The following is a 230,686-nucleotide window of genomic DNA, read 5'->3' as shown; positions in this document are numbered from 1 at the left end:
CCTGGTAAAAATTTGTATTTTTGTGGAAAATCATCATTAATGAATATATAAACACTACCGCATATTTTTTTTAAGGCTAACCCTAAGCCTAAAAGAGAGCCCAAACTATCTCCATCAGGTTCTACATGAGAAATGACAGCTATGGTATTATTTTTTTCTACCAAGGCTAGTGGATTATTTTTCCAGGCTTTCATTGTCTTCATCCTCTTGTAATTTATCATTTTCACTGACTTTAGAAATCTTGTGATACATATCAATTCCTTTTTCTATTGATTCATCTAACTTAAAAACTATTTCTGGTGTATATCTTACCTTTATCTTTTTACCTACTTCTCGTCTCACATACCCTGAAGATTTTTCTAGACCTTTAATAGTTTCTGTTTTCTCATTTTCATTTCCCAATACACTTATATATACAGTAGCATATCTTAAATCTCTAGTGACATCTACTGCAACAATACTGGTCATAGATGAGATTCTTGGATCTTTTAGTTCATTACGTATGATATGACTTATATGTTTTTTCATTTCTTCATTTAGTCTGCTTGCTCTAGGATAAGCCAATGTATTCCTCATCCTTTCGTATTTTATCTTTTAATTTCCTGCATTTCATAAGCTTCAATAATGTCTCCTTCTTTCATATCGTTAAAGTTATCAATTCCAATACCGCATTCATATCCAGTGGCTACTTCTTTTGCATCATCTTTAAATCTTTTTAAAGAACCAATTTCTCCATCATGAATAACAATTCCATCTCGTACCAATCTAATTTTTGCATTTCTTAGTATTTTACCTTCAATAACATAGCATCCACCAATTGTCCCAACACCTGGCACCTTAAAAGTAGCCCTAACTTCTGCTTTCCCTAACTCTACTTCTTTAAACTCTGGATCTAACATTCCCTCAACGGCAGCTTGAATATCCTCTAAAGCATTATAGATAATTCTATAGGTCCTTACATCTACCTCTTCTTTTTTTGCTAAAGCAGTTGCACTTGATGTCGGTCTCACATTGAAACCTATAATAATAGCGTTAGATGCTGATGCCAGTAATACATCCGATTCAGTTATGGCACCTACTCCACCATGTATTGGTTTAATTATAACTTTTTCTATAGATAGCTTCTCTAAAGATTGCTTTACTGCCTCAACAGACCCTTGAACATCTGCTTTGATAATTAGATTTAGCTCTTTAATTGTCCCTTGTTGTACCTGACTATATAAAGCATCTAAAGAAATTTTTTGACTTTTTTTGATTTGCTCTTCTTTAATTTTATCTTTTCTTTTACTAACAATATCTCTAGCAGTTTTGTCATCATCAACAACCACCATCTGGTCTCCTGCCTCAGGAACTTCAGAAAAACCAGTTATTTCTACAGCTGTTGAAGGCATAGCTTGTTTTACACGCTTTCCTTTAGCATTTAACATAGCTCTTATTCTACCAAAGGTTAATCCAATAACTACAGAGTCCCCTATTTTTAAAGTTCCATTTTGTACAAGTACTGTAGCTACAGGACCTCTACCCTTATCAAGTTCCGCCTCGATTACAGTTCCAACAGCACTTCGATTGGGGTTTGCCTTTAATTCTTCCATTTCTGCTACTAATAAAATCATTTCTAATAAGGTATCTATATTTGTTCCTTCTAATGCTGAAACAGGGACACTGATAACATCTCCGCCCCATTCTTCTATAACAACACCACGATCAGCTAATTCTTGTTTAACCCTATCTGGATTTGCTCCAGGTTTATCTATTTTGTTAATTGCAACAATGATTGGCACTTCTGCTGCTTTAGCATGATTAATCGCTTCTATTGTTTGAGGCATAACCCCGTCATCAGCTGCTACTACTAAAATAGCTATATCTGTTACTTTTGCTCCTCTTGCTCTCATGGTTGTAAATGCCTCATGGCCTGGTGTATCTAAAAAAACTATTTTATTTCCATCTATTTCTACTTCAGAAGCACCTATATGCTGTGTGATACCTCCAGCTTCTTTTTCTGTAACACTTGTATTCCTAATAGCATCCAATAAAGATGTCTTTCCATGGTCCACGTGTCCCATTACTGTCACTACAGGGGGTCTTACTTTTAAATCTTTTTCATCATCTATAGGTATAGTTATTAAGTCATTGTCCTCTACTACTTCACTTATACTCTTTTCAATTTTTATCTCAAATTCAGTTGCTATTGCTTCAGCAGTTTCAAATTCAATTTCTTGATTTATAGATGCCATTACACCTAACTTTATTAGTTTGGCTATCACTTCATTTGGGTTTTTGTCAATTTTCTCTGAAAAGTTTTTCACTGTAATCTTATCTTCAATTTGTATCACTTGTTCACCTTTTTCTACCATAATATTGTGTCCTTCTTCCTTTGAAGCATTAGTTTTCTTTTTGCTTTTATTTTTTTTGTTGCTTTTTTCTATTTTATTGTTAGATTTTTTCTCAACATTTTTAGACGGTTTCTCAGGTTCTTTTTGAGGTTTTTCCTCTTGAGGTTTTTCCTTGGAATTATCAATGTTTCTATTCTCTTCATTTTCTGTAAATAATTCTAAAAGAAGCTTTGCTTCTTCATCTTCTAGAGTACTCATATGCGTTGAAACCTCAACTGATAACCCCTTTAATTTTTCAATCAATTCTTTACTACTAACACCTAATTGTTTTGCCAATTGATATACTCTCACCTTTGACAAAATAATCACCCCCTAATAATAATTTAAACATTATTGTCTAAATAACCTAAAAGTGTCGTCGCAAACTTCTTATCTTTAATAGCAATAACAGCTCTAGTTGATTTGCCAATGCATTGTCCTAATTCCTCTTTTGTAGCAATAACCCTTATAGGTACATTGTAGTAAGTAGATTTATCTAAAAAAGTTTTACGTGTATTGTCAGAAGCATCACCAGCAACAAGTATTAAATATAATCTTTTTTTTTAAGTTCTTTTTTGCAAGTTTCTTCTCCAGAAATAATCATTCCAGCCTTCATCCCTAGACCTAAAAGATTTGCAATATTACTTTTCACTATTCATCAATCTCCTTGATTAGTTTTTCGTACACAGCTTCTTCTATATCAGCTTTAAATGTTCTATTAAGTATTTTAGATTTTTTTGTTTTCTCAAAGCAATGTTTATTATTACAAATATACGCTCCTCTTCCATGAGCTTTTCCTGTAAGGTCTACATTAGTCTCGCCAAATTTATTATGAACAATTCTAATTAGTTCCTTCTTGCTTTTCATTTCATTGCATCCAATACATTTTCTTAAAGGTATTTTTTTTGTTTTCATAATAAATTTATCACCTCTCTACTCAGTAGACTTTGCTTGGCTTTCACTTTTTATATCTATTTTCCAACCTGTTAATTTTGCAGCTAACCTTGCATTTTGACCTTCTTTGCCAATAGCCAACGATAATTGATAATCAGGTACAATAACTTTTGCTGTTTTATTATCATTGTTTACTTCTGTAGAAACTACTTTAGCAGGGCTTAAAGAGCTGGCAATATATGCACTGGGGTCCTCACTGTATTTAATGATATCTATTTTTTCTCCTTTTAATTCATCAACAATAGCTTGAACTCTAGTGCCTTTTGGACCAACACAAGCTCCTACAGCATCTACATTTAAGTCCTTTGACTCTACTGCAATCTTTGTTCTAGAGCCAGCTTCTCTAGAGATACTTTTTATTTCAACAACCCCGTCATGGATTTCTGGAACCTCTAGCTCAAATAATCTTTTTATTAATCCTGGATGTGTTCTAGATACCAACACTTGAGGTCCCTTTGTCGTCTTTTTTACCTCAACAATATAGGATTTGATTCTATCTCCATGGTTATATTGTTCATTAGGCATTTGTTCTGTAGGCCCCAAAATAGCTTCTGTTTTTCCTAAATTAATATGTACTATTCCTTTTGCTAATCTAGCAACAGTTCCCGTAATAATATCTGACTCTCTATTAATAAACTCTTCGTATACTACGCCCCGCTCCGCCTCTCTAATTCGTTGTACTACTACTTGCTTCGCTGTTTGAGCTGCAATTCTTCCAAAATTTCTAGGTGTTACTTCTCTTTCAATGACATCATCAATTTCATAATTTCTACTTATTTCTTTAGCTTCTTCAAGGCTTATTTCTAATAATTCATCCTCAACCTGTTCTACTACTCTTTTTTGTGAATAAACATGAACTTCACCGGTTTCTCTATTTATTTCTATTTTTACATTTTGTGCCGAACCAAAATTTCTTTTATAGCTTGAAATTAAAGCAGCTTCTATAGCGTCAATCAATATATCTTTAGAAACACCTTTATCTTTTTGAATTTGTTCAAGAGCGTCAATAAACTCTACATTCATTTTATATACCCCCTAAAATTTTATAGCAAGCTTAGTAATGGCAACTTTCTCTTTAGGGATCTCTACTAAACCTACATTAGCAATATTCAATTTAATTACATTTTCATATAAACCTAATAGTTCACCTTCAAAGACTTTACTATTGTTTATTGGTTCATATAGTTTAACTTCTACAATTTCTCCTTTAAATTTATCAAAGTCACTAGCTTTTTTTAATGGTCTATCCAAGCCAGGTGAAGATATTTCTAGGAAATAGTTTTCTTCAATAGGATCTACTTCATCCAATTTATCACTAAGCTGCTCACTTGTCTTCTGACAATCATCCAGTGTAATACCGCCAGGTTTATCAATATACACTCTTAAATATCTATGGGGTCCTTCTTTTTTAAATTCAATATCCACTAATTCAAATCCTTCGTTTTGTAAGATTGGAGTGATTAACTCCTCAGTTACTTTTTCTATTTTTGCATTCCCCATTCAATTACCTCCCTTATATTTAGTTTTGATTTATTATACTTGTATATTTTGTAATTTAATTCATATTTATTCTTTATGTGCTTTCTTAATATGTTTTTCTCTATTTTTCTTTTACTTTCTTTATAATAAATAGGAAAGAGTGGGTGAACTCCCACTCTACAGAATAATCATATATTGTTACACTGAGTATACCATAAACTTCTTTCTCAAGCAAGTTAAAAGAGAGAAAGTTGGTTGGTATTAGGCAAATCGTCAATGCAACCGTGTTTAACTAATGTTTCAATCACAGTTTTTGTAACCCTTGTTCTTTCTCTCAGATCCTCAAGAGACAAAAATTCACCATTTTTTCTTGCAGTAACAATACTTTTGGCAGCATTTTGCCCAACTCCTTGTAATGACTTTAGTGGAGGTAAAAGCTTGTTATCAATAATAATAAACTTATCTGCATCGGATTTATATATATCTACAGGTAATAATTCAATATTTCTATAATACATTTCAAGTGCAACTTCTAAAACTGTTAAAAGGTTTTTTTCCTTTGCCGTCATCTTTTCAGCTATATTATTCCCCAAATTTTCTAATTCTATAATTTTATTCTTCACCACTTCTTTGCCTTTTGATATTAAATCAGCGTCGAAATCATCTGCCTTCATTGTAAAATATGTAGCATAAAAGGCTTCAGGGAAATGAACTTTAAAATATGCAATTCTAAAAGACATCATAACATAAGCTACAGCATGAGCTTTAGGAAACATATATTTAATCTTATTACATGAAGCAATGTACCATTGAGAAACATTATTATCCCTCATCAGCTCCTCATCTTCCGGAGTTAACCCTTTTCCCTTTCGTACATTTTCCATTATTTTAAATGCATTCTTAGCTGGCACTCCCTTTAGTATTAAGTAGTTCATAATATCATCTCTAGTGGAAATTACATCTTTTAACTCTGCGGTATTATTTCTTACTAGCTCCTGAGCATTGTTCAGCCATACGTCTGTTCCATGAGATAAGCCACTTATTCTAACAAGCTCTGCGAAGGTTTTAGGTTGCGTATCAACCAACATTTGTCTTACAAATTTTGTTCCAAACTCTGGAATGCCAAGAGTTCCTACTTGACACTTAAAATCTTGCGTATTGATATTTAACTCCTTTGTCGTTGTAAAAATACTCATAGTTTTTTCATCATCTAATGATATCATTTGTGCATTAATTTGTGTTATGTCCTCAAGCATTTTAATAATAGTTGGTACATCATGTCCAAGAATATCTAACTTTAATAATCTTCCACTTATGGCATGATAATCAAAATGTGTGATAATAACACCAGTGCTAGGATCATTAGCCGGATATTGGATAGGACAGAATTCATGAATATCCCTATTGCTGGGTACAATCATAACACCACCTGGATGCTGACCAGAGGTTCTTTTCACACCTGTACATCCAATAGTTAGACGATTTACCTCTGCTTGAGTGTAGTCCATTTGTTTGCCTTCTAAGTATTTTTTTACGAAGCCATAGGCTGTTTTATCAGCAATTGTACCTATGGTTCCAGCTCTAAAAACTTTTCCTTCTCCAAAAAGTTCCTCTGTATATTTATGGGCTTCACTTTGATATTCACCTGCAAAGTTTAAGTCAATATCTGGTTCTTTATCGCCTTCAAAGCCTAGAAAAACCTCAAATGGAATATCGTGTCCTTCCTTTGTTAGTTGATGATGACATTCAGGGCATTTTTTATCTGGCAAATCCGCTCCTGAGCCATAGGAACCATCGGTAATAAACTCAGAATATTTACATTCTGCACATACATAATGAGGCGGTAGAGGGTTTACTTCTGTTATGTCACTCATTGTGGCAGCAAATGATGAGCCCACAGACCCCCTTGAACCAACTAAATAACCGTCCTCCAACGATTTAGTAACTAGTTTTTGGGCAATAATATACATAACAGCATAACCATTATTAATAATAGCATTAACCTCTTTGTCTAATCTATTCTTTACTATGATGGGCAGAGGTTCCCCATAAATTTTACTAGCTTTTCCGTAACATAGTTTTCTTAGTTCTTCTTCAGAGCCCTCTATTTCAGGAGGAAAGGTTCCATCTGGTATTGGAAGCAATTCATCTATCATTTCATTAATTACATTAGGATTATCTACAACAACCTTTTTTGCAGTACTTTCTCCTAGATAACTAAATTCATGCAGCATCTCATGTGTTGTTTTAAAATATAACGGTGCTTGCTTATCTGCATCACTATAGCCTTGCCCTGCCATTAATATTCTTCTGCAATACTCATCATGTTGGTGTAAAAAGTGCACATCACCAGTTGCAACTACAGGAATATCAAATTCTTCTCCTAGTTCAATTATTCTAGTGTTTATTTTTTTAACATCTTCAAAACTATTTAAAATTCCTTTTTCAACAAGAAATTCATTGTTTTCTAACGGTTGTATTTCTAGATAATCATAATATTTAGCTATTTGTTCTATCATTTCACCAGGTAAATTATTAAGTAATGCCTGAAAGAGTTCCCCACCTTCACAAGCTGAACCAATAATAATCCCTTCCCTATAATGGTTTAATAAACTCTTGGGTATTCTTGGTTTTTTATAGAAATATTTTAAATGAGATTCGCTAACGATTTTATATAAATTTTTGAGACCTATTTCATTTTTTGCAAGTAAAATAATATGATATGTATCTAGCTTTTTAAAGTCCACCTTCTTTCCTAGAAATTGATTAATATCCTGTAAAGTATGAATGTCTTTATCCTTCATTAGATCAATAAATTTCATAAATATTTCTGCAGTAGCTTTTGCATCATCAACTGCTCTATGATGATTTTCTAACGTTACATTCAGTTCTTTTGCAATAGTATTAAGCTTATGTCTTTTTAAATGGCTCAATAAAATTCTTGATAGCTTTAGTGTATCTACAACTGGATTAATAAATTCATGCCCTAATTCATTGGCATTCACTCGAATAAACCCAACGTCAAAGGCTGCATTATGTGCTACCACACAGCTAGTACCGATAAAATCTAAAAATTTCGGTAATACTTCCTCTATAGTAGGTGCATTTTCTACCATTTCATTGTTAATACCTGTTATTTGTGTTATTTTTTCAGGTATTGGAATTTTAGGGTTAATTAAAGAAGAAAATTTGTCAATCACCTGTCTGTTTCTAATTTTAATTGCACCTATTTCTGTGATTTTATCTGTAGCATTGGATAGCCCAGTTGTTTCAATATCAAATACAATGTATTCATCTTCCAAAGAATAACTATCATTGGATATCTCTATCAACTTTTCTTCGTCGTTTACTATGTAGCCCTCCATACCATATATCACTTTAATTCCATACTTTTTAGAAGCCTCCATAGCTTCCGGGAAAGCTTGTACAACACCATGATCAGTAATGGCTATAGCTTTATGACCCCATTTTGAAGCCAATTGGATCAAATCTGATGTGTTGGAGATTCCATCCATCGATGACATTTGTGTATGCAAGTGTAGTTCCACTCTTTTAGTTTCTTCTAAATCTTTTCTTTCTTCTTTTGAGAGTAATAATAAATCTGAAGCTATTATTATGTTTTCCTTTAGGTATTTATCATAAACAATGTCTCCTTTTGCTTTAATGTATTGCCCTTTAGATACTAGATCCTTTAAAGGAGTCGATTGATTTTTTCCTTCAAAAATTTTCAATGTGATAGAGTTGGAAAAATCTGTAATATTTAATATGATCATGGTCTTTCCACTGTTTAAGGTTCTATGTTCTACATAAAATACTTCGCCTTCAATAATAGCTTTTTCTGTATCAATAGTAATTTCATTTATCTTTATAGGACTTCCAGTAAACTGCTTGCCTAATATAACCTTAGATCCGCCATGAACTGCTTTTCCATTATTAGTATGTCCTATATTTTTTTGTGTTTTTTGCAAGGCTGTAGTCTCTTTTTTAATTTTATCTGCAAATATATTATTCTCTTCTTGTTTTTGTTTTTCATAAGTTGATAAATCAAAAATAGGTCTATTGCTAGAAGTAATAACACATCTCATAGTGCATTTAAACTGATCTGCAAAATATTTTTCAATGGTTTTGTCTATTTTACGTTCTTTGGCTTTTTGAAAAATCATAGCTTCATCTACTTTAAGTGATAGCTTACTATTAACAATTTCCCAAGTCACTTTTTCTGCAACAGCTTTAACAGCTGGCATTTCTCTTTTTAGTAAAAATAAAATGTTATGCCAGGCGTTTGTAATCAAATCCTCTAAGGATTTGTACTGTAGCTCATAATTGATACTAACCTCAATATCCTTTACAATATTAATATTGCTTTTGAGTTCTTTTATAAAATATTGTAGCTCTTCTTCATCAACAATGCTTGAAGCTTTTATGCAAACAGCTATTTTCTTGCTTTTTTTATATAGTTTAACACCTTCCACAGTAGTATTTTGTAACGAAGCTACTGGTGTCAATCCAAGTTCTTTGGCAAAATCTTTTATTCTCATCTGTTTGTTTAAAGGATCCATATGGTTCCTCCTATTCTAGTTAACCCAATGTTTTAGTATATCCTTATACATTTTTAGTCTCCATACCATTCCTTTAGTGAGACCAAGCTTTTCTTCCTTCATAATATGACTTATATCTTCTAGTACTACATATTTTGTTTTGATATTATTTTTTCTTACATATTGAGATATAGCAATCTCTAAGCTGTACCCACTCATATTCAAGTCAATAATATCCTGTGCTAGCGATCTTTTAAAAGCTCTTTGTCCAGAAAGATCGGGTGCAAATTTTTGTGCTAAATCTGTAATAAATCTTCCAGAATGAAAAATCCCAACAGTCATTTCATAATCTTCTTTTAACAACGGTTCCAACAGGGATTCAATATGATGTGATTTCAATCCTACTAAATCTGCATCTATTAATAAAATAATATCTGCATCACAATCCTTTAACCCTATTTTAATTGCCTCAGCTTTACCCTTATTTTCTCTTAGTTGGATCCCATTTATATTGGAATACTCATTAATTACCAAGAAAGTATTATCTTCGGAACCATCATCAATTGCAATAATTTCTGTAACCAATTTTGATTTATAGATAGGTTCAATTACGTCCTTTATTCTGTTTTCTTCATTATAGGCAGGTATAATAGCAGATATTTTCATAAAAATGCTCCCTTGCTACATTTTTTCAATTTCTCTAAGTAGTGTGTTCACTATATCTTCTTCTAAAACTTTTCCTACTATTTTTCCTTTTTTAAATAATAATGCTGCATTAACTCCTCCAGCAATTCCTATATCCGCATCTTTAGCCTCTCCTGGACCATTTACCGCACAACCCATGATTGCAACCTTCAATGGTTTTTTGATATTTTCAAGTTTCTTTTCTATTTCCTGTGTTAAAGTAATTAGGTTAATATTGCATCTTCCACAAGTAGGACAGGAAATAATCGTGATTTCATTTTGAAGCATTCCTAATGATTTTAATATCTGCTTACCAACTCTCACTTCTTCTGTTGGCTCTCCTGTTAAAGAAACCCTTATTGTATCACCAATCCCCATTAAAAGGAGCGCTCCGATTCCTATGGAAGATTTAATTGTTCCTGTCCATGAAGTGCCTGCTTCTGTTATTCCTAGGTGTAATGGGTAGTTAATTACTTCTGCAATTTTCTTATAAGCTTCTATGGTTAAATATATGTCACTAGCCTTTAAAGAAACAACAATATTAGAAAAATTCATTTCTTCTAATATGGCTATGTGATTTAATGCACTTTCCACCATTCCGTCCGCAGAAGGATATCCATATTTCTCTAATATTTTTTTTTCTAAGGAGCCAGCATTTACACCTATTCTAATTTTAATATTTCTTTTCTGTGCTTCTTTCACTACTTCTTTTACTCTATTTTTATCTCCAATGTTGCCAGGATTTAGTCTTAATCCATCTACTCCTTGTTTAATTGATTCAAGAGCTAAACGATAATCAAAATGTATATCTGCAACAATAGGGATTGTAATTTGATTTTTTATTTCCTTTAATGCATGAGCTGCCTCTAGATTAGGGATTGCCACCCGAACAAGATCACATCCTGTTTCCTCTAAGGCTTTTATTTGTGTTATTGTTGCCTGTACATCTCTCGTATCAGTAGTTGTCATAGATTGAACTGATATGGGATTATTCCCACCGATAAGTACATCGCCACAATGCACTACCTTTGTCTTTTTTCTCAATTTCTATCACCCTTACATTATAGGTTTATTGGTTTTATCCGCTAAAAATAGTTAAGATATCTTTATAAGTAATAATAATCATTAACAGCATTAATAATGCTAAACCTACCATATGCACCATTGCTTCTTTTTCTGGGTCTACTGGTTTTCCTCTGAAGAATTCAAAAACTAAAAATAAAATTCTGCTGCCATCCAATGCTGGTATTGGCAATAGGTTTATTATACCTAAATTTATACTTATCAGTCCAGCTAAGTACAAGACATTATATAATCCATCTCGACTAGCCTGCCCAACTAAACTTATGATTCCCACTGGACCTACAACCTCTGCGTCAGTTGTTTGTCGTGTCAGTAAACCTCTGAAAAATCCAAACATTTCAGTGAAAATCATCTTTGTCTGAAGATAACTTCCTCTCATAGCTAATGTAAATGATTTCTCAGTGTGGGGGACTATTCCAATCATATATCGATTTGTTTCTTCTTCTATCTGTGGTGCTACTATTTTTTCAATTTTTTCATTACCTCTAACCAATCCTATCTTTAGAGTTACTCCTTCTGAATCGTTTATTTTTTGGACTAATTGCTCCCAATCATTTACTGCAGCATTATTAATCGATATGATCTCATCATTTTTTTGAATGCCTACTGATTCTGCAGGGGAATTCTCTATTACTTCTTCAATCGTTGTTGTAGGGGTTCCTGCAACATTATAAAATATAATAGCAAATAAAATCATAGCTAGAATAAAATTCATGAAAGGACCTGCAAAAATTACTGCTATTCTTTCTCCTACCGTCTTATTGCTAAAGCTTCTAAGATCATCAGAATTTTCATCTTCTCCCTCCATTTTTACATATCCACCAATGGGCAGCATTCTAACGGAGTAATCGGTCTCTCCTTTAGTATATTTTAACAGTCTAGGTCCCATACCAATGGCAAATTCATGGACTTTGATGCCTACCATTTTAGCAATGCTAAAATGCCCTAGTTCATGAAAAAAAACTAACAAACCAAAAACAAGAATAGCCGTAAGTGCTGTAAACATAATAACACCATCCTATCTTAATTCATCTAATAACCAACTTTTAACCCATTCTTCTAAAGCTAATAATTCTTCTACATTATTATAATGAAATGCATTGTGAGCTCCCATGATTTTTTCAATGTATTTTGCAATATCGTAGAACTTTATTTTATCTTTTAAATAGTAGTCTACTAAAACTTCGTTAGCAGTGTTTAATACGCAAGGCATTGTTCCTCCTATTTTCATGGCCGCATATGCAAGCTCTAGGCAAGGGAATCTTACAAAATCAGGTTCTTCGAAGGTTAAAGTATTATATCTTTTGAAATCTAGTTTCTTAACCTTTCCTTTAATTCTCTTTGGATAAGAAAGAGCATATTGAATTGGTAACTTCATATCAGGAACTCCTAATTGTCCAATGATAGAAGCATCTATTGTTTCTACCATAGAATGTATAACACTTTGGGGATGAATAACTACTTCTATTTTCTCCACATCTATGCCAAATAACCATCTTGCTTCGATTACTTCTAGACCTTTATTCATTAGTGTTGCTGAATCAATAGATATTTTTTTACCCATACTCCAATTAGGATGCTTTAATGCTTCTTTTGCTGCAGCGTTTTCTATATCTTGGTAACTCCAATTTCTAAAAGGCCCACCGGAAGCAGTTAGTATTATTTTAGCTATATTTTCATCAGTCTCACCCTGTATGCATTGAAAAATTGCTGAATGTTCACTATCTACAGGTATTATACTTACATTGTTTTTTTTGCATTCTTCTAAAACTAACTTGCCAGCAGCTACTAAAGTTTCTTTGTTAGCTAATCCTATGTCTATTTTATTTTTAATTGCAGCTATTGTAGGTAATACACCAATACTTCCAACTACTGAGTTTATTACCATGTGATTGTCCTGGTGACTAGCTACCTCTATAAGCCCTTCTACCCCATAATACACTTTTATTTTAGATGCTATTCTAGATGCTAGGATTTTTGCTTTAGCTTCATCAAAAACCGTTACAAGCTTTGGTTGAAATTCTTCAATTTGAAGCTCTAACTCATCTATATTATTCATAACAGCTAATCCTACTATTTTATACTTTTCTGGATGCTCTCTTGCAATTTCCAATGTTTGCTTTCCTATGGATCCAGTTGACCCTAAAATACTAATATTTTTCATTATGTATTCACCTCTACTCAATAAAATAAGCATTGCTTTTTTGCTATGCTTATCTTTTTTACACTTGCATGAATAAAACAAAGAAATAATAAACTGTTGGGGCTGTAAAAAGTATACTGTCAAACCTGTCTAACACACCGCCATGTCCTGGTATGATATTGCCAAAATCTTTAATTCCTACATATCTTTTTATTTGAGAAGCTGTCAAATCTCCTAGTTGTGAAATTATACTTCCTATAAGTCCTACTAATATCACCAATAAAATATCCTCTATTAAAAAAATGTATCCAAAAATACCACAGCAAATCATAGAACCCATTATTCCAGCGATTGCTCCCTCTACCGTCTTTTTAGGGCTAACGCTAGGGCATAGCTTTTTATTCCCAAAAAAGTATCCTCCAAAATATGCAAACGTATCTGTTGCCCATGCTATTATAAAGATTAACCAGATGATAAATGAATTATGTAGTTTATCCGTCAAAAGAATATGTCCTAAAAAAATTGTAACATAGACACATCCATATAATGTTATACTATTATCTAAGATAGTATATTTAGAATTGTATAATTGTATACCACTTAGTAAAAGAATAGCAGAAAATATAGAAAGTATAATTATTTTTCCATCCATGTCAGCATAAAACATCGATAGTATAATAATAGATAATCCATACCCAATACCCTTTAGAGGATTTAGTTTTTTAAAGATCATAGCCTGATAAAACTCATATAATCCTATTAAAGATACCACCATTGTACCTAGATATAATACAAGTCCACCTTGTAAAATAATAAATATTAAAAGAGGAATTCCAATAATACCACTAATTATTCTTTTTAACATGAAATTACCTCCTATATTCCACCGAATCGTCTTTGTCTTTTTTGAAAATCTTCTATTGCCTGTAATAAGTGTTTTCCAGTGAAATCTGGCCAGTGCACTTCAGTAAACCAGAGTTCTGAATAAGCACATTGCCATAAAAGAAAATTGCTCAACCTGTATTCACCGCTGGTCCTGATCAATAAATCTGGATCTGGTATATTGCTACTATCAAGATATGCATTTATTAATTTCTCATCAATATCATCTATTACTAATCCATCATTCAAAAATTCATTACAAATCTTTTTTACTGTCCTAGTAATTTCATCCCGCCCACCATAGTTTAGAGCTATATTTACGCATAACCCATTGTTATGCTCTGTTAACTCTTTAGCTTTATTTATTTCGTTTTGTACATCCTCTGGAAATTTTTTTATATTTCCTATTGTATTAATACGTACATTATTTTTGTGCAGTTCTTTCACTTCTTTTCTTAAGTATTCAATTAATAATTTCATTAAAGTTGATATTTCTTCCTGCGGCCTTTTCCAGTTTTCGGTTGAAAAAGCATAGATGGATAAATAGCTAATACCAATATTTGAGGAGGTTTCTATCACATCTCTTATAGCATCTACACCTGCTCTATGTCCTAATGCCCTTGGAAGCTTTCTTTTTTGTGCCCACCTACCATTTCCATCCATAATTATCGCAATATGTTTTGGAATTTTTTCTATATCGATATCAAATCCTTCAATTTTTTTAATACTACTCATGTCCTTTATCGCCCTCATAATGATAAAACCACCTTAACTATTTTTAAACCTCCTAAATGGAGGCTTAAAAATAAGATATTATCAATTCTATTGTGCTGCCTGGTAGATTTCTTACTTGTATGATCCTGGGAATCTTTTGCTTATCATGCTTTAAAGCAAGACTTTCTGTTATAGTATACTCTAATGAAGATGCTTTTAATATAGCTTCAGCATCCTTTAGTTTATATCCTAAAATATCTGGGATTACTGTCAATACTATACCTCCAATATTTCTTTTTCTTTATTTTCAGTCATGATATCAATTTGCTTAATAAATTTATCAGTAATTTTTTGCACTTCATCTTGTGCAGCTTTTAAATCGTCCTCAGTCAACTCTCCATCTTTTCCCATCTTTTTCAGGGTATCATTTGCATTTCTACGCTCATTTCTAATAGCTACTTTGCTATCTTCCCCTGTTCTTTTAACTATTTTTGTAAGGTCTTTTCTTCTATCCTCTGTTAGCTGAGGAATGTTCAATCTTATTACTTTACCATCATTAGAAGGATTAATACCTAAATCCGATTGTTGAATAGCCTTCTCAATAGTAGTCATTACAGACGGATCATAAGGTTGGATAGTAATTAGTCTTGGTTCTGGAGCAGTTATAGAAGCAATTTGCTTAATAGGTGTAATGGTTCCATAATAATCAATAGTAAGTCTGTCTAGCATTGAAGGATTGGCTCTTCCTGCCCTAATACTATTTAAGTCATCCTTTAAAACTTTTAAGGTTTTATTCATCTTATCCTCTAAATTATTATGTATTTCTAAATTCATATAATCTCCTCCTCTTTTATATAATATTTTTTTAAGTATCACTGTGAATATATGTTCCTATTTTTTCTCCATAAATAACTTTTAGAATATTCTCTGGTTCATCTAAGCTAAAAACCTTAATAGGTATCTTATTATCCATACATAATGAAGTAGCTGTTGAATCCATTACTTTTAACTCTAGCTTTAGAACATCTAAATAGGTTAATTCTTCAAATTTTATGGCATCATTATTCACATGTGGATCCTTATCATATACCGCATCTACCTTTTTTGCTAATAAAATAATATCCGCTTCGATCTCTGCAGCTCTTAATGCAGCTGTTGTATCCGTAGAAAAATATGGATTACCCGTCCCTGCAGCAAAAATAACAACTCTGTTTTTTTCTAAATGTCTTACAGCTCTACGTCTAATATATGGTTCAGCAATTTGTCTCATTTCAATGGCAGTTTGTACTCTAGTTACAATATCAGTATTTTCTAGAGCATCCTGTAACGCCAATCCATTTATAACCGTTGCCATCATTCCCATGTAATCAGCAGTTGTTCTATCCATCCCCTCCCCACTTCTTCCTCTCCAAAAGTTGCCTCCGCCAACAACAATTGCAACCTGTACACCTTCCTCAGTAACACTTTTGATTTGCTGAGCAATTTTATTTATTGTTTCTGTGTCTAGTCCAAAACCTTTTTTTCCTGCTAATGCCTCACCACTTAATTTTAACAGTACTCTTTTATATAGAGGTGTATTCATATAGTTGCCTCCAATCTAATTATTTCTACAACCAGCAAAAAAATCCTTTATTTTTAATATATAGTTTATACTAAAATCTACAATTTAAAACCTGTAGACTTATATGCCAATTCAACTTGCACAATTATTATTTTAAAAGAGAACACAAAAAGTGTTCTCTTTAAAGACTATTGTCCCATTTGCTTTGCTACTTCCTCTGCAAAATTTTCGGATTTTTTTTCTATCCCTTCTCCAACTTCAAATCTTACAAATCTTCTAACACTTATGTTTTCGCCTATTTTAGCAATTTTTTCAGTTAAAAGCTCACTCACTGTTATATCAGGATTCTTTACAAAAGGTTGTTCCAGTAGACATACTTCTTTATAGAACTTATCAATTCTACCTTCAACCATCTTCTCTACAATTTTTTCTGGTTTACCTTCATTTAGAGCTTGCTTCTTTAGAATATCTTTTTCTTTTTCAATCTCATCTTGTGGTACTTCTTCCCTGCTTACATATTGAGGATTTGAAGCTGCTATTTGCATAGCTACATCCTTAACAAAATCTTTAAACTCTTGGTTTTTAGCAACGAAATCTGTTTCAGAGTTTACTTCCACAAGAACGCCAATTCTACCACCATGTATGTAGGCTTCCACTAATCCTTCAGCTGCAATTCTACCTGCTTTTTTAGCAACGGCAGCAAGACCTTTCTCTCTTAATATTTCTACTGCCTTTTCCATATTTCCTTCTGCATCTGCTAAAGCTTTTTTACAATCCATCATACCTGCACCAGTTTTTTCTCTAATCTCTTTTACCATCGCTGCAGTAATATTCATTATAATAACGCCTCCCTATAATATTTTTAAAGGTAAGGGAGTAAGGGATAATCCCCCAAACCCTTACCTTATTATTGTTAAAACTAAACTATTCTTCAGTTTGGAATCCTTGCTTACCTTCTAGGACTGCATTTGCTATCGTTGCAGTAAGTAACTTTACTGCTCTAATGGCGTCATCATTCCCAGGGATTACCATGTCAACGTCATCAGGGTCACAATTAGTATCTACTATTGATACCACTGGTATTCCTAAAATATGAGCTTCTTTAATAGCAATTCTCTCTTTTCTGGGATCTACAACAAAAAGAGCACTTGGCATTTCTTTCATGTCTTTAATCCCGCCAAGAAACTTTTCTAGTCTTTCCATTTCAGCTCTAAGCTTAATTACTTCTTTTTTTGGAAGTACATCAAAAGTACCGTCCTCTTCCATTTTTTCTAACTCACGGAGACGATCAATACGATTTTTAATTGTGTTATAGTTAGTTAACATTCCACCTAACCATCTTTGATTTACAAAATACATGTCACATCTTTTTGCTTCTTCTTGTATTGCTTCTTGTGCTTGTTTTTTTGTACCCACAAATAATATGGTTTTTCCTTCAGATGCTAATTCCTTAATAAACTCGTAAGCTTCCTCTACTTTTTTTACTGTTTTTTGAAGATCGATAATATAAATCCCATTTCTTTCAGTAAAAATGTATTCTGCCATTTTAGGATTCCATCTTCTCGTTTGATGTCCAAAATGGACACCTGCTTCTAACAATTGTTTCATTGAAATTACTGACATTTTACTAATTACCTCCTCTAGTTTTTCCTCCACCTTATTCATTTCATCTTAGCACCAATTATGGCACCACTAAGATAATCATAAGATGTGTGTTTTATCACCTTTTGTATTCTAACACATCGTCGATTATTAATCAATATGTATTTTAAAAATCTATTATAATTATTGTCAATTAATGGAGTTTTTATTAGGGAATTTCTACTAATATTTTTAAAATATCTTCTAATGAACTATCTACTGGTATTTTCTTCTGTCCATATCTTAGGCGATGTATTACTCCTAGCTTATTAGCCATTTCAATAAAAGCTTCGCTACTACTTATAATTTTTTCATCCATCAATAATTCTGCGATTTCTTCGCTATTCATTCCTTTAGATATATAAATGCCATTGTATTCCTCTTGATTTCCCTTATTATTCTCCTCATTATCAAATAGATGTATATTCTCAGTTGAATTTTTTTGTTCTGTTCTTGTAGAATCAATACCTTCTGATTTATCATAATTTTTTTCATTTTGTACTATAGTTATAAAAGGATCTTCATCTATGTTGCTAGCACTATTCATAGGCTCTTGCCAAAATAATAAATTAATTATAGATGTAATAATCATACCTATCCCAATTCCTATAACCATGCTTGTCGCAGAGAATTGCTTCAATCACTTCACCTCATTTTACTAGTTTAACCACCATCTCTACTTCTCTTATACTTTTATTAAGCTCTCTTGCAATTTCCTCTAGGTTTTTATTCTGTTTAAAAAGGTTAATGATATCATTATTTTTCTTTAGAAATTTGTTGTAGTTTAAAAGGTGCTTAAAGTTATCATTATGATTATCGCTATGGTTTTCGTCATTAAAATCCTCATTATCTTTTACTTTCAGATCAATTAAGTCTTCAGTATGCTTCAACATATCTTTTAATTGACTAATTTCGTCATTAATTTTACTAATCTCCTTCATTGCTTTGTAGTTTTCATTTTTTACTAAACCTTCAAGTTTTTTAATGCTATCCTCATTAGAAAACGAAGATGCGTATTCATTGTTAATGCTATTATCTCTATTTTGTAATAGTATATATAAAGATATTATTACTACTATACTGCCAAATAATATAAAAATTATATTTATAGTCTGATTCATAGAACACCTCTTATTTTATATTAAACAAAAATATCAATTTTTCGTCCTCTTTTAGGATCAGATTCCATTTTTTCCTTATTTTTAGAGGATTTATTTTTCTTTTCTTTATTTTTGTGATTTTTGTGTTTTTTTGATTGCTGTTTATTTTGGTTATTTACTTTTTTTTCTTCTAAGTGTTCTGTATGCTGTATCTTATTTCTATTTCTTTCAATTTCATTTTTTTGATCATTCTGTAGAAATGTTGTTGTATCCTTAATTCTATTAAAATCATTTTGCTTTTCTTTTGATTGATGAATTGTATTATTATAAGTCAAATGAGAATCAATTGGTTTGATTGCCATATTATCACCACCTATTTTTCATAGGGACCAATAACAATATCTCCTTCTTTCCTATATAATGTTGTATGGGACAATTCGTCATACATATGTCTTACTGCATTTAAAATAGTGATCTTTGTTCCCGGATATAATTTGCCTGAGACATGTATTTTCCCTTTTGATGAACCTTCCATTTTTAATTCTAAATTTTTTAATTCATTGTTAAGATTAGTGTGCTTATTCTTTAAATACTCGAAAGTTTTCAAGGACTTAATTAAGATTTCCTCTTTGCTTTTAGGTAATTTACCATCTTTACTCATTTTGTTTAGAAGTTCTATCGTCTTTTTTAGGTTCATTAAATTCTTTTGAATTTCAGTTATTTCTACTTTAATTGCTTCGTATTTTGATTTATCATCGGGATCAATACCTACCTCTATTATGGTGACTGTTCCCATATGAGAACCTAGAGTTTGAGCTCTAATTTCTTCTCCTGCTCTAATTTGCCCCCCTACAATTAATCCTCTTTTTCCGCTTACAGTTACGTTTCCTTTTGCCGTTACATTGCTATGGAGTATACAGTCAGCCTCAATGTTGCCTAAGCATTTTATCTGGCTATTCTCAACATATTTAGAGATAAGATTCTCATTGCATTCTAAATATGCTTGATTATTACCCTGTACGCCTCTATTTAATACGATACTTCCCTTTGCTATAAGAGTAGCACCCTCTACTACACCATTGACTTCAATATCTCCATCAGCATCAACTGTAAAGCCTGACATAATATTCCCTTTTACTACTACTTTCCCATTAAATTTAATATTCCCTGTAGAATGATCAACATCTCCCGGTACTTCGTATACTTGACTTACTTCTAATTTATTGTCCCTAAAAAAAACTTGTCCATCAACAGCTGCATATATTTTCAAACCATCATCTTTTTCTAAAATATTTTTTCCTTTAATTATTTTAGCTGGTTTTCCTTTTAGGCAAGATATCTCTTCTCCTAAAACATTTTTCCCTGGAATTCCATCAGTTGGTTCAATGACCTCAATTAACAGTTGTCCTTTTTTGACATTGTTTATTAAATTCAGATGCTTAAAATCTACTGATCCATCTTCTAATAATTGTGGAGTATGCTGCTTATCAACATCAAAATGGTATACTAGTTTACCGTTCTCTCCATTTTGAGGTTTTTGCCCTTTAGCTATCAATATTTTATTATCGAAGGTTTTGCTTTGTATTATATTAGATATCATTGCTTCGTCAATTCCATAAATAACACCATGGTCAACTAGGATTTTTTTGGCTTCTTCTATAGAAATATCTTTTCCTCCTACAGCCTCTTTAATGGTTATATAAGCTTCTAGTTTATCTCTAGATACTTCTACAAGCGCCTCTCCGTCAATCAATTTTTCTTCTTGGTAAGGAGCTATTTTAAAAGGTTCTTTTATGTCTTCTTTTATACATTTATTAATTGCCTCTGTATCATATTCTTCTATTGATTTTTTTTCTAAATGATCTAATATGTTATTAACTTTCTCTTTATGAGTCAATGCTGTATTGTTGATAATGGTCAGATATATACCATCCTCTTGATAATCAATACTAAAAAAGTCTTCGTCTTTTAAGGGAGTTACTTCAATATTGTTTTCTATACTGTTTTCTACCTTGTCTAATACATCTGCTAATGCTTTGTCTATAACCTCACTTTTTATTGTAACTTTTAATTTGGTGTTGCTCTTGCCAAACAGAAATGCTTTTTTCTCTTCTAAAACCTCAATATCCACTTGAGATACTTGGACTTTCAATTGATCTAATCCTTTAGATAAAGCCTCTTCATAATTACTTCCTTCTACGATAACATATTCCTTTATCATAGTTCTCCCCCCCCCTTTTTTCTAGACTAGCGTACTTAAACATCTTTAATCTTCCCTTTTAATCTACTAATAGCCTTTGAATGCAACTGAGAAACCCTTGACTCTGAAATGCTTAATACTTCACCAATTTCTTTATAAGTCAACTCATTATAGTAGTATAAAGATATTACTTGCTTTTCTCTTTCAGGCAACTTTTCTATGCTATTTTGTAGTATCTGGTATAATTCTTCATGACAAACGATGTCTTCCGGTAAAGGTTGAGCTTCATGCCTTAAATAGTCAACTATGTTACTATCATACAGTTTTTCTTCTAACGAAATAATATTAAAGCTATTGGTCTGCTGTAAAATACTGTGTAATTCATTAATAGAAATGTTTAGTTCTCTTGCCACTTCAATGTCTTTAGCGTTTCTCCCTAGTTTATTTTCAAGCCTATTATAGGTCTCTTCAATACTTTTTGACTTCTGTCTTATAGATCTAGGAATCCAATCGAGGTTTCTTAATTGATCTATAATTGCTCCTCGTATACGTATTTGTGCGTAGGTTTCAAATTTTACTTTTTTCTCAATATCAAATTTTTCTATAGCATCTAGTAGACCAAAAATGCCATAGCTTACCAAATCATCATATTCGATACTTGAACCATAGGTATTATACAGCCTTCCTGCAATTACCTTTACTAATTCTATGTATTTCTCTATCAATTGATTTTTAGCCTCTGTATCATTATTAGCTTTATATTTTTGCCATAGGCTTTGATTTGCCATTAAAAATCCTCCTGGCTTGTATAATCCTTAAATTTCTTTAATCCCATACCCTATTGTTTTTACCAGCAACATACTTGTATCTGTGTATACTTCTATTGTTCTACCATGATTTCCTCCAGTATCTTCCGCTATTAAGGGAATCTTCAAGCCATCTAAAATTTCTTTTGTAGCGATGACATTTCTATAACCGATCTTCATAACATCACTATTTCCGCCGAAGGAAAACATCTGAGCGCCTCCTGCTATCTTGGCTACAATCCTGTTCCTACTGCCGCCTGCTTTCAGGAGCTCCTCAAGCAATATTTCAATTGCTGTATCTGCAAACTTAGCTTTGTTTGTATTGTTTTTTATCTGCTTACTATCAGGCAGCATAATATGCGCTAATCCAGCAATTTTTTCTTTTTGATCATATAGTGCTATACCTACACAGGAGCCTAATCCCAATGTTGTTAAAATTTGAGGAAATCTTACTATTTTTAAGTCAGCCATACCGACCTTTATAATATTTTGCATCTAATCATACACTCCTAAAGCATTTAATAAGGTACTATAGGACTCCGCATTTGGTATCAGAAAAAAGTTAGCCTTTACTAAATCATCGCCTTCTCTAAGTTTTGTTTCTATTAGTAGAACCTTATCGCTAACATATCCAAACTGAATTGCAGGTACACTAAGTATGGCCCCTGCCATGTCGATGCAAAGCGAAGGAATTGACAGGGAGATATTTAAGCCAGTAAGGGTTGATAGGGATGAAATATAGGACCCTGATAGAATATTGCCGATTTCCTGTAGTGCAGAGCGATCCATTTCATCTAATTCTTTTGAGCAATCTTCTCTACCCATAAGCATTCCAGTAAGCATTTTTGATGATTTAACATCTAATAAGAACATAATATTGCCAGTGATATCTCCACTAACATTAAAGTAAATACCAGCCACTACACTTTCTTCTCCACCTAGAATGCCTGCAACATCAGAATAGTCTAAAATTTTAACAGTTGGCACTTCCATGTCAATTTTTTTATCTATCATTTTAGCTAATGCTGTAGCTGCATTTCCTGCCCCTATATTACCCACTTCTCTTAAGACATCAAGATGCATATTGTTTAAGTCATCGACATTGAACATATATAATGCACCTCCTATTAACCTTCTTGATTGTGATAATATAATATTTTCATTGGGTCTAATATAATAATCATTCTTTCATTAACTTTTCCAATTCCTTTGATATATTCATCTTCTGAATAATTAATTAGACTATTGGTGTTGTCTATCTCTTCTTTTTCTATAGTCAATACCTCTGAGGAGCTATCCACTAATAAACCAATGGTCATTTCTTCTATTGTTAAAATAATAATACGAGATTCTTCTGATATTGCCTTGTCCTCTATATTAAACCTTGTTCTTAGGTCTATTACAGGGATAACCTCCCCTCTTAAATTAATAACTCCTTTAATGTAGTGGGGAGCATTAGGTAGTCTAGTAATTTCCACAACCCGCTCTATCGTTTCAACAAAGTTGATATCAATGCCATAATACTCTTCTTCTAGCTTAAATACAACATACTGATTTGTTGCTTCCATATAATTATCCAACCTCTTTCACCCCTTTTAGTAAAATGAATTCGTGTCTATAATTAATGCAACTGAACCGTTACCTAATATCGTTGCCCCTGCGATGCCTTTAATACTTGCAAGATACTTTCCTAGTGATTTTATCACTATTTCCTGTTGCCCAATTAACTCATCCACTACAATACCTGCCACTCTATCTCCTTTTTTTACAATTACTATGGTATATTCCTCTTGGTCTTCATTTATATTTGGTACCTTTAACAGATTAGCTAAACGCATAATGGGCAATGTAGCATTTCTAAATAGCACTACTTCATTTCCTTGCACCTTTCTAATGCTCTTAGAAGTTATTGTGGAGATTTCCTTTATATTATTTAATGGAATAGCATATTTTTCCTCACCCGTAACCACTAAAAGGGCTTGTATTATTGCTAAGGTCAAAGGAAGCCTTATAATAAATTTGCTGCCTTGTCCTTTAAAGGAATCTACTTCCACAGTTCCACCTAATGCTTCAATTTTAGTTTTTACAACATCTAGGCCTACCCCCCTACCAGATAAATCTGATATTTTATCTGCTGTACTAAAACCTGGGGCAAAAAGTAATTGTATGATTTCGTTATCCTCCATTAGTTGACTTTGTTGCAATGAAATAATGTTCTTTTCTATCGCCTTTCCTTTAACCTTTTCTATATCAATGCCCTTACCATCATCTTCCACTTCAATAACAACACTATTTCCGTCAGGATAAGCTGATAGTTTTACTGTGCCTTTTTTATCTTTGCTAGATCGCTCTCTAGTTTCCATATCTTCAATACCGTGGTCTATTGAATTTCTTATCAAATGAATAAGAGGATCTCCAATTTCGTCAATAACAGTTCTATCGACTTCAGTATCAGCTCCAGTCATAATTAATGAAATTTCTTTATTCAATTCTTTGGAAAGGTCTCTTACCATTCTTGGAAATCGGTTAAATACCCTTTCAATTGGAACCATTCTAACCTTCATAACTGCATCATGCAAGCTGGTGGTTATTCTTTCAAGGTGCTCAGTAGCTTCATTCATTCTTTGTCTTTTTTCTGAATCATCAATATCTTCCAGTCTTGTTTTGATAATAATTAATTCGCTAACTAAATTCATTAAATTATCTAGGCGATCAATGTCTACCCTCACAGTTTTCCCAGTTTTTGTTTTCTTAATGGCTACATCTTCATTAGCATCAGTTGCAGCCTTATTTACTGTCTGCTCACGATCTTCCAATTCACTGGTTAATTCGTCATCATTAGAAGGTGTAATAGCCAGTTTTCTATCTAATATATCTGCTATTTCAATCGATTCTATCTCAGATATATTATTCATTTCTGAAGCTATAAAGTCTTTAGAATTTTTTGAAACAATAATTAGTTCAAAATGAAAATCAAATTTTTCATCTTCTATGTCTTCAATACTTGGTGTAGATTGAATAACTTCTGCTATTTTTTCTAGGGTGTTAATAACGATATAGGCCCTAGCTGATTTAAGCATGCATTTTTTATCTAATGATACCTTCACCAAATACACATTATAGTTTTTTTCAGCAGCTCTCTTTATCGTACTATCTACGTATTCATTAACAATTATTTCCCTCTCCTGTTGTACTTCTACATCCAAATTCCCAGCATTACTGACCTCTGCCTTACTCCCATCATCTTCTTGGGCCTTCATTAGTTGTTGTAATTTTTCTATTAGGTCGGAAGATGAAAGACCACCTTCATTATTATGTTTTTCTATTTCGTTTACATATTTCTCCAACTCATCAAAACATTCAAACAATAAATCTATCACGTTATTACTTATTCTTATTTTACCATTTCTAATATCATCTAAGATATTTTCCATTTCATGTGTTAAGCTTGAGATATTACTAAATCCCATGGTTCCTGACATTCCCTTTAAAGTATGGGCAATCCTAAATATCTCATTCAATAAACTAATATCCTCGGGAGAGCTCTCCAACTTCATTAAAATATCATTCATGCTTTGTAAATTTTCTTTAGACTCCTCCATAAATATGTCTAAATATTGACTCATATCCATACTATTACACCCCCACTCTTTTTACTATAACATCCATTATTTTCTCTAATGGTGTCACTACATCTACAACCCCTGCTTTTAATGCACTTTTAGGCATTCCATATACAACACTGCTTTCTTCATCTTGAGCAACTATGTAGGCTTCTTTTTTTTCTTTTAAAACACTTAGACCTTTGGTCCCATCAGAACCCATTCCAGTCATAATAACAGCAGTAATATTTATATTGTTTTGTTTAGTTTTTGCTATAGATTGAAATAACACATCAGCTGATGGTCTATGTCCAGATACCGGTGGGTCTTGAGTCAATTCTATAAACAAGTCTTTAGAACTATCTTCTTTTATTCCTAGGTGATAATTACCCGGCGCTATGTATATGTGTGCAGGAAGTATTTTCTCTGAGTCCTCCGCTTCTTTCACTATAACATTAGAGATTCCATTTAATCTCTCTGCCAATGACTTTGTAAATCCAGGAGGCATATGCTGTACAACAAGGAAGCTGCCAGGAAAATTCTTAGGAACTAAAGGAATTATGTTTTGTAATGCTCTCGGTCCACCAGTTGAAATGCCAATTGCTATAATATTATCTCTTTCTTTTTGTCTAATGAGCCTACCCTTGTTGGCAAGGACAATACTTGGTTTTGGAGAGCTATTGAATGCTTTGCTGCAAGAGATAAGTTTTGCTTTATGAGCTCCTTTCACCTTCTGAATAATTTCTTTTTTCAAAATTTGTGAATTCACTGCAAATATATTTGTTGGTTTCTGAATAAAATCTATTGCCCCTAATTCTAATGCTTCCATTGTTAATTGTGCTCCATGATAGGTCAAACTACTTAGCATAACTACAGGCACTGGATGACTAATCATTATTTCTTTAAGAGCATCTAACCCATTCATAATTGGCATTTCTATATCCATGGTTACTACGTCAGGTTTTAATTCTTTTATAATCTCTATTGCTTTCTTGCCATTTTTTGCGTCTCCAATAACTTTAATACCGTCATCACTGTTTAGAATATCGCTTATAATTTTTCTCATAAAAGGGGAATCATCTACTACTACAACATTAACTGTTTTATCTTTTAATGTCACTTTACATCAGTCCTTTTTGCCTCAGTTCTCTTTGTTTTTTAAAGACAAAGGCAATAATTTCATTTCTTGTGCTATCAGTTATGTCCATATATTTGATCCCTAATTCAAATTCATTTGTAATAGGATCCTTTATACTTCTTATAACCTCTCCTACTAAAGTTGCTGACTCACTATCACTTAAAAATAATGTGCACTCGACTTTCTCCCCAGGTTTTAGTGATGTTTTTGTCGCTACCCTTAATCCTCCTCCGCTAATATCTTTTGTAAAGCCTTCGACAGCATTACTGCTATCTAAGCTCCTTATCATTACTTTCATCAACGTCTTAAGTCTAAAATATAACCTTCTTTGATTTTTTTCAGGATCTGATATTGGTTTAATGATATAAATAGGGATATTCATATCTACTCTCTGTAATACTTCTCCAGTAAAGCTAAATATTCCTTTTTCGTCACGATAAAACAAAATAATTATTTTTTGTCCTGTATGGAGAGGATACGATGCTCCCTGTTTTATTGGATTCGATATAAATAATTTATTATCCTTAATATCTGTCAATTGACTGGTGATAGTTCTTGATGTGATATTCATTCTTGACTTAAAAGGGTATATTTCGATTTTTTCTCCTATTTTCAATTCCGTCATTAGATTCATCGACACAATTCTCCTATCTAAACAAACTAATAATTTTACTAATAAAGTTATTAGATTCATTGAAGCCTTCATCTTCAATGTTTCCGTTTGATAATTTTAAAGCTATTACTTCTATGTTTTTACTGGCTGCTGTATTAGGAAATTGCAGAATAAATGGTTTTTGTAATTTAACTGCTTTTGTTACATTTGCATCTCTCGATAAAAATCCTAATTTTTCTATGTTTTTTCCTAAAAATTTTTCGCAAGCATTTTTTAGCTTCTCAAAAGTAGCCTTTCCTTCATTAATACTTTCAACTTGGTTGATAACAACCCTGATATTTTTATCTTTTTCCTGCATTCCTATGGCTTTAATCATGGCATAGGCATCTGTAAGTGATGTAGGCTCAGCAGTGGTAACAATAATAACTTCGTCTGCTGATAAAACGAATGATAACACTGATTTTGATAGCCCTGCTCCCGTATCTATTAGAATAATATCTGCATAATCATTTATTTTATTAAACTGACTAATTAATGTATCTAATTTCTCCTTTGATATATCTACTAAGTCTATGATACCTGAACCTCCAGATACAGTTTGAACACCGCTAGGTCCATTATTCATGATCTCAGTAATATTTTTACCCTTATTTAATACATCTAATAATGTGTATTTCGGAATTACCCCTAATACTACGTCCAAATTTGCTAATCCTAAGTCTGCATCAATAATAACTACTTTCTTATCTTTCTTTTGCAGAGCTATAGCTAAATTTGCTGTGAAATTTGTCTTGCCAACGCCACCCTTTCCACTGGTGACGCATATTACTCTTGCTTTTTTTTGAGGGATATTCTCATCTTTAAGTGTTTTTTTAGAAACTAGTTTTTTTTTGCTAATCAATTCTCTCAATTTTGTTGCCTGATCTGTCATTGTTTAGCCTCCTTCATTAAAAGGCTCACAATTTTATCAACATTGGTTTTTTCTATATCATCAGGCACACTTTGTCCTGTGGTTAAGTAACAGATTGGTTTTTTTGTTTCTTTAGCAATATTTATAATTGTACCAAATGTCGTTGCTTCATCAATCTTAGTCAAAATAATATTATAATTGTTAATAAAGCTATAAGTGCTAATTATTTCTTTAATATCGTTACTTTTACAGGTGCAACTTATCACTAGATATGTTTCCTTTTCATCTATTTCATTTAACAATTTTTTTAATTCTAGTATTTGACTTTCGTTTTTATGACTTCTACCTGCAGTATCTACCATAATAATATCTCTATCATTTAATTGATTAACTGCATAATGAATCTCCGATGGATTATATATTACCTCTAAGGGTATATTTAAGATATCGCTATAAGTCTTTAATTGTTCAACCGCAGCAATCCTATAGGTATCTGCACTAATTAATCCCACTGTTTTCCCTTCGTTTAGTGCATAATGGGCTGCTAATTTAGCTATAGTTGTAGTTTTTCCTACTCCTGTAGGGCCCATAAAAACCATTATTTTTGAATTAGCATTTCTCTTGTATGCAATTATATATTTGTTAATAATTTTAGTGATTTCTCTTTTTATTAATTCATTTTGATGCTCTTCCTCCGCATTGTTCTTTTGAATGGAAATACACTTTTGTAATATTTCCTCTATTAATATTTCATCTACCTCTTGCTCCTTTAGTACATGAAACAATTTCGATATTTCTTGATTTTCAATAGTCTTAATTAAGTCAGGTAATTCCTGTTTATTTATTTTTGAAATAACGGTAGTTAACATGCCTTTTATTTCATCAACTTCTTTATCAATAGTGGTCTTTTCAACTTTATCATTTTTCATATTATCAACTGTCATTTTAAAAATTTTTTCAACACTCTCATTTTCGTTGTTTGCCATTAATGGTCTTATAGGTTTTTCATCTTCCTTAGCTGCTACCACTTCAATCATTGGTTTTTTAAGAAAACCCAATAACCCTTTAGGTTTTATTTTTCTTTGATGTATGATGATGGCATCTGGACCTAATTCATTTCTCACCTTCATCATTACTTCTTGATTGTTACTAGCAGAAAATTTTTTAACTTTCATCTTATATATTCACCGCCCCTATTGATTGTATTTCTATAGAAGGATCTACTTCATTATAAGACAATACAATTAAATCAGATGTTAGTTGCTCAGATAACCTTTTAAAATATAATCTTACGATGGGGGCAGTAATAACTATAGGCTGTTCACCCAAAGTAATCAGTTTTTGTAATTGCTGAGATAAGTTGTTGATTACAGTTTGTATGATTTCTGGGTCCATGGAAATATAGGTGCCACTTTCTGTTTGCTGTATAGAATCCATTATTCTTTGCTCAAGCTCTTTTGCAATAGTGATGACTTTAGCTGGTTGTGTAGCAATAAACTGCTTTGTTATTGCTCTGCCTAAAGCTTGTCTAACATATTCCGTTAACATATCTGTATCCCTGGTTATGTTTGCATAGTCCGCTAGTGTTTCTAGTATCGTTACCATATTTCTAATGGAAACACCTTCTCTTAATAAATTACCTAACACTTTTTGAACTTCACCTAGGCCTAGTTGGTTGGGAATAAGTTCTTCAACTAATACTGGATGGCTCTCCTTAACGTTGTCTATCAGTTTTTTCACATCTTGTCTTCCTAATAACTCATAGGCATGACTTTTAATTATTTCCGTCAGATGCGTAGCTATAATGGATGGAGGGTCAACAACAGTGTATCCTAAAATTTCAGCCTTCTCACGTTCCTGTTCATTAATCCACTTTGCTGGCAGACCAAAAGCAGGCTCAGTAGTATCAATGCCTTCTACTTCTTCATCTACCATCCCTGGATTCATAGCCAAATAATGATCAAAAATGATTTCTCCTACCGCTATGTCTACTCCTTTTATTTTTATTATATATTGATTCGGCTCTAGTTGAATATTATCCCTTAACCTTATCATGGGAACGATAATTCCCAATTCTAAAGCACACTGTCTTCTAATCATTACTAATCTATCAAACAAGTCTCCCCCTTGACTGGCATCCGCTAAAGGGAGAATCCCATAGCCAAATTCCAGCTCTATGGGGTCTACATTTAATAAAGGCATTACATTTTCAGGCTTTTTCTTTTCATCAACTGCTTCTTGTATTTCATCTGGAATATCATCTAACGCAGAAGACAATAGTTCTTTTCTTAAAGATAACCCAAGCAACAGGAATGCTATAGATAGAAAAAGAAATGGTAAAAGTGGTAGAGGTGTGAGACCCAAAAACAGCAATACACCTGAAATAATAAACATTATTTTAGGTTGATTAAAAAGCTGCTTAATTAAATCACTACCCAAATTGCCTTCAGACGCCGCTCTTGTAACCACAATGCCTGTAGCAGTTGAGATTAATAGAGCAGGAATCTGGCTAGCCAAACCATCTCCAACAGTTAGCATTGTATACTTTTGTATAGAGGCGCTAAAATCTAATCCCTGTATCGAAACTCCAATGATAAACCCTGCTATAATGTTAATAACAGTAATTATAATTCCAGCTATGGCGTCGCCCTTGACAAATTTACTGGCTCCATCCATAGCTCCATAAAAATCTGCTTCTCTTTGGATTTTTTGCCTTCTTTCTCTTGCATCATTATCATCAATCAATCCTGCATTTAAATCAGCATCGATTGCCATCTGCTTACCAGGCATTGCATCCAAAGTAAACCTAGCAGCTACTTCAGCAACCCTCTCAGAGCCTTTGGTGATAACAAGAAACTGAATAATAATGATGATTAAAAATACAATAAATCCTACAATGGCATTTCCTTGCATAACAAAGTCACCAAAGGTGTTGATTACATTTCCAGCTGTACCCTGGGATAATATATACCTAGTAGTGGTGATATTTAATGCTAATCGCAGCAATGTCGTAAGTAGTAATATAGAAGGAAAAATAGAAAAATCCAATGCTTCTTGTGTATATGTAGCTATAATCAGTATTAATAATGCTAATGATATGTTAAAGCTTAATAGTACATCAAGGGCACCTAGAGGGATAGGGATAATAATAATAATAACAATGGCAATAATAGCAAGTACAACAATAATATCTCCATGCTTCATTCAAGTTCCCCCTTTACGTCCTATTGTTAATTTGATAAACATAAGCCAGTATTTCTGCTACTGCTTGATATAATTCCGGTGGAATAAACTCACCAATCTCTACTCTATCATATAATGTCCTTGCCAGTTGTTTGTTTTCTACGACAGGCAGATCATTATCTGCGGCTATCTTTTTAATGTTTTGTGCAATTAAATCTTGTCCTTTGGCTAAAACCTTTGGGGCGTTAAACTCTTTTGGATTGTATTGTATAGCAACTGCATAATGCGTTGGGTTTGTAATGATAACATCTGCCTTTGGAACTTCTTGCATCATACGTCGCATTGATATTTGTCTTTGTTTTTCTCTAATTTTTGATTTTATTTGTGGATTACCCTCAGTTTGTTTAAATTCTTCTTTTATTTCTTGTTTAGACATCTTGAGGTTTTTTTCATAATCATATCTTTGATAATAATAATCTAATATTGCAATTACCAGCAAAACAACTCCTGCTCTAAATCCTATATTCATAGCTATAGTTACCATTAATTGAATAATTACATCTATTTCCAGCATTATGGTGCTGAAAATAGTATTTATTTGACTTATAGCATACCGGTAAATAATATAGCCAACAAATATTATTTTGACAAAGGATTTGACTAATTCTACCAAAGACTTTAAAGAAAACATTCTTTTAAATCCTGCTATGGGATTTATTTTGCTAAACTTTACTGCTAAGGTTTTTGTAGTAAACAGATAACCTACTTGTAGATAACTGCATAACACACCAATAACTAAACAAGTTATTCCAATAGGTATCGTTATTTTAAAAAGATTATACAATACTATCAGGGTTAATCTATTTATGTTTTTATCCGAAAATAGATAATTTAAGTTTAAGTATTCATCATAAATGTGTATAGTAAAGCTTTGGACTGATGTGCCTATATAACCTGCCAATAGGCTTAGCATTGCAAATGCTCCTAGCAAAACAAAGGCTGAGTTTATTTCCTTACTTTGTAATACTTGTCCTTTTTCCCTTGACTCTCTTACCTTTTTTGGTGTAGCTTTTTCTGTCTTTTCCTCTGTAAATAACTGTAGATTTATTTTAAACTCCATATGATCATCCTCTGGATAGGATATACATGATATCTTGTAAAGCTCCAAACATCCTATCAAATAATCTTTCTGAAAAAGGCACTAGGAACTGCAAGGTAATAGTAGCTGTTAGCAAACCAATAATAATTTTAAATGGTAATCCAACAATAAAAACATTCATTTGTGGCATGGTTCTAGCTAATATCCCTAGCAATAGATTTGCTAGAAGGATCGTTACTAATATTGGCGCACTAAATTTAAAAGCCAGGATAAATACTTCCATCATAATAACTATTAACTTTGAAATAATATCTTCACTTATAATAAAAGTGAAGCCGATAGGTAACAATTCATAACTATAAACTAATCCTCTAATAATGAGATGATGTCCATCAAAAATCAAGAATAATAAAGTTACCATTAAATTATAAAAGTTACCCATGATAGGCATTTGTATGTTTAATTGAGGATCAAATACATTAACCATACCAAATCCCATTTGTGTATCAATAATCGTACCTGCTAAATATAGCGTACTAAAGTATAGAAAACAAATGTAGCCTATAATTATTCCTAATAATAATTCTTTTGCTGCATTTATGCCCAGAGCCATAAAGCTGTATTGCTGCAACGTAAAATTTGTAGAAATCGTTGGTAACAAAATAAATGCTACTAGTGCCGATAAACCGATTTTCATAATCATTGGAAGATTATTTCTGCCAAAAATAGGTGCTATTATAAATAAACCACTTACTCTAATTAGAATAAGAATAAATAAGTCAATATTTAAAGCAATCATGTCATATAAATTGTTCATAAATTTAACCACACTTTACTGAATAAAACTACTCATATTTGTATATAGTGTTGATGTAAAATTAATAATAACAGATAATAACCATGGACCAAATATGACAACAGATCCTAAAACTACAATGATTTTAGGAATAAACGCTAGTGTTGCTTCTTGAATTTGTGTAGTTGCTTGAAAAATACTAACTGATAAACCTACTAAAAGACCTAGCCCTAACATCGGCGCTGCCATTAGTAAGATAGTAAACATTGTTTGTTGACCTAGTTCAATAACCATAGCTTCATTCAAAATATCACCTCTAACGGAAGCTTGTAATAAGAGATCGAATTAAAACATTCCATCCATCAACCATAACAAATAACAACAGCTTAAAAGGTAAAGAAATCATTGCGGGAGGTAACATCATCATTCCCATAGACATCAAAGTACTTGCTACCACCATATCAATTACAATAAAAGGTATAAACAGCACAAACCCTAACTGAAAAGCAGTTTTCAGTTCACTTATGATAAAAGCAGGAATTAACACTATATTTGATACATCACTAACCTCAACTGGTCCTTCTACATTAGACATTTCAATAAATAGAGCTAAATCTTTTTCTCTTGTTTGTCTCATCATAAATTCTCTAATAGGCTCCATAGCTAGGCTTATCGCCTCTGGTTGACTTATTTCTTCCTGCATATACGGCTGAATTGCATTTTCATTGATATTTGCAGCAATAGGTGCCATAGTAAAGAAGGTAAGAAAAAGCGCTAAACCAATCAACACTTGTGTTGGCGGCGTTTGTTGTGTGGCTATTGCATTTCTTAAAAAGGATAAAACAATAATGATTCTAGTAAAACTTGTCATCATGATTAAGATGGCAGGTGCTAACGATAAAATAGTTAATAAAAACAATATTTGTATCGATGTTGCCATCTCTTGAGGATTTTCTGCCTCCTCTATGTTTAATCCAATCCTTGGAATAGGTAATGTAGGTTGAGCATAAACGCTAACAGTAGTGGCTAGGATTACAAATAAAATAGTCAAAACCAAAAATACTGTTTTCTTTCTATGTCTTTTATGTTTATAATGCCTATTTTCTTTCATGGTTTCTATTTTTATCACCCTTTTTGCAGCTGTCTTTTGCATTTTTTTTGGTTAATGGTTTTTTTATTATATCCAGCGACCTTTTTATAAAGGGAGCTAATTCTTCCCCTTCACACACCTCATGATTCTTTTTATACTCAATCCATTCAATATAATCCAATGTATCTATTACTTCAATGTTTTTACTTTGGACAGCTAAGATATATACTTTATCTAAAACCTGTATTGCCATAATTGTTAGTTGTGCCGTTAAAGCTGTTCGTTCTAAAACCTTTACACTTCGTCCTTGAAAGTAAAAGTTTGTTTTTTTTCCTATAATACTTGTTACAAAGTACGCCATGAAAATTACTATGATAATCATTGAAACAACAGTAAAAACAGTATATATATTTTGTAACATCATCCTATACTAGCTTGATTAGCCTATTACTTTTTTCACAGCTTCAATCACACGATCTGCTTGAAAAGGTTTTACAATAAAATCTTTTGCTCCTGCTTGAATAGCTTCAATAACCATCGCTTGTTGTCCCATGGCAGAACACATAATAACCTTAGCGTCAGCATTATTCTTTTTAATCTCTTTCACCGCCTGAATACCATCCATTTCAGGCATAGTTATATCCATGATTGTTAATAAAGGATTTAATTCCTTGTATTTTTCAACTGCTTTAAGACCATTTTCAGCTTCTCCTATAACCTCAAACCCATTTTTTGTTAAAACATCTTTAATCATCATTCTCATAAATGCAGCATCATCAACAATTAAAATTCCTTTGGACATGATTTATTCCTCCTTAAAAATTTCTAATAATAAAAGTATTTTTGAAAGCTAACTATTGTATTAGATTTTACTAATTCTTTTGTTGGGATTTACAATGTCTGTTATTCTCATACCATAGTTCTCATCAATAACAACAACCTCTCCCTTAGCCACATATTGTCCATTAACAAGTATATCTAATGGCTCACCAACTAATTTATCAAGCTCAATAATAGTGCCAGGACCAAATTCTAATACCTCGTTAATTCTCTTAACAGTTCTTCCAAGCTCTACAGTTACTTTTAAAGGTACATCTTGTATCAATGCAATATTCTCTGGTACACCTCTATAAGTATCTTGATCAAAGGATTGAAATTCTACGGGCTGAACATTCACTTTTGGATTTTGACGAACTTGTTGATTGGCAGTTGTTTTCTCTTCCTGTACTTCGTGAGCAAAGGAGGTATTCATCATTACGCTATCCATTTGCTGATGGTTTTCATCTATACTACTATTTACCGTTTCATCAAATACAGAAGAAGATTGTGGTTCACTGGTATTAGTAGGCATTAATAGTTCTACCATTTCTTTTGCAAAATCTATTGGGATTAATTGCATAATTTGACTTTCTATTAACCCTTCAATTTCCATTTTAAATGCTATTCTCACTATTTTTTCTTGCTCATTGGTGAAAACATCATCAAGTTCATTTGGATTCATCTGTATTTCAAAAGATCTAGGAGGATGTATATCTATTTTTTTAGAAAACATTTCTGATAATGATGTAGAAGATGATCCTACCATTTGGTTCATAGCTTCACTAATAGCACTCAAATGCAATTCCGTTAAAGGTTCTTCAGAAATTGTCCCATTTCCTCCCATCATTAAATCAGTAATTATTTTGACATCATCCACCTTAATAATGAGTAAGTTGATTCCCTGAATTCCTTCTTTATATCTCACGTCTACTGCTACAAAAGGAATAGGATATTGCTCAGAAAGTTCCTGCATTGTCATAACTGAAACCTTGGGTGTAGTAATCTTTACTCTGTGACCCAATAGTGTAGATAATGTTGTTGCAGCGGTACCCATGCTGATATTGCCTATCTCGCCTATGGCATCCTTTTCAATGGTTGTAAAGTCAAGAGTTTCTTCATCTTCACTACCTGTACTGGTACTACTTCCACTAAGGAGAGCATCTATTTCTTCTTGGGATAGCATATCACTCATCTAGTTCATCTCCTTCCTTGTCAATTCTTGTTACTTTTACTGCTAATTTATTGTTTATCGTCCCTGGAACACCATAATGCTTTCTTTTTTCTCCCACCATAATTTCAATTTCATCCTTTGCAAGCTTGTCTAATAAAATCACATCTCCAGTTTGCAATTCAAGAAAATCCTTTACAGTAATATAAGTAGACCCTAGTTGCGCACCAATTTTTACCTTGCTTTTTTCCACGCGGTTTTTTAATGTTTCTTTATCTTCTTCAGTGATTGTTTTACTGATACTTGAAAACCAAAACTTTGTGCTTAACTTTGGTAAAATAGGCTCAATCACGATATGGGGTATACAAAGATTGAGCATACCTTCCACATCCCCTATTCTTAGATTCAGTGTTACCAAGGCAACAGTCTCATTGGGCGAAACAATCTGAGCAAATTGAGAATTTGTTTCAATTTTCTCTAGTGTAGGTTGAAGTTCAATAACATTTTCCCATGGATCAATCATTAAGTCAATTATTTGTCTCATTAGCTTCTTAATTAGAGTTGTTTCTATTTCTGTGAAGGTTCTAATATCTTCATAACTCTTACCACTTCCACCTAATATCCTATCTATTAATGTGTAGGCTATTGAAGGTGATAAGTCGGCAATAATTTGTCCTGTAAGAGGTTGAAAATTAATGATAGAAATAACAGCAGGGTTAACAATTGAGTTGTTAAATTCATAGTAAGACAATTCTTCTACAGAAGAAACCTCTGCTTGAACATAACTTCTCAGATACCCCGACAAGAAGGTATTTAACATCCTTGAGAAATTTTCATGTATAATCTGTATTGTTCTCAGCTGGTCCTTTGCAAGCTTCTTAGGGCTTTTAAAGTCATACGGTCTTATTTTTTTATCTTGTTTATCTTCTTTAATTTCTTCAACATCTAGTTCTCCAGTACTTAGGGCATTTAGTAGAGCATCTATTTCATTTTGCGATAAAACATCAGACAATTATATCACCTCCTATTGAACAATATAGTCAGTAAAATATACATTGGTGATCCTATCTGACGCCATTACCTGAGAAATCGTTTGTAATATTTCCTGCCTCAATTGTTGTTGCCCTTCAGGGCTTAATATATCTTCTGGCTCTTTACTAAGTATAGTTTTAATTATTTGATCTCTCAATTCTGCATTTTTTTCTTCAAACTTCTTTATCAATCTTCTATCATTTGTTTCTGCAACAATTTCTCCTTAGAAAAAGTTTCTAGGATGACTTAAATTAGTAGAAAAACTGCCGATATAAAATTCATAAAGCTCTATGTTTTCAACAGCATCCTTTGGCGTTCTAAAAACTGTGAAGTATAATATTGTTCCAAAAAATACCCCTGATAAAATAAAACCTATCAATGAATATAAAAGTATTTTTTTTAAATTCATATTGTTTTACCCCCAATTCCCTCAATTACTAGGGTGTAGAAATAGTTAATTCAGATTTTAAAATCACAATATCCACCCGTCTATTTTTCGCTTTGTTTTCTGCCGAATCATTTTCAGCTACTGGGTGATACTCTCCATACCCCGCTGCAGAAAATTTATCTGGCTCAAGTCCAAGTTCCTCAATAAAATGCCTTACGACATTCGTAGCTCTTGATACAGACAATTCCCAGTTGGAAGGATACCTATATGAGCTCATAGGAACATTATCAGTGTGTCCTTCTACCCTTACAAATTTTTTTTCAAACTCGGGTTCATACAATACTTCCGCTATAAATGAAAGAATTTCTTTTGATCTTTCTTTTAGTTCAGCCAGCCCAGGATCAAATAGCACATTATCCTGAAATCGCAGAACTAACCCCCTAGTTTCTAAGGTAATTAATACATCTGCATCAAGTTCATTGGCCTCTAAAAACTGTCGTAACCGTTCCTCTAATTTCCTGAAATCCTCAAGCTCTTCTAACTGGTTTGTAGTTAATTCATCTTGCATAGCACTGGTAATATACTCACTTTGCTCAATTGTTTTTCCAGAGTCCAAAATACCTAGGGAGCCCTGAAATGATCGAATTACTGCTTCAAATTTTTTTGCATCAATCTCCGAAAAGGCAAAGAGTAGTATGAAAAAACATAATAGTAAAGTCACCATATCTCCATAAGTAGTCATCCACTCAGGAGAACCTTTTTTTGTTTCTTCTTGTCTCCCCCTCTTTCTGGCCATTAAGCTTCAACACCTTCCTGTTTTTGCTGCAATTGCACTCTTACTTTAGGTGGTAAAAAGGCCTTTAGCTTTTCTTCAATGATTCTTGGGTTTTCTCCCGCTTGGATTGATAATAATCCTTCCACCATAATCTCTTTTCTTAATATTTCTTCCCTACTCTTAAGCTTTAGCTTGTTGGCCATAGGAAGAAATATGAGGTTCGCCAGCAAGGAACCATAAAAAGTTGTTATTAGTGCTACTGCCATACTTGGGCCTATGGTTGAAGGATCATCTAATGTTCTTAACATATTTATTAGTCCAATCAATGTTCCTATCATACCGAAGGCAGGTGAGAAAGTACCCATTGCTTCAAATATACCTTGTCCATCTTTATGTCTTTCCTCAATAAAAGCCAGCTCAGTTTCTAATAAATTTCTTACTAACTCTGGGTCAGTGCCATCCACGATTAGCATGACACCTTTTTGTAGAAAGGTATCCTCTATTTCTTCAGCCGCTTCCTCCAGCGCCAATAAGCCTTCCTTTCTGGCAGTGTTAGCTAATCCAATGACCCTAGAAATTATGATTCCAGGCTCTGTCTCCTTGTTAGAAAATGCTTTTGAGGCTATTTTCATGGCCTCTAAAACCTTGGGTAATGGGTATGCAACAAAGGTTGCTGATATGGTCCCCCCTACCACAATCAGGATAGATGCCACACTAAAATAGATAGTTAATTCACCATTCACTAAAATACCTGAAATAACAAATATCAAACCTACTACTATCCCTATAATTGTTGCTATGTCCAAATCTACACCTCTTTTCCTTAAACCAGTCTTTCGTTTTGAGGATGAAAGCCATATATTTTCTTTTTATATTCTATAACTTTTTCAGTGATTTCTTCTGCACTTTCTAATACAACAATCTTATGTCCATTAGCTAGGGTTATAACTGTATCGGGAGTTTCTTCCACAAGCTCTATCATATCACAATTTAACAGAACTTCACTTTTATTTAATCTTTTTAATTTTATCATCATCATCTTTTCCTTTATTCAAATATTACAAACTGCAGATAGAATCCTTTTATTTACTCAGTAGCAGCGCAGTAGAACACGCTGCTACTGGATAAAATTACCGCTTCATATTCACTACTTCTTGAAGCATTTCATCACTGGTTGTTATGATTCTGGAATTAGCTTGGAAGCCCCTCTGGGTAGTAATCATGTCAGTGAACTCTCTGGATAAATCAACATTAGACATCTCCAAGGCTCCTGGGTTTAAAGCACCCCTTCCACCAGTTCCAGGGTTTCCTACCAAGGGTTCACCTGAGTTTGGTGTCACTCTATAAAGGTTATTGCCAGCCTTTTCTAGTCCAGCAGGGTTTCTAAAGTTGGCTAGTGCCACTTGTCCAACAGGACGCATCTGTCCATTGGTGAAATAGCCTGTGATGACGCCATTACTATCAATGGCGAAGGTGTCTAGGCTTCCTTGTTTGAAGCCCCTAATATCTGAGGCAGAAGCATCGGATTCGTTAGAAAACTGTGTGAGTTGCCCCAAATTAATATTGAAAGTAAATGGTCTAGCACCATTATCTAATAATGGAGGGTCACCCTCTCCTCTTCTTACTAATGTCATTACTATCCCATCGTTACCATTAGCATCGTCATCAATAATTTTTCCATTACTATCAAAAAGAATTGTATGAGGTGGTACTTCGCTAGACAGTACGCCTTCTTTATTAACCACACACACTTCATATCTATTTGGGGCTACTTTAACAAATGCTAACCTTACCTCATGGGTTCCTCCTAATTCATCATATACTGTAAAGGTAGTGTCCCTGGCAACAGCACTTTTATTATCATCATCTAGTAAGTCATCTATTCTTAATGGGTAACCATCTGCTCCTTCAGCTGGGATTGTAAACGTTGGTGGGGTACCTGCTGCTCCAGCATAAACTTTTGTATCTGCATTTAAATTCCCATCAAATGTAACTCCATTAGGTATTGTGGCTCCTGCCTCGATAAGTGTTCCATCATTGTTTGATGGCACTCCAGTCGACATGGCGGGATAACTCATTCCCCTAGATATTTGCAGCCCCTCCATTGCAGTACCCATTCTTCCTGTCTCTGCATCATACATATAACCCAATACCCGTAATCCCTCCGGTGTCACAAGATTTCCCGCTTCATCTAAAGCAAAGCTCCCTGCTCTTGTATAGCTTCTGTTTAAGAAGTTTGCATCATTTGATACAATAAAGAATCCTTCTCCATTAATCATCAGGTCTGTGTTGTAGTCGGTTCTTTCAACAGCCCCTCTGATATGGAAGGTATCCATTGAAGCTACATTGATCCCTAGACCTACCTGTTGAGGATTTGTTCCTCCTCTACCTGCCTGCGGTGCACCAGCGCCTCTAAGGGTTTGGCTAAAGACCTCTTGAAAGGTTACCCTGGAACCTTTATATCCCACTGTATTTACGTTGGCGATATTGTTTCCTATTACGTCCATTCTAAGTTGATGAGCCTTCAGCCCTGATACGGCTGAAAACATAGATCGCATCATAGTACATGACCTCCTATTAATATTTTTCCTTCACTTCCTCTGTCATTCAGAAGTGATAAGCCTCCATAGTTGGTCCGGCTTATATAATCACTGCACCATCAATATTTGTAAAAACATTATCCTTTAGCTGATCCTCTACTGCAGCTGTGATTACTGTCTTGTTCTTGACACTGGCAATAAAGGCTCTATTATCCATAATAATCAAGGTTTCCTTTATTCCCTTTTTAGCAGCGTTATCAATAGCGTTGTTCAGCTTAGATAAATCCTGTTTTGATAAATGTATATTCCTTTGCTGCAGCCTTTCTGTAGCATGCTTAGAAAATTTTAATTCAGCATTTTTTTCTATATGCTGTTGCAGCAATTGATTAAAGTCCCCAATAGTATTCCTATTGTTTACTTTTTGTGTGGTCTTAGGGTCCAATAAAGGCTTATTATTTATTTTGTAAGTAACCACATCGATACCTCCTTACTTCAACTACCTGTCATCATCTTTTTCTTTACTCTTGACCTTCAGCTCCATCAACACCATTATCCTGTTCTTCTGCATCAGCTTCTCCAACCTGTAAAGCGTTGGTTATTTTGGAAAGCTGTGTATTAATGCTGTCTAATGTCTCACTCATGAAGGTATGACTTTTTACTACATTATTATTCATCTTAGTAAGGTGCTCAGCTAAGGTTGTTTTTGTAGCAACTAGATTATCATTCATATTTTGCATCTGCTCTAGAGAGCTGAATTGAGCCATCTGAGCAATAAATTCTCTATCCTCCATTGGATTTAGTGGATCCTGATTGCTTAGTTGTGTAGTTAGTAGCTTTAAAAATGCATCTTTATCTAAATCATTAGATTTTTTATCCTTTTCCTCAGGATCATAATATCTGGGTTGTTTTATCACTCCATCAGTGTTTGTAACATTACTCAAGGCATTTTCCCTCCTTATCCTAATCTATCAAAGTTCGTTGTAACAATGTACGGATTTGTGTTAGTAATAGATTCTAGTTCTTGCGCCAGATGTACATTGTTATCTATAGCCTTTGATGCTGTTTTCTTTAGCTTTGTCCTTTGTTGCATCAAACTTCTATTTTGCTGATAGGCTTCTGGGTCTTGTCCTACTGAAACTTCAATGCTAGAAAGGCTTAAGCCCTTATCCCTTAAAGATTCTCTAAATTGGTTTAAATTATTTTCAATAACTTCCTTTACCATTAGTGACTCTACGTAGACTTTTGCTTTTACTGACTGATTATCTGTAGATAAATTGATGGAAAGCTTTCCTAGATTTTCAGGCACCAGTTGTAGCTTCAATTGATTTTTACCTGTTTTATAGATTGCATCTACTTTATGAATCAGTTGCTCCAATAAATTTTTCCCATATATTTCTTTTGTGTTAAACGACTCATTAGGTAAATGGTTAAACTTCACCTGATAATTTTTTTCTACATCTAAGGATAAGGTGCTTTCTGTTAAATCCAGTTTTTCATAATTATCTGCTATGTTGAATTTGCTGGTATTATCAAGACTAGAGGCTTTTTCTATGCCTGTTTCCTTTATTGTGATCTCGGAATTCTCTAGTTGATCAAGCTTGGGCGTTAAATCTTGATTATAGATTTTAGAGCTATCCTTAATTGAATCATGAGGCTCTTCCTTATTATGAAACTCTAGCTTTATGACTTGCTTCTCAGAAGCTTCGTATATCGAATCAATTGTCCTTTGAAAATCCTTAATGTTTTCATGAGTCATTAAGCTGATTTCCTGTTTTTCTACCTTCATGACGATGTCAGTCAATAGGGTTTCTAATTTCGGCAGCAATTCCGTCATTAGTCTTTCATTTCCAAGCTGCAACTGATATTCTTGAACTTCTTCAACTGTGATTAAGCCTTCCTTATGTAGCAGGTTTATCAATGTCATTAATTCATCCATTTGCTGTGATGTTACAAAAGCCTCTTCCATTACTGCTATTTCCTCAGACTCAATGGGTTTCTTGGATTCCTCTAGTTCCTTTTTACCTTCAGTTTTATTAGTAGTATTCATGGCATCTTCTTGAGTTTTTCCTTCAGTCTCTTGACTTTTATTGTTATCTTCCTTTTGCTCCATTTCAGTGGTATTCATGTTGTTTTGCTTCATTTTTTCTTTGTTTTTCCAAGAGCCTACTGATGAATTATTATTGTTAAGTCTTGTTGAGTCATTATTCAAACCCAAGGTTTTCCGAGAATTGCTGTTTCTAGATTGCATTTTACTTTGAAGTATCTGAGTAAAGTCATTGTTATTGGTTTTTCCTGCCATTACATCTGACCTAATGTTGTTGGTGATGTTTTTTAAATTCATTAATCCATCCATAGCTATCATTATTATCACCTCCTTTCAATATTTGTTGATTCTTTGTCTTCTGCTATCAATCATTCCACTTGCTTTTTGCCTTCTACATAGTGCTCACAGTCTATTAGGTTTAATCTATAACAAATTTTTGGGATAGATTTACCGAGCTTTGTGTATTTAATTGTTCCAACAATGCTGCCACTTTAGCAGGTCTTAATCGGTTTAAAACGTCAATTACTAACCTTTCCTCTGTGAAAACAATCTCCTCATCTCTGATAGTGTATTGTTGGTAAACATTGTTGTTTCTTATCATTTGTTGAATTACATTGGTTAGCTCTTGTAAGGACATCCTCTCATAAACATCAACTAATTCTTTAACTTTTGTTTCATAATTTTTGTAGATCTGCACAGCTTCAGATAAGTCAACAGCTAATTTAGCTTCTTTACCGTGTAATAGTTCCAACGCATTTATGTTTTCATATAATTCTGCAATAAAATCATTATCCTCTACTGAGGCTAAGATCCTTCCACCACTTTTTATGCTCATATTTTTATAGATAATAGCTAGGTCTTGCTGTCTAAACCTATCAATATTTCCCAAATCTTCTATTTGCTCCTCTAAAGATTTTTTTTCATAAATACTGGCTAATCTCATCATTTCATCTTGACGACTTTGTATTTCCTCCATCTTTTTTTCAATCTCTTTCTTAATGGTTTGTCTCAAATTAAACATTATCTGTTCTGTTATTTCTGGATCTAAATATAATAGATACTGTGCACTAATATCAATTGGTAGTTTTTCAAATAATACTGGTAATTCTTCACTTTTTAGTTCGCCATTTCTGTAGGTTCTTTGAATTTCAGAAATAGACTGTGGCATTTTAAGAGATAGAAAGTATTGATTTAATTCATCAATTCTTGTTATTTTATCTTCATCAATCTCTTCCAAAATCCTTTGCATTGAATTAGATTGCATTGTAGCACTTCTGAGTTTTTCATTAACGTTACGCATTTTCATAGGATTTTCCCTGCTAAGTAGAATGATTAGATCATCATATAGGTTACTATCCTCACCTTTTATAATTAGTAGTTTATCTACTAATCTATCTTCCTCAAACGTTATATAGTACTTGGCTATTTGCAGCTTTAAGCTTTCTATTTCTGTTTTAGTAGGTTGTCCTTGAAAATACCCTCCTAAATTTCCTGGTAAAATAGACAAAACGTTGTTAGTAGAATGTCTAAAATCCTCGTTACTGAAGTACATAATCAGCATTGTCATTATAGGAATAAATAGAAATGCTATTATTACAATAATGATTCCTTTTAATAATCCTTTATTATCGTTTTCTCGAAGGTTAGTAGTCATTTTAACCTCCCTTATTAACTGTGCTTTTATAGGTTACTAGTTGATCTATTAAAGCAGCTTCATTTTTTGACTGTAGAATTTTGAAAACTTCATAATCTTTTTCTTTCAATTTTTCAAATATTTTCGTTTGTTTTTTTGCCTCTATAAGTTCTTTTCTTGACTCATTTAGTTTCTCTTGTCGTTTCTCAACTCTAGTCTTTTGCTCTGTCAAGGCCTTTTTTAGATAGTCTATATCAGCTGATGCTCTTTGTAATGCGCTTATCTTAACTATATTATCGTTATTGATTGTTTTGTTCCACTTATCAATAGTGTTTTCTCTTTTTATAAATAGAGTCTCCAAACTCTTTTTTTCGATTTCTAATCTTTTTTGTTCTGAAGCAAATATATGTTTTTTATCTTCTTCTATTTTTTCTTTTATCTTAAGAATATTATTAAATCTATAAGAAAACTTTTCAGTCATTATATTCGCTCCTTTCTTACTTAATTAATTCTCGCATCATATTTAAAACGTCTTCATAGCTCACTTCATCATCTACCCTTTGCTGTAAAAAATCATTAATTCTGTCTATATTATCTAGTGCATAGTCAATTTTTTGATTACTTCCCCTTATGTATGCTCCAATATTGATGAGATCTTCAGCATCTCTATAGGTGGCTAATATTTGTTTCGCTTCATTTGCCATTGCTAGTTGCTCTGCTGAAACGATGTTGGGCATCACCCTACTTACGCTTGATATTACATCAATAGCTGGATAGTGATTTTGTGTTGCCATTTTTCTTGATAAGACAATGTGTCCATCTAGTATCCCTCTCACAGCATCTGCAATAGGTTCATTCATATCATCTCCATCAACCAGTACTGTATATAGTCCTGTGATAGCACCTCTATCTGAGGTTCCAGTCCTTTCTAAGAGCCTTGGCAATATTGCAAAAACCGATGGTGTGTAGCCCTTTGTAACAGGAGGCTCACCTATAGCCAATCCAACCTCTCTTTGGGCCATAGAAAATCTTGTCAAAGAGTCCATTAATAATAAAACATTCTTTCCTTTGTCTCTAAAAAATTCTGCAATGGATGTTGCTAAAAGTGCGCCTTTCAACCGTACAAGGGGAGGTTGATCAGAGGTTGCTACAATAACTATGGATCGTTTCAAACCATCTTCCTTTAAGTCATTATCTAAAAACTCCTTTACTTCTCTCCCACGCTCTCCTATGAGGGCAATTACATTAATATCTGCTTGAGTATTTCTTGCAATCATACCTAGGAGTGTGCTTTTTCCTACACCACTGCCAGCAAAAATGCCTATTCTCTGACCATTACCACAGGTCAATAGTCCATCTAGTGCTTTTATTCCTAAAGATAATGGTTCTTTAATCTTTGATCTCTCTAAGGGATTAAGTGGTTTACCTACTACTGGATACGTAGTAGTGTCCTTTAATGCCCCTTGATTGTCAATAGGGTTGCCTAGACCATCTAGAATTCTTCCTAGCAGTGCATCACCCACCTTCACTTGTAAAGAAGCACCTAATGCCTCTACCTTACTACCAGGTCCTATTCCTTCCATTTCCCCTAATGGCATCAACAATACTTTTTTTTCCTTGAAACCAACCACTTCAGCTAGGATAGGTTCTGAACCTTTGACAGTGTATATTTTACAGGTCTCGCCAATTTTTACAGCTGGACCAATTGACTCAATAGTTAACCCTATTACTTGAGATACATATCCTGTATATTTAACTAAGTCCAGCGTATCAAGAGATTGCTTATATTTATGTAGTACTGTTCCCTTCATGAAATCCCTCTTCTCTAAGCAATTCTTTAAATAATACCTCAATTTGATTTATTTGTATATCAATACTGGCATCAATTTTACCTGATAGCGTTTCAATAATTATACTACCTTTCTTTAAAGCAGCATCCTTTTTAATTTGCAAATCATCGATACCTTCTGTCATCATATATATCTTATTTTTATAAGATTCCAAAACATCATAATCTTCATTGCTTACACGTATTATCAAGGTTTCAGTAAACGTGCATTTTTCTAATCCTTTGCTAATAAGATTAAGAAGCACTTGGTGGTTTTCTTGTAATTCATAATCAATGACTTTCTTTATACTATAAATCACCAAATCTATCATTTCTTTTTCTATTTCTTTAGCTAATCTCTTTTTTGTTTTATAAATGTCTTTCTTCATAGCCATTGCTTCATCTAGTAAATCTTGATATTCTTGGTATCCTTGCCGTTTTCCTAATTGTATTCCATCGTTATACCCATCTTTTTTTGCTTTTTCTAAAACAGATTTACTATCTTCATAGGCTTCTTCAATAATCAACTCTGCTTCTTTTCTTGCATTCTCTAGAAGCTGATTTCTTTCTTGCTCAGCATCTTCAAGTATTTTTCTCGCTTTCAGGCGAGCAATTTCGTTTGATTTTTCTATTTCTTCAGAAGAGATTTCATCTATTGGTTGTTGTGTATTCTTTACTATGTTTTCACTAATATATTGAAGTTCTTTTTTATGCCCTATTTTTATATCCATAGATTTATACACCTTATACAATGATTTCATCTCCTCCACCACGAGAAATAATAATATCTCCAGTTTCTTCTAGCTTTCTGATGATGTTAACAATTTTCTGTTGAGCTTCTTCTACATCTCTAAGTCTAACAGGTCCCATAAATTCCATATCTTCTTTGATCATTTCTGCCATACGTTTTGACATGTTAGCATATAATACACTTGCAACTTCTTCTGTCGCTCCTTTTAAAGCTATCGCTAGTTCATTGTTATCAATTTCTCTAATAAATCTTTGAATAGAAGTGCTATCTAGATTAATAATATCTTCAAATACAAACATTCTCTTTCTAATTTCTTCTGCTAATTCTGCATCCTGCACCTCTAGCGTATCCATGATATTTTTTTCAGTACCTCTATCAACAGAATTTAAAATATCCACAATGGACTGAATACCACCTGCAGAAGTATAATCTTGGCTTACCAAAGCTGATAATTTTCTTTCCAATACCGATTCTACTTCTTTTATAATATCTGGAGAAGTCCTATCCATTGTTGCAATTCTCTGCGCAACCTCTGTTTGCTTAACCTGAGGTAGAGCTGATAAAATCTGCGCTGATTGATCCGCTTGAAGATAGGTCAGTATTAATGCAATGGTTTGAGGATGCTCATTTTGAATAAAATTTAATAATTGGCTTGGGTCTGCTTTTCTTGCAAAATCAAAGGGTTTTACTTGTAATGAAGCAGTCAATTTGTTAATAATGTCCATAGCTTTTTGAGAGCCTAGAGCTTTTTCCAGCACCTCTTTTGCATAGTTGATTCCACCTTCAGAGATATATTCTTGTGCAACACAAATTTGGTAAAACTCATCCATGATTTTTTCTTTTTCTTCTGGAGCAACTTTTCTCATGTTAGCTATCTCAAGGGTCAATTCTTCGATTTCTTCATCGTTTAGATGTTTAAATATTTGTGCAGAAAACTCAGGTCCTAAACTGATGAGCAAGACTGCTGCTTTTTCTTTGCCTGTCATCTCACCTTTTGCGCTTTTCCTAGTCATCTATCCTATTCACCTCTAATCTTCACTTAACCAATTCTTTAAGAGTTGTGCTACAGCTTCTGGTTTTTTATTTACTAGTTTCTCCAGCTGTTGTTTAACTTGTGATCCTGCTAATTCTAATTCTATTTCTTCTAATGAGGATGTTTGCTGAATTGGGATATCCATCTCCATTTCAGTATCATCCTTTTTCTTTCTAACTCTAGTAAAGATAAAGTATCCTATTCCAAGAATAACAGCTGCTAATAACCCTAAAAGCCATATAGGAAGCCCTCTAGTATCTGCTAAACCTCTCATTTCCATTGCTCGACGTATCTCATCTTCTAAAGTAGTGCTAAATTCCTGTGTTGCCACTCTCACTACTCTAGTATCAAGACCTGCTGCTGCTGAGATTAGATTTTCTAATTCCCTTCGTTCTTCATCATTTAATGTGCCTCCATCGATGGCTGTGCTATTTACAACAACTGCAACAGTAATATCTTGAACTTGTCCTTGAGCTTTAACAATTTTTTGCCTCAATTCATTTATCTCATAATTTATAATCCTGTTTGCCTCATAATACAAGGAGCCTTCTTGATCTTCTTCAACGTACTGTGGGATGTCCTCTGTATTTGTATCAGTTCCTGGAGCTCCACCTGCACCATAATCTACAACCCTTTGTTGAAGATCTTGCATGCTTCTTACAATTCCTTCTGTTTCTCCTTCTATAGGTGGTGAAAACTCTTGTATTTCTGTCACTTGACTATTAAAATCCAGTTTAACATTTGCCATTACAACTACATTGCCATAACCATATACAGTTGAAAGAAAATCTGTTATGCTATTTTCCAAATCTTCCTTCACTGTTTGCTGCAGGGATAGCTGTTCCGATGGTCCAAACACTTGACTATCACTAGGTGAATTAAGGTTTAATACTCTTCCATCTGGGCCATGTATCGTTACATTTTCAGACTCTAACCCCTGTACTGCATTAGAAACTAATACCGCAATTCCTTCTACACTGTTTTTGTTTAATGCTACTCCATGATCTAAATTCAAAAATACTGATGCTTTTGCATATTGCTCTCTATTGGCTTGAATAAAGCCTGTTGTGTCTGGCACTGCAAGGCTTACATATGCATTTTGGATTCCGGGTATTTCTTCAATGATTTTTCCTAATTCGTTTCCCAAGGCAACAACAAATTCCTTTGATTTTTCTTCACTTGTTTTCATGAAATTATTTCCAGAAAAAAAGTCTTCATAAGAAAAACGAGCTTGGGGCAATCCTTCTGTAGCAACTATCACCTGGGACTTTTGATAGTCCTGCTGTTGTACTAGGATTGTACTACTGGTATCACCATACTTGGTCCTTATTCCACTGCTTTCTAATGTATTCTTGATTTCCCCAGCCTGTCTAGCATCTAAATTATTATAAAGCATAACGTATTGGGGTCTAGTAAAAAATAATATAATTGCTGTTAATGTCAATAAAATCAAGATTATCGATACTACTATTCTAATTTTTTGTTTTTTCTCCAAGCCTTGAAGAAAATCATTAAACTGATTTCTTATTTGTTCCAGCGCTTCAGCCATTAACTCACCTCATTTCAGCTATGTTTATATCTGCATCCTCATGATTTCTCTATAAGCATCAAGAACTTTATTTCTTATTTCCATCATAAATTGTAGAGATATTTCAGATTTTTGTGATGCAATCATAGCTTCGTGAATATTCTCTAATTCGCCAGATGCTAGCTTAAGGGTGTAATCTTCAGAAGCCTTTTCCAAAGAATTTACCTTATTTATGGCATCCGTTAATAGATTGCCAAAGGAAGCACTATTTTGTTGTATAGGTTTATTTAATAGTCCTAAATCTGCACTTAAATATTCGTTATTGGTTTTATTTAGATGATTAATCAACATATTTAATACCTCTCTATCTACCGATTTCCAAAGCCTTTAAGGCCATACTTTTTGTTGCATTCAAAGATGTTACATTCGCCTCATAGGCTCTTGTAGCCGATATCATATTTGCCATTTCAGTAACAATTTCTACATTAGGCATTAAAACATAACCATCTGCATCGGCATCAGGATGGCCAGGGTCGTATGTTTTTTTAAACGGAGTTTGATCATTCCTTATTCCTGCTACCTCTACTCCTTTTAAGTTCTTATCTCTGTTTGCGACAGCAGTATTAAGAAATTGTGAAAATGCCGGTTGTTCTTGGCTTTTAAATACAACCACCTGTCTTCTATAGGGTCCACCATTGACAGTTCTTGTGGTGTTAGCGTTTGCAATATTTTTAGATATAACATCCATCCTTAACCTTTCTGCTGTTAATCCCGTAGCGCTAATATTGATTGCATTAAATATTGACATTATCTATCACCTTCCTTCATTAATAACTGTTTTTAACTTTTTAAAATTACCATTAATTCGAGTAGATAAAGCATCATATGTAATAGTATTTTTAGCTAGTTCTGCCATCTCCACATCAATATCGACGTTATTACCATCTCGACGAGTCTTATAATTCTGAGGGGTAGTTATTTTGTAGTTTATATCTTCTATGGAACTAACCCCGATCCTAATATGATTATCATGAGTGGTTTTTCCTGGAATAGAATCATTTTGTAAATAACTGTGTAAAAGTTCTTCAAATTTTACATGAGACTTCTTAAAATTGGGAGTATCAACATTTGCAATGTTATTAGATATAACTTCATTTCTCTTCCATGAAGCATTTAAGGCTTTTGTCATGATATCAATGTTACCAAAGATGTTACTCATATATACCTCTCCTTTATGAAATTAGTAAGATTATCTATGTTTTACTGTTTTCAAATAGTATGTTTAAAATGTCTACCCATAGATAGGATTCGATATTATTTTACATAATTCCTCCTATTTTTCATCAACTTTTGCTTGCTAGTCTTTTAAACCAATGCAAACATTGCAATGATATATAATTCGCCAACATGTGCTAAATTCCTCCATTTTTTACTAGTAATTATTATAATTATTTATCCAATTTTAGCAAACATTTACAAAAATGAATTTGCTGTTGTTTATTGAATAGTTAATGTTATTTTTGCATGTATTGGTATTACTTGGATTCATAGGGATTCTAATCTCTTTTTTTTACTTACTCATAGTATCATTGCCATTATTTGTAGACAAGCAACAATGTATTTGTTGCATAATTTAGGACTTTATGACTAATACTGACAAATTATAGGATTAGTCTTTTTCTTGATTGAAAAATCATTTAATAAGAAGTACATCTACTGCCATCCCTGCCGTACTCACTTGTAAATAGTTTTTTAAGTTATTCTTTTTTGAACAAAAAAAAGAAGGCATTTTATTTCAAATGACTTCCTTTTATATATTTAATTTCTTATATTATCTTTTAAGCTTTCTCAGTTCCTCTAGTAATCTATCATTTAGTATCCTGATATGTGTACCCTTCATACCTAAAGATCTCGATTCAATTACTCCTGCACTTTCAAATTTTCTAAGGGCATTGACAATAACTGAACGGGTTATACCCACTCTATCCGCAATTTTACTAGCCACTAAAAGCCCTTCGTTGCCATCTAGCTCATTAAAAATATGTTCCACTGCTTCTAATTCTGAATAAGATAGAGTATCAATTGCCATCTGTACTACCGCTTTCTTTCTAGCTTCTTCTTCTATCTCATCTGTTTTTGCCCTCAAAATTTCTAGTCCAACTACAGTAGCACTATATTCTACCATTACTAAGTCATCATCCTGAAATTCTTTTTCAAATCTCGCTAATACCAACGTCCCCAATCTTTGACCACTTCCATTTATAGGTACTATGGTCACCAGTTTGTTATAGCTTTCAACATCATATCTAAATATTTTTAGCAGTTCATCTTGGGTAACATTAGATTTTGTCTCGATAATCTGTAGCAATTGATCATTATACTCTTGTGGGAATTTTTTAGTACCCGTTTTTTCGTCTACTATAATAGGACAATCTGAGGCATCCGTTAAACTTACCCCCAATACCTTTCCTTTGGAACTAGCAACATATACATTCGCATCCAAAACTTCGCTTAATATTCGACATAGTTCATTAAAGGATACTGCATGATCTCCTGATTGTTGTAATATCTTGTTGATTCTTCTTGTTTTTTCTAGTAAGTTACTTACCATTCCGCTTCCTCCTTTGTTCATTTAAATAATATACCTATCTTCTCTAAAAGCCTTGACTGTATTTTTTAGTTTCTTATTCACATAAGCTTTGTCTATTGTAATCGTTTTATTAACTAATTCTGGCGCTTCAAAGGAAATATCTTCTAATAGTTTTTCTGTAATCGTATGTAGTCTACGAGCCCCAATATTATCTCCTTGTTCATTACTGATATAGGAAATTTTAGCAATCTCATCTATAGCTTCTTCTAAAAAATTGATTTCTATACCTTCTGTTTCTAACAATAGCTTATATTGAGTCAACAAAGCATTTTGAGGCTGTGTTAATATCTTTTTAAAGTCTTCAACTGTTAGATTACTTAAGTTAACTCTGATGGGGAATCTTCCTTGCAGCTCAGGAATTAAATCAGAAACTTTAGCAATATGAAAAGCTCCAGCAGCTATAAAGAGGATATGATCTGTATTTATAGGACCGTATTTTGTCATTACTGTTGAACCTTCAATGATAGGTAATATATCTCTCTGGACCCCTTCTCTTGATATATCTGGACCTGAACTCCCTTGTCCTCCAGTAATTTTATCGATTTCATCAATAAAAATGATACCTTGTTCTTCTGCATTATTGATAGCTATAGAAATTACTTCCTCCATATCTACTAGTTTTTGAGCTTCTTCATCAGTCAATATTTTTCTCGCTTCTGCTACTGTAACTTTTCTCTTTTTCATTTTTTGTGGGATAATTCCTCCCAGCATATCTTGCAGGTTAATATTCATTTCTTCATTTCCTGCTCCAAAAACTTCAAAGGTGTTTGGCCTGCGGTCTTCTACTTGTATTTCCACTATTTCATTCTCTAACAGACCTTCCTTAAATTGTTTTTTGATTTGTTGTTCTTTTAACTGGATGTCACTTTCATTTTCCTCATGACCTTCAACTATATCTATTTCACTATCTCCTTTAAAAAACATATCAAAAGGACTCTTGTATTTATTCTCCTTTTTAGGTCGAGGATTTAGTAATTCCAGCACTCTATTATTAGCTATATCTTTAGCTTTTTCATAATTCTTTTTAACATGTTTATTTTTAATAATTCTTATGGAAGTCTCAACTAAGTCTCTAATCATAGACTCTACATCTCTGCCTACATATCCTACTTCTGTAAACTTTGTAGCTTCAACTTTGACAAAAGGTGCATCTATCAATTTTGCTAGTCTTCTTGCTATTTCTGTTTTTCCTACTCCTGTGGGGCCTATCATGATAATATTTTTAGGTTTTATCTCCTCTTTGAATTCAGAAGAAATTTTACTTCTTCTAATTCTATTTCTTAAAGCAATAGCAACGGCTTTTTTTGCCTCCTGTTGCCCTATGATATATCTATCTAATTCTTCTACAATTTGTCGTGGTGTAAATTCCTTCATATTTCCCACCTCACTTTACCGCTAGAGTGTTTCAACAACAATCTCACTATTGGTAAATACGCATATTTCAGAAGCAATTTCTAATGATTTCTTAACAATTTCTTCACTTGTTAAGTTGGTATATTTTTTTAAGGCTGTCGCGGCCGCCAACGCATAAGACCCTCCCGAACCTATAGCAATGACATCATCATCTGGCTCTATTACTTCTCCTGATCCACTTATAATTAACATACTAGTTTTGTTTAGTGCAATTAGCATAGCTTCTAGTTTTGTTAGTATTTTATCATTTCTCCAGCTTTGAGCTAGTTCAATAGCTGCTCTTCTTAGATTGCCATCATGCTTTTCTAAATAGCTTTCAAATTTCTCAGCTAGTGTAAATGCGTCAGCAACTGAACCTGCAAAGCCGATTAAAACCTCATCTTGGTATAGTTTTCTTACTTTTTTAGCCTTTTGTTTTATTACGGTTCTTTCACCAAGGGTTATTTGTCCGTCTCCAGCTATAGCAAAGTCTTGTTCACTTCTTTTAACCGCCACAATCGTGGTACCCTTCAACACATTTCACCACCACCCACCAACTATTTTCTAGCCAATTAAATATATTCTTACTATTTTTATAGATTTCTAGGATTGAACATCTCTTGTGTATTTGCATTCTTTATTAGTACAGGTAATTTTTTCGCTTTTTTTGTTAATCTTATGAGTTAATAAACTGTCACAATTTGGACACTTTTCATTGATGGGTTTTCCCCAGGAAACAAATCTACATCGTGGGAATTCACTACATCCATAAAAAGTTCTTCCTTTTTTTGATTTTCTTTCTACAATCTCACCGTCTTCACATTGAGGACATTTTACTCCTATTTTATGCAGGATAGGTTTTGTAACAGTACATTCTGGGTAATTAGAGCAAGCCAGAAATTTACCATAACGCCCGTGTTTTATTAACATCTTTGCATTGCACTTATCACATACTTCATCGCTTTCTTCAACTAAGTCTATCTCTTCCATATTTTCTTCAGCTTTTATAAGCATTTTTTCGAAATGTTCATAAAAGTTTTTTATAAGCTTCTTCCAATCTTCAGTACCTTCTTCCACATCATCCAGCCTTTTTTCAAAGCCTGCAGTGAAGTTGATATCTACTATATCAGTAAAGAACTCCTCAAGTATCTCTGTAACAATTCCTCCAAGTTCTGTTGGTATTAAATGTTTTCCATCTTTTTCTACATAGCCTCTAGAAAGAATGGTGCTGATAGTAGGAGAATAAGTACTAGGTCTTCCTATTCCTAATTCCTCCATTACCTTTACTAAAGATGCTTCTGTATATCTGGCTGGTGGCTGTGTAAAGTGCTGATTAGGAACCATTTCCTGGATGCTAACCTCTTCTCCTTCTTTCAATAGGGGTAGATTAACTTCTTCTGATGCTGTTGCATGTGTGTAGATCTTTAAAAAGCCTTCAAACTTCATCCTGGAACCAGTAGCTCTGAAAATAACGTCTTCAATATTTAATTCTATGGCCAGCGTATCATAAATAGCTGGAGTCATTTGACTTGCTACAAACCTTTCCCAAATAAGCTTATAAAGTCTATATTGATCCCTAGATAGAGAAGGCTTAATTTTCTCAGGAGTTCTCATCACATCTGTTGGTCGAATAGCTTCATGAGCATCTTGTACCTCTTGTTTCTTCTTATTCCCTGTTTTTGGTGACGTATTGTAATATTTTTCTCCTAGATTATCTAAAATGTACTGTTGTGTATTTTTTTTTGCTTCTTCTGATATTCTTGTTGAATCAGTACGTATATAGGTAATTAATCCAGCTGTTCCTTCTTTTTCTAAATCGATGCCTTCATATAACTGTTGAGCAACAGCCATCGTTTTTTTAGTGGAAAAACCTAGCTTATTTGAAGCTTCTTGCTGTAGTGTACTAGTTGTAAAAGGAAGATTTGGATTTCTTTTTTTTGTACTTTTTTTAACATCAGTAACAGTCAATAACTTATTTTCAATCCTAGTTATTATATGGTTCATTTCTTCTTTGGATTTAATATCTTTATTCCCCAAATGATCTTTGTTAAACTTAGCTTCGAAGCTTTCTTTGTTATTATTTTGCAACTTTAAAATCAAGCTCCAATACTCTTCAGGAATAAACTTCTTTATTTCTTCTTCACGGTCTTTAATTATTTTTGTTGCCACCGACTGTACCCTACCAGCACTTAAGCCTTTGCGCATTTTACGCCATAAAAGAGGGCTTATTTTATACCCTACTAATCTGTCTAAAACCCTTCTAGCCTGTTGAGCATCTACAATATTTTTATTGATTACTCTAGGTTTTTTAATAGCATTCTTAATAGCATTTTTTGTTATCTCGTTAAATTCAATTCTGCAAGGTACATCATCGTTAATTTTTAAAGCATTCGATAGGTGCCATGAAATTGCCTCACCTTCTCTATCAGGGTCAGTTGCTAAATATACTTTTTTAGCCTTCTTCGCCTCTGCTTTAATCTCTTTTAGTACTGGTCCTTTTCCTCTTATTGTAATATACTCGGGTTGAAAATCTTTTTCTATATCAATACCAAGCTTACTTTTGGGTAGGTCGATAATATGCCCCACTGAAGCTTTAACAATATAGTTTTTTCCTAAAAATTTTTTAATAGTTTTTGCTTTTGCAGGTGACTCTACAATAACTAAAGATTTTGTCAATCACCTCACCTCCAATATGTTGTTGTTTTTGGAATAATTAGACAAAATGAATCCAATCCATTATATCAATTTATTTATCTGCTGTAAATGTTTTTCCTGATAGCTGACTTATTAGACCTTTTAACTCTAGTATTGTTAATATGGTACTTAATTCTGAAATACCAATGCCAGTTTTGTAGGATATCACGTCAATGTGGGTAGGCTGTCTTTTTATAATATCAAATACCCTCATTTCATCATTACTTAACATCTCTTGGATTTCCCACTCTTTTTTTGTATTACTTAAATCATATTTATATCTTAATTCTTCAATAATATCCTCTGTATCTAAAAGTATTTTAGCACCTTCTCTTATTAGTTTATTTGTGCCTTTGCTTTGGTTATTATTTATATTTCCAGGAAGAGCATAGACATCCTTTCCCTGCTCCAGTGCAAATCCAACAGTAATAAGCGTTCCACTCTTTTCTCCAGCTTCTATAACAACTACTCCATCGGAAAGTCCACTAATGATACGATTCCTAGCAGGAAAATGATGTTTTAGTGGTTCTATACCTGGTCCATATTCTGATATAATACAGCCGCTTTCTTCTAATTGTTTAAATAAATGGTAGTTTGATGATGGATAAAAAGTATCTATTCCACAACCTAACACGCCTATTGTGTAACCCTTCTCTTCTAGTGCTCCTTTATGCCCTTCTGCGTCAATGCCTAGTGCTAACCCACTGACTACTCCTACGCCCCATTCTGTAAGTTCTCTAGCAAATTTTTTTGCAGCCCACCTGCCGTAAGGTGTTGATTTCCTGGCACCTACAATAGCAATGAGGGGTTTGTTAAAATCTGCTATTCCTTTAATATATATTACATAAGGTGGGTTATATATACTTTTCAATTTTTCTGGATAATCACTATCTAGTATTGTAACTATCTTATAAGCATCTGAATTAGTCTCAGTTAAAACTTTTTCTAAGTATTGTTTGTTTCTAGTTTTCAACAATTTATCAGCAATTATACGATGATTCTGGAGAACTTCATATATCTCAGCTTCTTTAGCATGCCACAGCTCCGTCAATTTGCCGAAGTGCTCTGTAAAGTCTAATATCATTTCATAGGTAATGCCGCCTAAACGATTAAGCCAGATTAGTAGGTTTCTTTCATTTATCATCCTTTACCTCCTCACAAGACTAGAGACTTTTCTATATTGTAATGCTTCCGCTAAATGATTCATCTTTATTGTGGGACTTTCATCTAAATCTGCAATTGTTCTTGTGATTTTGATGATTCTGTTATATGCTCTTGCACTTAATTTCATTTTTTCAAATGCATTTCTTAATAATTGTTGAGATTGGTCATCTAGTTTGCAATGCTTTTTTATGGCAGAAGGAGTTAACTGACTGTTAAAGGTGATTTTTGTTCCCCTGTACCTATCCAATTGTATTTCACGAGCTATTTCCACTCTTTTTCGAATTTCTTTAGAGCCTTCTGTTGATTTGTTATTGGTTAAATCAGCATAGGAAACAGCTGTTGTTTCAACGATAATGTCCATACGATCCAGCAACGGTCCAGAAACTTTACCTGCGTAGCGTATTATTTGTTGTGGCGTACAACTGCAACTGTGCTGTCCACCCTCAGTACCATGATAACCGCAAGGACATGGGTTCATAGAACCTATTAACATAAATTTAGCAGGATATGTAAAGGAGCCATTGACTCTAGAAATGGTTATAAAGCCATCCTCCAAGGGTTGTCTTAATACCTCTAAAGCATTTTTATTAAACTCTGGTAGTTCATCTAAGAAAAGTACTCCAAAGTGACTTAAGGATACTTCTCCTGGTTTAGGAACCCTTCCTCCTCCAGTTAATGCAATCATAGAACTAGTATGATGAGGTGCTCTGAAGGGTCTCTGGGTTATAAGTCCTTTGTTTTGCCCTAATAACCCCGAAATACTATATAGCTTTGTTATTTCCATCGCTTCTTCAAAAATTAGCTTTGGGAGAATAGATGGCAATCTACGAACTGCCATTGTTTTGCCTGATCCAGGAGGCCCCACCATTAATAGATTGTGACTACCGGCGGCTACAATTTCCAACGCTCTCTTTAGGGTTTCCTGACCTTTTACTTCTTTAAAATCCTCTTCAAACTGACAATTCTCTAAATCCTCTATGGTATTTCCTATATGTGCTTCTATCTGTATTTCCCCATTAATAAAAGCCATTAGTTCTCTTAGTGATTTTATTCCTATACATTGAAGTCCATTAACTAGTTTGGCTTCCTCTATATTGCCTAGTGGTAAAATCACTTTGGTAAAACCTCTAGAATACATTTCCAGCAGCATAGGTAATACTCCATTAACTGGATTTACTTTTCCATCTAAAGATAACTCTCCAAGTACTACAACTCCTGAAAAATCCTGTAGCTTAATTTGTCCAGATGCTGCCAATACCCCTAATGCTATTGGTAAATCAAAATGAGTTCCTTCTTTTTTTGTATCAGCTGGAGATAGATTAACTGTAATCCTCTTTAGAGGAAATTGAAAACCACTATTATTAATGGCAGTCCTTACTCTTTCCTTAGATTCTTTTAAAGCTGCATCAGGCAGCCCAACAATGTTCATAGTTGGTAATCCATTTGTTACATCTACTTCAACTTCAATATCTGCAGCCAATAGTCCATAGATACAGCATGTTTTTACTTTAGCTAACATTTCAACACATCCTAATTAATTAAACTGAATATGTAAAATATTCTATATAGTACAGAATTATCCTTTATATTTCGTATACGTTTAATCAATTAAAACACTTTTTCTAAACATACAATTCATTAAGAGCGGAACACTTCTTTACCTTTCATGACTCTAAGGCATAATAATGGAATCTTATTACACCTATAATTATAAGTACTACAGTATTAAAATGCATTTTCGATATGGTTAATCTGAATTTGATCTCTCATTAAGAGAACCTCAATTACGTCAAATCTAAAGCTCATATTTTTTAGTTTTTTTTGTTGTATGTACTGCTGAGCTATTATATATATGGTTGATTGCTTTTTAAAATTCACAGATTCTCTTGGCAGCCCAAAAGTACTATTTTTTCTGGTTTTGACTTCTATAAAGACCACTATATCATCTTTCTGGGCAATAATATCAATTTCTCCCACTTTAGTTCGATAGTTGGTAGCTATAATAAAGTATCCTTTATCAATTAAATATTTTTTACTTAATGCTTCACCATAGTTACCAGTTTTTTTATTCATGACCTCGTCCCCTTTTATATCAGGTCAAAATCTTTTTCAAGAAGCTTTTCCTATGCATGATTGTAGCGCCATATTTCAATAGGGCTTCCTTATGCGTTTTTGTCCCATAACCTTTATGCTTATCTAATCCATATTGTGGATATTCCTGATGCCATTCCATACAGAGCCTATCTCTAGTCACCTTAGCTATAATAGATGCAGCTGCAATCCCATGGACTAAATTGTCTCCTTTGATAATTGATTTTTGCGGAAAATCCACTTCTATTTCCTCAGCATCTATAAGTATATAGTCAGGTTTCACATCATTTCCCTTTTTATCCTTAAGATTAAGTATAGCTTTTTTCATAGCTAATCTAGCGGCATTTTTTATGTTGATTTCATCTATGACTTCAGGAGATATAATGCCTATTCCAATTGCAGTAGCCTCTTGACAAATATCTTCATATAAAGCCTCTCTTTTCTTTTGGGAGAGCTTTTTTGAGTCCTTCACACCTTCTATCTTTAAGCCTTTTGGTAAAATTACAGATGCAGCCACTACAGCACCAAACAAGCACCCTCTTCCAACTTCATCACAAAAGGCGATATTTTTGTACCCAATTTCCCAAAGATTCTTTTCCACCTCTAAATCCATTACTAATCCACCTCAGTTTATCAAAATAGATTTGCTTATTCATTATGATTTATTTTATTTTTAAAAACAGCTTTTATATTTATCAGCTTTTTATCTCAGGTACTAGAAGCAGTTTTCAGCACTTATTAGGCATATAGAAGTATTTATCTCTATAAATTTGTAATTACAATATAGGTGGTTGTTCCAGAGAAATCCTACCTATTTTACCTCCTCGAAACTCATCTAAAATCATATGGGAAACCCTTGAATAATCTATTTCACCTCCGCTGACAATACAACCTCTATTCTTAGCTATAATATCCATAATCTCCAAAGGAAAGGTAAACTCTTCCTTTAGTTTGTATCTTTCTATTAGCTTATCCTTTTCCTGTTCCCATAATCTTTCTACTAGCTTTAGAGCTAATGTTTCAATGTCCATGATTTCATCTTTAATTGCTCCTGTAAAGGCTAAATTTAACGCTACTTCCTGATCCTCAAACTTTGGCCAGAGTATTCCTGGGGTATCTAAAAGTTCTATATTTCCTCTGATTCTAACCCATTGTTTTCCCTTTGTTACTCCAGGTCGATCTCCAGTTTTAGCGCTTTTTCTTCCAGTAAGTTGATTAATGATTGAAGACTTCCCTACATTAGGAATCCCTACCATCATACTGCGTATCGCCCTAGCCTTGCGACCTTTTTCTATTAATGCCGCCATTTTATCCTTTGTAACATTCTCACTTTCCGATAAAGCTTCTTTTAATCCCTTACCTTCCAATGTATTGACAGCAATTGCTTTTATTCCTTGTTTTTTATAATATTGAACCCATTGTCTTGTGGTTCCCTCATGTGCTAAATCATACTTATTTAAAATGACGATTTTCGGTTTATTGCCTATAATCTCATCAATGATAGGATTTTTACTGCTTAAAGGAATCCTTGCATCTAAAAGCTCAAATACCATATCTACTAATTTTAATTGCTCCTTTAGTAATTCTCTCGTCTTCTTCATATGACCAGGATACCAGTTAATGTCCATCTTATCTCTCCTTTACCTAACACAATTAAACCAAGACACAAAATCCCAATAAATCTATGTAATAATAAATTTCTTCAATATTCAATCATTTCTTTATTGCGAAATAAAAGGGACTGTTTACAGTCCCTTTTAAACTAGTATTTTCTCTTTTCTTTAATCTTGAAAGCAGCCTTACCAATTCTATCTCTTAAGTAGAATAATTTAGCTCTTCTAACCTTACCTTGCTTAATAACTTCTATTTTTTCAATCTTTGGAGAATGCACTGGAAATGTTCTTTCTACTCCAACACCGTAGGAAATCCTTCTTACAGTAAAGCTTTCTCCAATTCCTCCACCTTGCTTCTTAATAACAATTCCTTCAAAAACCTGAATTCTTTCTCTATTACCTTCTTTAATTCTAACGTGTACTTTTACTGTATCGCCAGTATTAAAATCTACTACATCACTTTTAAGCTGTTCTTTTTCTATAGCTTTAATTAAATCCATGTTTGTACCTCCTTCCTTCCTAGACGTTCATATGATTTGCATAGAGGACCGTCCGTGCTAACTTTGCCATTATATCATAACTATTGTAATAGTTCAATAGTAGTACCAACAATTTATATACATATTTTTTACAATAAAATATTATTTTCATCTCTCTTTTTGTTCTTCATCCTTGCAATTAAATCAGGTCTTCTTTTATTGGTGACCTCCATAGCCTTCTGGTTCCGCCAGTTAGCTATTTCTTTATGATTTCCAGATAATAAAACCGATGGAACAGTTAGTCCTCTGAAATTCTCTGGCCTAGTATAGTGGGGATATTCCAAAAGTCCTGAATAGAAGGATTCCTCTTGATAGCTTTCATCCTGGCCTAAAACACCAGGTATTAGTCTAGATATAGCGTCTATTATGACGGCAACTGGTAATTCACCTCCAGTTAGCACATAATCTCCAATAGATATTTCATCTGTTACTAACTCATCAATAACCCTTTGGTCAACGCCTTCATAATGTCCACAAATAAAGACTAAATGCTTCTCTTTAGAAAGCTCCAAAGCTATTTGTTGATTGAAAACTTTTCCTTTAGGGGTACAGTATATCGTTCTTGGTTTTATAGAATCTTTAAATTTTTCAAGGGTTTTTTCATAACAATCAAAGATAGGTTGTGGCGTCATTACCATGCCAGCACCACCACCATATGGGTAATCATCAACTTTTTTATGCTTACTATTTGAAAAATCCCTTATATTTATATATTCAATGGTTAAAAGTCCTTTTTCTTGAGCATTCTTTATTATGCTTACATCTAAAGGTCCTTTAAACATTTCCGGGAACAAGGTTAGAACTTTTATTTCCATTATTCTATCATTCCTTCGATAGGATCCACTATGATTTTACCAGTTTCTAAAGAAATTTCTGGAATAAATTCTTTTACAGCAGGAATCATCAACTCTTTACCTGCTTCATTTTTTATACAATACACTTCATTAGAACCTGCTTGCAGTACATCTACCACTTTGCCTAAATACTTATGGTCTATAGTATAAACATCTAAACCTATAATATCTACTATATAATAGGTGTCCTCAGGCAATTCTCTTTTTTGCCCTTCATCAATTAATAGATATTTTCCTTTGAATTTCTCTACATTATTGATATCATCATGATCTTTGAAGGCAATAATTATATCCTTAGGCCTATACTTCACATTGGAAATGTGAAATTTTTCCTTGTGCCCTTCTATATATACATACTCCAGCTCTTCAAACCGCTCATCATAATCAGTTAGAGAAAAAACCTTTATTTCACCTTTAATTCCATGCGTATTTAGTATTTTTCCAACTTTTAAATATTTCATCTAATTTACACCCTTTTAAAATAATTATAACCATTTATTTTAAATCTACTAATAATTTATTTCGATCTATGTTTTTCTATCAATAGACTAGATGTCGTGAAATAAGGATTAGGAGAACCTAATCCTTGTGAATTAAATAATTTCAACAATAACTCTTTTATTATCTTTCGTAGCGGCTGCTTTCACTACTGTTCTTATTGCTTTGGCAATTCTACCTTGCTTACCAATAACTTTTCCCATATCTTCTGGGGCTACTTTTAACTCTACAATAATAGACTGGTTACCTTCAACCTCAGTAACAACTACTTCTTCTGGATGATCTACGAGTGCTTTAGCAATAATTTCCACTAATTGGCCCATTTGTATACCCCCTAGTTTAAAAGATTATTATTCAATAATCCCATTCTTTTTAAACAAATCTTTTACAGTATCAGTAGGTTGCGCACCGTTGTTTAACCACTTTGTAGCTTTTTCATTGTCTATTTTTACTTCCTTTGGTTCGGAAACTGGATTATAGTATCCTATTTCTTCAATAAATCTACCATCTCTAGGAGCTCTAGCATCAGCAACTACAATTCTGTAGAAAGGCTTTTTCTTAGCACCCATTCTTTTTAATCTAATTTTTACTGCCATTTTCTCACCTCCTTTAAATAGTCAAAATCTATCTTCCAAAGAAAGGAAACTTAGGTTTTCCTCCCTTTTTCATTGTTTTTTCCATATCGGCAAACTGCTTCATCATTTTTCTTGTCTGGTCAAATTGCTTTATTAATCGGTTGACCTGTTGAACGGTTGTACCACTACCCTTAGCAATTCTTTTTCTTCTACTACCATTTATAATAGCTGGATTTTGTCTTTCTTCCCTTGTCATGGATTGAATAATAGCTTGTATATAAACCAGCTCCTTTTCATCCATTTCAAGATTTTTTAGTTGTTTTCCACCAGCACCGGGAATCATCTCCATTAATTGACTAATAGGTCCCATGTTTTTTACTTGCTGTAATTGCTCTAAAAAATCTTCAAAAGTAAACTGTTGATTTTTCATTTTGCTGTGGAGCTCTTTTGCTTTATTTTCATCAAAGGATGCTTGAGCTTTTTCTATTAGGCTTAGAACATCTCCCATTCCAAGAATCCTAGAAGCCATCCTGTCAGGGTAAAAAGGCTCTAAATCCTCTAGCTTTTCTCCTAAACCCACAAACTTGATTGGTTTATGGGTTACTGTTCTTACAGATAAAGCAGCTCCCCCTCTGGTATCTCCATCTAGCTTAGTTAATATGACACCATCAATCCCTAGTTTCCCATTAAATTCCTCTGCAACATTCACAGCATCTTGCCCTGTCATGGAATCAATCACCAGCAAGATTTCATGGGGCTTTACAATAGCCTTTACACTTTGTAATTCCTCCATCAGCTCCTCATTGATATGAAGCCTTCCTGCGGTATCAATAATGATAATGTCGTTACCATGACTTATACCATGCTCTACACCTGCTTTAGCAATATCTACAGGACTTAGTTTGTCTCCCATAGTAAACACAGGAACATCTACTTGATTACCAACCACCTGCAGCTGTTTTATGGCAGCTGGTCTATAAATATCTCCTGCAATCAACAAGGGTCTTTTCCCTTGCTTTTTTAATAATCCTGCAAGTTTCCCACTAGTGGTGGTTTTACCTGCCCCTTGCAAACCTACCAACATAATAATAGTAGGTGGTTTAGATGCAAAGGTTAATTTGCTTTGGGTTTCACCCATTAGGGATGTCAATTCTTCATTTACAATTTTTACTACTTGTTGTCCAGGGGTAAGACTTTCTAATACGTCTACTCCCACAGCTCTTTCTTTTACTTTTTTAACAAAGTCTTTAACAACTTTAAAGTTTACATCTGCTTCTAGAAGCGCTAGCTTTACTTCTCTCATAGCTTCCGATACGTCTTTTTCGGTAAGCTTTCCTTTACCCTTCAGTTTCTTTAGGGTGTTTTGAAGCTTTTCAGCTAATCCCTCAAAAACCATCTTTATTCACCTACCTAGAGGATTGAATTATTTAGTAGCTCGTCAAACAATGACTTCATCATCTTTATTTCTTCCTTTAACTCTTTCTTGGATGAATCCAATTCTATCATTTCTTCTAGCTGTAATACCTTTTCTTTTAGTTTTTCTATACTAGCTATTTTAGAGTTAAATAGACCAAATAGCTTTAGTTTTTTTTCATAATCGTAGAGTATCTTTTCTGTTCTTTTAATGGTATCATATACCGCCTGCCTTGATATCTGCAATTCCTGTGCAATTTCTCCAAGGGATAAATCTTGATTATAATATAAATCAATCATATCTCTTTGTTTTGCAGTAAGAAGTTGATTGTAAAAATCATAGAGCATAGATATTTCAATTTTTTTTTCTATCATAGCAGCACTTCCCATATTATTGGTGTAAAGCTCTTTTGCTTTACACTAGAATTCTATACTAAAAACTATTTAGTGTCAAGTATTTTTTATTGACAGTTCTTTACTTATTCTTCTCCAAACAGTGCTTTAACAAAAACACTAGCATTGAATTCCTGTAAATCTTCCATTTTTTCACCTACTCCAATTAGTTTTACAGGGATATTTAACTCTTTACTAATTGCAATAACAATTCCGCCTTTGGCGGTTCCATCAAGCTTTGTCAATACTAGACCAGAAATATTGGCAACTTCTTTAAAGGTTTTGGCTTGTTGTATAGCATTTTGACCAGTGGTAGCATCTAAAACCAGTAGCACTTCCTTTACTGCTTGGGGGAATTCCCTTTCAACAACTTTAAATACCTTTCCTAATTCATTCATCAAGTTTTTCTTGTTATGCAAACGTCCAGCGGTATCGCATATTAATACATCCATTTTTCTAGCTTTTGCCGCTTGTATTGCATCGTATATAACAGCAGCAGGATCAGAGCCTTCTTGATGTTTAATAACATCAACACCTACTCTGTCTCCCCATATTTTCAATTGATCAATGGCTGCTGCCCGAAAGGTATCTCCTGCTGCAAGTAATACCTTTTTCCCTTGACCTTTCAATTTATATGCAATTTTTCCTATAGAAGTTGTTTTCCCAACGCCATTTACACCTACTACCAGTATAATTGATGGTGAGGATTCTGTATTCAAGTCTGATGAAGATAGTTCATTTAGTGTTGTAGTTAGTTTTTCTTGAAGCAATTCTTTTATTTTCTCTGGCTGGGTAATCTTCTGTACTTTTACTGCATCCCTTAATTCATCAATAACTTCCATAGTGGTGTTTACACCAATATCTGCAGTGATTAATATTTCTTCTAATTCTTCAAATAACTCTTCATCTATCTTTTGATAGGATTTTATTAATATATCTACCTTATCAGTGATACCTTTTTTTGTTTTGGATAACCCTTCCTTTAATCTTGCAAATAAATTTATTTTTTCAGTTGGTTCCTCTTCTAATGCATTGTCTTCTTCTAACTCATTGTCTTTTTCTAATTCATTGTTTTCTTCTAATTCTTCCTTCTCAAGAGGTAATAATTCTTCAACCATCTCTGGTTCTTCCATTATTTCTTCTGGGGTAATTGGACTCTCCTCAGTAATTTCATCGATATGGAGTTCTTCCTTTTCATCCTCCATAATTACGTCTTCTTGATTATATTCTTTTTCTTTTTTGTCTGTTGCCTCGTTTTTATTATTTAACTTTTCCCATAGTTTTTTAAACACCTATTTTCCTCCTAACTAGCGATTTCTTTATCCATATCATCTGTAAATTTAACAGATACAATTTTCGATATGCCTTCTTCTTCCATTGTTACCCCGTATAGTGCATCTGTGCACTCCATTGTACCTTTCCTATGGGTAACAACAATAAACTGAGTATCACATGAAAGCTCTTGAAGAAACTTTGCAAATCTAGTGACGTTAGCATCATCGAGAGCAGCTTCAATTTCATCTAAAACACAAAAGGGGCTAGGTTTAACTAATAAAATACCGAATAATAGGGATATGGCCGTCAAGGCTCTTTCGCCTCCAGATAGTAACGATAGATTTTGCAATTTTTTTCCTGGGGGCTGAGCTATGATCTCTATACCACAATTCAAAATATTTTCTTCATCTTCTAAAACCAACTGTCCTTTTCCTCCTCCAAAGAGTTTAATAAACACTTCATTGAAGTTTTTCTTTATCTTAGCAAACTCTTGAAGAAATTGCTTTTCCATAATGGTTTCCATTTCTTTGATTACTTTTAATAGAGCTTGCCTAGCCTTTTCTAGGTCATCCTTTTGTTGATGCAAAAACTCGTATCTTTCTTTTATTTTTTCATATTCCTCAATTGATTCAAGATTGATATGCCCTAGAGCTTTAATTCCATCTTTTAATGTTTTTATTTCTTTTGCCACATTTGTATGGTCAGAAATATCTTCCTGCATGTCTTTTGCATTATTATAGGTTAATTCGTACTCCTCCCATAATTTGTTATAAAAGGTTTGTTGCTGCATTTCTAATCTTGTGCATTTCACGTCTAATTTATAAGCACCTTCATTTAAATCTTTTACTATTATTTCAACTTGGTTTAGCATTTCTTTGCTTTGTTTTTGTAATTGGATAAGATTTTGCTTGCTGTCTCTTAGTTTTTCTATATTCCTTTGGGACTTAGAAATGTTAAGGAGTAAATTTTCTAGCTGTTTCTTATTTTTTAAAAGTTCATCTTCCAAATTATTATATTCTTGATTGCTTTTCTTTATTTCTTCATTCTTTTGTAATATCTGCATTTCGTTTGTTTTAATAGTTTCTTGCAAATTTACAATCTCATGTAGTAATGCCTTTTTTTGTTCCTTCATGGAAGCTAGATTTATTTTATCTTTTGTTATTTCATCATTGAGATTTTCTATTTCTTGCTTGCCTTTTAGCAGATTTTCCTCATAATCAACTAATATTTGTTTGGTATTTGTAATCTTTTCTTCCAACAGCTTTACTTCTTGACCGATAATATTAAACTTAACTAGTGTCTCTTCCTCTGCTTTTTTTAGTTCTATTTTCTCTCGATTCAAGAGCTTTATATAATTGGTGGTTTGATTGTTTTCTTCTTCAGCCTGTTGAATTTTACTTATTATTGTAGCCTCTTGAATTCTTTCTTCTTGTTGTTTCTCATTCAATTCTTTTAATTCTTCATCCAATTTATTAATAGTATTGGTGGCTTTATGACTTTTTTCTTGTAATACCTTATAGTCTTTATCCATGAATTCTATAGCTTCAGACAATTCTTCTAATTCTCTTTTCCTCCCCAATATACTATTACCCTTCAAAGCAGAACTGCCACCAGTGAGAGACCCTCCAATGTTTAATACGTCTCCAGCTATTGTGACTATTTTAAATCTATAATTTAAGGCTTTTGCAATCTTTACTCCTATATCAAGATCAGGTACAATTAGCACTCTAGACAATAGATTAGAAAAGACATTGATAAATTCAGTATCATAATTAATAACATCTATCGCTGTCTTAACATTACTAAATCCTTTAATAATTTTCATTTCCTCTTGATTAATAAACTTTTTTTGCATGGCAGTAATAGGGAGAAATGTTACTCTACCTAAATTATGCCTTTTTAAATAACTTATCAATCTTTTAGCATCTTCTTCACTTTTTGTAACTATGTTTTGTATACTGAAACCTAAAGCTGTTTCTAAAGCTACTTCATATCCTTTAGAAACTTTTAATAGATTTGCTACAACACCATAAACATCTTTTCCTAGTACATTATCTTTCTTGCATGCAGTTAGAATGTTCTTTACACTTTTGTTATATCCATCATGTTCCCTTTCCATCTCTTCAATAAGATTTTTCTTAGAACGTTTATGCTGAATTTCCCCTTTGATTTTTTCTATCTTTTTGTTAAGCTCTTTGCTTTCCCTTTCCATAGTGGTTTTGTTGTTTATTGTTAGTTCTATTGCTTTGTTTCTTTCCTTTAGACGCATTTGTAATTGGTTTAAGTTCTGCTGAAGATCATTTAGTTTTCTGTGGCCTTCTTCGTTTTTACTCTCTAAGTCCTGGATCTCCTTATTTATCTGCTGTATTCTTTGTTCCATAGTCTGAATCAATGTTTTTAAACTATTACTTTCACTTTTTTTATCAGAAATATCATTTAAAGTTTCTATGATAAATGACTTTGACTTTTCAATATCTTCTTCTTTCAATGTCTTTAATTGATTGACACCTTGATATTTTAATACCTGCTTTTGTACTTTTCTCTCTAAATCCTCTAGCTCTATATCTACTGTTTTTAAATGTTGTAGCTTATCCTCTAAATCCTTAGTATGATTAGTAATAATTGTTTTAATATCGCTAACCTCACTATTAAGTCTAGCTATATTTTCATTATAGTGTAACAATTTCTCTTGGTTTACGCTTATTTCTCCTTCTTTTTTTCCAATTTCTTGTTGCACTTTATAAAAATCATTTTGATGATTAGCAGTTTCTTCTTCATTCAGATCTATTTGTTCTTGAATCTTTTCAAAATTTTTCACATGATTTTTCTTTTCTATTTCTTGTGTAGATAAAGATTTTTGTAACATTTCCATTTGTTCATGTACATGTTTTAACTCTTCATCTATTTTATCAATCTCTTTAATAAACAGATTGACCTCTAGTCTTATCAGGGTTTCCCTTAATTGGCTATACTTTTGAGCTTTTATGCTTTGCTTTTTCAAAGGCTCCAGTTGATTTTCTAATTCCTGTAATATGTCTGTTACCCTAATTAAATTATCTTTTGTAGTAGTTAATTTTTTCTCTGCATCATTTTTTCTGTGCTTATACTTAATGATTCCCGCAGCCTCTTCAAATAGTTGTCGCCGATCTTCTGATTTACTGCTTAATATTTCATCAATTTTTCCCTGCCCAATGATGGAGTATCCATCCTTGCCTATCCCAGTGTCCATTAACAGCTCCCTAATATCTTTTAAACGACAAGCTGATTTGTTTAAATAGTATTCACTTTCCCCAGAACGATACATTCTCCTTGTGATGGTGACTTCTTCATATTCAATTGGTAGTAATTGAGAGCTATTATCTAATGTTAAAGAAACCTCCGACATACCTAAAGGTTTTCTGTTGCTGGTTCCAGCAAAAATAACATCTTCCATTTTACTACCTCTTAAGGTTTTGACACTTTGCTCTCCTAGTACCCATTTAATGCCATCAGAAATATTGCTCTTACCACTGCCATTGGGTCCAACCACGCCTGTAACACCTTGATCAAAATTCATCTCTATTTTATTGGCAAAGGATTTAAATCCATATAACTCTAATTTCTTTAAATACAAAAGAATCCCCCCACACTTGCTTTCAAATTACCATAGAATCATTTTACCAAAAATGCTGGTTTTTCTCTATAGTAGTTTGGCCAACTCAGGCTATGTATCAATTTTTATTTCTATCTCATCTATTCTCAAATCTATAGATTTCTTAATACTGACTTTAGAAAAATTATATTTATCCAAGATATATATCTTATTGCTTTGTTTAAATCCTGAAACCTTGGATACTGCACTAGGATGACAAAAGATGATTAACGCATCCGTATCATTTATGCTTTTCTCTTTTATTTTTTCTTCTATTATATCCTTATATATTTCTGACTCCACGATTTCCCTAAATGCAGGATGATATGGTCCTGCTATCACTGCTTTTCCATAAGTTATTTCTTCTGTAGTTTGTAGGCCCAATCTAATTACAGGTATATTGTTCTTTTTAAATAGTAGTAATAGTTTTTTACATATATCTACAGAGCGTTGTAATGTAAAAGGAATGTATTCGCCTTTATCATATAATGTTTCTAAATATGTGTCTTTAATAACAACAGTTGGATAAATCCTTATAAAATCAGGTTTCAATTGAAGAAAATCCTCTGCTGTTTTCATTATAGAAGCTTCATTATCTCCCAGCAGCCCCACCATCATCTGTAGACCAAGCTTGAAATTATGTTGTTTTATAAGTTCAACCGCTTCCAATACTTCTTTCCTTGAATGGCCCCTCCTATTTAATGATAAAACCTCATTATCAGTAGATTGTACTCCTAATTCAATAATAGAAACATCATACTCATGTAATAGATCTAGTATATCACTATTTATATAATCTGGTCTCGTTGAAATTCGAATATCCTTCAGAAGTCCTTTAATTTTATATTCAGATGCCGGTTTCAATAAGTCAGCTTGCACATTTTTAGGAAGTCCTGTAAAACTTCCTCCATAGTAGGCTATTTCAATGAACCTAGCAGTTTTAGGGAATAAATTTCTATAGGTATCTATAATCCTATAGACATCTTCTTGTGTACTATCTACAACTTTTCCTGCAATTCTCCGCTGATTACAGAAACTACAGTCATGTGGACATCCTCTGTGGGGTATAAATATCGGAATAATATACTTTTTCATGCTTACCTTAACCTTTCTTGATAGCTTCCTCTGCTGCTCTTTGCTCAGCTTCTTTTTTACTTTTCCCACTTCCTCTTCCTATGACCTTATCTCCAATAAGAACTTCTACATCAAATTTTTTATTATGATCGGGGCCATATTCCTTGACAACATGATAAGTAATCTTCTTGGAAGTTTTACTTTGTAATAGTTCTTGAAGCAGCGTTTTATAATCTCTAAATAAGATACCTTTACTGGCAAGCTCTATACTTTCTAAGAGGTAATGAAGGATAAATTCCTTTGCACATTCTATACCCCCATCAATATATATCGCTCCAATAATGGCTTCAAAAGCATCTGCTAATATGGATTCTCTCTGCCTTCCACCAGTAAAGGCTTCTCCTTTACCTAAAAACAAAAATTCACCAAGTTTAATTTCCCTTGCCTTTGCAGCTAAGGAAGGTTCACAAACTACATTAGCCCTAACTTTTGTCAATTCTCCTTCAGGAAGATGATTGTACTTTGAAAATATATACTCACTTACTACTAAGCTTAGGACAGCATCACCTAGAAACTCTAGTCTTTCATTGTATTTGATTTTTTTGTTCTTTGATTCATTTGCAAAGGAGCTATGTGTTAAAGCTTCCCTTAAAATTTTACTATTTGTAAAATTATAGTTTAGTATTTTCTGAAGAATCATAATTTGGTCATCGGTATCCCTGTTTATGTATGTCATTTTTTCCCCTCCAATGGCTACTTGGATTATTTATATAGTATTTTTAGTTTCGAATAGAAAGCTCTTTTATATACAACTACAAAATAGTTTTTCATTAAATCCAATAACATTTTACTATATATAAGTGCTTTAATGCAAAACAATTATACAAATTGAAGGATTTCTATAATTATTTTACTAGACCTTCAGAAAACAAATCCTCATCATTTGGAAAACCCAGCACCTTAACGTAATTTTTATACGTTATGGTTACTGGGTTTTCTCCTCTGTCTAGGTAAAAGATATTTTCCTCTGACTAAATTTTAAACTGAGTACTTTTTAAATACAATTGTTGCATTATGTCCACCGAATCCAAAGGAATTTGATAAAGCATAGTTAACAATTTTTTCTCTTGCCTCATTTGGAACATAATCTAAGTCACATGCTTCATCTGGTGTTTCATAATTAATAGTAGGTGGTACGATATTATTATATATAGCTAGTACACATGCAATTCCTTCCACCCCACCAGCAGCGCCTAATAAATGACCTGTCATGGATTTTGTTGAACTGACGCATAATTCTTTAGCGTGCTCTTTAAAAACCTTCTTGATAGCCATTGTTTCAAATTTATCGTTATACGGTGTGCTGGTACCATGGGCATTGATGTAATCAATATCCTTATAGGTTATCTCTGCATCATTTAAAGCATTTTCCATTGCTCGGGATGCTCCCTTGCCTTCCGGATCTGGAGCAGTAATATGATATGCATCAGCACTCATACCATAGCCGACAATCTCACCATAAATCCTTGCACCTCTGTTGACAGCATGCTCTAAATCTTCTAGTATCAGCATTCCTGCTCCTTCTCCCATAACAAATCCATCTCTATTTAGGTCAAAAGGCCTACTAGCTTTTTTAGGATCTTCATTGAAGGTAGACATGGCCTTCATTGAGGCAAACCCTGCTATTGCCAGAGGGGTAATAGAGGCTTCAGTACCGCCAGTAATCATAATGTCAGCATCTCCTCTTTCTATAACTCTAAAAGCTTCTCCAACTGCATTAGTAGAAGATGCACAAGCAGTTACTACGGTACTATTAGGGCCCTTTGCATTAAAAAACATAGACACATGTCCAGAACCTATATTTGTAATCATCATAGGTATGAAGAATGGACTAACTCTTTTGGCCCCTTTATCTATAAGCCTTTGATTTTGCTCTTCGAAGGTTTCTATTCCACCAATTCCTGAACCAAGAATTACACCGAATCTCTCTGTTTCAATCTCTTCTACATTTAGTTTCGCATCATTTATTGCTAATTGGGAAGCAGCAATCGCAAATTGGGTGAATTTATCCATCTTCCTAGCTTCTTTCTTATCAATATATACTTCTGGATTAAAATCCTTTACTTCAGCTGCAATTTTAGTTGGATAATCTGATGTATCAAATTTTGTTATTAGATCAATGCCAGAAACTCCTGATGTTAACCCTTTCCAAAACTCATCCTTACCTGTCCCTATTGGAGTAACACAACCTAATCCTGTTACAACGACTCTTCTTTTCATATTGCCCTCCTTTACTAACGTCGCCTGTTAATCCCTCTGATCAGGATTATCAGACTTATAAATTCTTTTCTACATAGGCTACAATGTCACCGATATTTTTAAAATGTTCAGCTTCGTCATCTGGAATTTCTACCCCAAATTCATCTTCAATGGCCATTATTATTTCTACAGCATCCAATGAGTCTGCCTCTAAATCGTTAATTAACGATGTTTCCTTCGTAACAGTTTTCTCATCCTCTACCCCTAATTGCTCAACAACGATTTTAACAATTTTTTCAAATACCATTTTAAATTCCTCCTCAATAGTTTTATATTGCCATTCCACCATCAACACTGATGATTTGACCAGTGATATAGTTTGAAAAATCACTACTTAAAAACAATACTAGCTTTGCTACATCCTCAGGCTGTCCATATCTTCTAAGAGGTATGTTCTCAATTAATTCATTTTTAATATCCTCAGATAATACAGCTGTCATATCAGTATCGATGAATCCTGGGGCAATGGCATTTACATTAATGTTTTTTGTGGCAACTTCTTTAGCCACAGATTTAGTAAATCCTATAACTCCAGCTTTTGAAGCAGAGTAATTAGCCTGACCTGCGTTCCCTGTAATTCCTACTACTGAAGATATATTTATTATTTTTCCAGATTTTTGTTTCATCATCTTTCTGATGACAGCTTTCGTGCATAAGAATACTCCGTTTAAATTAACCTCCATTACCTGCTGCCAATCCTCTTCCTTCATTCTTAATAATAAATTGTCTTTTGTTATTCCAGCATTATTCACTAGAATATCAATAGTCTCAAAGTTTTCCTCTGCTATTTTTATCATATTTTTTACATCATCAGATTTGGTCACATTACATTGGACAGCATAGGCCTTAACGTTATAGGACTCCATTTCCTTGACAGTTGCTTCCGCTGCCGCCTTATTACTAGTATAGTTCACTAAAACATTAGCACCATTTTTTGCAAGTTCTAGGGCTATTGCTTTTCCTATTCCTCTAGACCCCCCTGTCACAATTGCATTTTTTCCTCTTAAATCCAAACATATCACTCCTTATTAAATTATGGGTAATGCCTTTAAGCTTTTCATATCTTCTATACTATATACATCTACCTTTTTATCTAAACCTTTAGCTATCCTTTTAATAAAAGAAGCTAAAGTTTTACCAGGACCTATTTCAATAAAGGTATCTACTTCTTGTTGCAGCATTAGTTCAACGGAATCTTGCCATAATACCGATTTGCTTACTTGGTTTACCAATGAATCTATTACTTTTGTTTTACAATCTAAGATTTTAGCTTCTACATTGGTTACTACTGGAATCTTAGGAGTGTGTATTGTCAAACTTTTTAGATCTTCCTTCAGCTTTTCACCAGCCGGTTTTAGTAAGCTGCAATGAAAAGGAGCACTTACTGGTAATAAAACAGCTTTTTTAGCACCTAACTCTAGTGCTTCCTTAACTGCCATTTTCACTGCTTCTATTTCCCCTGAAATAACAATCTGTCCTGGACTATTAAAATTAGCAGGTTCTACAATGCCATAATCTCTGCAGTTACTTAAACAATTTTCCAGTTGCACTCTATCTAATCCTAGTATAGCCGCCATCACACCAACACCTACTGGTACCGCTTCTTGCATATATCTTCCTCGATTTTTTACGAGTTTTACAGCAGCATTAAAGTCTAACACATTAGATTTAACTAATGAACCATATTCACCTAAGCTTAATCCTGCTGTTATTTCACATTCTACGCCTAATTCTTCCATGGTTCTTAGAATAGCAATACTTGTGGTTAATATAGCAGGCTGAGTATTTTCTGTTTTAATTAGCTCTTCATCAGGACCTTCGAAGCATAAGGCTTCCATATTTATTCCTAAAGAATCGCTAGCTTCCTCATAAATTAATTTAGCTGTCTTAAAGTTATCTGCAATTTCCTTACCCATGCCCACATACTGGGACCCTTGACCTGGAAACACAAAAGCAGTTTTGCCCATAATGCTATTCCTCCTTAACTTAATACCTTTAATCTTTCTACTTGCGCCTTAGCTTGGTGAATTATCTCATCTATAATAGCTTTACAGGGCTTGATGTCCTTTATCATAGCAGCTACCTGCCCTGCCATTACAGAGCCGTTTTCTACGTCTCCTTCCACAACTGCTTGTCTCAATCTCCCTACACCTAACCTTTCTAATTCTTCTGGTGCTATTCCTTCCTTTTCCATCCTAATAAAATCTTTTACAAACTTATTTTTTAAAACCCTTACTGGGTGTCCTGTACTTCTGGCAGTAACAACAGCGTCTCTATCCTTTGCCTTTAAAACCATTTGTTTATAGTTGTCATGAACCGTGCACTCTGTAGAGCATAAAAATCTTGTCCCCATTTGTACACCTTGAGCTCCTAAGGACAGCGCTGCAATAAAACCTCTCCCATCTACAATTCCACCGGCAGCTATTACAGGAATATTAATTTCATCTGCAATCTGAGGCACCAATGCGAAGGTTGTTAGCTCTCCTATATGCCCCCCTGCCTCTGTTCCTTCCACAATGACTGCATCTACTCCTAAGGCTTCCATTCTTTTGGCTAAAGCCACTGAAGGTACGACTGGGACAATCTTACTGCCTATTTCCTTCAGTTTGGATATATATTTTCCTGGATTACCCGCTCCAGTTGTAACAACAGGAACTCGATGTTTATAAATAACCTCCATTACCTCCTCTAGGAAGGGAGATAATAGCATCACATTGACACCAAATGTTTTGCCAGTCAGTTTTTTTGTATTTATTATTTCCCTCTCCACAACTTCTGCCGGGGCATTTCCTGCTGCAATAATACCTAATCCTCCAGCATTAGAAACAGAAGCAGCTAATTCTGCTGTTGCAACCCAAGCCATTCCCCCTTGAATAATTGGATATTCGATGTTGAGTATTTCACACAATTCAGTACGCATCATTTATATCACCTTCTCTATAAGATTACTTGCACCATTTCATCACTGTTGAGCCCCAGGTCAATCCACCACCAAAGGCTACTAATACAACAGTGTCCCCCTTTTTTATACATCCCTTCTTTAATGCTTCATCTAGTGCCACTGGCACTGATGCAGCCGACATATTTCCATACTGCCCGAGGTTCACATAAACCTTTTCCATAGGAAGCTTTAATCTTTTGGCCGCTGCCTCTATAATCCTTATGTTTGCTTGATGGGGTACCAAATAATCGATCTCATCCAAACTTATGTTACTCTTCTCCAACGCCTTTAAAGCAGCCGTACCCATCACACGAACTGCAAATCTAAACACTTCATTTCCGTCCATTCTTATACAGTGTAAATTTTCATCAATATTCGCAGTGTTACTAAGTGTTTTGCTACCTTCTGATGACAGAGTTAAGTATTCACCATTTCTACCATCTGAGCCTAAATATGAGGATAATATTCCCATTCCTTCTTCAACGCGCTCTAATACAACTGCTCCAGCTCCATCTCCAAACAAAACGCAGGTGTTACGATCTTGCCAATCAACAACCTTTGACAATATTTCACTTCCAATAATTAATGCATTTTTATAAAAACCTGTTTTAATAAATTGTTCCCCCATTGTCAAAGCATATACAAATCCAGTACAAGCTGCAGACATATCAAAGGCAGAAGCATTTATAGCACCTATGTTTTTTTGTACAATGCATGCAGTGGATGGAAAAGCCATATCTGGAGTGGCAGTAGCAAGAATAATTACCTCTATATCTTCAGGGGTAAGTCCTGCATCATGGATTGCCTTTTCTGCAGCTTTTGAAGCTAAGTCAGAAGCAGCAATTTTATCCTCGACAATTCTTCTGGCACCAATTCCAGTTCTAGTTTTAATCCATTCATCAGAGGTATCCATGATTTTTTCTAAATCCTGATTGGTTAAGATTTTTTCTGGTAAGTAACTTCCTGTTCCCGTGATGCCAACACTAAATAATTTATTCAATCCTATCCTCTCCTAGCTGACTAATTTCCTTCATGATTTCTTCTACTACCTTGTTTTCTACAAAAGCCTTGGCTTGTCTAATAGCGTTTTTTATAGCTTTGGCATTTGAACTGCCATGAGCCTTAATAAGATTGCCCTGAACCCCTAAGAAAGGTGCTCCACCATATTCTGTGTAATCAAATCTCTTTTTAAAATCTCTGAGTCCAGGCTTTAAAATTCCTGCAGCTAGTTTACGTAATGAATTTTTAGTAAACTCTTCTTTTAGGTTTTGAAAAATTGTTGCTGCTATACCTTCTGTTAATTTTAATATTATATTTCCAGTAAACCCATCACAGACAATTACATCTGCATATCCTGAAGGTATATCTCTAGCTTCTACATTGCCAATAAAATTAAAATCTGATTTTTGACAGAGTTTGTAGGCTTCTTTAGTAACATCATTACCTTTTCCCTCTTCTATCCCAATATTTACTGTGCATACTTTTGGATTATGCACCTTCAATATTTTTGAAGCATAGATGTTACCCATCAAGCCGAACTCTAAAAAATTCCTTGGTTTGCAATCAGAGTTTGCCCCCCCATCTATTAGCACAGCTCCCCCAGTTGTTGTAGGAAAAACAGGTGCTAATGCCGGTCGGTCAATTCCTTTTATTCTTCCTAATACAAATAGTCCTCCAGCTAGTAAAGCCCCTGTATTGCCGGCTGAAATGAATGCATCTGCTTTATTTTCCTTTACTAATCTTAGTCCAACCACCATAGATGAATCTTTTTTTCTCCTAATTGCAGCGACTGGTTTATCTTCATTGGTTATTTCTTCACTACAATGAATTATTTCTATATATTCTTCTGGATAATCATATTTATTTAATTCACTTTGTATTAAATTCTTATCTCCAGTTAATGTAACTTTTATACAATAGGCTTTAACAGCTTCTATAGCTCCCGGTACAGTAACTGCAGGACCATGATCTCCCCCCATTGCATCTAGAACGATTCTCATTGTATCCCCCCTGGTTTCTTATCAATTACTACAAGGATAAATTTTCCTCTAAAAACTTGGATTTGGTTTACTTTAATTCTGACATGAACAAAATGATTATTACCTCTAACTCTAACTACCTCTGCTTTTGCTACTAGTTTATCTCCAGCATTCACTGGATTTAAATACTTGATATTTGATACTCCTGTTAAAGCAACCTCTGCATCAATCACTGCCATAGCTAATGATTCTGCTTGAGAAAAAATATGATGTCCTCTAACAATGTTGGTTTTGCTAAATGCCATCTCCTGTGAAGTTTCTAAAATAGAAATACCATTTACACCTAAGTTTAAATCAATTAATTCACCTACTATTTCTGTCCCAATAATACTTCTCACTTTTTTATAGTTTTTTTCTGCCACATTTTTAATTCTTTCTCTTAGCTCTGGTATTGCCAATTCTAATCTGTCTAAACGTATAGTTTGTATACTGACATTAAATTTAACAGCTAAATCTTCATCTGTTAAAAATGGCTCTTCTTCCATCAGCTCAATTAATTTTTTTTGGCGTACTGTTTTCTTTATCTTTCCCGATGGTTTCAATTTTATCACCTCGAAATTAGTACTAAAAATTAGTACCTGATACTAATAATAAGTGTATATTATTTTATATGAAAAATCAAGTATATTATCTCTATTATTTTATCTTTATTAACTTTTATTATGAAATTTATATTTTAAAAATATTTTGTGTATTTCTAAGCTTTAAAGTCTAATTTATTTATAGGAAAAGCTTTCACTCCATATTTAATAAAACAATAAAAGCAATAAAAAATAGTAATGTGTTCACATTACTATTTTTTATTGCTTTTTATTCATTTACTGAAATAACCTCTTTGTTTTTGTAGTATCCACAGTCTGGACATACACGATGTGATAATTTAGGTTCGTGACATTGTGGGCATTTTACATATCCTGGTGCTACATATTTTGAATTAGATGCCCTTCTCATATCTCTCTTAGATTTACTTGTTTTACGCTTTGGTACTGCCATGCTTAACACCTCCTTAATCTTGTTGAAACAATTCTTTTAGCTTAGCTAATCGAGGATCTATATCATGATCAATATCATTATTTTTCATATTGCATTGACATGATTCTGAATTTAAATCTAACCCACAAGTTTTGCATAAGCCTTTACAGGCTTCGTTACATAGAACTCTCATGGGAATACTAGTTGTAATCTGCTCTTTAATAATTTTATCAAAATCTAAAATATTATCATTACAAACAATGATATCGTCGGAATCATCCTCTTGGATTAAAATTTCTTCTTCCACTAATTCCACATTAATACTGGTCTTTAAAGAGTGTAAAAAGAAATTCAAACATCTTCCACAGGTTACTTCTAATTCTGTTTCTAATCTGCAGGTTAAAAAGATTTTTTCACCAACGCTATATAATTCTCCTAGAACTTTTACAGGTTTTTTAACTTTAAAGATATCGCCATAATAATTTATACTATCAAGATTTACATGAAAATCTAAAGTAACTTTATTATGTTCTTCTCTTTTTAAGGTGTTTAAATCAAACTTCAAAATTCTCACCTCTATTTAGTTATACAATCATAAGATATATTATAATAAATATTTCTTTATTATGTCACCAAAATTGATTATACAAATCAACGGTAAGTTTGTCAAGTATTTTATCTTGATACCTTGTTTATTTAACCTTTAGAATCTCTAAATAGGATATTATGCTATGATTTGTGATACAATTCATTATACCTTATAACAGTTTTTAAAGCTATACTTTTCTATTATACAAAAGCAATACAAGAGTAAAGGTAGAGAAGCTTTTTCCCTACCTTCAACTTCATTATCCTACTAAGGATTTTGTTTCTCTTGCAATCATTAATTCTTCGTTTGTCGGAATTAATAATACTTTTACTGTAGAATCCGTTGTTGTTACATCTGCTTCTTTTCCTCGAATGTTATTCTTTTCATCATCTATCTTTATTCCTAAGAATTCTAATCCACTACAAATTGCTTTCCTGGCTATAGCTGAATTCTCACCTAAACCAGCTGTAAATACTACTGCATCTACCCCACCCATTTCCGCAGCATAAGCTCCCATATACTTTTTAACTCTTTGATAATATAAATCTAAAGCTAATTGAGCTCTTTCATTGCCTTGGTCAGCAGCATCCTCAAGATCTCTAAAGTCGCTGCTTACACCTGATACTCCTAAAACTCCAGATTTTTTATTCATAAGGTTATTTACTTCTGCAATGGTTAGATTTTCTTTGGCCATCCAGTAGGCAATAATAGCCGGATCTAGATCTCCACATCTAGTACCCATTGCTAATCCTTCTAATGGAGTAAAGCCCATGCTTGTATCTACAGACTGTCCATTTTTAACAGCGGCAATACTAGCTCCATTACCTAGATGGCAAGTAATAATATTTAAATCTTCTAGTGACTTTCCTAATAGCTCTGCTGCCTTCATGGCTACATATTTATGAGATGTACCATGAAAACCATATCTTCTTATTTTATATTTTTCATACAATTCATAGGGTAATGCATACATATAGGATTCCTTTGGCATAGTTTGATGAAAAGCTGTATCGAAAACTCCTACCATAGGTACATTAGGTAATATCTCTTCACAAGCATAAATTCCCATCAGATTTGGAGGATTATGTAATGGTGCTAATTCAGAGCACTCTTCTAAAACAGATTTTACTTCTTCATTAATAATCACAGATCCTGAAAACTTCTCTCCTCCATGAACAACTCTATGGCCTACAGCTGTTATTTCTTCCATTGATTGTATGGTACCGTATTCCTTGTTAATTAATGCCTCAAGTACAATCTTAATAGCTGCCTTATGATCCTCCATTCTTTCTTCAATGACAGCCTTTTCTTTCCCAATTGTTTCATGCTTTACAAAAGAACCTTCGATTCCTATCCGTTCCGCTATACCTTTAGCTAATAATTCTTCATTTTCCATGTTAATCAATTGATACTTTAGAGAAGAGCTTCCACAGTTCATAACTAGTACTTTCATCTTAATAAAATACCTCCTTATGTATTAAAATTTGAACAAACTTTCATAAAACACTAAAAAATCTCTTAACATTTCAATAATAATAAATTTTGAGTATTATTTCAAGGTTTTCTATGATTTTTTATAAAATACAATCACTATGATACAAATTGTTTATTCACTATTAATTTTTTTTCTGATATTATGATAAAATTAATTATCTAGATTCAATTACTAAAATAACCTTATTTGCTTTAAAGTATACTAGAAAAAACATAATCCTTAACTAAAGTGGGTACCTTCTTAATATTATAAAAATAGTTTTGAAAATGTTTAGTATATATTATTTATTTTGGAGGTTTATTGTATATGAAGATATTAGGTTTAGTTACAGAGTACAATCCCTTTCATAATGGTCATTTGTATCATTTGAATAAGTCTAAAGAAATAACAGGTGCAACCCATACTGTGGCCGTCATGAGTGGTAATTTTCTTCAAAGAGGTGAACCTGCATTAATTAATAAGTGGTGTAGAGCAAAAATGGCAGTAAGATCTGGTGTTGATTTAGTTATTGAACTTCCTACAGCTTATGCCTCTTCAACAGCTGAACTGTTTGCTTTTGGTTCAATAAGCCTACTGCATAATCTAGACATCATAGACTGTATCTCTTTTGGTAGTGAACATGGTGATATTGATGCTTTAAAAATTATTGCAGATATATTATCTACTTCTCCTCCTAGGTTTAATGATTATCTAAAGGTTCATTTGAAATCAGGTGTTCCTTTTCCTGTGGCAAGAACACAGGCTTTAATTGATTTTTTAAAAATGTCATCTTTAAGCAATAAGGATAAATCTCTTGTAGATATAGAACCAATTATGAATAATCCTAACAATATTTTATCCATAGAGTATCTAAAAATGTTGAAAAAATTAAAAAGTAATATTGTCCCGTATACCTTGGCACGGATAAAAGCTGCTTATCACTCAACAGAAATCAATTCATCTATTTCTAGTGCAACAGCTATTAGGGAGCATCTGAAGTCTAATAAATCTCTGGAGGATCTAATTAAGGTGATGCCACTTTCCTCTTATGATATTCTAGCGGCTTCCTATCAGGATAATATCGCACCTGTTTTTAAGGAAGACTTCAGCAATACTATTATGACAATCCTAAGACGTGAATCTCCTAGTAGCCTAACTAAGTATTTTGATGTAAATGAAGGATTAGAAAACAAAATCTATCAATGTGGTCTTACATGCAATTCCATAAATGAGCTTTATCATTGTATTAAAAGTAAACGATATCCTTTGACCCGTATACAAAGGATTTGTATCCATCTCCTTCTGAACCTGAAAAAAGATGACCTTATGGAGTTTACTTCTGAAGGCGGTCCTCAATATATAAGAGTGCTAGCTTTTAATGATAAAGGTCGAGAGATTTTAAAATGGTGCAAATCTCAATCTAAGCTACCTATTATTAATAAAATAAATCAATATATACCTCAAAATTCTACAGCGGAAAAATTATTGAATTTAGATATAAGGGCCACAAATATATACACTTTAGGGATAAATAACCCGAATTATGCATGTAAGCCTTTAGACTTTTATTTAAGTCCTTATTACTATAAAGAGTAATGCTGTATAATCTACTATTTATTCCCCTCTTTCATGAGAATATATATTTTATATTCAAATATATATTTATTAGGTTGCAATTATTATAACCTAATTTATACTGAATCTGACTTTAGGGGGAGTATTATGCTTTTTAGATTTGTACTATTATTTTTAGTAGGGATGGTTGCTATTATATGTTTTTTAAACAAAAAGAATTTTAGGAGATTCCAAAAATATTTTCCACATTTCTTATTGATACTTATTGTATTATTATTGGTTATTTGCATTATTCTTTTTCCAAGTGAATCTGTTAAAGCTGCTCACAATGGATTAAATATATGGTTGTCTGTAGTCTTGCCAGCTTTGCTCCCATTTTTCATTGGATCAGAGCTTTTGGTAGGCTTGGGAGTAGTTAAATTTGTGGGGACACTCTTAGAACCCATTATGCGTCCTCTTTTTAATGTGCCTGGTGAAGGGTCCTTTGCATTTGCCATGAGTGTAACCTCTGGTTATCCAGTAGGTGTGAAAATTGCTACTGGCTTACGCGCTCACAAGATGATTTCTAAAATTGAAGCGCAACGTTTAGTAGCTTTTTGTAGTACTTCAGGACCGTTATTTCTAATTGGTGCTGTATCCATAGGTATGTTTAAATCTTCTGAAATTGGGATTTTGTTGGCTTTATCTCATTATCTATCTGCTGTTATCGTTGGAATTCTTTTTAGATTTTATAAGAGGTCTGATACAGAAACAGTATTATCTTCTAAGAAAAACTATAACAATGGTATAATTAAAAGAGCATTCCTACATTTAAGAGCTAGTAAAAAAACAAATACGTCCTTTGGTATTCTATTAGGAAACGCCGTTAAAGAATCTATTAATACGATGTTGATGATCGGAGGATTTATTATTCTATTTTCTGTTATTATCAACATCTTAGAAATTATTGGACTTATCACTTTTGTTTCAAATATTATTTTCATTTTATTAAAGCCTTTTTCTATAGATTTTGCCATCATTAAAGCCTTGCTGACGGGTTTATTTGAAATAACGATAGGGTGTAAACTAGCGGCAGATACCATCAGTGCCTCTCTTATTAATCGTATCGCTGCTGCTGCCTTCATTATTGGTTGGAGTGGGTTTTCTATTCATGCGCAATCTATAAGTATTCTTAGTACTACTGACATCAATCCTTATGTTTATATCTTTTCAAAACTCCTTCATGGACTTTTTTCCTATATCTTAATTCTTCTTATTTATCCTATATTTACTTTGTACTTTACGATTACTTCTCCTACTTTTCACAATTATGGAGAAAGCTATTGGTGGGGAGACTTTTTTAACAGCTTTAAGTTATCAATGGAGTTATTTGTTATAATATTGATTTCTTTATTATCATTTTCTTTACTATTTGGTTTTTTCATTTTCGTAAAAAATGTTTTTCAAAAGCATAAAACAAACCGTCTATAAAATCTTACAAAAAAAGGGATGATTTATTTCATCCCTTTTAATTCACTTCTATTATTATGAATAGTTTCAGCTACTTCCTTTAAGGTATTTTCTACCTGTAATAATAAGTCATCTGCATAGTCTCTAGCGCCTAATCGCATTTCCTTAGCTCCTACTTGGGCCTGTATAGTAATTTCTTCTGCCTGTTTTCGAGCAATTTTAGTAATTTCATCTTCCTCTACCATGGCTGCAATATGTTCGTTAGCTTCTTGAATAATTGCATCTGCTTCTTGCTGTGCCTCCACCAGAATTCTTTGCCTTTCCTCTTTAATCCATTGTGCCTGTTTTACTTCGTCTGGCAGGTGTATTCTTACTTCTTTAATAATCTCTAGCACTTCTTCTTTATCTATTAGTACTTTTTGTGCAAAAGGAATTGATGAGCCACTTTCTACTATTTCTTCCAATTCTTCTAATAATTTTAGTACGTCCATATTATATCCCCCTATTTTTTATATTTTTTTCATAATAGCATCTTTTGTTGTAGCTGGCACTAATCCTTCTATACAACCACCAAACCTCGCTACTTCTTTTACTAAACTAGAACTAAGATATGAGTTTTTACTACTAGTCATTAAAAAAATTGTTTCTACATCAGAATCTAATTTTCTATTCATTAAAGCCATTTGAAATTCATACTCAAAATCTGATACTGCTCTTAATCCTTTAATAATCACTTTAGCATTTTTCTTTTTAGCATAATCTATTAATAGTCCTGAAAAACAATCTATTGTAATATTCTTATAGGGCCCTACAGCCTCTTTTATGAGTTTTACTCTTTCTTCCAAGGTAAACATAGGATTTTTATTAGGGTTTTCCAGTACTGCTACAATCACTTTGTCGAAAAGCTTTGAAGCTCTTTGAATAATATCTAAATGTCCATTGGTAATGGGATCGAAACTTCCTGGATAAATACCTATCTTCATTTATATTTCCTCCTTTTGCTTATAGAAGGAAACGCTGGTATTACCGTAATCCTTCCTGCGAAATTGATGCAGCTTGTTCATTTCTATTGGCATATCTTCACTTTTGTCATGTTCGATGATAATTCTTCCAGAAGGTGCTAACAGTTCACTAGTATCTATATCCTCTAAGGCAGCATTACCTAATCCTTTATTGTATGGAGGATCCATAAATATAATATCAGCTTGTACCTTTTTTTCAGTAAGATTATTGATTGCAGAAATAACATCTGCGTGGATAATCTCCCCCTTAGCCAGTAGATTCATCTTGCTTAAATTTTGTTTTATAATATCAATACTATCCTTGTCCTTATCAACAAAATAAACCTTTTCAGCATTTCTTGACAAGGCCTCTAATCCAAGGCTGCCAGTTCCAGCAAATAAATCAATAACGATACCATCAATAATATAATTTTGTATAATATTAAAAATGGATTCTTTTACTCTATCAGAGGTAGGTCTTATTTTAAAATCTTTAGGAGTTATAAGTCTATATCCTCTAGCTTTACCAGCAATAATTCGCATATATTTCCTCCTCATGTAATTATATCTATATTCTAACACACAGACTATTAGTTAACAAAATATTTTTGTATATCTGACATTCTATATCTTTTTGATCCCTTTTATACTTAACAATATAAGGGACTACAAAAAAAATCAGCCCCCGACGTATTTATACATGCGTTGCAGTGGCTGAATTTCATCATTCATAAATCTAGCATTTTTTTCTGTACCAGATTAAGTACCTTCAAAGCTATTGAATTTTTCATCTAGCTTTCCCTTCAATGCTGGGTATTGTTCTAAGCACAAGGCAGGGTCCTCATCTAATAGCTCCTCCACCTGTTTTTGTACTCGTTTTAATACCTTCATGTGTTTAAATAGATTGGCAATTTTTAAATCAGGTAGTCCATGTTGTCTTATACCAAAGAATTCACCTGGTCCCCTAACCTCAAGGTCCTTCTCGGAAATGATAAATCCATCATTTGTTTCCTCCATAATTTTTATTCTTTCCTTAGCTATTTTACTCTTGTTATTATGAATTAATATGCAATAGGATTGAAATCTTCCTCTTCCTACCCTGCCTCTTAGTTGATGTAGCTGAGCCAAACCAAATCGTTCAGCATTTTCTATAATCATTATAGTTGCATTTGGAACATTTACACCCACTTCAATGACGGTTGTTGAAACTAATATGTTAATTTCATTACTTAAAAATTGTTTCATCACTGTTTCTTTTTCTTTAGCACTCATTTTCCCATGTAGTAATCCAACTTTATACTCACAAAAATATGTAGCAGCCAATTCTTCCTTAATTTCGGTAGCAGCCTTAGCTTCTATTGCTTCCGATTCCTCTACTAAAGGACATACTACATAAACCTGTCTCCCTAAGCTTAACTCTTTTTTTGCAAAATGATAAGCTCTTTCCTTTTCTTCTGTGGTTAACCCATAGGTTTTTATTTTTTTTCGTCCTGGAGGGAGTTCATCAATAATAGAAATATCTAAATCCCCATATAAAATTAATGCTAAGGTCCTAGGAATCGGCGTTGCCGTCATAACCAAAATATGTGGATTGTCGCCTTTATCAGCAAGAATGGCTCTTTGTCTAACACCAAACCGATGCTGTTCATCAGTAATAACCAAAGCTAGTTGACGAAAACATACAGTTTCTTGAATAAGTGCATGGGTGCCAACAACAATATCTATTTTACCTACTTTTATTTCCTGTAATAATTGTTGTTTGTTTGATTTTTTTATGCTTCCTATCAATAGCCCAACTCTTACTCCTATAGGCTCTAATAACTGTCTTATCGCAACATAATGTTGCTCTGCAAGAATTTCGGTGGGAGCCATTAGAGCACCTTGGAAGCCGTTAATGAAGGCTTTATATAAAGCTATTATGGCAACAATTGTCTTTCCTGAACCAACATCCCCTTGTACTAATCGATTCATAGGTGTACCTTCTTCTAAATCCTCCATGATTTCCTTCAGTACAATTTTTTGAGCCTTTGTTAATTCAAAAGGTAAGCTGTTGATAAAAGAAGATAGGCCTTCATTGATGTTAAGAGATGGACTCTTTTTTTCATTGATAACTCTCTTTTTTATGCGGATCAGTGCTAATTGTAATAATAGCAATTCATCAAATACCAATCTATATTTTGCTATTTTTAGTTCCTTTACTGTTGAAGGAAAGTGTATATTCTTTAGTGCAAAATCTAAGCTGCATAATTTATTTTTTTCCAATATACTTTCCGGCAAATAGTCTAGTGTAGCATTTTGTGTCATTGATAAAACATTTTTTTTGATGCCAATTAGATAACTTTGATTAATGCCCTCTGTAGATGGATATATAGGAACAATACTATTTAATGATGAAGAACAATCTTTTTCTTTTAGAATCTCATAAATAGGATTAATTATTTCTAAGCCTTGTAAACCCATTTTTACTTTCCCATTGATCATTAATTCATCATTAAGCTTAAGTATATTTTTTATATAGGGTTGATTAAAAAAAGTAATAGTAATAAATCCTGTATCATCTTTTGCTAAATATTTATTAATATTAAGTCCCTTTCTGCTAAAAGGGGTTTGACATTTTCCAGTAATCACCACATAGATAGTGGTCTTATCGCCTGGTTTCAATTCAATTATCTTTTTACTAATACTACGATCATCATAGTCCCTTGGAAAATGATATATCATATCTTCTACATTATATATTTTTAGTTTTTTTAATAAGGATAGTCTTTTAGGGCCAACACCTTTAATGTATTGTATATCCTTTTTAAGAATTTCCATACTTTCCACTCCTAAAGTGAATCTTTCTATAAGAAGCTGTTTACTCTACAGAAAAAATATAATAATATAATGGCTGCCCTCCAAAATATAATTCTATATCATACTCAGGAAAAAGGTCCTCAAGGTGCTCTAAGAGTCTATTTGCATCCTCTTCTCTAGTCTCTTCACCATAGAAAATAGTTACTATTTCATCATCTTCTTTTACCATTTCTTTTACCAGTTCTATAGATACTTCAAAGATATCTGTACCAACTGCTTGAATTTTGCTATCACCAATACCCAATATATCTCCCTGTTTAATAGGGATATCATTAAAGCTTGTATCCCTAACAGCATAAGTTACCTGGCCAGTTTTGACAGCTTTTATAGCCTCCAACATCTGAGTTTCGTTTTCCTCTGGAGTATTTTCTAAATTGAAAGCCATTAAAGAGGCTATCCCTTGGGGCACAGATTTAGTTGGTATAACCAAAATATTTTTTTCTGAGATACTCTTTGCTTGATTAGCAGCCATAATAATATTACTATTATTAGGAAGTATAAAAATCGTGTCTGCATCGATGCTATTAATCGCCTTAACAAAATCCTCTGTACTAGGATTCATGGTTTGTCCACCTTCTATTACATAGTCTATATCAAAGTCTTTAAATATCTTTGTTAGACCTTCTCCCATAGTTACAGCGATAAACCCATATTCTTTTTTCTTAGTTTTTTCTATTACTTCTTTATGTTCCTCAGGGTTTTCACCTCTATGTTGAAGTCTCATATTATCTATCTTAATATCGCTTAAATAACCTAGTTTTAGTCCTTCTTCTAGAACCTTGCCAGGATGATCGGTGTGTATATGCACCTTTACTACATTTTCATTACCTACTACCATCATGGAATCTCCAAAGTCCTTGATGGTATCCTGCAATTTTTTAATATCACTATTAGAAGCATTGACAATAAACTCAGTGCAGTAACCAAACTCCAGTTCTCCTTCGATATACTCTTGATGCTCAACTGTTTGTTGCATGATTTCTAAGTCTTCCGTCGTAGGAGTAACACCTGTAATTGCACCTAATGCCCCTAAGTAAATATATACAAGGCCTTTTCCTCCAGAATCCACTACACCTGCATCCTTAAGGACCTTCAACATATCTGGGGTTCTTTTTAATGTTTCTTCAGCCTGCAGGATAACTTTTTCAAAGAAGCCCGCAATCTCTTTTTCTTTTTTTGCTATCAACATTGCTTCTTCTGCACTTTCTCTAGCAACTGTTAAAATAGTACCTTCTACTGGCTTCATTACTGCTTTATAAGCAGTATCAGCAGCCATCTTTAATGCATAAGCAAAATCTCTAGTATTTAGCTTTTCTTTGCCTTTTACTCCTTTTGCAAAACCTCTTAGCAACTGAGATAGTATAACACCTGAGTTACCTCTTGCTCCCATCAAGGAGCCATTTGCCGCTAAACTAGCTACTTCTTCTAAGCTATTGGCCTTATTGTTCTTTATTTCCTTTACTGCCGATTGCATTGTCAATGACATATTAGTACCAGTGTCTCCATCAGGTACAGGGAATACATTCAATGCATTAACAACCTTCTTATTTGATTCTAGTGATTGAGCACCAGCTAAAAACATTTCTCTCAATAATTGCTGATCTATATATTCAACTTTCAAGTTATGTACCTCCTTAAGTTACTTTTGAACTCTTACGCCCTGCACATTAATGTTTACCTTTTTAACATTCATACCTGTCAAGTGCTCAATATTGTATTTTACCTTTTCAATAATATTATTTGCAACAACTGAAATTCTGGTGCCAAACTCCACAATTACAAACAAGTCAATCGTAATTTCATCATTTTCAGTATGAACCTTTACACCTTTACTTGAATGCTCTCTTTTTAAGAGCTCTACCAACCCACCTGCCGCAGACTTTGCTGCCATGCCTACTAAGCCATAGCATTCCATAGCTGATGCTCCGGCAATTGATGCTAATACGTGATCATCAATTGCTATTGTTCCAATATCATTGGTTAATTTTCCTGGCATAGATTACCCTCCTTTGTCCTATTACATTTATTATAACCAATAGGAGATTATGAACTATAGTCAAATGTGAATAGATCATAATTTCTGTTATTGGTTTCAAGCTAGCTGAAAAAAGAATAATAATTTTGTGTCAGTCACTTAATCTTTTGTCTCAATAATATATAATAATATATGTAGTTACCACAATATATATTTAAAATATATATAACTATTGTATATGAATCTTTAAAATAGTTCAATATAAAACCATTATTGCTATTTCCATAATGCCAGCTACTGAATTTTTTCTATGATTACTAGAATTATTTTCATGTTTTTATTGCAAAATAAGTATTAATATGATAATATTATAATGTTTTTAAGGTTTGAACATGCGCTTGAAGGAGGTGTTCATAATGGCAAGAGTATGCGATATATGTGAAAAAGGTAAAGTACATGGAAACCAAGTAAGTCACTCTAACCGTCATAATAAAAGAACTTGGTTACCTAACTTAAGAAGAGTAAGAGCAATTGTAGCTGGTACACCTAAGAGAATTAACGTCTGTACAAGATGCTTACGTTCTGGCAAAGTTGAAAGAGCATTATAAATAAAAAAAGCCACCTTACTTAATAAGGGTAGGCTTTTTTTTGCTTTAATAGTTATAAATGAGTATTCCTACTGCCATACAAATAAATGCAAATATAAAAATCCATAGCTTAAATGGCATAATATATAAAAATATACCTAATCCAATAATAAAAATAACTAAGCCTATGAACTTTATTAAAGATATTCCCCTCCTCCTCCTAAACATAACATCACCTACCTAGATTCATTATTATTAATATATTATTCAAAAAAAACTAAAATGCTACAGGTTTTTTAAAATTCATCCTGTAGCATTTTGCATCTTCAATCCTTTGATTTTATTATAAGTAATACTCCTTCTTTTAAAGAAACCGTGGCTTTTTCCTTGGCAAAAACATTGCTAATCCCAAGGGTACTGCCCATAGTGATATCTGCGTTCTCAAGAGGATATTCTAGACCTGTTAAAGTGATCCCACTGACTTTTTCTGTTAACGGAAGAAGAGAAATTGTTTCTCCAACCTTACCTTCTATATCCAATCTATTGTCTGTAATAGTAATTTCATTATTTGTATTGATTATCTTGCCATTAGCCCCTTGTTTTAGAATTTTATAGAGAAGCATTACATTTGCCAAGCTATGATCCTGCCTGGATCCTAATGCCCCGATCATGGTAATGCTTTGGGCCTTTAGCTTTAGAGCATACTCCACCGCCAACTCTGTATCAGTTTCATCTTTTCTTGAGGGAAACTTCTCACAGGCTACTTGCTGTGTCTTCATCCATAATAAATCTTCTTTGCTGATGGAATCTAAATCTCCTACTAATAAATTGGGTTTAATATTTAATGCTGCTAAATATCTTGCTGCTCCATCAGCACATATAATATATTTGTTTTGCATTAGAGGCTTATACAAGCTTAAATTGTCGATTTGACCGTTTGTAATAATTACAACTTCCATGGGATTTCCTTTCTATCTCGCATTTTTTCTGAATTCTTCTACTGTCGCTTTTAAATCTATACTATTAAATATTGCGGATCCCGCCACGATTACATTGGCTCCTGCTTCTGTTACCAAATGAACATTATCTGGCTTAATTCCTCCATCTACTTGGATATCAATATCCAGCATTTGTTCATCAATCATTCTTCTTAATACTTTAATCTTGTCGATGGTGCTGCTGATAAAGCTTTGTCCGCCAAATCCAGGATTTACAGTCATAATCAGTACCATATCTAAATCTCCTAATACATATTCTATAGCTGTAAGGGAAGTGGCAGGGTTAAGTGCTACTGCTGCCTTTATGTTGTAATTTTTGATCTGTTGAATTGTTCTATGCAAATGAATACACGCTTCAGCGTGGACGCATATGATATCTGCTCCTGCATTAACAAAGTCTTCAATATATCTCTCAGGGTTTTCTATCATTAAATGAACATCAAAGGGTAGTTTAGTTTTTCCTTTTAGGCTACTGATCACTGGTGGTCCTAAAGTAATATTGGGAACAAAATGACCATCCATCACATCGATATGCAATAAATCACATCCCGCTTCTTCTACTTTTTGAACATCCTGAAATAAGTTTGAAAAATCAGCAGACAATATTGATGGCGCTAATTTAATCATATAGTTAATACCTCCTATTATTCCTGATCTCCTCTATCAGTTGCAAATAACTATTATAACGTTTTTCATTAATAATGCCTGATTTAATCGCCTTTTTCACTCCACAACTGGGTTCATCCATATGTAAACAAGAAGTAAACCTGCATTCTTCAATATGCGCAGAGAATTCTGGAAAAAGCAATTGTAAATCTTCTTCTTCTATAAAGTCTAAATTCAAAGAACTAAAGCCTGGCGTATCTACAACCCAACCATGATTTTCAATGGATATCAATTCAACATGTCTTGTGGTATGTTTACCTCTAGAGGTTTTTTCACTTAATTCACCAGTTTGCAGCTTAAGCTCTGGATGAATTTTATTAAGCAGTGTAGATTTACCTACACCAGAAGGGCCCGCAAATACACTGATTTTATCCAGTAGCATTTCTTTAAGCTGTTTAATACTATCTTCCTCCTTGGCAGTGGTTAATACTACATCATATCCCGCAGAGGTATAGATATCTACAAAGGATGTATATTCATTATTTTGTAGTAAATCAATTTTATTAAAACAGATGACTATATCTAACTCTTCATTTTCAGCTAGTACTAAAAATCTATCTAGTAACACTAGATTAGGCTCTGGTTGAGTAACAGCAAATACAATAATGGCTTGGTCTACATTTGCAACTGTTGGACGTATAAGCTCTGTTCTCCTTTCCAGGATTTCTTCTATAACACCTTTCTTGTTCGTTTCATCTATGATAGAGATTTTTACATCATCTCCTACCAACGGCGTTATTTTCATTTGTCTAAAAATACCTCTAGCCTTACATTCATATATTCTTCCAGCTATATCTACATAATAAAATCCACCTATTCCTTTAATCAGCCGGCCTTTTAGCATGCCTTACCTCCTAAAATCAATCCTTATAGTATCAACTTTTTCATTATTGATGAATAACTCATATTCTTTTACCCCTGTACCCGTAAGAGATATCTCTACTATTTCTCCTCTTTGATCAATATTATGTTGGGTATTAATAATAGTTCCTCCATCTGGGATGCTTTTAATTTCAATATTTACAATACCTTCATGTCCTCTTAATCTTATTTCTACTGTCTTAGTGGTAAGATTATTAGCGGAGGTTTCTTCTGCTTCCTCATCATCAATCTCTACATCAATCTCCGTCTCTTCTTCTAATACCTCCTGCGGTCCTCTACTAACAACTAGATCAATAATTGCATTTTCTCTTACTGGTGTTCCGGCTTCAAAATTTTGTTCTATTACAATGCCTTTAGCATGTTCATCATTGTCTACTTCACTAACTCTACCTTCCTGCAATCCGTGGTCTTGTATAATGTTTTTAGCATTTTCAATAGAGAAACCTACTAGATTTGGCATTGGGAAAGTAACTACCTCAGGTCCTTGGCTAATAACATAATCCACTGTAGATCCTTGAGTAGTTGATGTGCCTGCTCTGGGGTCTTGTCGGATGATTACTCCATTAGGAAATTCACTGAATTCATAGCTTGGTACTCCTGCTATTAACCCTTGGTTTTCTAGTATAAAAGGCGCATTTGCAGCATCCTCATAAACTAAATCTGGCACCTCAACTTGTCTTGGCCCTGAGCTTATCTTAACTATTATCGAGTAACCTGGTCGCACCTTCATACCTGCAGATGGATTTTGATCCATAATTTCGTTAGCTGGCACCTCATTGCTGGCGGTTTGTTCTTCTGTTAGTCTTAAATCCATCTCTATAGCTTTGACTCTTGCATCTTCAATGGTCATACCAAGTAGATTAGGAACCTCAACCTCACCTGTTCTAAAGAAATTACTTAGATAAAAAAGCCCGAAGGTAAATAACCCTGCTGCTATTAAAGCTGCCATAACAGCAGAAATAACGATTACCTTATTATTTCTCTTCTTAATCTTCTTAGGATTTTTCCTCATTTCCTTAATATCTTCTTCTTTTATACGAGGTATGATTTGCGTAGGTGAATCTTCATGATTTATATTATTCATTAAAGTATTATTACTGGGATCATTTTTTAATTTATCCACATCTTCTATAAGATCTTGTGCATTTTGATATCTTGATAGCTGATCTTTTTGTATTAAGGTTAGAATTATTTCTTCAAGACCTTTAGATATTTGAGGGTTTAGCTCTGAAGGCACCACTGGTTCTTGTTGAATATGCTTCAAAGCAATAGCTATTGGACTATCTCCCTCGAAAGGGACTTTACCTGTAGCCATTTCATACATCACAATACCTAAAGAATATAAATCTGATTTTTCATCCGTATATCCGCCTCTAGCCTGCTCTGGAGAGAAATAATGAACTGATCCTATAACGCTGCCCATATTGGTTATCGTTGAAGATGTAGCAGCTAAGGCAATACCAAAATCAGTTACCTTTGCACGACTATCTTCTGTTATTAATATATTATGGGGTTTAATATCTCTATGAATTACATGGTTATAATGGGCATGCTGCAATGCTAATGCTATTTGTTTTGTATAATGAATGATTTCTTCTAAAGACAATATGTCTTTCTCTTTTATTACCTCTTTTAAGGTTTTCCCTTTTACATATTCCATTACAATATAATAGATTTCGTTTTCTTCTCCAACATCATATAAATTAACTATGTTTGGATGTGATAAACTAGCTGCTGCCTGAGATTCTTTTTTGAATTTATCAATGATATCTTTATCATTCGTGAATTCTGCTCTTAGTATTTTAACCGCCACATATCTATTCAGTAGAGTACATTTGGCTTTATAAACTAGAGCCATACCTCCTCCACCTATTTTTTCTACTATCTCATATCTATTTCCTAATGTTTTGCCTATCACATTTTTCACCTACTTTCTGCAATAGTGGGTTGATCCTTTATGATGACTACAGTTATGTTGTCATACCCACCTCTTTGATTTGCTAGTGAAACTAAATAACTACAACCTTCCATACAATCTTCCTTTTCTAATATAGCTCTCTTTATTTCCTCTTTATCAACAAAATTTGTTAATCCATCAGTACATAATATTAGCATATCTCCTTCTACAAAGTCTAGAGAAAAAATATCCGCCTTGACACTTTCGTCTGTTCCAAGGCACCTTGTAATAATATTTTTCTGAGGATGCTTTAGCGCTTCTCTTTCTGTAATACTTCCATTTCTAACTAGTTCTGCAACTAAGGAATGGTCTTGTGTAATTTGCTCTAACTCACTATTCCTTAAAAGATAAGCTCTGCTATCTCCAACATGCCCTATAAATAACTTCCCTTGGATAATTAAAGCCATAGTTACAGTAGTACCCATACCTTCACAGTCAAAATTATTAGCAGATTTATCATATATTTCTTGATTAGCTCTGTTAAAAGCTTCAAAAATAACTCCTTTTATTGCTGGTTCTTCAAACTCATCTGTTAGGTAACGTATAATATGATTCTTTATGGAGTCAATAGCTATAGAACTAGCTATTTCGCCACTTTTATGTCCCCCCATCCCGTCAGCAACCATATATAATGCTACTCCATTTTCATAGATACAATAGTTATCTTCATTAATTTCTCTAACCCTTCCAACATCAGTAATTGCTGCTGCCTTCATATCGGCTCCCCTCCTATCGGTATTCATATATTTCATAGGTTTCTTCTTAGCCCTCTATACTACAGAATACTTTTTGGTGTTCTACCCCCAAAAGATCTATAGAACAATTGCCCGCATACAATATCAGCTGATAGATCTCAGCCAATGAATGACTAACACATAAATCTATTACTGCAATCTTATCTATGTATTATTTATATAATTATTTCTTAATTGACCACAGGCAGCATCAATATCTGCTCCCATTTCTCTTCGTATAGTAGCCTCTATACCTTGTTTCATCAAAACGCTTTGAAACCTTTTAATCTTTTCTTGAGTGGATTTTTTATATTGTGTTTCATCTACCATGTTAATAGGTATCAAGTTGACATGGCAAAGCAGTCCCTTTAACAGTTGACTTAATTGCTGCGCGTGGATTTCCTTATCATTTATATCCTTTACTAAAGCATATTCAAAGGTGATTCTTCTATTGTTTTTTTTCAGATAATATGCACACGCATTTATTAAATCCGTTAGAGAATATTTTTTTGCAATAGGCATCATTTTTTGTCTTATTTCATCGCTGGGAGCATGAAGAGATATAGCTAAATTAATTGGAATTTGCAATTCTGCTAATTTTTTTATTTCTGGCACTAATCCACAGGTAGATAAGGTAATATGTCTATTTCCAATATTTAAGCCATTTTCATTGTTGACAATTTTCAAAAAGTTAATTACTTCACTATAGTTATGTAAAGGCTCACCACTACCCATTATTACAATATTTGATATTCTCTCACCAAAGTCCTGCTGCATCAAAAGAATCTGGTCTATCATTTCTCCAGCTCTTAGATTTCTAACTAATCCTCCAACTGTTGATGCACAAAAACTACAACCCATTTGGCAGCCAACCTGGCAAGAGATACATGCAGTAACGCCATGTTTATACTGCATTAATACTCCTTCTATTATATTACCATCTTCTAATAAAAATAAATACTTCCTTGTTCCATCTATTTGAGAAATGACTTTTTTCTCAATTTCTACATTGGTAATAAAAGAATACTCATGAAGTGCTTGCTTCAATGTGTTGGATATATTGGTCATACTTTCGAAATCTTTTATTCCTTTTTGAACCCATTGAAATATTTGTTTCCCTCTGTATTTTTTTTCACCTACCTTTTCTACGATAGCTTCTATTTCTTCTATGGTTAAGCTTAATAAATCTTCCTTTGCCAAATATAGACCTCCTATCATTTTACTTCAAGCTATTTCTTCTCTAATTTAGCAATGAAGAAACCATCCGTCCCATGAATATTGGGATATAACTGAATCATTTCTTCTTTGTGTTCTCCTGGTAAAATACTCTCATATTCCTTATTTATGGCTACTAGTTTAAAATTACAGTGCTTCTTTAAGAAAGCTTGTACTATCTTTTGATTCTCTTGTGGATGAATTGTACAGGTGCTATAAAGTAGTTCGCCACCTTTTTTTACATATCTAGAAGCTTTCTCCAGTATTTCTAACTGCATTTTTGTTATAACCTCAGTATCATCTGGCTTTTTTCTATATTTTATTTCTGGTTTTCTCATTATAATTCCTAATCCAGAGCATGGCGCATCTACCAATACTTTATCCGCTGTCTCGATTAAGTCTTTATCTAAATCTTCTCCATTATACTTTTCTGTTCTTATTATATTAATGCCAAGTCGCTTAGCATTCTTTTTGATTAGCTCTAGCTTATGGGGATGGATATCTCTAGCCAATATTTTCCCTTTATTATGCATTAATTGTGCCATATGTGTGGTTTTTCCTCCAGGTGCGCTACATACATCAATAATGAATTGACCTTCTTTTGGATCTAAAATTTTTCCCACTAACATAGAACTGATATCTTGAATATGTAAAAGTCCTTGCTTATAAATATCCAATTCCTCTAAATCACTAAAGCCACCTTTCACTACTAGGGCTTCGGGAAGATATTCACTTTTTTCTACATGAATGTTTTTCTCTTTTAACAAACTTACAATCTCATCTGCGGATGTTTTTAAAGTATTTACTCTAATATGTAGTTTAGGGGTTTCATTATTTGCTTTTAATAAAGATTCTACAAAGTCCCTTGAAAAGATTTCTAAAAACATCTCTACCATCCATCGAGGATGAGAATATTTGACTGTTAGATATTCTTCAAAGTTCTTCTCTTTATCAGGCATTTCTATTTTTTCCTTGTTCCTTATGATATTTCTTAATACACCGTTGATAAATCCTGAGGCTCTCTTGCAATAGCTTTTAGATAAGTTTACTGACTCATTTACTGCTGCAAAAACAGGGACTCTGTCTAAGAAGAAGATTTGATAAATTCCCAGCCTAAGCAGATTTAATGCCCATGCATTCATCTTATGAAGCTTCATTGTAGAAAACTGCTGGATAACATAGTCAATAAAAATTAAGTTTTCTAATGTTCCATAGGTAAGCTCTGTGATAAAGTTTCTATCAATGGCAGTATATTCCTTATTCTTCAACTCTTTATTTAAAGCTATATTAGAATAGGCTTTCTTTACTTCTATATCATATAAGACCTTTAATGCACCTTCTCTAGCATTCATTCAGGCTACCTCCTGTTTTTAATTATTATATATCATTATGGGATTTATATAAATATTTTTATTATTCCCATCATCATTCTATTTTTTCAATGAAAAAGAGTCAATGGAAATCATACCCCCATTGACCCATATGAAAAATACTATTTATTACATGTTTATTGCCTTTTAACAATGAAATGAGCCAATTGGAAAAGTTTCCTGTTGGCTCATTTATTGAACTACCTTCTATTTCTAATAGCAATTAATCTAAATAGCTGTGCCAATGCTGCTGCCATTGCTGCTACATAGGTTAAAGCAGCTGCCTTCAAAACTTTTTGTGCTGGGCTGTACTCTTCTCTCGATATAAACCCATTAGCATCTAACAGTCGTAGCGCTCTACTACTGGCATTGAATTCCACTGGAAGGGTAACAATCTGAAACAGCACTGCTGCAGAGTATAGAAGAATCCCTACGTCCAGCAAGGCTGGTGAAATTAAGAAACCTCCTATTACAAAAAACCATGCTGCAGAAGAACCGAAGCTTGCTATAGGAAAAATAGCGTTTCTAAATGTCAATGGTACATAGCTTCCAGCATGCTGTAGGGCATGACCAACCTCATGGGCTGCTACACTTACAGCAGCAATGGAACTACCACTATATACATCTCGAGATAGTCTTATTTTTCTACTCCTAGGATCATAATGATCCGTTAAATGTCCTTGGGCCATTTCAACAGGCACATCCCTAAGACCATTTTGATCTAATATGGTTCTGGCAACATCATAGCCTGAATAACCTTTTCTTGTAGGTACCCTTAAATACTTGTTAAAAGTTGACTTTACTTTACTTTGAGCATATAAGGTAAAGATAATAGCTGGAATTAAGAAAACAATTCCTTCAAAAGGTAAAAACATTAGGCAATCACTCCTTTATAAAATGTAAAATAGCATGTTCTACTTCTACGATATCTACCTGTGTATTCACACAGGGTCCTTCTGGCCTTTGATTGACAATAGCTAGTATGGGTATTCTTTTTACGTCCATCAACCCACTAAGGAGATCCCTCTCACAGGCGATGGCTATAATAGCTCTAGGCTTTAACTCAAGAATAATCTTTCTTGCTAATGTACCTCCTGTAACAATCTTAAAATGGATTCCATATTTTTGTTGTAATTCTATTAAGCTGTCTACTTTACAAATGCCACATCTTTTACAATTGTTAATATTGTTGGTTATTTTATGAGGACAAGAAGATATTTGAATGCAATGGGGTGTTAATACTAGTATTTCTTTCCCTTGCAAACTATAATCTCCACTTAATACCAATTGATTGTTTAATTGTGTATAAGCTCTTCTGATTGTATTCTTATCGTATTTTAAGATTTTACCCAAGATGTTTATAAAGGGATACGAAATATGTATAAAGGTCTCCATAATGATTTTTATAAAAGATGGTACTTTTTTATTATACCATAGTAATTTCATGGCAAAAATAGTAATAGCTATAGAAATGCTAAGAATAAATAATAAAATTATACTACTTAGAAATATGAATTGATATAGTAATGCATTTCCCTTAGCTGTAAACCAAAATATCAAACTGGCTGCTATTATTACGATTGTCAACATGACTATTAATAGTGTGATAAGCATTCTAGTAGAGTTTTCTTTAGCAATCCTTTTATCTGTTTTCATTTTATAATCCTAATACTGTGTTTTTCTCTATTGTATTTCCAACTAAAAAATCCTTCACCTTTAATCTTTTCCCTCCACTAAACTGCAACTCATCTACCACTAATAAATCTTTACCCGTTGCGACAAAAATCTTATCTTTTGTTACATCTATAATTGTTCCTGGCTGACTATCATTTTTACACCTTTCTATACCACTTCGCCATATTTTCATGGTTTCTCCTAAATAATTTGTATATGCCACAGGCCACGGTATCGTTCCTCTAATTAAATTATGAATTTCATCAGCAGTTTTATGCCATTGAATGCATCCTATATCTTTTGTAAGTCTAGGTGCATAGGTAGATTCTTCATGGTTTTGTCTCTCTCTTGGCGCCTTTCCACTTTGTATATCCCTTAAGGTTTCTTTTAAAACACTGCCGCCTATAATAGCTAATCGGTTATGAAGCTCAGCAGCAGTTTCCATTTCTCCTATTTCTATTTCTTTTTTATAAATCATATCACCAGTATCTAAGCCTTCCTCCATGTACATGGTAGTAATGCCAGTTTTTTTCTCCCCATTTATGACTGCCCATTGGATAGGACCAGCACCTCTATATTTAGGAAGGAGTGAGGCATGAACATTGATACATCCTAAAGCTGGGATGTTAAGAATTTCTTTTGTTAATAACTGTCCATAAGCTACCACTACGATAACATCTGGGTTTAAACTTTTTATAATTTCTATAGTCTCTTTGTTTTTTAGAGATTTAGGTTGATATACCTGTAAATCGTGCTCCTTCGCCTTCTCCTTCACTGGGGGCATAGTAAGCTTATTTCCTCTCCCCTTAGGTCTGTCGGGTTGAGTAAACACTCCAAGAATATCATGTTTTTCTTTTATGAGCATTTCTAATGATGGTACAGCAAAGTCTGGAGTTCCCATAAATATTACTTTCATCATAATCACCTATTTCTACTTTCTTCTATTTTATCTATGAAAAGAATCCCATTAAGATGATCAATTTCATGACATAATGCCCTTGCTAATAGCCCCTCACCTTCAACTATAATCTCTTCTCCATTTCTATTTAATGCTTTTATTGTTACAATTTCAGGTCTAGTAACATCTCCACTTCTGCCGGGGAGGCTTAAACAGCCTTCTACATCACATTGTTCTCCTTTTGCGTCTAGTATTTCAGGATTAATAAGTTCTAAAAGTCCTTCACCAATATCAATGATAATCACTTGTTTTAATATACCAATCTGAGGAGCTGCTAAGCCCACTCCTTCTGCATGATACATCGTCTCAGCCATGTCATCCAATAAAAGGTGAATCCTTGCATCAATTTTGTCCACTGGTTTTGATTTTTTTCTTAAGATAGGATCCTCATCCTGTCTAATAATTCTGATAGCCATATTTTTCCTCCTAACTGCATCACATAATATATGATGGATTTATGTCAACACTTATAGAAATAGCCTGTGGTATAAACTTTTGTCTATTGTCTATTAATAAGTATTTTACTATTGCTTTTAATAGAGAATACGGTACATTATAATCCTTCAGAAGAATCTGAAACCTATATCGTTCCTTCACCTTTGCAATCATGGCGGGATTGGGCCCTAATATGATTTCTTCATAATTATTATATCCTTTACCTTTTAGTATATATTTAATATTATTGGAAATTTTTTCAGCCACAGTATAAACATCTTCAGATTTTTTCCCACTGAAATTAATGTTAATCAATTGTACAAAGGGAGGATAAGCAAATTCTTTTCTTAGCTCCAGTTCTTCCTTATAAAATCTATTATAATCATGCTGAGCTGCGGCACAAATGCTGTAATGATCAGGATTGTATGTTTGGAGTATGACTCTGCCCTCTTCTAGTCCCCTACCTGCTCTTCCTGCCACCTGTGTAACCAATTGAAATGTTTTCTCAGATGCTCTAAAATCCGGGAGGTTTAATGAAGCATCCCCTGATATAATTCCCACTAATGTTACATTAGGGAAATCTAAGCCTTTGGAAATCATTTGAGTACCAATCAAAATGTCTATTTCCTGTTTTTTAAAGCTATTTAATATTTTCTTATGGGAACCTTTTATACTGGTAGAATCCATATCCATTCTAGCAATAACAGCATTGGGAAAGTGCTCCCCTATAAGATCCTGAATTTTTTGAGTTCCTGTTCCAAAGTAATTAATATGGGTACTGCTACAGGAAGGACAATGCTTTGGTTCTTCTTTTTTCTCTCCGCAGTAGTGGCATTGTAGGTTTTTCATGTTTTTATGATAAATCATTGTAATGTCACAGTGTCTACATTTTATTACATATCCGCATTGTCTACAAGAGATAAAAGTAGCATAACCTCTCCGATTTAAAAAAAGTATTGTTTGCTTTTTTCTCTCTAAGTTTTTATCTATTAAAGAAAATAACCTATGACTTAAGATGCCTTTGTTCCCTTTATCCAACTCTTGTCTCATATCTACTACTTCTACTTCTGGCAGGGCTGAAACGGTAGCTCTTTCAGCTAAAGTCAATAAAGTAATTTCTCCTACTTCTCCTTTATAGTAGGTTTCTATTGATGGGGTAGCTGATCCTAAGATGACTACTGCCCCCTCTTGTCTCCTTCTAAAATCGGCGACTTCAATAGCATGATACTTTGGTGAAATTTCTGACTTATATGTATTTTCATGTTCTTCATCAATAATAATCATCCCAAGATTTCTAAAGGGGGCAAATATGGCTGATCTAGCTCCAATAGCGATGTTTACTTTCCCTTCACGGATTTTACGCCATTCATCAAATCTTTCTCCTTCTGAAAGATTACTATGAAGTACAGCTATACCTTCTCCAAATCTTCCATAAAATCTTTCTATTGTTTGGGGTGTTAATGCTATCTCTGGGACTAAAATTATTCCTTGTTTCTCTTTTTTTAAAATTTCTTCAATCAGCTGTAGGTATATTTCTGTCTTACCACTACCAGTAACACCATGTAGTAAGAAAGTATTAGACTTCTCCTTTTGAATGTAGGATACTATTTTTTCAATAGCTCTTTGTTGTTGCAGATTTGGTTCTAGTTTGGGGAAGCTTTCGAAAGTAGTGTTTTTAAAAGGATCTCTTTTATATTCCTTATCAATAATTATCAAATAGCCTTTATTCACCAGAGCATTTAAAGATCCTCTAGTTACCTTCAGTACATCTATCAATTCTTTTACTGGACAGATCTTATGTTCTTTAAGAAAAAGTAAAATCTCTTTTTGTCTTGAAGCATTTTTCAGAGAAACAATTATATCCTCTATCACTTCTTCTTCAATGTTTAACTGAACATATTGCTGTGTTTGTATCTTTACTCTAGTAGCAATTTCATAATCTATTTTGATAATACCTTTTTTTTCAAGAGTCTTTAATATATTATTCATATTGCTTATTGGTAGTTTATTGTATAGTTTTTCTAAAGTAGCCTTTCCTCCTAATGCTTTTAATACTTGTAGGATGTCTTTTTGTTTGGTAGAGTTTTCCTTAATATCTTCAATCCACTCTTCCTTTAACAAAGAAATTGTTTTTCTTTCTTTGTTAATAATCCCTGCTGGCAAAACGCATTGGATCGCTTCAATGTATCTACATAGATACTTATTTTTTAACCAGCCAATCATCTTGATTTGATTTCTGCTTAAAATTGGTTCTTCGTCTATGATATATAGTATCTCCTTTAATCTATACTTTACTTCTTCCTCAGTTTTTATCTTAATTATGTATGCCTCTAATTTTTTATTTCCCATCCCAAAAGGTACCATACACCGCATGCCTTCTTGAATAGTCATCAGCAGGCTTTCTGGAATTGTATAGTCAAATATTTTATCTGTCTGTAAACTATTATTATTTACAATAACTTGAGCTATATAGACCTTTTCCCCCACATCTACCCACCTCTTTTCATTCAGCTGTCATTCCTGCTTTGTTTTCTATATTATATCAGATTTCAATGTATTTAAAAATAACCACCATGCTATGTATTTTTTATAAACATCATTTTATAATCTTCACTATAGGATTTTTTTAAAATAGGGTAGTCCAAAATAATTACAAATACATAGCCTGTATTCCCAAAGGAAATACAGGCTATGTATCATTATATTTAATTAAAGACATTCTTTAATTTTATCTAAAATTTGATGAGCTATATCAGTTTTGTTAGATTTATCAATCTTTTTTATATTATTACCACTATCTATTAAATATACAATGTTAGTATCAACTCCAAAGCCAGCACCCTCCTGGGTAATATCATTGGCAACAATAAGATCTAGGTTTTTCTTTGTTATCTTCTCTTTAGCGTATTCTATAATATTATCCGTTTCTGCAGCAAAACCTACAAGGACTTTATTATCCTTTATCTTACCCAGTTCATATAAAATATCAGGATTTCTAACTAGTGTTAATGTTAAGTCTCCCTCTTGTTTTTTTATCTTTTTATCGACAGTACTATTTGGGCGGTAATCAGCTACAGCGGCAGACTTTATAATGATATCCTGCTCTCCATAATGCTCCATAACAGCTTCATACATATCTAAAGTAGAGCTAGTAGAGACAAGCTTTACGTCAGATGGAGGTGAGAGATTAGTAGGACCTGATATCAATGTTACTGAAGCACCTCTCTTGCTAGCTGCCTCTGCTATAGCATAACCCATCTTACCACTGGAATGATTGGTAATAAAACGTACTGGATCAATAGCTTCTATCGTTGGTCCAGCAGTAATCATTATTTTTCTACCATAAAAATCCTTTTCTACAGATTCAATTTTTAGGATATAATCAATAATTGTATCTATATCTGCTAGCTTCCCTGCTCCTATATCCCCACAGGCTAGTCTTCCGCTACCTGGTGGAATGAATCCATATCCTAGGCTTTTTAATGCTTGTATATTTGCCTGAACTATTTTGTTCTCATACATTTTTGTGTTCATAGCTGGTGCAAATACTACTTTTGCAGTAGTGGCCATAATAGTGGTAGATAGCATATCGTCTGCAATTCCATGTGTTACCTTTCCTATAATATTTGCTGTAGCTGGTGCGATTAAAACAATATCGGCTTTTTGTGCCAATGATATATGCTCTATATCCCAATATCTAGGTGTTTGAAATACATCTGTAATAACAGGATTTTGGCTTAAAGCTTGAAAGGTATGGGGTTGAACAAACTCAGTAGCAGCCTTTGTCATAATTACATCTACATTAGCATTTAATTTTTTCAATCTACTTACAATGTCACAAGCCTTATAAGCAGATATGCCTCCAGTTACACCTACTACAACATTTTTTCCATTTAACATTACTCATTAACCTTTCTCTGCTTATCATCGACAGCAGGGGTGTAGGTAACCATATCTTCAACAATTTCCTGAGTAGCTATGGAGACTGGTTTAAGAGAAGTAGGCTTCACTTTTACATCGTTTCCGTCTATTAACTGTCTTGCTCTTTTGGCAACAGCTACTACTAAAGTATACCTACTATCTACTTTCTTCATTAAATCATTAGTTGATGGATATAACATAATATCACTCTCCTTATTAAAAAATTGATTTGATATCTTCGTGTACTCTTGTAACCTTGCATTTTTCTGCTTTAATGATTGCTTCAACGTCTTTGGTGGCTCTATCTACATCATCGTTTATTACTGCATAATCATATTTAATAACCTGTTCAATTTCTTCTATAGCACAACCATATCTTTTTTCTATATCCACATTGCTTTCGGTTCCTCTGCCAACGATTCTATTTTTTAGCTCCTCTAGGGAAGGTGGTAAAATAAAAACAAAAACTCCATCTTTAAATTTGTCTTTAACCTGTAATGCACCAACGATGTCTATTTCTAGTAAAACATCATTTCCTTTTTCTAAATTATCTAAAACATATTTTTTAGGAGTTCCATAATAATTATCATATACCTTTGCATATTCTAATAAAGCATCCTGCTGCAGCATTTCTTCAAAGTCTTGGTTAGAGATAAAGTAATAGTTTACGCCTTCAACTTCACCTTTTCTAGGAGCTCTAGTAGTAGCTGAAATTGAGATTTTAATATCTGGATTCAGTTCTAGTAGGTTCTTGCAAATGGTTCCTTTCCCCGCCCCAGAAGGTCCAGAAACAACGATTAATAATCCTTTTTTAATCATGGCTCTCTCCTCTTCTATACTTCTATTCACCTTCAGTTATTGTCTCTGTGTCTTTGTTTGTATCTTTTGTATTTAATCTATGGGCAACTGTTTCAGGTTGTACTGCAGATAGTATAACATGATCACTGTCTGTTACAATAACTGCTCTCGTTCTACGTCCATAGGTAGCATCTATTAACATACCTCTGTCTCTTGCCTCTTGAATGATTCTTTTGATTGGTGCTGATTCAGGGCTTACAATAGCAACGATTCGACTAGCAGATACAATGTTTCCAAAACCTATGTTAATTAGCTTTATATTCATTTTGGGGCCTCCTTATTCAATATTTTGAATTTGTTCTCGTATTTTTTCTAACTCACTTTTTATATCAACTACAATATTAGATATAACCAAGTCATTAGCTTTTGAACCAATTGTATTTATTTCTCTGTTCATTTCTTGAATTAGAAAATCTAATTTTCTTCCAATAGCTTCTTTTTGCTCCATAGATTTATTAAACTGTACTATATGACTATTAAGCCTTACTATTTCTTCAGTAATATTACTTTTATCTGCAAATAATGCTACTTCCAATGCAATTCTAGCTTCATCAATCTCTATCTCTTCCTCCATAAACTCTCTAATTCTTTTTGTTAACCTTTCCTTATGTTCCTTTACCACCTCTGGCGATCTATCTTTGATCTTGGCTATTAATGCTATTAGTATTTCTAAGCGCTTTTCTAAATCATCCTTCAATTCACTGCCTTCTTCTTTTCTCATCTCTAATAAATTATTCAGTGCTTGGGTTAAGCCTTCTTTCAATAGATTCCATACTATTTCTTCGTTTTCTTCCTGCTTCTCTAGCTGTAATACATCAGGAAATCTTGCTATAGTAGAGACTCCGATATCCTTTTCAATGCTAAAGCTATTATGGATTTCTTCCAAGGCCTTTATATATTGATGGGCTAATGTAATATCGGTAGTAACTTTGATATCACTTTCTCCAAGATTTTTATAGGTAATAAAAATCTCTACTCTCCCTCTTTGTATATACTTCTTCACTAGTTGTCTAATACGATCCTCTAGATATGTAAAACTTCTAGGCATTTTAATACTAATATCCATATATCTATGGTTTACCGACTTTAGTTCAATATGAAAATATTTCCCTTCTTTTTGTACTTCTCCTCTACCAAATCCTGTCATACTAGTTAACATAGTTTTCACCCTTCCATTTACTACCTTACCCATAATATTTTATAGTCCAGTGTAATGAATTGCAAGATAATTAAAGGATATTATTGAAAACATATACCCCATAACATATATCTTCTGCAGGACCTTCCATAATCATAAGCTGATTTTCCATCACCGTTATTTTTAATGTTCCTCCTTCTGTACTAACCAACAGTGTATCTCCTGCTAGATTTAATAAATGGGCTACACCACATACACTGGTAACTCCCGTTCCGCAGGCTAATGTATAGCCAGCTCCTCTTTCCCACGTTCTAACTTCAATATGAGCTTCGTCTACGATTTTAGCAAAATTGACATTTGTTCCCTCTGGAAAAAATCCATGTTTTTCAATTATTGGCCCAAATTTTTTTACAATATTCATATCTAACTCATCAGTAAATATTACAGTATGAGGAACTCCCATTAAAACTGTTGAAACTAAAAATTCTTTATCTTCTATTTTTATTGTTCTATTGATAAAATCCTTAGCCCCTTCTGCTTTTACTGGAATTTTTTTAGGCTCTAAAGTCATTTTTCCCATATTAACGCTAACGGCATACACACTTCCATTTTTTTCTAGTATCTCAACAGTTTTTATCCCCGCTAATGTTTCGATGGTAAAGTTTTTTGCTTTTACTAACCCTTCATCATATACAAATTTAGCAAAGCACCTTATACCATTGCCACACATATTGGCTCTGGAACCATCGCTATTATAGTAATACATTTTGAAATCTGCTTCTTTAGAGGCGGCCACAATCATCAAACCATCTGCTCCTATCCCGAAGCGTCTATGACAACTTTTAACTGCTAGATCATTAAATTTTTTTTCATAAGGGTAACTGTCATATTTTATAATAATAAAATCATTTCCAGCACCATGCAGCTTCTTAAAAGGTATGTTCATTATTTTTACACCTCACTTTATTTAAAAGTGTTAACACATTTTCCCATATTAATTTTGCATTTATTATATCACACATAAATCTTAGAAGAAATTTATTATTCCCAGTAATTCATTTTATTAGGTACTTAAAAGCACTTAAATTTCTTTTAATATTTAAAGCATACTAGTATTATCTATAGATTGCAATAGTTTCCTTTTTGAATTACAAAGGAATCTTTCCTGATTTTGCATTTTAAAAGCTTTTATGCTATATTATGATTACAAAACACTAGGAGGAATTCATTATGGCATTAGATGGATTAGTTGTATCAGCCTTGGCTCATGAACTTAGCAGTCTACTAGAATATAATAGAATTGAAAAAATATATCAGCCAGAGGCAGATGAGATTATCATACATATCCGTAGTCAAGGTAAAAATTTAAAGCTTCTTTTATCTTCCAGCAGTAATTATCCAAGGGTGCACTTCACCAATGTAAATAAGGAAAACCCTTCTACTCCTCCAAATTTTTGTATGCTATTACGAAAGTATATACAAGGCGGAAAAATAGTGGATATACTACAGCCAGATTTTGAGAGGATTATAAAGTTTAAGATTGAAACACTGGACGAATTAAATATGTTGAAACATAGAGAATTAATTATTGAAATGATGGGTAAGCATAGTAATATCATTCTTATAGACTGTGAAGATAATAAAATCTTGGATAGTATTAAAAGAATTTCTCTTGATATTAGTCGTTATCGTCAAATTCTTCCTGGTCTAAAATATAATATGCCTCCTTCACAAAATAAATTTAATCCTTTATCTGTTACCTCAGCTGAAACCTTCCGTGAAAACCTAACAGGCTCCCTACAAATTCCTGTGATAAAAGCTTTATATGCTACCTTTACAGGCATCTCACCTTTGATTGCAAGGGAAGTTTGTTATCTAGCTAATGTTGACGGAGATCACCTATTGGTTCACTTGTCAGAAGAGGAACACCAGAAATTGTTCATGTCCTTTCAGTCACTCTTGCATGTGGTTGATAATAATAATTTTGTTCCAATTATTTATTTTGATACAACAAATAGTAAGTACATTGATTTTACTGTAATGGATCTTCATCATCTTTCTGAATTAGAAAAACAGGAAAAATCTTCTATTAGTAATATGCTGGAAAGCTTTTATGCCAATCGCGATAATAGAGAACGTATTAAGCAAAAGTCTTATGACTTGAGGAAAAACATCAATACAAAACTAGATAGATTGTATAACAAGATGCAAAACCTTCATCATGATTTGAAGAAAGCAGAAAAAGCCGATCTCTATAGGTTAAAGGGGGAGCTTTTAACTACTAATCTCCACCAGATTGAAAAAGGCCAAGAAGCCATCGAGTTAATTAATTACTACGATGAAAATTATACTCCTTTACTCATTGAATTGGATAAAAAATTGACACCTTCAAAGAATGCACAGAATTACTATAAAAAATATAATAAAGCTAAAAATGCTTTGCTTGAAGTGGCTAAACAGCTAGAGAAAACCAAAACAGAAATTGATTATTTAGAGCAGATTATTGTTAATATTGACCAATCTACTTATCTTTCAGACCTTGAAGAAATTCATAATGAGTTAATGGAAACTGGTTATTATAAAAAGCGTCTTGGGAAAAAAAAGGTCACAGTTTTTAAGAAATCAGGCTATTTGAAGTATAAATCCTTTGAAGGCTTTGAAATCTTGGTTGGCAAAAATAATAAGCAGAATGATGAAATTACTTTGAAAATCGCTGATAAAGAGGACCTATGGTTCCATGTTAAGGATAGGCCTGGGTCTCACGTGGTTTTAAGGCTTAGTGATAGCGACTATACCGATAGATCTATATTAGAAGCTGCCAGTTTAGCTGCCTATTATAGCAAAGCTAAAAATGCTACAAAGGTTGCGGTTGATTATACCCAAAGAAAAAATGTAAGAAAACCAAAGGGAGCTAAGCCTGGGATGGTAATTTATGATAACTACTCGACTATATTAGTAGATGGCGACGAAAATGCCATTCAGAATATTCATCAGATAGAATAACATTCTTTGTTTTTATGTGATTTGAGACATTTATTGTAGATTTATCCTACTAAAAAGAGCCTATATATCTCTCTCAGATATAGGCTCCTTTTTATTCCTCCTTATAATCTTGTAATAACTACAAAATTATCTTTATCTACCTCTTGAAGGTTTACCTTAACTACCTCTTCCTTTGATGTGGGCACATTTTTTCCTACATAGTCTGCTCTAATTGGTAGTTCTCTATGTCCTCTGTCTACTAAAACTGCCAATTGAATTATTTGTGGTCGTCCTATATCCACAAGAGCATCTAGAGCAGCCCTTACTGTTCGTCCTGTATATAATACATCATCAACTAGAATGATCTTTTTATCGTTTATGTCAGCATTTATTTTTGAGCCATGAATAACTGGATCAATGGTGTCTTTTGACAAATCATCTCGATATAGAGTAATGTCTAATACTCCTACAGGAACTTCGTTCTCTTCAATGGACTTGATCTTTTCAGCTAATCTATTAGCTAAAGGAACACCCCTTGTCTTGATCCCAACTAATATGATGTCGTTTGCTCCTTTGTTTTTTTCTAATATCTCGTGGGCAATTCTAGTAATCGCTCTATTAATAGCTTTGTCATCCATCAAGTGTACTTGTTTTTTCATTTCAACACCTCACTTCATACCGCTCTTCTTTTCTATACTTTTATTTCATTGTTCCTCAGCACTCTTAAAATTTTTTCAAATATCATAGGTAATGGTGCTTCAAACTCCATATATTTATTTTTAGTAGGGTGTAAAAATCCTAAGACCTTGGCATGGAGCGTTTGTCCTTCCAAATTAAATTTGGAGGATTTGCCACCATATAAATCATCCCCTAGTAATGGATGCTTTATATAAGATAAATGCACCCGAATCTGATGGGTTCTTCCAGTCTCTAATTTAGCTTCAATATATGTATAGTCATTATATCTTTCCAGTACCTTTATATGGGTGATAGCATTACGTCCATCCTCTACCACCGCCATCCGCAGTCTATGGATAGGATGCCTTCCTATAGGCGCATCGATAGTTGCTCTACTCTCTTTTATTTTTCCTAAAGTAATTGCATGATATTTCCTAGTAATAGTATGCTCCTTTAATTGTTCAGCTAAGCCTCTATGAGCCTTATTATTCTTTGCAATCATCAGTAAGCCTGATGTATCTTTATCAATGCGATGAACAATGCCTGGTCGTATTACACCATTAATAGAGGATAGTTGGTTTTTACAATGATATAGCAAAGCATTTACTAGTGTACCTTCATAATTCCCAGGGGCAGGATGCACTACCATGTTTTTAGGTTTATTGACAACAACTATATCCTGATCCTCATAAATAATTTCAATAGGGATATTTTCTGGTTTAATATCAAGCTCTCTTGGAGGTGGTACTAGTACAACAATCTCGTCACCATGTTTAACTAGATACTTACTTTTTTCAGATTTGTCATTTACCTTAACTAAGTTATCTTTAATTAATTTTTGTATATAACTTCTGCTCAAGTCTTGATATTGATCAGAAATATAAGTATCAAGTCTGATACCTTCCTCGTCTTCTGAAACAAAAAATACTTCTCGTTCCAATCTTTACATCTCCTTTTGTTCTAGTTTATCATATTTTATAATGACATAAACCACTAAAACTTGTCCGATGACGATAGCAGAATCAGCAATATTAAAAACAGGCCATATTCTAAAATCTATAAAATCTACTACGAACCCATGTACCACTCTATCAATAAAATTTCCTATGGCTCCACCTACAATTAGACTTAAAGCAATCATCATAGGTTTTGGGTATCCTCTTTCTTTCCTAAAATATATAATAATAAACCCAACAATTAATATTGTCATCGTTATAAAAAACCATTTTTGATGCTGTAGGATACCAAAGGCAGCACCTCTATTTTCTACATAGGTAAAATGGAGAAAATTCTTAATCACTGGAAATTCTCCTATGTTTTTTAAATACTTTAGCACTAATATTTTACTAATCTGATCTAATGCTAAAACAATAAAAGATAATATATAGTTCATATTGCATTGCAGCCCCTTTCCCGTCCCCATACTTTTATGATTATACCATTATCCAAAAAAAAAAGATACAAAAAGTACCTTTTTTGTCTATACTAAACCCTACTTTTTTCTTCTTTCTTCTTTAGTGGTTGGAAGCTGATTTTCATAATGCTCTTCAGTAATCTTATCAGTTCCCTCAACAATTCCAGGGCTATCCTCATCAAATATTCCTTGATTGTCTGCCGTGGAGAAGGATGGATCACTTGCAACTTCATTAAACTTTGCAACCTCCTGATAAGCATCTTCACCATCAAAACCTGTATAATCATCATCGTCTTTATCAGTTCTTCCAAAAGGTGGTTGTAGTAAAGACTCCTCAACAGGTCTATTTGCCTTAGAATCATATAAAGCAATTTCTCCTTTTTCACATTCTATACAGGTATTAGTTTCAGGGACAATTTCTAATCTTTCTACAGCTATTTCGTCTCCACAACCTTGACATATGCCATAACTACCTATTTCAATTTTTTCTAATGCTTCATCAATTTGGTTTAATCTGTATTTTTCATTATTTTCTAAATTTGACTGCATAGCCGCCATAAACATTTCAGTTCCTAAATCAGCAGGATGATTATCATAAGCAGATAATTCCTCAGTAGCTTCTCTCATAGAAGCATTATGGGGTTGATGCTCTTCCATGCGTTTTAATGTATCTAAAATATCTTGTTTTTCTTGTAATAACAAGCGTTGAAAATAATTCTGCTTTTTTGTATCCAAATTTTGGTTCCTCCTATCTATAATTCTCAATAATTTCTATCAAATCTGCTATTAGCTTGCCAATAAAAGGAAGGTTCACCCAACTCCGCATAACATAAGCCAATAAAGCTATGATAAGTCCTGTTAATAGAGTAAAACCAATGCCCATGCCTATCCCTCGCACCATTCCAAGAAGGAAATTCATCAAAATAAGTCTTTTTGGATTGGATACCATTTCAACATATTCTGCAACTCTCATGTTATCCATCTTTTTTGATAAATTTTCTAGCTTATCTCCAATATTGGGCCTTTTTTTCTTGCTAGGCATATTGATTCTCCTCTACTAAATATTTTAACCTTTTCGTTTAAATTTATTTACATTAATTATTTAAACAAATGCGTTATAGGACTAAAGAAATATATTGCTTTATAGATAGAAAACAATATATTTACATACTATTAAGCATGTCTATTATAATCGTCTTAGAGTGGTTTGAAGCTTCTATAACAAATTCATTAAAATTTGCATGTGCAGAACCATCAGCTTTATCTGACATAGCTCTTATTACAACGAAGGGAACCTTATTAAGATGACAGGTATGTCCAATGGCAGCTCCTTCCATTTCTGTGCAATATGCTTGGAATGTGTCTTGTATTTTATCCTTTAACTGTGTACTGCTAACAAAAACATCCCCAGAGACAATTCTTCCTTTTAACACCTTTCCGTTTGTTAATACCTTTTCAGCTGCTTGATAAGCTTTAGAAGCTAGCTCTTCATCAGCTTTAAAGATCCAAGTATCCATTCTTGGTATCTCCCCTATCTTATACCCAAAACCTGTGACATCAAAATCGTGCTGCAATACATCAACTGAGATTACAACATCCAAAACATCTAAATCGTTGTGTATAGCACCTGCTACCCCTGTATTTATGACTGTAGTAGCATTTAGTTGTCCAATAAGGATTTGGGTACATATTGCAGCATTCACCTTTCCTATGCCGCATCGTACCAGCACTATATCCTTTTTACAAAGCTCTCCAATATAAAAAACCATATCTGCGATCTTTTTGGTCTCTTTGATCCTCATTTCTTCCTTTAAAATATTTACTTCTTCATCCATCGCTCCTATTATGCCTATTCTACTCATTAATCCTCTGCCTCCTTTTTCTTCTTTATTATCATTTTAAAAGTATCCTTCATATCTAGAAAAAAATCTCGTTCACAATAATAATTAGAACGAGACTTGCTATAGTTTTAGTTTTAGCCTTCCTGCAATTCTGCTGTAGTATCTATTAATGTTTCTAATTGTGACTGTAATAAAGTTTTATATCGAGTTTTAAATATCTCCATTTGTTTTTTTACTTCCTCATACTGATTTCTTACATCATCAACATCTCTATTGGCTTTTTTTATGATTTCTCTTGCTTGTATTTCTGCTTCTTCAATAATCAACTGGGATTTTTTTGAAGCAGCTCCCTTCACTTCTTCTGCTGTGTTTTGCGCTACAACTAAAGTGTTTTTTAGGGTTTCTTCTAAACCTTTATATTGCTCTACCTGCTGATAAGCTTTTTCTATTTTATCCTTTAATTCAGCATTTTCTTTATATAACTTTTCATAATGAATCATTATTTCATCTAGAAATTCATCTACTTCATCTTCCTTATATCCTCTAAACCCTTTCTTAAATTCTTTGTTTTGAATGTCTAAAGGCGTAAGCATAAAGGTCACCTCCGTCAAAATTATATTGGCTTTTTAAGTTTAACATGAATCCGTCCTGATTTTGTATTCCCTTGAATTTCATCAACAATTATTCGTCCCTTTCCTCTCACAGAAATGATGTCACCAGTATGTAGCTCATGAAAATTTTTGTTAGCAATACCCCAATTTATATATACCCTTTCCTTAGCTATTAAGGCTTGTGCCTCTGTCCTAGATGTTTTAAAACCTAAGCTGACAATACTATCTAACCTTAAAGAAGCAACAGTGCCACATAAATCCTTATAGCTAATAATTAAAGGCTTTATATCTTTCAAATTTATTTCTCTAACGGTAATAGAAGTATTTCCAACTTTATCTAGGTTATATACTACATAATCCTTTAAATCCTCCTGAATCACAACCTGACAGATATTACCGTTTATTATGATATCTCCAATTTTTTCACGTTTAATCCCTAAGGATAAAATACTACCTAGATAATCTCTATGATTTAAGTCTTTAGACTGTAAATTCCTAGTTATTTCTACAGCAGTTAAGGGAATTTTTATATCATCAACAGAAAGGTAGTCTTGAAAAATAATAATTATTTTCCTTTCAGCCTCCTGATACCCTCCTGTTACTATCCAATTAATATTTTCAAAAGTAGCCAAAACATTTGTAATAGCTTTTTCTTCATAAGGATTCAAGAAATCAGTTGTTTTAATATCATGGGTTCTTAATACATTTTCAGTTTTATCTAATGCCTTAACTAAAAGATGTTTTAAGTCAGCATCCTTCACATGTTGTAAGTATAGTTCCTTATCTATCACAGACCAGTTACCAACCTAATGATTACTGAAGTTATCATGTTTACCAATAAAATTGCTGCAATTGGTGAAAAATCAATCATACCATTATATCCAAGCCTATGAATAAGATTTCTTACAGGTGCTAAGATAGGTTCTGTTACTCCATAAATAAATTGTACTAAGCCACTATGAGGATTTGGATTCACCCATGAAAAAATCACTCTAACAAATATAAAAATATTAATCAATCTTTGCAAATAATATATCGCCATTACTATATCTCTAGTAGAAAACAAGCAAAATCACCTTCCTTTAATTATTTCTGCCAGGGGAATACCCCTTTATTTTTCAGTTCCTCCTTAATATTTCCAGTAATATCTACATTATTAGGCGCTAAAATAAAAATACCAGTAGATACTTTTTGAATGCTACCATCTAATGCATAGATAGCTCCATTTAAAAAGTCAAAAAACTTTCTTGCCAAATCAGGGTCAATATTTTCTAAATTAATAATTACAGGCTTTCTATTTTTCAAGTTATCTACTATGCCTGGTGCTTCATCAAAATTACTAGGTTCAAAAATTACAACCTTCATTTGTGTAGTGGTGTGGATATTTAACACTTTATTTTTTTTGCTATTACTGAAGATTGGCATCATTTCTTCTTGTGATTGTTGACCTTCTTCTCCTTCTACCATTTCTTCATCTTCCTCAAAAACATCTAACCCGATAAAATATTTTACTTTATCTATTAATTTTCCTGCCATAATTCTCCCCCCTAAATTTAATAGTTACGTTCTCCAAAGATTTTACTACCAATTCTAACTAAATCTGCACCTTCTTCTATGGCTATCTCAAAGTCATTGGACATACCCATGGATAAGTAACGCATCATCACATTATTCATGGCCATTTTATTAATATCTAAAGATATTTTCTTTAGCTTTTGAAAATAAATCCTCACTTCCTCTGGATTTTCAGTATAAGGAGCCATAGTCATTAAGCCTACAACCCTTATATTACTTAAAGAACTTATTTGCTTTAGTAGTTCTTTAGCATCACAAGGCTTAACGCCATATTTTGAAATTTCTTCAGAGACATTTATTTGTAATAGACACTGTACCTCTACTCCTATTTTTTTTGCCCTTCGATCTATTTCTAAGGCTAACTCATAAGAGTCTAGCGAATGGATAAGTTCTACTTTATCAATAATATATTTCACCTTATTTTTCTGTAGATGTCCAATCATGTGCCATTTTACTTTATCGCCTATGATTTCATATTTTCTAACCAATTCTTGTACTTTATTTTCTCCGATATGTTTAACACCAGCTGCTATAGCTTTTTCAATTATTTCTGGCTCCACAGTTTTGGTAACAGCGATAAGTTGAACTTCATGGGACTTTCTACCAGCCTTCATGGCAGCCTCATCAATTTGCGATTTCACTACCTTTAAGTTGGTTTCTATATCTAATGTCAATGATACTCCTCCTTATTTATTTCAACGTATTCTTTCTCCTATATTAATTTTTTCAGCATCTACTACTATCTCATCATAATAATTAATTGTATTAATCCTCTGGGTTTCATTATTAACTTTTTCGTCAAAGGATCCATTATAAACTATTGAGTATTCACGATTACTTCCCTTTGCCTTGATAGGTACAAATCTTGCAAAACCATTAACATCCAATCTAAATACACCTGTTTGTTCTTCATGTTCAGTTATTGCAGAATTAGGAATCATTACTCCCTCATAGCTTCTTATTATCACATCAAATGTAATACTTCGTTTATTATAAAACTCTTCCATAAACTCTGTTAGATCTAATACTACAATGCAATTATCATCATCTTCCTGAATAACATTTCTAACAATGGCATTATATTCTTTGTTATCCCCTTGTTGCCTTATTTTTATTTTCCGTTCCTTTTCTAATCCTAGTATATCTTCCTGCATCAGCTTTGTAATAATACTCCATTGATGATTTTTAATAATCCTTATATTGGTTTCATCATCCTGCTGTTTATCATTATCTAATGAATTTCTTATAGTTTCAAATTGTTGTAGTGTCATATAATCTAAGTTGCTCAAGGTTAATAGATCCTCTAGCCCATCCCTTCCTAAGGCAACCGCCCCTGGGTATTCACTAATGATAGTTTTAACAGAAGCACTTACCTTTTCTTGTAGGTTTTGCTGTTGTCTTTCTAATTGTTCAAGATTTCTTCCTGGAAGGCTTTTCTCTCCACTAATAATACTCTTTTTTTCTACCAGTATTAAAAGTGTTTCTTTTAAAGCACCTACCTTTATATAATCACCATTTTTAATCAAGTCTTGAATTTGTTGAGTAACGGTTTCTATCTCATTATTAATTTTTTGGATATCTGTTTGAAATAAGTGTTCTTCTAACTGCTTATCTTTAATATTTTCTATCCTTAAATTAATTATTTCCAAATCTTTGGTTATATTATCATCTAAATCATTAAAATGAATAGTTGCGATTTTCTGCCCTCTCGCTACCCGTTCTCCCTCATTTACTAGAAGAATAACATCTCCTTCACTAGTACTTGTAATCACTTTTTCATCCCTTACTATGTAACCTTCTGTTGTTATTGCAGTTTCTATCTTTCCATATTCTGCTATATATGTTTTATTGGTAGCTTGACTAAAAAACGGAGGCATTCTGGATAAGAAGTACAATAGTATAATAATGCCAATGAATAGCTTGTTAATATTTCTTATTATCAGTCTTTTTTTCACTTTTTTCTTTTTATGCAATAACATCACCTGCCAACCCAATTCTTATATATTAATTCTGCATATTCCTTTAAAGTCCTTCATTTTGAAGAATAAAATTTATAATTCCCTAGTACTATATACATCATAAAAAAAGCCACCTTTTAGGTGGAGTTAGTTGTAATTCTATTATGAATTTAACCAAATGCTTCATATAATAACATGCATAATCCAAAAAAACAACCTGTTAATAATGCAAACTCAAAAATATATAAAGTAGCTTCGTATATTAATAAATACTGTTGTTGCTTCAATTCTTTTATACCGAATTTTTTTTCAAGCAAATCCTTAGTTTCCATAGGCATAGTCTCCTATATCATTTGGTTTGTACAACTATTATATTATTTAAGGGAAGTGAATATGTCCAAAGTCATCAATCATCTGAAAATATGGTTGATTATAAATAGTATTAATGCAATACTTAAAAGTTTATGCACAACACACCAATTAGATTTCATCCTTTTAATTCTTTGCCCTAAAATAACCGATAGAGCCATCATAATTATTGTGTTTAAAACCAAGACCCCGCTATGCCATTTTAAAAAACCAACAGCTAAATAGCCATGTATAAGTCCTATGGTAATGATAACATATCCAATATCGGGGTGTGCTTTCCTCAGCTTTTTATACATCTCTAATACCTTCCCGTTTTTTCCCCTTTTCTTTTCTCCTGATGAAGCTAAGCTATATTTTTTTAGTGGATACATCAATGTCATGATTGCTACCAACACAGTATTAGACCATCCTAAAATTTTAACCATTATGCCCCTCCTTTTATTTTGCAGACAATACTAACCTTAGCATTATACTCTATAATAAGTATATTATTATTTTTGTATTTCTTGACAAAAACTAGCTCTAAATAAAAAGACCAGAAAAATTATTCTGGCCTAAAAAATATTATTTATCAGTATTAATCATTATGGCTTCTATCTAATAATAGGTTTATTAGCAAGCTTTAACTGAACCATTGTATTTAGTTCTTCCTCAGTAATATCTCGAAAGGTTCTAAATGTATAGCCTCTATCTTTAAAAACTGTTATTACTTCAGGTAATATTTTTTTCATAGAAGTATTTCTTGGTACATCATGAAACAGAACTACTATAAAGTCTTGACCTTTTGCACCATTCAATACGTTTTCTATCATTTTTTCTTTGTTATTGTAGTCAGGTCCTGCATCTCCTGAAGATACATTCCAATCAATATAATAGTATCCTTTTTCCTTAACATCCTCTGTAAGCTTTGGCATAAACTGCTTTCCCCCGTAATTAAAGGAGCTATGATTAGAGGATCCCCCTGGAAATCTAAAAATTGGGGGTAGCTGGATATCTAAAATACTGCTCACTGTTTCCTCTGCCCTAAAAAAATCTTCATAGAATCCATCAATGGTACTATAAATAGAATAATCGTGTGTATAGGAGTGAGGCAGTACCATATTGCCTTCATTATAGATTCTTTTTATTTGATCAGGATGTTTTTCCGCCAGTCTCCCGATTGCAAAAAAAGTAGCGTTAACATCATGTTCCTTTAAAACATCTAGTATTTGAGGTGTTAAAGTAGTTGGACCATCGTCAAAGGTTAAAAATATTTTTTTGGATTTATGATTATCCTTCTTCTTAGCATCACTATTTACTTCCAGGTCCTTTTTTTCCACTTCATCTTCCTTTAAAGTCTCCTCCTTACTACTATCAATTTCTTTTTCCTCTCTCAAGTCCTTTTTAGCTTTTTCTGTGTCCTGTATATTTTCTGTTTTATCTTTGTTTTCTTTTATTTCTGCTTGAAGCTTTTCACTTGTTTTTTCTGCTCCTACATCTACTGGCTGTTGTTGAGTTTGAGAAAAAGTACTGCCGCCTACTATTGCCATCAATACTATCCCTACAATAAATATTATAATAATTTTTCTCATCCTAATCTCTCCAGTCCATAAAATTTTTCTTTTGTCTAACATCATTATAAAGAACTTTTTTTAACATCTGCTAAAGAACTGTTAAGATACTATTAAGATACTTTTAAATTCTTCTAATGCTAAATTCTACTTTAATGCGACAATTTCCTTCAGTATATTCTGTATTTCAATATTTTTTTCATTAAAAAAGCACCTGTATTCTTTAAACACAGGTACCTAGTTTAACTTCATAAAAAAGTAGTTCCTTATATTATTTTACGTGAAAACTCTTATCTTCTGAATTCGATTTTTTTCAATAGCCTCTACTGTAATTTTAATATTATTATATTGAATAGTTTCACCCGGTTTTGGTAGTCTCCCTAACTCTCCAATAATAAATCCACCAATGGAATCAAAGTCTTCTGATTCTAACTGTGTTCCCAATTCATCATTCACAGTATTTATTTTTGTGCTACCATCTACTATATATTCATGGTCATTAACTACTTCAATCTCTGATTCCAGTTCATCATATTCATCTTGAATATCTCCAACAATTTCCTCAATTAGATCTTCTATTGTAACAATTCCTGCAGTTCCACCGTATTCATCAAGCACAATAGCCATGTGTATCCACTTTTTTTTCATTTCTTTAAACACATCGCTTATTTTTTTGAACTCAAAAGTATAATAAGGTTTTCTTATGTAGGTTTCTATGTGAAATTCTCCTTTTCCAATATCTAGAAAGACCAAATCTTTTGTATTTAATGTTCCAATAATGTTATCAATCCCCTCTTTGTATATAGGATATCTAGAAAACTGGTGTTCTTTTGCTATTTTCATTACTTCTTCATAACTAGCCTCCACATCAAGTGCAACAATGTCTGTACGTTGAACCATTATATCTTCTATCTGTAGGTCACCAAATTCAAATACATTATGGATCATTTGCTTTTCTTCGATTTCTAAAACACCTTCTTCTTGGCTGACAGTTACAATTGTTCTTAGCTCCTCCTCTGTAATAAATGGCTTATCAGCATTTATTTTTATCCCTAGCATATTCACGAACTTATTTGTCAGATAAGTCAATACCAGTACAACAGGACTCAACACTTTTACCACCAATGAAATAGGTTTTATCACTTTCAGAGATACCTTCTCGGGATCCTGTGCTGCGATTGACTTAGGTGTGATTTCTCCAAAAATCAATACAAGAATTGTCATGACTCCTGTAGCTATTGCTATTCCTGCTTCTTCATAAATACTTAAAGCTAAGGAAGTAGCTAAGGCAGAAGCTGCAATATTGACTAGATTATTACCTAAAAGAATTGCTCCTAACAATTTACCAGGGTCTGTTATAAATTTATTGATTAAAGCTGCTCTTTGAATATTTTCATCAACCATGTGTCTAACTCTAATTCTACTTAAAGACATTAATGCAGTCTCAGAAGCAGAAAAAAAACCAGACAAAAATAGCAGTATTATCAAAAAAAATAATTGCCATATATACTCATAAACTATCATACAGTCTCCTCCTAACAGCCCTGCCTATAATAGTTTAATATTGATAGATTATGACAATATTATACTTTTAATTTGGAATTTTGAATTTCTTAAAAGCTTAAGGTTGATATGCTGCTTTTTTTACTGTTTTATATGCTGTTTTTAATAACAATCAGTTCTTCATGAATATCTTCCAATTTTCTTAATATCATTCTGGCTGCGTAGTTATCCATTTCAATTGTTTCTTCTTGATGTTTGCTATTAATTATCTTATATAACTCAGTTTCCTCCAATAGCATTTCTTTAATAATCCTATAAACCCTTTCTTCAGTAAGCCCCTTCAAGGTTTTATTTCTCTCTAATAGCTTATTTAAAATTTTATTATGACTTAGTAATGTAAAATCGTTGATCATTAAATTATCCTCAAATATTACATAGCTCCCCTTACTTCTTGTTGCAATGGATTTGCTTCTATCCAAATAATTATTTTTTTCATGTGCATCTACTAGTTCTTTTGCCACCCTATCTAGGACTTTTCTGATTAGAATGTTTACATCTCTAATACTTTCAAATGTTTCTATTACTTTTTCAGCCCATTCCATGATATCTCCCCCTTCAGTAAAATATATTAGCTAGTCCAAATAATTATTCTTACTTAAATTTAAAGGAGAGTTTTTATGTATCTATAGCCCTATAAAAATCATTGTATCTACCATATAAAAATCCAATCACCTTCCATATGCCAGAAAGGCAGAATTCCATAAAGGTTGAGTAGATGTTTTATTTGCAGTTAATCCTATATAACTTACTTTTATATTTACAAATATTTTATTGTCGGTCTCAACTATTTACACTATGGATTCCAGCAATATAACCTGTAGAAAATGCTATTTGAAGGTTATATCCTCCTGTTACAGCATCTACATCTAAAATTTCTCCTGCAAAGAAAAGACCTTTAATTATCTTCGACTCCATTGTTAAGGGATTAACTTCCTTTACAGAAATTCCTCCCGAAGTTACAATAGCATCCTTAACACTTTTTAATGCTTCAATAGTAATTTCAAAATTTTTCAAAGCTTCTATGAGCTTATTTCTATCTTTTCTATTAAGCTGGTTTAAGCTAGTTTCATGTAATATACCTAGATTGTTTAAGAGCTCCAATAGTAATTTCTTAGGTAAATATTCTGTTAATACACTAGAAATCTGCTTATTACTTTTTTCTGTCGCCAATAATAATTTTTTCAATTCCTCTTGCTGTATTTTAGGTACAAAATCTACAAAGATTTTGTGTCCTCCTTTACAGAAATCTAATTTGTTAATATAAGCACTTAATTCAAAAACTGCTGGTCCAGAAATGCCATAATGGGTAAATAATAGATCTCCATAAAAGCTTTTAGCTTTTTTACCTATCTTGGTTTTAAGAGCGATATTTTTTAAAGAGATTCCAGTCATTGTCGTCAACCACTTCTCCTTGATAACCATAGAGATGAGACTTGGCTTAAGTGGTAGAATGGTGTGACCCAGTTTCTCACAGATATAAAATCCTTCTCCCGTGCTTCCTGTATGGGGATAAGATACACCGCCAGTTGCTAGAATAATAGAATCACATGGTACTATTTTTCCCTGGTCTGTCTTAATACCTATTACTTCTCTCTCCTCTATAATAATCTCCTTCAGCTGGCATTGAAAATATACCTTCACCCTTTTCTTTATTAATAGATCATTAAAAACTTTAATTATGTCAGAAGATTGCTCACTTTTGGGAAATACCTTTTGATTTGATTCAATTTTTAGGGGACATCCATTTTTTTCTATAAGTTCCATAAGCTGCTGACTCGTAAAAGCATGTAGACTTTTATATAAAAATTTGCTATTGGTAATAGTATTTTTCATTATTTCTTCAGGAGAAGAATTGTTTGTTATATTACATCTGCCACCTCCGGTTATCTTCAACTTTTTGCCTATAGCTTCGTTCTTTTCTATCAATATGACATCATTGGTGAATTCTGCCGCTGTGATAGCTGCCATAAGGCCTGCTGGACCTGCACCAACAACTAAAACTTTACTATTCTTCATTTTTATACACCCTTCTACTCTATAAATTTAAGCTAATCATCCAGCTTTTTCATTCACTTTATATCCTAAAATATAGGTTCCATAATAGTAAAATAGTATCTACCATAATTTTTACCAAAGAGCAATGCATTATCCCTTACAACCATTAGCATTATTTTACCTGAAAATCTAAATAATTTTAACTTATAATTTCTCGTCTATAATTTATTCTTGTTATTTATAACAAATTCCTTTAATTCTAATATACATAAATAGTCCATGATAAAACCTATAAATTCATTGTCTAAAGTAAAAAGAACAGTATCCTAATTCCTGTCTATAAGGAAAGAATACTGCCTTAGCTTATGTGATTTGAGTCATTATACAATCCTTGCGACCTCCCTTTGCTATATACACTATCAACAGTGTCAGGGATGAAGGCGGCCAAAATATTATCTGTTTTGAAATTTCTTGCAGCCTTTTTTTCATAACAGTAGCATTGAATTACTTCCTTTGTTACCTGGATAACCCTTATCCTTCTTTGACTAACTTCCAAACCTTTTTGATATATTAGTGTAATGGGTCTTTTATTATTATATGAGTACTTTAATGCATAATCTATCATAACATCAGCCTATAATCTCGTAGGCTCGAATCACTTCTCTGCCCTTATCAGTAATCTTCATAGCTCCCCTTTGAAAAATCTCTTGTTTTTCGATAATCCCCAATACTTCTAATTGATTTAAGTAGCTATGTACTTTGTTAGGAGAGTAGATACTTAATGATCTGCAGACTTCACCAACTGTTGGATTAAATCCATTTTCTCTAATATATTTTTCTATAGCCCTTAAGATAGATAATTTTCCATTTCCCACTTAGATATCCTCCTTTGACTAGTTATCTCTTTTATAATTTATTTAGTTTAAATTTGTATTACTTTATATTTTTCGCTGTAGTATTCTTCCATTGCTCTAGGTACTCTCTTAGTTCCTTTACTGTTCCTATAAAGAATAATGATTTCATTTTCATCCCTCCTCCTCAAACATGTGTTCTTTTTTATTATACTAGAACAAATGTTCTGTGTAAAGGATAATTTTTCTATTTTTTTAAAAAAGTCTATATTCATTATGTGAATAATAAAATACCAGAAATTTCAAAATATATTATGTTATATAAGTTTTATAATGCTATAATAAAGTAAAGCTATTATTAACTTTTTTACAAAGGAGCTGAGAGGTAATGCATGATTCAAATAATATTTTAAATTGCTTTATTGAAATAGGTGGCTCTATTAGTGAGCTGATGGATGAAGACATAATAGTAGGAATCTCTGATGATAAAACTTTCTTGAAGTACTTCCCAGGCAAGGAATTAGATGTTAAGGCCCAAGAAGGAAGTCCGCTTCAAAAAGGTGATGCAATGTATGAATGCTTAACAAAAAACAAGAAAATCGTTAGCATTATCCCCCAAGAAGTTTTTGGTATTCCTTTTAAATCCATTACTATTCCTATAAGAGATGATAAAGGAAAAGCTGTAGGGACAGTTAGTATAGGAAAGAGCTTAAAAAAACAACAGCAGCTCTTGACAATATCTGAAACCTTATCAGCATCATTGCAGGAAACAACTTCAAGTCTAGATGAAATCTCCTCAGCTGCCCACAGTATAGCTGCCTCCTCTGATAAAGCAATGGACCAGAGCAAGATTTCTAATTCAGAAACAAGTAAAAGCGATAGAATTGTTAAATACATAAAGGGCATTTCAGAAGAAATAAACCTCTTAGGATTAAATGCAGCTATTGAAGCAGCTAAAGCAGGTCAGCAAGGCAGGGGCTTTTCTGTAGTAGCAGAAAGAATAAGAAAGCTGTCTGTGGAAACCAATACTGCTATTGAAAATATTAATGATATTTTGACTAATATTAAAAAATCTGTTGAAGCAATGTCTCAAGCTGTTATAGAAACGGGAGATGTAACAAAAATTCAGGCTCGTAATACACAGGAGATTCTCTCTGCATTAGAAGAAATCAATTCAACCTCTGAAATATTACATGAAATTGCTAGGGAATTGTAATATAAAGCTATGGAACAGAAAAAACTCCCTTTTGACCAAGAGTTTTTGTTAATTCTTGCCTGAAAGGAGTTTTTTTATTTTCTTTAAACACATTTTCCCATTGGACTGCTAGCGTATATGTTTTTCCATGATGATGTATTGTGTTCCATCCTTTGAAAAAACTTTTTCTGTTTCTGCTAACCCAAATTTTTTATAATAATCACACTTATCCTTTCTAGCATTACACCATACGACTTTAACTCCCAGTTTTTTAGCTTCCTCTATTAAATGCAATAGCAGCTTGCTTCCATACCCTTTTCCTTGCTCTTCATGATGGGTGGCAAATTTTCTAAATTGCCCTCTATCCTGGTCAATAAAAAGTGAAATAACAGATATCAAATTACCTTCATAGAATAGACCAAAATGAATACCATTGTCATCATCCTTTAGCTTTATGTGCTCTATACCTTTGTTGGGCCATAAAACTTTATGCCTCAGGGGCCATGTTTCCTCTTTCTCTATTCTTTTTATCATGATGATTCTCCTTTTCTATCCTTATTAATATTTAACAAGCATATTATGGTTTTCATATATTATAAAGTCAATAAAGCACTAAATTAAAAGCTGATATTTTATACAGGTCTTTAAATCTATTTTCTTGGTGCCGCCACTGTCAAAATCAACCATTGCTATATTATCATTACGCATTAATATGCGCCCTTTGCCAAAGGTTATATGATTGATCTCTTTATTTTTTTTATAACCACTTACATCTATCTTTTCTACATCTTGCTGTATTTCTTTAGGTCTAAGCCTTGTCTTTATTGGGTTGACCCCCAGGATTTCCTTCACTTCTTTTAAAAAAATCGACTCCTCTGTGGTGTTTTCAAATCTCATTTTTGTAGAACATATTTTTAATTGCTTTCTAGCACGAGTTAGTGCTACATAAAAGGTACGTCTTTCTTCCTCCAGTTCAGAAACATCCTGATATTTTTCTAATTGATTTAAGCTTGACGCATTAGGTAAAACGCCATTGATAACATCAATGACATAAACATCATCAAACTCCAGGCCCTTTGCAGAGTGAATAGTTGATAATACCACACCTTTGCCTTTATTTGCACTGGCTTCTTTTATCACTTGGTTTAATCCTTTTATCTTATCTAAAAATTCCAGCCCTGTCGTTACATTATTGGCTAAGTATTCTAAAACACCTATTGTATTATTAACCACCTCTTTAGAAGTTAATTCTTGTTTTTCTAAGTACTCGTTATATCTTAGTCTTTTTCTAATAAATTGCATAAAGTTATTGGTGTTTTGTTTTCTAAAAATACCAAAATCATACTTGATTTTTAGTATTTTTTCTTTCTGATAATATTGAAGGTGAGGGTATGTCAACAACACATCAAAAATATTGATCTCTTCTCTTTCTGCAAAATCTATTTTTTCCAGTTCCTGAGCCACATAAGACATAGATTGTTTTGTTAAAAAAGCATTTAGTTTGTAGTAAATATTTCTAAATAGCTCTAAATCATAAGGCTTATAAGCCAATTGGATAAATGATGAGATATCCTTTGCGATCCAGTGCTTAAGAAAAGACATTTTATGCTCCCTAATATAGAAGGGGATATTATTCTCCTGAAAACTATCTATAAAAGGCATAGCAGAGAAACTATTGCGAAACAAAATCGCTACTTCTTGCAACTGTTTCTTTTGTGTGATTTCCTGGACAATGGTCTTGATTTGAGTATTTTCATTATTAAACTCTTCGATAAGTACAGGGAAACCTTTCTCATTCTGTGTGAAAATGCTTTTTTCATATCGTTGTTGGTTTAAGGCAATAATTTCATTGCTTAATCTAATAATCGTCTCAGTACTTCTATAATTTTCTTCCATAAAATATACCTGCGTCTTTTTAAATACCTTTGGGAACTCTAATAGTATCCTAGGATAACTCCCGCGCCATGAATAGAGTGTTTGGTCATCATCCCCTACACAAAAAAGGTTGTTTTTTGGTTTTGCTAATAGTTTTAGAATTTCATACTGTATGATACTAGTATCTTGAAACTCATCCACTTGCCAATATTGGTATTTATTTTGTATTGCTTTTAAAAGCTTTGGTTCATCTAGTAGTATGTTATACATCACCGTCAGCATGTCATCATAGTCTAAATAATTCTTTTCCTTTTTAATATTTTCATAGGTTTCAAATATTAAAGGAAAGTTTTTTATGGTGGTATTAAGTCCTTCTATTTCCTTTGGCTTATGCATCATATTTTTAGTATAGGTGATATAGGTTAACAATTCCTCTAACTGTTCTTCTGTAATATATTCATTACTAACATTTTTGAATATATCTTTTAAAATACTATATTTATTTATTTCTTCCTTTTCATTTTCTATAACAATGAGAGGTATATTCTTGTGCTTGTAATAGTATTTAATCACTGAAAAGGCAAAGGAATGGATTGTACTAAAATCAACAGCATTAGCTTTTTTGATTCCTTCTCCAGATAAACTTATAAATTTTTCCTTCATGTCTCTAGCAGCAGCTCTTGAGAAGGTCATTGTTTTTATTTTTAAAGGATCTACCTTATGTTTTAATATAAGATTGGCTGTCCTTGCGCACAATGTTGTTGTTTTTCCTGCTCCAGCAACTGCTAAAACAATGGCGGGACCATCCTTATGTAAGGAAGCTAATCTTTGTTGCTTATTTAACTGAATCTCCAACATAAATCATCATCCTCTTTAACATTTCAATCAATAGTACTTTTTTTTTTGGAATTACTGAGGTTCTAAAATTTAGAATCATCATTACTTTACTAAAATTATGTAATACTGAAGAAAGAACCAATAGGCCCTTGGAGCAATACATCTTCTACAGTTTTTCTATTAGGCTTTGTAGATTTTTACTACACTTTTACTCCTCATTATATTTTATCATATTTTTTAACCTTCCTCTAAAGTTAATCTATGGTTAAAGAATGTCCTAAATTGCTTTCCACTAACTTATTATTGATTTTATGCTTTATTACTATTAAATCCTCAAAACACTACCGATTTATTATCGATAGTGTTTTTTAAACATTTAGGTATATTTATAGTAATTCCCTTGCAACAGAAGTAAGCATCAATAAATCATTTGCTTTTTTCCATACACTCTTTGCATAAAACTGGCTTAGGCCCACCTTTAATATCTAATATCTTTCCACATTGAAGACATTTTACTAAACAGCTGGTTGATAATTCATCAGTACATTTATGAACAATCTCCCCTTCTATAGTAAACCCTAATATATTCGTATTGTTACACATAGTGACTTCCCCCCCATATTATGTTTTACTATATAATATGCATTAACCACTGCATTTTCTATTGCTAACTATATATTTCTCTATGTTTTAGCCTTGATTGTTACATATAAATACAAAGCTACTATTAAGGGGATCTAACTTAATAGCAGCTTTAATTAAATTAATTATGTCATTAACTTACATATATTATCAGTAAATTCTACAGGATCATTAATCGTCAATCCTTCAATGAGTAATGCTTGGTTATACAGAACATTGGTATATATCTTTAACTTATCTTTGTCTTGATCAAAAGCTTCTTTTAGAGCTTTATATACATCGTGATTTATGTTGATTTCCAGCACTTTTTCTGCCTTCATTTCTTGATTATTGGGCATTGCATTTAATACCTTCTCCATTTCTATAGTTAGCTCTCCATCTGTTGCAAAACATACTGGATGATTTTTTAGTCTTTTAGAAGGTCTAACATCCTTTACTTTATCTTGTAAAGCTTCTTTCATAAAGGCAAATACTTCTTTGCTGTCTTGTTTTTCCACCTCTTCTTCTTTTTTATCTTTCTCTTCTATGCCTAGATCTCCACTTGATACAGATTTAAATTCTTTCTCCTTATAAGCTCCCAGCATGCGAATAGAAAATTCATCTACATCGTCCGTGAAGTACAATATTTCATAGCCTTCCTCTGATAAAAGCTCCGTTTGAGGCATTTTGTCAATTTTTTCTACAGAATCCCCTGAAGCGTAATAAATGTATTTCTGGTCTTCTTTCATTCTATCTACATACTCTTCTAAGGTAGTCATCTTCTTTTCTTTGGAAGAGTAAAACAGTAATAATTCTTGCAGAGTCTCTTTATTTTGTCCAAAATCACTATAAACCCCGTATTTTAGCTGTCTGCCAAAGTTTTTATAGAAATCTTCATATTTTTCTCTTTCCGTCTTTAGTAGGGATTGTAATTCACTTTTGATTTTCTCTTTAATTCTTTTAGCAATTATTTTTAGTTGCCTATCATGCTGCAACATTTCTCTGGAAATATTTAGCGATAAATCCTCAGAATCCACCATTCCCTTAACAAAACTAAAATAGTCTGGTACAAGATCAGGGCATTTATTCATGATTAATACGCCGCTTGAGTACAGCTCCAATCCTTTTTCATAATCCTTGGTATAAAAATCATATGGCATTTTTTCAGGTATAAATAGTATGGCATTATATCTTACTGCTCCATCAGCACTTATGTGGATATGCTTTAGGGGTTTATCAAAACCATAGCGCTTTTCAGAATAAAAGTTGTCGTAATCTTCCGTGGTAAGCTCATTTTTATTCTTGCGCCACATAGGAACCATACTATTAACTATCTGCTCTTCAACCACATCTTCATATTCCTCTTCTGTTCCTTCTTTAGGCCTGCTTGTAGCAATATCCATCTTAATAGGATATCTAATAAAATCTGAATATTTCTTGATAATAGACTTTAATCTATATTCTTCTAAGAAGTCCTGGTATTTTTCATCTTCGGAATCTTCTTTTAGTTTTAGGATTATTTCTGTCCCAACTGCTTCTTTATCATAGGGCTCTATGGTATAGCCATCTGCTCCGGTAGATTCCCACTTATATCCTTCATCACTTCCAAAGGCTTTACTAATCACTGTGACAGAATCTGCAACCATGAAGGCAGAATAAAAACCTACACCAAACTGTCCAATGATATCAAAACCATCCTTAATCTCATTTTCTTTTTTAAATGCCAGTGAACCACTTTGGGCTATTACCCCTAAATTATCCTCTAGCTCCTTTTTTGTCATTCCAATTCCTGTGTCAACAATTCTTAATGTCTTACTGTCTTTGTCAGCAATAATCTTTATGTAATAATCATCTTTATTAAAGGTTAAATCTTCATCTGTTAATGCTTTATAATACATTTTATCAATAGCGTCACTAGAATTGGAAATGAGCTCTCTTAAAAAGATTTCCTTGTGGGTATAGATTGAGTTGATCATGAGATCTAATAATCGTTTGGATTCTGCTTTAAATTCTTTCTTTATCATTTTATCCTTCTCCTTCCATTTAAACTTCTTGTTTGTTAGCACTCTATTTAATAGAGTGCTAATTATAATTTACCAAATTTATTTTATTTGTCAATGGTTTTCCAGATATTAAAATATTTTTTTAAGAAAAATCTGTCAAATAATTATAATGACCACAGCTTGTACTGCATAAATCATACAAAAATCTGTAAAACCTGTATCCATGATGAATACAGGTTTTTGCTGGTCTGGCTGACAGGAATTGAACCTGCGACCTCCAGAACCCCATTCTGGCGCGCTACCAAACTGCGCCACAGCCAGATATCCTTAATTTTGTTACATAATCTATTCTAGATGGATTTCGATCTATTGTCAAGTAGTTTTACCATATAAATAGGACTTAATACATCTCAGTTAATAGTGGTATTTTATTGGAGGTAAAATCATTTGGGAAAAATAGTCATTAGTGAAATACTGCGCTTAACAATAGCTGAAGGATGCATTAAGGGGTATACCTTTATACCCCTTAATCATATATTATTCTATTATTTATTTAACTGCTACTATAAAATAATAGCAATGAAACCACTATTTCCCTCATTGATAATTTTTTGTAGTGTCCTTTGCAGCTTAACTCTTGTGTCTTCCGGCATTGTTTGAAGCTTATTTTGAAGCTGCTCCTTTACTAAATCATGGAGGGACTTTCCAAACATATTGGTCTCCCATATTTTTTCAGGATTTTGTTCAAATTCCTCTAGTAAATATTTTACTAGCTCCTCACTTTGCTTTTCTGTACCTACTACAGGTGACACCTCTGTAGTAATGTCTGCACGAATAAAATGAAGGGAGGGTGCATTTGCTCTTAGCTTTACACCAAATTGATTCCCACGTCTAAATATCTCTGGTTGTTCTAGGGTTAACTCATCCAGAGCTGGTGGAACGAGACCATATCCTATACCCTTCACATCTCCCAATGCAGTTTCTATCCTGTCATACTCACGCTTTGCTATGGCTAATTGTGTTATAAGTCCCAATAATTGATGGTCTCCCTGGATATTATAGCCTGTTTTTTCTTCCAGAACCTTATAGAATAGATTTTCATCAGTGGTTAATTCTATTAAGGCGGAGCCCTCTCCCATCTTAATGCTTTCAAGAGATACTTTCTTAAGATTTTCAATTTCACTTAAGCCTGTTAACATGCCCTCAATATTTTTCAGTCTTCTAGCTTCTCCTGCCATACTTTTAATTCCCTTCATAATAGACGCTTTTAACCAGTGACTAGACTCAATGCTTTCTAACCAGCCTGGTAGATTAAAGTTTATCTCAGTGACTGGGAATTCAAATAATACAGTTTCTAAAATCTCATGGATATCATCAGCACCCATAGTAGCACAGTCTTTTATAACAACAGATACACCATATTTTTCTTCTAAACTATCTTTTAATACCTGTGTTTCTGCATTGTCTGGGAATCTACTATTTAATACAATGGCAAAAGGTTTGTCAATTTCTTTTAGTTCATTAATAACTCTTTCTTCTGCTTCAATATAGCTTTCTCTTTCTATGTCCGTTATCGATCCATCTGTTGTCACAACTAATCCAATCGTAGAATGCTCTTGGATCACTTTTCTTGTACCGATTTCTGCTGCTTCTTCAAAGGGAATTTGTTTCTCAAACCAGGGTGTATTTACCATTCTTGGCTGTCCTTCCTCTTGATGCCCTAATGCCCCTTTTACTAAATATCCAACACAATCAATCATTCTCATCCTAAAGGATGCGTTCTCCTTTAATACTAATTCAACAGCCTCATTAGGAACAAACTTGGGTTCTGTTGTGGTAATTGTTTTTCCTGTTCCGCTTTGAGGAAGTTCATCCTTTGCTCGTTCTTTTTTATAGGTGTTTTCTATATTTGGTAAAACCAATAAATCCATAATTCTTTTTATTAAAGTAGATTTACCTGTTCTAACAGGTCCTACAACACCTATGTAAATGTCTCCCTGTGTCCGTTGTGCTATATTACTGTAAATACTATATTTTTCCATCTTATCCCTCCTTAATTATATAGATAAATACTATGTATCGATTAGTTCATAACACTATAAATATATGATTGTTCAAAAAAAATATGACAACTCAACCTATTTACTGCCTCATATTTTTATAGTAATCATATGATTATTACAAGTAATTTACTCCTATAGAAATATATGCTTATTTCATAAAAAAAGAGAACCCTTTTCAAAAGAATTCTCAACTTTTATATATGCTATTGCTTTCTACCATTCAACATTATTCATATCAACAATTTCTTCCATTTCATGTTTCCTGCTTCTACTCATAAGGTTGGTAACAGCGTCTTTAGGATCTCTACCCTCATAGATTACTTTATATATCTCCTCAGTAATAGGCATTTCAATCCCATGCTTAATTGCTAGCTCATAGGCTACATTGGTTGTGGTAATACCCTCTACCACCATACCTATTTCTTTTAATGTTTCTTCTAGGTTCTTACCCTTACCAATAAGTATTCCAGCTCTACGATTTCTACTATGCATACTAGTACAGGTAACAATTAGGTCTCCTATGCCTGAAAGCCCTGCAAAAGTAGCAATGTCAGCTCCCATGGCTTTTCCTAGCCTTGCAATTTCTCTAATTCCTCTGGTCATTAAAGCTGCTCTTGCATTGTCACCGAAGCCTAATCCATCTGCTATTCCTGCACCAAAGGCTATAACATTTTTCAAAGCGCCACCTAGCTCAACTCCAGCTACGTCTGGGTTAGTATAAACTCTAAATGTTGAAGTCATGAACACATCTTGTATAGTTTCAGCTATTTCTCTTTTTTCTGATGCCACGACAACAGTTGTAGGCATATTTCTAGCTACTTCCTCTGCATGAGAAGGTCCAGATAGAACTGCATACGGTTGGCTAGGTAGTTCCTCTTGCATTATTTGTGAAATTCTTAATTGGCTTTTTTGCTCAATCCCTTTTGCAGCATTGACAATAATTTGATCAGGTTTTATGAAAGGCTTTATAGTTTTTATTACTTCTCTTATTTTTTGTGTAGGGACTGTCAGTAAAATGATTTTTGTATCTTTGATAGCATCAATTATATCTGTATACAACTGTATATCCTTAGGAATCTCGATTCCAGGAAGATATTTACCGTTCTTTCCAGTTTTTATTATTAAATCATACTGTTCCTTACGTCGCATCCATAGTTTTACTGAGTGACCATTGCTCGTTAATACAAGGCCTAAAGCTGTTCCCCAGCTTCCTGCACCCAATACAACTACTGAAGAATAATCCATAATAGAACGCTCCTTTATTTAACTTTTAATTTTTCAGTAAACTTCTTTTCTGTACCATTTAGTAAGCGTTGCATATTTTCTTTGTGTCTATATAGTGCCATTAGACATAGCACTAAGCCAAAAATAAAATAATTCAAGTCTTGAAAAAACAGAATAATAGGTAATAACGTTATGGCAACGATTGATGATAGAGAGACATATTTAAATATAATAAGTAATATAATTCCTACGAAAATACATATTGAGGCAACAACAGGATGTATACTCAGTGCTACTCCTATTGTAGTGGCAATCCCTTTACCTCCTTTAAACTTCAATAAAACAGGCCAATTATGCCCTAACACTACTACGATTCCTGCCACCATAGCAAGATTTTCAGAGCCAAAGCGTTTAGCTATATATACAGCCAATACGCCTTTAAAACAATCTAATAAAAGGGTAAAAACGGCTGCTTTATAGCCTAATGTTCTCATAACATTAGTTGTACCAGCATTACCACTACCATAATTTCGGATGTCAATATTTGCACTTAATCTACCAATCACATAAGAAGGAGAAAAATTCCCCAGAATATATGCTACTATTACAATCAGTAGTTGCACCTATTTTTCACCTCCTGTTTTTTCTCGATTAATAAATCTAATGGGTGTTCCTTCAAAACCAAAATTCTCTCTTATTCTGTTTTCAATATATCTTTGATAAGAAAAATGCATAAGCTCTTTGTCATTAATAAACAATACAAAGGTAGGAGGCTTAACAGCAGCTTGTGTAGCATAAAATATTTTTAGCCTTTTTCCTTTATCAGAAGGCGGCTGGTTCAGTAACATAGCTTCTCCTATCACTTCATTTAAAGCACCTGTTGGAACCCTCATAGCATGCTGATTAGCAACAAATTTAATCTTATCTAGTATTTTATTTAATCTCTGTCCAGTTAAGGCAGATACAAATACAATTGGTGCATATTCACAATAAGCCAGCTCTGTTCGAACACTTTTTATAAATTGATTCATGGTATTTGTTTCTTTTTCAATTAAATCCCATTTGTTGATGACAATGATTAAGCCTTTTCCATTTTCATGACTAAATCCTGCTATTTTTTTGTCCTGCTCAGTAACACCTTCTTCAGCGTCGATGATCAACAAACACACATCTGCTCTTTCAACAGCTGATAGGGATCTTATAACGCTGTATCTTTCAACATGCTCTTTTATTTTGCTTTTCCTTCTTATACCAGCCGTATCAATAAATACATATTGATCCTCTCCATCCGTAAAGGGGGTGTCAATTGCATCCCTTGTGGTACCAGCTATATCACTTACAATAACCCTGTCTTCTCCTAGGACCTTATTAATGATGGAGGATTTACCTACATTGGGCTTTCCTATAACTGCAACCTTGATAACGTCTTCATCATAATCCTCGGCTTCTTCATTTGGAAAGTTTTTTACAACCTCATCTAGTAAATCTCCTATACCTAAGCCTAGCGCAGAAGAAATCTCTATTGGATCACCTATGCCTAGTTCATAAAAATCAAAATAATGAGGAGATTGCTCCTTTGTATCCACCTTATTTAAAACTAACAAAACTGGTTTTTTTGATTTTCTTAGCATATCTGCAATTTCTCTATCAGAGGAGATAAGCCCCTCTCTACCATCTACTAAAAATACGATCACATTTGCAGTTTCTATGGCTAGCTCTGCTTGTCTTCTCATCTGTGCTGGAATTATTTCTTCAGATTCTGGCTCAATACCGCCTGTATCAATTAAAGTAAACTTGTGATTCAACCATTCTACTTCTGTATAAATTCTATCTCTTGTTACTCCAGGCTCATCCTCGACAATGGCGATTCTTCTGCCAGCAATCTTATTAAAAAATGTTGATTTTCCTACATTAGGTCTTCCAACAACAGCTACAATAGGTTTTCCCATGCCTCTTCACCTCATTCTTTCCTATACTTTTATTCTAAAGCTTTGTCAATGAAAGCACTACCTTCTACTTCACATACCTGCACTTTTACTTCCAATTTGTTCTGTAACTCTGTTACAGTAATATCATCTAAGAAGACTTCTTCTTCTGATTTTAACATCGAGATGGGGATAATGATTTTTTCTCCAAGGTCTATCCCCTTTAGCCTATTTAAAATATCAGTAGCTGTGATTAATCCTGTTACTGATACCTGTCCGCCAAAATAGTCATTAGGAATAGCAATAGCTTGTAGTATGAAGTTATCCACCTTGCTGTTTAATGCTTGACAAAGCTCATTCATGGTATTATGTATCAAAGTTCCTGTCAAAACAGTTACTTTCTTAGCTGATTTAAATTTGGGGATTTTTAGTTTCTGCAGATGATCATAAAATTCTTTCTTGAATTTCACCACCATCCCCACTCCATTTTCCAGTTGAGAAAAACCATCATAATCCTCATAAGCTGGAAAAGGCATTTCAGCCAATAGGTAAAACTCATCTGATAAATGTACCAAGCTTCTATTTATTGTTTTATGAAATTTTTTCTGCCAGCTTTCTACCTGTTGAATTGTATTTAAGGCTGTAGTTTTATAAAAGGGTTGTAATGGATAGAGTTTTTCTCTATATCTAGTTAAACCAACTGGAACCACAGCAACACTATTGATAGCATGACTTAGCTCACCTAAGTCTTTTAATGTATTATCCAGTTCTTCTCCATCGTTAATACAGTGACAAAGAACAATTTGACAGTTCATTTCAATATGGTTATCGGCCAGCTTTTTTATTATACCCAAAATATTCCCTGCTTTAGGATTGTTAAGCATTTTTTTTCTCAACTGACCATTTGTGGTATGTACAGAAATGTTTATGGGGCTAATTCTATATTGTATAATCTTATCAATGTCTTCATCCCTCATATTGGTTAAGGTGATATAATTACCATGTAGAAAAGATAACCGTGAGTCGTCATCTTTAAAATAAAGGCTTTTTCTCATATCTTTAGGTAATTGATCAATAAAACAAAACATACATTTGTTTTTACAGCTCTTTGCTTCGGCTATGATTGGGTTCTCAAATTCTATCCCTAAATCCTCATCATAATCCTTATCGATTTCAATGACCCATTGCTCACCATCTGGCTTTTCTATTTCTATCTCAAGGTATTCTTCAGCTAGATAAAATTTATATTCAATGATATCTTCAATCATTTCTCCATTGATGCTTAATAATACATCTCCTACTTCTAGACCCACTTCTTCAGCAATGCTATCATGGTTTACCTTGCTTATGATATTTTTTATACTAGACTCTTTCAAAACAACACCTACTTTAATATTATTAGTACCTGATACTAATATTATAGCACACCTATATATTAATACCATCAAATAATATTATCATTTTGTATTTATAATGGTCAAGGACCTTTAGTTAATTCTTTCCTTAAGGTTTTTAACTAATTCAGCAAAATAAAAATAATTTTTTTGGATTCCAAAAACAGTTAAAGGCCTTCCTAAGGAAATAATATTTAGTCTTCTAGACATAAAGCCCCCTAATCTAGTATAATTGTTCAGCAATGATGTAACATTGATGATAATAATATCTTTATTATTATAGGGCGCCACTTCATTGTAGAACTCATATAACATTTCAGTATAGTAATCCCTTGCATGCCCCATCCCCATAATATAGATTATGTGGTTATTCTGATCCTTTCCCATATAATGTGGGATACCTATCTCATTGTTTTGTGCTTTATCATAAAAAGGAACAGCTAGTATTTCCTCCTTAGATGGTAAGCTGTTATTAGGTAAGTAGCCCATGTGAATTGCTGCTGTTACAACAGAGGAATGGGCTCCACCAAAGCAACTATATATAATTTTCATAGGCAATAACCTCTTTTCTTTTTGATATGTAAGGATTAATTCTATATCCCTAATGAATAAGGATTATCTGCACTTCTTCCCCATAAATACGCCCTATCCCCTCCATGGCATTTTGAAATATTGTATAATTCCTTCCACAACTAGCGATATATATTTCATTTAAATCTTCATCAATTCCTAAGTAATAGGGTTTTATATTTTCATGAGAACGCATTAATTCTCTCCTAGACTTAGGAATCAATTGTGGATTTAATGATAAATGAAGATATGCAGCTCTATAGGCTGCATAAATATTTTTTTTATATGCATATACTATTTTCATATATCTATCACCTAATGTTTAACAATAATATAAGTGCCTCCCTCTAAATCATGCACCATTCCTCTTGTAGTTTTAGCTATTAATAATGCTAGTCTTTCTAAATGCTCTTCGTTAGCAGCATAAAAAATCGGTGCAGTTGAACTATTTACCATATCTTTATTGAGTGTAACAATTGCTATTATAAACTCCTTTAAACCTATTTCCATTATTCAAGCCTCCATCATTTCCTTGGCTATTTTTATATATTAACTATGTTTAATTTGTTCACCCACATAAGAGTCTAAGGGCTTCCTTTTTGAGGATTCTAATACAGGTGTTCTTTTTACAGCCTCAATTAAACATTCCATATCTGGCTCCATTGCAACAATTGCCATTACGATATTGCCGTTTTCAGGGTTTCTTCTTGCAATGGGGGTAAAATCTGGTTCATCCATATCCTTTCGTATGCCTAATTGAATAGCTACATTGTGCTGAATAGCTTGTCTTTGTCCTATATTTGATAATACTGCTACTGCATTGGGGTCCTTTGGAATCATTTCTACTGCCAAGCCATTGGCTAAAAAGACTTCTCTTGATTCCTTTAGACCTATATTCATAACCCCTACGCCTGCTATCGTTAATATTGGTCCCTCAAAGGTAATCTCTGCCTCCTTGATTTCAGCTATATCTGCAACAAATCTTGTCTGCAGCATTTTGTTTAATAGAAAAATAATAATTACCCCAACAATAATCCCCAATAAGGTTCTTAAGAGGATAGGTATTTCTAATACTTCTCCTATATACATTGCAGTTCCTGTGGCCGTAGCTGTTATTATTGCCATATAATTTCTTGCCTCAAAGGTCTTTGCTATATCTTCTATATAGGCGGTACCTTTAGGTACCAGCTCAGTGGGTTCAATATTATCTAGACTTTCCCTTTCCATACTTCTTACGTCTCTAAAATGCTGGGCTGCTATAGCTAGAAAAGTAATAGCTACATACTCCTTTTCTGTAATGGCAGGTATAACCACTGCTCCTAATCCAGCTGCGATAACCCCTAGTGTAAAATGGGATAAATATGCCTGTGGATAGGTAGGGTATTGTCTATAGTCAATTCTCATCATGTAAGTTCTAGCTATAACACCCAAAATAACTGATATTACAATTGTAATAAAATGTTTGTCCAATTTATAGCACCCACCTATTTTTTCTTTCTTCTTCCTAGCAAGTTTGCAAATTCTTGTTTAAAATTACCAAGCTTTGATTTCCATTCCTTCCCACCACTGCTTAGAAACAAGAAGGCAAAACCTCCAATTCCTATCACTGCAATAAGTCCTATTGTCCCCAAACCAGCGCCTCTATTGCTTTCCTGTACGCCTCCTGTTTCTGCTGGTGGAGTCCCATCTGCAGCTCCCTCTTCTTCGATAATACCACCAAACAATGCAGTTGTTACTACCTCAGATAAATACCCGGCAGCTGTTTCAGCCCTTTGTCTTGTATGTTCATAAGTACCCATTTCTACCAGCATAGCTCTTGGTGTCAAGTCTTGATTATAGTCACCTTTTGCATAAAATATATCTTTTATTAATTCCGGGTGCATTTCATCTGCTACAGCCTTTACTTGCATCGCCAACTCTTCATTGGCTTTAAAATTTTGATTGCGCCTTCCAATAACCAACCTTACCTTTGTGGCGGGCTCTCCTTCAATTTCTGTAATATACTGTTCTGCTGGCACAGCATCTCTGTGAACATCTATTAATGCATTTGCACCATGTTCTCTCATCAGCTGTACAGCTGTTCTTCTGGCTCTTTTATATGCTCCTGCGTCATGGGGTATATGTGGAGTATTATCAAAGGTGGCTTCAACACCATGGCCATCAAAGCTATTTTTCAGTACTTCAGCTACTTGGAGTATTCCTCCTCCTTCCTCAATACTCTCGGAACCATCAGTAGGGACATAGGATTCAGCAGTGTGTGTAGCATATATACCTACTTTTCTTTCTTCTTGGTTCTCTTCTCCCTCTTCCTGTGCTAATAATAGGGTTGACAGTCCTCCTTCTTGTATTGCTAGTTGTATCTTTTGCAAAGCTTCTCTGTTGACTTTAGGTAGCTGTACCTCTTCTACAAATTCTGCATAGGCTAGATGACTTCTAGGGTTTACTCTAACAATGTGATACATTTTATTATCGCCGCTTAAATATTGATCTCCTCTTGAAACTTCTCTTGCAGTTTTAAATAATATTTCATTGCTTTCAACATCATATACTCTAAAATAATTTCCGTACTCTCCATACCAATCATCTGCATAGATGAAAGGATTAGCTATCAATAAAAGAAATATAAGACATATAGCAAGCTTATTTTTCATCATTGTCACCTCTTTTTTCATCAATATCTTTTTTGGTATTTTTGTCCCTTTCTCCTAATGTACTGGCAAAATGTCCTTTTTCATAATGCATATTCTTTTTTGCTGTTCCTCCCTGCAGTCTTTCTCTTGCCTCTCCAACAATTTCTGCTAGTAGTACTGCTAATACACCTGCTATCACTGTAGTATCTACTCCTCCAGCTCCCCCAAATCTTGTAGGTGCTGGTATATTGTTTATATTATTAATGATCATTTGGATTAGGTCACTGATTACTACGCCAACAACACCAGCAATAAATGCTCCTCTTCTGGAACGCCCTAATACATAAGCTACAATTGCTGCTAAAATGGCATATACATAGTTAGGGTCTATATTTTGAGCCTCAGGCTCCGCTGGAAGTATAAACCTTTGTGTTCCATAGATAACTCCACCTGCAACTACTGCCGCTACTACTGCTCTAATTTTTTCTTTGCTTGTATCTGCCTTAATAAATAAGTAGATTGCTAGAGCCATCGGTATGACAAATCCTCCTATGTTAAAAGAGACATTTTCAGTAATACTGATATCAGGAATAAAGATAGTTGAGACAACTATAGCTATTATTATAGCTATGGCAGCTTTATCACTTAATCTCAGTCTATCTAATACCCTTTCTGCTAAGCCTGCAAAGATCAATATAGATACTATGATTAATAAAATCATTCCTATAGACATATGTTTTCCTCCTTATAATTGAAATAGTAATACTGTGATTTGTATTTATATTTCCCTTCGCTGAGTGAAACTATACAAAAAGCTGGTGTTATAAATATCAATCAATCTTTATGTAATTTTGTTAAAATGCAAAAAAAGAAGAAGATATTTTAAAAATATCCTCTGACTTGCCAATAAGCTACAAATATAGTTTTTATTCTAATATATATTCCTTTAGACATACTCCCTTAACTATTAATCTACTGAGGATAACATTTACAGTCCTTCTTTTGGCAGAACCCGTAGACACTATATATTGCAATTGAACTTTATATGTGTATGCCTATGATTTATGCTAAAGCTATAACAGCAGCCATTCTTCCTGTTATCCCTTTTTCTTTCCGATGAGAATAAAACAAGTCTGTGTTACAAGCTGTACATATCTGTCCCGATATTATATTTCTTTCTAATACCCCGATTTCCTTCAATGCAATCCTATTGGCTTCCCATAAATCCAACATATATTTATCTTTTTTAACTGGAAATGCTATTGTAGAGAGTTCTGTAAAATTTGTGTTAAATCTTTCAACCACCTCTTCCGATACTTCATAGCAACATTTCCCAATAGACGGTCCGATAGCAGCCAATATGTTTTTTGGCTCCGATTGAAATTCCTTCATCATCTTTAAGACTGTTTTTTGCCCTATCTTCAACATAGTTCCCTTCCAGCCTGCATGGGTAGCAGCTATCACCTTATTCACAGTATCTAAAAAAAGTAACGGTACACAATCTGCATGAAAGGTCATAAGGGGAACCCCTGGTACATTGGTTATGAGACCATCAACTCCAGCATAATCTTTAGTGTATAGAATTCCCTTTCCTTTATCTTTTTCTGTAACAATGATGATTTTGTCCTGATGTACTTGATCTGCAAGCACTAAATCATGATACTGGACATCTATAGCATCACAAAATTTTTTAAGATTTGTCAACACATTCTCTCTACTATCCTTTGTTCTAAATCCAATATTTAAAGTATTGAAAACTCCTGTACTGATCCCGCCTATCCTAGTACTAAACCCATGGTGTACCACTTGAGTTTCTTCTAATTCACTTGTTTTAACGACACTTATCCCTTTGTTTTCTATTATCTTGAATGTCAACGTCCTCACTCCTTCATCTTATAGAATACAAGAATAGTTCTGCCCAATAAATGAAGCTTAATTCAGAGGAATCTTTAAAATAGAAACAGGATTAATAAATCCTTTTTTCTACAGAAATAGGGAAGTTAGGTAACTTCCCTTTAAAAGAGTACTCTCTATTGCTTTTTAAAATTCAGTAATACAGTTTATGTAACATGTTGTCATCAGACATCAGTCTTTTCTTTCAATAGTTTTCTTAATTCTCCCATAAAAGTATTAATATCTTTGAATTCTCTGTAAACGGATGCAAATCTAACATAAGCAACCTCATCTAGCTTTTTTATATGATCCATTATTAACTCACCAATTAACTCGGTTTTGATTTCCTTTTCCATTGAATTATACAATTGCTTTTCTATTTCATTTACTATGTTCTCTATATCCTTTAAAGCTACTGGTCTTTTCTCACAGGATTTTAGTATACCATTCAAAATCTTGTTTCTATTGAAGGGTTCTCTATTTCCGCTTTTCTTAATGATTATCAAGGGTATTTCCTCGATTTTTTCATAGGTAGTAAATCGTTTTGTACAGGAAATACATTCTCTCCTCCTTCGAATAGATTGGCCTTCATCAGTGGGTCTAGAGTCTACTACCTTTGACTCATAATGGCTGCAAAAAGGACAGTTCATCTTATGTTCACCCCTCTCAGATACTACTCAATTTTTTATTAGTTTCATTATAATATAGACTATAGTGTATGTCTAACTAATTTTATTCTTCAACAAATTGCAAAAAATTCGTCTTTGCCAGGGGACAATTGCAGTACTACTTCCTATAAATAATTATAGCTGTTATCTATAGAAAACGGCTCCCACACAATTGCAAATACAGGAATTTATCAAGATATTTGACTTTTTTCAACGATTTCTCAGAATAAGGTCTTTTTCTATTTGTAATATATTGTCCTATCGATCCTTCCCTTTGATGCTATTTTTTAGAGGTCTATATTCTAAGGAATTGTAGCTATCTGTATGATCGCTCTCTGAGTAATCCATATTATGAGGTTCAATGTTTCCCTTTATTTCTACTAAAATAACATCCGTCCCTATTTTCTTTATCTCAGCCCAAGTTATTTCGCTTTCCATTTCCTTACCAAATAATCCAAAAAATTTGTCATTATTGGGTACAATGATAGCATTAATTCTGCCCTTTTCTAAATTAACATCAATATCAGTAATTAGCCCTAATCTTCTTCCATCCGTTATGTTTATGACTTCTTTTTCTGTTAAGTCTGATGCTCTAATCATATTATCACCTCCAACCATTGTAGATATAAAGCTAGTACTATACAACATGTTTATAATATTTTTCCTTGGTTTATGCCTCAAATTTCATTTAAAAATCCACCCTGTTGGGGGTGGATTTTTAAATATGCTTCCGCATATGCTTTACAGCTGTTTTTTCTAGTCTAGACACTTGTGCTTGTGAAATACCTATCTCTTCTGCCACCTCCATTTGTGTTCTACCTTCAAAAAATCTTAATGTAAGAATGAGTTTTTCCCTATCATTTAATTTTCTCATTGCCTCTCTTATAGCAATGCCATCAATCCATGTCTCATCCTCACTTTTCTCGTCACTAACCTGATCCATAACAAATATGGCGTCACCACTATCATGATATATTGGTTCAAACAAAGATACTGGATCCTGTATGGCGTCTAAAGCAAAAACTACATCCTCTCTAGGTAAATTTAATTGTTCGGCTATTTCTGATATAACGGGTTCCTTGGAATTTTTATTAATTAATTGATCTCTTATTTGTAGAGCTTTATATGCAGTATCTCTCAAGGACCTACTTACACGAATAGAATTATTATCCCTTAAGTATCTTCTTATCTCCCCAATAATCATTGGTACAGCATAAGTAGAAAACCTTACATTATGACTTAAATCAAAATTGTCAATTGCTTTAATTAGCCCAATACAACCTACTTGGAACAAATCATCCACATGTTCTCCTCTATTGTTAAATCTTTGAATAACACTCAATACTAATCTAAGATTTCCTCTTATAAACTGTTCTCTTGCGATATTATCTCCTTTTTTAATCTTTGTAAATAGCTTTTGCATTTCATCATTTTTTAACACTGGTAATTCTGATGTGTTTACTCCGCAAATTTCTACCTTATTGATATGCATTGTAAGATATCAGTCCTTTCACTTGAATTACCCCTTTAATATTTAAATTATTGACTGAATCATTATTTTTATGCAGTAGATTTATATTTAAAATTATTTAAGCGACAATCGTCACTATGACAATTGTCGCTTAAACCATACGATTGATTTCTTTTTTTAATCTTGAAACTATTCTTTTTTCTAGTCTAGAAATGTAGGACTGAGAAATCCCTAGGATATCTGCTACTTCTTTTTGGGTTTTTTCTTTCCCACTATTCAACCCAAAACGAAGCTCCATAATCTTCTTTTCCCGATTTGATAATTTATTTAAAGCTACTTTAAGCAGTTCTTTATCTACTTCTTCTTCTAAAAATTTATAGATAATATCATTATCTGTACCTAAGATATCTGATAATAATAGTTCATTTCCATCCCAATCAATATTTAACGGTTCATCAAAAGAAACCTCCATCCTCACTTTACTGTTTCTTCTTAGATACATTAATATTTCGTTTTCAATACATCTAGAAGCATAGGTTGCTAATTTAATATTCTTTTCTGGGTTAAAGGTGTTTACAGCTTTGATTAGACCAATAGTACCTATAGATATTAAATCCTCTACACCTATCCCTGTATTTTCAAATTTTCTTGCAATGTAAACAACTAATCTCAAATTTCTCTCTATTAAAATAGTTCTTACAGTACTCTTATCATCTTTTAATTTTTCGATTAAGAAATTTTCTTCATCATTTGATAAAGGCGGTGGTAATGTCTCGCTGCCTCCAATATAAAATATACTTTCCTCAGAATATATTTTAAAATACTTTAATAATTTAATAGAATAATAATGATACATCAGTTTCATCTTAATGATATATTGTCTCATTTTGCAGCCCTCCTAATTTCGTTAACAAACTTGTTGTCCTATCTTATATTAGATCTGGATGTAATAATGCTCTATACTCACCTGCTTTTGATAGTTTTCTTTCATAGATAGCTATAATGATTTCATTGATATTCTTTATATCTGTTTCCTTTTGAATATATACATAGTCTGGTTTAAATCCTAATAACATCCCGTTCTCAGTTCCTAGGGCATTATATGGAATCATCCTAAGTCGAGTTATCCAACTGCTGTCGTTTAAGAGCAGTGCCATTTGTGTATAATTTGGTTTGCCTTCACAGCTAAATAATCTTTGCACCTCAGGTGGTAGCAAATCAATAATAGCATCATACTCTACGATAATCACAGGATAATGACTTATGGGATCCTTTAATGAATTACCTGTATCAACCATTCCAATGACTTCGGCAGTTGTACCCTCTATTTCGATTTTAACCTGCATTAATATTTTCTCTTTAGAAAACTGTTTTTGTATATATCCCCAACAAAAATTGATTAGTATATATCCTACACCACAGGCTATAAATATGTTTTTTATAGAAATGTTTGTAATGTAAAAAATACCGTTGCTAATAATACCATTAAAATTGCTAAAATAAAAAATAGCAAAGCCTGCTCCCCCAAATATTAAGGTTATCAGATAAAAAACTCCTAATAATCTAAAAAAATCCTTGAAGCTATAAGGGGTAAAGGCTAATACAATAATGATCATGGAGCAAGCTATTTTCATGATGATAGAAAATAAAAAATGCAATGATGGAAAAAAAATAATAAATGCATATAATGCACTAATGGAAGAAGCAATTAATAGTTTAATTTTTTTGGTAGGATATTTACCGAATTTTGCAGTTAAAGATAATATTACAAAATTCATAATGAAGTTTTCTAAAAACACATACTCGGCATAGACTACCATTTGACTTCCTCCCAAGGGACATAACTCTCTTATTATACAAGTATTCATTATGAAGATGATTTATGTATATTATATAAAAAATAGGCTATTTTTTTTGTCATTTTGTGAAGTCGAATTATTATTTCTATATTCTATTTCTTAATAAGTGTATAAAATATCTTTCATTCTTCTAATAAAGCTCATGATATTGAAAATTGCTAACTTGAGTAACTAAATAAAACCCAATAACCCTAATGTATATTCATACATTAGGGTTATTGGGTTTTAGAAGCAATAAACAGTTTAACCTTTTCAGCTGTATTAATCATTTAGAAAAATATGCAGTTATAAAATCATTTTTTTCTTCTTAAAAATATAGGAATATCTAAATCATCAGTTTGTTTCCCATTAGCATCTCCAGCTGCCACTTCTTTTTGTGTGGCATTAATAGAAGATGTGCTGCTTTGACCTGATTTTTTTGATAAATCTTGTTCAAAGCCTGTCGCTATAACAGTTATTCTGATCTCATCTTTTAACTCTTCATTAATAACAGCACCAAAAATAATATTAGCATCTTGGTCAGCTGCTTGTGTTACTAACTCTGCTGCTTCATTCACTTCAAATAATCCTAAGCTAGAGCCACCAGTGATGTTTAACAATACACCCTTTGCTCCCTCTATTGATGTTTCCAATAATGGACTGTGAATTGCTTGCTTTGCTGCCTCTGCAGCTCGATTTTCTCCACTAGCTCTTCCAATACCCATATGGGCTAGTCCTTGTTCTAACATGATGGTCTTAACATCAGCAAAGTCAAGGTTTACTAATCCTGGAACAGCTATCAAATCAGAGATACCCTGCACACCTTGCTTTAATACGTCATCAGCTATTCTAAATGCATCTAGCATAGTTGTCTTTTTTTCAATGACTTGTAGTAATCTATCGTTAGGAATAGTAACCAATGTGTCTACTCGTCCTTTTAACTCCTGTATCCCTTGTTCAGCATGTAACATTCTTCGCTTGCCTTCAAAGGTAAAAGGTTTTGTTACTACACCTACTGTCAAAATGCCTAGCTCTTTTGCTACCTCTGCTACGATAGGTGCTGCTCCGGTTCCAGTGCCGCCCCCCATTCCAGCAGTGATAAATACCATGTCTGCCCCTTGCAGTAGCTTATGAATATCTTCTCTACTTTCCTCAGCTGCTTTTTTTCCAATCTCAGGGTTAGCTCCTGCTCCTAGTCCTCTTGTTAATTTTTCTCCAATTTGTATTTTGTGTTCAGCTTTAGAAGTAAATAATGCTTGCTTATCCGTATTGATTGCAATAAATTCAACGCCTTTTAATTCAGCTTCTATCATACGGTTAACAGCGTTATTCCCTCCTCCTCCGACACCTATTACTTTAATTTGAGCAAATTGATCCATATCTACATCAAATTCTAACACAATATTACCCCCTTGTTATGTAAATACCCTGTTTTCATTTGAATTTCTATTTTGCGAAGTATAATTTTTTCAACTTTATCACATTTTTGTTGACATATCTATAGGTCGCAAGGCTACAATTGAATTATACTCTATCTATCATCTATATTAACAAGAAATAAAAATTTGATTTGACAATATAGTGATTTACAGAATTTAATCTTACAAATAAATTCATTAATGTTATACATTCAACAAAAAACTGAATTTTCCTTTTTTCAATTATAATTTATATTACAAATAATTATTTCTGATTTATCTGGAACGCAAACGCTCTAAGAGATGTCTGCGAATAATAGCAAAGTTTTGGAATAATCTTCCTCCAAAAGCAAAAATAGCAGCATAATATAGGGGAACACCTAATCGGTCCCCTATGTATGCTAAAATACCAGCTAATATTGCATTACCAAAGAAACCTGAAACAAAAATCTCTGTGTTAAATTTGTTCTCAATACTTGATCTAAGGGCGCCAAAAACAGAATCTAGTGCTGCCAGTATAGCTACTGAAATATATAAAGAGTAAGTGGCAGGATAAGTTACAGGTAAATACAAACCCAAAAAAATTCCCAACATTAAACCAATAATAGCAAATAACATAATTACTCCCCTTCCAATGGCGTTATGTGTCTTATTGTCATGTCTCCTTGATATCTTGATATTCTCACCCTATCACTTACATAAGATTCTACAATTAAATCCCAAACTTCTTTTAAATTTGAAGTATAAGAACCTGGTGCCTTTATAGCAGCATCTAAGGTTTCAGGGTTGCCAATAGCTTTGATAATGAATGGTTGACCATAGGTATGATTATTTATAGTAATTGTAGGTCCAGTACATTTTATTTCAGATGTGCTTAATATTCTTTGTCCATTAATAGACAAAATTTCAGCTCCAGCTATTTTCAAATCATTTAGTATCGTTAATACATCTCCATCATGAACAATTAGATCATTTGGATCTTCTCCTTCATAAAGCTCTCTTATACTATCACTGAGCCTAATTACGATACCAGGTCCTTCTACATCTGTAAACCCACTAATAAGCTTCATGGTGTTAATGTCATTTATAAGGACTTCTTTAATACTTCCTTCTTCCTCTAATGCTCTTTGATATTCATTTAGCTTTTCTTCAGTGGAAACTATTAGTCTTTTGATATTATTTATCTCTTCTCTTTCTTTACTGATTGCCCCCTGTAGGTCATCCAAGGTTTTTGCACTGATAAAGCTATAGTCTTCTGAATCATTTCTAAATTGTAATACTATTGTAAATCCTAAAATAATAAACATTAACATAATAATGGTGTTTTGATAAATTGCTTTCATAGCTTCTCCCTCATCTCAATCCTTACTGAATCGGTTCAATGGGTTTTGCATACTCATGTTGAATAATCTTGTTATAACGTGGCATTAAAATAGCATTTTCTTTCCGGACATTCACCTGTAAATTATGGTATTGTCTCATTTGCCATACGATTCCATATCTTATATTTAAAGCAGCCTCTAAGGTTTCTGGGTTTCCTATTGCTTTTATATTAAATGGTGGTCTAGTGGGTACGTTATTGATTAACACAGAGTTTGAGGTATAATATATCTCAGTAGTAGATATATATCTTTGATCATTAATAGCTATCGCTTCTGCACCTGCTGCATTTAATTGATTAATCACTTCTAGCAATACATCGTAGTTGTACATGATGAAGCTTCCTTCCCCTCCCATAAAGAAATCATTAGGAGGATCATCTATTGTAACTACTACACCTGGCCCTTCCCCTTCTTTATATCCTGCTAATAGCTGATAATATTCTAAATCTCTTCTTAAATTTTTTATAATAAGATTTTCATCTGCTTCTGAGACTTCATAATTCTTTAATCGAATTTCTAAGCTAGTCAATTCCTCATTAAGTCTTTCCTTTTCAGTTCTTAAATTTCTTAAATCCATTGCCAGCTGTTGGGCCTTTTGAGTAGATAAAAAACCTCCATCTGTGGCATCTCTAATGGTATTAAATTGCATAGCTATAATAAGTCCTAAAATACCGCAAAGTAATCCAATAGAAACTTTGCCTTTTAAATTCATCAATCTTCCTCCCAGTGTTCTCTATTTCTTATAGATATTTGTCCTTTATATCGCATATCAACAATTACATTTTTTATATCTCTTGTATAAAGATTCGTCAACACTTCTTTTAAAGCCAATGTTGAATAAGCAGGATCTTGTGTGTCAGCCAACAGTATTTCTATTCCATCAAAGGTGATTAATTTTATATACGCTTCCTGCCCTATATTGATTTCAGAAATCCTATCTATAATAGATGTCATTTTTGAAGCTTCAATAAAACCCATGACAAAACTTAACAGTTGCGGATTCTTTATATCTACTACATCACCTAGTTTGAAGCTATTAAAATCTACTCCAGTTATCAAAATTAAATCTTCTTCTAAATAACTGTCAGATATCTTCAAAACTACTTTGTTATGGTCTATATATATGAAAGTACCCATATATGGTATTATAGCATACTTTTCTCTTTCTCTCACTGTAATTATGATTGTTTTGGGAATTTTTCTTTTAATAATTGCATCCTCAACAAAAGGATGTGATTTTACTTTAGCTTGTAAATCGGATAGGCTGTATTGGTATATATTTCTATTTGTGTAAAGCTCTGCCATTTCAATTATTTCTTCTTCAGCTAATGTTTTATTTCCTTCAATACTAATTATTTTTAAATTGAATAAGTCCGATTTTAATAAGAAATATACACTCCATAGTATAAAAACCATGATTAAAAAAATTCCAGTTAGTATTTTTCTTATTTTTCTTCGACGTCTTTTCTTTTCTCTTTTTATCTCGGTGTATTCCATAAACGATTCCTACCTTTTTATGACTTGTACAATTTTTTGGTGTTTTAAGGGCAGCTCAATAGCTGCAACTTAAAATGTATCTATTTCCATTTTAGTCTATTCTATTATTAGAATTTTTTTGTTTAATATTGATCTCCCAATTCATAGTAAAATTATCATAACAGATTACAATTTTCTTATATCTGCTCCTACATTTTTTAAGGAATCTTGGATATGATCATAACCTCTTTCTATATGCTTGGCGTTTTCTATGATCGTTGTTCCTTCTGCTGCCATACCTGCTAAAATAAGTGCCGCTCCTCCTCTTAAATCATTGGCTGTTACTTTAGCTCCTGTGAGTTTAGGGACTCCCTTTATAATAGCTACTCTTCCATCAATTTTTATGTTAGCTCCCATTCTTATTAATTCATAGGCATGTTTATATCTGTTTTCAAATATATTTTCAGTTATAATGCTTATGCCATCACTGATACTCATTAATGCCATTATCTGAGATTGCATATCAGTAGGAAATCCAGGATAGGGTAAGGTTTTTATAGATTCGATAGCCTTTAACTTCTCAGGTGCAATGAGTTTTATACTATCATGGGTGTATAATATTCTACAACCAGATTCTTTCAGCTTATAAATAGTAGATTGTAGATGTTCTGGTATAACATTTTTTAATACAATCTCTCCTTTTGTCATGGCAGTAGCAATCAAATAAGTACCGGCAACGATCCGATCAGGTATGATTGTATGCTCTATCTCCTGTAATTCTTTTACACCATTGATCCTTATTGTGGCACTTCCTGCACCTGATACTTTGCCCCCCATTGCATTAATAAAATCTTGTAAATCTTTGATTTCAGGTTCCCTAGCAGCATTTCTAATGATGGTTGTTCCTTCAGCAAAAACAGCTGCCAGCATTATATTTTCTGTTGCCCCTACACTTGGAAAATCCAACTGTATATCGCATCCTTTTAAGGCTTTTGCTTTACAGGTTAAAAAACCATGGGCCTCCTCAATTTCCGCCCCCATTTCTCTTAAGGATTTTAGGTGTAAATCTATTGGTCTTGGTCCTATCTCACAACCCCCGGGATAGCTTACTACAGTTTCTCCACACCTAGCCAGCATAGCACCCAAAAATACAATGGAGGATCTCATTTCTCTTACTAATTCTTCAGGAATCTTAGAATTATTTAGTCGACTTGAGTCCACAATCATGGTATTATTTTCTCTTTTTACAACACATCCTACTGCTCTTAAAATCTTTGTCATAACATTTACATCAGATAGTTGAGGAATATCATGAATCACATTTATTTTTCCATTTAATACTGTTGCAGCTAATATTGGTAGTACTGAGTTTTTAGCACCACTAACCTTTAATTCACCTTGAATTTTATGTCCTCCGTTAATTATTAGCTTACTCACCTTAAGCCACCTCCAGAACTTAATGAATAGTTTTATATTTAAATTACCAGTAAAGTAATTCGTCGGCAGGATATGTAATATAAAACAAATATATAACCATATTATGCAAAAGTTCTAAAGGTGTTCCTAATTAATGGACTATTTCTTTATTTATTAGTTCAATCACTTGATGATAGATTTTATCTGTTGCATGTTTTTTTGATGCATCGAGACTAGCTTTTTTCATAGCCTCAAGCTTTTCCTTAGTGGCGAAAATTTGCTGCATGTTGGTTAATAAGGTGCCGCTGTTTAAATCTCTTTCTTTAATTACCAAAGCCGCTCCCCTAGCCTCTAAGGCTCTGGCATTATATTCTTGATGGTTTTCTGCAGTATAAGCTTTTGGAATCAAGATAGCTGGTTTGCCTACTGCATTTATTTCTGTTATGGTAATAGCACCAGCACTGCAGATGATTAAATCACAAGCCTTTAATGCATAGGGCATATCATTTATATATTCCTGGATAGTGTGATGCTGAACTATTTCCTGCTTTTTGGAAATCGTCTCCATTACTTGATGATAGTGTTTTTTGCCCGTCACCAACAGTATTTCAAATTTAATATTTGGTTGTTTTATCAGTAAATCAGAAATCGCTCTGTTGATACTAATAGAACCACCACTTCCTCCCACAACTAATACTAAGGGATTATTTGTTTTTGATTTATACCTTCTTTTTCCCTCTTCCTTAGAGATGGTTAAAAATGTCTCTCTTATAGGATTCCCTGTTACAACCAGTTTGTTTTTATGTTTAAAATATCTCTCTGCTTCTTCAAAGCTGATAGCGATTCTGTCCACATAGTTGCCAAGTATTTTATTAGCTATCCCAGGAAAAACATTTTGTTCATGAATAATTGTCTTAATTCCCATTTTAGATGCAACATAGAGTACCGGTCCAGATACAAATCCACCCGTACCAATAACTATGTCTGGCTTAAAGTCTTTTATTATTTTTCTAGACTGCCATAACCCCTGTAATAGCATCCCAGCACTTTTTATGTTATGGATGGATATCTTTCTTTTTAAATAACTGACCTTGATAGTTTTAATTTCATAGCCTTCCTTAGGGACAATATCCTTTTCCATCCCCTTTTCTGTACCTATAAATAGAATGCTGGCCTTTGGATTCTCTTTTTTTATTTTATTGGCTATAGCAATAGCAGGATAGATATGGCCTCCAGTTCCTCCACCGCTGATGATTACTCTCAATTTTTTCAGCTCCTATTCATGTTGGTATATTTAGAGATGTTTAGTAAGATACCCATACTTGCCATAAATATGACAAGGGCATTACCTCCAAAGCTTATAAAGGGTAAAGGCATTCCAGTAACAGGCATGGAAGAGGTGGCAACGGCTATATTGATTACTACCTGCACAATTACCATAGTAGTGATTCCTGTTGCCATTAAACAGCTTAGCAGGTCTGGTGCATTAATGGCAATACGTATCCCTCTCCAAATCAACACCATAAATAGAAGAATAACTGCTACACCACCTAAAAACCCAAGTTCTTCTCCTATTATAGCAAAAATAAAATCATTTTGCGGCTCTGGTAAATAAAAGTGTTTTTGTACACTTCTTCCTAATCCTCTACCAAAAAGTCCTCCTGAACCTAAAGCGAGTAAAGATTGTACTGCTTGAAATCCACTGTCAGTAGGATCTGCCCAAGGATCTAGGAAGGCCGTTATTCTTTTGGCTTTATACCCTTTTCCACTTATGAAGATATAAGCAATCATGGAGGATAGTCCTGCTAAACCCGCAACAGATAAGCCGATGAAGTGAGATAGCTTCATACCTCCTACAAATATCATTGATATAATTACAACTACTACTACAAAAGCCGTACTAAAGTCTGGCTGTGCATAAATAAGACCAAAAAATACCCCTGCTAATAATAAATATGGCACTACTCCATGAAAAAAGCTCTGAATTTTTTCTTTTTTTCTCGTTACACTTGTTGAGACAAAGATGATAGCAGCAAACTTAGCAATCTCTGAAGGCATAATAGTGATGGGCCCTACAAAAATCCACCTCTTTGCAAAATTGATTTCCGTCCCAATGGGTGTTAATACTAAAATCATTAAGATAATACTAACCAATAGTAATATATTTGCATATCTAGGCCATTTCCAATACTTCATTTTTGCACAAAAAACCATGGCGGAGCTCCCAATAACAGTCCATATCAGGATTCTTTTCAAGAAATAATATCCATCTCCTAATACCACCATTGCATAGGAGAAGCTTGAACTAAAAACCATAATAATACCGGTGGTTACTAATAGCGCTACAGTGATTATAATGGTGAAGTCATAGGGATTCTTCTTTCCCATGTTAAGACCTCCTTATATTTGCAACTATTTTTTTAAAATGATTACCTCTTTCTTCAAAATTTTTGTACATATCCCAGCTAGCACAGGCGGGTGAAAGTAAAATCGTATCTCCTTCTCTTGCTATATTATATGCATATTCTACAGCTTCTTCTAATGCTTCAGCTATAGTAACATCATGAAATCCTAATGTTTTTGCTGTATTATAGATGCTTTGAGATGTTTCTCCATAAACTACTAATTGTTTTACTTTACCATCAAAGGCTTTGATAAAGTCTTTGAATTCACTAGCTTTATCTAGTCCGCCTGCTAGCAAAATAATAGGGGCTGATACCGCTTCAATAGCTTTGATGGCAGCATCCGTATTGGTAGCCTTAGAATCATTAATGAAGTGTATTCCGTTCACTGAGGCTACATATTCGATACGATGTTCTACACCATTAAAAGTCCCTAGGGTTTCTTTGATAATGTCTATATTTATACCCATTACGTGAGCCATTGCCGTTGCCGCCAATGCATTTTCTAAGTTGTGTTGTCCAGGTATTTTTATATCATCTACGTGAATTACTTTTTGCTTCTCAGCATCTGTATGGATTGTTATAACATCATTCTCTACAAAAACACCCTTTTCCAGTTGTTCCTTTCTACTAAAAAATATTTTTTTGCTTTTAATAGCTCCACTATTATTTCTGCAAATAAGGTCATCGTAATTGATTATGGCAAAATCATCTTTTGTTTGATTTTTAAAGATACTAAACTTAGCATCACGATAGTTCTCCATGGTTTTATGGCGATTCAGATGGTCCGGTGTTAGATTTAGTATCGCAGCTACCTTAGGTGAGAATTCAACAATACTTTCCAATTGAAAGCTGCTGATCTCCATTACCACTACATCTTCCTCCTGTGTTTCTAACGCTTTAGAAATGGCAGCTACTCCGATGTTTCCCACCACAAAAGTCTTTTCTCCTGCATTACTAAAAATATCTCCTACTAAAGCAGTGGTAGTTGTCTTGCCATTTGTGCCAGTAATAGCTACGATAGGAGCTCTATTTAATCGATAAGCTAATTCTATCTCGCCGATGATTTCAATTTTATTTTTTCTTAATTCCTTTATAAACGGAATATCCAATGGAACTCCAGGGGATACCACAGCTAAGTCCAAATTCTTTAAGAAGGCTGGATTCTCCGGATGTTTCCCTAGGATAGCTTGAAAGTCAATTCCCTCCAGTTCCTCAAGACTCTGTTGTAATGCTTCTTTTGATTTCAAGTCATTTACAATTACCTTTGCTCCTAATTTTATAAGGGTCTTTACTAATGGTACTCCTGTTACAGCTAGTCCTATAACTAAAACATTTTTATTTTCTAAATTCATACTGACACCTTCCTTTTTAATGTAAAGCCAAAATACCTATTAAGCATAAAACCACAGTTACAATCCAAAACACTGTTACAACTTTGGTTTCTGCCCATCCACTAAGTTCAAAGTGATGATGCAACGGGGTCATCTTGAAGATTCTTTTTCCAGTAGCTTTGAAGGAAATCACCTGTAAGATCACTGATACTGTTTCAGCGAAATATATCCCTCCAACTATTGGTATAATCAACGGTACATTCATTAATATAGCTACAGCAGCAACGGCACCTCCTAAAGCTAAAGAACCAGTATCCCCCATAAAAACTTGGGCAGGATGTGTATTATATCTTAAAAAGCCTAAACAAGCACCCGTTACAGCACTAGAGAAAATTGCTAAACTTGTGTATCCCCAGCTCATGGCAAGTAAACTGAAAAATGCTGTGATAATAAGGGTTACGCCTGCTGCCAAACCATCCAACCCATCTGTTAGATTAACACTATTCACCGTTGCTACTACCACAAATACAATAAATGGTATATAAAAAATCCCTAAATCAAAGTATTGAGGTATGACTATATTGCCAATCTGAAGGTTCCCTTCTACAAAGGGAATAATCACCTTTGTTTGAACAACTGAAGCATTAGATTGATAGATAGCCAGAAACACTGCTACTGTTATTTGTAATAAGAGTTTTTGATATGCTCTAAGTCCTAGATTTCTCTTTAGCACAACTTTTATAAAATCATCAATAAAGCCGATTAGACCAAAGGCTATAGTAGCGCCTAAAGCCACCAACAGATCTGTATTTATAATACCAGAGGTAAAGGATGTGATGATAATAGATACAATGATGATAATACCACCAATGGTTGGGGTTCCAGTTTTTGATAGATGACTTTGAGGACCTTCTTCTCTAACAGTTTGACCTACCTTAAGCCTTCTTAAAAACGGAATGATCAATGGTCCCAATAATAATGTAATGAAAAATCCAATAATGATTGTATAAATTAGTTGGTTTTGCTGTAACATCTAAATTAACTCCTCTCTTGTAAGTAACGTACAATCTCCTCCATCATCATCCCTCTTGAACCCTTTACTAAAACAACATCATCTTTTTCTACAAGCTTATCAAGAAGTTCTATTGCTTCATCATTAGAGGTTATTGTATAGACTTGATCTTTCTTACCTCTTTTTATCGCCTCATCAGCTATCCACTTAGCCAAATTACCTACAGTGATTAATATATCTACTTCGTCCACTGCAAAAGTTCCCACCATGCGATGTCCCTCTTGGGAAAAATCTCCCAGCTCAAACATATCTCCTAAAACAGCTATTTTTCTAGCCCCTTTTATATCCCCTAATACTCTTAAGGCAGCCTTCATTGAATCTGGACTAGCATTATAAGCATCGTTGATTATTTTTACATCACAATTTGAGATGATCTCCATTCTCATTTTAGATGCTTCATGCTTCAGTAATCCTTCTCGAATAGCTTGCACTTCCATATCATTATGGAGACCTATCCATATAGCAGCTAAGGCATTATATACATTATGTATACCCGGCTGTTTTACAGCAAAGGCATAATCCTTATTATTAATTTCTATATCAAAAGTGAAACCATTTTCCCCCAAATCAACTAGATTTTTAGGGTATATGTCATGCTTCTTAGATAGACCAAAAAACACTTTTTGATAAATGCTCCTCTCTTTTTTTATCGTACTCAATAAATCATTGTCTCCATTTAAAAGCAAATAATCATCTTTTTTCAAATAAGTAGCTATTTCCATTTTAGCCTTCATTATGTTTTCTCTACTTCCTAATGATTCAATATGCGAAACCCCTATATTGGTTATAACAGCAACAGTGGGCTTAACAATTTTTGCCAAATCTAAGATTTCTCCAGCACCAGACATGCCCATCTCTAAAACTGCTATTTCATGTTGTTTGTCTAGGTTAAATACTGTCAATGGCAAACCAATCTCGTTATTTAAGTTGCCAATATTTTTAAGGACACTATATTTATTTGAGAGCACACTGCTAATCATATCCTTTGTTGATGTTTTCCCCGTACTGCCAGTGATAGCAATAAAAGGAATATCAAACAACTCTCTATAATACTTACTGATATTTTGTAGAGCTTCTAGGGTATCCTCCACTTCTATTATATATATATTATTTAAAGACTCTATAGGTATCCTTCTTCCTTTAGTGTAAAGAATACCACAGGCTCCTTTATTTTTAGCTGAAACAAGGAATTCATGACCATCAAAATTTTCTCCCACTAGAGGAACAAACAGACTATTATCCTTCATTTTTCTTGTATCCGTAGAGATATCTTCAATATTTTTTTCTACGCCTCTTTGTATTACCTTCCCATTACAGGCTCTTATAATACTTTCAAAAGACTGTTTTATCATAATATTCCTTCCTCTCTTGCAACCTCTATTGCAACTTTTTTATCGTCAAATTCTATTACATTCTCATTAATAATCTGATAGGTTTCATGTCCTTTACCAACAATAAGAATTATATCGCCTTTAACAGCACTTTTCAAAGCTTTTCTGATAGCCTCTCTACGATCTACTACTATATGATATTTCTCTTTATTTCCTCTTATACCTTCCACAATCATATCTATAATCTCTGTTGGTTTTTCTGATCTAGGGTTATCAGAAGTAATTATGGTTACATCACTAAACTTACTAGAAATTTCTCCCATAACAGGTCTTTTGCTTCTATCTCTATCACCACCACAACCAAAAACAGTTATAAGTTTATTATTAACAAATCCCTTCACAGATTTCAATATATTTTCTAATGCATCTGGCGTATGTGCGTAATCAACAATAACAGCAAATTCTTTAAATTCTTCAATAGGTTCTATTCTCCCTGCAATACCTTTGATGGACTGCAAGCCCAGCTTGATTTGTTCTCGATCTATCCTCATACAATAAGCAGTTGTAATGGCTGCTAAGGCATTGTATACAGTAAACATCCCTGGGATATTTATCTTAATCTTTTCTTCATAGCTTGGAGTCATTAAATCAAAGGAAACTGACTTTATCGTCATAACAATATTTTTTGCTGAAATATCAGCTTCACTATTGACACCATAGGTTAAAATAGGTGTATCTAAATGCTTAATCTCATCTAATATGATTTTACCATCATTATCATCTATATTGATAATATTATAAAAGGAAGTTTTATAAAAAAGTTTTTTCTTCGCATTTCTATAGTTTTCTATAGTCTCATGAAAATCTAAGTGGTCAGGTGTTAGATTAGTAAAAACTCCTATAGTAAAATTGCATTCCTCAACTCTTTGTAATTCTAAAGAATGGGAAGAAACTTCCATAACACAACTTTTTATCTTTTTCTTAACCATTCTATGGAGTAGTCTTTGTAGGTCTAATGCTTCCGGCGTGGTTCTATCATCCTCTTCTTTCTCATTCCCTAACCAGTTTGAGATTGTACCAATTAGACCAATTTTCTTTTCATTGATTTCTAAAATTTTTTTTATCATATAAGTGGTAGAGGTCTTCCCATTGGTTCCCGTGACACCTATTAGATTTAATTTAGTGCTGGGCTGATGATGGTAACGGTTGGCTATCAATGCTAGTGCTTTTCTTGTGTCCTCTACCTGTACAATAGTAGCACCTTCAACTTTCACATCCTTCTGAACAATAACAGCTATTGCACCCCTTCTGATAGCATCCTTTATATATAAATGTCCATCTGTCTTTAAACCTTCAATGCAGATAAACAAACTATCATCTGACGATTTTTGCGAATTATAGGCTATATCTTTAATAAATAGTTTATCATTTCCTTGTATCTCCTTCACTTTAAGTCCCCGCAATAAATCCTTTAGTAGCATAAATATCCCCCTGTTCAATAGAATAAAAGTTTGGAGTAAGATTTTTCTCCTAGGATTTTTCACTGGTTTCTTAAAGGTCAATAGCTATATCAAATAAGCCATTACCTATACTATTCTTCAGTGTTTGAAAAGACTTTCGTTTCTACCAGGCGGCAGATTAACCTCTATAATTCCCCAGTAAATCCGATTATAATTCAGCCTTGGTACCAACTTTCTCTGAATTAAGTCTCATTTTATCCTTTAAACTGTTTTCTATTGAATAGAAAAATATTTATCCCTATCTATGTTGTATTACCATTTGTTTGACTTTTTAAAAGGCAACCTAAAATTAAAGTACTACTCTTTAATCTCAGTTGCCCTTTTTATAGAAGGTTTATAAAAATTTTTGTAAAAATATAACTGTCAAAGCTTTAATTGGGCTTAAATTCTACAGTCACTATGGTTCCTGGATCTACTTCAGCTCCAGCTTCTGGTGTTTGCATATCAGCTAGACCACTGCCGGTTATCTTGAGTTTTAATCCTAAAGAATTTAATATAGCATTTGCTTCTCTGATTGTTTTACCCTTTAAATCCGGTAAAACAATGGAGGAAGGAATGTTTTCATTATGCTTAGTATATAACATAATAATAGATTTTTCTGGTACCCTTGCACTTGGTTTTGGAAACATATCAGTAACTATGTTCTCACCATCTCCTATATATTCTGGCCAAGTGGCATGCTCTAATTTGCTTTGTGTTAATATCTGTGATGCTTCCTTGACTGTCAAGCCCCTAACCTCTGGTATTACAACCTCTCTGTGGATTAATGCTTCTGCTTCTTCATCTGTATATTTTGGCTTAATATCTAAATATCTTAAGCTTTCTTCCAATATCTCTCTTGCTATAGGTGCGGCAACTACGCTTCCAAAATGACTATATCCTCCTGGCTCATCTACTATTGCCAGGACTGCTAATCGAGGATCATCACTTGGAGCAATGCCAATAAAAGAAGATACATATATTCCTTGAGCATATCTTCCATCTACAACCTTTTGTGCTGTCCCTGTCTTACCTCCAACAGAGTAGCCCGGTATATAAGCACTTTTGCCGGAACCTTCTGTTACTACTGATTCCATGATATCCCTTATTTCCTTTGAGGTTTTAGAAGAAATCACTTGTCTCACCATGGTTTCTTCAAAACGATGAACTACTTTGCCTTCATGATCCAACAACTCTTTTACAATACGGGGTTTCATTAAGTTGCCGTCATTGGCAATTGCAGACACAGCAGTTATTAGTTGAATAGGAGTGATGGATATACTTTGACCAAAGGAAATAGTAGCTAGTTCTACTGGACCTACATTGTTTACGTTATACATAATTGATTTTCTTTCTCCCGGCAAATCAATACCGGTAACATCAGCAACTCCAAAACCATCTAAATAGTTATAAAAGGTTTCAACGCCCATTTTTTGCCCTAATTCTACAAATACTGGATTACATGAATTTTGTACTGCCTCAGTGAAGGTTTGAGCTCCATGAGGATTATAGTATCGCCAGCATTTTATTGTGCGACCACCCACAGTAATTGTACCAGTGCAATGAAACTGACTATTTGGATTTGCCACTGCCTCCTCAAGAGCTGCAGCAGCAGTTAAAATCTTAAAGGTAGATCCTGGCTCATAAGTATCATTAATGGCTGGATTTCTCCACATACTAAACCATGCTTCTAGCTTTTTTTCATTATCCATAGCCTCTATCTGTTCTCTTAATACATCATCTAATGGTGTTCTGGGGTCATTTGGATCATAATCAGGTTTTATTGCCATTGCTAAAACATCCCCTGTTTTTATATCCATTACGATAGCTGTTGCCCTCTTAGCTTGATTCATAATTAAGGCATTTTCAACAGCTTTTTCTGCAAAGTGCTGTATTACTTCATCTATGGTTAATACAAGATTTAATCCATCCTCTGGAGGATAATATCTTTCTACACTAAAGGCTAGTTGTCTTCCTGCTCCGTCTGTATTCTTTATCCATCTCCCTGGCAGTCCGCTTAAATATTTTTCATACTCAAGCTCAATTCCAGCCATCCCTCTATTATCATCAGTCGTATGACCCAATATATAAGCTGCAAAATTTCCATAGGGATAAAACCTTTTATTATCTTCAGCAATCCAGACACCCTTTATTCTTTTTGAGCGAATGGCTTCTGCTAAGTCATCCTCTATCCATCGGGCTATTCTTACTAACCCATATGTAGTATCCTCTAATTTTTCTATCGTTTCCTCCACATCCAGTTGCAAAATTTCCCCTAGGAGTTCTGCTGCTATCTTAGCATCTTCAATTTCTCTAGGTCTTGCCCAAACAGTATTGGTACTGGCACTGATAGCTAGTTCTTTACCATTTCTATCATATATCGTTCCTCTTTTTGACGGAATTGGAATATCCCTTGTCTGTTGTGCATTAGCTAGTTCCTTATATCTTTCTCCTTGTACAATTTGTATCCATCCTAATCGTATGATTAGACCAAGCATTGCTAAGCATACACTGACAAAGATAAATACCAGTCTTTTTTTACTAGAAATACTAGGTTGTGACACTAGGATTTTCCCCCTTTAAATTTTGAACAAACCAACAATTATATCAAATACTTTATTTAAGTTGTTATTAGAAGCCACATGATAGGTAGGATTTTCTTCTATTTTGCTGCTAAGTTGACTAGAAAGCTCAGCTACTTCTGCGGGATGAACATGAATATAGAGGATCTGTTCTGGTGAAGGATATTGCATATCTAATCTATCTATTGCTTCACTCTCAATCCATCTAGATTTTGAAACCTTTTCTGCTTCAACTCTCAACTTTTCCTTTTGAGTATGCAGTTGTTCTAATTGTGTATTTAGATGATTTACTCTATACCTTGTCTCAGTAATAACGGCAAATCTAGTTAATAACATCAAACTTAAGGAAAGCGCAGCAATAATACCAATGCTTACTACAATTTTTTCAAATCTGTAGCTTCTTTTTGGTTTAGGCTTTTTAAACTGCTGTTGCTGTTGTTGTTCTTGAGGTTGAGCATAATCATATTTTTTCCGTGCTACTACCAAATCTATTCATCCCCCTTTCTTAATATTCTTATCCTTTATCATCTTACGCTTTTTCGGCTACTCTCAATTTTGCACTTCTTGATCTGGGATTAATCTCTAGCTCCTTTTCTGTAGGTACAATAGGCTTTCTAGTAATAATTTGTAGTTGCTTTGTATTCCCACATTGACAGATGGGGAATTGAGGTGGACATGTACAGGGATCATTTAACTCTTTAAAAATATTTTTTACAATTCTATCTTCTAAAGAGTGAAATGTAATAATACATATACGTCCCCCTTGTTTTAGATATTTAGTGGCGGTCTTGATTGTTTCTCCTATAACATCTAGTTCCTCATTTACTTCAATCCTAATGGCTTGGAAGGTTCTTTTGGCTGGGTGCCCCCCTTCTTTTCTAGCACCTTTAGGAATGGCTTTTTTTATTATATCTACAAGCTCATAGGTAGTATTTATCTCTTGATTTTTTCTGTGTTCTACAATAAACTGGGCTATTCTTTTACCCCATTTTTCTTCCCCATATTTCCATATAATTTTTGATAATTCTTCTTCTGAGTACTGATTAACTACATCTTTAGCAGTATAGGATTTTCTTATATCCATTCGCATATCCAACTGGGCATTATGCATGTAAGAAAAACCTCTTTCTGCTTCATCTAATTGATGGGAAGATACGCCTAAGTCCAGTAAGATTCCGTCTATACCATCAATTTCTAAATCATTTAAAATCATCTCTAAATTTCTAAAATTATTATGTACTAATTTAATATCACATGGGTAACCCTTTAGCTTTTCAGTTGCTGCCTTAATAGCATTTTTATCTTGGTCTATACCTATTAGCAAAGCATTTTCATTCAATTTTTTTGCTATTTCTGCTGTATGTCCAGCGCCACCTAAGGTCCCATCTATGTAGACACCTTCGCTTTTTATATTTAAACCTTCTATGCATTCCTCTAATAAGACTGATACATGTTGGAAATCCATTTTATCACCTTCATATCTATATTCCTAACTCCTGCATCTTGACAGCAATTTCATCATAGCTCAAATTAGCGTCATTATTGTATTGATTCCATTGATCAAGACTCCATATTTCTAATCGAGTAGCAACCCCTATAATTATTGCTTCTTTTTCAAGGAAGGCATGTTCTCTCAAATTATTGGGTATTCTTATTCTTCCCTGATTGTCCAATTCACATTCTGTTGCTCCTGCGAAAAAAAACCTTACAAAAGCTCTAGCGTCTCTATTGGTCATAGGAAGTTGTTTTAATTTGTTTTCTAATATTTTCCATTCCTCTAAAGGGTATACAAATAAACAGTTATCTAAGCCTTTTGTCACAATAAAGTGCTCTCCTAATTCTTCTCTAAACTTAGAAGGAACACTTAGTCTACCCTTTGTATCAATTGAATGGTTATATTCACCAATAAACATTTTCATCCCACCTTAGGGAAACTCCCCCACTTTATACCACTTTTCACCACTTTTTATATTATTTCTATAGATTTTTGTAAAATCCTTCTAATTAGCGAAAAAAATTTTTTATAGTACTCTGGTTCTACAATAGATTCAATACAAAAAGAACTGTCACAGCTAAATGACAGTTCTTTTTAAAATGAAGCACCCTTTTCAATTATACTAAACTCGCAATTTCATTATATTCTTTGCTATTTATTATTTTTTAATAGTTTCATAAAAATCAATGCTCCCACAATAGTGATGATACTGATCACCTGTGCAGTTCTTAATGGACCTATCATTAAACTATCGATTCTAAGTCCCTCAATAAAAAATCTTCCGATAGAGTATAGGATTAAATAATACAAAAATATTTGCCCTCTAAATTTTTTCTTTTTAGTATAGTACAATAGAAATGCAAATACTCCAAAATTCCATATTGACTCATATAGGAAGGTGGGATGCACCATCGTTCCCTCTATTTCTATTGCCCAAGGCAAGTCAGTGGGTCTACCATAAGCCTCTTGATTAAAAAAATTACCCCATCTTCCTATTGCTTGTCCTAGGATGATGCTGGGAGCGCAGATATCTGCCAGCTTCCAAAATGAGATTTTTTTGTATTTACAAAAAAGGTAACCTGCTAAAACTCCTGCAATCACACCACCGTGGATGGCCAATCCCCCTAATCTCATTCGTAAAATATGACTTAGGTTCTGTCCATAATAATCCCACTTAAAAATAACATAATATAATCGCGCCCCTACTACTGCTGCCGGAACCGCAATAAGGGCAAGATCTAAAATAACATCTTCATACAAATTTTCTTTTTTTGCTCTAATGGTGGCGACAAAAATACCCATAAAAATACCAATCGAAATAATAATACCATACCAAGCTACTGCAATACCAAAAACTCTAAAAGCTATTGGGTCCATACTTATCATCCTTTGCTCTATTTTTTCTCTGTCTATTTCATTTATCTGAAGTAAATTATAGTTAACTTTCCTATAAAAGTCAAACTAGAGATTTAACAATTGTATTCTATTTAATAATTCTCTAGCTATGTCATCATTATAAATCCATGGATTAAGAGAATAAACCTCTACTGTATAAGGCGTCTCTATTGATTTAATTATTTTCTCCATTTTAAGCTGATTGGCAATACTATGTAAACTAGTTGTTGATGGAACTAAAATAATCTCTGCAACTCCATACTCCATAAGCTTTTCAATCTCATCTTTAACATTTCTTTTATTAAAAGCCGTAAGACGTATTTTATTATTATTATATCCATCCCTTACAAGTAAATCCTTTACTTTTTCTCTAAATAATAAATCCTGTTTAATATATGGAAAATTATAGTTACTCTTTGTTATTTCTTCACCTACTAATAGAATACCAATGTTGTATTTATGTTCACTAGCTTTAGATTTATTGATTTCACTTGCAAAGGATCTAGCTATCGTATCGCTATTCCATAATGGCTGTGTTATATATACTTCAGTCCTATATTGTTGAAGATTTATTCTTTTTATTTCTTCTTGAAGGTTTATATAGTCTGTGGATTCCGTTAGAAACATCGGACAAAATATTATTTTTTGGTTTCCATCACGTATAATTCTATTCATAGTTTCCTGTAAATAAGGTGTCTTCGATACATACGCATTATACACATTGTATTTATCTCCCAACTCTTCTTCCATTAAACGCTTTAATCTTGAACTGAAATATTCTTCCCATTGAGTATTTGCTTTTTCATAGCTGATTTTTTCTCTAAATAGTTTAAGTGGCATCCATAGGATTTCCCATAATTTCATGTTATTTGTGTAATTTCTTGATGCCAAAGAAATGTCGTAGGTACTAGGTTCTCCTGAGAATATCAACACGATTGCTGATTTATTTGTAGGTACATAATTTTTACCCACATAAATTTCTTCAATTGGATGCTGCAGGTTCATTAATAAGAGCATTACTACAATATAGCCTAAAATCATGCCTTTAAAAGTATTTCTCCAATAATTCCATTTACTTATCTGTTTATACTCTTTAAAGAGCACCCCCACTAAAATAGCACCTGTAATCCAAAAAATTCTTTCTAATAAGCCATTCGTAATGAAAGCTATTAATACTACTATTGTCAGAAACATAGATACCAAAATTGTACTCATATTCTCCATCCTTTATAGGTTTCTATTAAGCTTTTCTTCTATAATAGTATGAAAAATAACTCTATAAAATGAATAAAGATAGAGTCAAGCTCCATCTTCATTCATTTTATGCTATGCTTTAGGAGTAATTCTTCTAAAGATTTCTTCTATTTCACGTCCAAATCCGCTTAAAGGTCTTCCTCTTCCAGCTTCCCTAGCAATACTTTCTATCCTGCTAAATAAATCTGGATCTGCGGTAACTGCTACTCTGTCAATATGTCTATCTGCTTCTTTTACTGTCTCCTCAATCCTTTTTTCCACATCCCTATCAATTTCTTCTCTGTCTCTATCCGCCAGTGTTACACCTACTAGTGCAGTATTCTCTGAAATAACAACAGTAGCACTTCGTACTTCCTCTAATCTAACTACTTCATTTACTATTCTATCGGCCCTAATCATCAAATCCTGTTCCATTTCTACTGGTTGCATATTTCTGGGTGCAGTTCTATCATCTTCAGGATCTCTCATCTCTCGTACTGTTCCATCATCTGCTTGTTCTCCAGGTACAGGTGCTGGTGGTGCTTCCTCCGGCACTGGTCTTCTAGCTGGTCTGCATCCGGTAATAGCCATAGCTATAATGAGGAAGATACAAATGATTAATAGAAGCTTTTTATTTTTCAAATTATCACCTCCTAGTTATATTTTCTCTCTAGGTGCTTTTTTTATTTAGCTACTTTTTTCAAAAAATCTCATTGTTTTACAGCCCCCAAAAAATAAAGTCTTATATCTTCAATATAGGACTTTATTTTTTAGTTCTTATACTTATTGACGAGGGGGCATATCTCTAGGCACCGTTGGATCTTCTTCAGGTGTCCTTACATCTCCTTCTGGTATTGCCTCTCTAGGTTCCCGTGGCGTTATTGGTTCTGCTGGTTGCCCTGGAGCAGGTGCAACAGGATCACGCACTCCCGGTTGTGTTTCTTGAGGAACAGGATCTGGTACTGGTCTTTCAGCTGGTCTGCAACCACTAATCGTCATTGCTAAAATTAGAAAAATACAAATCGTTAATAAAAGCTTTTTATTTTTCAAATTATCACCTCCTAGATATATTTTCTCTCTAGTGGGTGCTTTTATTTAAACAATTTTTTCATTTGTTCTCAAAGTTTGCTAAATTAATTCCACAAATTACACTATTTAAACAACTAAGATTGAAGCTGTAAAGCAATTTCACGTGGAGTTTTAAATAAATTTAAGCCTATGTTCTATAGAACATAGGCTTAAATTTAATATCCATTATTATCTTCTTCTAAACCTTTCACTATGCTGACAGAAGCACTTGCACCAAGTCTTGTAGCGCCTGCTTCAATCATAGCTTTGGCTTTTTGAAAATCTCTTATACCTCCAGAAGCCTTTACTCCAATTTCTGGTCCGACAATTTTTCTCATCAGCTTAATATCTTCCACTGTGGCTCCTCCTGTACTGAAGCCTGTTGAAGTTTTTACATAATGAGCCCCTGCAGCTTTAGCAATTTTACATGCTGTTATTTTTTCTTCCTCACTTAATAAGGCTGTTTCAATAATAACTTTGACAAGAGCATTATCTGATGCCGCTTCAACAACAGCCCTTATGTCTTTAAACAAATAGTCTTCATTTCCACTTTTTAATGCACCTATGTTGATAACCATATCAATTTCATTGGCACCTTTTTCTATTGCATTCTTTGTCTCAAAAGCTTTTGCTTCTATTGATGAGGCTCCCAAAGGAAAACCTACAACAGAGGTTACTTTCACCTCAGTTCCTTTTAATGCTTCTGCAACATATGCTACATTACAACTATTAACGCAAACAGAATACAACCTATATTCCTTCGCTTCATTACATATCTTTTCTATGTCCAACTGAGTAGCATCTGCATTTAAGATTGTATGATCTATGTATTGACCAATATTCATATCTTTTCTCACCTATCTTATTCAGTAATTAGTTCTACTAATTCACCATTTTTTATTCCTGCAGCATTTCCTTCATCAATATCTACATGCATTTCTAAGGCAAATGTTGGATGTACTCTTACTAATACATTTTCAAATACAACTGCTCTCTCTCCAGTAGTTCTTACTTTTACTCTTTGTTTATCTTCTACCCCAAATTTTTCTGCATCATCTGTATGCATATGAATATGTCTAGAAGCGGCTAATACACCTTCTTTTAATTGTACTTCTCCTTTTGGTCCTACAATTTTTACTGCCGGACTTCCTGCCACATCCCCAGAGTCTCTCACAGGTGGTGTTACACCTAAAACGAATCCATCTGTCAATGATATTTCAATTTGTGTGTTAGGTCTAGCTGGTCCTAAAACCCGAACTCCCTTTAATGTGCCTTTAGGTCCTACTAAGTCAACTTTTTCTTGTGCTGCAAATTGTCCAGGTTGAGATAAATCTTTAAATTTATTTAACTCATAGCCTTCACCAAATAATATTTCGATATGCTCTTGGCTTAAATGAAGATGACGATTTGATAATGCGATTGGTAGCTTCTTTTCTCCCATCATAATTCCTCCTTGTTAAATAAATGTCAATATGGTTTTTGTTTATTCTTCATCCTCATTATACGATTTTTATATAAAAAAATCAAATATCTCCTAAGATTATCCTCTTTTTTAATTGCATGGGAAATACTGATATAGAGATTGTTATCTTTTTCTCGTCTACAAGCTTTGAAATAGGTCTTGTACCTCTATTTTATCTTCTTGGATTTTCCTTTTATTGTTATAGTCAATAATGAATGTAGTCAACGCTAAAAACATAGTAATACCTGCAAAAATCATGTAATAAACTGTATAAGGAGTATAAAAAGCCGCTATGCTAAGATAGATGGTTAATAGAAAGTATCCTTTTATTTTCTTACTAGACAAAGCAGCGGTTTTATATCTTGACCAATTTTTCTTTTTTTTACTTATTTGGTTTTCTATAGCTTCATCTATTTCTTCTTCAGGTGGTAACATTTCAGTAGTTTCTATTATGTTTAACAGTTTATCTTTGTTTAATAATAATAACCTATAGTTTTCACTTAAATGCTCTATAAAAACATTGCAATCATGGGTGAAATCAGAAGTTGTAACTATAATTCCTTTTTTTATATCATATGCTGTTAACTGACACACAAATTCTTTTAGTTCTTTTAATTCAACATCAAAATCATTCTTGTATACATAACAACCAATTAAAATATTATTATCGTTGTGAGAGGCTTGTAGCAATATAGATTTATGGTGATTATCAATAGATTGTATATTAGCAAAGCCAACTTTCTCAAAAACCTTTGTCATATATTCCTTCATCTCTTCTTCTGTTTTGTTTAATATCTCTTTATATACTCTCTGATGAGCAATAATTTTTCTTTTTTCTTTTTTGTAACCCATCAATCTTTTATTTCTAATTGGTATCGAAATAATATGATACATAGTTAATGCCATTGCTGATGCTAAGACAGAAATATATAATGTAAACCCCCTCAAATATACTGATAACAACACAGCAAAAAATATTATTATTCTAATTAGCACATAATCTATGATTTTAGCTACATCACTTCTTTTATCTTCTTTACTGCTATAATAGAAGGCTTTAAATCTTCTACTGTTTGAACGATTCCTTTTATACTCTTTGTACTTTTCCTTAAAGGTTTGTAAAAAGCTTTGTATTTTTTTCAAAGTGATTCCCTCCTCACTAATGATTTTTTCCAAAAAAAACCATAGTATTCTTAAACTATGGTTTTTTATTCTAATTCTTCTACATTGTTTATTATATTGTTTATTCCTACTTCATCAACATTAATCATTTTAACAAATTGATTATAGGAGGGAATGCTTATATTTCCCCTCATATTATGGGCTAAATACTCTTTATTTTTACTAGAATATATGATTACATCTATAGGCTCATTTGCTTGGTCTATGGTGGTTACCCTATATCCTTGTTTTTTTAATAGCTCTGCCGTTTCGTGAAGGCCCTCTTGGACGGCTATTAATTTACTTTTCATATGTTTAACCTCCTTGGCTTTTAAAATGAATAGTCAAAAACAAAAACCTTCCTAAATTGTTTTTAAGAAGGTTTAATAAGTTAGGATTTAAGCCATTGCTTTTTCTAATTTATCTAAATGCTGAAGTGGAAAGCTTTGTAGTAATTCTTTAAACTGTTCAACTGTTAATCCTTGGGTTGTTGTATATATTTCTATTTTTCCATCTACATCTGCTTGCAAAAAACGTTGCTTTATTTCTTGAAAGTTAACAGCACCATTCATTATTAAAATCCTCCTTAACTTTGGATTTAATAATAGTATGGAGCATTTATCTTCTAACTATACGAAGTTTTTTATTCTATAAATAGATTTCTTTTTTTAATGTGGCAATGTATGGTAGATTTCTATATTGTTCTGCATAATCAATGCCATAACCAACGATAAATTCATCTGGTATTTCAAAGCCAATATAGGCTATATCTAAATCACATTTTCTTTTGGACGGTTTATCTAATAGTGTGCATATTTGTAGACTCTCTAGTTTTCTTGATTTCAAATTTTCCGTAATATATTTTAAAGTCAAACCGGTATCTACAATGTCCTCTATAATTAATACATGTTTGTTTTCTATCTCTAGATCTAAATCCTTTAATATCCTTACCACACCTGAGCTCTCTGTAGAAAGTCCATAACTAGATACTGCCATAAAATCAATATAAAGTGGGATATTAATCTTTCTAATTAAATCTCCTAAAAAAATATTTGCACCCTTTAAAACACCAATGATGATTAGTTCTTTACCTTCATAATCCTCGGTAATCTTCTTACCCAATTCTTCAACTTTCTTAGCTATTTTTTCTTTAGTAAATAGTATCTCTTTAATATCATCTTTCAGCATCTTTCTTCAGCTCCTCTGACTTACAGTATCTATTTTTTAAACTCTACGTATTTTAGCTGACTTTCTAGATATCTTGCAATAGTATAAATGGTATCCGACAAACGGTTAACATATTTGATCAATACAGGGTTTACATTTACTTCTCTGTTCAAAGTCAAGATTCTTCTTTCTGCTCTGCGGCATATGGTCCTAGCTACATGTAGACTTGCAGAGGCTTTATTGGTGCCTGGTATGATAAATGCATTGACTTCTTCAATCTTAGCAAGATATTCATCAATAATATTTTCTAAAAAATCCACATGCTCTTTAGCAATCTTCTCAGGAAATTTTTCTCTATCTTCTGTAGCCAATTCCCCTGCTACATCAAATAGTTCTCTTTGAATCCTATAAATAATATCAATAATTTTTTCATCCTCAATAAAATTTCTAGCAAAGCCTAATGTAGAATTTAGTTCATCAATGGTTCCATAGCTTTCTACTCTAATATCATCTTTTTTAATTCTTTTTCCATCATATAAACTAGTTTCTCCAGTATCACCTGTTTTAGTATAAATCTTCATAAATAACCCTCCTGATAAAAGTCTATTTGTATAATATATACCTTTTCTCCAACTTTTTACACCCTTTTAACGCTATATTAAAATATTTATATGTTTATAAATAAAGCTGGAAATTGCGCAACAGACTATATATTACTACTATTTAGGAGGCATTACTGTAGCTATACCATCTAAAACAACAACACCCTCTTGATTGGTACAGGTAGTTTTTAGCTTGACTCGATTTCTTTCTTCTTTTTTTTCTATGACTTCTGCTTCCGCTTTAATTGTATCACCAAATTTTACTGGTGCTAAAAATTTCAGTTCCTGCCCTAAATAAATGGTTCCTGGTCCAGGAAGGTACATACCTAGTATCGTAGATATTAATCCAGCTGTCAGCATACCATGAGCAATTCTTTCTTTAAACATAGATTCCTTCGCCATTTCCTCATTAATATGAGCTGGATTTAAGTCCCCAGTAATCCCCGCATATAAGTATACATCTGTTTCCGTGATAGTTTTTTGAAAACTTGCTTTGTCACCAACACTTATTTCTGTTATCTTTTTACCAATCATGATAAAACCTCCTCCTTATATATTAATTTCTTTTTTAGATATAGTACTTGATATACTACTTATAGGTACAATATTATTAAGCTCAGTTATACCTTCTTCATTCATGGTATTTTTCCTTTATAAAAATAAATTTGACCTAAAGAGTTTTTTCTTTACTGAATTATAGCTTAAATATACCCTGATGTACTAAGAAGTATCAGCTTTTTTTCAATAAACATATATACATACGAATATAACCCCTGAATACTTTGTATTAATATTATGAATGTGATAATCTAAAATAGTATACTATATTTTGTTGAGGTGTTTCATACTATGGATTCTTCAAAAATTGTAGAAATATTTAAGGTCAAGGCGAAGAAAAAATCTTCTGCTCATCCATTATTAAAATCTTCAGTGTTGGTTCCTATCATTGAAGTAAAGAATGAACCTCATATATTATTTCAGGTTCGTTCTTATGATATGAAAACGCAGCCAGGTGAAATATGCTTCCCTGGAGGCAAAGTGGAAAAAAATGAGACTCTTCAGCAATCAGCCATTAGAGAGACTGTTGAAGAATTAAATGTTTCCCAGGATCATATTGAGGTCATTGGAAAACTAGATCCTATTGTTACTACCTTTAATATGATTATTTACCCTTTTTGTGGTGTTCTTCACAACTTGGATCTACAAACAATTCACTTTAATGAAAAAGAAGTAGATTCTCTTTTTACAGTACCCATTAAGGATTTGCTGAGTCAAAAACCCCTGGTCCATAAATTAAAAATAGATACCATTCCTGATGAGAGCTTCCCCTTTCATCTTATTCAAAACGGTGATAGCTATCGTTGGAGAGTTAATGATTATTATGTATACTTCTATATCTATAAGGATTATGTTATTTGGGGAATTACTGCAAAAATATTGAAGAATTTTTTGGATATCTTATCTGACTAATAGTTCAGCACCTGTTACTGTTCTCCAACAGGTGCTGTTGCTATATTGGCTCTAAAATAATTCTCTAGTTCCCTTGCTATTCTATTATTTATAACAAAGTAATAACCTTCAAGATAAATAAATTCATTATTCATCAAGCCATAAATATCCTCGCTGTTGGTAAAATAAAAGTTTATTGGACCTATAATTTCACTACTCTGATTTGTCTCCAATTCTTCCTTTATTGTATAAGTGAAAAAGCTATCCACTAGATTAATGATTTTTTCTCTCTCCTGTATCATCCCAATTGTATTATTCTCAGTATCCTTTAACTCTATAGCTGTAGCCTCCAATAATCTTTCCCTTAATTGATCACTTTCCAAAAACTGGTTTACCTCTACTATAGGTGTATAATTTATATCTTCTTCTGTTTCATTAGCTTCTGTTTGGTTTGTCGGGTCTTGTATCTCATCTGCTGTGCAACCAATTAGAGAAAGCATAAGTGTTACAATTATTATAAATATTATTCTCATCTTCATATGCTTCACCTTCCTCTATTCTTATAATTCATTATAGCATATATTCCCATGCTTATGCATAGGAATGGTACCCTACTAATAAGGTATTTACACCTATATAGGTAAACAAAATAGCTATAAAGCCTAAAATCGCAAACCATGCAGCTTTTTTATTTTTCCAGCCCTTTGATAATCTTACATGCAAATAAATTGCATAGATAATCCAGGTTATAAAAGACCAGGTTTCCTTTGGGTCCCACTGCCAATACCTTCCCCATGCTTTTTCTGCCCATATAGCGCCACTAATAATCACCACTGTCAGCATAATAAACCCTAATGCTATAGCTCGATAGCTTATCATGTCTAGGATCTCAAAATTAGGAATATACTCTTTGATAAAACCATCCTCTTGGAACCTATCTCTGATTAAAAACATAATAGATATGCCGCAAGCGATGGCAAAAGCTCCATAGCTAAAAATTGCTGTACTAACATGGATAGTAATCCAATTGCTTTGTAATGCTGGCATCAAAGGTCTTATATCTCTTGTTTGCAACGCAGCATAGAAGCCTACTAAAAGAATAATAGGAGTAACAAAGGTCCCCAACGCCTTAAATCTATACTTCCATTCGAATCCAACAAAGCTTATAGCAATTCCCCATGCAAAGCTGGTAGCAAATTCGTATTGATTAGCCAATGGCAACCTACTGGCCATTACAGTTCTACTCGATAAAGCTATGGTATGAAAAAGGATTCCAACCTTTACTAAAAGACTACCATAGGAAGAAAATTTTTCATTTCGCAGCATAAAAAAGATAAAATAGCATACCATTGATAAACTATAAAAAACTAATGTTGCAACAAAGCTATGTCCCTCATCCAGCATATTATTCCTCCTTTTGATTAAAACCAATATCTTTTATGCTTTGATTATTGCCAAAAATCTGTAAAATATTATCATTTTTAATAATCACTAGTTCCTTTGGTCTTCTATAAAAACATAAATAAAGTCCTAGTATCAATAATAAAGAGCCTATCAATACACCTAGTTTCCCTTTCATTTTATTTACCTGAAAATAAGTATATCTTTGAGGGTTGTTAAAGATAAAAGTAAACTCATTCCATTGAATAGCTTCTCCCATTGCAGCTACATTCATAGCCATCCTTTCTCCTCTAAAAAATATTGAATATAGTACCCTTGGATTATTGAGTTGGTTTGATAGATTGATGATCCCTCTGTCATTGAATAAAAAGTCAGGATAAAACCTAGTAAATTGGATAAGCACTTGGGAGTTTTCATCCATAATGGATGTAGACTCATAGAAAATATCTTCTTTAATCAACTCTTCCTCCCTAAAGATTTTTATATCCGTTGCCCAACCTGTAGCAGTTTGATAAAAGGCATATCCTTGATACCGCATAGGATTATTTACATAGATTTCTTCTGTTTTTATAAAATCTCCATCCTGCTGTTTCAAATCTACCTGAGAAATATATTGTTCTACAGTACCATCCTCTCTATACTGGATGTTGAAATCATTGATTTCTATGCGATAAGCTGTTCCTAGAACCTCTTTAGCTTCCCCTGGGACACCATATACATTTGTAGTAAAATACGTTAGTTGCCCATATCCATAAAACACAATCGTCAATAGTATGCCGGTATGAATCAACCAAGAACCTAAATAACTAATGGAATTTTTTTTGCTATAATATACTATTTTATTATTTTTCTTTTCAATCCTATTAAACCTTTTAAAACCATACTCTTTGAAAACCTTAATTATACTATCCTTATCCAAGCTTTCATCCTGAGTTTTCTTATCTAATTTTTCTAGGGTTTTATAATCTGGGATTTCCTTTATTTTCTTTAGTATTGAACTTAGCCTTGAAATACTGCATAAAAACAGATTTAAGCATAAGGCCCCAAATAATACAATAAAATAAAAAGAATGATAAATATCGTCCATCTTTAAAACTAGTATTGCCTTAGTCTTGTTTGGGGAATAATGATTATGATAAAAAGCTACATCTCTCCCTTGTGGTATAAAGGAACCAATAATAGAAAGCACTCCTAATGCACCTAATAAAACTAAACCAAATCTCATTGACTTTAGAAAAGAGATCAGTCTATTGAAAGTGTTGCCAGTATCCCTCATTTTATCACATCCCTACATTTCTCTTTTTTGTGTTCTCAAAATTCTTTAACATTATTTTAGAGGATTTACCTTTTTCTCTCAGAAGCTATGTCTTTCTGAGATTCTATACAAATTTAGCTTCTTCTATACATAAAATCAATCACTACCAACTTTAGTATTATTCCATTGTTGGTAGTGATTGATTTTATAGTTTATATCTATTCCTGTTCTGCTAATAAATCTAAAGCCTCCTGAGCAAATTCCTTTGCTTCCTCTAATGCTTTTCTTGCTTTAGAGGCATTATGAAACCCTGTCGAATTCTCTACCATTACAAAATCCCAACGATACTGTGCCCTGCGATGTAAGGTTTGTAGCTGTTGAACCACATCCTGTTCCATTGTTCTTTCATCTAATGCTGCGGCAAAATCTTCTATCAGCTTTACTAGCATATCACTAACCTCTACCTGCATTTCATCTATCTCTCGTTGTATATCTTCTGTTTGGGTTATAATTCCCTCGGCATCCTGATGACATTGTCCACAGGATTCTTCTACAGTTTTTAATGGACTCTTTGCCCAATGGGATCTGTAGGTTTCTCCCTCCTCCTCCACCATCGGCATATGACAATCCATACAGCTTATTCTCATTCTATCATGAATACTTCCTGTATACATCTCGAACTCCGGATGCTGTACTTTTATTAAAGGTGTACCTGTTCTTGGATGCTTCCAATCATAGAATCCTCTTTCATCAAAATATGCTTCTATTTCATCGATTTCAATACCATTATCCCAAGGTAAGACAACTTCACCAGTATCAGCATCGAAATAGTATTCTACATGACATTGGGCACAAGCCTGTGTTCCTGCTGGTGGTTCTTCTTCTAGTTTTGTTAGACCAATAGCAAAATGGGGAGCAGTGATATGTACATTTTCACCAGGTTCATTTCTATGACAGGTATAGCAGCTTATAGAGTGCTCTACTCCTTGGACAGTCTCATGAAAATCCATTCTAAATAAGTCTTCTCCATGCTCAACATAGAGCTTTTCGTATTCCCCTGTCTTGCAAGCCAAACAAGAGGCACCTGGCTTTGGCCTGGCGGTATTAATAACGTCCTCTAAAGCATAATAGTGCCCTCTTGCCACATAATATTCTTTTGAAAAGCCTATCCCATCATACAGTATTTTTATATTGGGGTATTTCTCTAAATAATCAGCAGGATGCAACCCTCCTAAGGTACTATCTTCCACTGTAAAATCTCCCATTCTAGAGGTTCTTAGAAAGGATTCATAAATCATGGGATATCTATCTTTCCAGTGAGCAGCATCTACAATCATATCTTCCGGAGCTGGTACATCCCCAAAGGGTATTCTTAATTCTTCTTCTGGAGCTTCTTCCCCTGGTAATTCTTCCTCTTCCCTAGCACAGCCTGTAGTTATAGCCGTCATTCCCATTATCATTATGTAAATTATCCCCCAGCAAATGACTTTTCTCATTATACATTTCTCCTCTCTTCAGTATTATCACTTATTCTTTAGTATTTCTTATATTTTTAATCTTATAAATAATTTTTTTTGTTATTCTACAGCAGCTGTATCTTTTGTAAAAACAAATAATCAAATCTTATCCTTCATATATATTATTGATAACCACTTTTAAAGTTAAATAAGGAGGCAAATATTCATGATTATTCCTTTTCAACCAAACAATCCTACTACAAAAGAACGATATGCCATGATGTCCTTCGCATTAGAGGCTGAGGATCGTATCGTGGACTTTCCCAATATTGTTGAACTACTTAATCCACCACCTGATATCACCAACATTGCACCACCCGGTTCCTGTAAAGGGATCAAGATAGCTGTACTAGGAGGAGGATTGGCTGGTCTCTCTACAGCCTTTGAATTGAGAAAACTTGGTTTTAATACTACTCTATTTGAAGCCCAAGAAGAAAGAATAGGAGGAAGGGTATATACCCATTACTTTGACAAAAAGAAAGGTTTATATGGAGAATTAGGAGCAATGAGATTTCCTGTAAGTCATAATGTCACTTGGCATTATCTAAATCTATTTAAGCTACCTACCCGTCCTTTCGTCCAGACTAATGAGAATGCCTTCATTTATGTTAGAGGAGTAAGGGTGCGAAATGACCCTGAAGGCAGAAATGTTCAAAAATATATCTATCCCCTATTTGATATGACACCAGAAGAAAGAAGGTTATCATGGCAGGAGTTAGAAAGTATAGCCTTTGAGAGATCTTTGATGGCTATTCCTCCAGAGATAAGAAAGGAAATATTACAAATTAAAGAAACTTATTCTCGACAGATTAACCTTGCAGATTATTATAATATCCATCAAATGATGCAGGAGTCTGGTCTCAGTGATGGCTCAATCTCTATGCTAAGCAATGTCAGTCCTTCCATCGGTGCTTTCTTTTATCGTAGTTTTTTTGAGATTCTAGCAGAAATATACGGTATCAATTTTTCCTTTATGTATGAAATTCCTGGTGGAATGGCAAAGTTCCCAAATGCCTTCCTTCATTCATTACTGCAACCATCACCTAAGGATGATTATCCCCATATCTCTCCTAAGGATTTAGGACCTGTTGATCTTAAGATGGGCCACCAAATCATGGGGCTTAGTCAGTGTAGAGGAGACAACACTGTAACTGTTCATTATAGAAGGCAGGGCCAGCCCCACATACAGCATCAAGATTTTGATTTTGTAGTATGTACTCTACCCTTCTCCAGTGTACGCCGTTTACGACTAGATCCACTATTTTCCAGTAGAAAAATGCAGGCTATTAGAATCTTAACCTATATTTCTGCACAAAAAGCCAGTTTTCTATTTAGTGAAAGATTTTGGGAAAGAGGTGGACCTATGGAGAGAATTCTTGGTGGATCTTCTGTTACAGATTTACCTATTAATAGCATATGGTACCCCTCTGATCATGCTGTGATGCTAAGAAAAAAACGTGACTATTATAAAAAAAGTTATCATGATTCCTACGGCTGCAGTTGGGATTTAAACTCGTCCGTCTCTCCCAATGTGCCTGGGGTATTGCAGGCCTCTTATAACTGGGGGCAAGATGCAGTGAGGTTAGGAAATATACCTAAGCCTCTAAATATTTATGATATCACTAGACAGGTAGAGGCTGTAAATGGGCTTTACCCCGGGTCTTTAGATCCGTTATTGTTAGACCATAGAACAGTCCATTGGAACACCGAACCCTGGTTTTGGGGTGCCTTTGCTTTCTATTCACCAAGTGAACATAGACTGTTTTCCAAGGTAGCTATCACTCCTGAATACAACAATAGAGTCTTTTTTGCTGGAGAACATGTTTCTGTCTCAAGAGCCTGGATGCAAGGTTCCTTGCAGACTGGTATGATGGCTGCTAATGATGTAGCTAGGGCCTGTAGAGAAATATTTTAATATGGTACTATAAAGCACTCACATTAAAAAGGACTGTTGAAGAAGCTGATTTAGTCAGCTATCATCCACAGTCCTTTTTAAATATTCTTATTCTCTCCTGAGAAAAGCTACAGCTTTCATCCAGCACCACAGGAAGGAGTTTTACAGGGGGGATCACTTGTATTGCTTTTTACACCAAAGGTAGATATTTGTCTCATTGCACCTTCAGATCCACAATGGGGACATTTTATTTCTTTGTCCATATCTGCCATAGCTCTCAATTCTTCAAATTGACCATTGCATTCCTTACATCTATATTCATAAACTGGCATAGCTTCACCTCCCTCTATCCGCTTTTTCATTGGATTCTATTCTTTTCCTTTATCAATAGAAGCTTTCTATAAATCTATTTTACCATTTTCTAACTATCATTAAAACAAGAGGATTCCTTTTCAACTTGATGAACTCCATCTCTTATCTGCTTCCATTCGTCAGTTGACATAGTGGGAAAACCAGTGCTATACTAAAACAAAATGAATAGCATCATTAGCAGGGGTGTCTTAGGACTGAGAAATGAAATTTATTTCATTAACCCTTGAACCTGATGTGGGTAATGCCACCGTAGGGAGCTAATTATTTCCTTCTGAGTATTATATTCGTGCTATGAATACAAGGATTTATGTCTACCTCCCTAATCAAAAGGGAGGTATTTTTATTTATATAATAAGGAGGCTGTTAATAATGAAGGAATTTGTTAATTGTTTAAAGGCAGTAAAGGCTGACACACCCTTAGTGCAAGCCATCACCAATTATGTTACAATCAATGACTGTGCCAATATTTTATTATCTGTAGGTGCATCTCCTGCCATGTGTGAGGCAGCAGATGAGGCCTATGAATTTAGTCAAATCTCCAGTGCTATCTACTTAAACATCGGTACCTTCACCAAAGAGCAGGAACTAGCAATGCTGCTAGCTGTTAAAGGTGCAGCGAAGAAAAACATACCCGTTGTATTAGACCCAGTAGGCTGTGGCGCCATCCCCAGAAGAATAGAATACATAAACAAGCTAAGAAAATTTGGTAAAATTCATGTTGTCAAAGGAAATCTTGGTGAGATCAAATCTTTATTAGGTGTAAAAAGTAAGGTTAGAGGTGTGGATTCCATCGATGATGGCGAAGATGGTATAGCAGTATGTAAAGAACTAGCAAATCAATGGGATTGTATCGTGGCTGCTACAGGTAAAATAGATATTATTACCGATGGACAAAAGGTTGGTCTAATAAAAAATGGTACGGAAATGCTGACAAAAATAACCGGGGCCGGTTGTATGGTGGGGGCCCTAACGGCTGGATTCTGCGGTGCTAATGATAATCTTCTTGCAGCAACTATGACTAGCCATTTGGTGATGACTTTAGCAGGAGAAAAAGCTGTGGAAGGTAAGGACGGTAATCTACCTGGGAGCTTTAGAATAAAGCTGTTTGATGAAATATCACTGGTAGATGAAAATACCATTTATGAAAGGGGGCAAATAGAATGGCTGTAGATTATAGTTTATATTTGATTACCGACCGTCATTTGGTTGGAACTAAGGATTTTTTTGACTCCATTGCTAAGGCTTTAGAGGGGGGAGTAACCCTTCTACAGGTGAGAGAAAAGGATATCAGTTCTAAAGAATTTTATGATATTAGCTTAAAACTGAAGAAAATAGCACATGCCTATAATGTTCCTTTGATTATCAATGATAGGTTAGACATAGCACTGGCTGTCGACGCAGATGGTCTACATATTGGTCAAAGCGATTTACCAATCGACGTAGTAAGGAAAATCCTAGGTGAAAGTAAAATCTTGGGTTATTCTGTATCTACCATCCAAGAGGCACTTTATGGTCAAAGAATGGCAGCAGATTATCTTGGTGCAGGAGCTGTATTTTCTACAGACAGTAAAGCAGATGCTGGTGAAGCAATTGGACTAGAAGGATTAAAAAAGATAGTAGCGGCTGTTTCTATTCCCGTGGTAGGTATCGGAGGCATCTCCATATCCAACATAAACAAAGTAAAATCTACAGGAGCTGATGGTATTTCTTTGATCTCTGCAATCCTATCACAAGAGGATACCTGCAAAGCAGCAAAGGAGTTGATCTCCCTATGGAAAAAATAAAGCCAGTGTTCTTTGTTGATTTTGACGGTACCATCACAAAGCAGGATGTTTGTGAAACTATCGTAAAAAAATTTGCAGGGGAAGGCTGGGAGGATATCAATAAAAAATGGGAATCTAAAGAACTATCTACTATAGAATGTGCTAGAGAAACTTTTAAGCTTTTTACAAGAACAGATGAAGAAGCCTTTAAGGAAGTCGCCGATACCATACAAATCGATGAAAGCTTTCAAACCTTTGTCTCCTTTTGTAGAGAAAATGATTATAATATCTATATCTTAAGTGATGGTTACGACTATTATATCCAATATATCTTGGATAGAAAGGGTATTTCTCTTCCTTTTTATGCCAATAGATTGATCTTTTCTTCAGAGATAGAGGTTGAAGCGCCTTATCAAGCTGAGGATTGTCAGCTATGTGGGGTATGCAAAACTGCACTAATGAGAAAGTTGAAAAAAAACTATGAGACAGCTGTCTATATAGGCGACGGTTATTCAGATTTTTGTCCTACAAAAACAGCTGATTATGTATTTGCTAAAAATAAGCTATATGATTATTGCTTATCGATAGAGCGTAAGGTTTATCTCTATGAAAGCTTTCAAGACATATTAGATCAAATTCATCTTATTGAAAAGGAGGTTAAAGCATGAAGCATTTATTAACAATTGCCGGCTCTGACTGTAGCGGCGGAGCCGGTATACAGGCAGATCTTAAAACCTTTTCAGCATTGGGAAACTATGGCATGAGCGTGATTACTGCCATCACTGCCCAAAATACCCTAGGGGTGGATGCAGTTGTAGAAATAGACAAAGCTATGGTAAAGGCACAAATAGATGCCATATTTAAGGATATCACTGTGGATGCAGTGAAGGTAGGAATGGTTTCAAACAGTGAAATTATACAGCAAATCACAAGTTCCCTATTGGAATGGAAGCCTCCTGTTATCGTTATCGATCCTGTAATGGTTTCAAAAAGCGGTCATCATTTGTTGCAGCCGGAGGCAAAAAATGCTCTTATCAAAAATCTTCTTCCTATTGCTACAATCGTCACACCTAACATCCCAGAGGCTGAGGTTATCTTAGATAGAAAAATCACTACCATTGAAGCAATGGAAAGGGCCGCCATGGATATCTATAGGCTGGGACCAAAAAGTGTATTGGTAAAGGGTGGTCATTTGTCAGGGGATGCAGTAGATGTTTTTTTTGATGGGGTTGTTATAACAAAACTATCATCTCCAAGAATTCAGAAGAAAAACACCCACGGTACAGGCTGTACACTATCCTCAGCCATCGCCTCCTATCTTGCATCAGAAGAGGATATCATTCTAGCCATTTCTAAAGCGAAGGAATATGTTACAAAGGCCATTGACTGCGGATTAGAGATAGGCAAAGGTGTAGGGCCACTTCATCATTTCCATCCCTTTGTTTCAATCCAGGATAAAAATTCTAAAGCATAATACAGTAGGAGGTAGATAAAATAATAGTCTACCTCCTACTGGTTTGCATTATTATTTGGTTATGGTGCTGCTGTATCCACAGACATTTTACTGTTTTCTACATCTCCTGCCACTATCTCTATTTCTACCACTTCATTTTCTACTGTTAGTGAATGTCTTTTGTCTGGTGTTCTCTCTCCAAAAATCCTGTGATTCCTGCGTTGGTTGGTTTTATGTTGGTTTCCATCAATCATTATGTATGTAGCAGGTAAACTGGATTGGTGATTCTTTATTTCTAATGGAAGATAAGTTAAATCATTACCATCACTGCCATTTTATTAAAGAATAATTTGCTATAATTTTTCATAAAATTACTATTTATTGAAACTTTTAGTAATTTTTTGGTGTATATTATAAGTATAGCCTAAGAGAAAAGGGGGGGAATCCTTTGGAAATCTGTGATGAAAAACTGGTAGACCTTTGTAAATCTAAGGATATGAAGGGCTTTGAGCTATTATATAGTAAATATGAAAAGTATATCTATAGCCTTTGCTATTACTATACCAATTCCAAGGAAGACTCCCTTGATTTGCTGCAGGAGATCTATATCAAGATCTACAAATCTATCAACAGCTTTGATACAAGTAAATCCCTTTTACCATGGCTTAAGAGGATCACCATCAATACTTGCCTCAACTATATAAGGGACAAAAAGAACCCAACAGCATCATTGAATGTTTCTTTAAATGATAAAACTACTGATTATCAGGAGATAATACCAGATCCTAATACAGTGGAGAAAGAGATAGATTTTCTTAGTACAAAGCAGCTTTTAAAAAAGTCTATAGAAGGTCTGCCGGATGAAATGAAGTCGGTTGTCATTCTTCGTCATGTAGAAGATATGAGTTATCAGGCTATAAGTGACGTACTGTCACTGCCAGTTGGCACTGTAAAAACCTATTTGTTTAGGGGTAGAAGGCTTTTGAAGGAAAGCCTTAAAAAACAAGGGGTATGGGAGGTGTAAGGGATGAAATGTACATTCAATCATGATTGGCTGCAGGAATATCTTGATAATACTTTAACTTCAGTAGAGAGGCTTGTGCTTGAAGAGCATGTGAAGGGTTGTCCAGAGTGTAGGAAGGAACTGACGGAGCTGAAGCTGCTACTATGGGAGATAGAGGAGATGATAGATGTGGATCTTCCTCATGAAGCTGTCACTGTAAAAGCTCAGGTATTAAGCAACATAAGAGAACTAGCGGATTGTAATAGTGCTACTGTTTCCTTTGATATAAAAAGCTTTGTCGCTTTACAAAACAGCATCATTGATAATACTACATTGTTTTTAAAGGTGATGCCGGGTATGCAATATGTAGTGAATACATCAAAAAAATCTGCTGTTAAAGGCACCTCCGTCCTAAAGAAATATGCTGCCGCTGCTTTAAAAAATAGGACCAAGACTTTGTTAATGAGGGGTAGTATATGATGGTATTAATGATCTTAAAATATATTTTATTGTTTTTATTGACTTTACTTCTTCTTCTGTTGTTTGTGCCTATCCACTACCATGCATCAGGGTCAAAATATGAGACTGTAAAATTCCAAAGTGGTATAAGCTGGCTATGGAAAGGACTTCAGGTAAATATCATGAAGGATGATGCTTTCCCTCCCAAGATAATGCTTAAACTTTTAGGTATACCCTTTTCTTTTTCTTTAGATAAAGAGGAAGAAAAAGCAGAAGAAAAAATAAAGAAAAAGAGCAATAAAAAGAAGCAAGAAAGTAAAGAGAAAAGTAAGTCTAAGCTGAAAAAGTCACCTGAAGAATGGCTAAGGCTTGTGAATAGAGAAACCTTCACTGTCATTCTAGCTTCCCTCATGAAGCTATGGTTTCATATTAAACCCAAAGCTTTAAATGTGAAGGCTCATTATGGCCTTGATAATCCCTGTGATACTGCCATGGTTTTAGCTTTTTTTAGTTCCCTCGCTCCCCTTTTAGAGGGGTACTCTATCGCTTTAATCCCTTCCTTTGAGGGTGCAGTACTAGAGGGTGAAGCTCAGATCCAAGGGAGGATAGTTTTGGTTTTGTTGGTGATGATACTGATAAAGCTTCTGCTATCTAAACCCATTAAAAAAATAATAAAATTTTTAATCAAAATGAAAAAGGAGGAAAAAATCTATGTCAGCTAAATTTACTGAAAATGCAGATGTATTATTTGAAAAGCTAGAAAAATTCTTTACATCAAAAACTGTTATAGGTGAAACTATTATTGTGGGTGATGTTACTTTAATACCAGTGGTGGATATCGCCTTTGGCTTAGGAACAGGAGTAGGTGATGGTACCGACGATAAGGGAGGCAAAGGATACGGTACTGGAGGAGGAATAGGTGCCAAGGCTACACCAACAGCTGTCATTGCTATCATTGATGGGAAAGTAGAGATTCTGCCTATCAATCAAAAAGGCGGTCTTGAAAAACTAATGGATATGGTTCCTGATATTGTACAAAAAGCTAATCTTTGTAAGCCAAAGAAGGAAGAAAAGGATGAATAAAAGCTTAGTTTAACTCTAGCTTTTTCAAAGTACCTAGATAGTACAAACCAGCAATATAGTTCATTCTTAGAAATAAACTACATTGCTGGTTTTTTCATAAAGAACATTATTGCAAGTTACTCTCCGGTATACTCATCCATAGCTTCATTTGCTAACTGATCGCATCTATTGTTGTACTCATTATCACTATGTCCTTTCACCTTTATAAATTTCACATTATGATAGCTAAGCATTTCAATAAGTCTTAACCATAATTCTTTATTTTTTACTGGCTCCTTTTTCGCCGTTTTCCAGCCTTTTTTTATCCAATTATCAATCCAGTTTTGATTGATAGCATTTACCACATAAGCAGAGTCACTATACACCTCTACATTGCATGGTTCTTTTAACATCTCCAGTGCATCAATAACCGCAGATAGCTCCATTTTATTATTGGTAGTATCAGGAAAGGCTTTTTTAATTTCCTTTTTATTGTTTTTATACATCAGGATAATCCCATAGCCCCCTAGGGCATTTTCTTGTCCATTTCCTCTACAGGCCCCATCGGTATAAATTATTATATTTTTCATAATACAGCTCCTTTGAAAATGTAATGAATTGTTTCTACTTGAATCTACATTCCTTAAAACTATATAGGTATATTCTTTTTTAAAATAGAAATATCCTTCTTTCTTATGAAGATAGCTTTTTTCTTCTACACTAATTAGTATTTTCTAATAAAAATCTTAAACACTTCCCTAAGGAGTATGCACTAATGGATTCTTCCTCATTCTTTTTAAATAAAATGTTTTAGTTTTTTAGTTTTTTTATTTATTTTTTTGTATAACTAAGCAATATCTGGTGATAATACTATTAATGAGAATATGATGTCTAGGTATTTTAGTCCCCCTTTAATCCTGGTACATCAATATATTCTCATTTTTCATTTGTTTTTTTGCATAATAAAACCACCTTAGCGATATCTACTTTGGTGGTAAAAGAGAAAATTATATAGCTGTAACGTTATTTATTATCTCATAAATGGGTCTTTAATTATTTCAATTCCTTTATAGGCTCTCAATGATTTCTTTACAGGCCATTTTCTTGTTTAATTGATGACTTATATCTGTTCTATTGTTTACTGCCTTTTTAACTTTTAGCATTTTTGAGGTATCACCTATCAAGGCACCAGCTGTTAATTGGTTCTCCTTTATATATAGCTTATAGATTTTTTCTTGTTGATTTTCTTCCTCCATTAGTGTCTTATCAAAATCTTGAATATTTCCTGCAGAAAAAACAGATAAATCGCCAATATTGGTAAAGGTATGTGACTGAGGTAGCTTATACACTTTCTCTCCGCCTACCATGTTTTCTCCAGCAATTTTACCCTGCTCTACAGCTACTGGCCATAATCCCAAAACAACACCATTGACTTCAGCTACATCTCCTGCAGCAAAAATATGATCAATGTTGGTTCTCATACCATCATCTACAAGAATTCCCTTATCATACTTAATATTTGTATTTCTCACTAAATCCAGGTTTGGCCTTATGCCTGCTGAAAATAAAACGCCATCTGTTTTAAACTCATTATTATCCTTCATTTTTATGCCTTCAACTACGGTATTTCCAAGGATTTCTTCTACAGCAGCTCCCAAATGCAGCCTTAATCCTCTTTCCTCTAGCTTGTTTGTAAATACCTTAGAAAGCTCCTCATCCAGCTGTCTCGGTAATAGATAGGGGAAGAATTCAACTACATTCACATTTTTTCCTAGTTCCTTTATAGACCAAGCAGCTTCTAATCCCAAAAGTCCTCCGCCAATAACTGTTATGTCTTTACAATAGGAAAGATAGTTTTTTGCATACTTTAAGTCATTTAATGATCTTAGAGCAAATACACCTTTTTTATATTTCCCTTGAACTGGTGGTATAAAAGGCCGACTGCCATTGGCTATTAGTAGCTTGTCATAGGTTAATTTTTTTCCATTGTCCAAGGTTATGGCATTGTTTTCAACATCAAGTCCTTCCACTATGGTTTTTAACAGAACCTTAATCCTCTTATCCTGATACCATTTCTCATTATGCACTACAAATTCTTCATCATCGAAGGTCTTGGAAATATAATGGGACAGTTTCACACGATAATAGGTAAGATATTCTTCATTAGTAACAATGGTAATGTCTGCATTTTCATCCCTTTTTCTGATTGTTTCCGCTGCTGAAAGTCCCGCTATTCCATTTCCAATAATAACATAGCTCAATTGACCCAATCCCCTTTCACCTCTAGGTAATTTTTTATTATTATACCCCATCACTGATTTTTGAATCCTTAAGGATTCTACTAATCTATTATCTCCTATCTCTATGCCAATATATCCTCTATAATCTCAAGCATAGTATTGATACTATACATTTATCCTAAAAAAAGAAACACTTAAATCTTATATTTTAAGTGTTTTAAATAGCTATTTTCTCTTCAGATTAATAACATATTTCTTATATCTTCCTTATTCAAAAATTCTTTGAAGTTCTTCTTTGAATCTTTCTTTGCATGTAGTGTTACTGTCAAACATAGCCTCTGCCAAATAGTTTGTAGATAGCATATATGATTACTGAAGCTTCAAAAGGTGTTGTTGGATCATTGGGTGGAAAATTATCACTTAATATTTATTCAATAGCAAATATCAAGAGTTTCCTCCCATAAGTAAAGGTAAAGCCTTCATAAATTCATATGTTTTTGGTGCTTTCTCTTTTAATTGTTGTCTCGTTTCTTCAGAGAAATAGTAATAAGCAAAGCTTTCGGCAAAGTATTCATCTGGATATTTAAAAAAATAAGGGTTTGTAAACATAAGTGCAGCTTCTTCCTGAAATATGTTTTCAAATAATTCCTGATGGCTAATGTAGTTAAGTACTTTGTAATCTACCGAGTGTCCAATTTCGTGGAGTTCTAAATTAATACAGTCATGATGAGTGCCTGGGTTACTATAGCCAATTTTTGCAGCTACGTTTCTGCCACCTACTCCCACAACATCATCCCAGGTTTTACCTAGTTCCTCCCATCCTCTAGGGACCTTACCTCTAAGGTGGGCAAATTCTTTTAATCCCGTCACGTTGGTATTGGTTAAATGGATAGTAACCCCTTTATGATACAGGGCCTCTAATAATACATAGTCGATCTTAGAAATTCTATTTATCATGTTATCTGCTTCTTTTGCATCATATTCATCCTCTGGCAGCTTTATTAGATGTGTTAAGATAGTGGTTAACTTTTCTTCTTCAGCTATTCTTATTCTTTCAAGATTTTGAGTTTCTAAACTTTTTATTATATCTAACTGTTCCTCTAAAAAAGCTATTTTTTTTTCTATTTCAGACTGAAATATATGAAATCCTGCCAAATCAGAGTGTTTATTGAAATCTTCCAATAATATCTCTTCACAAAGATGTTCTTTTGTATCTGTTTCTATAAATCTAGAATTGTATCCTACTACCATTGTTTCCTTTAGGATAACATACAAACTAGATATAACTATCATTAGACAAAAGGATATGCTAATTATTTTGAAATACCTATTGAACTTTTTACAGTTTTTATCATTTTTATTAACACTGCTGCTCATAATATCGAGTCCCCCTAGATAGTGCTCTTAAACTGTAATTCACAATATTTTCTTTAAATATCATACTCCCAAAAAATAGTTGTCATTGGTAAAATGAAGGAAAAACCCTTTTTAAAATCAATCCTCTTTGACACGTTATTTCTCTTGCTCCAGCAGTTGAAAAAAAAGTGTAATAATTCATATTCCATTGATTCTTTAGTATTCCTTCAATATTTTCTAATTACCAATATTTACTTATTTTATCTATTCATTGTCTCATAGTCCTTAATCATCCTTTTTCCCTTCTTTGCAGTCTTCAAGTCTCTCGGTAATGAAGGCTGTATCTTAATGATCCCTCAGATAACTCTTTTTGATATTGTCGTTGGTATAACCATTTGTTCAATGGCTGCCAACACCTACTTAGGACTCTATAATACAAGCTTAGCTTTTGGGGTTACTGTATTGGCATGATAATCAAAACGTCTTCTTGACAGTTATATGTTTAACCAGCTGACGTCCTAAAAAATCAAAAAATATTCCCACAGATTTTTTTATTGGTCCTAATCGAGTTTCATAATAGTAATCAGACTCAAACCAGCCCTGATCTTTATAATAGCTATAGTCATAGCTCTCCTCACCTATAGACTGGAGGCTTGCTCGCGTCATCCTAAACACCATTAACCTAGAGAATGAAGGCACTGATAGTGTTGAGTGACTAAGTCCTCTATAAAATCTATCAGAGAGCTTCTTCATCTCCTGTTTGAGTTTTTTTTGCTGGAGATCATTCATAGGTTCCAATACTGGCACACAACTGCCTTTTATCACATCAAATCCTAAGTGGATTCCCGTAAATTCTAAATATTTCACTATATCCTTTCCTCCAAAAACACCTTGAGTAACAATGGCTGTATATGTCTTGCTGAAGAATTTTGGCCGATGCAACATATAGGAAAAACGGTCAAAAAAGTTCTTCATTCTAGCAGAAACTTGAAATGCGTAATTGGGAGTGGCAAAAATAATACCATTTGCTTCTTCCATCTTCTCCAACAGCATATCCCTATCATCTTTTAGAGGGCAAAATTTTTCACCCTTATCGAAGCATGTCTTGCAGCCTCGACAAAACTGGAGTTCATAATCATTTAGAAACACATACTCAAAGTCCATAGCTTCATATTGCTTTAAATTCTTTTCCATTTCCTGAACAGCTTGATACGTAGCCTTTTTCCGCTGACTTCCAATAAATGCGGTCACTTTTTTCATTCTACTATCACCTCATAAAATGTGCTTACTTTGTAGATCCACTCTAGCATTACAGCAAAACCAAGTAAGAAGACCATAACCGCCGACATCATCCTTAGTATTTGTAGCATTTTGTTTCCTCCTTTATTCCACTTAACATCTGCTCTTATCCATTCCTTATTTCTTTTGCGCTTTCAGCAGTGCGTCTTCCACCGCACGAAGATAGGTTTTAGAGGTAACGGTTGCTCCTGTAATCGTGTCCACATCTAGTGATTGTAGCGTGATTACCAAATTTATTAATTCATCCATACTTCCTTCAGAGACTGCAGCGTGTTGACCTTGTTCTATTATCTGAATCTCTATCACCTTACCTGAAGATACTGTAACCTGTAGTTCCTTGGCCCTTAATTTGAGGGGACCAGCATAACCGTCATATTCTCCAATATAAGTGCCATCCTTAAGATTTTTAAAATCTACGTTACCTATAGAGAGATTTCTATTCTCACGCTGGGTTTCAACACCTAAAAATGTGACAAATCCTATAACTATCATAATAGAAATCACAAATACCACTAACACGATTTTTCGCATTATTATCACCCTCCACTTGATCTTAGATATTCATAAACAGTCGTACCTTTTATTTTCTTCCTTAATAACAAAAATGAAATAAACTCCTCGATAATCCTAAACATAATGCATGCACTACCTACCGATTTTAGTTCTTTCAATAACCTTTTAATTGTATTTCAACCCTTTTCCTTTCTGCTATTTTTTGTGTGAATGAATATTTAATCTTATTCATTCATTGTTGGGCAAAAAAAAGACTGCTTGGTTTATTCCCTATTACAACAGTCAGTTAAGCCTTTCATTATGAACTCCGTCAAGTAATGGATCACCTTTGGGAAGTGGTGTATCCCAATATCTCTCTTATGAATATCGACATAATGGATAGAATTAAGTAGAGCTAATATAAACTCATCATCTAAATCATCTCTTATCTTCCCTTCAGCCTTCCACTTTTTGATCAATTCTGTTGCAATACCCTGAAAAAATTCACTTGTATTCTCTATGCCGCCTTGCTCATAGAAATACTGTTCCAGTTTACTAGCAATCTCCTTGTTATTCCATTCCTTAAGGATGGGATTTGCATTCATTTCACCAATATTCTGTGTCACTACTTTTGTAACCAGTGTAACGGGATCATCATCATTAGAATCAAAAGATTCTGCTATCTTCTTTTTTAGTTTCTCATTTTCCTTCATGTTAATTTCAAAGAAAATCTGCTCTTTTGAGGCATAATAATTATAAAAAGTACCTACCCCTATGCCAGCTTTCTTTGCTATATCTGCAACATTAGTGTCTTTAAACCCTTTTGCGTAGAAAACCTCCCTAGCACTATTAAAAATTTCTTCTTTTTTATCTGTCAATTTAACTACCTCCATCCTCGTGAATGAATATTATTTTCTATTCATTCATATTGTAGCATTGTTATACTTTAACGTCAATATTAATTACCAATGTTTCTTCTTATTATTAACTCTAGTTATGAAAAATAAAAGCTTCATTGGTAAAGTTACACAAATATGGCATAATCTCTTCCCCCATGATCATTATTAATTGACGAAGAAAATACTATCAAAAAGGGACAGGACTATGCCAAATACTATTGTAGGCCATAGCGAAGAAATAATCAATTTCTTAGAAGATGTAAACTATGGAATGAACAAACCACAATTTAATCATCTTGCCACAATAATAGAAGGCAGTATTCATGTGGATGGTAAAGTATCCTATGGAAAATTGCTGAAAACATCGCTAAAGCTAAGAATAAAAGCTGCATATATCGATTTTTAAGTGCTTCTCTTTGGGATGATGAACTTCTAAATCGAAATAGATTAGGATATATATATCACCATATGAAGCATAATTTATCATCTAAAGATATTGGTTTCTAGCAATCGATGATACTGTCAATGTGAAAAATGCAAAAACTAAATCCATGGAAGGATTAGATTTTTATTGCTCTCATACTTTAAGTAAGGCTTGCTGGTCTCATTGTGTAATAACTTCACGCTTTGTTGCTGGATCATACTCCATTCTGTAAATGTTAATCTCAAAATGTACAATTATTATAATGAGTGATTATTATTTTTTAGCTGTAAAATATGTTATGCTGCTAGACTTCTTGTTCAAGAGTATTTCTACTACTACTTGATGGTAAATAAAGAATCAAAACTCCCCGCTTAACGAGAAGTTTTAATTTCTTCCTTCTATTCATTTGCAAATCTATAACCAACCCCCACCTCTGTCAAAATAAAGCGAGGAGAAGCTGTATCCTTCTCTATCTTTCGTCTAAGGTTCGCCATAAATACACGAATTGATTTTGCATCACCAGTTTCTCCATATCCCCATACTTCCTTTAAAATATAATTATGGGTAAGGACCTTACCTTTATTGGCTACCAGTAGTAATAATATTTTATATTCAATCGGCGTTAAATGAATCTCAATATCATCTACTAAAACCATCCGCTTCTCATAGTCAATTGTTAAATAATCCATCTGAAATATTTCAGCATTGTCGGGTTGCATTGCCTTTTTTAATTTTCGTTGAACAACGCGAATACGTGCCATTAATTCTCCCATATGAAATGGCTTTGTAATATAGTCATCTGCCCCTTCGTCCAAAGCTGCAATTTTTTCACTTTCCTGCCCTCTTGCAGATACAACTAAGATTGGCACCTCAGAAATCATACGAATTGATTTGATAATATCAATCCCATCTATATCTGGTAAACCCAAATCAAGCAAAATAATGTCTGGGTTATGACTATAAAAGAGTGACATTCCCTCCATACCATTCTTTGCTATTTCAAATGCGTACCCACTTGTTTTTAAAGAGAGAGAGATGAAGTTTAATATATACTTATCGTCTTCAATAATTAAGATCTTCAGGTTATCTTCCATTATTCTCCTCCTGCCAACGGTAATTTAAATGTGAACAATGCCCCACCTTCCGCAGCTTTACCGACAGATATAGTGCCACCATGGGCTTCTACTATAGCTTTACATATTGCTAGCCCAAGACCTATTCCCCTTTTATCATCAATAATCTTGCTAGAAAAAGTTATAAAGCTATTAAATAGAGAATTTTGAATGCTTTCATCAATCCCTTCTCCATTATCAGCCACTTCAAAAACTGCCTTATCATCTTCTGTATACACATGTACAAATATACTACAATTCTCTTGTGTATGTTTTATAGCATTATCTACCAGGTTAATGAGGACTTGAACAATCAGTTTTCCATCAATTAACAGAGTTACGATCTCATCAGGCACAGAAACAGATATATTTTTTGTCTTTGCTAGATTATTGACGTGCCTAATAGCTTCATAGACAACATCATCCACTACTTCATAATTCTTTTCTATTACAAGCTTTCCCTCACTAATCCGAGTCATATTTAGAATATTTTCTACAAGACTATTTAACCAAATAGCCTCTTCATTAATGCCAGAAACAAGTTTTTCAACATTGCATTTATCTAATTGATCTAAATTTTCAAGCATAACACCACTGGCGCCAACAATACCTGTTAATGGCGTCCTGAGGTCATGGGATATGGCCCTAAGCAGATTACTATGCATCTTTTCTTTTTCCATGGCGATACGAATATTTTCCCGTTCATTATATATAAATTCTCTATCAAGTGAAAGTCCCATTTGCGTCACAACTGTTTTAATAAGCAACTCATGCTCAAATGAGAAATTTTCTTTTGAATAGGCTATCTCCATTACACCAAGCTGCTTCGTTAATCCCCGAATGGGGATTTCTATTATCTCCATATTGTCTGTTATGAATTCTCTGCTGTCATGGGTATAAGTTTCACCAGTATCTGAAAGAAATACTCTGCTGTTGTAATGGGTGTTTTGATAAATATTATCAATCCCTTGTATAATAATATTCTTTTGTCCAGTAATATTTAAAAAGCTTTCTGTAGTTTTATACAAGAGCCTGGCAGTATGTTCATTTTGCTTAGCAATTACTAGCTGTTTTTGAAATCTTTTCGTCATTGTTCCTGATATCAAAGATACACCTAGAAATGATACCATCAGTATGACATCATTACTGTCGTAGATAATCAATGTATGAATTGGCTCTGTAAAATAATAATTAAATATAAGTACACTGATTACAGATGCAAATATACCATAGAAATAACCCTTTGTCGTTACAGTTACAACTAATACCCCAACCAAAAATACCATAATGATGCTTTCTTTACCGATACCAGAATTCCCTAAAAACAGGGACAGTATGGTAGAGATCGTTATGATTAAGGCAAGCTTTATGATGTAGATGATATAAATTTGTTTTTTTAGGTTAATAAAATCACCCCCTACAAATCTATTGTATCATAGTATTTCAACTAGAATCTTTTCAATAAATTCATTATATCTACCCTATTTCCTGCAACAATTAAATGTTCTTCTTTGTTAAATACATGATCTGCACCTGGCAGGGGAAATACCTGTTCATTTTCCTTAGTAGCAAGGATATTGATTTTATATTTCACCCTTACAGCAACCTGAGCGATGGTTTTGCCAACCCATGAGGCTAACGGAGGAATCTCAAAAATACAATATTCAGATGTTAATTCAATATAATCAAACACATTATCAGCACTCAGTCTCACCGCTGCCTTATTTGCACTTTCTTTTTCAGGGTATACAACCTCGTCGGCACCATTCCGCAAAAGAAACTTTTCATGCATTTCTCTATTGGTCTTTGCAATAACATAGGGAGCACCTAGCTCTTTTAATTGATAGGTTATTTCAATGGAGGATTGGAAATTGGCCCCCATACACACAAAGCAAATATCAAAATTTGCAACACCAAATGAGCGCAATACTTCTACATTAGTACAGTCACCAATTTCTGCACTTGTTACTGAAGATATTAAACCGCTTATTCTTTCTTCACATTGATCTACAACCATCACTTCATTACCTAATTCTGCAAACTTAAGAGCTAAATATCGGCCAAATCTACCTGCACCTATTATTAATACAGATTTCTTTCTTGTGTTCATATTCCACTTTCCTTTCTCTAAATAATTAACCAATAACAATTTTTTCTAGAGGTTTTTTCGTACTTATATTATTTTTGCTTTCAGCAACTGCCATTAGGACTGCAAGACTTCCTAATCTACCACAAAACATTAAGATAATAACCATGAGTCTTGATAATGCATTCAACTGCCGCGTTATACCTGTAGACAGTCCAACTGTGCCCATTGCTGATAAAACCTCAAAGGCAGTATTACTCAGTGCCAATTCAGGCTGAATGAAGCTAATAAATAGCATCCCTATAAATGCACTTGTTATATAAATCGTAATAATACTGTATGCCCTCTTTAATATACTGTCCTCTAATCTCCGACCAAATATATTTAAATCGTTGGAGTGTCTAACTAAAGAGACAACAGAAAGAATGGTGATGATAAAGGTTGTTGTTTTAATCCCACCAGCTGTTGAACCAGAGCTGCCACCAATAAACATAAGTATCATTGTTAAAAGTTTAGAGCCTTCTGACAGCTCTGCTGTATCAATGGTATTAAACCCTGCTGTTCGGGGTGTTATTGCTTGAAATAATGATGCTAATATGGTTTCTTTTATACCCATATCTGCAAAAAGATTGTTCCTTTCCAGCACATAAAAACCAATAGCAGCAGAAAATATTAGTACCATTGTTGCCAGTAACACAATCTTGGAATGCAGATGATATTTTTTGAATTTAGCCTTATTTTTGTAAATATCTTCCCATACTAAAAAACCTATACCACCTATCACAATTAAGGTCATGATGGTAATATTGACTAGTGCATCATCACTATATCTAATTAGGGATGAATATTCCTCATATCTTCCCATCAAATCAAAGCCTGCATTATTAAATGCCGACACGGAATGGAAGATACCGTTAAATATTCCTTCTTTCACTCCCATTTCAGAGCTAAATTTAATTGCAAGTATGATGGCACCAATACCTTCTAAAAGAAGGGTTCCAACTAATATATGCTTTGCTAAACGCACAACACCACCTATGTGAATGGTGTTTACAGATTCCTTTAAAAAATTTCTCTCACGAATCCCTATTTTTTTCTTTAGTATCAATAAAAACATCGTTGCAATAATCATAAATCCTAAGCCACCAATTTTAATAAGAACCAGTATAACACTCTGACCAAATACCGAAAAGTAACTATAGGTATCATAGACAACTAGGCCAGTAACACCGGTTGCAGATGTAGCAGTAAATAATGCATTGATAAAAGGCGTAACCTCTCCACTCTTTGAGGAAATAGGCAGGGATAAAAGCACTGCACCAATGAATATTATTGCAAAAAAACCTATAGCACTTAGCTTTGCATAGGTCAAATTATATTTTCGCCTTATCATTGACTGCATCTTCTATCACCCCCTTTATAGCATTAAAAAGCTTGTCTATATCATGATTATATGGCAATGCCTTGATAAAACTAAATTCGTTATAGATCTTTAAATATTTTTGATTGTTGCATAAGGAAATAACATTAGGGATGGAGTAAATTTTAAATCCAATAGAGCCCACCATTAAATTATCTGCATCCTTATTGGACAGTGCAAACAAGTATATATATCCAGCCTGTGTATCAATAGAATGAATATCAGTTATGGATTCATACATATACTTCTGTGAATCACAATATTTTTTTACTAAATTGGTTAACGTATTGTTCCCATAAATCAATAGCACTTTTTGTTTCCTTAAGCTAGGATCTGTGTATTCATCATTATGATATTCATTGGAGTGTTGAATATTGTTTTCTATAAATTTGTCAACTTTATCCATGATATAATAGCCCAGCAATAAAAAAGCTATAACAATTAAGGCTCCTATATAGATCAAAGAACTCTCCCCCTTTATATAGTAGCTTAACGCTATAGTTATAAAGTTTGTATTAATATTTGGTAACTGATGTTAATATTGTGTTAATATTGCATAGTTTACGGGGCTAAATCCCGGTGGCAAAAAATAAAAAAACCAACACAAAGTGTTGATTTTTCAATAAGCGAGCAAATCTATAAGCCGAGTTCTGTATTTGACGATCATCTATCTAGGCCAATTGTTGCCAATTGGCTCAAGCGACCTACCACGGGACACGACGGGCCGCCGCTTTTTTGTCCCTACTTGGTCTTGCTCCAGATGGGGTTTACATAGCCAGCTAGTCGCCTAACTGCTGGTGAGCTCTTACCTCACCTTTCCACCCTTACCCGACATTGCTATCAGGCGGTATCTCTCTGTTGCACTTTCCTTGGAGTCACCTCCACTGGGGATTACCCAGCACCCTGCCCTTTGGAGCTCGGACTTTCCTCGTCCACAGTAGAACTGTGGACGCGATCATCTGACTTACTCGCTATATTTATTTTTATCAATCAGGAATACAATCATACCATGGATATAGATTTATGTCAAAAGGTAATATTTGGTTTTTTTTATCTACATAATTTTAAGAGGATTATTTTTTATATTGGACGCCATTACTTCGATCTCCACCTTTTTATCTGTAAATTCTTGTTTCAAATAATTGATAAGCAACTCCACAAAAAATATTTCTGTTTCAAAATGTCCAGCATCTATCACCACTATGCCTAGCTCTTCTGCCTTTTGTGCCTCGTGATACTTCATATCTCCAGTTATGAGACAATCACACCCCTTAGCCTTGGCCAGTTGAATATAGCTGGCTCCGCTTCCATTCACAATAGCCACCTTTTTGATATTATGTTCTAAGCTGCCTGCGACCCTTACGTGCTCTATATTGAATACATCTTTTGTTCTTGCTACAAATTCTCTTGCCATTAATGCGCTTTCTAGAATCCCTATTCTTCCTATGCCTTTTTCGTCTCCCTCATTTTCCAGTGGTATGAGATCATAAGCAACCTCTTCATAAGGATGGACTTTTAGCATACCTTCTATGACCTTTCTTAGACTACTTTGAGGAACAATGGTTTCTATTCTAATTTCTTGGACTTTTTCCAGCTCCCCTTGACTACCAATAAAAGGGTTTGTGCCTTCTAATGGTTTAAATGTTCCTGTACCATTTATTCTAAAGCTGCAGTGGCTGTAGTTCCCAATATGGCCGGCTCCTCCTGCCCCTAGGGCTTCTGCAACCTTCTCTTCATATCCCTCTGGAGTAAATACCACAAGCTTATATAATTTTTCCTTTGCAGTAGCCTCTAGAATCTCTATGTTTTTTAGCCCCATCTTATTTGCCACAAAGTCATTTAACCCCTTAGGTGCAATATCCATGTTGGTGTGGGCAGCATAGATGCTGATGTCATGTTTTATTGCTTCATATACAAGCTTTCCTTTACTATCTTCCTGCAGGATGGATTTCATGGGTGAAAAAATCATTGGATGATGACTGATTATAAGGTCAACATTATTGTCCATAGCTTCCTCTATAACTTCTTTATTAATATCTAAGCATACTAGGATCTTGTTCACCTGATGGTTTTCGCTGCCGATTTGCAACCCTACCTGATCCCAGTGGTAGGCATAGTGTTTGGGTGCCAGTGTTTCAACAATATCCATTATTTTTTTTACTTTTTCAGCCATCGTAACACCTCTTCTAATTTTTCTAAGGTTTCTCTACATTCCCGTAGCTTTTTCTTGGCTCCTACAGAGGTCTCGCCCTCTACGCTGGAGATTATTTCCTGTTGATTCTTAATTTTTGCAATGATAAAGGCCAAGGCCAATTCTTTTGGGTTTAATTTAATATGAAATCCTATTTCATAGTATATTTCATCCTCCACTACTTGTTTTCCTTTTTTAGCTATTATGATCTCATAGATACGAAAATCTTCCCTTACTAAAAGATCCTGTACTATTTCATAACCATTGCTGACCAAATATCTTCTTAGCTCTTGTTGAGCCTGCATTGGTTGAAGGATAAGGGTATCAATACTATGGGTAATGGCTGGTGCAGCCTCTAACAACTCTTTGATTAGCATCCCTCCCATACCCGCCATAATCACAGTATCCACCTCTCCAGGGACTAAAACCTCCAGCCCGCTTCCCAGTCGTAATTCCACCTGTTGATTATAACCATGACTTTTTATATTGCTTTTTGCAGTGTCTAAGGGGCCCCTATTCACATCACTGGCAATAACATGAGGCGTAATCCTATTTTCTATTAGATAGATGGGTATATACCCATGATCAGTGCCTATATCTGCAACTCGGCTATTTTTTTTAATCAATTCAGTAATCTTTTTTAATCTTGGAGGCAATTTTACTTGCATGTTATTACTCCCTTGTTTTTTATTATGTTTCTAAAATATAACATTATATTTTTTAAAATTTCTTCCTACACTAATATAAAGGAGGCATCGCTTATGTCAGATACAAAGAAAAAAAAGAAAAGAATTGTTCCCCCTGAAGAATTAGTACATTTTAGTTGGGGCGGACGCACTCAAGAGTGGGAAGAAGAAGCCGATCAAGTAATGCACACACTACAGGATCAACTTGAGGATCAAGAGACCAAGGAAGAGATTAAGAAAAAAATTGAATATGGTAAACAAAAGCAATACTGGTAGTTGTTCTTACTCGTATTAAAACCCAGCGCCTTGACGTATTTATCTGTACGCTATGGTCACTGGGTTTTTTTGCTTTTATTCTAAATAATCCTTTAGTTTCTTGCTGCGGCTAGGATGTCTTAATTTTCTTAAGGCCTTTGCCTCGATCTGCCTTATACGCTCTCTTGTTACTTCAAATTTTTTCCCTACTTCCTCAAGGGTTCTTGCCCTGCCATCATCAAGTCCAAATCTTAGACGTAATACCTTTTGCTCTCTTGGAGTTAAAGTATCTAAAACTTCGATTAATTGTTCTTTTAATAGAGAAAACGCCGCTGCTTCAGCAGGAGCTGGAGCATCATCATCAGGAATAAAATCTCCTAAGTGGCTATCCTCTTCTTCACCAATAGGTGTTTCAAGGGAAACAGGTTCTTGTGCAATTTTTAGTATCTCTCTGACTTTATCCTCTGATAAATCCATTTCTTCTGCAATTTCTTCCGGTCTCGGCTCTCTTCCTAATTCTTGTAATAACTGTCTAGAAACTCTAATCAATTTATTGATGGTTTCCACCATATGCACAGGGATTCTAATGGTTCGGGCTTGGTCTGCAATGGCTCTAGTAATAGCTTGACGAATCCACCAAGTAGCATAAGTACTAAATTTATATCCCTTTGTATAGTCAAACTTTTCTACTGCTTTTATTAAACCAAGATTTCCTTCTTGTATTAGGTCAAGGAACAGCATACCTCTTCCTACATATCTTTTTGCGATACTAACAACGAGTCGTAAGTTGGCTTCAACTAAACGTTTTTTTGCTTCTTCATCTCCAGCTTCCATTTTTTTTGCTAAATCAATTTCTTCATCGGCGGACAGCAAAGGAACTTTCCCAATTTCTTTTAAATACATTCTAACAGGATCGTCTATATTAACACCTTTTAGTAGGGCAACCTCATCTTTGATGGTTTCCTCTATAGTAATATCATTCTCTATTTCTAAATCTTCCACATCTAAATCAATATCCTCTTCTTTATCTCCTACTACATCTATACCCATTGTAGCTAAATGTTCATATATTTCATCAATCTGATCTTTATCTATATCTACTTCTTCTAGTGTATCCATAATTTCAGTATAAGTAATCATACCTCTTTTTTTGCCTTTTTCTATTAGCTTTTTTACTGATTCTTTTCTATCATTTCCATCCTTAAGATTGTTCAATTTTGTTCCCTCCTTTCCTCCGACTGCAGTTTTTGAAGCTCTATATTGATATTCATCATTTCTACACCTAGCTTTAACAATTGTTTTTCAACCTCTTCCTTGTCTAAATTTTCTTTCTTAATAATATCCTGTTGTTCCTCTTTCAATTTGTTACGGGCAAAGAGTAATTTATATCTCTTCACATCCTTCTTATATTTATCTATTGCTTGATCTATATCAACTTGTTGGATATTTATATTTATAATATCTTTGATTTCCTCATGCAATTCTGGAAAATGCTCCATTATCTTGTTTATATCGTCAAAGTTTTGGTGTTTTTCTAAAATATATTGAAAAATGATACGATGACTCTCCAGTATAAAATCGTTTATTTCGACTTTTTCTAATATATTTGATATGCCTGGAGGATTTGTTAGCATATATTTAATCAGTTGTTTTCCAGCAATAATATGCCCATTTTGTTCTACTAAAGGTACTGCTTGTATATATTTATTATTTCTTTTGTAATTGGAACTATACTTAGTATTATTACCTTTATCAGTTGTTGTCTTTTTTCCATATATTTCACTAATAATTGCATTTTTAGATATACCTGTTTTTTCCTCTATCTTTTTTATATAAGCTTCTTGCTCTATTGGACTGTCTATCTCTCTAATAATATTAGCAATCTTTTTTCCTAACTTTATTTGATCCTCTGTGCTCCCTGAAGGATGCTGTTTTTGAGCTAGATATATTTTATAGTCTATAGCGCTTAAAGCTTCCTCAATTTTTGCTTCAAAAGCTTTTTCCCCATATTTTTTTATAAAGTCATCAGGATCTATATTGTTGGGCAAAATTAGTACTCTAATACTTATATGGACATTTTCTAAGATTTCTATACTTCTTAGGGTAGCTTTGGAGCCTGCACTATCACCATCAAAGCATATAATCACTTCATTAAAATATTTTTTCAATAGTATTGCATGTCCTTTTGTGAAGGATGTGCCTAAAGTTGCTACGGTATTTTTAAACCCTTCTTGATGTAATGCAATAACATCTGTATAACCTTCAACTAAGATTACTCGTCCCGTTCTAGAATGTTTGCTTGCTATATTTAATCCATATAATGTTTGGCTTTTATTGAAATATGCAGTTTCTGGTGAGTTGAGATACTTGGGTAAAGAATCATCGAATACCCTTCCTCCAAATCCAATTACATTTCCTTTTACATCAAATATAGGAAACATAATACGATTTCTAAAGCGATTGTAATAATTATTTTTTTCTTTGTTTTTAATGATTAATCCGCACTGCTCTATGGTCTCTATCTTATAACCTTTTTGTATCAAGTAATTAAGTAAATCATCCCAGCTATTTATAGCATAACCTAGACCAAAGGATTTTATCGTTCTAGTAGTTAATCCCCTTTTTATCAAATAATTGAGGGCTGGATTTTTCCTTTGTACTAAGTGTTCATAGAAATATTTACCTGCTTCTCTATTGATGTCAAAATAAACTTTTTGCCTTTCCAACTTTTTCTTCATTTCTTCAGAGGTTGTTGATTCATCTATAGGTATATTTCCTCGTTGGGCCAGCATCTTTACTGCCTCAATAAAGTCCATATTTTCTATCTTCATAATGAACCCGATCACATCTCCACCTTCACCACAACCAAAACATTTATAAAATTGTTTATCTTTACTAACAGTGAAGGAAGGGGTTTTTTCATTGTGAAAAGGACATAATCCTTTTGACGACATCCCTGTGGATTTTAATGGTACATATTGTGAGATAACCTCCACAATATCATTACGATCTTTTACTGTTTCAATTAATTCTTCTGGAAAATAGTTTTCCATTTACACCACCTAGTTATAAATGACTTTATACTATATTTCTGTATCTTTTTCGAATCTCCTTCCATAAAGATTATGTTATTTCGCAAAATAAATACCTTTATAAGAGGTGTGACGAAGTTATTTCGACATTAATCGCCGCAAATCCTTCTTATCTATTAAAATAAATAAATTCTGAAAATTTATGGATAAATTTACATCTAATTCTATTTGGGTGAAGGAATAACCTTTCTTTGAAATAATTTAATAGCATCATCATCAGTACAGGCAGCTATATAATCTACTATGGTTCTTTCTATTCCTTCCTTCTCAATCATATTAAAGTATCTAACTGGCATGTCTTGTGGTCTTTCCATAAAATAATCAAATAGGAATTTAACGATATAAGTAGCCTTTTCTTTCTCTCGTAGACATAGCTCACCATTATATACTTTTGTAAACATGAAAGAACGAAGTCGCATCATAGTATCATACATCTTTTCTGCTTGATAAATATTCGGTTCTGCCCCTTCTTTTAATTTTTTAGAAGTTTCTTTAATAATATCCTGTACAAAGGTATTTACTCTTTGACTATGGGTATTACCCAACACTTCTAAAATCTCTTCAGGGATATCTTCCTTTCTTAATATCTCTGCACCAATGCTATCTTGAATGTCATGACATAGATAAGTGAGTGTATCCACCAATTTTACTAATTTCCCTTCCATTGTTACAGGGATTCCTTCTCCGGTATGATTTAAAATGCCATCTCTTACTTCATAGGTAAGATTTAAACCTTTTCCGCCTCTTTCTAAAAAATCTACTACCCTCAAACTTTGCTGATTATGTTGAAAAGAACCAACAATGCCATCTAATACCTCTTCCCCGCTATGACCAAAACATGTATGTCCTAAATCGTGGCCTAAAGCAATGGCTTCTACTAAATCTTCATTTAATCTTAAAGCCCTGGCAATGGTTCTAGCTATTTGACTTACTTCTAATGTGTGGGTTAACCTGGTTCTAAAGCTATCATTTTTTACGATAAAAACCTGTGTCTTCCCTTTAAGTTTTCTAAAAAACTCACAATGAATAATACGGTCTCTGTCTCTTTGATAGGGACTTCTAACATGACAAACCTCTTCTTCTATTCTTCTCCCTCTTGTATATTTGCTTTGTTGAGCACACGCAGCTAAATAAGTCTCCTCAAAGTGTTCTGTAGTATTTCTCACTTTTTCCTCCATTTCATTCTACCTTTCTTGTACTATTACTGTATATATACTACATTTAATAGTGAATTCCTTTATAATTCTTTAAAATTCTCTCTATTTCTATTTGCTTTTAGTTATTACATAATTTTTACATTTAAGTATTTTTTATACATTGCTTTATATTATATTATCTCATTAATTACCTTATACCCAATAATTACGAGTACAATAAAAAGAATGGAGGTCATAAACCTCCATTCTGATAAACAAATTTACTGGTGAACCCCCCCGCTTCTAGTAAGTAGCGGCAGACTTTATTGTGCAGGTACAATAATTTTTTGCCCTGGAAATATAAGGTTAGGGTTTTTAATTTCATTCATTTCCTGAAGCTCTTCCCAGGTAGTTCCGTACTTCATGGCTATTGTAGACAACCAGTCTCCTGTTTGTACAATATAAATGGTTGTAGGTGCTTCTATTACTTCTACTGGTTCTTCTACTACAACAGGCTCTTCTACTATAGTTTCCTCTACTACGGACTCTTCTACTACTGGCTCTTCTATTATTATGGCTGCCTCTTCTGCTCCTAAGCTTAAATTATATGCATACAGGCTCCATCCGTCCTCTTCACCTATATAGGCTACTTTTTCTGCTTCAAAATCATCCATGCTGTCTTGACCTATAGATGAGCCTCTAAATATTACTCTTCCTGCTGTTTCTACAGGTAGAATTGACCAATAATTTGTTACCTGTGGATCAGCTGCACCTACTTTTGTGATGTAATCTATGATTACTTCACGATTTTCTTCTGTACCTGAGTAGACAACTTCTGAGTTTGAGTTTAATAGGTGATCTCCACCGCCTGAAGCACGATAGTTATTGGTTACTACTAAGAACTCCATACCTGCTGCTAATGGTTTTCCTTCAAAGGTAACATTAACAATTCTTTTGCCGGCTGGCTTTGTTACATCGATTTGATATTCAATCCCTGCAATGTGATCAAAGTTGAAGCCTCTATAATTATAGTCTAGCAGTACTTGATCATCTGTTTTGGTTGGATTAATTTGATTAAAGTTTTCTGCTGACTTTTCTAGCCAGCCTATTAAGGTTGCAGTATCTACCTTAACAATTTGTAAAGTATTGTCATAAATATAAATATCTGCAACATCTTTAACGGCTATCCCACCAGCTTCTACATTTGTATAATAATCTGGTCCATGACGTCCCGCTTTAAACGGTGCTGCTGCTGAAAGTACTGGTATACCTTCATATTCTGTTCCATCAAAGAACCCATCTGCAAACCATAGCTGTGCATCATTTACTAATTGTATTACCTTGTTATCCATTACTCTAGAGAAAAATGTGTTTAGGTTTGCATAAGTTTCCCCTACTGGTGTATTTACGTATTCAATTGTTTGTTGATGCTTTGCTGCTACAGAATCAACGATGTCTTGTCTTGGTGATAGGTTTGCCGTTGCTGTTAACTCTGATTTGCTATCTAGGATTGTCCATACACCGTTTCCATATGTAAGATTTAAAGCAATGGTTCCTAGGTTATTTCCCCATGATCCTGCCATAATTGTAGGTACACCGTTGATTGTTCCTTTTTCAATATCTATTCCTGGTATATTTTCATAATCTGTACTTGGAAATCTTTTATGTTGATGCCCTAGTACCATAGCATCTATGCCTTCCACTTGACTTAGGAAGTAGGCTGCATTTTCACTGGCTCCTTCATTTGCATCAATGCCTGTATGGGCAACTGCTATGATAAGGTCAGCTCCAGCTTCTCTCATTTCCGGTACAAACTTCTCTGCTGTTTCTACTATTTCTTTTGTATATACTTTTCCATCTAAGTGTATTTTATCCCATATCATAATTTGTGGTGGTGTAAAACCAATGACTCCTATCTTGATTGCTTCCCCATCTATTTCGCGATCTAAAATCACATAAGGTGTAAAGTAGTTTTCGTCTGTGTCTACTTCATAAACATTGGCATTTACTACAGGGAAATTAGCACCGCTATAAGCTCTTTCTAAGAAATCCAATCCAAAATTAAACTCATGGTTTCCTAAAATTGCTGCATCATATCCCATCATGTTCATAGAATTGATAGATACATGTACTTCTCCATCCTTCAGTGGATCTACTACCGCTTCTATATTGCCTAATAGACTTCCTTGAATCATGTCTCCTGCATCTAACAATAATGTGTTTTTATGCTGTGCTCTAATTTGATCAATTAGTGTTGCTACTTTTGACATTCCATGGTTTTCATTGACTCTGTCAGTCATGTAATCATATGGCATAAGGTTTACATGAATATCAGTTGTTCCCATAATAACAAGTTCATGCGTTCCATTTCCTTTGTTATCTAATGCCACTATATCATTATTGGCTGTTAAATCAATATCTACAACTGTAGAGGCTGTAGTATCTGATTCTGTTACTCCAAATGCAAAAGAAAATGATGATACTATCAAAAGTAATGTAAGTATTGTGCTTATTAATCTATTATTTAATGCTTTTCCAGTATACTTCATCACGTAAGTATTTCCTCCTTTTTTTCCTTATAATTCAACATTAAAAGATGAATTATAAATGACAATAATAGCAACCCTAACACTAATCATCTGGTACATAATGAAAAAGTTTGTGATTGAAAGCCAAAATAAATTAGAAAATATACCTCCTTTCCTAAATTCTTAATTCTAGCCTCCTTCCTTTTAGTATATTAATGACGCCCTATAGCTGCATAGTTATTTATGTCCAATAAAAAAAATCAAAATATATACTTAAATTACTTTACAGTGTACTGGCTGTATATTTTTGATTTCATATAAAACTCCTGTGGAGAATTACATAGGCCAAATTAAATAGTAAAAAAATTATTATATCGTTGTTTATGTATTATTATATAATAATTCTACTTAATCCCTATATAATCCTTTTTTATAATGGATGATTTTGTTAAATATTTAATAATTTTCAAATTACATCTATCATGCTTATTTAATTGATTTCTTTGAAATGTTAATTATATCAGACCTTTCTGATTTTATTTACTTACTAAAAAACCAGTGCTATAATAGCAAGTAATATAGGATGCAAAATATCCATTATGTAAAAAGTAAGATTACATATGAGAAACTGGGGGAAGAAAAATAATGAAAAAAGCTTTTTTATGTTCACTGATTCTTTTCATTTTTTGCACATCACTAATTGTCTTTGGAGAATCCCCTGTAGCTAGCGAAACCGTTAGGGGCAGAATTATTGAAATTACTAAAGATTCACCAGAAGTCCAAGAAATTATTATTGAGATCCGTCAAGGGACCTACAAAGGACAAACTATGGCAATCACACATACTTTGTCTGGAAATCCTGCAAGGGATTTTTATTTTCAAGAGGGTGAAGGTGTGTTATTGTGGATCGAAAGCCAAGGCGGTGTCGTTACAAAAAGTTATATTACAGAGGTAACCCGAGATCATTATTTAGGATACTTAACCCTGTTTTTTGTATTTTCTCTTATCCTGATTGGAGGGCTTCAGGGACTAAAAACTGTTATTACACTAGGAATCACAGGCTTTCTTGTATTAAAGGTGCTTATACCGCTCATTCTAGGCGGGTATCCACCTATCTTGATTACTATTATTGTAGCCTCTATTATTGTCACTGCTACTGTAGTGATCATTAGCGGCTTTAACAAAAAGGCATTGGCAGCTATCATTGGTACCATTGGCGGCGTAGTGATTGCCGGTATGCTTGCCTGGATCATGACTCAGGCAACCAGGTTAACAGGATTAAGCGGCGATGAATCCCAGATGCTGATGTATATTCCTCAAAGAACCAACTTTGATTTTACCGGCCTGCTGTTTGCAGGCATGATTATTGGAGCTGTAGGTGCTGTTTTGGATGTTGGTATGTCTATAGCTTCTGCCATAGATGAAGTTAGAAATGCTAATCCTGCTATAAAGACAAAGGATTTGATTAAATCAGGATTAAATGTCGGAAAGGATATTATGGGAACTATGGCTAATACATTGATTTTAGCCTATACAGGAGCTTCCATGTCACTCCTTTTGGTTTTAGTGGCTTATGAGATCCCCTTTGCAAGAGTCGTCAATATGGATGCCATGGCAACGGAAATCGTTAGAGTTTTGGCGGGAAGCATTGGATTGATCTATGCCATACCTATTACAGCTATTGTGGCAGGAATGCTTTATCAAAAACCAAATTTAACCATAGGAATAACAAGTGATAAAAAATGCAAAAAAAATAAAAAGATCTTTTAGTATCTAAAAAGTACATCTATATACATATGTCCTCTAAGCCTTGATGTAGGACTTATAGGGCAATCTTTGTACTGTTTTAAACTATTAAATCTATCCCTCTAACCTCTCTTATATATCTACTTAAGATGCTGGCGAGTATGTTTTGTGTAGTGGATTTCCCTGCACCATTAGGGCTTAGAATACCAAAAATTTCTCCGCTATTCACAGTAAAATATACATTTATTATTATTTTCTCCCCTTTATTTTAACTGTACTATTCGTATCATTCTTAATGAAAATGCAAAATATAAAGTGAAATAAACATGAAATAATGGTAAAATAGAACTGGGCAAACTAAAAAGTATACACTATATATTAAGTAGTGTAGCTCAAATTTTTAAAAATACTTATTAGAAAAGGAGTTTTGATAATGAGTAAACCAATTTTATCTGCTCACTTCCAATCTAGGACACCATCGGATGTCCGTTTAGCACAAATGAAATATGAGGAGCGTAAAGTGAAGCCTGAAGCAGTAATCAATGTAGGCATCGGTAATGTTTCACTCCCCACAAATCCAGCTATGCAGAAAAGAATGTTTGAGCTTGGTGCACCTGAAAGTCCATTTGCAGAGGGTGTGGTAAGATATTCAACTACTGCTGGTCTTCAAGAGTGCCAGGATGCATTTAAGAACATTCTTAATTGCGAGGGCTTTGACACAAGTAAATTATTTGTTCAGGTAACTGATGGTGGATCTACTGCTATGGAATTGTTGCTATTGGGTGTTTGTGGTGCTGCAGGGACTGAAGACAAACCCCTAATGGTAATCGATCCCGCCTACACCAATTATATCTCCTTTGCAGAAAGAATTGGACGTAAAATCGTTACAGTAAGACGTAGTTTAAACGAAGACGGCCAGTTCAGCCTTCCAGAGCTACATAGAATAGAAGAAGCCATTAAAGCACATAATCCTGGAGCACTCCTTGTCATTCCTTATGACAATCCAACAGGACAGTACTATAATCATGAAACCCTTAAGGAACTGGCTAAGCTGTGCGTAAAATACAATATGTGGATGGCAAGCGATGAAGCTTATCGTGAGCTCTACTATGAAGAAGAAAGCAAGCTTGTCAGCATCTGGGGAATCACCGATGCTGAAGTGCCTGGCATCGAAGGCAGAAGGATCAGTATTGAGACTGCATCAAAGGTATGGAATGCTTGTGGTTTAAGAATTGGTGCTTTAATCACTGACAATGCTGAGTTCAACAACCGCTCTGTAGCTGAGTATACAGCAAACCTTTGTGCTAATGTAATTGGTCAATATATATTTGGTGCATTAGCTCATGAAAGCAAAGAGCAAATTGCTGAATGGTGTAAGGGTCTTAGAGAGTACTATAAGGAACAAATTTTCAACGTATATAAAGGATTGAAGGAGCATGAGCCTGGATTAATTGTTTCCAGTCCTGATGCATCCATATACTCTGTAATTGACGTTAGAAATGTAGTAAAGCCTGGATTTGATGCCATTGACTTCGTCTTGTACTGTGCGGGAGAAGGATCTGTTAACATCGACGGTGTTGAAACAACACTTCTTGTAGCACCGATGAAGGGCTTCTACAATGTTGATGCAGGTGAAGAAAACCCAGGAAGTACACAGTTTCGAATTTCATTCGTAGAGTCTACTGAAAATATGGCAAAGGTTCCAGAGCTGTTTGTTAAACTCTTAAGACAGTTTGAAGCTCAAAGATAAAAAAAATAAAGTTTCTGCTAAAAAGCAGATTGCCAGAATCTATGATTTTGTGTAAATTGCTTTTACAGAATGCAATTCTAACCGCTGGTTCTCCAGCGGTTTTCTTTATAGGAAAAGTAGAAAGGTTATTTGTAATTTGTTTATGGAGCAAGTATCCTGTCCCCTTGTCCCTTAAATAATAATTGCCTCATACAAAAATTCCCGTTTTTTTGATATCAATTTCCTTCCCTGTCCTGTAGCCCCCAACCACAATCCTAACTCCATAATCATTCTCTTCATTTTCCTCTTTTTTTCTCACGCCACGAAACTGGTTGTAGTAGTATCCATAATACGGGACCAGTTGTTCTCCTCTGCTAGGTATATGAGTTGTTAATCGAGCCAGCCAATCCAGTGGGATAAAAGTCTCATATGGATTACTGTTATTACCTTTATATTAGGTTCCTGCTTATACCATCAGTTGAATGTAATATATAGGTTAGAGGTTTTTGTATGAATTTTATATTTTTGCATATTGACACAACTTCTAGAATATCTTTATAATATAATTGGTTGGTGGTTATACCACAATATTATTGTTGGGAGGGGAGAGTATGTCAAATAACTTTAAGACTGAGTATGATGCTGTAGTAGTAGGAGCCGGTAATGGTGGCTTGACTGCTGCAGCTACCCTTGCAGGAAAAGGGATGAAAACACTTCTGCTAGAGCAGCACAATCTACCAGGAGGATTTGCAACAAGCTTTGTTAGGGGCAGATTTGAATTTGAGCCTTCACTTCATGAGATTTCTGATTTTGGGCCACCTGATGACAAGGGTAATGTGAGAATGCTATTGGAGGACCGAATAGGATTGGATGTAGAATGGATCGAGGTTCCAGAGGCCTATAGGCTTATTGTACCCAATGAAAAAGGTGGAAGAATTGATGCAACTATGCCCTTTGGTGAGGAAGAATTTATTGCCAAAATGGAAGAATATGTACCAGGCTCAAAGGAATCTGTTGTTAAGTTCATAAGGCTATGTGAAGAGGTTATTGATGCATTTACTTATCTTGCTGAATCAAAGGGCAATCATGACAAAAAAGTTCTTACAAAGGAATATCCCAACTTTTTAAAGACAGCACCCTATACCCTGCAGGATGTTCTAGACTCTCTAAAAATGCCCTATAGAGCTCAGAAGATCATTACTGCTTATTGGTGTTATATTGGTGTAGGTGTTAAGGATATGAGCTTCACAATATTTGGTGCTATGTTTTATAGATATATTACTAAACAAGCTTTTATTCCCAGATTTCGTTCCCATGGTTATACAACAGCACTAGATATGAAGATAAGGGAGCTGGGTGGAGATATTCAATACAATACAAAGGTGGAAAAGATAATAATTGAAAAAGGTCAAATTGTTGGTGTAGAGACTTCCCATGGAGATGTAATCAAGACAAATTATGTAATCACCAATACCTCTCCCCATACTGTTTATAATCAGCTGATTTACCCCAAAACAGAGGTGCCTGAAACAGCACTTAAAACCTGTAATGCCAGAAAGGTTGGCTTTTCTGCATTTGTTGTTTACCTTGGCTTAGATAAAAGTGCTGAAGAGCTTGGCATTGATGAATACAGCTACTTTGTCTATAGTACTCCAGACACCAATGATATCTACAAAAGCTTTCATAGTCTGGGAAGGCCAGTTGGGCAAGCTACAGTCTGTCTAAACAAAACTATTCCAGACTGTTCACCAGAGGGCACAAGCATACTCTACTTAACTACTTTATTCTCTGGAGACTGCTGGAGGGATGTTGAACCTAAGGACTATGTTAAGTTAAAGAATAAGCTAGCTGAAGAGATGATTGATGAGTTTGAAAAGGCTCTGGGAATAAACATAAGGGATAGTATTGAGGAAATCGAGGTTGCGACACCTGCAACATTTGCTAACTATACAGGAGCCTTTAATGGTAGTGTTTATGGATATGAACCAGTCCCTTGGGACTCTGTATTGCCCAGGATGATGTCAATGAATGATGAAAAATACATCAAAGGTCTTGATTTTTCTGGTGGTTTTGCATTCAGATGTCATGGCTATTCAAGCTCTCTTCAATCTGGTGAGACTGCTGCATTATTGACTTACAGGGACTTTATGGAGGTGAAAAAAAGTGAGTAAGGAAAGGATTAATATTAAAATAAAATCATTAGGTCTGTTAGATCTTTTAGCCTTTAAGAACCTGGTACCCAATAGGAAGAAAAAAATACAAAATGCTTCACCTACTGCCATTAATGAAGTGCCCCCTATGAATGCTTTAGCCTTAAAGCTTCACCCTAGGATACAGCATCTAGTAATTGATAGCATTAAAGAAGAGACCCTATCTACAAAGACATATAGATTTAGACCAGATGAGGCTAAAGGAACAAGTGAACTAGCCTATTTCCGTTCAGGTCAATACTTAAGCTTTAACTTTAATATTGAAGGGTCAACTGTCACCAGACCATACTCAATTTCATCATCTCCCGACAAAACCCTTGAAGGCTGCTACGAAATAACTGTTAAAAGGGATGAGGGTGGATTTGTATCTAACTACATTTGGGATAACTGGTCAATTGGTACTAAGGTTAGCTGTAGTGGGCCAGAGGGATATTTCTACTATGACAACTTGAGGGATAAAAGGAACCTAGTTGCATTAGCTGGTGGCTGTGGAATAACACCCTTCAGATCTATGGCTCAGAGCATTATAGATGGAACACTTGATATTAATTTGACGATATTTTATGGTAGTAATTCAAAGGAAGATATCATTTTTTATGATGAATTAAATGCCATAGAAAATGAATCCAATGGTAAGATTCATGTAATTCATGTCCTTGCCCAAGAAGAGTTAGAAGGCTTCGAAAAAGGTTTTATTACAAAAGAACTTTTAGAGAAGCGCGTCAATATTAACGATAGTTCCTTCTTTATATGTGGACCTCAGGCTATGTATAATTTTGTTTCAGGGGAGCTTGGAAAGCTAAAGCTAAGGCGGAAATTTGTTAGAAGAGAGGTGTTTGGGGAAATCAAAGATGTTGAAAGCTTAATTGATTTCCCTAAGGATGTAGCTGATAAAGAGTTTAAGGTGAAGGTTCATATTGGTGGCATCTCAAAAGAAATTAAAGCTTCTGCAAAAGAATCCCTACTTGTTGCTATAGAGAGGGCAGGCCTTTGTCCACCTTCAAGCTGTAGAAGTGGGTTATGTGCTATATGTAGATCACTGTTAATTAGTGGTAATGTATATATACCTGAAGATGATGACGGAAGAAGACAAGCAGATATTCAATTTGGATATATACATCCTTGTGCATCCTTCCCAACTAGTGATCTTGAGATTATTATACCAAGGGAGAAAAAGAGTTAAAATATCAAGCAAAGCTAAAGCAGCAGTAATAACTGAGGTTATTGACTTTTACAACAACCTCCAGTTATTACTGCTGTTTAGAGATTATAAAGTAAATATACTTAATTCACTATCTCGTTTTCTGGTGAAAAATGGATATTCCTTGACAATATACCTATTTTCGATAATAATAAACTATACTGGAAGTAAAAAAGTTTGGAGGTCGGAAGATTGGATAGAAGTTTTACACCACTTAAAACTGAGAGTCTAAAGGATCTTTTTATAAAAGAAATAGAGGCCAAGATAATTTCAGGTCAATTAAAGCCTGGTGATAGACTGCCACCAGAACGTGAAATAGCATCACTAATGGGTATAAGTCGTAGTATTGTTAACAATGGTATCCTAGAGCTTGCATCAAAGGGCTTTGTAAAGATTATCCCCCGGAAGGGAACAATTATAGAAGACTACAAAAAAGAAGGAACACCTGCAATACTTTCTTCTATAATGAACTATAATGAAGGGAAGTTGAGTCTCAAGCTATTCAACGGAATGATGGATACAAGACTCCTAATTGAAGTAGAAAGTGCCATATTATCAGCCAAATATAGGGCTGAACCAGACTTGCGGATGTTGGAAAGCTATATAGACAGTATTAAGGATAAGCCTATAGATATTAATAACTATGTGGAGTTTAACTACAACTTCCATCATACAATTACAATAGCCTCCGGTAACATAGTTTATGCAATGATATTCAAATCCTTTGAACCTGTATGTAAAAATCTTATAAGGCTATATTTTGAGTCGGGAGACTACTATAAAAAATCACTAAATTCCCATATTGATCTTTATAAAGCAATCAAAGAAAAACAACCTCAAAAGGCCGGAGACCTAATGAAAGAAATACTCATAGAAGGCAGAAACAAGCTTGAAAAAGTGGCAATAGAATAGACAATAAAGGCAAATGCAAAATGCTAATTCCTTCGTAAAGTAGAACTTTCCTATAAATTATAAAAAAAGAGAAATAAGTTCATCACCTATTTCTCTTTACTTCTCTATTTATTTTCTAAATAACTCCGCAGATGGATTCTTACCTTCTAACATAGTTTTTACCCTCAAACCTATAACTGGATTATATTGAGGATGGGTTAAAATATAGAATTGCTCTTCTTCTATAGCTGTAAAGATACTCTGAGCAACAGAGGTAATAGGTATACCCGTTGTAATAACATGCTCTGCTTTAGCAAGACCAGCCCTATAGCTTTCACTTTGATAGTAAGGATGATCCGGATCAATTTTAAAACGCTCTGGACGACGTTTTTCACAATTATGCAGATCCGTCTGTACAAATCCTGGGCAATATACTGACATTTTAACATTGGCATTCATCATTTGTAATTGATAATTAGCAGATTCTGTCATTGCTACAGTAGCAAACTTTGTTGTATGGTAAGCTGGCATTCCTGGCGTCGTTAATAAGCCTGCAACAGATGCAACATTTACAACATGGCAAGGTGTTTGTTGTTTAAGCATAATTGGGACAAATACCCTCATAGCATACATCATTCCCCATACATTCACACCCATGGTCCATTCCCAGTCCTTTAAAGGCATCTCCCAAATAGATCCAGAGGTTACTACACCTGCATTGTTAAATAATAAATCTACTGTTCTAAAGGTTTCTAATGTTTGTTTTGCTAAGTTCTCCATCTCTTCATATACAGATGTGTCCATCTCCACTGTCAATACCTCTACTCCCATTTCCTTTACAGTTTGGGAAGCCTTCTTTAAATCTTCACCATCTATGTCCGCCATAACTACCTTCATTTCTCTTCTGGCACATTCCTTCGCTACTTCAAAACCGAATCCATTAGCTGCTCCAGTAATAACGGCTGTTCTATTTTTAAACTCCTTCATCACTTTACCTCCTCTAAAAGAAATTTATATGGTTTTGCTACGATTATTCTAAAATGTAGGCCTTCTCAAAGCCTTGGCGAATAGCATCAGCTATTCTGCCGGGTGCCATCACATCACCCATAACATGGACATGTTTAAATTCCTGCTCTAAAGCTGGTATTATTTCTCTATTAGGTTGAACCCCAAGGGCTAATACTACTCTGTCTACTGATTTTACTGTTTTCATTGTTGTAAAGGTATCCATTAATACAATGCCATCTTCTATAACTTTTAATAATTGTTTAGAAGGCAGCATTTCTACCTTATGTTCTTTTAACCTTTTTAACAAATCAAAAAGATTAATCTTATAAACATCCATGCCTATTTCCTTACGCATCTCAACAATAGATACTTTATTTCCCTTCATAGCTAGCATTTCTGCTGTTTCACATCCCGTCATACCAGAACCGATTACAGCAATGCTTTCTCCTTCAGGTGCAATATCACCCTTTAATATATCCTCAGCTACACAAACTTTTTCACTTTGAATACCTTCAATTGGAGGTACTATAGGCTTTGATCCTGTAGCTGCGAAGATAGCATAAGGGTTTAAATCCTTAATATTATCTATAGTTGCTTTGGTGCCAAATCGAATATCTATATTTAGAGTTCTAATTTGATTTTCATAATAGTTGATTAGCCAATCAATTTTATCCTTTAAGAAGGGTTTGTTAGCTAATTGCAGGGCTCCACCTAATTCATTTTCCCTCTCCAACACAATAGGTTTAAAGCCTCTTAATGCTAATACTCTTGCTGCCTCCAAGCCTGCAGGTCCAGCCCCTATGATGACTACTGTCCTATCTGCTCCATCCTTTTGAAGATGATTGAATTCTAACTCTCTTCCCATCATTGGATTCACAGCACATTTAAGTACGCCGCCTTTTCCTAACTCTTCAATACAGTGCAAACATGAAATACAGGGTTTGATTTCTTCCTCCATACCCTCGATAGCTTTTTTGCTCCAAGCAGAATCCGCCAATTGACCTCTACCAACTCCAACGAAATCAACGACTCCATCCTGCAACAGACCTTCAGCAAAATCAGGCTTTCTAATAACATTAACAGCGATTACAGGAATAGCTACAGCCTGCTTTATCGTTTGAGCTAAATGCTTTTTCCAGCCTTGGGGATAGGACATAGGTTCTATAATTGTCATGGAAGTTTCGTAGGTGCCGCAGCTAACATTAAGAACATCTACTCCTAAGCTTTCTAAATACCTTGCTATCTTAACGGCTTCTTTTAAATCAATACCACCTTCTACGAATTCATCGCCATCTATTCTTACACTAATAGGAAAATCTGGGCCGCAGATGTGTTTAATACCCACTATAATCTCACTAATGAAGCGCATTCTATTCATAAAGTGACCGCCGTACTTATCTGTTCTTTTGTTGGTATAAGGGCTTAGGAACTGGTTGATTAAATAACCATGGGCACCATGAAGCTCTACTCCATCTATACCTCCCATTTGGGCTATTTTTGCACCAGTAATAAATTTCTTTACCAGCCCTTCTACTTCTTCTGTTGTTAACTCCCTTGGCATTTCTTTGGTCACCTTGCACATAATAGGGCTAGGTGCAACGATCTGTTTACCGCCTATTAAATTGCCATGGCCTTCTCTTCCAGGATGATGTAACTGTACAAATACCTTTGTATCATACTTGTGCAGGGTTCTTGCTAGTTTTTGAAAACTAGCTATATGTTTTGGGGCAGTGGCTGACAATTGGTTGGCTACTCCCACACCAAACTCTTCATCAATTCTTGTGATTTCTGTAATGATCAGACCACATCCTCCCTTTGCTCTTTCTTCATAATACTTAATGATGTCAGAGGAAGCTTCTCCATTACTCCCAGCTAAAGATGTTCCCATAGCTGGCATTACCACTCTGTTTTTTAATTCTAACTTGCCAATTCTTCCTTTGGAAAAAAGCTTTTCATATTTCATACAAATCCTCCTTATTTTTATTTGAATGTGTTTGTTATTAAATTATCAAATTATTGTCTACTTTACTATGTTCCTACAAAACAAAATACATTGTATCTTTTATGCATGATGCATTATAATAGAGTTGAGGTGATGGATATGCCATTGACAATAAAGAGGCTATGTGAAGAACTATCCTATTATAATTGCTGTTTATTTAGCTATAGTGAGAAGACTACAGAACTGAAAGATCTACATTTTATTACGGAAAAACATACTAGTTTCCAACAGGATATATTATATTTAGGAAAGGTCTCTAATTTAACAAAGAAGCAAGCTGTATTACCTATGGGAAATTTTCTTCTGATTGAAGATGTTCCATTTGCACAAGGGGTGTTTTCTGAAAAACAGGGAAACTATCTCGTTTTACCCTCTGATACGGACTTACTAGAAGTTTTCAATGGGATTAAACCCCTCATTGCAGAGGAGCTTCAATTTATGAAGAATGCCACCAATCTCCTTCATACCCTCATTCAGGGCCGAGGGATTAAATATATTGTCAAGCGAGCAGCAGAGATTCTTAATAATCCCGTTATATTACTAGATACCAGCTATAGGATCTTGGCCTATAGTAGGGCAGAAAAAATTCAAGAGGAGTTCTGGCATGCAAATATAGAGAGAGGTTACTGTTCCTTTGAGTTTATTTCTGCAGTTAAGAAAATTAGTACCTTAAAAAAGGCTCCAGATACTTCAGATCCTTTTATCGTTACTTGCTATGCCAGCCCTAATCAAAAGCTTATTAGTAAGGTGGTTTTAGATTGCAAAGTTGTTGGGTATATTGTGGTTTTAGAAAGTCAACAGGACTTTAACCAAGAGTCAACGAATTTTTTATCTCTTCTTAGTAATGTTATTGCCCAAGAGATAAAAAATAGTAAGGTCCTTAATAATATTACGGGATTAATGCATGAAAATTTTTTAATGGATCTACTTGACGATAAAATTAGTGATGCTAGTATCCTTTTAGAGCGAATAAAGAATACAGGTATGCCTTTAAACAAGTTCTTTTATGTTTTAGTTTTAAATGTCTCAAATTATCGACCGTCTTCTAATTACCGAGATGCCTTGAAAAATGGTTTAGGTGGAGTTTTTACAAATATCTATTCTATATTCTATAAAGATCATATTGTATCTCTAATAAGCTTTAAGGAAGAAAGGGCTTTCGATGAGAAGATAAAAAGTAAGTTAATGACCTTTATAAAATCTCATGACTTAACTGTAGGGGTTAGTCAGAGATTCATTGATTTATTAACATTATCTAATCACTATAAACATACCTTAAAGGTTTTAAATCTTGGGGATCAATTACGTAGTGAAGATCGAATTTTTCATTGTGATGATTTTCATTTCTATACGCTGCTTTCCTCTATCTTAAAAAAGGAGAACTTGCTAGACTATTGTCATCCTGCTGTTCTTAACTTGCAAAATTTTGATAAAAAGAATGATACGAATTACTCACAAACCCTATACTATTATTTGCTTAATAATCAAAATGTTAATGAGACTGCCAAAAGCTTATTTGTTCATCGCAACACTATGACCTATCGATTGAAGAAAATAAAGGAGTTAATTCAATTAAATCTAGATGATAGTGAAACGATCTTTCTCATCACCATGTCCTATAAGATTATTGAATTTCTAGGAGTAAATTAATCAAAACTACCCGCTTAGTGGGTAGTTTTACTTATCCCTTTGTCCCACCAGATAATGGTAAGAGTTTTTTCCATTTAATTTATAAGAATCCGGAACAAAATTAGAACAGTTATGGTCTAAATAAGTGAACCACCCCGGGGGAAACATTTTTAAAAATGGGCCAATGAAAATAAACAAGATTAAGGAGCGGAAATAATGATTAAAAAAATAATGCTAATAACTTTAGTGCTTATGTTAATGACAGGTCAAGCCTTTGCTGCCCTTAAGGTTCTGCCCGAAGAAATTGCAGCTGAGCTGCAAGGGATTGCCAAAGAGACCATAGCAGTTGAATTTAGTGTGGATGTAGATGATGTAAAAGTTCAAGAGGCTTGGGTTCAAGAATTATTTAACCTTGAAATAGACCTGTACCACGTTAATGCAATGGTGGGTACAGATAACAAAGCCATTGTAATAATAAAGGTTGATACAAAAGAGATTCTAACACAGGAACAATACACAGAGCTTATGGAGGAAGATAGAACAATTGCACCTGATGAGCCAGTTTTCAGAACCATGGCACTAGATGCAGACGAGACTGTTTCCTCAGAAGATGAAACTCCCCAAGACACTCCTGCTGTGGATCTGAAAGATACAGCTAGGGAAGTTCAAACAATCAGTGCTGAATCGGCACCTTCTAATGATGAAGAGTCCTCAACTAATTGGTTTATCCCTACTTTGGCTATCCTATCCATTGGAGGAATAGGATTAATATTAAAATTTATTAAGAAATAATTAAGAAAGACTTAGAACCCATAGCAAAAGGGCATGGATTCTATAGGAGCCATGCCCTAGCTTACAAGCAAAACCTTACATTTTTAGGACTACACCAATCTACAAGTAAGTTTCATACTTTTTCAACAACCTCCAGACTGTTCAAAAATCTTCAGAATCAAGTCGCAAGAAAACCCAGCGACTGCAGCGTATACGTAATACGTAAAGATGCTGGGTTTTGAAGTAACGAAAAAGATGGAAATTTTCAACAGTCTAACCACTGGCTAAGCTAGTGGTTTTCTTTATACCCATAAACGAGAGTGTTAAGTGAAACACTCTCTAAGTCTTATGGTAAGCTATGCTGTAGGCCCCTGACAGTAGCGGCGTACACCTTCCCTCTTATTATAAAATACCTACTTCTTCATAGTATCTAATGGCACCATCATGAAGGGGTAGTCCTGCTAGATCTGTAACAGCATCCTCTATTTTCATATTTCTTAATGCACTATTTGACTGTTTTAAGGTATCAATATTTTCCCAGAAGGATTTTGTTAACTCGTATACTACATCCTCTGGAAGATCTGCAGTTGTAAACATTGCCATTTTTATTGCAGTTGTTGTGACATCCTCTTCCTGACCATCATAGGTTCCTGCTGGTATCGTATACTTTGCATACCAAGGATATTGCTGCTGGAGCTTCGTAATGACATCCTCCTCAATGGGAACCAATTTGCCGTCTGCAGTGGTGGTAATTTCTGTAACGGCAGCAGTAGGTAACCCCGCCATAATCCAAGCACCATCTAATTGCCTATTTCTCATAAGATCGATTGCTTCAGTAAAGCCAACGAATTGTACCCTTAATCCATCTGGGTAACTGACCCCGGCTTCTGTTAGGTGCAGACTGGTTTCTACTTCAGTGGTGCTTCCAGGAGCCCCGGAGGCAAAGTTCTTTCCTGCGATATCCCCTAAACTATTAATATTAGATTCTTTTCTTACAACCACTTGATTGGGATTGTAGTATAATCCAGAAATCACCCTTAACTTTTCATTGGGTCTTCCTTCAAAGGTTGCCTCCCCATGAAAGGATTGATACATGACACTGGTAACCGCCATACTCACCTGCGCTTCGCCGCTATGTAATAGGTTTAAGTTATCAATTCCCCCATTAGAGGCCTGGGCGTTGGCCCTGACAAAATCTAAATCACTATTCCACAAATTGGCTATGGAGGAGCCTAAGGGATAAAGTGCCCCTGTGGTTGCTGCAGTTGGAATATTAATTGCTACAGTTTCCCTTCCCCCATTTTCCTCCGAAGCTGGCGCTTCGCTTGTTGTTGCAGTACATCCTGATAAAATCAAGATAGCTACAAGAATCATTAATAATACTTTTTTCATTTCACATTTCCTCCCTTTTTTTAAACTCATATTTTAAATTGCTAAAGCATGGCCTTTCCTTCTCATTTGTATAATGGTTATAACAATTAACACAATAATCCCTAAAATATCCGTCTGCAGTTTTGGATCAATAGCAAGAAGTCCCACAATGATTAGTAAAATCCTAGTAATCATAGAGCATTCCCTAATCAACATCCCCTCTGCTCCTGCTGCTAGACAAATCACCCCAATAGAAGCAGTAATCAATGTTCTCATGGTGATGAAGAAGGATATGTTTTCTACACTGCCCATTAATAAGAGTGGATTATTTAAAAAGAAAAATGGTAGAATAAACCCTGTTATCCCTAGTTTCATGGCAATCAGTGACGTCTTGGTTTGATTTGATTTAGCTATACCTGCTGCTACATAGGAACTCATAGCCACCGGCGGTGTGATATTGGATAAACAAGCATAAATTAAGCAGAACATATGGGCTGCCATTGGGGTTGCACCTACATTGATTAGTACCGGTACTGCTACTGCTGCCACAATAACATATGCAGCTACTCCTGGAACACCCATCCCTAAGATGATGCTCATAATCATTACCATAAAGCCCCCTAAGAAAAGCTGCCCTTCCCCTACCACCTCTAAAACCAAATGACCAAAGTTTAGTCCTAGGCTAGTTAAGGAAACTGTTCCAATAATCAAACCAATCAATACACAGGATACGCCTACACTGATGGCCCCCCTTGCCCCTTCTACTGTTGCCAGCATAATGGTCTTTAGATCCATTTTGGTTTCTCTTCTAAACCAAGAGGCTATCAAGGTTGAGAATATAGCCGTAACTGCTGAAAACAGCGGTGTATATCCCATTATCATCATGCCGATTAAAATCACTAGGGGTGTGATTAAATGACCTCTTTTTTTGATTACCTCCAAAGCAACTGGGATATTTTCCTTAGTAAGGCCCTTCAACCCTAGCTTTTTTGCCTCAAGATGAACAGAGACGATGATGCCTAAGTAATATAAAAAAGCCGGTAAAAAAGCTGCAATCATTACCTGAGTATAATTTATCCCTAAAAATTCTGCCATGACAAACCCTACTGCCCCCATAATTGGTGGGGCAAATTGTCCCCCAGTAGATGCCACTGCCTCTACTGCTGCTGCAAACTCAGATTTATATCCTGTTCTTTTCATCAGTGGTATCGTGATGGTTCCAGTGGTGGCTACATTGGCAATAGCACTGCCATTCATCATACCCAAAAGAGCACTTGCCAGCACCGCAACCTTTGCTGGACCTCCAGGAGAACGTCCCACAAGGGTTAGTGCGATATCATTAATAAACTGGCTAAATCCACTGTGTTTTAGAAAACTTCCAAAAAGAACAAAGGTAAATATATAGGTTGCGCTAACGCCTATACCGACACCAAAGATACCTTGACTACCCCAGAACATATGACTTAACACTCTTCTTATAGTAAATCCAGAGTGACCTAATATCCCTGGTACAAATTTTCCAAACCAATTAAATAATAGGAATATTACTGCTAAAAAAGCTAAATTTCTACTGGTTCTTCTTCCCGCCTCTAATACTAAGAAAATACCGATCCCTGCCATGATTAGATCCGTTTGGTTGAGAAAACCTCCTGACATGGCTACCCGCTGATAATTAAAAACCAAGTATCCAAAGACAACTACTGTTAAGAATATGAGTAACCCATCATAAATCGGTAGAAATCTTCTTTTCCTTTCCTCTGTAGCATAGCCTGGATAAAGCAGGAAAGAAAACAATACTAAAAACATTGCATGATACGCCCTCAAGCTGATGGCATCCATCATGCCTATGGTATTAAAATACAGCTGAAAAACTGACCATCCGATTAAAAGAATGATTACCCCCCTGTTTAGGAAACTGGTATAGCTTCTAATACGCATATCTGCATCCTTTTCTTCTAATAGCTTCTGGGCCTTTTCTTCTATTTCATTTCCTTCCCTCTTCTCTATCTCCCTCAAAAGTGCTCCCCCTTTCTTTTTATAGGTCCTTCATTATGCTCCCTTCGCTGCCCCGTTAGACTTGGAAAACATAGATGCTGAAGGAAAAACTAAGGTCTCGAATGTTTCTAACATGATGATTTATTGAAACAAAAAACAGACTATTCTCTCCACTGGAGCGAATAGTCTGTTCGCGGTACCATCCAAATTTATATCTCAATTCAATAACGGCTTTAACCGGCTCAGCCTACTCTCCTTAGATTTCAGCCTGCAACTCAAGGGTGTATTTCAACAAATATAGCTTATGGGCTCACAGCTTCCCCCACTCTCTTTAAAGCATTTCTTTTTGTTTACTTCTCCCTATCAAGGTTTTATAATTATTCATTTTTTAAATAAAAAAACAGACTATCTCTCCCACTGGAGCGAATAATCTGTTCGCGGTACCATCCAAATTTATATCTTCATTCAATAACGGCTTTAACCGGCTCAGCCTACTCTCCTTAGATTTCAGCCTGCAACTCAAGGGTGTATTTCAACAAATATAGCTTATGGGTTCCCAGCTTCCCCCACTCTCTTTAAAGCATTTCTTTTTGTTTACTTCTCCCCATCAAAGTTTTATAATTATTCATTTTTAGAAATATTTAAAAATAATTTATCACATATTTCACCTAGTGTCAACAATTTTATTTAAAATTATTTTTTTATAGGGAAAAGAGGACAGGTTCATTATTCTCTATATGCTTTAATAAGAAGATAATGTGATTTTATATAGATATTTTTCTGCTTTGTTTTATCTTCTGCTATTTCTAATCAAAATCAATCTTATTAGTTGTGCTATTCCACTTGCCATAGCTGCTACATAGGTTAAGGCTGCTGCTCGAAGCACATTCTGCGCACCCTTTGTTTCTTCATCTATAATGAAGCCATTGCTATCAAGTAATCTCAAAGCTCGGCTACTAGCATTAAACTCTACAGGAAGGGTGATCAACTGAAATGCTACAGCAGCTCCAAAGAGTAATATGCCAATATCCATAAGTCCACCAAGACTAGGAATCAGCAACCCTATCATTATAAACCCCCAAGCTGCAGAAGATCCAAATCTTGCAATAGGAAATACCATATTTCTTAGAGATAGAGGTGCATATCCGTTTGCATGTTGAATTGCATGTCCTACCTCATGGGCAGCTACACTAATTGAAGCGATAGAACTTCCTTGGTACACTTCTCCTGATAGTCTTACGACACGCTTGGTTGGATCGTAATGATCGCTCAATTGCCCACTTGCCACTTCAATGGGTATATCTTGCAACCCATGTTGATCTAAAAGCACCCTAGCAACTTGAACTCCCGAATATCCTTTTCGTGTTGGGACTCTTAGATATTTAGCAAAATTAGATTTCACTTTTCCCTGTGCATAGAGAGTAAAAATAATGGCAGGAATTAAAATAATCACTGTTGGATCAAACCTCCAAAATCCATATGGAAAAAACATCTTCATCACTCCTTGATATAAGTTTTACGGTTTTATTCTACAATCTGAATGTGAACTAAATATGAACTAGTAGGCTATTATATTATTTTTTCTTAAGTTTTAACCTCCAGATTTTTAGGCTGTGGGTAAATATCACTCTACAAACGCCATAGACAGGAACAACCAAAATCATGCCAATTAAACCAATTAAACGGCCTGCTGCTAGTATTAGAAACATAACTGTAACGGGATGCATTTTCAGCTTTTTACCAATGACTTGAGGTGCAATAAAACTACTTTCTACTTGCTGAATGATTAAAACCAAAACAATAATAAGGATGGCCAGTGCTGGCGATTGAAAAAGACCAACAATAACAGCAGGTATGGTACCAATCCAAGGGCCAAAATAGGGAATAATATTTGTCACCCCTGCTATGACTGCTAATAGTAATGCATAGTCTAGTCCTATAATAAGAAAGGTAACATAACATAAAGCACCTACGCAAAGACAAACAATTCCCTGACCCTGTATATAGGAACTAAGGGTTCTATCGATATCCATCAAAACCTGTTGGATATCATCCCGTCGTTTCTCATTAAAAACCTTTAATATAGATTTCCCCAGCTTTTCTCCATCCCTTAATAGGTAAAATAGGATGAACGGGACAATGACCAATACAATCACCGCATTTGCTAATACACCTATGAAGTTTGCTAAATTTGTAGCAAGACTTCTCCCTAACTGATTTAGCAAGTTACCTAATTGAAAGATCAGCTCTTCTACATTTAGCATTCCGCCTAATTGATCAGCTTGGAAAGCACTACTTTCTTGAATATTAACAAAATTTCTTTGAATCTCAGCAATAATAAAAGGCATATTATTAATTAAACCGTAGAATTGCCTCTGAAGTATTGGTCCAATAATCAATACCAATCCTATGCCAATACAAATTAAAATTAAGTATACTAATAAAATCGATAGAGATCGTGATAGCTTTTTGTTTATAATTTTGACGAGGGGCCTCAATAAATAGAAAAGAAATCCCGCTAGAATGATTGGGAAAAACAAAGTTTGAAATATAACTATAAAGGGATAAAAAATCCAATCAATTAGTGAGCCTACATATATAATTAGAAAAATCAAAAGGATTCCCTGTCCAATTTTTAATAGTTTTGTATCCATAATGATTATCTCCTTATCATTTCCAAGGTAATAGAAACTCTTAATCTTTATCTAAATTTGATTTTTCTTGTGATGACACCATCCTCTGAAGGAATATGAACATATATATCATTTTTTCTTGTTATAGCAACTTCTACATAGCAGTCACGACAAAAATAACTCTTCTTATGCAATCTTCCTAGATTTATTCCTCCACAGTTAGGACAGTTGCTCATCATTTCTTTCTGATTTATTTGATACATCCTACTCCCTCCAGTTATTTTGATAAACTTAGGATTAGACTTGGAATCTTCGTATTTAAGCCTAATCCTTCTTTTCCTATTAATCTGATTAAGTTCTCTTACATTCTTCTCCAGTTATAGTTAGTTATAGTTTCCCTTAATGGCGAATTTTCTTTTTTTCATGCGCAACCCACTGTTATTAATACTAGTTAGAATCTTTTTGTTGTCTTAAATAGGGTTTGTTAATAACTAGTTGTTGACCCACTTGGAAAAGATTGCTCACTCCCCAATATAGGGTCAATCCAGCAGGAAAACTCCTTCCCCACCAAAAAATCATAGCAGGCATAAAATATTTCATCACAGATTGTGTTGCATCTTGTTTAGTCCCTGCAGTCGACATGGTAACACTAGATAGATAGGTAGTTAGTCCAGCGAATATTGGTAATATCCATGGATCTGCTTCGGATAAGTTAGATATCCACAAAAAACCTGTTTGTACCACTTCCAGAGAAAAACCATAGTCCAAAGGAGTTCTTAATACGGTAAACAAACCAATAATGATTGGAAATTGAATCAATAGAGGTAAGCATCCTCCAAAAGGGCTGACATTATACTCTTTATACAGCTCCATTACCGCAATATTCATCTTTTCTTTATCATTTTTATACTTTTCCTGTAACGCTTTAATCTTTGGTTGTATCTCTTGCATTTTTTTCATAGATTTTGTCTGTTTCATTGTTAAAGGAACCATGACTAGCTTCACAATAACTGTAAACACGATAATTGATATACCATAATTCCCAATTATATCAAATATGATTCTTAATAATACACCTAACGGCTGTGCGATAGCGTTCAAACTTAAAACCCCCAATAATTATTTGTTTTTAATCTAAATTATCTCATTTAGAGTATAGAACCTTATGATCCCATTTTATAGCTTCAATATGAACCCAATGTGAACTAGTTTAATGGATATATTCTTTTCAATAAGTTTAGGAACAAAAATCATACTGACAACATAAAAATCCACCAAAATAATTAGCCAGGATTGCCTATAAGTATAGGCTCTATCCTGGCATATATTCAACGTTCACCCTTCAACTTTATTGCTCTATAGGCAACTCAACGGTAAAAGTAGATCCCTTATTTAGCTTGCTTTCCACATAAATACTGCCACTATATATATCTAGAATCCTTTTCACCAGAGATAACCCTAATCCATTTCCCTCATAAGAATGGCCTTTTTCCCCCTGGTAAAACTTTTCAAAAATACGTATCATTGTTTCTTCGTTCATACCAATGCCATAATCTGTCACTTTAGCTTTTACATATTCATCTGTTTGTTTCAGTGAAATTTTAATAAGGCTATTACTGTGTGAAAACTTAATGGCGTTATCAATTAAATTGATCCAAACCTGCTGAAGTAGTTCCTCATCTCCTAAATATTGAATTTTATTCAGTTCAATATCAAACTCAATATTTTTACTGCTCCATTGATGTTCTAGGAGTAAAATGCTTTTTCTGATTTGTTCGTCAAGAGAAAAGACAAACTTTTTATCCAGTATTTCTTGATTTTCAAGCTTTGAAAGCTTCAATATATTAGAAGAAAGATTAGACAGTCTAGTTGTTTCTTCAACAATAATATTGGTATATTCCCTTTTCTCCTCATCCGATAAATTCTCCTTTTGGAGGAGTTTTGTAAATCCCTGAATCGATGCGATAGGCGTCTTAAACTCATGGGATACACTTGTGATAAAATCCTTGCGAAGATACTCTATATTTTTTAACTCTCTTGTCATTTTATTAAAGTTCTGTGCCAGCTGACCAATCTCATCATCACTTTTGTTTTTAACCTGTATGTCAAAATTACCCTTTGCCACTTCCTTCGTAGCGAAGGTTAATTCTATTATCGATTTAACTACCCTTTTCCCTGATAAGGCAATTAATATAGATCCAATCAGAATAAATGAAAGGAGAGTAAACCATACACGAGAGCCAACAATTGTAAAAATATTATTGTGAGGGTGAAGACTAATTTGAACATAAGAATCATCCACCATGAGTAGGGTCGCTATTCCTTGAAACTTTCCATGAGGTATAAATACAATTTCATTGTTGTGAACTCTTTCTAGTCCCTCCAGGGTAATTTCCATGGAATCAATATTTTTAATTTCACGGACATCATACATAGAGGTAGCAGTAATATCGATGATTTCCTCTATACTTAAATCTGTCTTTTCTCCTAATTGTAATACTGAATTAGCAATGGATATTTGATTCTGTTGCATTTCATTTCTGATATCATGGGTAAAAAGCGTTGATGCCAAAAAGGATAGAATAGAGGAAATACAAATAAGAAAAATAAAAAATAAGGTCAGCTTTACAGCAATTTTTTTCATGTCTTGATCTCCACCTTATATCCCGTAGTGTCAAGTTTGACACTCTTTTTTTACTAACTAATCATTATATTTTAAAGGTTTCAAAGTTTTTTTGTATAAAAAAACAATGCCCCCCCATTTCTTGATATAATTGAAGTTCCCAGCTCACAATTAATAAAGAAAGGGTGGTCATTGTGAACTCCATTATATCTTATTTAGTACTATATATTCAATATCTACAAAAAGAACTTTATACACTTTTAATCTTTGTCTCTAGAAACATCCCTTTACGCCAATTGAATTTTGAAGACTCTAATAGTCCTAAGTACCAGAAGTTAAAGATTGATAAGCTCCCTAGAATTCTAAAGTTTCAAATGC

239 protein-coding genes, 1 tRNA gene, 1 other RNA gene, 1 riboswitch and 2 other annotated features (1 of these 244 cut by a window edge) are annotated in these 230,686 nt (G+C 33.8%); of the genes, 24 read left to right on the top strand and 217 right to left on the bottom strand.

Features of this window, described 5'->3' with window-relative positions:
* From BMX10_RS01200 to BMX10_RS00760, 90 genes are all read right to left on the bottom strand, one after another.
* Window positions 1-194: the 5' end (the start) of a DHH family phosphoesterase gene (locus tag BMX10_RS01200; protein WP_170834628.1), read on the bottom strand. 778 nt of this gene lie to the left of the window's left edge; only the first 194 of its 972 coding nucleotides appear in the window; its start codon is at window positions 192-194; its stop codon lies off the left edge, out of view.
* Window positions 175-564 carry a 30S ribosome-binding factor RbfA gene (rbfA, locus tag BMX10_RS01195; protein WP_244272590.1) on the bottom strand — a complete coding sequence of 130 codons (390 nt, stop codon included), beginning with the start codon at window positions 562-564 and terminating at the stop codon, window positions 175-177. The genes BMX10_RS01200 and rbfA overlap by 20 nt, the downstream gene beginning before the upstream one ends.
* Before the next feature lie 23 nt (window positions 565-587).
* Window positions 588-2,693: a translation initiation factor IF-2 gene (gene infB / locus BMX10_RS01190; RefSeq protein WP_090438049.1), complete on the bottom strand. Its 2,106-nt coding sequence runs from the start codon at window positions 2,691-2,693 to the stop codon at window positions 588-590.
* Window positions 2,694-2,716: 23 nt separating this feature from the next.
* Entirely contained in the window at window positions 2,717-2,917 is a 201-nt protein-coding gene (locus tag BMX10_RS18560; protein WP_244272610.1) for a L7Ae/L30e/S12e/Gadd45 family ribosomal protein, read from the bottom strand.
* A gap of 106 nt (window positions 2,918-3,023) precedes the next feature.
* Complete coding sequence (gene rnpM, locus BMX10_RS01180) at window positions 3,024-3,287, bottom strand: RNase P modulator RnpM (protein WP_090438046.1); 264 nt, start codon at window positions 3,285-3,287, stop codon at window positions 3,024-3,026.
* Between the two features lie 18 nt (window positions 3,288-3,305).
* Window positions 3,306-4,349: a transcription termination factor NusA gene (gene nusA / locus BMX10_RS01175; RefSeq protein ID WP_090438044.1), complete on the bottom strand. Its 1,044-nt coding sequence runs from the start codon at window positions 4,347-4,349 to the stop codon at window positions 3,306-3,308.
* A gap of 12 nt (window positions 4,350-4,361) precedes the next feature.
* Window positions 4,362-4,826: a ribosome maturation factor RimP gene (gene rimP, locus BMX10_RS01170; RefSeq protein WP_090438041.1), complete on the bottom strand. Its 465-nt coding sequence runs from the start codon at window positions 4,824-4,826 to the stop codon at window positions 4,362-4,364.
* Between the two features lie 215 nt (window positions 4,827-5,041).
* On the bottom strand, window positions 5,042-9,364 hold the full coding sequence (locus tag BMX10_RS01165; RefSeq protein ID WP_244272588.1) for a PolC-type DNA polymerase III: 4,323 nt from the start codon (window positions 9,362-9,364) through the stop codon (window positions 5,042-5,044).
* Window positions 9,365-9,379: 15 nt separating this feature from the next.
* On the bottom strand, window positions 9,380-10,009 hold the full coding sequence (locus tag BMX10_RS18555) for a glycosyltransferase family 2 protein (RefSeq protein WP_090438038.1): 630 nt from the start codon (window positions 10,007-10,009) through the stop codon (window positions 9,380-9,382).
* A 15-nt stretch (window positions 10,010-10,024) separates the two neighbouring features.
* Complete coding sequence (ispG, locus tag BMX10_RS18550) at window positions 10,025-11,071, bottom strand: flavodoxin-dependent (E)-4-hydroxy-3-methylbut-2-enyl-diphosphate synthase (RefSeq protein WP_090438034.1); 1,047 nt, start codon at window positions 11,069-11,071, stop codon at window positions 10,025-10,027.
* A 34-nt stretch (window positions 11,072-11,105) separates the two neighbouring features.
* A complete protein-coding gene (rseP, locus tag BMX10_RS01150) occupies window positions 11,106-12,116 on the bottom strand; it encodes an RIP metalloprotease RseP (protein WP_090438031.1) in 1,011 nt (336 codons plus the stop codon).
* A 12-nt stretch (window positions 12,117-12,128) separates the two neighbouring features.
* On the bottom strand, window positions 12,129-13,274 hold the full coding sequence (locus tag BMX10_RS01145) for a 1-deoxy-D-xylulose-5-phosphate reductoisomerase (RefSeq protein WP_090438028.1): 1,146 nt from the start codon (window positions 13,272-13,274) through the stop codon (window positions 12,129-12,131).
* Between the two features lie 58 nt (window positions 13,275-13,332).
* Window positions 13,333-14,118 carry a phosphatidate cytidylyltransferase gene (locus BMX10_RS01140; RefSeq protein ID WP_090438025.1) on the bottom strand — a complete coding sequence of 262 codons (786 nt, stop codon included), beginning with the start codon at window positions 14,116-14,118 and terminating at the stop codon, window positions 13,333-13,335.
* 11 nt (window positions 14,119-14,129) lie between these two features.
* Window positions 14,130-14,888: an isoprenyl transferase gene (locus tag BMX10_RS01135; protein WP_244272586.1), complete on the bottom strand. Its 759-nt coding sequence runs from the start codon at window positions 14,886-14,888 to the stop codon at window positions 14,130-14,132.
* A 46-nt stretch (window positions 14,889-14,934) separates the two neighbouring features.
* Complete coding sequence (locus BMX10_RS01130; protein WP_090438022.1) at window positions 14,935-15,123, bottom strand: PASTA domain-containing protein; 189 nt, start codon at window positions 15,121-15,123, stop codon at window positions 14,935-14,937.
* A 2-nt stretch (window positions 15,124-15,125) separates the two neighbouring features.
* The gene (frr, locus tag BMX10_RS01125) at window positions 15,126-15,683 is read right to left on the bottom strand and encodes a ribosome recycling factor (RefSeq protein ID WP_090438019.1); all 558 of its coding nucleotides are present in this window, start codon (window positions 15,681-15,683) and stop codon (window positions 15,126-15,128) included.
* Between the two features lie 31 nt (window positions 15,684-15,714).
* Window positions 15,715-16,431, bottom strand: coding sequence for a UMP kinase (pyrH, locus tag BMX10_RS01120; RefSeq protein ID WP_090438017.1), 717 nt, complete (start codon window positions 16,429-16,431; stop codon window positions 15,715-15,717).
* Between the two features lie 167 nt (window positions 16,432-16,598).
* On the bottom strand, window positions 16,599-17,246 hold the full coding sequence (tsf, locus tag BMX10_RS01115) for a translation elongation factor Ts (RefSeq protein ID WP_090438014.1): 648 nt from the start codon (window positions 17,244-17,246) through the stop codon (window positions 16,599-16,601).
* A gap of 88 nt (window positions 17,247-17,334) precedes the next feature.
* Window positions 17,335-18,033 carry a 30S ribosomal protein S2 gene (gene rpsB / locus BMX10_RS01110; RefSeq protein WP_090438011.1) on the bottom strand — a complete coding sequence of 233 codons (699 nt, stop codon included), beginning with the start codon at window positions 18,031-18,033 and terminating at the stop codon, window positions 17,335-17,337.
* A gap of 187 nt (window positions 18,034-18,220) precedes the next feature.
* Window positions 18,221-18,691 carry a hypothetical protein gene (locus BMX10_RS01105; protein ID WP_090438008.1) on the bottom strand — a complete coding sequence of 157 codons (471 nt, stop codon included), beginning with the start codon at window positions 18,689-18,691 and terminating at the stop codon, window positions 18,221-18,223.
* Window positions 18,692-18,701: 10 nt separating this feature from the next.
* Window positions 18,702-19,172 (bottom strand): hypothetical protein, encoded by a 471-nt coding sequence (locus BMX10_RS01100; RefSeq protein WP_090438005.1) that lies wholly within the window; start codon window positions 19,170-19,172, stop codon window positions 18,702-18,704.
* A 20-nt stretch (window positions 19,173-19,192) separates the two neighbouring features.
* Window positions 19,193-19,513 carry a hypothetical protein gene (locus BMX10_RS01095; protein ID WP_090438002.1) on the bottom strand — a complete coding sequence of 107 codons (321 nt, stop codon included), beginning with the start codon at window positions 19,511-19,513 and terminating at the stop codon, window positions 19,193-19,195.
* An 11-nt stretch (window positions 19,514-19,524) separates the two neighbouring features.
* Window positions 19,525-21,372, bottom strand: a complete 1,848-nt coding sequence (locus BMX10_RS01090) for a FapA family protein (RefSeq protein WP_090437999.1) — start codon at window positions 21,370-21,372, stop codon at window positions 19,525-19,527.
* A 35-nt stretch (window positions 21,373-21,407) separates the two neighbouring features.
* The gene (locus tag BMX10_RS01085; RefSeq protein WP_090437996.1) at window positions 21,408-22,139 is read right to left on the bottom strand and encodes a FliA/WhiG family RNA polymerase sigma factor; all 732 of its coding nucleotides are present in this window, start codon (window positions 22,137-22,139) and stop codon (window positions 21,408-21,410) included.
* A gap of 27 nt (window positions 22,140-22,166) precedes the next feature.
* A complete protein-coding gene (locus BMX10_RS01080) occupies window positions 22,167-22,652 on the bottom strand; it encodes a chemotaxis protein CheD (RefSeq protein ID WP_090437993.1) in 486 nt (161 codons plus the stop codon).
* Window positions 22,653-23,267 carry a chemotaxis protein CheC gene (locus tag BMX10_RS01075; RefSeq protein WP_090437990.1) on the bottom strand — a complete coding sequence of 205 codons (615 nt, stop codon included), beginning with the start codon at window positions 23,265-23,267 and terminating at the stop codon, window positions 22,653-22,655. It abuts the gene before it with no gap.
* 17 nt (window positions 23,268-23,284) lie between these two features.
* Window positions 23,285-23,737, bottom strand: a complete 453-nt coding sequence (locus BMX10_RS01070) for a chemotaxis protein CheW (RefSeq protein WP_244272584.1) — start codon at window positions 23,735-23,737, stop codon at window positions 23,285-23,287.
* 15 nt (window positions 23,738-23,752) lie between these two features.
* Window positions 23,753-25,789, bottom strand: coding sequence for a chemotaxis protein CheA (locus BMX10_RS01065; protein WP_090437988.1), 2,037 nt, complete (start codon window positions 25,787-25,789; stop codon window positions 23,753-23,755).
* Between the two features lie 4 nt (window positions 25,790-25,793).
* The gene (locus tag BMX10_RS01060) at window positions 25,794-26,879 is read right to left on the bottom strand and encodes a protein-glutamate methylesterase/protein-glutamine glutaminase (protein WP_280140720.1); all 1,086 of its coding nucleotides are present in this window, start codon (window positions 26,877-26,879) and stop codon (window positions 25,794-25,796) included.
* 1 nt (window position 26,880) lies between these two features.
* Complete coding sequence (locus BMX10_RS01055; protein WP_170834627.1) at window positions 26,881-27,531, bottom strand: flagellar brake protein; 651 nt, start codon at window positions 27,529-27,531, stop codon at window positions 26,881-26,883.
* Between the two features lie 13 nt (window positions 27,532-27,544).
* Window positions 27,545-28,441 (bottom strand): MinD/ParA family protein, encoded by an 897-nt coding sequence (locus tag BMX10_RS01050; RefSeq protein ID WP_090437984.1) that lies wholly within the window; start codon window positions 28,439-28,441, stop codon window positions 27,545-27,547.
* The gene (gene flhF / locus BMX10_RS01045) at window positions 28,438-29,595 is read right to left on the bottom strand and encodes a flagellar biosynthesis GTPase FlhF (RefSeq protein ID WP_090437982.1); all 1,158 of its coding nucleotides are present in this window, start codon (window positions 29,593-29,595) and stop codon (window positions 28,438-28,440) included. The genes BMX10_RS01050 and flhF overlap by 4 nt, the downstream gene beginning before the upstream one ends.
* 1 nt (window position 29,596) lies before the next feature.
* On the bottom strand, window positions 29,597-31,624 hold the full coding sequence (gene flhA / locus BMX10_RS01040; RefSeq protein WP_090437980.1) for a flagellar biosynthesis protein FlhA: 2,028 nt from the start codon (window positions 31,622-31,624) through the stop codon (window positions 29,597-29,599).
* A 13-nt stretch (window positions 31,625-31,637) separates the two neighbouring features.
* The gene (gene flhB / locus BMX10_RS01035; RefSeq protein ID WP_090437978.1) at window positions 31,638-32,723 is read right to left on the bottom strand and encodes a flagellar biosynthesis protein FlhB; all 1,086 of its coding nucleotides are present in this window, start codon (window positions 32,721-32,723) and stop codon (window positions 31,638-31,640) included.
* Window positions 32,724-32,727: 4 nt separating this feature from the next.
* The gene (fliR, locus tag BMX10_RS01030; RefSeq protein WP_090437976.1) at window positions 32,728-33,519 is read right to left on the bottom strand and encodes a flagellar biosynthetic protein FliR; all 792 of its coding nucleotides are present in this window, start codon (window positions 33,517-33,519) and stop codon (window positions 32,728-32,730) included.
* Window positions 33,520-33,534: 15 nt separating this feature from the next.
* Entirely contained in the window at window positions 33,535-33,804 is a 270-nt protein-coding gene (gene fliQ / locus BMX10_RS01025; RefSeq protein ID WP_170834626.1) for a flagellar biosynthesis protein FliQ, read from the bottom strand.
* Between the two features lie 10 nt (window positions 33,805-33,814).
* A complete protein-coding gene (fliP, locus tag BMX10_RS01020; protein ID WP_330387761.1) occupies window positions 33,815-34,627 on the bottom strand; it encodes a flagellar type III secretion system pore protein FliP in 813 nt (270 codons plus the stop codon).
* A complete protein-coding gene (locus BMX10_RS01015) occupies window positions 34,596-35,009 on the bottom strand; it encodes a flagellar biosynthetic protein FliO (protein ID WP_170834625.1) in 414 nt (137 codons plus the stop codon). Before BMX10_RS01015 ends, fliP begins: the two co-directional genes overlap by 32 nt.
* Window positions 35,010-35,027: 18 nt before the next feature.
* A complete protein-coding gene (locus BMX10_RS01010; RefSeq protein ID WP_090437971.1) occupies window positions 35,028-35,390 on the bottom strand; it encodes a response regulator in 363 nt (120 codons plus the stop codon).
* Window positions 35,391-35,450: 60 nt separating this feature from the next.
* Window positions 35,451-36,599, bottom strand: coding sequence for a flagellar motor switch phosphatase FliY (gene fliY / locus BMX10_RS01005; RefSeq protein ID WP_090437969.1), 1,149 nt, complete (start codon window positions 36,597-36,599; stop codon window positions 35,451-35,453).
* Entirely contained in the window at window positions 36,592-37,587 is a 996-nt protein-coding gene (gene fliM / locus BMX10_RS01000) for a flagellar motor switch protein FliM (RefSeq protein ID WP_090437967.1), read from the bottom strand. The genes fliY and fliM overlap by 8 nt, the downstream gene beginning before the upstream one ends.
* Before the next feature lie 12 nt (window positions 37,588-37,599).
* Entirely contained in the window at window positions 37,600-37,824 is a 225-nt protein-coding gene (locus BMX10_RS18240) for a flagellar basal body-associated FliL family protein (RefSeq protein ID WP_280140732.1), read from the bottom strand.
* A gap of 6 nt (window positions 37,825-37,830) precedes the next feature.
* Window positions 37,831-38,016 carry a hypothetical protein gene (locus BMX10_RS18235; RefSeq protein ID WP_244272580.1) on the bottom strand — a complete coding sequence of 62 codons (186 nt, stop codon included), beginning with the start codon at window positions 38,014-38,016 and terminating at the stop codon, window positions 37,831-37,833.
* Between the two features lie 28 nt (window positions 38,017-38,044).
* On the bottom strand, window positions 38,045-38,791 hold the full coding sequence (locus BMX10_RS00990) for a flagellar motor protein MotB (protein ID WP_090437965.1): 747 nt from the start codon (window positions 38,789-38,791) through the stop codon (window positions 38,045-38,047).
* Window positions 38,791-39,576: a flagellar motor protein gene (locus tag BMX10_RS00985; protein ID WP_090437963.1), complete on the bottom strand. Its 786-nt coding sequence runs from the start codon at window positions 39,574-39,576 to the stop codon at window positions 38,791-38,793. The genes BMX10_RS00990 and BMX10_RS00985 overlap by 1 nt, the downstream gene beginning before the upstream one ends.
* Window positions 39,577-39,593: 17 nt before the next feature.
* Window positions 39,594-39,806, bottom strand: coding sequence for a flagellar FlbD family protein (locus tag BMX10_RS00980; protein ID WP_330387760.1), 213 nt, complete (start codon window positions 39,804-39,806; stop codon window positions 39,594-39,596).
* Window positions 39,807-39,900: 94 nt separating this feature from the next.
* Window positions 39,901-41,331: a flagellar hook protein FlgE gene (locus tag BMX10_RS00975; RefSeq protein WP_090437958.1), complete on the bottom strand. Its 1,431-nt coding sequence runs from the start codon at window positions 41,329-41,331 to the stop codon at window positions 39,901-39,903.
* 79 nt (window positions 41,332-41,410) lie between these two features.
* On the bottom strand, window positions 41,411-41,785 hold the full coding sequence (locus tag BMX10_RS00970) for a TIGR02530 family flagellar biosynthesis protein (RefSeq protein WP_244272579.1): 375 nt from the start codon (window positions 41,783-41,785) through the stop codon (window positions 41,411-41,413).
* Window positions 41,786-41,828: 43 nt separating this feature from the next.
* The gene (locus BMX10_RS00965) at window positions 41,829-42,251 is read right to left on the bottom strand and encodes a flagellar hook capping FlgD N-terminal domain-containing protein (RefSeq protein WP_208976090.1); all 423 of its coding nucleotides are present in this window, start codon (window positions 42,249-42,251) and stop codon (window positions 41,829-41,831) included.
* 14 nt (window positions 42,252-42,265) lie between these two features.
* Window positions 42,266-43,672: a flagellar hook-length control protein FliK gene (locus BMX10_RS00960; protein ID WP_090437954.1), complete on the bottom strand. Its 1,407-nt coding sequence runs from the start codon at window positions 43,670-43,672 to the stop codon at window positions 42,266-42,268.
* A 100-nt stretch (window positions 43,673-43,772) separates the two neighbouring features.
* On the bottom strand, window positions 43,773-45,008 hold the full coding sequence (locus tag BMX10_RS00955) for a hypothetical protein (protein WP_090437952.1): 1,236 nt from the start codon (window positions 45,006-45,008) through the stop codon (window positions 43,773-43,775).
* A 1-nt stretch (window position 45,009) separates the two neighbouring features.
* Window positions 45,010-45,468, bottom strand: coding sequence for a flagellar export protein FliJ (locus BMX10_RS00950; protein WP_090437950.1), 459 nt, complete (start codon window positions 45,466-45,468; stop codon window positions 45,010-45,012).
* A gap of 16 nt (window positions 45,469-45,484) precedes the next feature.
* A complete protein-coding gene (gene fliI, locus BMX10_RS00945) occupies window positions 45,485-46,798 on the bottom strand; it encodes a flagellar protein export ATPase FliI (protein ID WP_090437948.1) in 1,314 nt (437 codons plus the stop codon).
* On the bottom strand, window positions 46,776-47,546 hold the full coding sequence (locus BMX10_RS00940) for a FliH/SctL family protein (protein ID WP_170834624.1): 771 nt from the start codon (window positions 47,544-47,546) through the stop codon (window positions 46,776-46,778). The genes fliI and BMX10_RS00940 overlap by 23 nt, the downstream gene beginning before the upstream one ends.
* A 13-nt stretch (window positions 47,547-47,559) precedes the next feature.
* Entirely contained in the window at window positions 47,560-48,579 is a 1,020-nt protein-coding gene (gene fliG / locus BMX10_RS00935) for a flagellar motor switch protein FliG (protein ID WP_090437944.1), read from the bottom strand.
* A 15-nt stretch (window positions 48,580-48,594) separates the two neighbouring features.
* On the bottom strand, window positions 48,595-50,148 hold the full coding sequence (gene fliF / locus BMX10_RS00930) for a flagellar basal-body MS-ring/collar protein FliF (RefSeq protein ID WP_090437942.1): 1,554 nt from the start codon (window positions 50,146-50,148) through the stop codon (window positions 48,595-48,597).
* A gap of 24 nt (window positions 50,149-50,172) precedes the next feature.
* On the bottom strand, window positions 50,173-50,478 hold the full coding sequence (gene fliE, locus BMX10_RS00925) for a flagellar hook-basal body complex protein FliE (protein ID WP_090437940.1): 306 nt from the start codon (window positions 50,476-50,478) through the stop codon (window positions 50,173-50,175).
* A gap of 13 nt (window positions 50,479-50,491) precedes the next feature.
* Window positions 50,492-50,935: a flagellar basal body rod protein FlgC gene (gene flgC, locus BMX10_RS00920; RefSeq protein WP_090437938.1), complete on the bottom strand. Its 444-nt coding sequence runs from the start codon at window positions 50,933-50,935 to the stop codon at window positions 50,492-50,494.
* Between the two features lie 6 nt (window positions 50,936-50,941).
* Complete coding sequence (gene flgB, locus BMX10_RS00915) at window positions 50,942-51,346, bottom strand: flagellar basal body rod protein FlgB (RefSeq protein ID WP_090437936.1); 405 nt, start codon at window positions 51,344-51,346, stop codon at window positions 50,942-50,944.
* Window positions 51,347-51,958: 612 nt separating this feature from the next.
* The gene (codY, locus tag BMX10_RS00910) at window positions 51,959-52,738 is read right to left on the bottom strand and encodes a GTP-sensing pleiotropic transcriptional regulator CodY (protein WP_090437934.1); all 780 of its coding nucleotides are present in this window, start codon (window positions 52,736-52,738) and stop codon (window positions 51,959-51,961) included.
* Between the two features lie 21 nt (window positions 52,739-52,759).
* Window positions 52,760-54,151, bottom strand: coding sequence for an ATP-dependent protease ATPase subunit HslU (gene hslU / locus BMX10_RS00905; protein ID WP_090437932.1), 1,392 nt, complete (start codon window positions 54,149-54,151; stop codon window positions 52,760-52,762).
* Between the two features lie 21 nt (window positions 54,152-54,172).
* On the bottom strand, window positions 54,173-54,703 hold the full coding sequence (gene hslV, locus BMX10_RS00900; protein WP_456298990.1) for an ATP-dependent protease subunit HslV: 531 nt from the start codon (window positions 54,701-54,703) through the stop codon (window positions 54,173-54,175).
* 69 nt (window positions 54,704-54,772) lie between these two features.
* The gene (gene topA, locus BMX10_RS00895; RefSeq protein ID WP_090437928.1) at window positions 54,773-56,845 is read right to left on the bottom strand and encodes a type I DNA topoisomerase; all 2,073 of its coding nucleotides are present in this window, start codon (window positions 56,843-56,845) and stop codon (window positions 54,773-54,775) included.
* Window positions 56,846-56,915: 70 nt separating this feature from the next.
* A complete protein-coding gene (dprA, locus tag BMX10_RS00890; protein WP_090437926.1) occupies window positions 56,916-58,007 on the bottom strand; it encodes a DNA-processing protein DprA in 1,092 nt (363 codons plus the stop codon).
* Between the two features lie 3 nt (window positions 58,008-58,010).
* Window positions 58,011-59,546, bottom strand: coding sequence for a YifB family Mg chelatase-like AAA ATPase (locus BMX10_RS00885; RefSeq protein ID WP_090437924.1), 1,536 nt, complete (start codon window positions 59,544-59,546; stop codon window positions 58,011-58,013).
* A 206-nt stretch (window positions 59,547-59,752) separates the two neighbouring features.
* On the bottom strand, window positions 59,753-60,100 hold the full coding sequence (locus BMX10_RS00880; RefSeq protein ID WP_090437922.1) for a YraN family protein: 348 nt from the start codon (window positions 60,098-60,100) through the stop codon (window positions 59,753-59,755).
* A gap of 19 nt (window positions 60,101-60,119) precedes the next feature.
* Window positions 60,120-60,731: a ribonuclease HII gene (locus BMX10_RS00875; RefSeq protein ID WP_090437920.1), complete on the bottom strand. Its 612-nt coding sequence runs from the start codon at window positions 60,729-60,731 to the stop codon at window positions 60,120-60,122.
* 163 nt (window positions 60,732-60,894) lie between these two features.
* A complete protein-coding gene (gene ylqF, locus BMX10_RS00870; RefSeq protein WP_090437918.1) occupies window positions 60,895-61,746 on the bottom strand; it encodes a ribosome biogenesis GTPase YlqF in 852 nt (283 codons plus the stop codon).
* A 134-nt stretch (window positions 61,747-61,880) separates the two neighbouring features.
* Complete coding sequence (gene rplS, locus BMX10_RS00865; RefSeq protein WP_090437916.1) at window positions 61,881-62,231, bottom strand: 50S ribosomal protein L19; 351 nt, start codon at window positions 62,229-62,231, stop codon at window positions 61,881-61,883.
* Between the two features lie 128 nt (window positions 62,232-62,359).
* Window positions 62,360-63,085, bottom strand: coding sequence for a tRNA (guanosine(37)-N1)-methyltransferase TrmD (gene trmD, locus BMX10_RS00860; protein WP_090437914.1), 726 nt, complete (start codon window positions 63,083-63,085; stop codon window positions 62,360-62,362).
* Window positions 63,085-63,585, bottom strand: coding sequence for a ribosome maturation factor RimM (rimM, locus tag BMX10_RS00855; protein WP_090437912.1), 501 nt, complete (start codon window positions 63,583-63,585; stop codon window positions 63,085-63,087). The genes trmD and rimM overlap by 1 nt, the downstream gene beginning before the upstream one ends.
* Window positions 63,586-63,717: 132 nt before the next feature.
* Complete coding sequence (locus BMX10_RS00850) at window positions 63,718-63,945, bottom strand: KH domain-containing protein (protein WP_090437910.1); 228 nt, start codon at window positions 63,943-63,945, stop codon at window positions 63,718-63,720.
* Between the two features lie 27 nt (window positions 63,946-63,972).
* The gene (rpsP, locus tag BMX10_RS00845) at window positions 63,973-64,218 is read right to left on the bottom strand and encodes a 30S ribosomal protein S16 (RefSeq protein WP_090437908.1); all 246 of its coding nucleotides are present in this window, start codon (window positions 64,216-64,218) and stop codon (window positions 63,973-63,975) included.
* Between the two features lie 28 nt (window positions 64,219-64,246).
* Window positions 64,247-65,593: a signal recognition particle protein gene (ffh, locus tag BMX10_RS00840; protein ID WP_090437906.1), complete on the bottom strand. Its 1,347-nt coding sequence runs from the start codon at window positions 65,591-65,593 to the stop codon at window positions 64,247-64,249.
* 14 nt (window positions 65,594-65,607) lie between these two features.
* Window positions 65,608-65,985: a YlxM family DNA-binding protein gene (gene ylxM, locus BMX10_RS00835; protein WP_090437904.1), complete on the bottom strand. Its 378-nt coding sequence runs from the start codon at window positions 65,983-65,985 to the stop codon at window positions 65,608-65,610.
* A gap of 104 nt (window positions 65,986-66,089) precedes the next feature.
* Window positions 66,090-67,295, bottom strand: a complete 1,206-nt coding sequence (gene ftsY, locus BMX10_RS00830; protein WP_090437902.1) for a signal recognition particle-docking protein FtsY — start codon at window positions 67,293-67,295, stop codon at window positions 66,090-66,092.
* An 11-nt stretch (window positions 67,296-67,306) separates the two neighbouring features.
* Entirely contained in the window at window positions 67,307-70,891 is a 3,585-nt protein-coding gene (gene smc, locus BMX10_RS00825) for a chromosome segregation protein SMC (protein ID WP_090437900.1), read from the bottom strand.
* Window positions 70,892-70,981: 90 nt separating this feature from the next.
* Window positions 70,982-72,073 (bottom strand): elongator complex protein 3, encoded by a 1,092-nt coding sequence (locus BMX10_RS00820; protein WP_244272578.1) that lies wholly within the window; start codon window positions 72,071-72,073, stop codon window positions 70,982-70,984.
* Window positions 72,012-72,719, bottom strand: a complete 708-nt coding sequence (rnc, locus tag BMX10_RS00815; RefSeq protein ID WP_090437898.1) for a ribonuclease III — start codon at window positions 72,717-72,719, stop codon at window positions 72,012-72,014. Before rnc ends, BMX10_RS00820 begins: the two co-directional genes overlap by 62 nt.
* 302 nt (window positions 72,720-73,021) lie before the next feature.
* Window positions 73,022-74,263, bottom strand: coding sequence for a beta-ketoacyl-ACP synthase II (gene fabF / locus BMX10_RS00810; protein ID WP_090437896.1), 1,242 nt, complete (start codon window positions 74,261-74,263; stop codon window positions 73,022-73,024).
* A 55-nt stretch (window positions 74,264-74,318) separates the two neighbouring features.
* A complete protein-coding gene (acpP, locus tag BMX10_RS00805) occupies window positions 74,319-74,549 on the bottom strand; it encodes an acyl carrier protein (RefSeq protein ID WP_090437894.1) in 231 nt (76 codons plus the stop codon).
* 22 nt (window positions 74,550-74,571) lie between these two features.
* Complete coding sequence (gene fabG, locus BMX10_RS00800) at window positions 74,572-75,315, bottom strand: 3-oxoacyl-[acyl-carrier-protein] reductase (protein WP_090437891.1); 744 nt, start codon at window positions 75,313-75,315, stop codon at window positions 74,572-74,574.
* Between the two features lie 15 nt (window positions 75,316-75,330).
* Complete coding sequence (gene fabD, locus BMX10_RS00795) at window positions 75,331-76,269, bottom strand: ACP S-malonyltransferase (protein WP_090437889.1); 939 nt, start codon at window positions 76,267-76,269, stop codon at window positions 75,331-75,333.
* 14 nt (window positions 76,270-76,283) lie between these two features.
* On the bottom strand, window positions 76,284-77,225 hold the full coding sequence (gene fabK / locus BMX10_RS00790) for an enoyl-[acyl-carrier-protein] reductase FabK (RefSeq protein WP_090437887.1): 942 nt from the start codon (window positions 77,223-77,225) through the stop codon (window positions 76,284-76,286).
* Between the two features lie 22 nt (window positions 77,226-77,247).
* The gene (locus BMX10_RS00785; RefSeq protein ID WP_090437885.1) at window positions 77,248-78,243 is read right to left on the bottom strand and encodes a beta-ketoacyl-ACP synthase III; all 996 of its coding nucleotides are present in this window, start codon (window positions 78,241-78,243) and stop codon (window positions 77,248-77,250) included.
* Window positions 78,236-79,243: a phosphate acyltransferase PlsX gene (plsX, locus tag BMX10_RS00780; RefSeq protein WP_090437882.1), complete on the bottom strand. Its 1,008-nt coding sequence runs from the start codon at window positions 79,241-79,243 to the stop codon at window positions 78,236-78,238. Before plsX ends, BMX10_RS00785 begins: the two co-directional genes overlap by 8 nt.
* Window positions 79,240-79,824, bottom strand: coding sequence for a transcription factor FapR (fapR, locus tag BMX10_RS00775; protein ID WP_090437880.1), 585 nt, complete (start codon window positions 79,822-79,824; stop codon window positions 79,240-79,242). The genes plsX and fapR overlap by 4 nt, the downstream gene beginning before the upstream one ends.
* A gap of 268 nt (window positions 79,825-80,092) precedes the next feature.
* On the bottom strand, window positions 80,093-80,275 hold the full coding sequence (gene rpmF / locus BMX10_RS00770; protein ID WP_090437878.1) for a 50S ribosomal protein L32: 183 nt from the start codon (window positions 80,273-80,275) through the stop codon (window positions 80,093-80,095).
* 13 nt (window positions 80,276-80,288) lie between these two features.
* Entirely contained in the window at window positions 80,289-80,819 is a 531-nt protein-coding gene (locus tag BMX10_RS00765; protein ID WP_170834623.1) for a YceD family protein, read from the bottom strand.
* A 283-nt stretch (window positions 80,820-81,102) separates the two neighbouring features.
* Window positions 81,103-82,296 carry an acetate/propionate family kinase gene (locus BMX10_RS00760; protein WP_090437874.1) on the bottom strand — a complete coding sequence of 398 codons (1,194 nt, stop codon included), beginning with the start codon at window positions 82,294-82,296 and terminating at the stop codon, window positions 81,103-81,105.
* A 348-nt stretch (window positions 82,297-82,644) separates the two neighbouring features.
* Between BMX10_RS00760 and BMX10_RS00755 the strand changes: the two genes are divergently transcribed.
* Together BMX10_RS00755 and ylbJ are read left to right on the top strand one after the other, a co-directional pair.
* Window positions 82,645-83,913, top strand: coding sequence for a nucleotidyltransferase (locus BMX10_RS00755; RefSeq protein WP_090437872.1), 1,269 nt, complete (start codon window positions 82,645-82,647; stop codon window positions 83,911-83,913).
* Window positions 83,914-84,039: 126 nt separating this feature from the next.
* Window positions 84,040-85,362, top strand: coding sequence for a sporulation integral membrane protein YlbJ (gene ylbJ / locus BMX10_RS00750; RefSeq protein ID WP_170834622.1), 1,323 nt, complete (start codon window positions 84,040-84,042; stop codon window positions 85,360-85,362).
* Between the two features lie 23 nt (window positions 85,363-85,385).
* On the opposite strand, the gene BMX10_RS00745 is transcribed toward ylbJ, so the two are convergent.
* The 6 genes from BMX10_RS00745 to BMX10_RS00720 form a co-directional block, all read right to left on the bottom strand.
* The gene (locus tag BMX10_RS00745; RefSeq protein WP_170834621.1) at window positions 85,386-85,832 is read right to left on the bottom strand and encodes an ATPase; all 447 of its coding nucleotides are present in this window, start codon (window positions 85,830-85,832) and stop codon (window positions 85,386-85,388) included.
* Between the two features lie 18 nt (window positions 85,833-85,850).
* Window positions 85,851-86,324, bottom strand: a complete 474-nt coding sequence (gene coaD, locus BMX10_RS00740; protein ID WP_090437866.1) for a pantetheine-phosphate adenylyltransferase — start codon at window positions 86,322-86,324, stop codon at window positions 85,851-85,853.
* Window positions 86,325-86,900 carry a 16S rRNA (guanine(966)-N(2))-methyltransferase RsmD gene (gene rsmD / locus BMX10_RS00735; RefSeq protein ID WP_090437864.1) on the bottom strand — a complete coding sequence of 192 codons (576 nt, stop codon included), beginning with the start codon at window positions 86,898-86,900 and terminating at the stop codon, window positions 86,325-86,327.
* Between the two features lie 201 nt (window positions 86,901-87,101).
* Window positions 87,102-89,159: an ATP-dependent DNA helicase RecG gene (recG, locus tag BMX10_RS00730; RefSeq protein WP_090437862.1), complete on the bottom strand. Its 2,058-nt coding sequence runs from the start codon at window positions 89,157-89,159 to the stop codon at window positions 87,102-87,104.
* Between the two features lie 40 nt (window positions 89,160-89,199).
* The gene (locus BMX10_RS00725) at window positions 89,200-90,780 is read right to left on the bottom strand and encodes a DAK2 domain-containing protein (RefSeq protein ID WP_170834648.1); all 1,581 of its coding nucleotides are present in this window, start codon (window positions 90,778-90,780) and stop codon (window positions 89,200-89,202) included.
* A gap of 57 nt (window positions 90,781-90,837) precedes the next feature.
* Window positions 90,838-91,194 carry an Asp23/Gls24 family envelope stress response protein gene (locus BMX10_RS00720; protein WP_090437859.1) on the bottom strand — a complete coding sequence of 119 codons (357 nt, stop codon included), beginning with the start codon at window positions 91,192-91,194 and terminating at the stop codon, window positions 90,838-90,840.
* Between the two features lie 395 nt (window positions 91,195-91,589).
* Between BMX10_RS00720 and rpmB the strand changes: the two genes are divergently transcribed.
* Window positions 91,590-91,781 carry a 50S ribosomal protein L28 gene (rpmB, locus tag BMX10_RS00715; protein WP_090437857.1) on the top strand — a complete coding sequence of 64 codons (192 nt, stop codon included), beginning with the start codon at window positions 91,590-91,592 and terminating at the stop codon, window positions 91,779-91,781.
* Window positions 91,782-92,086: 305 nt separating this feature from the next.
* On the opposite strand, the gene BMX10_RS00710 is transcribed toward rpmB, so the two are convergent.
* The 18 genes from BMX10_RS00710 to dapF all read right to left on the bottom strand — a co-directional run bounded on the left by BMX10_RS00710 (window position 92,087) and on the right by dapF (window position 109,512).
* Window positions 92,087-92,719: a thiamine diphosphokinase gene (locus BMX10_RS00710; RefSeq protein WP_090437855.1), complete on the bottom strand. Its 633-nt coding sequence runs from the start codon at window positions 92,717-92,719 to the stop codon at window positions 92,087-92,089.
* 12 nt (window positions 92,720-92,731) lie between these two features.
* Window positions 92,732-93,385 (bottom strand): ribulose-phosphate 3-epimerase, encoded by a 654-nt coding sequence (rpe, locus tag BMX10_RS00705; protein ID WP_090437853.1) that lies wholly within the window; start codon window positions 93,383-93,385, stop codon window positions 92,732-92,734.
* Window positions 93,386-93,389: 4 nt separating this feature from the next.
* Entirely contained in the window at window positions 93,390-94,268 is an 879-nt protein-coding gene (gene rsgA, locus BMX10_RS00700) for a ribosome small subunit-dependent GTPase A (RefSeq protein ID WP_090437851.1), read from the bottom strand.
* A 3-nt stretch (window positions 94,269-94,271) separates the two neighbouring features.
* Window positions 94,272-96,233 carry a Stk1 family PASTA domain-containing Ser/Thr kinase gene (gene pknB, locus BMX10_RS00695; RefSeq protein ID WP_244272575.1) on the bottom strand — a complete coding sequence of 654 codons (1,962 nt, stop codon included), beginning with the start codon at window positions 96,231-96,233 and terminating at the stop codon, window positions 94,272-94,274.
* Window positions 96,230-96,979 (bottom strand): Stp1/IreP family PP2C-type Ser/Thr phosphatase, encoded by a 750-nt coding sequence (locus BMX10_RS00690; RefSeq protein ID WP_090437847.1) that lies wholly within the window; start codon window positions 96,977-96,979, stop codon window positions 96,230-96,232. The genes pknB and BMX10_RS00690 overlap by 4 nt, the downstream gene beginning before the upstream one ends.
* Window positions 96,980-97,162: 183 nt before the next feature.
* Window positions 97,163-98,197: a dual-specificity RNA methyltransferase RlmN gene (rlmN, locus tag BMX10_RS00685; RefSeq protein WP_244272573.1), complete on the bottom strand. Its 1,035-nt coding sequence runs from the start codon at window positions 98,195-98,197 to the stop codon at window positions 97,163-97,165.
* Between the two features lie 29 nt (window positions 98,198-98,226).
* The gene (gene rsmB, locus BMX10_RS00680; RefSeq protein ID WP_090437843.1) at window positions 98,227-99,564 is read right to left on the bottom strand and encodes a 16S rRNA (cytosine(967)-C(5))-methyltransferase RsmB; all 1,338 of its coding nucleotides are present in this window, start codon (window positions 99,562-99,564) and stop codon (window positions 98,227-98,229) included.
* 218 nt (window positions 99,565-99,782) lie between these two features.
* Window positions 99,783-100,457, bottom strand: a complete 675-nt coding sequence (locus BMX10_RS00675; protein WP_090437841.1) for a zinc metallopeptidase — start codon at window positions 100,455-100,457, stop codon at window positions 99,783-99,785.
* 7 nt (window positions 100,458-100,464) lie between these two features.
* Window positions 100,465-101,238, bottom strand: coding sequence for a DUF116 domain-containing protein (locus tag BMX10_RS00670; RefSeq protein WP_090437839.1), 774 nt, complete (start codon window positions 101,236-101,238; stop codon window positions 100,465-100,467).
* Window position 101,239: 1 nt separating this feature from the next.
* Window positions 101,240-102,172, bottom strand: coding sequence for a methionyl-tRNA formyltransferase (fmt, locus tag BMX10_RS00665; RefSeq protein WP_090437837.1), 933 nt, complete (start codon window positions 102,170-102,172; stop codon window positions 101,240-101,242).
* Window positions 102,173-102,177: 5 nt separating this feature from the next.
* Window positions 102,178-102,630, bottom strand: a complete 453-nt coding sequence (gene def / locus BMX10_RS00660; protein WP_090437835.1) for a peptide deformylase — start codon at window positions 102,628-102,630, stop codon at window positions 102,178-102,180.
* A 19-nt stretch (window positions 102,631-102,649) separates the two neighbouring features.
* Window positions 102,650-105,136 (bottom strand): primosomal protein N', encoded by a 2,487-nt coding sequence (gene priA, locus BMX10_RS00655; RefSeq protein WP_090437833.1) that lies wholly within the window; start codon window positions 105,134-105,136, stop codon window positions 102,650-102,652.
* Window positions 105,137-105,358: 222 nt separating this feature from the next.
* Window positions 105,359-106,549 carry a bifunctional phosphopantothenoylcysteine decarboxylase/phosphopantothenate--cysteine ligase CoaBC gene (gene coaBC / locus BMX10_RS00650; protein WP_090437831.1) on the bottom strand — a complete coding sequence of 397 codons (1,191 nt, stop codon included), beginning with the start codon at window positions 106,547-106,549 and terminating at the stop codon, window positions 105,359-105,361.
* Window positions 106,549-106,770 (bottom strand): DNA-directed RNA polymerase subunit omega, encoded by a 222-nt coding sequence (gene rpoZ, locus BMX10_RS00645; RefSeq protein ID WP_090437828.1) that lies wholly within the window; start codon window positions 106,768-106,770, stop codon window positions 106,549-106,551. The genes coaBC and rpoZ overlap by 1 nt, the downstream gene beginning before the upstream one ends.
* Before the next feature lie 16 nt (window positions 106,771-106,786).
* On the bottom strand, window positions 106,787-107,389 hold the full coding sequence (gene gmk, locus BMX10_RS00640; protein ID WP_090437827.1) for a guanylate kinase: 603 nt from the start codon (window positions 107,387-107,389) through the stop codon (window positions 106,787-106,789).
* A 22-nt stretch (window positions 107,390-107,411) separates the two neighbouring features.
* The gene (gene remA / locus BMX10_RS00635) at window positions 107,412-107,693 is read right to left on the bottom strand and encodes an extracellular matrix/biofilm regulator RemA (protein WP_090437825.1); all 282 of its coding nucleotides are present in this window, start codon (window positions 107,691-107,693) and stop codon (window positions 107,412-107,414) included.
* A gap of 12 nt (window positions 107,694-107,705) precedes the next feature.
* A complete protein-coding gene (locus BMX10_RS00630) occupies window positions 107,706-108,587 on the bottom strand; it encodes a YicC/YloC family endoribonuclease (RefSeq protein ID WP_090437823.1) in 882 nt (293 codons plus the stop codon).
* 70 nt (window positions 108,588-108,657) lie between these two features.
* Window positions 108,658-109,512 carry a diaminopimelate epimerase gene (gene dapF, locus BMX10_RS00625; protein ID WP_090437821.1) on the bottom strand — a complete coding sequence of 285 codons (855 nt, stop codon included), beginning with the start codon at window positions 109,510-109,512 and terminating at the stop codon, window positions 108,658-108,660.
* Window positions 109,513-109,796: 284 nt separating this feature from the next.
* On the opposite strand from dapF, the gene BMX10_RS00620 reads away from it, so the two are divergent.
* Window positions 109,797-111,569, top strand: coding sequence for an Rqc2 family fibronectin-binding protein (locus BMX10_RS00620; RefSeq protein ID WP_090437819.1), 1,773 nt, complete (start codon window positions 109,797-109,799; stop codon window positions 111,567-111,569).
* Between the two features lie 101 nt (window positions 111,570-111,670).
* Here the strand turns inward: BMX10_RS00620 and pyrR are convergent, their stop codons facing one another.
* The 19 genes from pyrR to BMX10_RS00525 form a co-directional block, all read right to left on the bottom strand.
* A complete protein-coding gene (pyrR, locus tag BMX10_RS00615) occupies window positions 111,671-112,207 on the bottom strand; it encodes a bifunctional pyr operon transcriptional regulator/uracil phosphoribosyltransferase PyrR (RefSeq protein ID WP_090437817.1) in 537 nt (178 codons plus the stop codon).
* 32 nt (window positions 112,208-112,239) lie between these two features.
* Window positions 112,240-113,166 (bottom strand): RluA family pseudouridine synthase, encoded by a 927-nt coding sequence (locus tag BMX10_RS00610; protein ID WP_090437815.1) that lies wholly within the window; start codon window positions 113,164-113,166, stop codon window positions 112,240-112,242.
* 3 nt (window positions 113,167-113,169) lie between these two features.
* Window positions 113,170-113,619 (bottom strand): signal peptidase II, encoded by a 450-nt coding sequence (gene lspA / locus BMX10_RS00605; RefSeq protein WP_090437813.1) that lies wholly within the window; start codon window positions 113,617-113,619, stop codon window positions 113,170-113,172.
* 99 nt (window positions 113,620-113,718) lie between these two features.
* Complete coding sequence (locus tag BMX10_RS00600) at window positions 113,719-114,375, bottom strand: TraR/DksA C4-type zinc finger protein (RefSeq protein WP_090437811.1); 657 nt, start codon at window positions 114,373-114,375, stop codon at window positions 113,719-113,721.
* Window positions 114,376-114,388: 13 nt separating this feature from the next.
* On the bottom strand, window positions 114,389-114,682 hold the full coding sequence (locus BMX10_RS00595) for a DUF5665 domain-containing protein (protein WP_090437809.1): 294 nt from the start codon (window positions 114,680-114,682) through the stop codon (window positions 114,389-114,391).
* 121 nt (window positions 114,683-114,803) lie between these two features.
* A complete protein-coding gene (locus BMX10_RS00590) occupies window positions 114,804-115,502 on the bottom strand; it encodes a 5'-methylthioadenosine/adenosylhomocysteine nucleosidase (protein WP_090437807.1) in 699 nt (232 codons plus the stop codon).
* 113 nt (window positions 115,503-115,615) lie between these two features.
* The gene (locus BMX10_RS00585; protein ID WP_090437805.1) at window positions 115,616-116,074 is read right to left on the bottom strand and encodes a DivIVA domain-containing protein; all 459 of its coding nucleotides are present in this window, start codon (window positions 116,072-116,074) and stop codon (window positions 115,616-115,618) included.
* Window positions 116,075-116,094: 20 nt separating this feature from the next.
* Window positions 116,095-116,883, bottom strand: a complete 789-nt coding sequence (locus BMX10_RS00580) for a YlmH family RNA-binding protein (protein WP_090437803.1) — start codon at window positions 116,881-116,883, stop codon at window positions 116,095-116,097.
* Window positions 116,880-117,158, bottom strand: a complete 279-nt coding sequence (locus BMX10_RS00575) for a YggT family protein (protein WP_090437801.1) — start codon at window positions 117,156-117,158, stop codon at window positions 116,880-116,882. The genes BMX10_RS00580 and BMX10_RS00575 overlap by 4 nt, the downstream gene beginning before the upstream one ends.
* A gap of 20 nt (window positions 117,159-117,178) precedes the next feature.
* Window positions 117,179-117,628 carry a cell division protein SepF gene (locus BMX10_RS00570; protein WP_090437800.1) on the bottom strand — a complete coding sequence of 150 codons (450 nt, stop codon included), beginning with the start codon at window positions 117,626-117,628 and terminating at the stop codon, window positions 117,179-117,181.
* 17 nt (window positions 117,629-117,645) lie between these two features.
* Entirely contained in the window at window positions 117,646-118,341 is a 696-nt protein-coding gene (locus tag BMX10_RS00565) for a YggS family pyridoxal phosphate-dependent enzyme (RefSeq protein ID WP_090437798.1), read from the bottom strand.
* Window positions 118,342-118,362: 21 nt separating this feature from the next.
* Window positions 118,363-119,646: a biotin/lipoyl attachment domain-containing protein gene (locus tag BMX10_RS00560; protein ID WP_090437796.1), complete on the bottom strand. Its 1,284-nt coding sequence runs from the start codon at window positions 119,644-119,646 to the stop codon at window positions 118,363-118,365.
* A gap of 149 nt (window positions 119,647-119,795) precedes the next feature.
* Window positions 119,796-119,957 carry a hypothetical protein gene (locus BMX10_RS17875; RefSeq protein WP_170834620.1) on the bottom strand — a complete coding sequence of 54 codons (162 nt, stop codon included), beginning with the start codon at window positions 119,955-119,957 and terminating at the stop codon, window positions 119,796-119,798.
* Between the two features lie 78 nt (window positions 119,958-120,035).
* Window positions 120,036-120,419: a hypothetical protein gene (locus BMX10_RS00555; RefSeq protein ID WP_090437794.1), complete on the bottom strand. Its 384-nt coding sequence runs from the start codon at window positions 120,417-120,419 to the stop codon at window positions 120,036-120,038.
* Window positions 120,420-120,587: 168 nt separating this feature from the next.
* Entirely contained in the window at window positions 120,588-121,565 is a 978-nt protein-coding gene (locus tag BMX10_RS00550; protein ID WP_170834619.1) for a polysaccharide deacetylase family protein, read from the bottom strand.
* A 255-nt stretch (window positions 121,566-121,820) separates the two neighbouring features.
* Window positions 121,821-123,068, bottom strand: a complete 1,248-nt coding sequence (locus BMX10_RS00545; RefSeq protein WP_090437790.1) for a hemolysin family protein — start codon at window positions 123,066-123,068, stop codon at window positions 121,821-121,823.
* A gap of 128 nt (window positions 123,069-123,196) precedes the next feature.
* Window positions 123,197-123,649, bottom strand: coding sequence for a hypothetical protein (locus BMX10_RS00540; protein ID WP_090437788.1), 453 nt, complete (start codon window positions 123,647-123,649; stop codon window positions 123,197-123,199).
* Between the two features lie 238 nt (window positions 123,650-123,887).
* Entirely contained in the window at window positions 123,888-125,123 is a 1,236-nt protein-coding gene (locus BMX10_RS00535) for a BaiN/RdsA family NAD(P)/FAD-dependent oxidoreductase (RefSeq protein WP_090437786.1), read from the bottom strand.
* Between the two features lie 608 nt (window positions 125,124-125,731).
* Window positions 125,732-125,977: a LexA family protein gene (locus BMX10_RS00525; protein ID WP_090437782.1), complete on the bottom strand. Its 246-nt coding sequence runs from the start codon at window positions 125,975-125,977 to the stop codon at window positions 125,732-125,734.
* A gap of 364 nt (window positions 125,978-126,341) precedes the next feature.
* Here BMX10_RS00525 and BMX10_RS00520 point away from each other — a divergent pair, with 364 nt between their 5' ends.
* Window positions 126,342-127,169, top strand: a complete 828-nt coding sequence (locus BMX10_RS00520; protein ID WP_090437780.1) for a methyl-accepting chemotaxis protein — start codon at window positions 126,342-126,344, stop codon at window positions 127,167-127,169.
* A 108-nt stretch (window positions 127,170-127,277) separates the two neighbouring features.
* Here the strand turns inward: BMX10_RS00520 and BMX10_RS00515 are convergent, their stop codons facing one another.
* The 50 genes from BMX10_RS00515 to BMX10_RS00275 all read right to left on the bottom strand — a co-directional run bounded on the left by BMX10_RS00515 (window position 127,278) and on the right by BMX10_RS00275 (window position 174,189).
* Window positions 127,278-127,682 carry a GNAT family N-acetyltransferase gene (locus BMX10_RS00515; RefSeq protein ID WP_208976088.1) on the bottom strand — a complete coding sequence of 135 codons (405 nt, stop codon included), beginning with the start codon at window positions 127,680-127,682 and terminating at the stop codon, window positions 127,278-127,280.
* A gap of 78 nt (window positions 127,683-127,760) precedes the next feature.
* Entirely contained in the window at window positions 127,761-129,881 is a 2,121-nt protein-coding gene (locus tag BMX10_RS00510) for an ATP-dependent helicase (RefSeq protein WP_090437776.1), read from the bottom strand.
* A gap of 405 nt (window positions 129,882-130,286) precedes the next feature.
* The gene (locus BMX10_RS17870) at window positions 130,287-130,463 is read right to left on the bottom strand and encodes a hypothetical protein (protein WP_170834618.1); all 177 of its coding nucleotides are present in this window, start codon (window positions 130,461-130,463) and stop codon (window positions 130,287-130,289) included.
* Between the two features lie 164 nt (window positions 130,464-130,627).
* Window positions 130,628-132,505 (bottom strand): molecular chaperone HtpG, encoded by a 1,878-nt coding sequence (htpG, locus tag BMX10_RS00505; protein ID WP_090437774.1) that lies wholly within the window; start codon window positions 132,503-132,505, stop codon window positions 130,628-130,630.
* A 223-nt stretch (window positions 132,506-132,728) separates the two neighbouring features.
* Window positions 132,729-132,805, bottom strand: a tRNA-Pro gene (locus BMX10_RS00500).
* Window positions 132,806-133,047: 242 nt separating this feature from the next.
* A complete protein-coding gene (gene spoIVA / locus BMX10_RS00495) occupies window positions 133,048-134,526 on the bottom strand; it encodes a stage IV sporulation protein A (protein WP_090437771.1) in 1,479 nt (492 codons plus the stop codon).
* 234 nt (window positions 134,527-134,760) lie between these two features.
* Complete coding sequence (locus BMX10_RS00490) at window positions 134,761-135,792, bottom strand: NAD(P)H-dependent glycerol-3-phosphate dehydrogenase (protein ID WP_090437769.1); 1,032 nt, start codon at window positions 135,790-135,792, stop codon at window positions 134,761-134,763.
* A gap of 14 nt (window positions 135,793-135,806) precedes the next feature.
* A complete protein-coding gene (gene plsY / locus BMX10_RS00485) occupies window positions 135,807-136,394 on the bottom strand; it encodes a glycerol-3-phosphate 1-O-acyltransferase PlsY (RefSeq protein ID WP_090437767.1) in 588 nt (195 codons plus the stop codon).
* Window positions 136,395-137,720 carry a ribosome biogenesis GTPase Der gene (gene der, locus BMX10_RS00480; RefSeq protein WP_090437765.1) on the bottom strand — a complete coding sequence of 442 codons (1,326 nt, stop codon included), beginning with the start codon at window positions 137,718-137,720 and terminating at the stop codon, window positions 136,395-136,397.
* A gap of 29 nt (window positions 137,721-137,749) precedes the next feature.
* Entirely contained in the window at window positions 137,750-139,141 is a 1,392-nt protein-coding gene (locus tag BMX10_RS00475; RefSeq protein WP_139176366.1) for a DUF512 domain-containing protein, read from the bottom strand.
* 42 nt (window positions 139,142-139,183) lie between these two features.
* A complete protein-coding gene (locus tag BMX10_RS00470) occupies window positions 139,184-139,642 on the bottom strand; it encodes a DUF3189 family protein (protein WP_090437763.1) in 459 nt (152 codons plus the stop codon).
* A 49-nt stretch (window positions 139,643-139,691) separates the two neighbouring features.
* A complete protein-coding gene (locus BMX10_RS00465; protein ID WP_090437761.1) occupies window positions 139,692-139,964 on the bottom strand; it encodes a DUF3189 family protein in 273 nt (90 codons plus the stop codon).
* Between the two features lie 11 nt (window positions 139,965-139,975).
* Window positions 139,976-140,170, bottom strand: a complete 195-nt coding sequence (locus tag BMX10_RS00460) for a capping complex subunit for YIEGIA (protein WP_090437759.1) — start codon at window positions 140,168-140,170, stop codon at window positions 139,976-139,978.
* Window positions 140,171-140,209: 39 nt separating this feature from the next.
* The gene (locus BMX10_RS00455) at window positions 140,210-141,130 is read right to left on the bottom strand and encodes a YIEGIA family protein (protein ID WP_090437757.1); all 921 of its coding nucleotides are present in this window, start codon (window positions 141,128-141,130) and stop codon (window positions 140,210-140,212) included.
* A 14-nt stretch (window positions 141,131-141,144) separates the two neighbouring features.
* Window positions 141,145-142,311: a stage II sporulation protein P gene (spoIIP, locus tag BMX10_RS00450; protein ID WP_090437754.1), complete on the bottom strand. Its 1,167-nt coding sequence runs from the start codon at window positions 142,309-142,311 to the stop codon at window positions 141,145-141,147.
* Window positions 142,301-143,023 (bottom strand): YphA family membrane protein, encoded by a 723-nt coding sequence (locus BMX10_RS00445; RefSeq protein WP_090437752.1) that lies wholly within the window; start codon window positions 143,021-143,023, stop codon window positions 142,301-142,303. The genes spoIIP and BMX10_RS00445 overlap by 11 nt, the downstream gene beginning before the upstream one ends.
* 329 nt (window positions 143,024-143,352) lie before the next feature.
* Entirely contained in the window at window positions 143,353-144,165 is an 813-nt protein-coding gene (gene pgeF, locus BMX10_RS00440) for a peptidoglycan editing factor PgeF (protein ID WP_208976087.1), read from the bottom strand.
* A 203-nt stretch (window positions 144,166-144,368) separates the two neighbouring features.
* Window positions 144,369-144,833 carry a transcriptional regulator NrdR gene (nrdR, locus tag BMX10_RS00435; RefSeq protein ID WP_090437750.1) on the bottom strand — a complete coding sequence of 155 codons (465 nt, stop codon included), beginning with the start codon at window positions 144,831-144,833 and terminating at the stop codon, window positions 144,369-144,371.
* 276 nt (window positions 144,834-145,109) lie between these two features.
* Window positions 145,110-145,451 carry a YlmC/YmxH family sporulation protein gene (locus BMX10_RS00430; protein ID WP_090437748.1) on the bottom strand — a complete coding sequence of 114 codons (342 nt, stop codon included), beginning with the start codon at window positions 145,449-145,451 and terminating at the stop codon, window positions 145,110-145,112.
* Between the two features lie 118 nt (window positions 145,452-145,569).
* Entirely contained in the window at window positions 145,570-146,343 is a 774-nt protein-coding gene (gene sigG, locus BMX10_RS00425) for an RNA polymerase sporulation sigma factor SigG (RefSeq protein ID WP_090437746.1), read from the bottom strand.
* Window positions 146,344-146,473: 130 nt separating this feature from the next.
* Window positions 146,474-147,208: an RNA polymerase sporulation sigma factor SigE gene (sigE, locus tag BMX10_RS00420; protein WP_170834617.1), complete on the bottom strand. Its 735-nt coding sequence runs from the start codon at window positions 147,206-147,208 to the stop codon at window positions 146,474-146,476.
* Between the two features lie 43 nt (window positions 147,209-147,251).
* Complete coding sequence (gene spoIIGA / locus BMX10_RS00415; RefSeq protein WP_090437743.1) at window positions 147,252-148,142, bottom strand: sigma-E processing peptidase SpoIIGA; 891 nt, start codon at window positions 148,140-148,142, stop codon at window positions 147,252-147,254.
* Between the two features lie 332 nt (window positions 148,143-148,474).
* Window positions 148,475-149,560, bottom strand: a complete 1,086-nt coding sequence (ftsZ, locus tag BMX10_RS00410) for a cell division protein FtsZ (protein ID WP_090437742.1) — start codon at window positions 149,558-149,560, stop codon at window positions 148,475-148,477.
* A gap of 294 nt (window positions 149,561-149,854) precedes the next feature.
* A complete protein-coding gene (locus BMX10_RS00405; RefSeq protein WP_170834616.1) occupies window positions 149,855-150,196 on the bottom strand; it encodes a small basic family protein in 342 nt (113 codons plus the stop codon).
* Between the two features lie 2 nt (window positions 150,197-150,198).
* Entirely contained in the window at window positions 150,199-150,921 is a 723-nt protein-coding gene (locus tag BMX10_RS00400; protein WP_090437738.1) for a DUF881 domain-containing protein, read from the bottom strand.
* A gap of 22 nt (window positions 150,922-150,943) precedes the next feature.
* Entirely contained in the window at window positions 150,944-151,672 is a 729-nt protein-coding gene (locus BMX10_RS00395; RefSeq protein WP_244272571.1) for a DUF881 domain-containing protein, read from the bottom strand.
* Complete coding sequence (locus BMX10_RS00390; protein WP_090437734.1) at window positions 151,672-152,457, bottom strand: cell division protein FtsQ/DivIB; 786 nt, start codon at window positions 152,455-152,457, stop codon at window positions 151,672-151,674. Before BMX10_RS00390 ends, BMX10_RS00395 begins: the two co-directional genes overlap by 1 nt.
* Before the next feature lie 165 nt (window positions 152,458-152,622).
* Window positions 152,623-153,873, bottom strand: coding sequence for a UDP-N-acetylglucosamine 1-carboxyvinyltransferase (gene murA, locus BMX10_RS00385; protein WP_090437732.1), 1,251 nt, complete (start codon window positions 153,871-153,873; stop codon window positions 152,623-152,625).
* A 130-nt stretch (window positions 153,874-154,003) separates the two neighbouring features.
* Complete coding sequence (gene murG / locus BMX10_RS00380; RefSeq protein ID WP_090437730.1) at window positions 154,004-155,116, bottom strand: undecaprenyldiphospho-muramoylpentapeptide beta-N-acetylglucosaminyltransferase; 1,113 nt, start codon at window positions 155,114-155,116, stop codon at window positions 154,004-154,006.
* A 5-nt stretch (window positions 155,117-155,121) separates the two neighbouring features.
* Window positions 155,122-156,240, bottom strand: coding sequence for a putative lipid II flippase FtsW (gene ftsW, locus BMX10_RS00375; protein ID WP_090437726.1), 1,119 nt, complete (start codon window positions 156,238-156,240; stop codon window positions 155,122-155,124).
* 1 nt (window position 156,241) lies between these two features.
* Window positions 156,242-157,609, bottom strand: a complete 1,368-nt coding sequence (gene murD / locus BMX10_RS00370; protein WP_090437724.1) for a UDP-N-acetylmuramoyl-L-alanine--D-glutamate ligase — start codon at window positions 157,607-157,609, stop codon at window positions 156,242-156,244.
* Window positions 157,610-157,625: 16 nt separating this feature from the next.
* The gene (gene mraY, locus BMX10_RS00365; RefSeq protein WP_090437722.1) at window positions 157,626-158,621 is read right to left on the bottom strand and encodes a phospho-N-acetylmuramoyl-pentapeptide-transferase; all 996 of its coding nucleotides are present in this window, start codon (window positions 158,619-158,621) and stop codon (window positions 157,626-157,628) included.
* Between the two features lie 5 nt (window positions 158,622-158,626).
* Window positions 158,627-160,012: a UDP-N-acetylmuramoyl-tripeptide--D-alanyl-D-alanine ligase gene (locus tag BMX10_RS00360; protein WP_090437720.1), complete on the bottom strand. Its 1,386-nt coding sequence runs from the start codon at window positions 160,010-160,012 to the stop codon at window positions 158,627-158,629.
* Entirely contained in the window at window positions 160,009-161,472 is a 1,464-nt protein-coding gene (locus tag BMX10_RS00355; protein ID WP_090437718.1) for a UDP-N-acetylmuramoyl-L-alanyl-D-glutamate--2,6-diaminopimelate ligase, read from the bottom strand. Before BMX10_RS00355 ends, BMX10_RS00360 begins: the two co-directional genes overlap by 4 nt.
* 410 nt (window positions 161,473-161,882) lie before the next feature.
* Window positions 161,883-164,054, bottom strand: coding sequence for a stage V sporulation protein D (locus BMX10_RS00350; RefSeq protein WP_090437716.1), 2,172 nt, complete (start codon window positions 164,052-164,054; stop codon window positions 161,883-161,885).
* 15 nt (window positions 164,055-164,069) lie between these two features.
* A complete protein-coding gene (locus BMX10_RS00345; RefSeq protein WP_090437714.1) occupies window positions 164,070-164,558 on the bottom strand; it encodes a cell division protein FtsL in 489 nt (162 codons plus the stop codon).
* A 43-nt stretch (window positions 164,559-164,601) separates the two neighbouring features.
* Window positions 164,602-165,537 carry a 16S rRNA (cytosine(1402)-N(4))-methyltransferase RsmH gene (gene rsmH / locus BMX10_RS00340; RefSeq protein WP_090437712.1) on the bottom strand — a complete coding sequence of 312 codons (936 nt, stop codon included), beginning with the start codon at window positions 165,535-165,537 and terminating at the stop codon, window positions 164,602-164,604.
* Between the two features lie 16 nt (window positions 165,538-165,553).
* Complete coding sequence (mraZ, locus tag BMX10_RS00335; protein ID WP_090437710.1) at window positions 165,554-165,985, bottom strand: division/cell wall cluster transcriptional repressor MraZ; 432 nt, start codon at window positions 165,983-165,985, stop codon at window positions 165,554-165,556.
* 233 nt (window positions 165,986-166,218) lie between these two features.
* Window positions 166,219-166,944 carry a prolipoprotein diacylglyceryl transferase gene (gene lgt / locus BMX10_RS00330; protein ID WP_090437708.1) on the bottom strand — a complete coding sequence of 242 codons (726 nt, stop codon included), beginning with the start codon at window positions 166,942-166,944 and terminating at the stop codon, window positions 166,219-166,221.
* An 84-nt stretch (window positions 166,945-167,028) separates the two neighbouring features.
* A complete protein-coding gene (locus tag BMX10_RS00325) occupies window positions 167,029-168,177 on the bottom strand; it encodes a CbiX/SirB N-terminal domain-containing protein (RefSeq protein ID WP_090437706.1) in 1,149 nt (382 codons plus the stop codon).
* Window positions 168,178-168,288: 111 nt separating this feature from the next.
* Window positions 168,289-168,837 carry a YhcN/YlaJ family sporulation lipoprotein gene (locus BMX10_RS00320; RefSeq protein WP_090437704.1) on the bottom strand — a complete coding sequence of 183 codons (549 nt, stop codon included), beginning with the start codon at window positions 168,835-168,837 and terminating at the stop codon, window positions 168,289-168,291.
* Window positions 168,838-168,978: 141 nt separating this feature from the next.
* Window positions 168,979-169,245, bottom strand: coding sequence for a hypothetical protein (locus tag BMX10_RS00315; protein WP_090437703.1), 267 nt, complete (start codon window positions 169,243-169,245; stop codon window positions 168,979-168,981).
* Window positions 169,246-169,439: 194 nt separating this feature from the next.
* Window positions 169,440-170,108 carry a deoxyribose-phosphate aldolase gene (deoC, locus tag BMX10_RS00310; protein ID WP_090437702.1) on the bottom strand — a complete coding sequence of 223 codons (669 nt, stop codon included), beginning with the start codon at window positions 170,106-170,108 and terminating at the stop codon, window positions 169,440-169,442.
* Window positions 170,109-170,125: 17 nt separating this feature from the next.
* Window positions 170,126-170,707 (bottom strand): phosphate propanoyltransferase, encoded by a 582-nt coding sequence (pduL, locus tag BMX10_RS00305; protein ID WP_334292652.1) that lies wholly within the window; start codon window positions 170,705-170,707, stop codon window positions 170,126-170,128.
* A gap of 156 nt (window positions 170,708-170,863) precedes the next feature.
* Entirely contained in the window at window positions 170,864-171,868 is a 1,005-nt protein-coding gene (locus BMX10_RS00300) for a restriction endonuclease (RefSeq protein WP_090437700.1), read from the bottom strand.
* A 65-nt stretch (window positions 171,869-171,933) separates the two neighbouring features.
* Window positions 171,934-172,197 (bottom strand): YkuS family protein, encoded by a 264-nt coding sequence (locus tag BMX10_RS00295; RefSeq protein ID WP_090437699.1) that lies wholly within the window; start codon window positions 172,195-172,197, stop codon window positions 171,934-171,936.
* Window positions 172,198-172,284: 87 nt separating this feature from the next.
* The gene (locus BMX10_RS17865; protein WP_090437698.1) at window positions 172,285-172,458 is read right to left on the bottom strand and encodes a hypothetical protein; all 174 of its coding nucleotides are present in this window, start codon (window positions 172,456-172,458) and stop codon (window positions 172,285-172,287) included.
* A 76-nt stretch (window positions 172,459-172,534) separates the two neighbouring features.
* Window positions 172,535-173,074, bottom strand: a complete 540-nt coding sequence (hpt, locus tag BMX10_RS00285; RefSeq protein WP_208976086.1) for a hypoxanthine phosphoribosyltransferase — start codon at window positions 173,072-173,074, stop codon at window positions 172,535-172,537.
* Window positions 173,075-173,103: 29 nt separating this feature from the next.
* Window positions 173,104-173,634 (bottom strand): cob(I)yrinic acid a,c-diamide adenosyltransferase, encoded by a 531-nt coding sequence (locus tag BMX10_RS00280; RefSeq protein ID WP_090437697.1) that lies wholly within the window; start codon window positions 173,632-173,634, stop codon window positions 173,104-173,106.
* Window positions 173,635-173,772: 138 nt separating this feature from the next.
* Window positions 173,773-174,189 carry a MaoC family dehydratase gene (locus BMX10_RS00275; protein WP_090437696.1) on the bottom strand — a complete coding sequence of 139 codons (417 nt, stop codon included), beginning with the start codon at window positions 174,187-174,189 and terminating at the stop codon, window positions 173,773-173,775.
* Between the two features lie 315 nt (window positions 174,190-174,504).
* Here BMX10_RS00275 and BMX10_RS00270 point away from each other — a divergent pair, with 315 nt between their 5' ends.
* Window positions 174,505-175,125 carry an NUDIX hydrolase gene (locus tag BMX10_RS00270; protein ID WP_090437695.1) on the top strand — a complete coding sequence of 207 codons (621 nt, stop codon included), beginning with the start codon at window positions 174,505-174,507 and terminating at the stop codon, window positions 175,123-175,125.
* Between the two features lie 14 nt (window positions 175,126-175,139).
* Here the strand turns inward: BMX10_RS00270 and BMX10_RS00265 are convergent, their stop codons facing one another.
* From BMX10_RS00265 to BMX10_RS00250, 4 genes are all read right to left on the bottom strand, one after another.
* Entirely contained in the window at window positions 175,140-175,643 is a 504-nt protein-coding gene (locus BMX10_RS00265) for a hypothetical protein (RefSeq protein ID WP_090437694.1), read from the bottom strand.
* Window positions 175,644-175,695: 52 nt separating this feature from the next.
* Window positions 175,696-176,508, bottom strand: a complete 813-nt coding sequence (ccsB, locus tag BMX10_RS00260) for a c-type cytochrome biogenesis protein CcsB (RefSeq protein WP_090437693.1) — start codon at window positions 176,506-176,508, stop codon at window positions 175,696-175,698.
* A gap of 1 nt (window position 176,509) precedes the next feature.
* Window positions 176,510-177,781, bottom strand: a complete 1,272-nt coding sequence (locus BMX10_RS00255; RefSeq protein WP_090437692.1) for a cytochrome c biogenesis ResB family protein — start codon at window positions 177,779-177,781, stop codon at window positions 176,510-176,512.
* 197 nt (window positions 177,782-177,978) lie between these two features.
* A complete protein-coding gene (locus tag BMX10_RS00250; RefSeq protein WP_090437691.1) occupies window positions 177,979-179,256 on the bottom strand; it encodes an ammonia-forming cytochrome c nitrite reductase subunit c552 in 1,278 nt (425 codons plus the stop codon).
* Window positions 179,257-179,443: 187 nt separating this feature from the next.
* Between BMX10_RS00250 and BMX10_RS00245 the strand changes: the two genes are divergently transcribed.
* Window positions 179,444-181,192 (top strand): flavin monoamine oxidase family protein, encoded by a 1,749-nt coding sequence (locus BMX10_RS00245; RefSeq protein ID WP_090437690.1) that lies wholly within the window; start codon window positions 179,444-179,446, stop codon window positions 181,190-181,192.
* Between the two features lie 116 nt (window positions 181,193-181,308).
* On the opposite strand, the gene BMX10_RS00240 is transcribed toward BMX10_RS00245, so the two are convergent.
* Window positions 181,309-181,503 (bottom strand): FmdB family zinc ribbon protein, encoded by a 195-nt coding sequence (locus BMX10_RS00240; protein ID WP_090437689.1) that lies wholly within the window; start codon window positions 181,501-181,503, stop codon window positions 181,309-181,311.
* Between the two features lie 209 nt (window positions 181,504-181,712).
* A riboswitch (TPP riboswitch) is annotated at window positions 181,713-181,816 on the top strand.
* Window positions 181,817-181,912: 96 nt separating this feature from the next.
* Here BMX10_RS00240 and thiM point away from each other — a divergent pair.
* Genes thiM through thiD form a run of 4 tightly spaced genes read left to right on the top strand, consistent with a single transcriptional unit; the run spans window position 181,913 to window position 184,780 of the window.
* Window positions 181,913-182,713 carry a hydroxyethylthiazole kinase gene (thiM, locus tag BMX10_RS00235; RefSeq protein ID WP_090437688.1) on the top strand — a complete coding sequence of 267 codons (801 nt, stop codon included), beginning with the start codon at window positions 181,913-181,915 and terminating at the stop codon, window positions 182,711-182,713.
* A complete protein-coding gene (gene thiE / locus BMX10_RS00230; RefSeq protein WP_090437687.1) occupies window positions 182,704-183,327 on the top strand; it encodes a thiamine phosphate synthase in 624 nt (207 codons plus the stop codon). The genes thiM and thiE overlap by 10 nt, the downstream gene beginning before the upstream one ends.
* The gene (locus tag BMX10_RS00225) at window positions 183,315-183,974 is read left to right on the top strand and encodes an MtnX-like HAD-IB family phosphatase (RefSeq protein ID WP_090437686.1); all 660 of its coding nucleotides are present in this window, start codon (window positions 183,315-183,317) and stop codon (window positions 183,972-183,974) included. Before thiE ends, BMX10_RS00225 begins: the two co-directional genes overlap by 13 nt.
* The gene (thiD, locus tag BMX10_RS00220; protein ID WP_090437685.1) at window positions 183,971-184,780 is read left to right on the top strand and encodes a bifunctional hydroxymethylpyrimidine kinase/phosphomethylpyrimidine kinase; all 810 of its coding nucleotides are present in this window, start codon (window positions 183,971-183,973) and stop codon (window positions 184,778-184,780) included. The genes BMX10_RS00225 and thiD overlap by 4 nt, the downstream gene beginning before the upstream one ends.
* Before the next feature lie 59 nt (window positions 184,781-184,839).
* Here thiD and BMX10_RS17860 read toward each other — a convergent pair whose 3' ends face one another.
* The gene (locus tag BMX10_RS17860; protein ID WP_170834615.1) at window positions 184,840-185,013 is read right to left on the bottom strand and encodes a hypothetical protein; all 174 of its coding nucleotides are present in this window, start codon (window positions 185,011-185,013) and stop codon (window positions 184,840-184,842) included.
* A gap of 194 nt (window positions 185,014-185,207) precedes the next feature.
* On the opposite strand from BMX10_RS17860, the gene BMX10_RS00215 reads away from it, so the two are divergent.
* The 4 genes from BMX10_RS00215 to BMX10_RS00200 are packed head-to-tail and all read left to right on the top strand — an operon-like array spanning window position 185,208 to window position 187,304.
* Window positions 185,208-185,783 (top strand): RNA polymerase sigma factor, encoded by a 576-nt coding sequence (locus BMX10_RS00215; protein WP_244272569.1) that lies wholly within the window; start codon window positions 185,208-185,210, stop codon window positions 185,781-185,783.
* A 3-nt stretch (window positions 185,784-185,786) separates the two neighbouring features.
* Complete coding sequence (locus BMX10_RS00210; RefSeq protein ID WP_090437684.1) at window positions 185,787-186,242, top strand: anti-sigma factor family protein; 456 nt, start codon at window positions 185,787-185,789, stop codon at window positions 186,240-186,242.
* Window positions 186,239-186,943, top strand: a complete 705-nt coding sequence (locus BMX10_RS00205; RefSeq protein WP_090437683.1) for a DUF2953 domain-containing protein — start codon at window positions 186,239-186,241, stop codon at window positions 186,941-186,943. The genes BMX10_RS00210 and BMX10_RS00205 overlap by 4 nt, the downstream gene beginning before the upstream one ends.
* Window positions 186,933-187,304 carry a GerW family sporulation protein gene (locus tag BMX10_RS00200; RefSeq protein ID WP_090437682.1) on the top strand — a complete coding sequence of 124 codons (372 nt, stop codon included), beginning with the start codon at window positions 186,933-186,935 and terminating at the stop codon, window positions 187,302-187,304. Before BMX10_RS00205 ends, BMX10_RS00200 begins: the two co-directional genes overlap by 11 nt.
* A gap of 116 nt (window positions 187,305-187,420) precedes the next feature.
* On the opposite strand, the gene rnhA is transcribed toward BMX10_RS00200, so the two are convergent.
* From rnhA to BMX10_RS00170, 6 genes are all read right to left on the bottom strand, one after another.
* A complete protein-coding gene (rnhA, locus tag BMX10_RS00195; protein WP_090437681.1) occupies window positions 187,421-187,873 on the bottom strand; it encodes a ribonuclease HI in 453 nt (150 codons plus the stop codon).
* A gap of 477 nt (window positions 187,874-188,350) precedes the next feature.
* Window positions 188,351-189,544, bottom strand: a complete 1,194-nt coding sequence (locus BMX10_RS00190) for an NAD(P)/FAD-dependent oxidoreductase (RefSeq protein WP_208976085.1) — start codon at window positions 189,542-189,544, stop codon at window positions 188,351-188,353.
* A 423-nt stretch (window positions 189,545-189,967) separates the two neighbouring features.
* Window positions 189,968-190,900: an anthrax toxin lethal factor-related metalloendopeptidase gene (locus BMX10_RS18165; protein WP_208976084.1), complete on the bottom strand. Its 933-nt coding sequence runs from the start codon at window positions 190,898-190,900 to the stop codon at window positions 189,968-189,970.
* Between the two features lie 453 nt (window positions 190,901-191,353).
* Window positions 191,354-192,139: a flavodoxin family protein gene (locus BMX10_RS00180; RefSeq protein WP_090437680.1), complete on the bottom strand. Its 786-nt coding sequence runs from the start codon at window positions 192,137-192,139 to the stop codon at window positions 191,354-191,356.
* A gap of 156 nt (window positions 192,140-192,295) precedes the next feature.
* Window positions 192,296-192,709, bottom strand: coding sequence for an FMN-binding protein (locus BMX10_RS00175; protein WP_090437679.1), 414 nt, complete (start codon window positions 192,707-192,709; stop codon window positions 192,296-192,298).
* Between the two features lie 245 nt (window positions 192,710-192,954).
* Complete coding sequence (locus tag BMX10_RS00170; RefSeq protein WP_090437678.1) at window positions 192,955-193,548, bottom strand: TetR/AcrR family transcriptional regulator; 594 nt, start codon at window positions 193,546-193,548, stop codon at window positions 192,955-192,957.
* Window positions 193,549-193,774: 226 nt separating this feature from the next.
* Between BMX10_RS00170 and BMX10_RS00165 the strand changes: the two genes are divergently transcribed.
* Window positions 193,775-193,975 (top strand): hypothetical protein, encoded by a 201-nt coding sequence (locus BMX10_RS00165; protein WP_090437677.1) that lies wholly within the window; start codon window positions 193,775-193,777, stop codon window positions 193,973-193,975.
* Between the two features lie 416 nt (window positions 193,976-194,391).
* Here the strand turns inward: BMX10_RS00165 and BMX10_RS00160 are convergent, their stop codons facing one another.
* The 8 genes from BMX10_RS00160 to BMX10_RS00125 form a co-directional block, all read right to left on the bottom strand.
* Window positions 194,392-195,087: a response regulator gene (locus BMX10_RS00160; protein ID WP_090437676.1), complete on the bottom strand. Its 696-nt coding sequence runs from the start codon at window positions 195,085-195,087 to the stop codon at window positions 194,392-194,394.
* Entirely contained in the window at window positions 195,087-196,460 is a 1,374-nt protein-coding gene (locus BMX10_RS00155; RefSeq protein WP_280140730.1) for a sensor histidine kinase, read from the bottom strand. Before BMX10_RS00155 ends, BMX10_RS00160 begins: the two co-directional genes overlap by 1 nt.
* Window positions 196,461-196,552: 92 nt before the next feature.
* Window positions 196,553-197,215 carry a potassium channel family protein gene (locus BMX10_RS00150; RefSeq protein ID WP_090437674.1) on the bottom strand — a complete coding sequence of 221 codons (663 nt, stop codon included), beginning with the start codon at window positions 197,213-197,215 and terminating at the stop codon, window positions 196,553-196,555.
* 25 nt (window positions 197,216-197,240) lie between these two features.
* Window positions 197,241-198,593 carry a TrkH family potassium uptake protein gene (locus BMX10_RS00145; protein ID WP_090437673.1) on the bottom strand — a complete coding sequence of 451 codons (1,353 nt, stop codon included), beginning with the start codon at window positions 198,591-198,593 and terminating at the stop codon, window positions 197,241-197,243.
* Entirely contained in the window at window positions 198,565-199,074 is a 510-nt protein-coding gene (locus BMX10_RS00140; RefSeq protein ID WP_090437672.1) for a hypothetical protein, read from the bottom strand. The genes BMX10_RS00145 and BMX10_RS00140 overlap by 29 nt, the downstream gene beginning before the upstream one ends.
* Before the next feature lie 160 nt (window positions 199,075-199,234).
* Window positions 199,235-199,582: RNase P RNA component class A (gene rnpB / locus BMX10_RS00135), an RNA gene on the bottom strand.
* Window positions 199,583-199,665: 83 nt separating this feature from the next.
* On the bottom strand, window positions 199,666-200,784 hold the full coding sequence (locus BMX10_RS00130; protein WP_090437671.1) for a Nif3-like dinuclear metal center hexameric protein: 1,119 nt from the start codon (window positions 200,782-200,784) through the stop codon (window positions 199,666-199,668).
* Window positions 200,769-201,470 carry a tRNA (adenine(22)-N(1))-methyltransferase gene (locus tag BMX10_RS00125; RefSeq protein ID WP_090437670.1) on the bottom strand — a complete coding sequence of 234 codons (702 nt, stop codon included), beginning with the start codon at window positions 201,468-201,470 and terminating at the stop codon, window positions 200,769-200,771. The genes BMX10_RS00130 and BMX10_RS00125 overlap by 16 nt, the downstream gene beginning before the upstream one ends.
* A gap of 93 nt (window positions 201,471-201,563) precedes the next feature.
* On the opposite strand from BMX10_RS00125, the gene BMX10_RS00120 reads away from it, so the two are divergent.
* Window positions 201,564-201,764, top strand: coding sequence for a hypothetical protein (locus tag BMX10_RS00120; RefSeq protein WP_090437669.1), 201 nt, complete (start codon window positions 201,564-201,566; stop codon window positions 201,762-201,764).
* Window positions 201,765-201,839: 75 nt separating this feature from the next.
* On the opposite strand, the gene rpoD is transcribed toward BMX10_RS00120, so the two are convergent.
* The 4 genes from rpoD to BMX10_RS00100 form a co-directional block, all read right to left on the bottom strand.
* Entirely contained in the window at window positions 201,840-202,958 is a 1,119-nt protein-coding gene (gene rpoD, locus BMX10_RS00115; RefSeq protein ID WP_090437668.1) for an RNA polymerase sigma factor RpoD, read from the bottom strand.
* Window positions 202,955-204,796 carry a DNA primase gene (gene dnaG / locus BMX10_RS00110; protein WP_090437667.1) on the bottom strand — a complete coding sequence of 614 codons (1,842 nt, stop codon included), beginning with the start codon at window positions 204,794-204,796 and terminating at the stop codon, window positions 202,955-202,957. Before dnaG ends, rpoD begins: the two co-directional genes overlap by 4 nt.
* Before the next feature lie 203 nt (window positions 204,797-204,999).
* A complete protein-coding gene (locus BMX10_RS00105; RefSeq protein ID WP_090437666.1) occupies window positions 205,000-206,013 on the bottom strand; it encodes a deoxyguanosinetriphosphate triphosphohydrolase in 1,014 nt (337 codons plus the stop codon).
* A gap of 281 nt (window positions 206,014-206,294) precedes the next feature.
* Complete coding sequence (locus BMX10_RS00100) at window positions 206,295-208,520, bottom strand: bifunctional 2',3'-cyclic-nucleotide 2'-phosphodiesterase/3'-nucleotidase (RefSeq protein WP_090438866.1); 2,226 nt, start codon at window positions 208,518-208,520, stop codon at window positions 206,295-206,297.
* Window positions 208,521-209,144: 624 nt separating this feature from the next.
* Here BMX10_RS00100 and BMX10_RS00095 point away from each other — a divergent pair.
* Window positions 209,145-210,269 carry a YibE/F family protein gene (locus BMX10_RS00095; protein WP_090437665.1) on the top strand — a complete coding sequence of 375 codons (1,125 nt, stop codon included), beginning with the start codon at window positions 209,145-209,147 and terminating at the stop codon, window positions 210,267-210,269.
* A 76-nt stretch (window positions 210,270-210,345) separates the two neighbouring features.
* Here BMX10_RS00095 and BMX10_RS00090 read toward each other — a convergent pair whose 3' ends face one another.
* Window positions 210,346-210,492 (bottom strand): ATP-binding cassette domain-containing protein, encoded by a 147-nt coding sequence (locus tag BMX10_RS00090; protein ID WP_280140729.1) that lies wholly within the window; start codon window positions 210,490-210,492, stop codon window positions 210,346-210,348.
* A 186-nt stretch (window positions 210,493-210,678) separates the two neighbouring features.
* Between BMX10_RS00090 and BMX10_RS00085 the strand changes: the two genes are divergently transcribed.
* From BMX10_RS00085 to BMX10_RS00065, 4 genes are all read left to right on the top strand, one after another.
* Window positions 210,679-211,995 carry a pyridoxal phosphate-dependent aminotransferase gene (locus tag BMX10_RS00085; protein ID WP_090437663.1) on the top strand — a complete coding sequence of 439 codons (1,317 nt, stop codon included), beginning with the start codon at window positions 210,679-210,681 and terminating at the stop codon, window positions 211,993-211,995.
* A gap of 590 nt (window positions 211,996-212,585) precedes the next feature.
* Window positions 212,586-214,145, top strand: coding sequence for a phytoene desaturase family protein (locus BMX10_RS00075; protein ID WP_090437661.1), 1,560 nt, complete (start codon window positions 212,586-212,588; stop codon window positions 214,143-214,145).
* Window positions 214,138-215,367, top strand: coding sequence for an iron-sulfur cluster-binding domain-containing protein (locus tag BMX10_RS00070; protein WP_090437660.1), 1,230 nt, complete (start codon window positions 214,138-214,140; stop codon window positions 215,365-215,367). The genes BMX10_RS00075 and BMX10_RS00070 overlap by 8 nt, the downstream gene beginning before the upstream one ends.
* Before the next feature lie 210 nt (window positions 215,368-215,577).
* Window positions 215,578-216,297: a FadR/GntR family transcriptional regulator gene (locus BMX10_RS00065; RefSeq protein WP_170834614.1), complete on the top strand. Its 720-nt coding sequence runs from the start codon at window positions 215,578-215,580 to the stop codon at window positions 216,295-216,297.
* Window positions 216,298-216,405: 108 nt separating this feature from the next.
* Here the strand turns inward: BMX10_RS00065 and BMX10_RS00060 are convergent, their stop codons facing one another.
* Both BMX10_RS00060 and BMX10_RS00055 read right to left on the bottom strand, forming a co-directional pair.
* The gene (locus tag BMX10_RS00060) at window positions 216,406-217,263 is read right to left on the bottom strand and encodes an SDR family NAD(P)-dependent oxidoreductase (RefSeq protein ID WP_090437658.1); all 858 of its coding nucleotides are present in this window, start codon (window positions 217,261-217,263) and stop codon (window positions 216,406-216,408) included.
* Between the two features lie 43 nt (window positions 217,264-217,306).
* Window positions 217,307-219,247 (bottom strand): NAD(P)/FAD-dependent oxidoreductase, encoded by a 1,941-nt coding sequence (locus BMX10_RS00055; RefSeq protein WP_090437656.1) that lies wholly within the window; start codon window positions 219,245-219,247, stop codon window positions 217,307-217,309.
* Window positions 219,248-219,379: 132 nt separating this feature from the next.
* On the opposite strand from BMX10_RS00055, the gene BMX10_RS00050 reads away from it, so the two are divergent.
* Window positions 219,380-220,936, top strand: coding sequence for a PucR family transcriptional regulator (locus BMX10_RS00050; protein ID WP_170834613.1), 1,557 nt, complete (start codon window positions 219,380-219,382; stop codon window positions 220,934-220,936).
* Window positions 220,937-221,131: 195 nt separating this feature from the next.
* A complete protein-coding gene (locus BMX10_RS00045) occupies window positions 221,132-221,707 on the top strand; it encodes a hypothetical protein (protein WP_090437652.1) in 576 nt (191 codons plus the stop codon).
* A gap of 381 nt (window positions 221,708-222,088) precedes the next feature.
* Here BMX10_RS00045 and BMX10_RS00040 read toward each other — a convergent pair whose 3' ends face one another.
* The 7 genes from BMX10_RS00040 to BMX10_RS00010 form a co-directional block, all read right to left on the bottom strand.
* Window positions 222,089-223,078: a TAXI family TRAP transporter solute-binding subunit gene (locus BMX10_RS00040; RefSeq protein ID WP_090437650.1), complete on the bottom strand. Its 990-nt coding sequence runs from the start codon at window positions 223,076-223,078 to the stop codon at window positions 222,089-222,091.
* Between the two features lie 33 nt (window positions 223,079-223,111).
* Entirely contained in the window at window positions 223,112-225,073 is a 1,962-nt protein-coding gene (locus BMX10_RS00035; protein ID WP_244272566.1) for a TRAP transporter permease, read from the bottom strand.
* Window positions 225,074-225,223: 150 nt separating this feature from the next.
* Window positions 225,224-225,428, bottom strand: a binding site (T-box leader).
* A 39-nt stretch (window positions 225,429-225,467) separates the two neighbouring features.
* Window positions 225,468-225,672: a binding site (T-box leader), on the bottom strand.
* Window positions 225,673-225,842: 170 nt separating this feature from the next.
* Window positions 225,843-226,544 carry a zinc metallopeptidase gene (locus BMX10_RS00030; RefSeq protein ID WP_090437648.1) on the bottom strand — a complete coding sequence of 234 codons (702 nt, stop codon included), beginning with the start codon at window positions 226,542-226,544 and terminating at the stop codon, window positions 225,843-225,845.
* Window positions 226,545-226,626: 82 nt separating this feature from the next.
* Window positions 226,627-227,706, bottom strand: coding sequence for an AI-2E family transporter (locus BMX10_RS00025; protein ID WP_090437646.1), 1,080 nt, complete (start codon window positions 227,704-227,706; stop codon window positions 226,627-226,629).
* A gap of 47 nt (window positions 227,707-227,753) precedes the next feature.
* On the bottom strand, window positions 227,754-227,948 hold the full coding sequence (locus BMX10_RS00020; protein ID WP_090437644.1) for a hypothetical protein: 195 nt from the start codon (window positions 227,946-227,948) through the stop codon (window positions 227,754-227,756).
* A 184-nt stretch (window positions 227,949-228,132) separates the two neighbouring features.
* The gene (locus BMX10_RS00015; RefSeq protein WP_090437642.1) at window positions 228,133-228,786 is read right to left on the bottom strand and encodes a YidC/Oxa1 family membrane protein insertase; all 654 of its coding nucleotides are present in this window, start codon (window positions 228,784-228,786) and stop codon (window positions 228,133-228,135) included.
* Between the two features lie 247 nt (window positions 228,787-229,033).
* Window positions 229,034-230,329 carry a HAMP domain-containing sensor histidine kinase gene (locus BMX10_RS00010; RefSeq protein ID WP_090437640.1) on the bottom strand — a complete coding sequence of 432 codons (1,296 nt, stop codon included), beginning with the start codon at window positions 230,327-230,329 and terminating at the stop codon, window positions 229,034-229,036.
* Between the last annotated feature and the right edge of the window lie 357 nt (window positions 230,330-230,686).

It is taken from the genome of Natronincola peptidivorans (assembly GCF_900111615.1).
Taxonomy (GTDB): domain Bacteria; phylum Bacillota; class Clostridia; order Peptostreptococcales; family Natronincolaceae; genus Natronincola_A; species Natronincola_A peptidivorans.
The sequence above is the reverse complement of the archived record's forward strand: the minus strand, read 5'-3'. Positions and strand labels throughout refer to the sequence as shown.

Bases quoted from the DNA above. Each gene is read 5' to 3' on its own strand.
- BMX10_RS00120 (WP_090437669.1), top strand. From the start codon at position 201,564: ATGTCAGATACAAAGAAAAAAAAGAAAAGAATTGTTCCCCCTGAAGAA.
- BMX10_RS00275 (WP_090437696.1), bottom strand. From the start codon at position 174,189: ATGATTGGTAAAAAGATAACAGAAATAAGTGTTGGTGACAAAGCAAGT.
- rnhA (WP_090437681.1), bottom strand. From the start codon at position 187,873: ATGAAAAATATAATAATTTATACCGATGGGGCCTGTAGAGGAAATGGA.
- rseP (WP_090438031.1), bottom strand. From the start codon at position 12,116: ATGTTTACAGCACTTACGGCTATTCTTGTTTTTGGTTTGTTAGTTTTT.
- BMX10_RS00240 (WP_090437689.1), bottom strand. From the start codon at position 181,503: ATGCCAGTTTATGAATATAGATGTAAGGAATGCAATGGTCAATTTGAA.
- BMX10_RS00720 (WP_090437859.1), bottom strand. From the start codon at position 91,194: ATGCCAGGAAAATTAACCAATGATATTGGAACAATAGCAATTGATGAT.
- BMX10_RS00265 (WP_090437694.1), bottom strand. From the start codon at position 175,643: ATGAAGATGAGAATAATATTTATAATAATTGTAACACTTATGCTTTCT.
- BMX10_RS00390 (WP_090437734.1), bottom strand. From the start codon at position 152,457: ATGGAATACACCGAGATAAAAAGAGAAAAGAAAAGACGTCGAAGAAAA.
- fabF (WP_090437896.1), bottom strand. From the start codon at position 74,263: ATGAAAAGAAGAGTCGTTGTAACAGGATTAGGTTGTGTTACTCCAATA.
- BMX10_RS00940 (WP_170834624.1), bottom strand. From the start codon at position 47,546: ATGGATATAAAAATAGGGCATAAAAAAGAACTTCAATATATTAGTGAA.
- rpmB (WP_090437857.1), top strand. From the start codon at position 91,590: ATGGCAAGAGTATGCGATATATGTGAAAAAGGTAAAGTACATGGAAAC.
- trmD (WP_090437914.1), bottom strand. From the start codon at position 63,085: ATGGAAATAAAAGTTCTAACCTTGTTCCCGGAAATGTTTAAAGGACCT.
- BMX10_RS00950 (WP_090437950.1), bottom strand. From the start codon at position 45,468: ATGACTGAAAAGTTTTCTTATAGATTTAATAATATTCTTAAGATAAAA.
- flhA (WP_090437980.1), bottom strand. From the start codon at position 31,624: ATGAAGCATGGAGATATTATTGTTGTACTTGCTATTATTGCCATTGTT.
- remA (WP_090437825.1), bottom strand. From the start codon at position 107,693: ATGAATATAAAGCTAATTAACATAGGTTTTGGAAACATTGTATCTGCT.
- rsmB (WP_090437843.1), bottom strand. From the start codon at position 99,564: ATGAATGCTAGAGAAGGTGCATTAAAGGTCTTATATGATATAGAAGTA.
- BMX10_RS01100 (WP_090438005.1), bottom strand. From the start codon at position 19,172: ATGAATCAGACTATAAATATAATTTTTATATTATTTGGCAGTATAGTA.
- BMX10_RS00020 (WP_090437644.1), bottom strand. From the start codon at position 227,948: ATGTATCAAATAAATCAGAAAGAAATGATGAGCAACTGTCCTAACTGT.
- BMX10_RS00670 (WP_090437839.1), bottom strand. From the start codon at position 101,238: ATGAAAACAGATAAAAGGATTGCTAAAGAAAACTCTACTAGAATGCTT.
- spoIIP (WP_090437754.1), bottom strand. From the start codon at position 142,311: ATGAAAAATAAGCTTGCTATATGTCTTATATTTCTTTTATTGATAGCT.
- spoIIGA (WP_090437743.1), bottom strand. From the start codon at position 148,142: ATGGTAGTCTATGCCGAGTATGTGTTTTTAGAAAACTTCATTATGAAT.
- rsgA (WP_090437851.1), bottom strand. From the start codon at position 94,268: ATGCTAAAAGGCCGGCTGATTAAAGGAATAGGTGGATTTTATTATGTA.
- BMX10_RS00280 (WP_090437697.1), bottom strand. From the start codon at position 173,634: ATGAAGATTTATACTAAAACAGGTGATACTGGAGAAACTAGTTTATAT.
- BMX10_RS00050 (WP_170834613.1), top strand. From the start codon at position 219,380: ATGGATATGCCATTGACAATAAAGAGGCTATGTGAAGAACTATCCTAT.
- BMX10_RS00030 (WP_090437648.1), bottom strand. From the start codon at position 226,544: ATGTTTTTTCCATATGGATTTTGGAGGTTTGATCCAACAGTGATTATT.
- BMX10_RS00085 (WP_090437663.1), top strand. From the start codon at position 210,679: ATGAGTAAACCAATTTTATCTGCTCACTTCCAATCTAGGACACCATCG.
- rsmD (WP_090437864.1), bottom strand. From the start codon at position 86,900: ATGAGGAGGAAATATATGCGAATTATTGCTGGTAAAGCTAGAGGATAT.
- BMX10_RS00150 (WP_090437674.1), bottom strand. From the start codon at position 197,215: ATGAACACAAGAAAGAAATCTGTATTAATAATAGGTGCAGGTAGATTT.
- BMX10_RS00130 (WP_090437671.1), bottom strand. From the start codon at position 200,784: ATGGCTGAAAAAGTAAAAAAAATAATGGATATTGTTGAAACACTGGCA.
- BMX10_RS00245 (WP_090437690.1), top strand. From the start codon at position 179,444: ATGATTATTCCTTTTCAACCAAACAATCCTACTACAAAAGAACGATAT.
- fliG (WP_090437944.1), bottom strand. From the start codon at position 48,579: ATGACTAGGAAAAGCGCAAAAGGTGAGATGACAGGCAAAGAAAAAGCA.
- BMX10_RS18235 (WP_244272580.1), bottom strand. From the start codon at position 38,016: ATGAATTTAAAAAAAATACTTTTATATTCATTGATAGGTTTTATTTTA.
- fabD (WP_090437889.1), bottom strand. From the start codon at position 76,269: ATGGGCAAAACTGCTTTTGTGTTTCCAGGTCAAGGGTCCCAGTATGTG.
- flgB (WP_090437936.1), bottom strand. From the start codon at position 51,346: ATGAGTAACATCTTTGGTAACATTGATATCATGACAAAAGCCTTAAAT.
- BMX10_RS00675 (WP_090437841.1), bottom strand. From the start codon at position 100,457: ATGTTTTTACCTTTTGAAGGAATTGTTTTCTTAATTCCAGCTATTATC.
- BMX10_RS01050 (WP_090437984.1), bottom strand. From the start codon at position 28,441: ATGACAGATCAGGCAACAAAATTGAGAGAATTGATTAGCAAAAAAAAA.
- rsmH (WP_090437712.1), bottom strand. From the start codon at position 165,537: ATGGATTTCCAACATGTATCAGTCTTATTAGAGGAATGCATAGAAGGT.
- nusA (WP_090438044.1), bottom strand. From the start codon at position 4,349: ATGAATGTAGAGTTTATTGACGCTCTTGAACAAATTCAAAAAGATAAA.
- fliE (WP_090437940.1), bottom strand. From the start codon at position 50,478: ATGTTGATTAATCATCTAAATAAAACCAATAACGAATATTTAAGTGCA.
- BMX10_RS00270 (WP_090437695.1), top strand. From the start codon at position 174,505: ATGGATTCTTCAAAAATTGTAGAAATATTTAAGGTCAAGGCGAAGAAA.
- BMX10_RS00445 (WP_090437752.1), bottom strand. From the start codon at position 143,023: ATGTCTATAGGAATGATTTTATTAATCATAGTATCTATATTGATCTTT.
- BMX10_RS00255 (WP_090437692.1), bottom strand. From the start codon at position 177,781: ATGAGGGATACTGGCAACACTTTCAATAGACTGATCTCTTTTCTAAAG.
- BMX10_RS01055 (WP_170834627.1), bottom strand. From the start codon at position 27,531: ATGAATCTAATGACGGAATTGAAAATAGGAGAAAAAATCGAAATATAC.
- BMX10_RS00295 (WP_090437699.1), bottom strand. From the start codon at position 172,197: ATGAAAAGTAAATTAATAGCCGTCCAAGAGGGCCTTCACGAAACGGCA.
- ccsB (WP_090437693.1), bottom strand. From the start codon at position 176,508: ATGCTGGATGAGGGACATAGCTTTGTTGCAACATTAGTTTTTTATAGT.
- fmt (WP_090437837.1), bottom strand. From the start codon at position 102,172: ATGAAAGTAATATTTATGGGAACTCCAGACTTTGCTGTACCATCATTA.
- BMX10_RS00755 (WP_090437872.1), top strand. From the start codon at position 82,645: ATGAAGATATTAGGTTTAGTTACAGAGTACAATCCCTTTCATAATGGT.
- BMX10_RS00430 (WP_090437748.1), bottom strand. From the start codon at position 145,451: ATGATTAGAGCATCAGACTTAACAGAAAAAGAAGTCATAAACATAACG.
- BMX10_RS01080 (WP_090437993.1), bottom strand. From the start codon at position 22,652: ATGCAAAATATTATAAAGGTCGGTATGGCTGACTTAAAAATAGTAAGA.
- BMX10_RS00465 (WP_090437761.1), bottom strand. From the start codon at position 139,964: ATGAAAATAGTATATGCATATAAAAAAAATATTTATGCAGCCTATAGA.
- BMX10_RS00880 (WP_090437922.1), bottom strand. From the start codon at position 60,100: ATGAATAAAAAAACTGGTAACTATGGTGAAGCATTAAGTAAAAAATAT.
- BMX10_RS00590 (WP_090437807.1), bottom strand. From the start codon at position 115,502: ATGAGTAGAATAGGCATAATAGGAGCGATGGATGAAGAAGTAAATATT.
- BMX10_RS00250 (WP_090437691.1), bottom strand. From the start codon at position 179,256: ATGAGAAAAGTCATTTGCTGGGGGATAATTTACATAATGATAATGGGA.
- thiE (WP_090437687.1), top strand. From the start codon at position 182,704: ATGGCTGTAGATTATAGTTTATATTTGATTACCGACCGTCATTTGGTT.
- ylqF (WP_090437918.1), bottom strand. From the start codon at position 61,746: ATGGACATTAACTGGTATCCTGGTCATATGAAGAAGACGAGAGAATTA.
- BMX10_RS00145 (WP_090437673.1), bottom strand. From the start codon at position 198,593: ATGCAGTCAATGATAAGGCGAAAATATAATTTGACCTATGCAAAGCTA.
- rpsP (WP_090437908.1), bottom strand. From the start codon at position 64,218: ATGGCAGTAAAAATTAGATTAAAAAGAATGGGTGCTAAGAAAAAGCCT.
- ffh (WP_090437906.1), bottom strand. From the start codon at position 65,593: ATGGTTTTTGAGGGATTAGCTGAAAAGCTTCAAAACACCCTAAAGAAA.
- BMX10_RS00550 (WP_170834619.1), bottom strand. From the start codon at position 121,565: ATGAGAAAAATTATTATAATATTTATTGTAGGGATAGTATTGATGGCA.
- coaD (WP_090437866.1), bottom strand. From the start codon at position 86,324: ATGAAGATAGGTATTTATCCAGGAAGTTTCGATCCCATTACCAATGGA.
- BMX10_RS00460 (WP_090437759.1), bottom strand. From the start codon at position 140,170: ATGGAAATAGGTTTAAAGGAGTTTATAATAGCAATTGTTACACTCAAT.
- BMX10_RS00075 (WP_090437661.1), top strand. From the start codon at position 212,586: ATGTCAAATAACTTTAAGACTGAGTATGATGCTGTAGTAGTAGGAGCC.
- fabK (WP_090437887.1), bottom strand. From the start codon at position 77,225: ATGATGCGTACTGAATTGTGTGAAATACTCAACATCGAATATCCAATT.
- BMX10_RS00630 (WP_090437823.1), bottom strand. From the start codon at position 108,587: ATGTTAACTAGTATGACAGGATTTGGTAGAGGAGAAGTACAAAAAGAA.
- ylxM (WP_090437904.1), bottom strand. From the start codon at position 65,985: ATGATAGAAAAAAAAATTGAAATATCTATGCTCTATGATTTTTACAAT.
- frr (WP_090438019.1), bottom strand. From the start codon at position 15,683: ATGAATTTAGAAATACATAATAATTTAGAGGATAAGATGAATAAAACC.
- BMX10_RS00095 (WP_090437665.1), top strand. From the start codon at position 209,145: ATGAAAAAAGCTTTTTTATGTTCACTGATTCTTTTCATTTTTTGCACA.
- BMX10_RS00710 (WP_090437855.1), bottom strand. From the start codon at position 92,719: ATGGAAGTTGTAATTATTACAAACGGTCAAATCGACAATTTAAGCTTG.
- tsf (WP_090438014.1), bottom strand. From the start codon at position 17,246: ATGAATATTACTGCAGCGATGGTAAAAGAGATTAGAGAAAAAACTGGT.
- BMX10_RS00885 (WP_090437924.1), bottom strand. From the start codon at position 59,546: ATGTTAGCTAAAGTAAAAACATGCTGTATCTATGGACTATTGGCTGCA.
- BMX10_RS00850 (WP_090437910.1), bottom strand. From the start codon at position 63,945: ATGGGCCAATTAGTGGAAATTATTGCTAAAGCACTCGTAGATCATCCA.
- murD (WP_090437724.1), bottom strand. From the start codon at position 157,609: ATGAATTTAGAAAATAAAAATGTTTTAGTTATAGGACTAGCTGTAACA.
- BMX10_RS00515 (WP_208976088.1), bottom strand. From the start codon at position 127,682: ATGATAAAAAGAATAGAGAAAGAGGAAACATGGCCCCTGAGGCATAAA.
- BMX10_RS00100 (WP_090438866.1), bottom strand. From the start codon at position 208,520: ATGAAGTATACTGGAAAAGCATTAAATAATAGATTAATAAGCACAATA.
- BMX10_RS00535 (WP_090437786.1), bottom strand. From the start codon at position 125,123: ATGAAGAATAGTAAAGTTTTAGTTGTTGGTGCAGGTCCAGCAGGCCTT.
- BMX10_RS00400 (WP_090437738.1), bottom strand. From the start codon at position 150,921: ATGAAAGCAATTTATCAAAACACCATTATTATGTTAATGTTTATTATT.
- BMX10_RS00325 (WP_090437706.1), bottom strand. From the start codon at position 168,177: ATGAGTACAATTTTGGTATCTATGTTTCTGACAATAGTAGTATTAATA.
- BMX10_RS00545 (WP_090437790.1), bottom strand. From the start codon at position 123,068: ATGATAGTTTATGAGTATATATGGCAATTATTTTTTTTGATAATACTG.
- mraY (WP_090437722.1), bottom strand. From the start codon at position 158,621: ATGTTACAGCAAAACCAACTAATTTATACAATCATTATTGGATTTTTC.
- BMX10_RS00055 (WP_090437656.1), bottom strand. From the start codon at position 219,247: ATGAAATATGAAAAGCTTTTTTCCAAAGGAAGAATTGGCAAGTTAGAA.
- BMX10_RS00560 (WP_090437796.1), bottom strand. From the start codon at position 119,646: ATGTTATTGCATAAAAAGAAAAAAGTGAAAAAAAGACTGATAATAAGA.
- BMX10_RS00200 (WP_090437682.1), top strand. From the start codon at position 186,933: ATGTCAGCTAAATTTACTGAAAATGCAGATGTATTATTTGAAAAGCTA.
- BMX10_RS00595 (WP_090437809.1), bottom strand. From the start codon at position 114,682: ATGCCTAGCAAGAAAAAAAGGCCCAATATTGGAGATAAGCTAGAAAAT.
- deoC (WP_090437702.1), bottom strand. From the start codon at position 170,108: ATGAATATTGGTCAATACATAGATCATACAATCTTAAATGCAGATGCT.
- BMX10_RS00225 (WP_090437686.1), top strand. From the start codon at position 183,315: ATGGAAAAAATAAAGCCAGTGTTCTTTGTTGATTTTGACGGTACCATC.
- BMX10_RS17870 (WP_170834618.1), bottom strand. From the start codon at position 130,463: ATGTGTAACAATACGAATATATTAGGGTTTACTATAGAAGGGGAGATT.
- BMX10_RS00725 (WP_170834648.1), bottom strand. From the start codon at position 90,780: ATGTTTTTAGCTGGTGCTCAATCACTAGAATCAAATAAGAAGGTTGTT.
- plsX (WP_090437882.1), bottom strand. From the start codon at position 79,243: ATGAGAATCGTTCTAGATGCAATGGGGGGAGATCATGGTCCTGCAGTT.
- recG (WP_090437862.1), bottom strand. From the start codon at position 89,159: ATGGAAATTCTTAAAAAGGATATACAATACATTAAAGGTGTTGGCCCT.
- dprA (WP_090437926.1), bottom strand. From the start codon at position 58,007: ATGATAAATGAAAGAAACCTACTAATCTGGCTTAATCGTTTAGGCGGC.
- rnc (WP_090437898.1), bottom strand. From the start codon at position 72,719: ATGACATACATAAACAGGGATACCGATGACCAAATTATGATTCTTCAG.
- hslU (WP_090437932.1), bottom strand. From the start codon at position 54,151: ATGAAGGAATTTACACCACGACAAATTGTAGAAGAATTAGATAGATAT.
- flhB (WP_090437978.1), bottom strand. From the start codon at position 32,723: ATGGAGTTTAAAATAAATCTACAGTTATTTACAGAGGAAAAGACAGAA.
- rnpM (WP_090438046.1), bottom strand. From the start codon at position 3,287: ATGAAAACAAAAAAAATACCTTTAAGAAAATGTATTGGATGCAATGAA.
- BMX10_RS00045 (WP_090437652.1), top strand. From the start codon at position 221,132: ATGATTAAAAAAATAATGCTAATAACTTTAGTGCTTATGTTAATGACA.
- sigE (WP_170834617.1), bottom strand. From the start codon at position 147,208: ATGAGACAATATATCATTAAGATGAAACTGATGTATCATTATTATTCT.
- BMX10_RS01075 (WP_090437990.1), bottom strand. From the start codon at position 23,267: ATGTTCAATGTCGATGACTTAAACAATATGCATCTTGATGTCTTAAGA.
- sigG (WP_090437746.1), bottom strand. From the start codon at position 146,343: ATGCATATCAATAAGGTAGAAATTTGCGGAGTAAACACATCAGAATTA.
- BMX10_RS01135 (WP_244272586.1), bottom strand. From the start codon at position 14,888: ATGAGGGCGATAAAGGACATGAGTAGTATTAAAAAAATTGAAGGATTT.
- htpG (WP_090437774.1), bottom strand. From the start codon at position 132,505: ATGATAAAGAAAGAATTTAAAGCAGAATCCAAACGATTATTAGATCTC.
- BMX10_RS00875 (WP_090437920.1), bottom strand. From the start codon at position 60,731: ATGGATTTAGAGGTGGAAAAGAATCTTTGGGAAATTGGGTACAAAAAT.
- BMX10_RS17865 (WP_090437698.1), bottom strand. From the start codon at position 172,458: ATGAATGGTGCTGTTAACTTTCAAGAAATAAAGCAACGTTTTTTGCAA.
- BMX10_RS00690 (WP_090437847.1), bottom strand. From the start codon at position 96,979: ATGAAGGCAGCAGCAATTACTGATGTTGGAAGGGTTAGAGAAATTAAT.
- BMX10_RS00025 (WP_090437646.1), bottom strand. From the start codon at position 227,706: ATGGATACAAAACTATTAAAAATTGGACAGGGAATCCTTTTGATTTTT.
- codY (WP_090437934.1), bottom strand. From the start codon at position 52,738: ATGGTAAGTAACTTACTAGAAAAAACAAGAAGAATCAACAAGATATTA.
- BMX10_RS17860 (WP_170834615.1), bottom strand. From the start codon at position 185,013: ATGATTGATGGAAACCAACATAAAACCAACCAACGCAGGAATCACAGG.
- BMX10_RS01095 (WP_090438002.1), bottom strand. From the start codon at position 19,513: ATGGCAATCAAACCAATTGATTCTCATTTGACTTATAATAATACAATT.
- BMX10_RS00040 (WP_090437650.1), bottom strand. From the start codon at position 223,078: ATGAAAAAAGTATTATTAATGATTCTTGTAGCTATCTTGATTTTATCA.
- flhF (WP_090437982.1), bottom strand. From the start codon at position 29,595: ATGAAAGTTAAAAAATTTTCTGCTAGTAACAATCAAGAAGTAATGATG.
- BMX10_RS00520 (WP_090437780.1), top strand. From the start codon at position 126,342: ATGCATGATTCAAATAATATTTTAAATTGCTTTATTGAAATAGGTGGC.
- hpt (WP_208976086.1), bottom strand. From the start codon at position 173,074: ATGCTGAAAGATGATATTAAAGAGATACTATTTACTAAAGAAAAAATA.
- rpmF (WP_090437878.1), bottom strand. From the start codon at position 80,275: ATGGCAGTACCAAAGCGTAAAACAAGTAAATCTAAGAGAGATATGAGA.
- rplS (WP_090437916.1), bottom strand. From the start codon at position 62,231: ATGGATTTAATTAAAGCTATAGAAAAAGAACAGCTTAAAAGTGATGTA.
- BMX10_RS00175 (WP_090437679.1), bottom strand. From the start codon at position 192,709: ATGCGAAAAATCGTGTTAGTGGTATTTGTGATTTCTATTATGATAGTT.
- fliR (WP_090437976.1), bottom strand. From the start codon at position 33,519: ATGAACAATTTATATGACATGATTGCTTTAAATATTGACTTATTTATT.
- BMX10_RS00205 (WP_090437683.1), top strand. From the start codon at position 186,239: ATGATGGTATTAATGATCTTAAAATATATTTTATTGTTTTTATTGACT.
- BMX10_RS01065 (WP_090437988.1), bottom strand. From the start codon at position 25,789: ATGGATATGAGTCAATATTTAGACATATTTATGGAGGAGTCTAAAGAA.
- BMX10_RS00180 (WP_090437680.1), bottom strand. From the start codon at position 192,139: ATGAAAAAAGTGACCGCATTTATTGGAAGTCAGCGGAAAAAGGCTACG.
- rpsB (WP_090438011.1), bottom strand. From the start codon at position 18,033: ATGTCAGTAATTTCAATGAAACAATTGTTAGAAGCAGGTGTCCATTTT.
- BMX10_RS01015 (WP_170834625.1), bottom strand. From the start codon at position 35,009: ATGTTACAAAATATATATACTGTTTTTACTGTTGTTTCAATGATTATC.
- BMX10_RS00955 (WP_090437952.1), bottom strand. From the start codon at position 45,008: ATGACTACTAACCTTCGAGAAAACGATAATAAAGGATTATTAAAAGGA.
- acpP (WP_090437894.1), bottom strand. From the start codon at position 74,549: ATGGTATTTGAAAAAATTGTTAAAATCGTTGTTGAGCAATTAGGGGTA.
- BMX10_RS00165 (WP_090437677.1), top strand. From the start codon at position 193,775: ATGCCAAATACTATTGTAGGCCATAGCGAAGAAATAATCAATTTCTTA.
- BMX10_RS00060 (WP_090437658.1), bottom strand. From the start codon at position 217,263: ATGAAGGAGTTTAAAAATAGAACAGCCGTTATTACTGGAGCAGCTAAT.
- BMX10_RS00745 (WP_170834621.1), bottom strand. From the start codon at position 85,832: ATGGACGTACTAAAATTATTAGAAGAATTGGAAGAAATAGTAGAAAGT.
- BMX10_RS00470 (WP_090437763.1), bottom strand. From the start codon at position 139,642: ATGAAAATTATATATAGTTGCTTTGGTGGAGCCCATTCCTCTGTTGTA.
- lgt (WP_090437708.1), bottom strand. From the start codon at position 166,944: ATGGACCCAATAGCTTTTAGAGTTTTTGGTATTGCAGTAGCTTGGTAT.
- BMX10_RS01165 (WP_244272588.1), bottom strand. From the start codon at position 9,364: ATGGATCCTTTAAACAAACAGATGAGAATAAAAGATTTTGCCAAAGAA.
- BMX10_RS00490 (WP_090437769.1), bottom strand. From the start codon at position 135,792: ATGGATTATTCTTCAGTAGTTGTATTGGGTGCAGGAAGCTGGGGAACA.
- rimM (WP_090437912.1), bottom strand. From the start codon at position 63,585: ATGAAATATTTAAAAGTTGGAAAAATACTAAATACGCATGGAATTAAA.
- BMX10_RS18165 (WP_208976084.1), bottom strand. From the start codon at position 190,900: ATGAGCAGCAGTGTTAATAAAAATGATAAAAACTGTAAAAAGTTCAAT.
- BMX10_RS00990 (WP_090437965.1), bottom strand. From the start codon at position 38,791: ATGGCCAGAAAGAGGGGGAGACAAGAAGAAACAAAAAAAGGTTCTCCT.
- thiM (WP_090437688.1), top strand. From the start codon at position 181,913: ATGAAGGAATTTGTTAATTGTTTAAAGGCAGTAAAGGCTGACACACCC.
- fliF (WP_090437942.1), bottom strand. From the start codon at position 50,148: ATGGCTGAAGCGCTGGAACAAATAAGAAATCAGTTTAATGATTTTCTT.
- BMX10_RS00105 (WP_090437666.1), bottom strand. From the start codon at position 206,013: ATGGAGGAAAAAGTGAGAAATACTACAGAACACTTTGAGGAGACTTAT.
- BMX10_RS00555 (WP_090437794.1), bottom strand. From the start codon at position 120,419: ATGGTTAAAATTTTAGGATGGTCTAATACTGTGTTGGTAGCAATCATG.
- BMX10_RS01140 (WP_090438025.1), bottom strand. From the start codon at position 14,118: ATGTTAAAAAGAATAATTAGTGGTATTATTGGAATTCCTCTTTTAATA.
- coaBC (WP_090437831.1), bottom strand. From the start codon at position 106,549: ATGTTAAATGGAAAAAATGTTGTAGTAGGTGTAACTGGAGGCATATCT.
- BMX10_RS00160 (WP_090437676.1), bottom strand. From the start codon at position 195,087: ATGGAAGATAACCTGAAGATCTTAATTATTGAAGACGATAAGTATATA.
- BMX10_RS00395 (WP_244272571.1), bottom strand. From the start codon at position 151,672: ATGAATTTAAAAGGCAAAGTTTCTATTGGATTACTTTGCGGTATTTTA.
- BMX10_RS00960 (WP_090437954.1), bottom strand. From the start codon at position 43,672: ATGATAGCTATGGATGGATTAATGAATTTAAAAAACATCACCAACAAC.
- dnaG (WP_090437667.1), bottom strand. From the start codon at position 204,796: ATGGAAAACTATTTTCCAGAAGAATTAATTGAAACAGTAAAAGATCGT.
- BMX10_RS00585 (WP_090437805.1), bottom strand. From the start codon at position 116,074: ATGCTTACGCCTTTAGACATTCAAAACAAAGAATTTAAGAAAGGGTTT.
- BMX10_RS01090 (WP_090437999.1), bottom strand. From the start codon at position 21,372: ATGATAAAGGAATATGTTATCGTAGAAGGAAGTAATTATGAAGAGGCT.
- ylbJ (WP_170834622.1), top strand. From the start codon at position 84,040: ATGCTTTTTAGATTTGTACTATTATTTTTAGTAGGGATGGTTGCTATT.
- BMX10_RS00980 (WP_330387760.1), bottom strand. From the start codon at position 39,806: ATGATGATAAAATTAAAAAGATTAAATAAAAGTGAAGTTCTGTTAAAT.
- gmk (WP_090437827.1), bottom strand. From the start codon at position 107,389: ATGATTAAAAAAGGATTATTAATCGTTGTTTCTGGACCTTCTGGGGCG.
- BMX10_RS01010 (WP_090437971.1), bottom strand. From the start codon at position 35,390: ATGTCCAAAGGAATTTTAATTGTTGATGATGCTGCATTTATGAGAATG.
- BMX10_RS00010 (WP_090437640.1), bottom strand. From the start codon at position 230,329: ATGAAAAAAATTGCTGTAAAGCTGACCTTATTTTTTATTTTTCTTATT.
- rpoZ (WP_090437828.1), bottom strand. From the start codon at position 106,770: ATGTTATATCCATCAACTAATGATTTAATGAAGAAAGTAGATAGTAGG.
- BMX10_RS00355 (WP_090437718.1), bottom strand. From the start codon at position 161,472: ATGCTACTAAAGGATTTATTGCGGGGACTTAAAGTGAAGGAGATACAA.
- BMX10_RS00620 (WP_090437819.1), top strand. From the start codon at position 109,797: ATGGCATTAGATGGATTAGTTGTATCAGCCTTGGCTCATGAACTTAGC.
- BMX10_RS00125 (WP_090437670.1), bottom strand. From the start codon at position 201,470: ATGCAAGTAAAATTGCCTCCAAGATTAAAAAAGATTACTGAATTGATT.
- BMX10_RS00570 (WP_090437800.1), bottom strand. From the start codon at position 117,628: ATGGCAGGAAAATTAATAGATAAAGTAAAATATTTTATCGGGTTAGAT.
- BMX10_RS00360 (WP_090437720.1), bottom strand. From the start codon at position 160,012: ATGATAAAACAGTCTTTTGAAAGTATTATAAGAGCCTGTAATGGGAAG.
- BMX10_RS00975 (WP_090437958.1), bottom strand. From the start codon at position 41,331: ATGATGCGATCTATGTTTTCAGCCGTATCAGGGCTGAAGGCTCATCAA.
- BMX10_RS17875 (WP_170834620.1), bottom strand. From the start codon at position 119,957: ATGGAAACTAAGGATTTGCTTGAAAAAAAATTCGGTATAAAAGAATTG.
- BMX10_RS01145 (WP_090438028.1), bottom strand. From the start codon at position 13,274: ATGAAAAATATTAGTATTTTAGGGTCAACTGGATCCATAGGAAAGCAA.
- BMX10_RS00405 (WP_170834616.1), bottom strand. From the start codon at position 150,196: ATGTTATTTGCTATTATTGGTTTAATGTTGGGAATTTTTTTGGGTTTG.
- BMX10_RS00475 (WP_139176366.1), bottom strand. From the start codon at position 139,141: ATGGTATTAATATATAGGTGTGCTATAATATTAGTATCAGGTACTAAT.
- BMX10_RS01085 (WP_090437996.1), bottom strand. From the start codon at position 22,139: ATGGCAAATCAAAGCCTATGGCAAAAATATAAAGCTAATAATGATACA.
- thiD (WP_090437685.1), top strand. From the start codon at position 183,971: ATGAAGCATTTATTAACAATTGCCGGCTCTGACTGTAGCGGCGGAGCC.
- ftsW (WP_090437726.1), bottom strand. From the start codon at position 156,240: ATGGGAAAGAAGAATCCCTATGACTTCACCATTATAATCACTGTAGCG.
- flgC (WP_090437938.1), bottom strand. From the start codon at position 50,935: ATGTCAATATTTAATGCAATCAATATTAGCGCTACGGGATTAACAGCA.
- BMX10_RS00540 (WP_090437788.1), bottom strand. From the start codon at position 123,649: ATGGAATGGGCTGAAAAAGTAATAGAAACATTTGAAAGTATTAGAGAT.
- mraZ (WP_090437710.1), bottom strand. From the start codon at position 165,985: ATGTTTATTGGTGAATATAACCATTCAATTGATACAAAGGGTAGACTA.
- BMX10_RS00210 (WP_090437684.1), top strand. From the start codon at position 185,787: ATGAAATGTACATTCAATCATGATTGGCTGCAGGAATATCTTGATAAT.
- dapF (WP_090437821.1), bottom strand. From the start codon at position 109,512: ATGAACATACCTTTTAAGAAGCTGCATGGTGCTGGAAATGATTTTATT.
- der (WP_090437765.1), bottom strand. From the start codon at position 137,720: ATGGGAAAACCTATTGTAGCTGTTGTTGGAAGACCTAATGTAGGAAAA.
- def (WP_090437835.1), bottom strand. From the start codon at position 102,630: ATGGCTATCAGAATTATTAGACAGGATGAGGATCCTATCTTAAGAAAA.
- fliI (WP_090437948.1), bottom strand. From the start codon at position 46,798: ATGAAGGGAACAGTACTACATAAATATAAGCAATCTCTTGATACGCTG.
- BMX10_RS18555 (WP_090438038.1), bottom strand. From the start codon at position 10,009: ATGAAAATATCTGCTATTATACCTGCCTATAATGAAGAAAACAGAATA.
- lspA (WP_090437813.1), bottom strand. From the start codon at position 113,619: ATGAACTATATATTATCTTTTATTGTTTTAGCATTAGATCAGATTAGT.
- nrdR (WP_090437750.1), bottom strand. From the start codon at position 144,833: ATGAACTGTCCTTTTTGCAGCCATTATGAGTCAAAGGTAGTAGACTCT.
- BMX10_RS00510 (WP_090437776.1), bottom strand. From the start codon at position 129,881: ATGTTGGAGATTCAGTTAAATAAGCAACAAAGATTAGCTTCCTTACAT.
- fliY (WP_090437969.1), bottom strand. From the start codon at position 36,599: ATGAGTGATATGCTATCCCAAGAAGAAATAGATGCTCTCCTTAGTGGA.
- pduL (WP_334292652.1), bottom strand. From the start codon at position 170,707: ATGATGGGAGAAAAGAAGCTACCAATCGCATTATCAAATCGTCATCTT.
- rpe (WP_090437853.1), bottom strand. From the start codon at position 93,385: ATGATTAAATTAGCGCCATCAATATTGTCTGCTGATTTTTCAAACTTA.
- spoIVA (WP_090437771.1), bottom strand. From the start codon at position 134,526: ATGGAAAAATATAGTATTTACAGTAATATAGCACAACGGACACAGGGA.
- BMX10_RS00760 (WP_090437874.1), bottom strand. From the start codon at position 82,296: ATGAAAGTACTAGTTATGAACTGTGGAAGCTCTTCTCTAAAGTATCAA.
- rimP (WP_090438041.1), bottom strand. From the start codon at position 4,826: ATGGGGAATGCAAAAATAGAAAAAGTAACTGAGGAGTTAATCACTCCA.
- pyrR (WP_090437817.1), bottom strand. From the start codon at position 112,207: ATGAAAAAACAAGTACACTTGATGGATGACAAAGCTATTAATAGAGCG.
- pyrH (WP_090438017.1), bottom strand. From the start codon at position 16,431: ATGAATACACCTCTATATAAAAGAGTACTGTTAAAATTAAGTGGTGAG.